This is a genomic window from Salegentibacter tibetensis (assembly GCF_020164485.1).
GTDB lineage: Bacteria > Bacteroidota > Bacteroidia > Flavobacteriales > Flavobacteriaceae > Salegentibacter > Salegentibacter tibetensis.
In genome coordinates, this window is the sequence record NZ_JAIQZA010000002.1 from 1 (window position 1) to 229558 (window position 229558).

Annotated in this window: 191 protein-coding genes, 2 tRNA genes, 3 pseudogenes and 2 riboswitches; of the genes and pseudogenes, 114 read left to right on the plus strand and 82 right to left on the minus strand. The window is 38.8% G+C overall.

The window, feature by feature from the left end; all coding sequences use genetic code 11:
• Positions 1 to 168: 168 nt before the first annotated feature.
• From LB467_RS01025 to LB467_RS01040, 5 genes are all read left to right on the plus strand, one after another.
• Positions 169 to 846 (plus strand): hypothetical protein, encoded by a 678-nt coding sequence (locus LB467_RS01025; RefSeq protein WP_224472176.1) that lies wholly within the window; start codon positions 169 to 171, stop codon positions 844 to 846.
• A 2-nt stretch (positions 847 to 848) separates the two neighbouring features.
• Positions 849 to 1145, plus strand: a complete 297-nt coding sequence (locus LB467_RS01030) for a hypothetical protein (RefSeq protein ID WP_224472177.1) — start codon at positions 849 to 851, stop codon at positions 1143 to 1145.
• Positions 1146 to 1147: 2 nt separating this feature from the next.
• The gene (locus LB467_RS19150; RefSeq protein ID WP_262901605.1) at positions 1148 to 1498 is read left to right on the plus strand and encodes a patatin-like phospholipase family protein; all 351 of its coding nucleotides are present in this window, start codon (positions 1148 to 1150) and stop codon (positions 1496 to 1498) included.
• 5 nt (positions 1499 to 1503) lie between these two features.
• Positions 1504 to 2364, plus strand: coding sequence for a patatin-like phospholipase family protein (locus tag LB467_RS01035; RefSeq protein WP_262901606.1), 861 nt, complete (start codon positions 1504 to 1506; stop codon positions 2362 to 2364).
• A gap of 344 nt (positions 2365 to 2708) precedes the next feature.
• On the plus strand, positions 2709 to 3899 hold the full coding sequence (locus tag LB467_RS01040; RefSeq protein WP_224472178.1) for a S8 family peptidase: 1191 nt from the start codon (positions 2709 to 2711) through the stop codon (positions 3897 to 3899).
• Positions 3900 to 4268: 369 nt separating this feature from the next.
• Here the strand turns inward: LB467_RS01040 and LB467_RS01045 are convergent, their stop codons facing one another.
• The 3 genes from LB467_RS01045 to LB467_RS01055 all read right to left on the minus strand — a co-directional run bounded on the left by LB467_RS01045 (position 4269) and on the right by LB467_RS01055 (position 6456).
• On the minus strand, positions 4269 to 4475 hold the full coding sequence (locus tag LB467_RS01045) for a hypothetical protein (protein ID WP_224472179.1): 207 nt from the start codon (positions 4473 to 4475) through the stop codon (positions 4269 to 4271).
• Positions 4476 to 4603: 128 nt separating this feature from the next.
• Positions 4604 to 4783, minus strand: coding sequence for a hypothetical protein (locus LB467_RS01050; RefSeq protein ID WP_224472180.1), 180 nt, complete (start codon positions 4781 to 4783; stop codon positions 4604 to 4606).
• A gap of 329 nt (positions 4784 to 5112) precedes the next feature.
• Entirely contained in the window at positions 5113 to 6456 is a 1344-nt protein-coding gene (locus LB467_RS01055; protein ID WP_224472181.1) for a phage integrase SAM-like domain-containing protein, read from the minus strand.
• 339 nt (positions 6457 to 6795) lie between these two features.
• On the opposite strand from LB467_RS01055, the gene LB467_RS01060 reads away from it, so the two are divergent.
• From LB467_RS01060 to LB467_RS01070, 3 genes are read left to right on the plus strand one after another with little or no spacing between them, the layout of a single operon-like run.
• On the plus strand, positions 6796 to 7371 hold the full coding sequence (locus tag LB467_RS01060) for a hypothetical protein (RefSeq protein WP_224472182.1): 576 nt from the start codon (positions 6796 to 6798) through the stop codon (positions 7369 to 7371).
• The gene (locus tag LB467_RS01065) at positions 7364 to 7834 is read left to right on the plus strand and encodes a hypothetical protein (RefSeq protein WP_224472183.1); all 471 of its coding nucleotides are present in this window, start codon (positions 7364 to 7366) and stop codon (positions 7832 to 7834) included. The genes LB467_RS01060 and LB467_RS01065 overlap by 8 nt, the downstream gene beginning before the upstream one ends.
• Positions 7835 to 7841: 7 nt before the next feature.
• Positions 7842 to 8240, plus strand: coding sequence for a hypothetical protein (locus LB467_RS01070; RefSeq protein WP_224472184.1), 399 nt, complete (start codon positions 7842 to 7844; stop codon positions 8238 to 8240).
• Between the two features lie 159 nt (positions 8241 to 8399).
• Here the strand turns inward: LB467_RS01070 and LB467_RS01075 are convergent, their stop codons facing one another.
• Together LB467_RS01075 and LB467_RS01080 are read right to left on the minus strand one after the other, a co-directional pair.
• Positions 8400 to 11645, minus strand: coding sequence for a VCBS repeat-containing protein (locus tag LB467_RS01075; protein WP_224472185.1), 3246 nt, complete (start codon positions 11643 to 11645; stop codon positions 8400 to 8402).
• Positions 11646 to 11812: 167 nt separating this feature from the next.
• Positions 11813 to 13594 carry a mechanosensitive ion channel family protein gene (locus LB467_RS01080; protein ID WP_224472186.1) on the minus strand — a complete coding sequence of 594 codons (1782 nt, stop codon included), beginning with the start codon at positions 13592 to 13594 and terminating at the stop codon, positions 11813 to 11815.
• A 151-nt stretch (positions 13595 to 13745) separates the two neighbouring features.
• On the opposite strand from LB467_RS01080, the gene LB467_RS01085 reads away from it, so the two are divergent.
• Both LB467_RS01085 and LB467_RS01090 read left to right on the plus strand, forming a co-directional pair.
• Entirely contained in the window at positions 13746 to 14507 is a 762-nt protein-coding gene (locus tag LB467_RS01085) for a sterol desaturase family protein (protein WP_224472187.1), read from the plus strand.
• Positions 14508 to 14768: 261 nt separating this feature from the next.
• The gene (locus tag LB467_RS01090; protein ID WP_224472188.1) at positions 14769 to 17222 is read left to right on the plus strand and encodes a zinc-dependent metalloprotease; all 2454 of its coding nucleotides are present in this window, start codon (positions 14769 to 14771) and stop codon (positions 17220 to 17222) included.
• A gap of 77 nt (positions 17223 to 17299) precedes the next feature.
• On the opposite strand, the gene LB467_RS01095 is transcribed toward LB467_RS01090, so the two are convergent.
• Positions 17300 to 17977, minus strand: coding sequence for a M15 family metallopeptidase (locus LB467_RS01095; RefSeq protein ID WP_224472189.1), 678 nt, complete (start codon positions 17975 to 17977; stop codon positions 17300 to 17302).
• Between the two features lie 111 nt (positions 17978 to 18088).
• On the opposite strand from LB467_RS01095, the gene LB467_RS01100 reads away from it, so the two are divergent.
• The 4 genes from LB467_RS01100 (at position 18089) to LB467_RS01115 (ending at position 22930) form a co-directional block, all read left to right on the plus strand.
• Entirely contained in the window at positions 18089 to 18835 is a 747-nt protein-coding gene (locus LB467_RS01100) for an SDR family NAD(P)-dependent oxidoreductase (RefSeq protein WP_224472190.1), read from the plus strand.
• Positions 18836 to 19037: 202 nt separating this feature from the next.
• Positions 19038 to 21695: a PAS domain-containing sensor histidine kinase gene (locus LB467_RS01105; RefSeq protein ID WP_224472191.1), complete on the plus strand. Its 2658-nt coding sequence runs from the start codon at positions 19038 to 19040 to the stop codon at positions 21693 to 21695.
• Between the two features lie 5 nt (positions 21696 to 21700).
• Positions 21701 to 22078, plus strand: a complete 378-nt coding sequence (locus LB467_RS01110; protein WP_224472192.1) for a response regulator transcription factor — start codon at positions 21701 to 21703, stop codon at positions 22076 to 22078.
• A 78-nt stretch (positions 22079 to 22156) separates the two neighbouring features.
• Positions 22157 to 22930 carry a LexA family transcriptional regulator gene (locus tag LB467_RS01115; RefSeq protein WP_224472193.1) on the plus strand — a complete coding sequence of 258 codons (774 nt, stop codon included), beginning with the start codon at positions 22157 to 22159 and terminating at the stop codon, positions 22928 to 22930.
• Between the two features lie 65 nt (positions 22931 to 22995).
• Here the strand turns inward: LB467_RS01115 and LB467_RS01120 are convergent, their stop codons facing one another.
• From LB467_RS01120 to LB467_RS01135, 4 genes are all read right to left on the minus strand, one after another.
• Positions 22996 to 23157, minus strand: coding sequence for a Vmc-like lipoprotein signal peptide domain-containing protein (locus tag LB467_RS01120; RefSeq protein ID WP_224472194.1), 162 nt, complete (start codon positions 23155 to 23157; stop codon positions 22996 to 22998).
• Positions 23158 to 23184: 27 nt separating this feature from the next.
• Positions 23185 to 23430 carry a hypothetical protein gene (locus LB467_RS01125; RefSeq protein ID WP_224472195.1) on the minus strand — a complete coding sequence of 82 codons (246 nt, stop codon included), beginning with the start codon at positions 23428 to 23430 and terminating at the stop codon, positions 23185 to 23187.
• Positions 23431 to 23561: 131 nt separating this feature from the next.
• The gene (locus LB467_RS01130) at positions 23562 to 23792 is read right to left on the minus strand and encodes a hypothetical protein (protein ID WP_224472196.1); all 231 of its coding nucleotides are present in this window, start codon (positions 23790 to 23792) and stop codon (positions 23562 to 23564) included.
• 72 nt (positions 23793 to 23864) lie between these two features.
• On the minus strand, positions 23865 to 25112 hold the full coding sequence (locus tag LB467_RS01135; RefSeq protein WP_224472197.1) for a 3-deoxy-D-manno-octulosonic acid transferase: 1248 nt from the start codon (positions 25110 to 25112) through the stop codon (positions 23865 to 23867).
• 195 nt (positions 25113 to 25307) lie between these two features.
• Between LB467_RS01135 and LB467_RS01140 the strand changes: the two genes are divergently transcribed.
• Both LB467_RS01140 and LB467_RS01145 read left to right on the plus strand, forming a co-directional pair.
• Positions 25308 to 26441 carry a DegT/DnrJ/EryC1/StrS family aminotransferase gene (locus LB467_RS01140; protein WP_224472198.1) on the plus strand — a complete coding sequence of 378 codons (1134 nt, stop codon included), beginning with the start codon at positions 25308 to 25310 and terminating at the stop codon, positions 26439 to 26441.
• A 10-nt stretch (positions 26442 to 26451) separates the two neighbouring features.
• Entirely contained in the window at positions 26452 to 27732 is a 1281-nt protein-coding gene (locus LB467_RS01145; RefSeq protein ID WP_224472199.1) for a metal-dependent hydrolase family protein, read from the plus strand.
• A gap of 570 nt (positions 27733 to 28302) precedes the next feature.
• On the opposite strand, the gene fabD is transcribed toward LB467_RS01145, so the two are convergent.
• The 5 genes from fabD to LB467_RS01170 all read right to left on the minus strand — a co-directional run bounded on the left by fabD (position 28303) and on the right by LB467_RS01170 (position 31702).
• Positions 28303 to 29184, minus strand: a complete 882-nt coding sequence (gene fabD / locus LB467_RS01150; RefSeq protein ID WP_224472200.1) for an ACP S-malonyltransferase — start codon at positions 29182 to 29184, stop codon at positions 28303 to 28305.
• Between the two features lie 93 nt (positions 29185 to 29277).
• Positions 29278 to 29778, minus strand: a complete 501-nt coding sequence (locus tag LB467_RS01155; protein WP_224472201.1) for a pyridoxamine 5'-phosphate oxidase family protein — start codon at positions 29776 to 29778, stop codon at positions 29278 to 29280.
• Positions 29779 to 29880: 102 nt separating this feature from the next.
• Positions 29881 to 30732 (minus strand): fructosamine kinase family protein, encoded by an 852-nt coding sequence (locus LB467_RS01160; RefSeq protein ID WP_224472202.1) that lies wholly within the window; start codon positions 30730 to 30732, stop codon positions 29881 to 29883.
• On the minus strand, positions 30719 to 31201 hold the full coding sequence (locus LB467_RS01165; RefSeq protein WP_224472203.1) for a dihydrofolate reductase: 483 nt from the start codon (positions 31199 to 31201) through the stop codon (positions 30719 to 30721). The genes LB467_RS01160 and LB467_RS01165 overlap by 14 nt, the downstream gene beginning before the upstream one ends.
• 3 nt (positions 31202 to 31204) lie before the next feature.
• Positions 31205 to 31702 (minus strand): 2TM domain-containing protein, encoded by a 498-nt coding sequence (locus LB467_RS01170; protein ID WP_224472204.1) that lies wholly within the window; start codon positions 31700 to 31702, stop codon positions 31205 to 31207.
• A gap of 63 nt (positions 31703 to 31765) precedes the next feature.
• Between LB467_RS01170 and LB467_RS01175 the strand changes: the two genes are divergently transcribed.
• Entirely contained in the window at positions 31766 to 32851 is a 1086-nt protein-coding gene (locus LB467_RS01175) for an aminotransferase class V-fold PLP-dependent enzyme (RefSeq protein ID WP_224472205.1), read from the plus strand.
• A 3-nt stretch (positions 32852 to 32854) separates the two neighbouring features.
• On the opposite strand, the gene egtD is transcribed toward LB467_RS01175, so the two are convergent.
• The 9 genes from egtD to LB467_RS01220 form a co-directional block, all read right to left on the minus strand.
• Positions 32855 to 33823, minus strand: coding sequence for an L-histidine N(alpha)-methyltransferase (gene egtD, locus LB467_RS01180; RefSeq protein WP_224472206.1), 969 nt, complete (start codon positions 33821 to 33823; stop codon positions 32855 to 32857).
• 13 nt (positions 33824 to 33836) lie between these two features.
• A complete protein-coding gene (egtB, locus tag LB467_RS01185; RefSeq protein ID WP_224472207.1) occupies positions 33837 to 35000 on the minus strand; it encodes an ergothioneine biosynthesis protein EgtB in 1164 nt (387 codons plus the stop codon).
• 102 nt (positions 35001 to 35102) lie between these two features.
• On the minus strand, positions 35103 to 35513 hold the full coding sequence (locus LB467_RS01190; RefSeq protein ID WP_224472208.1) for an energy transducer TonB: 411 nt from the start codon (positions 35511 to 35513) through the stop codon (positions 35103 to 35105).
• 33 nt (positions 35514 to 35546) lie between these two features.
• Positions 35547 to 35924, minus strand: coding sequence for an energy transducer TonB (locus LB467_RS01195; RefSeq protein ID WP_224472209.1), 378 nt, complete (start codon positions 35922 to 35924; stop codon positions 35547 to 35549).
• 32 nt (positions 35925 to 35956) lie between these two features.
• On the minus strand, positions 35957 to 36781 hold the full coding sequence (locus LB467_RS01200) for a thymidylate synthase (protein ID WP_224472210.1): 825 nt from the start codon (positions 36779 to 36781) through the stop codon (positions 35957 to 35959).
• A gap of 85 nt (positions 36782 to 36866) precedes the next feature.
• On the minus strand, positions 36867 to 38567 hold the full coding sequence (locus LB467_RS01205; protein ID WP_224472211.1) for a NupC/NupG family nucleoside CNT transporter: 1701 nt from the start codon (positions 38565 to 38567) through the stop codon (positions 36867 to 36869).
• A gap of 11 nt (positions 38568 to 38578) precedes the next feature.
• The gene (locus LB467_RS01210) at positions 38579 to 39202 is read right to left on the minus strand and encodes a bifunctional nuclease family protein (RefSeq protein ID WP_224472212.1); all 624 of its coding nucleotides are present in this window, start codon (positions 39200 to 39202) and stop codon (positions 38579 to 38581) included.
• A gap of 83 nt (positions 39203 to 39285) precedes the next feature.
• Complete coding sequence (locus tag LB467_RS01215) at positions 39286 to 40248, minus strand: electron transfer flavoprotein subunit alpha/FixB family protein (RefSeq protein ID WP_224472213.1); 963 nt, start codon at positions 40246 to 40248, stop codon at positions 39286 to 39288.
• Positions 40249 to 40395: 147 nt separating this feature from the next.
• Positions 40396 to 41142 (minus strand): electron transfer flavoprotein subunit beta/FixA family protein, encoded by a 747-nt coding sequence (locus LB467_RS01220; protein ID WP_224472214.1) that lies wholly within the window; start codon positions 41140 to 41142, stop codon positions 40396 to 40398.
• A 309-nt stretch (positions 41143 to 41451) separates the two neighbouring features.
• Here LB467_RS01220 and LB467_RS01225 point away from each other — a divergent pair, with 309 nt between their 5' ends.
• The 4 genes from LB467_RS01225 to LB467_RS01240 all read left to right on the plus strand — a co-directional run bounded on the left by LB467_RS01225 (position 41452) and on the right by LB467_RS01240 (position 48129).
• The gene (locus LB467_RS01225) at positions 41452 to 42432 is read left to right on the plus strand and encodes a pyruvate dehydrogenase complex E1 component subunit beta (RefSeq protein WP_224472215.1); all 981 of its coding nucleotides are present in this window, start codon (positions 41452 to 41454) and stop codon (positions 42430 to 42432) included.
• 116 nt (positions 42433 to 42548) lie between these two features.
• The gene (locus LB467_RS01230) at positions 42549 to 44996 is read left to right on the plus strand and encodes a DUF5686 and carboxypeptidase-like regulatory domain-containing protein (RefSeq protein ID WP_224472216.1); all 2448 of its coding nucleotides are present in this window, start codon (positions 42549 to 42551) and stop codon (positions 44994 to 44996) included.
• Between the two features lie 64 nt (positions 44997 to 45060).
• Positions 45061 to 45579 carry an inorganic diphosphatase gene (locus tag LB467_RS01235; protein WP_224472217.1) on the plus strand — a complete coding sequence of 173 codons (519 nt, stop codon included), beginning with the start codon at positions 45061 to 45063 and terminating at the stop codon, positions 45577 to 45579.
• 114 nt (positions 45580 to 45693) lie between these two features.
• Positions 45694 to 48129, plus strand: coding sequence for a sodium-translocating pyrophosphatase (locus LB467_RS01240; protein ID WP_224472218.1), 2436 nt, complete (start codon positions 45694 to 45696; stop codon positions 48127 to 48129).
• 177 nt (positions 48130 to 48306) lie between these two features.
• Here the strand turns inward: LB467_RS01240 and LB467_RS01245 are convergent, their stop codons facing one another.
• On the minus strand, positions 48307 to 48789 hold the full coding sequence (locus LB467_RS01245) for a YciE/YciF ferroxidase family protein (RefSeq protein WP_224472219.1): 483 nt from the start codon (positions 48787 to 48789) through the stop codon (positions 48307 to 48309).
• Positions 48790 to 48998: 209 nt separating this feature from the next.
• Between LB467_RS01245 and LB467_RS01250 the strand changes: the two genes are divergently transcribed.
• The 6 genes from LB467_RS01250 (at position 48999) to LB467_RS01275 (ending at position 54312) form a co-directional block, all read left to right on the plus strand.
• Positions 48999 to 49247: a DUF7218 family protein gene (locus LB467_RS01250; RefSeq protein WP_224472220.1), complete on the plus strand. Its 249-nt coding sequence runs from the start codon at positions 48999 to 49001 to the stop codon at positions 49245 to 49247.
• A gap of 1 nt (position 49248) precedes the next feature.
• Positions 49249 to 50025: a non-homologous end joining protein Ku gene (gene ku / locus LB467_RS01255; RefSeq protein ID WP_224472221.1), complete on the plus strand. Its 777-nt coding sequence runs from the start codon at positions 49249 to 49251 to the stop codon at positions 50023 to 50025.
• 3 nt (positions 50026 to 50028) lie between these two features.
• Positions 50029 to 52488 carry a DNA ligase D gene (gene ligD, locus LB467_RS01260; RefSeq protein WP_224472222.1) on the plus strand — a complete coding sequence of 820 codons (2460 nt, stop codon included), beginning with the start codon at positions 50029 to 50031 and terminating at the stop codon, positions 52486 to 52488.
• A gap of 63 nt (positions 52489 to 52551) precedes the next feature.
• On the plus strand, positions 52552 to 53586 hold the full coding sequence (locus LB467_RS01265; protein WP_224472223.1) for an App1 family protein: 1035 nt from the start codon (positions 52552 to 52554) through the stop codon (positions 53584 to 53586).
• A gap of 71 nt (positions 53587 to 53657) precedes the next feature.
• On the plus strand, positions 53658 to 53951 hold the full coding sequence (locus LB467_RS01270; RefSeq protein ID WP_224472224.1) for a type II toxin-antitoxin system HigB family toxin: 294 nt from the start codon (positions 53658 to 53660) through the stop codon (positions 53949 to 53951).
• 1 nt (position 53952) lies between these two features.
• A complete protein-coding gene (locus LB467_RS01275; protein WP_224472225.1) occupies positions 53953 to 54312 on the plus strand; it encodes a helix-turn-helix domain-containing protein in 360 nt (119 codons plus the stop codon).
• 57 nt (positions 54313 to 54369) lie between these two features.
• Here LB467_RS01275 and LB467_RS01280 read toward each other — a convergent pair whose 3' ends face one another.
• Positions 54370 to 55035 carry a sterol desaturase family protein gene (locus LB467_RS01280; protein ID WP_224472226.1) on the minus strand — a complete coding sequence of 222 codons (666 nt, stop codon included), beginning with the start codon at positions 55033 to 55035 and terminating at the stop codon, positions 54370 to 54372.
• Positions 55036 to 55047: 12 nt separating this feature from the next.
• The gene (locus LB467_RS01285) at positions 55048 to 55662 is read right to left on the minus strand and encodes a deoxynucleoside kinase (RefSeq protein ID WP_224472227.1); all 615 of its coding nucleotides are present in this window, start codon (positions 55660 to 55662) and stop codon (positions 55048 to 55050) included.
• A gap of 178 nt (positions 55663 to 55840) precedes the next feature.
• Here LB467_RS01285 and LB467_RS01290 point away from each other — a divergent pair, with 178 nt between their 5' ends.
• The gene (locus LB467_RS01290) at positions 55841 to 56734 is read left to right on the plus strand and encodes a DUF302 domain-containing protein (RefSeq protein WP_224472228.1); all 894 of its coding nucleotides are present in this window, start codon (positions 55841 to 55843) and stop codon (positions 56732 to 56734) included.
• 90 nt (positions 56735 to 56824) lie between these two features.
• On the opposite strand, the gene LB467_RS01295 is transcribed toward LB467_RS01290, so the two are convergent.
• The 3 genes from LB467_RS01295 to LB467_RS01305 form a co-directional block, all read right to left on the minus strand.
• Positions 56825 to 57193 carry a DUF6122 family protein gene (locus LB467_RS01295; RefSeq protein WP_224472229.1) on the minus strand — a complete coding sequence of 123 codons (369 nt, stop codon included), beginning with the start codon at positions 57191 to 57193 and terminating at the stop codon, positions 56825 to 56827.
• 146 nt (positions 57194 to 57339) lie between these two features.
• Positions 57340 to 57678, minus strand: a complete 339-nt coding sequence (locus LB467_RS01300) for a DUF202 domain-containing protein (protein WP_224472230.1) — start codon at positions 57676 to 57678, stop codon at positions 57340 to 57342.
• A 214-nt stretch (positions 57679 to 57892) separates the two neighbouring features.
• A complete protein-coding gene (locus LB467_RS01305; protein WP_224472231.1) occupies positions 57893 to 61174 on the minus strand; it encodes an amidohydrolase family protein in 3282 nt (1093 codons plus the stop codon).
• Between the two features lie 151 nt (positions 61175 to 61325).
• Between LB467_RS01305 and LB467_RS01310 the strand changes: the two genes are divergently transcribed.
• A complete protein-coding gene (locus LB467_RS01310; RefSeq protein ID WP_224472232.1) occupies positions 61326 to 61844 on the plus strand; it encodes a DinB family protein in 519 nt (172 codons plus the stop codon).
• 174 nt (positions 61845 to 62018) lie between these two features.
• On the opposite strand, the gene LB467_RS01315 is transcribed toward LB467_RS01310, so the two are convergent.
• The 4 genes from LB467_RS01315 to LB467_RS01330 form a co-directional block, all read right to left on the minus strand.
• Positions 62019 to 62957 (minus strand): pyridoxal-phosphate dependent enzyme, encoded by a 939-nt coding sequence (locus LB467_RS01315; RefSeq protein WP_224472233.1) that lies wholly within the window; start codon positions 62955 to 62957, stop codon positions 62019 to 62021.
• A gap of 192 nt (positions 62958 to 63149) precedes the next feature.
• Positions 63150 to 63602, minus strand: coding sequence for a universal stress protein (locus LB467_RS01320; RefSeq protein ID WP_224472234.1), 453 nt, complete (start codon positions 63600 to 63602; stop codon positions 63150 to 63152).
• A gap of 17 nt (positions 63603 to 63619) precedes the next feature.
• Entirely contained in the window at positions 63620 to 64549 is a 930-nt protein-coding gene (locus tag LB467_RS01325; RefSeq protein WP_224472235.1) for a 2-hydroxyacid dehydrogenase, read from the minus strand.
• Between the two features lie 29 nt (positions 64550 to 64578).
• On the minus strand, positions 64579 to 65943 hold the full coding sequence (locus LB467_RS01330) for an acyl-CoA dehydrogenase family protein (RefSeq protein ID WP_224472236.1): 1365 nt from the start codon (positions 65941 to 65943) through the stop codon (positions 64579 to 64581).
• Between the two features lie 336 nt (positions 65944 to 66279).
• Here LB467_RS01330 and LB467_RS01335 point away from each other — a divergent pair, with 336 nt between their 5' ends.
• The gene (locus LB467_RS01335) at positions 66280 to 67095 is read left to right on the plus strand and encodes an SRPBCC family protein (protein WP_224472237.1); all 816 of its coding nucleotides are present in this window, start codon (positions 66280 to 66282) and stop codon (positions 67093 to 67095) included.
• Positions 67096 to 67174: 79 nt separating this feature from the next.
• Here the strand turns inward: LB467_RS01335 and metK are convergent, their stop codons facing one another.
• Positions 67175 to 68431: a methionine adenosyltransferase gene (gene metK, locus LB467_RS01340; RefSeq protein ID WP_224472238.1), complete on the minus strand. Its 1257-nt coding sequence runs from the start codon at positions 68429 to 68431 to the stop codon at positions 67175 to 67177.
• A gap of 988 nt (positions 68432 to 69419) precedes the next feature.
• Here metK and LB467_RS01345 point away from each other — a divergent pair.
• The 11 genes from LB467_RS01345 to LB467_RS01395 all read left to right on the plus strand — a co-directional run bounded on the left by LB467_RS01345 (position 69420) and on the right by LB467_RS01395 (position 80454).
• The gene (locus LB467_RS01345) at positions 69420 to 70712 is read left to right on the plus strand and encodes an O-acetylhomoserine aminocarboxypropyltransferase/cysteine synthase family protein (protein ID WP_224472239.1); all 1293 of its coding nucleotides are present in this window, start codon (positions 69420 to 69422) and stop codon (positions 70710 to 70712) included.
• An 86-nt stretch (positions 70713 to 70798) separates the two neighbouring features.
• On the plus strand, positions 70799 to 71869 hold the full coding sequence (locus tag LB467_RS01350; RefSeq protein WP_224472240.1) for an alpha/beta fold hydrolase: 1071 nt from the start codon (positions 70799 to 70801) through the stop codon (positions 71867 to 71869).
• Positions 71870 to 71873: 4 nt separating this feature from the next.
• Positions 71874 to 72947, plus strand: coding sequence for a homoserine dehydrogenase family protein (locus LB467_RS01355; RefSeq protein WP_224472241.1), 1074 nt, complete (start codon positions 71874 to 71876; stop codon positions 72945 to 72947).
• 20 nt (positions 72948 to 72967) lie between these two features.
• The gene (locus LB467_RS01360) at positions 72968 to 74131 is read left to right on the plus strand and encodes a trans-sulfuration enzyme family protein (RefSeq protein WP_224472242.1); all 1164 of its coding nucleotides are present in this window, start codon (positions 72968 to 72970) and stop codon (positions 74129 to 74131) included.
• A gap of 95 nt (positions 74132 to 74226) precedes the next feature.
• Positions 74227 to 74643, plus strand: a complete 417-nt coding sequence (locus tag LB467_RS01365) for an RrF2 family transcriptional regulator (protein ID WP_224472358.1) — start codon at positions 74227 to 74229, stop codon at positions 74641 to 74643.
• A 128-nt stretch (positions 74644 to 74771) separates the two neighbouring features.
• Positions 74772 to 75023 (plus strand): DUF2061 domain-containing protein, encoded by a 252-nt coding sequence (locus tag LB467_RS01370; protein WP_224472243.1) that lies wholly within the window; start codon positions 74772 to 74774, stop codon positions 75021 to 75023.
• A 66-nt stretch (positions 75024 to 75089) separates the two neighbouring features.
• On the plus strand, positions 75090 to 75719 hold the full coding sequence (locus LB467_RS01375; RefSeq protein WP_224472244.1) for a phosphoadenosine phosphosulfate reductase domain-containing protein: 630 nt from the start codon (positions 75090 to 75092) through the stop codon (positions 75717 to 75719).
• Positions 75720 to 75898: 179 nt separating this feature from the next.
• A complete protein-coding gene (locus LB467_RS01380; RefSeq protein ID WP_224472245.1) occupies positions 75899 to 77992 on the plus strand; it encodes a HEPN domain-containing protein in 2094 nt (697 codons plus the stop codon).
• Entirely contained in the window at positions 77958 to 78794 is an 837-nt protein-coding gene (gene cobA / locus LB467_RS01385; RefSeq protein ID WP_224472246.1) for a uroporphyrinogen-III C-methyltransferase, read from the plus strand. The genes LB467_RS01380 and cobA overlap by 35 nt, the downstream gene beginning before the upstream one ends.
• A 9-nt stretch (positions 78795 to 78803) precedes the next feature.
• Positions 78804 to 79397: a precorrin-2 dehydrogenase/sirohydrochlorin ferrochelatase family protein gene (locus tag LB467_RS01390; RefSeq protein WP_079713351.1), complete on the plus strand. Its 594-nt coding sequence runs from the start codon at positions 78804 to 78806 to the stop codon at positions 79395 to 79397.
• Complete coding sequence (locus tag LB467_RS01395; protein WP_224472247.1) at positions 79390 to 80454, plus strand: NAD(P)/FAD-dependent oxidoreductase; 1065 nt, start codon at positions 79390 to 79392, stop codon at positions 80452 to 80454. Before LB467_RS01390 ends, LB467_RS01395 begins: the two co-directional genes overlap by 8 nt.
• Positions 80455 to 80751: 297 nt before the next feature.
• Here LB467_RS01395 and LB467_RS01400 read toward each other — a convergent pair whose 3' ends face one another.
• The 3 genes from LB467_RS01400 to LB467_RS01410 all read right to left on the minus strand — a co-directional run bounded on the left by LB467_RS01400 (position 80752) and on the right by LB467_RS01410 (position 83171).
• Positions 80752 to 81609 (minus strand): DUF3761 domain-containing protein, encoded by an 858-nt coding sequence (locus LB467_RS01400; protein WP_224472248.1) that lies wholly within the window; start codon positions 81607 to 81609, stop codon positions 80752 to 80754.
• Positions 81610 to 81779: 170 nt separating this feature from the next.
• A complete protein-coding gene (locus tag LB467_RS01405) occupies positions 81780 to 82502 on the minus strand; it encodes an FRG domain-containing protein (RefSeq protein WP_224472249.1) in 723 nt (240 codons plus the stop codon).
• Positions 82503 to 82649: 147 nt separating this feature from the next.
• A complete protein-coding gene (locus tag LB467_RS01410; RefSeq protein WP_224472250.1) occupies positions 82650 to 83171 on the minus strand; it encodes a hypothetical protein in 522 nt (173 codons plus the stop codon).
• A gap of 220 nt (positions 83172 to 83391) precedes the next feature.
• Here LB467_RS01410 and LB467_RS01415 point away from each other — a divergent pair, with 220 nt between their 5' ends.
• From LB467_RS01415 to LB467_RS01440, 6 genes are all read left to right on the plus strand, one after another.
• Complete coding sequence (locus LB467_RS01415) at positions 83392 to 83814, plus strand: OsmC family protein (RefSeq protein ID WP_224472251.1); 423 nt, start codon at positions 83392 to 83394, stop codon at positions 83812 to 83814.
• A 184-nt stretch (positions 83815 to 83998) separates the two neighbouring features.
• Positions 83999 to 84107: riboswitch (SAM riboswitch) on the plus strand.
• 52 nt (positions 84108 to 84159) lie between these two features.
• Positions 84160 to 85176, plus strand: coding sequence for a homocysteine S-methyltransferase family protein (locus LB467_RS01420; RefSeq protein ID WP_224472252.1), 1017 nt, complete (start codon positions 84160 to 84162; stop codon positions 85174 to 85176).
• On the plus strand, positions 85173 to 88316 hold the full coding sequence (locus LB467_RS01425) for a vitamin B12 dependent-methionine synthase activation domain-containing protein (RefSeq protein ID WP_224472253.1): 3144 nt from the start codon (positions 85173 to 85175) through the stop codon (positions 88314 to 88316). The genes LB467_RS01420 and LB467_RS01425 overlap by 4 nt, the downstream gene beginning before the upstream one ends.
• A gap of 78 nt (positions 88317 to 88394) precedes the next feature.
• A complete protein-coding gene (metF, locus tag LB467_RS01430) occupies positions 88395 to 89351 on the plus strand; it encodes a methylenetetrahydrofolate reductase [NAD(P)H] (protein ID WP_224472254.1) in 957 nt (318 codons plus the stop codon).
• A gap of 24 nt (positions 89352 to 89375) precedes the next feature.
• Positions 89376 to 90476: an acyloxyacyl hydrolase gene (locus LB467_RS01435; protein ID WP_224472255.1), complete on the plus strand. Its 1101-nt coding sequence runs from the start codon at positions 89376 to 89378 to the stop codon at positions 90474 to 90476.
• Positions 90473 to 91228, plus strand: a complete 756-nt coding sequence (locus tag LB467_RS01440; RefSeq protein ID WP_224472256.1) for a head GIN domain-containing protein — start codon at positions 90473 to 90475, stop codon at positions 91226 to 91228. Before LB467_RS01435 ends, LB467_RS01440 begins: the two co-directional genes overlap by 4 nt.
• Here the strand turns inward: LB467_RS01440 and gldA are convergent.
• The 4 genes and pseudogenes from gldA to LB467_RS01460 all read right to left on the minus strand — a co-directional run.
• Positions 91215 to 92120, minus strand: a complete 906-nt coding sequence (gldA, locus tag LB467_RS01445; protein ID WP_224472257.1) for a gliding motility-associated ABC transporter ATP-binding subunit GldA — start codon at positions 92118 to 92120, stop codon at positions 91215 to 91217. The genes LB467_RS01440 and gldA overlap by 14 nt on opposite strands.
• Before the next feature lie 101 nt (positions 92121 to 92221).
• Positions 92222 to 92680, minus strand: coding sequence for a DUF3368 domain-containing protein (locus LB467_RS01450; protein ID WP_224472258.1), 459 nt, complete (start codon positions 92678 to 92680; stop codon positions 92222 to 92224).
• On the minus strand, positions 92673 to 92900 hold the full coding sequence (locus LB467_RS01455) for a UPF0175 family protein (protein WP_224472259.1): 228 nt from the start codon (positions 92898 to 92900) through the stop codon (positions 92673 to 92675). The genes LB467_RS01450 and LB467_RS01455 overlap by 8 nt, the downstream gene beginning before the upstream one ends.
• An 84-nt stretch (positions 92901 to 92984) precedes the next feature.
• Positions 92985 to 93125: pseudogene (locus LB467_RS01460) on the minus strand (ATP-binding cassette domain-containing protein); the annotation flags it as partial.
• Between the two features lie 513 nt (positions 93126 to 93638).
• Here LB467_RS01460 and LB467_RS01465 point away from each other — a divergent pair.
• The 12 genes from LB467_RS01465 to LB467_RS01520 all read left to right on the plus strand — a co-directional run bounded on the left by LB467_RS01465 (position 93639) and on the right by LB467_RS01520 (position 104654).
• Complete coding sequence (locus LB467_RS01465; RefSeq protein ID WP_224472260.1) at positions 93639 to 94463, plus strand: prephenate dehydratase; 825 nt, start codon at positions 93639 to 93641, stop codon at positions 94461 to 94463.
• Positions 94463 to 95611, plus strand: coding sequence for a pyridoxal phosphate-dependent aminotransferase (locus LB467_RS01470; protein WP_224472261.1), 1149 nt, complete (start codon positions 94463 to 94465; stop codon positions 95609 to 95611). Before LB467_RS01465 ends, LB467_RS01470 begins: the two co-directional genes overlap by 1 nt.
• Positions 95608 to 96456, plus strand: coding sequence for a prephenate dehydrogenase (locus LB467_RS01475; protein ID WP_224472262.1), 849 nt, complete (start codon positions 95608 to 95610; stop codon positions 96454 to 96456). Before LB467_RS01470 ends, LB467_RS01475 begins: the two co-directional genes overlap by 4 nt.
• A gap of 23 nt (positions 96457 to 96479) precedes the next feature.
• Positions 96480 to 97562: a bifunctional 3-deoxy-7-phosphoheptulonate synthase/chorismate mutase type II gene (locus tag LB467_RS01480; protein ID WP_224472263.1), complete on the plus strand. Its 1083-nt coding sequence runs from the start codon at positions 96480 to 96482 to the stop codon at positions 97560 to 97562.
• Positions 97563 to 97784: 222 nt separating this feature from the next.
• On the plus strand, positions 97785 to 98735 hold the full coding sequence (rsgA, locus tag LB467_RS01485; RefSeq protein ID WP_224472264.1) for a ribosome small subunit-dependent GTPase A: 951 nt from the start codon (positions 97785 to 97787) through the stop codon (positions 98733 to 98735).
• On the plus strand, positions 98732 to 99184 hold the full coding sequence (dtd, locus tag LB467_RS01490; protein WP_224472265.1) for a D-aminoacyl-tRNA deacylase: 453 nt from the start codon (positions 98732 to 98734) through the stop codon (positions 99182 to 99184). The genes rsgA and dtd overlap by 4 nt, the downstream gene beginning before the upstream one ends.
• Positions 99185 to 99186: 2 nt before the next feature.
• Positions 99187 to 99513, plus strand: coding sequence for a nucleotide pyrophosphohydrolase (locus LB467_RS01495; RefSeq protein WP_079713370.1), 327 nt, complete (start codon positions 99187 to 99189; stop codon positions 99511 to 99513).
• Positions 99513 to 99776: a hypothetical protein gene (locus LB467_RS01500; RefSeq protein WP_224472266.1), complete on the plus strand. Its 264-nt coding sequence runs from the start codon at positions 99513 to 99515 to the stop codon at positions 99774 to 99776. Before LB467_RS01495 ends, LB467_RS01500 begins: the two co-directional genes overlap by 1 nt.
• A gap of 12 nt (positions 99777 to 99788) precedes the next feature.
• On the plus strand, positions 99789 to 101018 hold the full coding sequence (gene aroA, locus LB467_RS01505; RefSeq protein WP_224472267.1) for a 3-phosphoshikimate 1-carboxyvinyltransferase: 1230 nt from the start codon (positions 99789 to 99791) through the stop codon (positions 101016 to 101018).
• A gap of 81 nt (positions 101019 to 101099) precedes the next feature.
• Positions 101100 to 102155, plus strand: a complete 1056-nt coding sequence (gene queA, locus LB467_RS01510; protein WP_224472268.1) for a tRNA preQ1(34) S-adenosylmethionine ribosyltransferase-isomerase QueA — start codon at positions 101100 to 101102, stop codon at positions 102153 to 102155.
• A gap of 330 nt (positions 102156 to 102485) precedes the next feature.
• Positions 102486 to 103529 (plus strand): 23S rRNA (adenine(2503)-C(2))-methyltransferase RlmN, encoded by a 1044-nt coding sequence (rlmN, locus tag LB467_RS01515; RefSeq protein ID WP_224472269.1) that lies wholly within the window; start codon positions 102486 to 102488, stop codon positions 103527 to 103529.
• 147 nt (positions 103530 to 103676) lie between these two features.
• Entirely contained in the window at positions 103677 to 104654 is a 978-nt protein-coding gene (locus tag LB467_RS01520; protein WP_224472270.1) for a polyprenyl synthetase family protein, read from the plus strand.
• Between the two features lie 133 nt (positions 104655 to 104787).
• Here LB467_RS01520 and LB467_RS01525 read toward each other — a convergent pair whose 3' ends face one another.
• The 5 genes from LB467_RS01525 to LB467_RS01545 all read right to left on the minus strand — a co-directional run bounded on the left by LB467_RS01525 (position 104788) and on the right by LB467_RS01545 (position 109302).
• The gene (locus LB467_RS01525; protein ID WP_224472271.1) at positions 104788 to 105018 is read right to left on the minus strand and encodes a hypothetical protein; all 231 of its coding nucleotides are present in this window, start codon (positions 105016 to 105018) and stop codon (positions 104788 to 104790) included.
• Between the two features lie 80 nt (positions 105019 to 105098).
• Positions 105099 to 105302: a hypothetical protein gene (locus tag LB467_RS01530; protein WP_224472272.1), complete on the minus strand. Its 204-nt coding sequence runs from the start codon at positions 105300 to 105302 to the stop codon at positions 105099 to 105101.
• Between the two features lie 46 nt (positions 105303 to 105348).
• Entirely contained in the window at positions 105349 to 106131 is a 783-nt protein-coding gene (locus tag LB467_RS01535; protein ID WP_224472273.1) for a TIGR03915 family putative DNA repair protein, read from the minus strand.
• Positions 106132 to 107391 carry a putative DNA modification/repair radical SAM protein gene (locus LB467_RS01540; protein ID WP_224472274.1) on the minus strand — a complete coding sequence of 420 codons (1260 nt, stop codon included), beginning with the start codon at positions 107389 to 107391 and terminating at the stop codon, positions 106132 to 106134.
• 246 nt (positions 107392 to 107637) lie between these two features.
• Positions 107638 to 109302, minus strand: coding sequence for a sulfatase family protein (locus LB467_RS01545; protein ID WP_224472275.1), 1665 nt, complete (start codon positions 109300 to 109302; stop codon positions 107638 to 107640).
• 97 nt (positions 109303 to 109399) lie between these two features.
• Here LB467_RS01545 and LB467_RS01550 point away from each other — a divergent pair, with 97 nt between their 5' ends.
• The 11 genes from LB467_RS01550 to bglX all read left to right on the plus strand — a co-directional run bounded on the left by LB467_RS01550 (position 109400) and on the right by bglX (position 129837).
• On the plus strand, positions 109400 to 112150 hold the full coding sequence (locus LB467_RS01550; protein ID WP_224472276.1) for a helix-turn-helix and ligand-binding sensor domain-containing protein: 2751 nt from the start codon (positions 109400 to 109402) through the stop codon (positions 112148 to 112150).
• Positions 112151 to 112374: 224 nt separating this feature from the next.
• Entirely contained in the window at positions 112375 to 115377 is a 3003-nt protein-coding gene (locus LB467_RS01555) for a SusC/RagA family TonB-linked outer membrane protein (RefSeq protein ID WP_224472277.1), read from the plus strand.
• A 10-nt stretch (positions 115378 to 115387) separates the two neighbouring features.
• Positions 115388 to 116962 carry a RagB/SusD family nutrient uptake outer membrane protein gene (locus LB467_RS01560; protein WP_224472278.1) on the plus strand — a complete coding sequence of 525 codons (1575 nt, stop codon included), beginning with the start codon at positions 115388 to 115390 and terminating at the stop codon, positions 116960 to 116962.
• Positions 116963 to 116968: 6 nt separating this feature from the next.
• Positions 116969 to 118687: a LamG-like jellyroll fold domain-containing protein gene (locus LB467_RS01565; protein WP_224472279.1), complete on the plus strand. Its 1719-nt coding sequence runs from the start codon at positions 116969 to 116971 to the stop codon at positions 118685 to 118687.
• Between the two features lie 138 nt (positions 118688 to 118825).
• On the plus strand, positions 118826 to 120157 hold the full coding sequence (locus LB467_RS01570; protein ID WP_224472280.1) for a glucoamylase family protein: 1332 nt from the start codon (positions 118826 to 118828) through the stop codon (positions 120155 to 120157).
• Positions 120158 to 120168: 11 nt separating this feature from the next.
• Positions 120169 to 122337 carry a glucoamylase family protein gene (locus tag LB467_RS01575; RefSeq protein WP_224472281.1) on the plus strand — a complete coding sequence of 723 codons (2169 nt, stop codon included), beginning with the start codon at positions 120169 to 120171 and terminating at the stop codon, positions 122335 to 122337.
• 43 nt (positions 122338 to 122380) lie between these two features.
• On the plus strand, positions 122381 to 123757 hold the full coding sequence (locus LB467_RS01580) for a glucoamylase family protein (protein ID WP_224472282.1): 1377 nt from the start codon (positions 122381 to 122383) through the stop codon (positions 123755 to 123757).
• Between the two features lie 5 nt (positions 123758 to 123762).
• Complete coding sequence (locus LB467_RS01585; RefSeq protein WP_224472283.1) at positions 123763 to 124761, plus strand: metallophosphoesterase; 999 nt, start codon at positions 123763 to 123765, stop codon at positions 124759 to 124761.
• A gap of 117 nt (positions 124762 to 124878) precedes the next feature.
• Complete coding sequence (locus LB467_RS01590) at positions 124879 to 125676, plus strand: carboxylesterase family protein (RefSeq protein ID WP_224472284.1); 798 nt, start codon at positions 124879 to 124881, stop codon at positions 125674 to 125676.
• 50 nt (positions 125677 to 125726) lie between these two features.
• Positions 125727 to 127532 (plus strand): family 43 glycosylhydrolase, encoded by a 1806-nt coding sequence (locus LB467_RS01595; protein WP_224472285.1) that lies wholly within the window; start codon positions 125727 to 125729, stop codon positions 127530 to 127532.
• Between the two features lie 31 nt (positions 127533 to 127563).
• Entirely contained in the window at positions 127564 to 129837 is a 2274-nt protein-coding gene (bglX, locus tag LB467_RS01600) for a beta-glucosidase BglX (RefSeq protein WP_224472286.1), read from the plus strand.
• Positions 129838 to 130358: 521 nt separating this feature from the next.
• Here bglX and LB467_RS01605 read toward each other — a convergent pair.
• Entirely contained in the window at positions 130359 to 132956 is a 2598-nt protein-coding gene (locus LB467_RS01605; protein ID WP_224472287.1) for a glycoside hydrolase family 2 TIM barrel-domain containing protein, read from the minus strand.
• Between the two features lie 66 nt (positions 132957 to 133022).
• Positions 133023 to 133877, minus strand: a complete 855-nt coding sequence (locus LB467_RS01610; RefSeq protein ID WP_224472288.1) for an alpha/beta hydrolase — start codon at positions 133875 to 133877, stop codon at positions 133023 to 133025.
• Between the two features lie 228 nt (positions 133878 to 134105).
• Here LB467_RS01610 and LB467_RS01615 point away from each other — a divergent pair, with 228 nt between their 5' ends.
• The 17 genes and pseudogenes from LB467_RS01615 to LB467_RS01695 all read left to right on the plus strand — a co-directional run bounded on the left by LB467_RS01615 (position 134106) and on the right by LB467_RS01695 (position 151908).
• Positions 134106 to 134537: a GatB/YqeY domain-containing protein gene (locus tag LB467_RS01615; RefSeq protein WP_394371753.1), complete on the plus strand. Its 432-nt coding sequence runs from the start codon at positions 134106 to 134108 to the stop codon at positions 134535 to 134537.
• A gap of 43 nt (positions 134538 to 134580) precedes the next feature.
• Positions 134581 to 134654 (plus strand) — tRNA-Arg (locus LB467_RS01620).
• A gap of 842 nt (positions 134655 to 135496) precedes the next feature.
• A complete protein-coding gene (locus tag LB467_RS01625; protein ID WP_224472290.1) occupies positions 135497 to 137017 on the plus strand; it encodes a hypothetical protein in 1521 nt (506 codons plus the stop codon).
• A 137-nt stretch (positions 137018 to 137154) separates the two neighbouring features.
• A pseudogene (locus tag LB467_RS01630) lies at positions 137155 to 138674 on the plus strand (IS1182 family transposase).
• Between the two features lie 596 nt (positions 138675 to 139270).
• The gene (gene moaA, locus LB467_RS01635) at positions 139271 to 140251 is read left to right on the plus strand and encodes a GTP 3',8-cyclase MoaA (RefSeq protein WP_224472291.1); all 981 of its coding nucleotides are present in this window, start codon (positions 139271 to 139273) and stop codon (positions 140249 to 140251) included.
• A complete protein-coding gene (locus LB467_RS01640) occupies positions 140248 to 141426 on the plus strand; it encodes a molybdopterin molybdotransferase MoeA (RefSeq protein ID WP_224472292.1) in 1179 nt (392 codons plus the stop codon). Before moaA ends, LB467_RS01640 begins: the two co-directional genes overlap by 4 nt.
• A gap of 268 nt (positions 141427 to 141694) precedes the next feature.
• Positions 141695 to 142261: a molybdenum cofactor guanylyltransferase gene (locus LB467_RS01645; RefSeq protein ID WP_224472359.1), complete on the plus strand. Its 567-nt coding sequence runs from the start codon at positions 141695 to 141697 to the stop codon at positions 142259 to 142261.
• Positions 142249 to 142485 carry a MoaD/ThiS family protein gene (locus LB467_RS01650; RefSeq protein ID WP_224472293.1) on the plus strand — a complete coding sequence of 79 codons (237 nt, stop codon included), beginning with the start codon at positions 142249 to 142251 and terminating at the stop codon, positions 142483 to 142485. Before LB467_RS01645 ends, LB467_RS01650 begins: the two co-directional genes overlap by 13 nt.
• On the plus strand, positions 142482 to 143582 hold the full coding sequence (locus tag LB467_RS01655; RefSeq protein WP_224472294.1) for a HesA/MoeB/ThiF family protein: 1101 nt from the start codon (positions 142482 to 142484) through the stop codon (positions 143580 to 143582). Before LB467_RS01650 ends, LB467_RS01655 begins: the two co-directional genes overlap by 4 nt.
• Positions 143572 to 144012, plus strand: a complete 441-nt coding sequence (locus LB467_RS01660) for a molybdenum cofactor biosynthesis protein MoaE (RefSeq protein WP_224472295.1) — start codon at positions 143572 to 143574, stop codon at positions 144010 to 144012. The genes LB467_RS01655 and LB467_RS01660 overlap by 11 nt, the downstream gene beginning before the upstream one ends.
• Positions 144013 to 144029: 17 nt before the next feature.
• The gene (gene moaCB / locus LB467_RS01665) at positions 144030 to 144950 is read left to right on the plus strand and encodes a bifunctional molybdenum cofactor biosynthesis protein MoaC/MoaB (protein ID WP_224472296.1); all 921 of its coding nucleotides are present in this window, start codon (positions 144030 to 144032) and stop codon (positions 144948 to 144950) included.
• Between the two features lie 504 nt (positions 144951 to 145454).
• Entirely contained in the window at positions 145455 to 146480 is a 1026-nt protein-coding gene (locus LB467_RS01670; protein WP_224472297.1) for a hypothetical protein, read from the plus strand.
• 602 nt (positions 146481 to 147082) lie between these two features.
• The gene (locus LB467_RS01675) at positions 147083 to 148030 is read left to right on the plus strand and encodes a hypothetical protein (protein ID WP_224472298.1); all 948 of its coding nucleotides are present in this window, start codon (positions 147083 to 147085) and stop codon (positions 148028 to 148030) included.
• A gap of 177 nt (positions 148031 to 148207) precedes the next feature.
• On the plus strand, positions 148208 to 149146 hold the full coding sequence (locus LB467_RS01680) for a hypothetical protein (RefSeq protein WP_224472299.1): 939 nt from the start codon (positions 148208 to 148210) through the stop codon (positions 149144 to 149146).
• Positions 149147 to 149251: 105 nt separating this feature from the next.
• A complete protein-coding gene (locus tag LB467_RS01685) occupies positions 149252 to 150181 on the plus strand; it encodes a hypothetical protein (protein WP_224472300.1) in 930 nt (309 codons plus the stop codon).
• Between the two features lie 258 nt (positions 150182 to 150439).
• Positions 150440 to 150676 (plus strand): hypothetical protein, encoded by a 237-nt coding sequence (locus LB467_RS01690; RefSeq protein ID WP_224472301.1) that lies wholly within the window; start codon positions 150440 to 150442, stop codon positions 150674 to 150676.
• Entirely contained in the window at positions 150634 to 151908 is a 1275-nt protein-coding gene (locus tag LB467_RS01695) for a multicopper oxidase family protein (RefSeq protein ID WP_224472302.1), read from the plus strand. The genes LB467_RS01690 and LB467_RS01695 overlap by 43 nt, the downstream gene beginning before the upstream one ends.
• Positions 151909 to 152124: 216 nt before the next feature.
• On the opposite strand, the gene LB467_RS01700 is transcribed toward LB467_RS01695, so the two are convergent.
• Positions 152125 to 152859 (minus strand): DUF429 domain-containing protein, encoded by a 735-nt coding sequence (locus LB467_RS01700; protein ID WP_224472303.1) that lies wholly within the window; start codon positions 152857 to 152859, stop codon positions 152125 to 152127.
• A 716-nt stretch (positions 152860 to 153575) separates the two neighbouring features.
• Here LB467_RS01700 and LB467_RS01705 point away from each other — a divergent pair.
• Together LB467_RS01705 and LB467_RS01710 are read left to right on the plus strand one after the other, a co-directional pair.
• Positions 153576 to 155189 carry a serine hydrolase gene (locus LB467_RS01705; protein ID WP_224472304.1) on the plus strand — a complete coding sequence of 538 codons (1614 nt, stop codon included), beginning with the start codon at positions 153576 to 153578 and terminating at the stop codon, positions 155187 to 155189.
• Between the two features lie 39 nt (positions 155190 to 155228).
• Positions 155229 to 156233, plus strand: a complete 1005-nt coding sequence (locus tag LB467_RS01710) for an NAD-dependent epimerase/dehydratase family protein (protein ID WP_224472305.1) — start codon at positions 155229 to 155231, stop codon at positions 156231 to 156233.
• A 269-nt stretch (positions 156234 to 156502) separates the two neighbouring features.
• Here the strand turns inward: LB467_RS01710 and LB467_RS01715 are convergent, their stop codons facing one another.
• Complete coding sequence (locus tag LB467_RS01715; protein ID WP_224472306.1) at positions 156503 to 159736, minus strand: sialidase family protein; 3234 nt, start codon at positions 159734 to 159736, stop codon at positions 156503 to 156505.
• 422 nt (positions 159737 to 160158) lie between these two features.
• Entirely contained in the window at positions 160159 to 161169 is a 1011-nt protein-coding gene (locus LB467_RS01720) for an LLM class flavin-dependent oxidoreductase (protein ID WP_224472307.1), read from the minus strand.
• Positions 161170 to 161472: 303 nt separating this feature from the next.
• Here LB467_RS01720 and LB467_RS01725 point away from each other — a divergent pair, with 303 nt between their 5' ends.
• The 3 genes and pseudogenes from LB467_RS01725 (at position 161473) to LB467_RS01730 (ending at position 162267) form a co-directional block, all read left to right on the plus strand.
• A complete protein-coding gene (locus LB467_RS01725; protein WP_224472308.1) occupies positions 161473 to 161838 on the plus strand; it encodes a hypothetical protein in 366 nt (121 codons plus the stop codon).
• Between the two features lie 208 nt (positions 161839 to 162046).
• Positions 162047 to 162097: pseudogene (locus LB467_RS19155) on the plus strand (hypothetical protein); the annotation flags it as partial.
• A gap of 23 nt (positions 162098 to 162120) precedes the next feature.
• Positions 162121 to 162267, plus strand: coding sequence for a DUF488 family protein, N3 subclade (locus LB467_RS01730; protein WP_262901607.1), 147 nt, complete (start codon positions 162121 to 162123; stop codon positions 162265 to 162267).
• A 124-nt stretch (positions 162268 to 162391) separates the two neighbouring features.
• Here LB467_RS01730 and LB467_RS01735 read toward each other — a convergent pair whose 3' ends face one another.
• From LB467_RS01735 to tamL, 11 genes are all read right to left on the minus strand, one after another.
• Entirely contained in the window at positions 162392 to 163375 is a 984-nt protein-coding gene (locus tag LB467_RS01735; RefSeq protein WP_224472309.1) for a YpdA family putative bacillithiol disulfide reductase, read from the minus strand.
• Positions 163362 to 164024: a ribulose-phosphate 3-epimerase gene (gene rpe / locus LB467_RS01740; protein ID WP_224472310.1), complete on the minus strand. Its 663-nt coding sequence runs from the start codon at positions 164022 to 164024 to the stop codon at positions 163362 to 163364. The genes LB467_RS01735 and rpe overlap by 14 nt, the downstream gene beginning before the upstream one ends.
• Before the next feature lie 45 nt (positions 164025 to 164069).
• Complete coding sequence (locus LB467_RS01745) at positions 164070 to 164480, minus strand: BLUF domain-containing protein (RefSeq protein WP_224472311.1); 411 nt, start codon at positions 164478 to 164480, stop codon at positions 164070 to 164072.
• Positions 164481 to 164600: 120 nt separating this feature from the next.
• Complete coding sequence (locus LB467_RS01750) at positions 164601 to 166022, minus strand: phytoene desaturase family protein (protein WP_224472312.1); 1422 nt, start codon at positions 166020 to 166022, stop codon at positions 164601 to 164603.
• A complete protein-coding gene (locus tag LB467_RS01755; protein ID WP_224472313.1) occupies positions 166022 to 166903 on the minus strand; it encodes an SDR family oxidoreductase in 882 nt (293 codons plus the stop codon). The genes LB467_RS01750 and LB467_RS01755 overlap by 1 nt, the downstream gene beginning before the upstream one ends.
• Positions 166904 to 167150: 247 nt before the next feature.
• Complete coding sequence (locus LB467_RS01760) at positions 167151 to 168014, minus strand: sigma-70 family RNA polymerase sigma factor (RefSeq protein ID WP_011708302.1); 864 nt, start codon at positions 168012 to 168014, stop codon at positions 167151 to 167153.
• Between the two features lie 522 nt (positions 168015 to 168536).
• Positions 168537 to 170786 carry a polyribonucleotide nucleotidyltransferase gene (locus LB467_RS01765; RefSeq protein WP_224472314.1) on the minus strand — a complete coding sequence of 750 codons (2250 nt, stop codon included), beginning with the start codon at positions 170784 to 170786 and terminating at the stop codon, positions 168537 to 168539.
• Between the two features lie 248 nt (positions 170787 to 171034).
• Positions 171035 to 171304, minus strand: coding sequence for a 30S ribosomal protein S15 (gene rpsO / locus LB467_RS01770; RefSeq protein WP_057480454.1), 270 nt, complete (start codon positions 171302 to 171304; stop codon positions 171035 to 171037).
• Positions 171305 to 171415: 111 nt separating this feature from the next.
• Positions 171416 to 172273: an acetyl-CoA carboxylase, carboxyltransferase subunit beta gene (gene accD, locus LB467_RS01775; RefSeq protein ID WP_224472315.1), complete on the minus strand. Its 858-nt coding sequence runs from the start codon at positions 172271 to 172273 to the stop codon at positions 171416 to 171418.
• Positions 172274 to 172384: 111 nt separating this feature from the next.
• A complete protein-coding gene (gene fbaA / locus LB467_RS01780) occupies positions 172385 to 173452 on the minus strand; it encodes a class II fructose-bisphosphate aldolase (protein WP_224472316.1) in 1068 nt (355 codons plus the stop codon).
• Between the two features lie 45 nt (positions 173453 to 173497).
• Positions 173498 to 176071 (minus strand): translocation and assembly module lipoprotein TamL, encoded by a 2574-nt coding sequence (tamL, locus tag LB467_RS01785; protein ID WP_224472317.1) that lies wholly within the window; start codon positions 176069 to 176071, stop codon positions 173498 to 173500.
• Positions 176072 to 176108: 37 nt separating this feature from the next.
• Here tamL and LB467_RS01790 point away from each other — a divergent pair, with 37 nt between their 5' ends.
• Complete coding sequence (locus LB467_RS01790; RefSeq protein ID WP_224472318.1) at positions 176109 to 176843, plus strand: RNA methyltransferase; 735 nt, start codon at positions 176109 to 176111, stop codon at positions 176841 to 176843.
• 33 nt (positions 176844 to 176876) lie between these two features.
• Here the strand turns inward: LB467_RS01790 and porT are convergent, their stop codons facing one another.
• Together porT and ubiE are read right to left on the minus strand one after the other, a co-directional pair.
• Positions 176877 to 177539 carry a type IX secretion/gliding motility protein PorT/SprT gene (gene porT, locus LB467_RS01795; RefSeq protein ID WP_224472319.1) on the minus strand — a complete coding sequence of 221 codons (663 nt, stop codon included), beginning with the start codon at positions 177537 to 177539 and terminating at the stop codon, positions 176877 to 176879.
• Positions 177540 to 177543: 4 nt separating this feature from the next.
• On the minus strand, positions 177544 to 178272 hold the full coding sequence (gene ubiE / locus LB467_RS01800) for a bifunctional demethylmenaquinone methyltransferase/2-methoxy-6-polyprenyl-1,4-benzoquinol methylase UbiE (RefSeq protein ID WP_224472320.1): 729 nt from the start codon (positions 178270 to 178272) through the stop codon (positions 177544 to 177546).
• A 139-nt stretch (positions 178273 to 178411) separates the two neighbouring features.
• Here ubiE and trkA point away from each other — a divergent pair, with 139 nt between their 5' ends.
• Entirely contained in the window at positions 178412 to 179761 is a 1350-nt protein-coding gene (gene trkA / locus LB467_RS01805; RefSeq protein ID WP_224472321.1) for a Trk system potassium transporter TrkA, read from the plus strand.
• Positions 179761 to 181257 (plus strand): TrkH family potassium uptake protein, encoded by a 1497-nt coding sequence (locus LB467_RS01810; protein ID WP_224472322.1) that lies wholly within the window; start codon positions 179761 to 179763, stop codon positions 181255 to 181257. The genes trkA and LB467_RS01810 overlap by 1 nt, the downstream gene beginning before the upstream one ends.
• A gap of 201 nt (positions 181258 to 181458) precedes the next feature.
• Here the strand turns inward: LB467_RS01810 and LB467_RS01815 are convergent, their stop codons facing one another.
• Together LB467_RS01815 and LB467_RS01820 are read right to left on the minus strand one after the other, a co-directional pair.
• Positions 181459 to 182652 (minus strand): pyridoxal phosphate-dependent aminotransferase, encoded by a 1194-nt coding sequence (locus LB467_RS01815; protein ID WP_224472323.1) that lies wholly within the window; start codon positions 182650 to 182652, stop codon positions 181459 to 181461.
• A gap of 26 nt (positions 182653 to 182678) precedes the next feature.
• Positions 182679 to 183785: a fatty acid desaturase family protein gene (locus LB467_RS01820; protein ID WP_224472324.1), complete on the minus strand. Its 1107-nt coding sequence runs from the start codon at positions 183783 to 183785 to the stop codon at positions 182679 to 182681.
• A gap of 119 nt (positions 183786 to 183904) precedes the next feature.
• On the opposite strand from LB467_RS01820, the gene rsmG reads away from it, so the two are divergent.
• The gene (gene rsmG, locus LB467_RS01825; protein WP_224472325.1) at positions 183905 to 184534 is read left to right on the plus strand and encodes a 16S rRNA (guanine(527)-N(7))-methyltransferase RsmG; all 630 of its coding nucleotides are present in this window, start codon (positions 183905 to 183907) and stop codon (positions 184532 to 184534) included.
• Here rsmG and LB467_RS01830 read toward each other — a convergent pair.
• The 3 genes from LB467_RS01830 to pruA all read right to left on the minus strand — a co-directional run bounded on the left by LB467_RS01830 (position 184531) and on the right by pruA (position 202948).
• The gene (locus LB467_RS01830; protein WP_224472326.1) at positions 184531 to 190608 is read right to left on the minus strand and encodes a LamG-like jellyroll fold domain-containing protein; all 6078 of its coding nucleotides are present in this window, start codon (positions 190606 to 190608) and stop codon (positions 184531 to 184533) included. The genes rsmG and LB467_RS01830 overlap by 4 nt on opposite strands.
• Before the next feature lie 147 nt (positions 190609 to 190755).
• Positions 190756 to 200976 (minus strand): LamG-like jellyroll fold domain-containing protein, encoded by a 10221-nt coding sequence (locus LB467_RS01835; protein WP_224472327.1) that lies wholly within the window; start codon positions 200974 to 200976, stop codon positions 190756 to 190758.
• Between the two features lie 328 nt (positions 200977 to 201304).
• Positions 201305 to 202948: an L-glutamate gamma-semialdehyde dehydrogenase gene (gene pruA, locus LB467_RS01840; RefSeq protein ID WP_224472328.1), complete on the minus strand. Its 1644-nt coding sequence runs from the start codon at positions 202946 to 202948 to the stop codon at positions 201305 to 201307.
• 139 nt (positions 202949 to 203087) lie between these two features.
• Between pruA and LB467_RS01845 the strand changes: the two genes are divergently transcribed.
• Entirely contained in the window at positions 203088 to 203810 is a 723-nt protein-coding gene (locus LB467_RS01845) for an NRDE family protein (protein WP_224472329.1), read from the plus strand.
• On the opposite strand, the gene apaG is transcribed toward LB467_RS01845, so the two are convergent.
• From apaG to LB467_RS01860, 3 genes are all read right to left on the minus strand, one after another.
• The gene (gene apaG, locus LB467_RS01850) at positions 203802 to 204188 is read right to left on the minus strand and encodes a Co2+/Mg2+ efflux protein ApaG (RefSeq protein ID WP_224472330.1); all 387 of its coding nucleotides are present in this window, start codon (positions 204186 to 204188) and stop codon (positions 203802 to 203804) included. The genes LB467_RS01845 and apaG overlap by 9 nt on opposite strands.
• A gap of 100 nt (positions 204189 to 204288) precedes the next feature.
• Positions 204289 to 205218, minus strand: coding sequence for a DUF3667 domain-containing protein (locus tag LB467_RS01855; protein WP_224472331.1), 930 nt, complete (start codon positions 205216 to 205218; stop codon positions 204289 to 204291).
• An 80-nt stretch (positions 205219 to 205298) separates the two neighbouring features.
• Positions 205299 to 206552, minus strand: coding sequence for a type IX secretion system plug protein (locus LB467_RS01860; RefSeq protein WP_224472332.1), 1254 nt, complete (start codon positions 206550 to 206552; stop codon positions 205299 to 205301).
• A 171-nt stretch (positions 206553 to 206723) separates the two neighbouring features.
• Here LB467_RS01860 and LB467_RS01865 point away from each other — a divergent pair, with 171 nt between their 5' ends.
• The 11 genes from LB467_RS01865 (at position 206724) to LB467_RS01915 (ending at position 216640) form a co-directional block, all read left to right on the plus strand.
• Positions 206724 to 208067 (plus strand): Na(+)-translocating NADH-quinone reductase subunit A, encoded by a 1344-nt coding sequence (locus LB467_RS01865; RefSeq protein WP_224472333.1) that lies wholly within the window; start codon positions 206724 to 206726, stop codon positions 208065 to 208067.
• Positions 208068 to 208081: 14 nt separating this feature from the next.
• Positions 208082 to 209263: an NADH:ubiquinone reductase (Na(+)-transporting) subunit B gene (locus tag LB467_RS01870; RefSeq protein ID WP_224472334.1), complete on the plus strand. Its 1182-nt coding sequence runs from the start codon at positions 208082 to 208084 to the stop codon at positions 209261 to 209263.
• Positions 209264 to 209265: 2 nt separating this feature from the next.
• Positions 209266 to 210009, plus strand: a complete 744-nt coding sequence (locus LB467_RS01875; RefSeq protein WP_224472335.1) for a Na(+)-translocating NADH-quinone reductase subunit C — start codon at positions 209266 to 209268, stop codon at positions 210007 to 210009.
• Between the two features lie 2 nt (positions 210010 to 210011).
• A complete protein-coding gene (locus LB467_RS01880; protein WP_224472336.1) occupies positions 210012 to 210758 on the plus strand; it encodes an NADH:ubiquinone reductase (Na(+)-transporting) subunit D in 747 nt (248 codons plus the stop codon).
• Between the two features lie 29 nt (positions 210759 to 210787).
• Positions 210788 to 211402: an NADH:ubiquinone reductase (Na(+)-transporting) subunit E gene (nqrE, locus tag LB467_RS01885; protein WP_224472337.1), complete on the plus strand. Its 615-nt coding sequence runs from the start codon at positions 210788 to 210790 to the stop codon at positions 211400 to 211402.
• A 16-nt stretch (positions 211403 to 211418) separates the two neighbouring features.
• On the plus strand, positions 211419 to 212705 hold the full coding sequence (nqrF, locus tag LB467_RS01890) for an NADH:ubiquinone reductase (Na(+)-transporting) subunit F (protein ID WP_224472338.1): 1287 nt from the start codon (positions 211419 to 211421) through the stop codon (positions 212703 to 212705).
• A 184-nt stretch (positions 212706 to 212889) separates the two neighbouring features.
• Positions 212890 to 213246 carry a Na(+)-translocating NADH-quinone reductase subunit F gene (locus tag LB467_RS01895; RefSeq protein WP_224472339.1) on the plus strand — a complete coding sequence of 119 codons (357 nt, stop codon included), beginning with the start codon at positions 212890 to 212892 and terminating at the stop codon, positions 213244 to 213246.
• Positions 213247 to 213319: 73 nt separating this feature from the next.
• The gene (locus tag LB467_RS01900; protein ID WP_224472340.1) at positions 213320 to 214327 is read left to right on the plus strand and encodes an FAD:protein FMN transferase; all 1008 of its coding nucleotides are present in this window, start codon (positions 213320 to 213322) and stop codon (positions 214325 to 214327) included.
• 206 nt (positions 214328 to 214533) lie between these two features.
• Positions 214534 to 214758 (plus strand): hypothetical protein, encoded by a 225-nt coding sequence (locus tag LB467_RS01905; RefSeq protein ID WP_224472341.1) that lies wholly within the window; start codon positions 214534 to 214536, stop codon positions 214756 to 214758.
• Positions 214755 to 215159 (plus strand): hypothetical protein, encoded by a 405-nt coding sequence (locus LB467_RS01910; RefSeq protein WP_224472342.1) that lies wholly within the window; start codon positions 214755 to 214757, stop codon positions 215157 to 215159. Before LB467_RS01905 ends, LB467_RS01910 begins: the two co-directional genes overlap by 4 nt.
• Positions 215160 to 215245: 86 nt before the next feature.
• Positions 215246 to 216640 (plus strand): S41 family peptidase, encoded by a 1395-nt coding sequence (locus LB467_RS01915; RefSeq protein ID WP_224472343.1) that lies wholly within the window; start codon positions 215246 to 215248, stop codon positions 216638 to 216640.
• A 53-nt stretch (positions 216641 to 216693) separates the two neighbouring features.
• Here the strand turns inward: LB467_RS01915 and LB467_RS01920 are convergent, their stop codons facing one another.
• The 6 genes from LB467_RS01920 to gpmI are packed head-to-tail and all read right to left on the minus strand — an operon-like array spanning position 216694 to position 221373.
• Complete coding sequence (locus tag LB467_RS01920; RefSeq protein WP_224472344.1) at positions 216694 to 217458, minus strand: class I SAM-dependent methyltransferase; 765 nt, start codon at positions 217456 to 217458, stop codon at positions 216694 to 216696.
• Between the two features lie 19 nt (positions 217459 to 217477).
• Positions 217478 to 218041 carry an HNH endonuclease signature motif containing protein gene (locus tag LB467_RS01925; protein ID WP_224472345.1) on the minus strand — a complete coding sequence of 188 codons (564 nt, stop codon included), beginning with the start codon at positions 218039 to 218041 and terminating at the stop codon, positions 217478 to 217480.
• Entirely contained in the window at positions 218025 to 218849 is an 825-nt protein-coding gene (map, locus tag LB467_RS01930; protein WP_224472346.1) for a type I methionyl aminopeptidase, read from the minus strand. Before map ends, LB467_RS01925 begins: the two co-directional genes overlap by 17 nt.
• 9 nt (positions 218850 to 218858) lie before the next feature.
• Complete coding sequence (locus tag LB467_RS01935) at positions 218859 to 219266, minus strand: BT0820 family HAD-type phosphatase (protein WP_224472347.1); 408 nt, start codon at positions 219264 to 219266, stop codon at positions 218859 to 218861.
• A gap of 48 nt (positions 219267 to 219314) precedes the next feature.
• The gene (locus LB467_RS01940) at positions 219315 to 219848 is read right to left on the minus strand and encodes a TlpA family protein disulfide reductase (protein WP_224472348.1); all 534 of its coding nucleotides are present in this window, start codon (positions 219846 to 219848) and stop codon (positions 219315 to 219317) included.
• Between the two features lie 7 nt (positions 219849 to 219855).
• On the minus strand, positions 219856 to 221373 hold the full coding sequence (gene gpmI, locus LB467_RS01945) for a 2,3-bisphosphoglycerate-independent phosphoglycerate mutase (protein WP_224472349.1): 1518 nt from the start codon (positions 221371 to 221373) through the stop codon (positions 219856 to 219858).
• A 479-nt stretch (positions 221374 to 221852) separates the two neighbouring features.
• Here gpmI and LB467_RS01950 point away from each other — a divergent pair, with 479 nt between their 5' ends.
• Positions 221853 to 222596, plus strand: coding sequence for a murein L,D-transpeptidase catalytic domain family protein (locus LB467_RS01950; RefSeq protein ID WP_224472350.1), 744 nt, complete (start codon positions 221853 to 221855; stop codon positions 222594 to 222596).
• Here LB467_RS01950 and LB467_RS01955 read toward each other — a convergent pair.
• Genes LB467_RS01955 through LB467_RS01965 form a run of 3 tightly spaced genes read right to left on the minus strand, consistent with a single transcriptional unit; the run spans position 222593 to position 225113 of the window.
• Positions 222593 to 224236 (minus strand): L,D-transpeptidase family protein, encoded by a 1644-nt coding sequence (locus tag LB467_RS01955; protein WP_224472351.1) that lies wholly within the window; start codon positions 224234 to 224236, stop codon positions 222593 to 222595. The two genes, LB467_RS01950 and LB467_RS01955, sit on opposite strands and share 4 nt — an antisense overlap.
• 43 nt (positions 224237 to 224279) lie before the next feature.
• The gene (locus LB467_RS01960) at positions 224280 to 224558 is read right to left on the minus strand and encodes a GNAT family N-acetyltransferase (protein ID WP_224472352.1); all 279 of its coding nucleotides are present in this window, start codon (positions 224556 to 224558) and stop codon (positions 224280 to 224282) included.
• 3 nt (positions 224559 to 224561) lie between these two features.
• Entirely contained in the window at positions 224562 to 225113 is a 552-nt protein-coding gene (locus LB467_RS01965) for a ClpP family protease (RefSeq protein WP_224472353.1), read from the minus strand.
• A gap of 206 nt (positions 225114 to 225319) precedes the next feature.
• Here LB467_RS01965 and LB467_RS01970 point away from each other — a divergent pair.
• The 5 genes from LB467_RS01970 to LB467_RS01990 all read left to right on the plus strand — a co-directional run bounded on the left by LB467_RS01970 (position 225320) and on the right by LB467_RS01990 (position 229354).
• Positions 225320 to 225392: transfer RNA gene (locus LB467_RS01970), tRNA-Gly, on the plus strand.
• Between the two features lie 1094 nt (positions 225393 to 226486).
• Positions 226487 to 226574: riboswitch (TPP riboswitch) on the plus strand.
• 69 nt (positions 226575 to 226643) lie between these two features.
• A complete protein-coding gene (locus tag LB467_RS01975; protein ID WP_224472354.1) occupies positions 226644 to 227369 on the plus strand; it encodes a class I SAM-dependent methyltransferase in 726 nt (241 codons plus the stop codon).
• Entirely contained in the window at positions 227369 to 228424 is a 1056-nt protein-coding gene (locus LB467_RS01980; RefSeq protein WP_224472355.1) for an AIR synthase-related protein, read from the plus strand. The genes LB467_RS01975 and LB467_RS01980 overlap by 1 nt, the downstream gene beginning before the upstream one ends.
• The gene (locus LB467_RS01985; protein ID WP_224472356.1) at positions 228421 to 229083 is read left to right on the plus strand and encodes a thiamine phosphate synthase; all 663 of its coding nucleotides are present in this window, start codon (positions 228421 to 228423) and stop codon (positions 229081 to 229083) included. Before LB467_RS01980 ends, LB467_RS01985 begins: the two co-directional genes overlap by 4 nt.
• Complete coding sequence (locus tag LB467_RS01990; RefSeq protein ID WP_224472357.1) at positions 229061 to 229354, plus strand: Trm112 family protein; 294 nt, start codon at positions 229061 to 229063, stop codon at positions 229352 to 229354. The genes LB467_RS01985 and LB467_RS01990 overlap by 23 nt, the downstream gene beginning before the upstream one ends.
• Positions 229355 to 229558 lie beyond the last annotated feature (204 nt).

Genomic DNA, 229558 nt, shown 5'->3' on the forward strand with positions numbered 1-229558 from the left:
TTCATCCGGCAAAGCTCCAATCATTTCCCCTAATTTAATTTCAAATCGAAAAATATTTCAATGAACGTTTATCCTTTATATAGTCATACTTCCCAATGATTCACATACTCCTTAACCGGACACTAGTGATCAATTGTAATAGATGGATAACTATTGAATTTACTACTGATGAATTATTTAAAATTAAGAATTTTGGTGTTGATAGGGTTAAGTTTGACCTTGCTCTCCTGCGCCAGTATTCCTAAAGAAGCGCCAATGCTTTCTCAAAACCTGGGTATTGAAATTCAGGAATTAGAATCATCACATTATCAACTGGTAGAGGTTTACTTTGATCTAAAAAGAAAAAATGCTCGAGAATACCTTGAAAAGGTATGGTTGCCAAAATACGCCGGGAAATTCTTCTCCGATCCTGATATTAAGGAAATGTGGGAAATGGTAATATCATCAGGATCTGAAAAGGATAGGTTGATGTTTCTTCTAGTGACTGCTCCCGAGCTTCAAAGTGAAATAAACAAACAGTATCAATATATGATTGGTCCTCTTGACCAGTTGGAAAAAATGTTGAAAGGCTCACTTACTGAAAAATATAACAATGCCCGAAGCATTAATAACGTCCTCACCTCCTTTCTTGTTTCGGCTGCTGAAGTTGAGCAAAACAGGCAACGTTATTTAGATATGGCAGGAATTACCGATGAAAAAATTTCTTCTGCTATTCATAATATTGAAGTTGCTACATCAAAGATGGTATCTACGGCAACAAAAGCAAATGCCGGTTTTTCAGATGTTGAAAGTAACATAAGTCAATACAGAGAAAAAATCAATCAAATTTTAAATCAAGTAAAATAACCATGAGTAAAAGTACCGAAATAGACTGGGAAGCCTTCCACGATAAGGTTAAAAAAGCCTCCAATAGCGCGGCAAGGGAGACTAATGTGGAGCTGGCAGGAGAAATGTCCTCGATTGTTCATCTTACCCAAATGGAAATTCAGGAGATATTTCCTGAGAAAAGTGAAATGGAAGATTTTGCCGAGCTTATGAAGATTGTAAAATCCAGTACACATACAAATCAAAAAGTAAATAATATTGTTCAGAATTCGGAGAAATTTAGCAAAGTGGTAGTTTCACTTTTAAGTAAAATAATATAAATATGGAGAACAGGTATATTACTGGGAAAGAAATAGAAGATATAGTAAAAGAAGCCGAAGAAATAAAAAACTCCAGGAAACTATTCTCAGATGTGTATGATGATAGAGGTAATCAATATGTAGATTTGGTCCAAGAAGGAGGCGGGGTACTGGGTATCGCCCTTGTAGGCTACACCTATATCCTTGAAAAAGCCGGCATACGGTTTTATAGCCTGGCTGGCACATCTGCAGGATCAATAAACACACTTCTCATGGCCGGGGTAGGTAAACCGGGTGAGGCCACTGCGGAGAGAATTATTGAGATTATGGGTGACAAAGATTTTTTCGACTTTGTTGATGGCCTTCAGGAATAAAAAAAATGATTCAAAAGAAAATTGAAAAAAGAGGAAGTATCTTTTGGAACCTTGTTTTACATGGTTGGGGAATTTGGAAATTGCTTAGAAGTAAATTGGGGATAAATCCGGGAGATCATTTCGAGAATTGGCTGTCAACTTCATTAGAAAAATTTAATATTTATACATATCAGGACCTTTGCGCAAACAGGGATAATATTCCTAATCTTAAGCATCGCACGAGACAGGATTTCAAATTTAATCCGCCTAAGATGGCAATTATTACTTCTGATATTACCACTCATACAAAAGTTGAATTTCCTAGAATGGGAGAATTATATTGGGAAAATATAAACAAGCTTAAACCTTCAAAATTTGTAAGGGCTTCTATGTCTATTCCATTCTTTTTTTATCCTTATGAGGTTAAGAATATTCCCAATACCGGAAATGTCGCAGACGAGAAGTGGCAGGCCTTTGCCAGTTATAACGGAGAAGTGCCACCTGCTGTAAAATTTGTGGATGGAGGAATGCTTTCTAACTTCCCTATAAATACCTTTCATGTGGGAGGAATTCCTACCAGGCCCACGTTTGGTGTTAGGCTAAGTACACACCGGCAGAAATTCAGTCCTGCTGATGAAATTTTTGGCTTTAGTGGCGCAATGATAAGCACTATGCGTCAAATAAGTGACTATGAATTTATACTTAAAAATCCAGATTATAAAAAGCTCATCTGCAAAATTGATGCAGATGCAGAATTTAACTGGCTAAACTTTGGTATGAATCCAAAACGACAAAAGGAACTCTTTACTCTTGGTGCAAAAAAAGGATTGGAATTTCTTAAAACTTTTGACTGGAAGGGGTATAAAGAGATAAGGAAAAATTGTTGATTATTTTGAGAGGGCTTTAAATCCAAGTGGTGCAATGCAACTTTTTCTGTATAATATTGCTTACTTATAGTTATTTGGATTAAACTAATAATTATATTCTGTGCCCTTTTAGAATAGGTGAAATGAAATTTTAAATTACATCCTCATAAAATGTTTATTAAAACAGACCTTTTATTTTTTATAAATTAGAAAAATAATCTTAAATATAAATTGCTTTTGTTTTATTCTTTCTTCCTATTAAAACTTTCTTAAATGCTTTAAAACCATAAAAGAATTACGGTTGAATGAAATTTTTTCCAAGATGTTATGGTTAATTTCAACCTATTAACCTTAAATAATTAGTTATGATATTAAAAAATTTTTACAAAGTTTTTGCCATCTTTTTTGCTATGGCTTTAATGACTTCTTGCTCCAAAGAGGAGACAGCGGTTGAACCTAAAGATCCAAACGCTCTGGACAATTATGATGAGCCCATCCAGGGACAGTACATTGTGGTATATAAAGATCAAGCCCGACAAGAAGGTAAGTCCTCTCTCAATAAACAAGCCGTACAGAGTAAAACAAAAAGTGTCCTTGCTGAGAATAATTTGACCGATGTTAAAATTCTCAATATTTATGCTAATGCCATAAATGGAGCTACTTTAAGCTTAACTGAATCACAGGCTTCTGCATTGGCAAAAAATGAAAAAGTTGCTTATGTGGAACAGGATAGAGTAATTACCTTGGCCCCACCTAGTAATGGTGATCAAGTTGAGACCAGCTCTACTCAGGAAATGCCATATGGCATTGCCCGTGTAAACGGAGTCACAGGGTATTCCGGTTCTGGGGTTGCCTGGGTGATTGATACAGGAATCGACCTGGACCATGAAGATCTTAATGTTGATGCTTCAAGAGGATTTAATGCTTTTACCAGAGGGAGAGATGGAAAGTCACTTGATGATGGAAATGGACATGGATCCCATGTAGCCGGTACCATCGCTGCCCTGAATAACGGTGTTGGAGTAATAGGTGTGGCACCTGGAGCAACCGTAATTCCCGTAAAAGTGCTGGACAGCAGAGGGAGCGGCTCTTATTCCGGAGTTATTGCAGGTGTTGATCACGTAGCCGCAAATGGCACCAGTGGAGATGTTGCCAATATGAGTCTTGGAGGACCAATATCCCAGGCCCTTGACGATGCTGTTCTTTCTGCTTCTCAAAATGGAATCCTTTTTGCACTTGCTGCCGGAAATGATAGCGACGATGCTAACAATTATTCTCCAGCCCGAGTAAACGGGACAAACATTTTTACGATCTCAGCCATGAACAGTAGTGATGTTTTTGCGTCTTTCTCCAATTATGGTAATCCTCCTGTAGATTATTGTGCTCCCGGAGTAAGCATTAAATCTACCTGGAAAGATGGTGGATATAATACCATAAGCGGTACATCTATGGCCTCTCCTCACGCGGCAGGTGTGTTGCTTTTAGGCAATGCAACTACAGATGGCTATGTGGGTGAAGACCCCGATAATAATCCAGACCCTATTATTGTTCATTAAGACCTAAAGAAATAATTTCAATGAAAAGCACCGCTACGGCGGTGTTTTTTTTACACTAATGTGAAATATAAAAAGGAATTAGGGGGGAAAGGGCTATTTAATTTTCGCTTGTATTGAACAAAAAATATGGAAATTAAAAAATACTTGTAAATAAAAATATAGGGATGCTTTCATAATAAGGAGGAACCAGGCTACTACCTCCGAAAAAAAGAAGCCATAATACAGCTCTTTCTTTAAATCGTAGTAGAGGATTAGGTAGAGAGTGACGATTAGGATTATTTTCAGGATTAGCGAGATTATTATTCTTTAATTAGTTCATTTGAATTTCTTTCATTATCTACTCCCCAGATATTAAAAGTACCGCCTCCATCAATGTCCACCACCCAGGAAGCGTTTTATCTCCCGGTTCAGATCTTCCAAAGAGGAGAAGCTTATCTCACGCAGGGGGTAGTAGATCCGCTGGTAGGCAAGGTTTACCGCATTCTCCACCAAAGCTTTGTCCTGCGGAGCATAGCCCCGGGCAGGATTGATCACAAAATTGTAATGCTGTGCGAAGTCTGTTGATGTACGCCTCATACCTGCTCTGACACCGGTAACCGCTAATTTTATGTCGGAGACAATTCTTTAGTGACGCCTCCATAAAAGCGCAGGGCATTTCAGCTACAGTTATTCAGGTCTTCCCGTTTTAGCTTTACAGGCTTCCACTAAGGTGTATTATTGGGTAAAATGGCCACAAATACTTCTAACGGGATCAGTTCTCTGGTTTCCTTATCAATAATTTGGAGTTTCTTGCAGGCATAATCAATAAACACTTCCTTTCCAGGATCGTGTTCAAGTTTCATCGATCCTTCGACCCTGGCATACTTGCGCCGGTAATGTTCCATAAACTGGATATAGTCGTAAGGATATTTGGGCTGCGCTACATATTAATGGTATAGAAAAATAAACTTTGGGTGATTCCGAGCTATATTGACCCCCTCAAAATATACCATGAGTTCCTCGTAGTGAGGGTTGTCAATAGTAGTATGGAAAGGAAAAAGCTTCTCTAAAGTAGCATTATCAAAGGTCACTAATTTTTTTAGGAGAAGAGTTGCTAGCCTTGAACAACTGCACGTAAGATTAATCGTTCTTATTTTTTTTTATTGATTCTCTTCACGAACAAGGCCCCAGGAATCTTCTCTAGCTAAGATGGTATCCTCCCGTTGGCAAATCATCAAATAGATTTTTTTACTTCTTCTTTTGCGTAGAAATCCGCAATTTGTTGAGCATAATCCATTGAGGATTTACCGATGTAGCCAAGGAACATTTTTTCGGTACTGTGAGCTGTTATCTGCATAATTAAAGGGGTTGGCAATTTTCCATAGGTATTTGTAGCAAAGGATCTTCTGCAAACGTGAGAAGTAATAAGTTCATATTTAGGAAAAGTACCAGAAATTTTTCTTTTAATTCCTTTTTCGATTCTTTTGCCATTTCTGTCTTTGGGAATTATATTTCCCTGTTCATTAATCATTTCAATTTTTTGCCCTTCTATTAATTGATTGACTTTGGCTTCTTCACACAGGAGCTTAATCTGATCATTAAATTTTTGAATGGTAATTTTATAAGGCAAGCCTTCTTTTAATATATTTTTTGTTTTGGGTAAAACCGGGATAGTAACCTGCTTCCCGGTTTTTTGTTGTTTTAACTCTATAAGCTCCAATCCGTTTCGAACTATAAAGTTTTCTTCTGTAAGATTTAATAAATCACCTCCTCTTTGTCCAATATGACAACCTAATAATAGCCATTTCCGCGTATTAATGAGAGATTGGCTTTTTAATTCTGTTTTTTCAATTTTTTCCAGTTCCTGGGGATTTAGGAAGATTATATGCTCTGTTTGAGCTTTTCCTCCCCTGATTTTTCTGAGCTGATGACTAACTTGAATACCATTTATTTCAGCATCAGTACATACAGTTTTAAGGTCGTCTATTTTCTTTTTTGCATAGCTTTCTGAGTAGTGTTGTTTGTTTAACATCCAGTCTAGAAAGGATTTCCCAAATTTAATGTCTACATCTTGAACTTTAAGGGACTTTTTTCCCTGATAAACCTTGATGATTTTAAGTAAATTTTTATATGAATTTACCCGGCTCTTGGATAGTCCTAAACCGCCTTTAGAATTTTCTCTAATATTGGCAGTGTCAATAACGGTTTGTATGGCTTCTGTAAGTGAGTCTCCTTGTTTCTGTTGGTCCTCTTCTGAAATAAAATTTCCATTAAAAATATCGATTTGTTTTTGAAGCCAGCCACCGCTGACTTCTCCAGCAGTGGCTTCATCATACATGTCTATTATGTGATTTTTAAGATCTCGTAATTTTCGATTAAGATTCTTCAATTCGGGTGAATTTCTTTTAACACCTTCTAATATCAGGCTCTTTTTACCGGTACCTGCTAAAACACAGTTGGAAAGATTTACAATTTTACCTGTGTTTTTGGTATAATCATGTTTTCTGCCATGTATAAAACGTAGGTAAATTGTTCTCGGATCTTCTTTTCCTCTAATAAAAAGTTTCACTGTAGCCATTCTAAAGGTATTTCCAAAAAAATAAATCTATCAGATATCTTCCCGACATCTTCCCGACATAAAATGTTTTTAAATAGAATAAAATATATTTAAAATTAATTAAAAAACTGATATTCAATAATATATGAATTGTTAAAAATAGTTTTGAATCGGTTATCAGATCCCGTCCCGAGTACAAAGACCCTCTTTATCTGATTGATTTAGAGGGTTTTTTTGTTTTTTATTTCAAAAATTGTCAAACATTTGTCAAACAAATTATTAACTGCGTATATTGCAATTAATATAATCTTTTGATTTTTTTAATTATAAATTATTAGATTAGCAAAGTAAAGTAATAGCATGATACAGCCAAAGTCTGTAAACATTATTTGTTTAGGGAGCTGGAACAAAAGGATTTTTACGCCGAATTGGGTTGCGAGTGAATTATTTAACTTAGACCCAGATGAGCCCTACAACGGTACTATAAATCCCAATGAACTTGAATTCGGTTTTAGTTATAGAGATATAACTTTATTTCCAAAGGATAATTTAATCGAAATAAGATTAGATAAAATAACCGATGAAACCAAATTGTTTTCTGTCGAACTTTTTACTCGAATTATGAAATTACTACCTCATACGCCTACCAAAGGAGTTGGGGTGAATGTAAGATATGAGATCGAAGAAAATGCTAATTATCCTATATTAAAGGATATTAAAAAAATTAACTGTTCGATACCATCTTTTGATCCACTTCAAGTAAAATTTGGTCGCCAAGAGGAGGATTGTTTTTTAAATCTCGTTGTAGAAAAAACAGATAAAGAAAAAATCTTTTTAAGCTTTAATTACCATTATCCTACAGAAACGGATTCTTTATATAAGGATGTAATTAATAAGAAGATTAGTGCTTCACAAAAAGTATTGAGTTATGAGTGAATTAATGACTATGCAATGGGGTTCATCTTTTGAATCTGAGAAAAGTGAAGAATTTGAATCTTTCGAAGCTTTTTCTAAGCAGGAAGAAATCACAATTATGTTTCGTACTGATAATAGAAAACTTGATCATTTTAGAAAAGCCATTGCTGAAATCGAGGATCATTCTGTTTATAAGAAATATTGTATTCTTGCAGTACAGAATTTATTAAAGAAGAATCACCTTCTAGAACTTTCTTTGGAACTAGCCGAGGAGCAAATTTCCGAAGAAGATTTTGAAAATGAGTTGGATGCAAACCCTTCAAAATATACAATTGATATAAATTACATTGAAAACATCAATGATTTAAGTGTTATTTCGAAAATTATTCAAGAAGTTGGCCAATCTTTCTCAGTTGATGAGGTTTCAGAAATTTTCTCTTTAGATTCAGAAGACATAGAATCTAAATTATCCCTATTAAAGTAAGTTTATATTGGAGTTATACAAAGAAGGTGATAAAATAGAATGTAACAAATCTGAGGTTATTGCAAAAAAAATAACACCTCAATCTCTTCAAAATCACCCTAAATTGGGTAGGGTGTGGAAGTATAAATGTGATAGGGATGGTTCTGCAGAAATTACGGAGGAATTAGATCCGAAGGAAGCTTTGCATTCAGAGGAATCTAATTTAAACTTAGGAGATACTTTAAAGTCAGAGAAATTCTATGTTTTGGTAAAAGAAACCAGAAAACTTCGTCCTAAGAAGATTGGCGGCCATACTGGTCGACACAGCTCTCAGGAGTTGAAAATTAAGAAATATACCTTTGGTGAAATCATAAAGCCGTTTGAACACATAATAAACGCTCTTCAAAATCGTGAAATGCTGAAATAGTATTTTTTTCTTAGATTTCCCTGATTCGAAAATTCCCTGCAATAAATCATAAATCGAATCAGGTCTAAACAATTTCATTAACTCTAAGGTTGCAATCGGAAATCTATGGCATGAAGCGGAAAGTAAAGTCATTGGTTAAAAATATAGACCAAACTGAGTTTATTTATCATAAGAATAAGTAGAAATACTATCATTATTAGGGACTACAATAAGCAGATTTTTATCCCTCATAGGAACTGAGACGGTGTTTTTTATTTGCTGGTCGAAAGGTTTGATACCTACGTCTAAAACTTTTTTATAATCAGAAATGGTTTTTACCAGCAAACCTTTTAAAGAAGAATATCCACCGTGATAGGTGTTTACCTTATAAGAATTACCACTTACCAGTAATTGTTCTTCTCCATCGATATTGAGTACCTGGAATGAATTGATCGGTGCGGTTTGGAAAGCCATTGGAAATTCAATGAATTCAGAAAACTCACCATTATTATTTTTAAGATAACCCGAAGCCAGGGTGTTGATTTCATACATTTTTGCAGAAGACAGAACTTCCGGCGTGAATATATCTTCCATTGTTTTTAAAGAAAATTCCTGATGGGTGGGGAATTTTTTACTTATAAAATTCATCTGGGAAGCTAATTCGTTTCGTGAATGTATGGGGTAATATTTTCCGTTTTTATTATAAGCAATTACAGTTTCAAATTTTCCATCCTTATTGAAATCGGCATAATACATTCTTAGAGGGGCGTCTTTTTTGGCTTCAAATCTTGTGTTTAGCCCCCAGTTACCCAGGAGAATATCCTTCTGGCCGTCCCCGTCAATATCATAAAATGCTATACTTTGCCATAATCCCAAAAGACCTTCAGGTAATTTAATTGCTTTAAAATCACCTTGTTCATTCAAATAAATCTTTGGACTATCCCATTCGGTGGCTACTAATAAATCAGGAGAACCATCATTATTTATATCTTCTGATATCGCAGAAGTTACCATTGAGCTAAGGGAGAAATTTGGATCTTTTGTAAAGTTACCTTTTTGATCGTTTTTAAGCAGATAAGACTCTACCTGCTTCCCGAAATTACCCGGATCTGAGAGGTTACCGATAAAAAGATCGTCAAATCCATCCTTATTATAATCCAGGCTTATCGCTGTTGAGCTGTTGAGATAGTTTTTCGGCATAGAACCGGGAGAATCATCAAATTCGCCGTTGTTGTTAATGTATAGCCGGTCATTTTCGAAAAATTGCATTCGGTTAGAATTAATTCCTGAAGCAACATATAAATCGAGATCTCCGTCATTATCAGCGTCAAAAAACACAGCAGCGTTATCTTCGAATTCCTTGTGCCTAGCAAATCCTTCTATATTGACCTCTGTAAGGGTTTTTCCGTCATTAAGGAATAGTTTGGAAGGATAACCTGAAGCGCCTCCAATAAAAATATCATCAAAGCCATTATTATCTATATCTCCTGTCGCCACAGCTGGTCCCTGCATAGATACACTGTAGGGTATTAATTTTTCCTGGTGAAAATCGTCATATTCATCTTCTTTATGAGCGTATTCCAGGGTGTTGGTATATTTGAAATATTCTTCCCGATTATCCGCTTCCTCATAGTTATAATTAGCAGCGTTTTCAGAATATACAAGCTTAAGGTTTTGATTTTTTTGAGGCTGAATTTTTTGATAGGTATTGTTTGGCCAAATAATATGAACTGAATCGATTTTCTCTTCCTTACCTAAGCCAAAATGAAGTTTGCTTTCTACGGAAGATAGAAAGCCCCGGGAATTGAATAGTTGTTTAAGCTGCTGTTGTCCTTCTGAAAAAAGTATTGCCTTGGTACCAATGCCATAATTGTTTCCGGGATATTCAAATTGAAGCGAAAGATAATCGCCTGAAGCATTGGTGGTATTTTCATAGATCCCGGCTTCTTCATTTAGATTGTTTATCACGAGATCCAAATCTCCGTCCAGGTCCAGGTCTACATAAATAGCGCCATTAGAAAAGGAGGCCTTATCCTCAATCCATTCCCCGGTTTTTCTTTCAAACTTAAGCGAATTTCCCTTAAAAATTTCATTGGAAACCTTTCCCTCGGGCATTTCGTCTTTAGAGTTATAAAGCCATTTCATACCTTCGTTGGGGCTTCTATTTTTAAAAGCCGTGGCCACAAAGTTTTTGAAATCAAGATCATTCGGCCTTCGTAAAATCCCATTAGAGATAAAAAGATCCTGATGTCCGTCATTATTGAAATCGGCCAGTAGGGGTGCCCAGCTCCAGTCGGTAGCAGCTATTTCGTTATAGAGTGCCATTTCCTGAAAGTTTGAACCTTCATTATTTATTTGAAGCATATTCCGGGCATATTGATCTTTATAACCCAGTTTACTAAGACGTTTTTGCATATTGTACATCGCATCATCACCCTCACTTTCCTTAATTACTTTTTCATCTTTAGGTAGCATATCTAAAGTAATAAGATCCTGGTAACCGTTTCCGGTAATGTCGGCGGCATCACTACCCATAGAAAACCTGCTTATTGTTGAAAATGCAGAATCTAAGGTTTCGGTAAAAGTGCCATCCTGGTTGTTTATGTAATAATAATCATCTTCGTGAAAATCATTACTCACATAAATATCTACCCAACCGTCATTATTGAAGTCTGCAAGGCTTGCGCTTAAACCATAACCATTTATTCCCCCATATATTCCCGCTTTTTCGCTTACGTCTGTAAACTTGCCGTTATTATTCTCGAGAAGAACATCCCCAACCGAAGGGACTCTTTTGTTTCTCACATCTGCAGAACCGTGAGAAAGGGTAGTATGTATTGCGTGGTTTACAATGTAAACATCAAGATCTCCATCATTATCGTAATCGAAGAAATAAGCTTGTGTAGAATAGCCTTTAAAATCTAAACCATATTCTGCCGATTTTTCGCTGAAAGTTCCATCTCCGTTATTGATAAAAAGTTCATTGTGACCTTCAAAATCAAGCAAACCGGAAACTGCTGAAACATAAATATCCAATAGGCCGTCGTTGTTAATATCTACCATCGTGACCCCGGTATTCCAACTGGACTTTCCGCCTACATTAGCTTTTTCAGTAACGTCCTCAAACTTTAAATTTCCTTTATTAAGGAATAGTTTGTTTTCGCCCATATTAGAAACAAAATAAAGGTCGGGGAGTCCGTCATTGTTTATATCTCCCGCAGCTACGCCACCACCGTTATAATAATAGATGTAATTAATAATACTATGCTCCGGGTCTTCTGTAATCTTATTAGTGAAATTAATATTGGTGATTTCAGGCGGAAGTTTATTCAGCAAATAATCCTGAGATTCATTAGATTCAGAGGAGTTTTTACAAGCGATACATAGAAAAAGAATTGCGAGTAGTCCTGAAATTTGGGCCTTCATTTCTTTTATTTTGATTAGGAGGCTAATATATAAATTTAAGATACTATTAACTATTGGCCGAGCCTATTTGTTAGAACGGATTGCTATTTAGATAAGCAATGGATTCTCCTTCAACTGAAGTTTTGAAAAGCTAAATCGATCCATATTGCTGCTAAAACTAAAGATTTTTAAACCTCACTTTTCTTAATAGATGTACTCGAACCTTCAGGCGGATAACTGGATTTATTTTTGAGAGCGTCAATTTGTTCCCTGGAGAATTGCGGAAGCGGCATCTCCCATTCTTTTTTCCAGTTTTGGACTTCAGCTTCAGCTTCAGCCGATTTCTCTTTAGATAATCCCTGATCTTTTCCAAAGTAAATAGTCTGAGAAGGGAAGGCGAACTCGGTACCACTGCGATCCACAACATCCATCATTCTTAACATAAGGTCTTCACGAATTTCCAGAAATTCATTAAAATCCTTTGCATCTAAATATGCAAAAATCTCAATATCTAAAGAATGCGCGGCAAAACCAGTAAAACGAATTCTTGCAGGCTCTTCATATACCTTTGGGTGGGCGTAAAGTACTTTTCGCAATTCAGCAAGTAAAAATCGCAATTGGTCCGGTGAGGTTTCGTATCTAAAATTTAAGGTGGTAATAAACCTGAATTTATCCCTGTGTGCAAAATTCTCAATAGTATCAGATGAAAACGCACCGTTTGGAATGCTAACCACTGTACGATCTAAAGTACGAATTTGAGTAGAACGAATTCCTATTTTTTCTATATGCCCGGTAATTTGGCCTACCCGGCAAAAATCCCCAACTCTTATAGGCCTGTCGGCGATTAAAGTAACACTTCCTACAAAATTTTCTATGGTTTTTTGGGCACCAAGGGCCAGGGCAATACCACCAATTCCCAATGCAGCCAGACCGGTGGTTACATCAATTCCTACTGCCCCTAAAACGGCTATGATTCCAAAAACCACGATGCCTATTTTGGCGGCTCGCTGCAGAAATAAAACTATAGAAACCCCTGCCGGATTGCCACGTAATACCATCTTTTCCTGGCTAAATTTTCCTATGAAATCTGATAATCGCCAGAGGAGAATAAGGAACGCAGCAATTCCTACTATTATGGTAATCGCACTAAATTTTTGCCGTAAAATAATAGAAAGTTCAAGATTTCTTGAAAGCGCGACAAATATCCAAACGGCCGCATAAAGTTTTACAGGAAGTTTAATGGCTTTGATAATTCCAGAAATGGGAGTTTCCCTGGTTCGTTTCCATAATTTTTTTAATAGGAGTATTATGGTGGAAATTAATAATAACGAAACAAAATAACTTAAAGCTATAAGTACAAGAGCAACAATCCATTGGCCGGCCGGTACGCCACCCCAAAGATATTTTTTAAGGATACTCGGCATTATTTCGTCAATTAACGCGGAGCCTCTTAGGCTAAGCGAACTTATGGCGCCAACTGTTTCTGAAGAAAAAAGCCAAATTGGGTTGCCTGCTTCATCATCATATTGCTTTAAAAAAATATCTATTGACTCATTGTCGGCATTTACATTCCCTATTATTTCCAGGTTCCCGTCAATACCATCATCTATTTTTCCGTTGGGGTCATCGCTAATTGTATGATAAGGCTGGAGGTTTCCTTTTTGGTCAAATAAGCGCTGTAAAACCTGAACTATTTGTTCTTTATCTTCTTCTAAAGTAATACTTGCCGGAAAATTCAAATACCTGGCGGCGAGATTAAAGTTTTGCCCGGCCATAGCATCAATAAATCCTTTTACTGTACCTCGTGGGGTTCTTCTTCCCAGCGGATCTTCCGGGATTTCTTCGGTTTCAGCTTCTTTGTTTTGATTACTTCCTATTGGAAATTGGGCTTCAGCAGGTAAACTACCAAATAGGAGTAAGCTGATTATAAATACGAATTTTAAATAATGTGAATCAGAGATTTTCTTCATAAGTGGCAAATTGGCTAAGATGTTTCGAAGATAGTAAATTGTAAGAATTGCGAGGCTTCTGAAAGCTACTTCATAGACTTAAAAGATTTAAGATTAATTTCTGAAAAGTTGACTTACAAATAAGCGTCTTATTAATTACTTTAGAACTTGTATGATATTCTTCGAAATAAATAACCCGGGGCTTTTTATTGTTTGTGTAGTGATCTTTTTTGCCGCAGTTTTTCTTAGGTATTTGGTCTCCGCAGGTATTTTCTATTGGTATTATTTTAAGCTGAAAAGCGAAAAATTCAGAAAGAAAAGATTAAGTAAACGCGGCTTCAGAAAAGGACAGTTAAAAAAGGAAATTTACTGGAGTACCTGGTCTTCGGTTATTTTTGGATTTTTTGGTGCACTTACTTATTTCCTTTGGCAAAAGGGTTTTACTGCGATTTACCTGGATATAGAAAAATTCGGTTTCTGGTATTTACCGCTAAGTTTTATTTTGCTTTCCCTGCTACACGAAACTTATTATTACTGGGTGCATCGCTGGATGCATAATCCGAAAGTTTTTAAGAAAATACACAAAGTGCATCACGATAGTTTAGTGCCCAGTCCCTGGACGGCCTTTTCATTCCATCCCTGGGAGTCTTTGCTGGAAGCGCTAATCGTACCGGCCATTCTGCTTATTTTACCGGTTCACCCTATTGTGATTGGGGTTTATCTGATTTTTATGACTCTCAGTAGTGTGATAAATCATCTGGATATTGAAATTTATCCAGAAGCTTTTATAAAAAGCCGCTTCGGAAAATTATTTATTGGCGCGACCCATCATCATTTTCACCACGCTGAATTCAAAACCAATTTCGGACTTTATTTTACTTTCTGGGACCGATTGATGAATACCGAAAGCAGTTCTAAGATTTCTTCGGAATAAGGAAAGCCTGTTTTTGAAAGGTTTTTAGTGCGTAATCCTGAACCTGCTCGGCCGTTCAGTTGGGCTTTCTGCAGAGCTTGTTCCGAAATTTATTTTGCTGTTTTAGATCATGTTAGAAGCTGAAACAAGTTCAGCTTGACTGAAATAGAAAATTTCGTATGCTAGATATAAAAGTGATAAATCAAAATCCAATTCTTCACTTCCAACATTCTATCATTTTATCAGGTTTCCTTATCTTGAGGCCCAAATAAAAAAAAATTCATGATAAAAAAATTACCGATTCTGGGGTTGGCTGCATTACTTGCGGCGGGCTGCGGAAGTGAAAAATCTGTTTTTGGCAGTAAAGACAAGTCGGCTGAAAACACTTCAGAAAAATCTACAAACGGATTAAAATCTTATAACGAGGTTATAACTTCAGAAGCTGAGTCTGATGAAGGACTTTTTACCACTCATTTTGTAGGAGATAAGCTTTATTTTGAAATCCCGGTAGAGATGCTGGATAAAGATATGCTTTTGGTAAGCCGTATCGCCGGTGTGCCCGATGGTTATGGTGGTGGTTACGTAAATGCTGGTTCTAAAGTGAACGAACAGGTAGTTCGCTGGACCAAACGAAAAGGCAATATAGATGTAAAGGTGATTAGTTTTGAAAATATGAGCGACGAAGAATCGCCTATTTACAAATCGGTGCAGGCCAATAATTACTTTCCAATTCTTTTCAGCTCAAAAATAGAAGCCTACAATCAGGATTCCACAAGTGTAGTGATAGAAGCTAGTGCTTTGTTTGAAGATGAAGTACAGGCCATTAACGGGCTTTCATCTTCGCTCAGGGAGCGTTACAAAGTAAAGAAATTAGACCAGAGCAGATCTTATATAGAATCTGCAAATTCCTACCCGAAAAACATTGAGGTTAAGCACGTGATGACTTACGAAGCTCAAGAGCCGCCGTCTCGTGACCAGGCCGGAACAATTTCTATGATGATGAATCAGTCTATGATTTTGCTTCCAGATGATAAAATGCAACCAAGAATTGCAGACCATCGTGTTGGCTGGTTTACCATAGATAAATACGATTATAATTCTGAGGAATTAAAAGCCGATGATTATGAGCTGATTCGTCGTTGGAAATTGGTTCCTAAAGATATTGAAGCTTACAAACGCGGCGAGCTTGTAGAGCCTGAAGAACCTATAGTTTATTATTTAGATCCTGCCACGCCCGAAAAATGGCGACCTTATTTTAAGAAAGGTATAGAAGACTGGAACGTAGCTTTTGAAGAGGCAGGTTTTAAAAATGCAATAATCGCTAAAGATCCGCCAAGCAAGGAAGAAGACCCTGAATTTAGCCCTGAAGATGTGCGTTACTCAGTGGTTCGTTATGTAGCGAGCACCACGAGAAATGCAGTTGGGCCTTCAGTAACCGATCCCAGAACGGGAGAAATTATTGAAAGTGATATCATTTGGTATCACAACCATTTACGCTCTTACCGAAACCGGTATATGATAGAAGCCGGAGCTCAAACCGAAGATGCCAGGACATTAAACACCCCGGAATCTGAAATCGGGGAAATGATGCGTATGGTAATTGCACACGAAGTTGGCCACGCTTTAGGTTTGCCACATAATATGAAAGCCAGTGCTGCTTATCCAACAGATTCTTTAAGATCTGCTGAATTCACTCAGAAGTATGGCTTAACACCTTCCATTATGGATTACGCCCGTGTAAATTACGTGGCTCAACCCGGGGATGAAGGCGTGCGTTATATTAGAATGATGGGGCCATACGATTTATATGCTATTAATTGGGGATATAGATATCTTCCCGAAGCCGAATCTCCTGAAGCAGAAAAAGAAAAATTGGATGAATGGATTTTGGAAAAAGCAGGAAATCCCTGGTACGAATTCGGAAGTGGTTACGGCGGAGTAGATCCCCAATCACAACGTGAAAGCCTGGGAGACGACCAGGTGAAAGCCAGTGAATACGGATTGGCAAACCTTAAAAAAGTTGTTCCGAATTTAATTGAGTGGACTTCCAAAGACGGTTATGGTTATGATGATCTTGAAGAAGTTTACCGGGAGCTCACTTATATGTGGAGGGGTTATACCTCCCACGTGGTTGCTAATGTTGGTGGGGTTTATGAAACCCGAAAAACCTCAGATCAGGATGGTGTGGTTTACGAAAACGTACCGAAGCAAAAGCAGGAAGAAGCTGTTAACTTTTTAGTTGAAGAAGCATTTACCACTCCAAAGTGGTTGCTTGATCAGAAGGTATTGAATCGTATTGAAGCTTCCGGGGCTATAGAACGCGTACAAAACTTGCAAACCCGTGCATTGACCATTTTGTTAGATGAAGACCGTTTAAAGCGAATGATAGCCAATGAAGAAGTAAATGGAAACGAAGCCTATACCGCCGTGAATTTAATGAAAGACCTGCGAAATGGGATTTTTAGTGAGCTTTACAGCAGAAATAAAGTGGATGCCTATAGACGAAACCTGCAAAGGTCTTATGTAGATATTGCTTCAAAATATCTAAAGAACTTAAATACTGAAGATAACGAGGCTTTGCTGAAATCTGATATTTTACCGCTGATGCGTGGTGAAATGCAAGCTTTAAAACGTGAGCTGAATCGTAGAAAATCTGGAGTAAATCATTCCCTGACTCAATATCACTGGGAAGATTTAATTGCCAGAATAGACACTGCGCTCGATATAAAGTCTTAATTTAAGAGAAAAATTCAATTAAAAACCCCGAAAAACTTCAATGTTTTTCGGGGTTTTATTTTTTAAATATGTGATTTCTATTGCACCGGGAAGTCAAAATAAGTTTCTGGATATGGTTCGTTTCTTAAAGTATAATGCCACCATTCTTCGGGATAAGGTCTAAAGCCGTTTTTGATCATTATTCTTTTCAGTAAAGAACGATTGGCTTTTTGTTCTTTAGTAATTTTATCTGTGCTGTGGTGTGAAATATCACCAAAGAAATCGTAACCACTACCCATATCCACTTCCTTTTCGGTTTGTGCATCAATAATAGTGAGATCCACGGTGCTACCTCGGGAATGCCCGGATTTAGTGGCGATATAGCCCAGCTGGAACAGGTCTTTCTTAGCAACATCCGGATAGAATTTTTGTTTGGTAAGCGTATCCTCCGGGTTTCTGGCCCATTCAATAAAGTGATTTACCGCGGTTTGCGGGCGGTAGGCGTCAAATATTTTTAAGCAGTAACCTTCGCTCTTCAGGTCTTTTTGCACATTTTCAAGGGCATCTGCGGCCTGTTGCGTTAAAATAGCCACAGGTTTTTTGTAGGCATTTACCGGCTTTCCGATAAAATTATTGCTTGCGGCATATCGAATATTCAGTTTAATATCCGGGATTTGCTCTTTGATGTATACAAATCCTTCCGGCAGTCCTTTTTCCTGAGCGAAGCTGGATGTAAGGCTAATGATAAAAATTAAAAGGTAGGTTAGGCTTTTCATTTTACTGAATTTTAAGCCAAGTTACTTAAAAATATTATTCCCTGATTTTCATCATATTTCAGAAACCTGTAAAGGCTTAGTTTTGAAGTGTTTAATTCAAATAATCAGGTCATGGAATTAAAAGGAAAAGTAGCGCTTATTACGGGAGCGGCATCGGGAATAGGGGAAAGTACAGCTTTGCTTTTTGCAGAGGAGGATGCACGGGTTTTTCTAACCGACATAAATGTTGAAAAAGGAGAAAAGCTAGCGAAGAAAATAGAGGAAAAAGGGGGAGATGCGGTGTTTTTTAAAGCTGATGCCTCGAAACAGGAAGATTCTGAAGAAAGTGTTGCCGAAGCGGTTCGGCAATTCGGTAAACTGGATATTGCGGTAAATAATGCCGGAATTGGTGGACCTCAGCATCCGGTAGGCGAATATCCTATTGATGGTTGGGATAAGGTAATCGCCATAAACCTTTCCGGGGTCTTTTACGGTATGCGTTACCAAATCCCTGAAATGCTTAAAAATGGCAAAGGCTCAATAATAAATGTGACCTCTATTTTAGGAAGCGTGGGCTTTGCGAATTCGGCAGCTTATGTAGCGGCAAAACATGGAGTGGTAGGATTAACAAAATCTGCAGCGCTGGAATATTCAGCAAAAGGAATAAGGGTGAATTCTGTGGGGCCGGCGTTTATAAAAACGCCTTTGTTAAAAGATTTGGATAAAGATTTGCTTTCCCAATTGGTAAATGTACACCCAATTGGTCGATTGGGAGAGCCAGAGGAGGTGGCACAGCTGTTTCTCTGGTTGGCAAGCGATAGGGCCACCTTTGTCACTGGTGCTTATTATCCTATAGATGGCGGGTATTTAGCGCAATAAGGGTTCGATAATTTTAATTTTAAATCATTTCAAAGCCGATAAATATAAAATTTATCGGTTTTTTGTTTTTAGACCCGTGTCCTATTTTTCACCCGTAACTTTATGATTTTCATAAGAAAATGAAAAGGAACTTAGTGTCTAAAAAATAGTATTTTAGTGCTATTATTTTAGCACACTTAACCGAAGAATCTAGTTAACATTTATGATAGAATCTGATACCTCTAAACTCTCCGAAGAGGACTTAGACATTCTTAAGAATTACGCACAGGGCATTATTAGGACCGTTCGTGAGCCTTTATTGGTAATAGACCAACATAAGAATGTTGTGGACTATAATGCTAATTTCAAGAAAAAATTTAAAGTTAGAGGAGAAAGCGAGGATGGAGTTTCGGTTTTTGCTTTTAATCAAAATCAGTTGGATACGCCCGAATTCAGGGAAATTCTGGAAGACCTGGAAAACGATGGTAATGCCTTAAATGAAAAAACTATTCGGGTACAACTTCCGGAGAACGATAAAAAAGGTTTTACTGTTAATGCTTCTGTACTTTCTTTACCAAATGGAAGCTCATTATTCTTATTCAGTTTTAAAAAACTAAAGAAGATTGGGAATCTATCCCGACAGGAGAAAGTTTTCAATAGAATTGTTGAGAAAATACTTTCTAATGCTCCTGCATCCATTTGCATACTAAAGGGACCTGAACATATTTTTGAAGTTGCTAACGAGAATTATCTTAAACTGGTTGGACACAGAAATATTATTGGAAAAAGCGTGAAAGAGGCGCTGCCCGAAGTTGGGAGCCAGGGTTTCTTAGAGCTTTTAGATAACGTTTATTCTAGCGGGGAGGCATATGTTGGTGACGAAATTCTTATAAAACTGAATGTAGGTAACCGAAAATTTAAAAATTCTTATCTAAATTTTGTTTATGAACCCACCCGAAACCAAAAGGGTGATGTAGATGGGGTTTTTGTTCACGCAATAGATGTGACCGAGCAGGTTAAGGCACGTAAAACAGTTGAAGATAGTGAAACGCGTTTAAGGGATGTAATCAATACCGTGCCCGCCATTATCTGGATTACTGATATTAACGGGCAAAGTGTTTTTCTCAATAAAAACTGGTATAGCTATACCGGTCAGGGCCAGAAGGCAGCAGAAGGTATGGGTTGGTTAGATGCTATCCACCCCGAGGACAGAAAACAAGCTGAATTTGCTTTTTTGGAAGGCCACGACCAAAAGAAAGCTTACACGATAAACTTTAGATTACGCAATAAAAAAGGTGAACACCGCTGGGTTTTAGATAAAGCCAGCCCAAAGTTTGATGCCGAGGGTAAGTACGAAGGGATGATAGGTACCGTGGTAGATGTACACGAAGAAAAAATTAAAGAGCACCTGGTACGGGAAAAAGAACACCGTATGCAGGGAATTGTAAAAGAAGCAACCGTGGCTACGGCAATTTATACAGGACTCGATATGAATATTGAGCTGGCTAACGATGCTATGATTGATCTTTGGGGTAAAGACCAATCGGTTTTAGGAAAGACACTTAATCAGGCTTTACCCGAGTTAGAAGGACAACCATTTGGCGGGATTCTCGAAAATGTATACAAAACCGGGGAAACCTATTGGGGAAAAGAAGATCGGGTGGACCTTCGAAAAGATGGTAAAATGCAAACCGGCTTTTACAATTTCACATACAAACCGCTACGTGACAAAAACGGGGAAATCTACGGAATTTTGAATATGGCTATAGATGTAACCGATTCGGTTAAATCTAAAATGTTGCTAAAGGAAAGCGAATTTCACTTCAGGCAAATGGCCGATTTAATGCCGGGGATGGTTTCTAAAACCGATGGCAGAGGAAGTGATATATATTTCAATAAAAACTGGTTGGATTTTACAGGACACAATAGTGAACAACTTAAAGAAATTGGCTGGGTGGAATATATTCATCCCGAAGAAAAAGAAACCTATGTAGAAGCCTGGGATAATTGTTTAGATACCGGCTGTAATTTGGAAATGCAGCTACGTTTAAAGAATAAAGCAGGAAAATATATTTGGCATTTAAGCCGGTGTGAAGCCGTGAAGGAGGATGATGGTACTGTGAAAATGTGGATTGCCGCAAACACTGAAATCGACAAAATTAAGGAAGAAGAAAAGCGTAAAGAAGAATTCTTGAAAATGGTAAGCCACGAGTTAAAAACTCCTATTACCTCAATAAAAGGTTACGTACAGCTCCTACTGGGCTTGCTTAAAAAAGAGCAGGAAGAAGAGGCTTCAAACCTACCCTTAAAACCTTCTTTAGAACGAATAAACCACCAGGTTTCCAGATTAACCCGTTTGATTTCTGAAATACTTGATCTTTCCAGGGTTCGGGAAAATCAACTGGAATTGAAAACGGAAAAATTCAATTTAAATGATTTGGTGGCAGAGACTATTCAGGATATAAATTACACAAATACGCAGCATAAAATATCTTTAGAAAGTGAGGTGCAATGTTACGTGAGTGCCGATAGAGATAGAATTGGCCAGGTAATCATAAATTTTGTGATGAACGCCATTAAATATTCCCCCGGAAGCCAGGAAATAAATGTGAGAATTTCAAAAGAATCTGATTGTGAAGTAAAAGTAAGTGTAAAAGATTTCGGGATTGGAATAGGTAAGGAAAACCACAAAAAGATCTTTAAAAGGTTTTATCGTGTTGGGGTAAAAGGAGAAGAAACTTATTCAGGTTTTGGAATTGGATTGTATTTAGCCAACGAAATTATAGAAAGACATAACGGAGAAATAAAATTAAAAAGTAAGTTAGGCGAAGGTTCAGAGTTTTCATTTATTCTGAACGCTGCACAAATTACTTCTAATTAAAATATATGGAAAAAACGACAAAAATTCTAGTGGTAGATGATGATTCGGGAATTGGAGAAATGCTAAAAACATTGCTGGAATTTTACGGTTATGAGGTAATGGTTACCGAAAAACCACTTATGGCTGAAGAATTAATTCAGAAGGAAAATATAGATATCGTACTTTTAGATATGTTAATATCTGGTGTGGACGGAACCGATGTTTGTGCCGGAATAAGGCGGAATCATGAAATTACAGAAACCCCTATATTGATGATGTCGGCTTTACACGATGCCGGTCCTAAATGTAAGGATGCTGGTGCTAACGATTTTATAGCAAAGCCATTTGAGGTAGAAGAGCTTACCGAAAAAATAGAGGAAATCCTTGCTTCGGATAAGGAATAGCAACACATTTCTCTTGTAAGTATGGAATTTATCCAATACATTTGATTATTATTGGATAAATTCCTAAACATTAGAATTATGGGGCAACCACCATCTATTGAAATCAAACATTTTAAAGAAGTACGGGAAGAAAATAACTTCACGCAATCTGAATTTGCCGAACTTTTGGGAATCAAAAACTCTACGGCCGATATTGAGCGTGGCCGCACCAAACTTTCTGGAAAAGTGGTGGCCGAGCTTTTAAGTCAGTTTGGGATTAATCCCTTATGGCTTTTTGGGCAAAATGGGCAAAAATATTTGCAGTTAAGCAAAGGAGATGTAAGCCCAAAAGTAGTTACTGTAGATTCTTCAGATAATGAGAATATGGTGATGGTGAATCAAAAAGCCGCTGCCGGGTATCCTCATAATGTTCAGGATGTGGAATGGTATCAGCAATTACCAGCTTTTGATATTCCGCTGCCGGAATTTAGAAATGCTACTTACCGCGGCTTTCAGGTTGAAGGAGATAGTATGTTGCCTAATTATTATCCCAACGAATGGGTTCTTGCCAAGGCCGTGCCCGACCTGGACCAGGCCAGTAACAATAAAATATATGTGGTGGTTTTACAGGATTCTGTCCTGGTTAAAAAACTTCAGAAGTTACCCGATGTTTCTAAAGTGCTTTTAATTTCCCTAAATGAAGAATATCTTCCTATAGAAGTTAATATTAATGAAATACAGGAACTCTGGCAGGTAAATTCTAAACTTACTTTTAACCTTGATAATCCTTCAGAAAGCGGACTTTTTAGAGAGTTAAAACAATCTATGGAAGATTTGAAGCGAGAGCTTAGATCCTTTAAAAAACAAGCATAAATAAAAATATCCTTTTTGAAATAAATCAAAAAGGATATTTTCTTTGGTTGGTTAGACTTTAGATCCTACATATCATCTGTAGCATCATCAATTGCGTCGCCTACATCATCTGCAGCATCTTCAATGTCATCTGCAGCTCGTTCCACACCAGATTTTTCTTCTCTACAAGAGGTGAAAACCGCAGCGGTACTAAAAGTAATTGCGAGCATTAAAATTAATTTTTTCATAGTTCTAAATTTAGTTATTAAAAAGGATTAGTAGTCGTCGTTACCGTCAAACTCGTCCTCAACTTCATTTGCAGCATCTTCGATCGCGTTTCCGGCATCGTCTACAGCATCTTCGATATCGTTTCCAACATCGTCCATATTGTCGTGCATGTCATCCATATCGTCATGCATTTCTCTCTCTATTTGGTTTTCTTCTTCATTAACCTCGCGGCACGAAGTAAGAGCAGTACTCAGAGTAAAAAACAAAGCGAATATTAAAATTGATCTCTTCATAAGCCTGGTTATTTCTAGTTTGTCTATAACAAAATTAGAGATGTAAAAGTGTATTTTAACATGAATAATATTAAAACTTTCTTAAAACATCAATAAGAATGACTAAAAAGTAACCGTTTGTCTAATATATTTTAATTGTCATCAATTTTGTCAATCTCTTTGTCAATTTCTTTATTTACTTTTCCGTCAACTTTTTCCCCTGCACGCTCCAGTATCCCTTTGCGTTCTTCAGGCTCTGCAGTTTTCTCTTTTTCAACTTCAACTTCCTTAACCACGGTTTCCTTTTCTGTAGTCTCACGGCAAGAGGTGAAGCTCATTGCGGTAAACAGTAAAATTACTCCAGTAATAAGTACTCGTTTCATAATCTTTAATTTATTGATTTATACACCGAAATTACAATATAAATGTTAGGTGCATTTATTTTTTAGGAAACTTTAGCTAAACCCGGGTGAGGTCTTTAGGTAATTAATCACAGTTTTAGTAGCGCCGGTATTACTGTTTATAAAATGCCCGGCAATCATTCCGGTTTTTCTCCTAAAATCTTCATTCCCTACAAGTTTATCTACCACCTCAATAAATTCTTCTGAATTTTCTACGGAAAATAAACCAGCTAGCTGTCTTAGACGAATAGCTTCCGGGAAGTTTTTATAGTTCTTACCAATTACCACCGGAATGCCAAAAGTAGCAGGTTCCAGGATATTATGTAGCCCGGTATTCCCTGCAGCACCACCTACATAAGCAATATTGGCATAGCTGTAAACCTTGCCAAGCAAACCAATGGTATCCAATATTAAAACTTCAAAACTTTCCAAGTCCTGGTTTTCCCTTTCTGAATATCGAATAGTTTTCTTTTTAATTTTTTGTTCCAGCGCCTTTATTTTCTCTTCCTTGATCTCGTGAGGGGCAATTATTACTTTGATTTTTTCTGAAGTAGTATTGATAAAAGAAAGCAAAATTTCTTCATCTTCGGGCCAGGTACTTCCGGCTACCAGGCAGGTCTTACTATTTATAAATTTTTCAGCAAAATCAAGTTTGTTATTATATTGAATTTGTCTTGAAACCCGATCAAAACGAGTGTCGCCACTAAGTGTAATATTATTAAAGCCAATAGTTTTAAGTAGCTCTACCGAAGCTTCATTTTGAACAAAAAAATGATCAAAATTTGATAAAGCTTTTCGCATAAAGCTTCCGTAGGGCTTAAAATAGACCTGGTTTTCCCTAAAAGCACCCGAGACCAATAAACTTTTAATGTTTCGATTTTTTAATTCAGCCAGAAAATTCGGCCAGATTTCATATTTAATGAAAAAAGCAATTTTCGGTTTTACAATTTCTAAAAAACGCTGTGCGTTTTTCCTGGTATCCAGCGGAAGATAGGTAATCACATTGGCTAAAGGATGATTTTTCTTGTTTTCGTAACCTGAAGGGGAGAAGAAAGTGATTAAGATTTTATACTTCGGAAATTCTTTTTTTACTTCTTCAATTATAGGCAAAGCCTGTTCAAATTCTCCCAGTGAAGCCGCGTGAAACCATAAATAGTCTGAAGAAGGATCTATTTCTGTTTCCAGTTTATCGAAAACCGATTTTCGACCTTCGGTAAATAATTTGAGTTTATGGCTAAACCTGCCGGCCAGTGGTAGCGCTTTTTCGGCAATTTTTGTCGCTAAGTTGTAAAGTGGTTTCAAAATAACTGATTTCTAATGCGAAAATAGGCCTTTAATTAAAATTGATTGGCAATAGGGTGCTTATTTCGTATTTTCGTGGCATTCAAAAAAAAATACATGAAACCAGCATAATACTGGACCCAAAAATTGACAACACACAGGGGCATAATTATTAGCTCGTGCCTAATTCAAAAATGGGATAAAAATTATAACTAGATGAGAAAGATACAAATGGTTGATCTTAAGGGTCAATATGAGGGGATAAAAGATCAGGTAAATACTTCTTTTCAGGAAGTGATAGAAAATGCAGCATTTATAAACGGTCCTGAAGTTCAGCAATTTCAGAAAGAACTGGAAGATTATCTTCAGGTGAAAAACGTCATTCCCTGCGCAAACGGTACCGATGCTCTGCAAATCGCAATGATGGGACTCGGTTTAAAACCGGGAGACGAAGTTATTACTGCCGACTTTACTTTTGCCGCAACTGTTGAGGTAATAGCGCTCCTTCAACTAACACCGGTTCTTGTAGATGTTGAACCCGGTAGTTTCAATATTGATCCCGAAGCCATTAAAAAAGCGATCACCCCAAAAACTAAAGCGATTGTTCCTGTGCATCTTTTTGGACAGGCTGCCAATATGGGTGCGATTATGAAAATTGCAGAAGAACACAATCTTTTTGTGATTGAAGATAACGCACAAGCCATTGGCGGGAATTATCATTCACCAAATGGGAAAACTTACAAAACGGGGGCAATTGGACATATTGGGGCAACTTCGTTCTTCCCTTCTAAAAACTTGGGCTGCTATGGCGATGGCGGTGCGATCTTTACCAATGATGATAAATTAGCACATACTATTCGAGGCATCGTTAACCACGGAATGTACGAGCGTTATCATCACGATGTTGTAGGTGTTAATTCGCGATTGGATAGTTTGCAGGCAGCTGTTTTGCGGGCCAAACTTCCAAAGCTTGATTCTTATAATGAAGCCAGAAGGAAATCGGCTGATAAGTATTCGGAAGCTTTTAAAGGTCAGGAAGATGTAATTACACCGGTAAGGCTAAACGAAGATGATACGCACGTGTACCATCAATATACCCTTAAAATTAAAAATGAGAAGCGTGACGCGCTAGCCAAACACCTTCAGGAAAAAGGAATTCCATTCGGTATTTATTATCCAATTCCCCTGCACAAGCAAAAAGCTTATGCAGATTCTAGATATAATGAAGCCGATTTCCCGGTGACCAATCAGTTGGTTCAGGAAGTACTTTCGCTCCCGATGCATACCGAATTGGATGCTGAACAAATTGAGTATATAACCGGAACAATCAAAGAATTTTTAAACGCTTAAAACTTTAAATATGAAAAAACTTTTAATCTTTTGCTTAGGAATATTTTTATCTGCAGGGCTTCAGGCTCAGGACTTATATATACAGGCCGGGAAGTTAGTAGATACAAAAACCGGAAAAATTCTAACTGAAAAAACAATAATCGTTTCCGAAGAAAGGATTAAAAGCGTCGAAAACGGATTTGTAAATCCGGAGAGTGAAAATGATTCTGTGATAGATCTTCGTGATAAAACGGTGCTACCGGGATTCACTGATATGCACGTTCACCTGGAAAGTGAAACCAACCCGGGGAAGTACATGGAAAAATTTATTGACGATCCGGCAGATGCGGCCTTTAACTCGGTAGGTTTTGCTAAAAGAACTTTAATGGCCGGTTTTACCACCGTGAGAGAATTAGGAGGCAGCGGAGTAAATATTGCACTTCGCGACGCGATAAATAAAGGAAAAATTGATGGGCCAAGAATATTTACTTCCGGAAAATCCCTTGCCACTACCGGAGGTCACGCCGATCCCAGCAACGGAATGAATAAGGAATTAACAGGAGATCCGGGACCAAAAGAAGGCGTGGTGAACGGACCGGAAGATGCTGCCAAAGCAGTTCGCCAACGTTATAAGAATGGTGCCGATTTAATAAAAATTACCGCTACGGGTGGTGTTTTAAGTGTGGCTAAAAGCAGCTCAAATCCGCAATTTACGGAAGAGGAAATAAGAGCTATTGTAAAAACCGCAAACGATTATGATTTTCACGTGGCTGCCCACGCTCACGGGGATGAAGGAATGCAACGCGCCATAAGGGCTGGTGTAAAAACCATTGAACATGGTACAAAAATGAGCACAGCAACGATGGATTTAATGAAGGAACACGATGCTTATCTTGTGCCTACGATCACCGCAGGGAAAGAAGTAACCCAAAATGCTGAAATTGAAAGTTATTACCCTGAACTTGTAGTGCCAAAGGCACGGGAAATAGGGCCTCAAATCCAGGATATGTTTGCCCGGGCATACAAAAGGGGAGTAGGTATTGCTTTTGGTACCGATGCCGGTGTTTTTAAACACGGAGAGAATGCACGGGAGTTTGTTTATATGACAGAAGCCGGAATGCCGGCAATGGAAGCAATTCAAAGTGCTACAATTACCGCTGCTAAGATTTTAAAAATGGAAAATGAGATCGGACAAATAGCCGAAGGTTTTTATGCCGATATCATAGCCGTAGACGAAGATCCAACCGAGAATATTGAGACTTTAAAGGAGGTGAAATTCGTGATGAAGGAAGGAAAGATTTATAAAAATTAAAATTTATTAATAAAGAGTTGTCTGAAGAGATTATAAAAACCGTCATCCTGAGACCCGTGATAAAAAAATTTATCCAGCGTAGGAAAATGACGTTTCGAGCATAGCGAGTTCTAAACTCCGTGTGTGAGTGTAGCAAATCAGCAGCGTTAAAAATTTTTGAAGCCCTGGAAAAAATTTAGCTGCTGATTTGCGATTTTTTGGCCTTGTTGCCAAAAAAACACCTCCACATAGGGTGCCCTTCCTGCCCGTCCGTTCAGGCGGGTTTTGTTTCGTTTTACTTGTATCCGACGAACGCAGTGAGAGGAATACACGCAAAAAATGAAAAAGGAAACTTCCAAACCAGATAAGTTTCTTTTTGAATTATAAAAATGTAAAAAACAAACCTAAATAACAGGGTTTTAAAAATACGTCAATGGTAATTTATTTCAGAGCCTGTCCCGATATTTATCGGGGATCTAAGTTATGGATAAGTAAACATGTTAGAAGCTGAAACAAGTTCAGCTTGACGAAAATAAATCTTTCCAGACAACTTACCTTTTTCTTTTTACTTTGCTATAGTATTCTTCAGCCTTAAATAGAAGCCGAAGCCGTTTCCATTTGTCGGTTTATCTTTTTTACCAACCCCTGTAGCACTTTTCCGGGGCCTATTTCGGTAAAGTTTGTAGCGCCGTCGTTTATCATATTTTGAACACTTTGTGTCCATTTTACCGGGGCTGTTAATTGAAAAACCAGGTTTTTCTTAATTTCTTCGGGGTCGGTTACCGCAAAGGTGCTTACGTTTTGATAAATCGGGCAACTCGGAATGTTGAAAGTTGTATTTTCAATTGCCGCAGCCAGTTCTTTACGTGCAGGTTCCATTAATGGTGAGTGGAAAGCGCCACCCACCGGCAAGATCATAGCTCTTTTAGCACCGCGCTCCTTTAAAGCTTCGCAAGCGGCTTCCACCGCTTTTACATCACCAGAAATCACTAATTGTCCGGGACAGTTATAATTCGCAGCCACAACTGTTCCTTCTATTTCGGCACAAACGGCTTCCACGATTTCATCTTCCAGGCCTAAAACGGCGGCCATAGTAGAAGGTTCTAATTCGCAGGCCTCCTGCATCGCCATAGCACGCTTGTAAACCAATTTCAATCCGTCTTCAAAAGAGAGGGTGTTATTTGCTACAAGGGCTGAAAATTCTCCCAGGGAGTGCCCGGCAACCATATCGGGTTTAAATTCTTCGCCTAAAACTTTACTTAGAATAACCGAGTGTAAAAATACGGCCGGTTGTGTAACTTTGGTTTGCTTAAGGTCTTCCGCAGAACCTTCAAACATAATATCGGTAATTGAAAAGCCTAAAATTGCATTGGCTTTTTTAAATAGATCCTGTGCTTCAGTAGATTTTTCAAAAAGGTCTAAACCCATTCCTGAAAATTGTGCTCCCTGACCGGGAAAAATATATGCGTTCATAGTATTCAGTTTTGATTCGGCTAAAATAGAAATAATAAAAAAGACCTCATAACAAATAGTCTGCTATGAGGTCTTTCCTAAAAAATGTGTGGTTTATAAATCTAATTTTCCTTTTTCTGCAATATCTTTTTTATCACCGGTTAATGCTGCTGCTCCTATTTTTATAAAACTCACAAATTTGTTCTGCTTGTTGTCCCAGAAATAAGCTTCTATAGGAACTATTTTTATAGCGGTTAAATTGGGGTCATCTATCCCATTAAACCAGGCATCATCCATCTTATCGTAAAATTCCTCTAAAATATTGTTGTTTGTTTCAATGCTGGCTTTACCATAGATACTTATAAATTCCATATCCGAGGTGTCGCTGTACAGTAATTGAACGTCATTATCTTTGGCGATATCTCCATTATGGTCGCTATCCAGCCTACTAAAGAACCAGATATTTCCTTCTTTGTCCACTTCTTTGGTTGTCATGGGTACTGCACTTAATGGTTTATTACCGAAATCGGTAACCAGCATACAGGTTTTAATACTTTTTACCATCGACTTCATTTTAGATAAAGCCTCGTCTTTATTTAAATTTTCAGTACTCATTTTTTTAAGTTTAAGTTGGAGGGTTGAATTTAATGAGTATCTCAGCCTATCTGCGCTAATAAACTCCTAAAAGAATAATAATGCTTGTTAAGAATTGTGAAATTAGTTGAATTGTTTAATAATACTGGTAACCTGTGGTTTATATCCGACCCCAAAGAGATTTAGATGCACCAGTAAGTAATAAAGTTGCCAAAGCGGAATTCGATCTATAAAACCGGATTCTAAAGGAAATTCCTGGTCGTAAACCTCGAAAAGTTGCTTATCAAAACCACCAAAGAGTTTCATCATTGCAAGATCCATTTCCCTTGGCGCAAACGCGGTAGCAGGATCTATTAGGCAGGGATTCCCTTCTGCATTAACCAAATAATTGCCACCCCAAAGGTCACCGTGAATTAATGCGGGTTTTTCATCGGGGATTATTGCTGAAATATTTTTGAAAAAAGATTTTTGAACTCCGAGTCCATAACCTTTATCTTTTGCCAGTTTCAGCTGAGGTTCCAGGCGTTCAGAAATATAGAAATCGGCGGCTGAAGCTGTCCTATTATTTTGCTGCGGAAGACTTCCAATATAATTATCCTGGTGAAAACCGAATTCTGCTGAAGTGGTTTTATGCAAAGCCGCCATTTGCTTTCCAAAACTTTTCCAAAAATTAGATGATTTAGCTGAGCTTTCTTTGAATTCCAAAAGCAAATAAGCGGTTTCTCCTATGTCTCCAAGGTTCAAAACTTTTGGGATATCAATTACTCCCGGTTCTTGTAAAGCTTCCAGACCGGCTTTTTCAGCCTCGAACATGCCGGGGAATTTTTCAGAATTATTTATTTTTACAACTTGCTTTTTCCCTTCAGAATTAATAAGAAAAACATCATTAATATCTCCGCCGGTAAGTCGGCTAAACTTTGGGTTTTTAAGATTATTTTCCTCAGCTATTTTGTAAAGCGTTTCATTTTCTAACATAGGTGAGATAAGTGAAAGCGTAATCGTGATTTTCGTCTTTGGGATGAAACTCTTCAGCTACTAATTTCCATTCTTTTTTATCTATCTCCGGAAAAAAAGTATCGGCCTCAAAAGTACCGTGTACGCGGGTAAGCTCAATTTTATCGGCAATATCCATTCCCAATTCATAAATTTCGCCACCCCCAATTATAAAAGGCTGTTCATCTTTTTTGGCAAATTCCAACGCTTTTTCTAAAGAGGAAACCACTGTCGCATCTTTTTTAAGATAATTATCTTTTCTGGTAATTACTATATGTGTTCGGTTTGGAAGTGGTTTGGGAAAAGTTTCAAAGGTTTTTCTCCCCATAATAATATGATGCCCGGTAGTAAGCTTTTTGAAACGTTTAAAATCGTCTGGCAGGTGCCAAACCAGATCCTGATCTTTCCCCAGGGCATTATTTTCCGCGGCAGCGGCAATCATTGTAATCATAACCTATGTATTGAATGGTTTGTCTGGTTTATCAGATTCGCTGGTATGGGGTTTAAAACGCTCATCTCCGCTTTTTAATTCTGGCGCCTTTTCCGGTTTTGGAGTGATTTCTCTTTGAGGCCGATTTGCAGGAAAATCTTTTTCTACCTGTGTCTGCATTTTGGCAATCTTTTCCTTTTGTTTCTGTACCAGTTTTGCCATTTGCTTATCCTGCCATTCTTTTCCCAGGAACTTATTGGTGATAAAAACATTAAAAACGTGGACTAAAAAAATAAAAGCCCAAATTAAAATGGCCCATACAAACCAATTATAGCCCAATGGCATAAAATTCTCCTGGTAGCCAATAACCACATTTAAAACTATTAGGAAAACTGCACCGATTAGGAAAATAATAAAATGCTGAAATAATCTCTTTTTCTGAAGGGTGCGCTTACGTGCGTGGTCATAGAGTTCACGCTGTTCTGCATCGAGTTTGGAAGTATTTTTCTTTTTAGAAAACATAATTAGAAGTACTTTAGTGTCTATTCCAAATTTACAGTTTTTGTTAACAATTAGCAGAGGAAAATGGAGAATTTAAGAAAGGGCTTCCCGGTTTTAGAGCAATACACCTATTTAAATACCGCGTCTTCAGGCTTATTACCCGAAGCAGTTTGGGAATTTAGACAAAATCATGATCTTGATTTTCTACTTGGCGGAAGCGTTTTTAAAGAAAAACAGGCCGGAATCTTAACCGAAACCCGGGAATTGGTTGGCGAGTGTTTTGGTTGCCCTCCTTCTCAGGTCGCTTTAGTGCCAAATTTCTCTTACGGATTTAATACTTTATTGGAAGGCCTTGAAAAATCGAAAAAAGCGCTTTTATTGAAAAATGATTATCCATCACTGGACTGGGCGGTAAATTCCAGGAATTTTGAAATTTCTTATGCTGAAATTGATGAAAATTTGGAGAATAATATCGCTGAAGCTTTTGAGAAGCAACAACCCGATTTTTTCGCATTTAGCATCGTACAATATGTCAACGGAATAAAAATAGATCCTGATTTTATAAAGAAGCTGAAGCAAAATTATCCTGAAACCCTATTTATTGCTGATGGAACCCAATTTTGCGGAACAGAAAATTTCAATTTTCAGGAAAGCGGATTGGATGTGCTAATTTGCAGCACTTATAAATGGTTGAATGCCGGATATGGAAATGCATTTATACTATTCAAAAAAGAAGTGGAAGGAAAAATAGCTCCTAAAGCATTAGGCTTTGGCTCTTTGCAGGGGAAATATAAAGCCCAGGAAGGAAATTTTATAGGAAAATTTGAACCCGGCCATCAGGATACCTTGAATTATGGAAGTTTAGCGGAAGCTTTAAAATTGTTTAAGAAAATTGGGGTAAATGAAATTTCTTCGCGAATTCAATCTTTAAGTGCAAAGGCCAAAACTGAATTAACGAAACTGAATTTACTGGAAGAAAGTGTTGTAAAACGTTCATCACATTCTTCAATTTTTAATATTAAGGGAAACGATAAATTGTTTCAGCATTTAAAAAGTATGGGTATTATTGTATCTCAGCGTGGAGAAGGAATACGCATAAGTTTTCATTATTTTAATACTGAAAAAGAGCTTAATTTTCTTTTAAAGGAATTAAGGAAATTTGGGGTCTAAAATTTAATTCTTCCTCCGGAAAATATAATTTTTAAACGAGTTGTCATTATCCTGAAAACTGGTTTGAATTTCTAATCCGGATTCTTCGGCAAGCCATTTTACTACCGCATCGTCGTACTTTTGGGAAATTTCGGTATGTATGCTTTCCCAGGCCTCAAAATTCACTTTTAAACCGAGCTTATTGATGGTTACTTTTTGACTGACTTTACTCACCAGGTAACTTTTAGCAGTTCCTGATTCCGGATTGTAAGTTTCCCAATGCTTAAAATTATCGGGATTAAAATCTGCATCTAATTCCCGGTTTATTCTTACCAGCAAATTTTTGTTGAAAGCTTCAGTAATTCCTGCAGGATCGTGATAGGCATCTAAAATCTTTTGAGGATCTTTTTTCTGGTCAAAGCCCATAAAAAGCATATCCTCGGGATTCATTGCTTTTTGGATATTCCGAAGAAATTCTATCGCATTTTCGTGTAAAAGGTTCCCGATATTAGAACCTAAAAATAGAATCACTTTCCTGCGAGTGCTTAGGTTTGCTAAGTTTTCCAGGATATTAAAGTAAGTACCCTGTTGGATTTTTACATCTACTTCAGGAATTTCAGTTTTTAGTGAAGTTTCTAATTCTTCGAGTACGTTCTGACTTATATCTATAGGTAAATAGCTGAAATCATATTCTTTTTCTACCAGATGCTGTAATAGGATTTTGGTCTTTTTTCCATCGCCCGCGCCGAGCTCAATAAGGTCAAATCCGCCTTCCTTATTTATAGTATCAGCTATGGCGGCTTTATGATGTTTCAGGATATTTAACTCACAATTGGTGAGGTAATACTCAGGCATCGCCATAATTTGCTGAAAAAGTTTATCTCCTTTTTCATCGTAGATATACTTTGAAAGTAAATATTTTGGAAAGCTGGTAAGGCCTTTATAAACGTCTTCTTCAAAAGCGGTTTGAAATGTAGTTTGTATGGTTTTCATTTAATTATGTTGATTATTTTGCCAGTCTTAAGCCGGTGAACTGCCAGCGTAAATGTGGATGAAAAAAGTTGCGATAAGTAGATCGGGAGTGTTTTGAGGAAGTCGCTACCGAAGCCCCTCGTAGCACTTTCTGGCTTACCATAAATTTCCCATTGTATTCGCCAAGGGCGCCTTCGGGTTTGGTATAATTGGGGTAGGGAGAATAGGCACTCTCTGTCCATTCCCAGCGATCTCCCCATTTAAAATATTGCTGGGCGGTTTCCCATTCAAATTCTGTGGGTAATCTTAAGCCTTTCCATTGTGCAAATGCAAAAGCTTCGAAGTAAGAAATGTGGCTTAGCGGTGCTTCAGGAATAAGTTTTGTAAGTCCGTTTAAAGTATATTGGTGCCATTCTCCGTTAATTTTATGCCAGTAAAAAGGTGATTCAATATTGTTATTGTTTACCCAGTCCCATCCTTCAGCATGCCAAAGAAGGACATCTTTATAAGCGCCTGCTTCTATAAACTCTATAAACTGGGCATTTGTAACCAGTTTGTTTGAGATCTGGTAATCATTCAAATAAACCTTGTGAACGCCCTGTTCATTGTCGTAACAAAAATCGTCAGATTTATGGCCTACTTCATAAACCCCTTCAGAAATTGAGACCCATTCCTGTTTAAAATCCTGGATGGGATTTTCTTCAAACTGATGGTTATATTCAGGGAATAATGGATTATTGCCTAGAATGTATTTTATATCCGTTAATAAAAGTTCCTGATGCTGTTTTTCGTGGTGGCAACCAATTTCTAGAACGCCACAAAGTTCTTCAGAAATTTTTTCTTCTTTCAGAAATTGTTGCATCGCTTTAGAGACGTAGTTCCGGTATTCATAAACCCAGGCAACCGTTGGACGGGATAAATTACCGCGATTAGTACGTATTACTTTATCGCCAACGCTTTCGTAATAACTATTGAAAACGTAAGCCGAATTCTCATCGAAAAGCTGATAGTCCTTTACATTAGGCTTTAGAACAAATTCCTCAAAAAACCAGGTGGTATGGCCAAGGTGCCATTTAGGTGGAGAAACATCAACTATGGGTTGCACCACATAATCTTCGGTTTCCAGAAAGGAACAAATAAGTTCAGAATGTGCCCTGGTTTCATTAAAAAAATCGAGTAATTGTTCTTGTGATTGCATAAAAAAGAGTGGTACTTTTTAGAGTACCACTCAAATTTACAATTTTTTCGTTCGGTCTGAAACCTAGGCGAGTTAATGGCAAGTTAAAGTATAGCCTATTTCCTAGAGATTCAGCGGAAGGGTATAACTTATTTTTGTGGGTTTCCCTCCACGGGTTCCCGGTTTCATGTCGGGCATTTTTTTAAGCATATTTTCAACAGCAGCAATTACCGGTTTTTGATCACCTTTTACTGAAGTTACTACTGTTTTCCCAGCTTCATCTATATGCATTTTCACGACAACCTTTCCTCTTATAAATTCCCCCTTTTCATTACGCGGATATTTATAATTGTTCTTAACGTGTTCCATCAATTTTTGATTGAAACAGGTTTTTTGGTCTTCACTGGATTCGCATCCCGGCCATACCGGTGCCTTTTCTTTTACAGTAACCGTATTTCCTTCTACATTAACATCATCTTGTGCAAATGCAAAAGTACCGGTAAAAAGAAAAAAGCAAAACATTAATTTTTTCATAGCTCGGAATTTGAGGTTTTTAGACCATAATTTTTAGAAATTGAACGGAACGGTAAAATTACGGTCGTCAGGTTCTCCCTGTAAAGTTCCAGGTTCCATATCAGGAATTTTTTGTATCATTTCCTTAGCCGCGGCATTCACTTTTGGCTCAGGTCCTTCAACCGAATTAACAACTACTTTTCCTTCCTCAGTTACTTTAAAAGAGATTTCTACTTTTCCGCGAACGTAATCACCATCTTCGGTTTGCGGATACTCATAATTTTCTCTAACGTGTTGAGATAGTTTTTGATTAAAACAGGCTTTTACGTCTTCGGCGTCTTCACAACCTGGCCAAACCGGCGAAGTTTGCTGGGCTTGAGCACTGGTTAAACCTCCAACTACAAAACATGCGATAAGCATTAACTTTTTCATAAACTTTAAAATTTTAATTAAATTATTTTGGGTTATACCGCAACCTTAGCTTTTATGCCGGGATGCGGGTTATAATCTTCTAATATAAAATCTTTATAGTCAAATGCAAAAATATCTTTTACCTCGGGGTTGATTTTCATTTTCGGTAAAGCTCTCGGTTCCCTGGAAAGTTGCAGTTTCACCTGTTCCATATGGTTACTGTAAATATGAATATCGCCAAAAGTGTGAATAAAATCTCCGGCTTCATACCCACAAACCTGAGCCATCATCATCGTTAAAAGGGCATAAGAAGCAATATTAAAAGGTACGCCCAGAAACACATCGGCGCTTCTTTGATATAGCTGAAGTGAAAGTCTGCCATCGGCTACGTAGAATTGAAAAAATGCGTGGCAGGGCGGGAGTGCAGCTTTTCCGTTGGCTACATTTTCTGAAAAAGATTTTGAAGAATCCGGCAATACAGAAGGATTCCAGGCCGAAACCAACATCCTGCGGCTATTCGGGTTCTTTTTCAGGGTATCAATAATTTCTTTGATCTGGTCTATTTCTTCGTTGTTCCAGTTACGCCATTGCTTACCATAAACCGGGCCCAGGTCGCCATTTTCATCGGCCCATTCGTTCCAAATTCTTACTCCGTTTTCCTGAAGGTATTTTACGTTGGTGTCGCCTTTTAAAAACCACAGCAATTCATAAATAATAGATTTTAGATGTAGTTTTTTGGTAGTTACCATTGGGAAGCCTTCGCTTAAATCGAAGCGTAACTGATGGCCAAAAATGCTTCTGGTACCCGTTCCGGTACGATCACCTTTGTCGGTTCCGTTATCTAAAATATGCTGTAAAAGATCCTGGTATTGTTTCATATCCTGAATAGAAGAAAATTATTTCAGCTAAAATAGGAAACAAGTGTATTAAATAAAATTCCGCAGAAGATTTAACGTTCTAAATTTAGCCAATTATCATTCCGGCAATTGTAGCCGAAAGAAGCGAAGCAATGGTACCGCCAATTAAAGCCTTCATTCCAAATTCAGATAAAGTTTTTCTCTGTCCTGGTGCCAGGGAACCAATTCCACCAATCTGGATTCCTATAGATGCAAAATTGGCAAAGCCGCAAAGCATATATGTCGCCATAATTACTGATTTTTCGTAACTAAGGCTAAGTGCGTTTGCTGTATTTTTAAGTTCTGCCAATTGCACATAACCTACAAATTCGCTTGCCGCGAGTTTAATACCAAGCAATTGCCCCATTAGCATCATATCTTCTTTGGCAACACCAATAAGCCACATTAAAGGAGCGAAAATGGTTCCTAAAATGGCTTCAAGGGAAAAACCTGAATAAGGTGTGTTTTCAGCTAAGAAAGTATTTATGCCGGTCCAGGAACCGGTCCAGTTCAGTACATAATTGATCATTGCAATAAAGGCGATAAAAACCAAAAGCATCGCCGCCACATTCGCTGCAAGTTTTAAACCTTCGGTTGTTCCGTTAGCGATGGCATCAAGAATATTAGAGCCTATTTTATCAGAAGAAACATCTACGTTAGTGTTGATTTTATTTTGTTGCGGATATAATAATTTTGAAACCACAATTGCACCCGGCGCTGCCATTACTGAAGCAGCTAATAAATGTTTTGCAAATTGAAGTCTAAGCACAGGATCATCACCACCCAAAAAGCCTATATAAGCCGCTAGAACACCACCGGCAACCGTTGCCATACCACCAATCATTACCAGCAAAATTTCTGAACGCGTCATACGTTCCAGATAGGCTTTAATCATAAGCGGGGCTTCGGTTTGGCCAAGGAAGATATTCCCCGCTACACTTAAGCTTTCTGCACCGGAAATTCCCAGTAATTTGGTAAGTATCCAGGCTAATCCTTTAACCACAATTTGAATGACACCCAGGTAAAATAAAACCGAGGTTAGGGCTGAAAAGAAAATAATTGTTGGTAAAACCTGAAATAGGAAAATAAAGCCGAAACTTTCTACATCCATCATCCCGCCAAGCAAAAATTCGCTTCCTGCCGCAGTAAAATCGAGAATAAGAACAAAAATATTCCCTACAAATTCAAATATATTCTGAATAAAAGTAATTTTCAAAACGCCAATAGCGAGCAGTAACTGTGCCGCCAAACCAATTCCAACAGTTTTCCAGTTAATCGCTTTCCTATTACTACTGAATAAAAATGCAATGATAAGCAAGGTGAACATTCCCAGCGCACCACGTCCAATACTACTTGCAGAAAGTCCCGCACTCGGGATCATTTCTTTTGCTATAGGAGCAGGGATTACCTCCGTGGGATCGTTAAACCCGGTATCTATAAAAGTAAATTTCTGGTTAGCCTGGTTTATCACCATGCTGGAATCTGTAAGCGTAGAAACCCTGTAATTTACAATACTGTCCTGGGGGGTATTATAAAAGAGTACAAGGAGTTTATTCTGAAAGATGTAATCCCCTTTTGCAAGGGTGTCTTCAGCTTTACTGATACTGAATGAACCCTCGTCTAAATCTAAGATGTTACCATTAACGAAAATGTCCTGGCTGGCATTTTCCTGTGCCTTATCTAAAGTCCAGGTTTTTGAAATGTTTTGAGAAAAAGTGCTGGTCACACTAAGTAGAACTAAAATCAGGCAAAACCAGGTTTTATTCATAAAGGCAGGCATTATTTGCGTTTGGAAATTTCATCCCTAATGCGTGCCGCTTTTTCGTAGTCTTCATTATTAACGGCCTGGGAGAGCAAAGTTTTTAGTTCGTCTAAGGATAATTTTTTGTAATTGGTATCGTCAGATTTTATATCGATGTCATCAGGAAGTAATTCCTCTGAAATTATTTCTTCTTCGTGTTTTTCTGAAGCTGCCTGTTCGCCTTCGTCTCCTTTCAGGAATATTCCTGCTTTATCAAGAATATTCTTATAAGTAAAAATTGGGGCGTCAAACCTTAGGGCTAAAGCAATGGCATCGCTGGTACGCGCGTCAACAATTTCCTCTATCTTATCGCGTTCACAAATAAGGCTGGAATAAAAAACACCGTCTACCAGTTTATGGATAATAACCTGCTTTACGGTAATCTCAAACCTATCGGCAAAATTTTTAAAAAGGTCGTGGGTTAAGGGACGTGGGGGTTTTATCTCTTTTTCTAAAGCAATCGCAATAGATTGCGCTTCAAAAGCTCCAATAACTATGGGAAGTTTACGTTCTCCCTCTACCTCGCTTAAGATTAAAGCGTAAGCACCGTTTTGGGTTTGACTATAAGAAATTCCTTTTATATTAAGGCGCACTAAACTCATATATCATAAATTAAAAAGGGCTGTCTAAAGCAGGACTTTCACCGTATTTAGACAGCCCTTTTAAGGGGTGCAAGTTATAAAAATTATGCGTTTTTCGCTTTAAATTCCTTAAGTTTCTCGTTTAGCTTAGGTACGATCTCAAAAGCATCACCAACCACACCGTAGTCTGCAGCCTTAAAGAAAGGTGCTTCCGGATCGTTGTTGATCACTACTTTGGTCTTGGCAGCATTAATTCCCGCTAAGTGCTGAATAGCTCCTGAAATTCCCACAGCGATGTAAAGGTTAGAAGCTACAGGCTTCCCTGTTTGCCCAACGTGTTCGCTATGCGGCCTCCAGCCCATATCACTCACGGGTTTGGAACATGCGGTTGCAGCACCAAGTATATCGGCCATTTCTTCGATCATTCCCCAGTTTTCGGGACCTTTAAGTCCGCGACCACCGGAAACTACGATTTCTGCATCAGCGATTGTTACTTTGTCCTTGGCCTTATCTACCGATTCTACATTTACTGAAAAATCACCGTCTTTTAATTCAGGTGAAAAGTCTTCAACGATAGCGTCACCCTGGTTTTCCCTTAAACCGAAAGCATTTTGAGACAATCCCACGATTTTCACATCGGTAGTAATTTTGGTGAAATTGAATGCTTTATTGGTAAAAGCGCTTCGTTTAACCGTAAAAGGATCTGTACTTTCAGGAGCAGCCATTACGTTTGAAGCGTAACCGGCATTTAAATGAACGGCTAAAAGCGGAGCTAAATATTTGCTATTTGCACTCTGGCTTACCACAACTATTTTACTTCCTTCTTTTTCTGCAGCTTGTTTCAAGGCATCGGCGTAAGCTTCAGCATTGAATTTGCTTAATTTATCATTCTGGATGTTAAGCACTTTGCTAACACCATATTGTCCAAGTTCAGAAGTATCGGCAGCGTTAAAACTAACTGCAACTACTTCATCGCCACCGGCTACTTCTTTTGCATAAGAAGCAACTTCAAAAGCAGCTTTTTTAAACTTGCCGTCTTCGGTTTCTGTATATACTAAAACTGACATATCTATATTTTTTTGTCATTTCCGTGTAGACGGAAATCTATTAATTTTTTAGTCATTTCCGCGTCCCGATAACCATTGGGAACGGAAATCTATTTTTAATTTTATTCCAAACCTCACAGGTTTGAAAACCTGTGAGGTCTTCTTTTTTTATATCGCTTTTGCTTCGTTATGAAGTAAATCTATCAATTCATCAAGATTTTCTGGGTCAACGAGTTTTACATCTCCTTTTGGAGCCGGTTTTTCAAATTTCACAGCTTCCGTTTGAGTTGAAACTTCTTCGGCAGCAACTACATTGAGAGGTTTTTTACGCGCTTGCATAATTCCACGCATATTTGGGATCTTAAGGTCGCTTTCTTCAACCAAACCTTTTTGGCCACCAATTACAAGTGGAAGGGAAGCAGTTAAAGTTTCCTTACCGCCGTCTATTTCACGAATAGCCGTAGCTTTATCGCCTTCAATTTCTAAACTAATACAATTATTCACAAAATTAGCATCCAGAATTGCTGCAAGCATTCCCGGCACCATTCCGCCGTTGTAATCTATAGATTCACGGCCGGCGATAATAAGATCGTATTCGCCTTCTTTGGCAACTTTTGCAAGTTGTTTGGCTACCTGGAAACCATCGGTAGCAGGAGTATCAACTCTTATTGCGTTATCGGCTCCAATAGCCAGAGCTTTTCTTAAAGTCGGTTCGGTTTGAGCACTACCTACATTAACTACATCTACACTTGCGCCTTGTTTTTCTTTAAACCACATAGCGCGGGTAAGTCCAAATTCATCATTCGGGTTAATTACAAAATTCACTCCGTTGGTATCAAATTTCGAATCGCCGTCGGTGAAATTGATTTTTGAGGTAGTATCAGGAACGTGACTAATACATACTAATATTTTCATTATAGCGAGTTTTTTAAATTTATATCGATTTCGTTTACGAAGTTACATAATTTAATTCAGAAAATGCTATGCATGCATAATAAAATTTATGTTTTTTAATTCTTTAAATTTTATTGAATTCCTAAATAAATCATAAATAACATAATTAAAAAACAGAAATCATCGTAAAAATTACTTTTTTACTAATAGTAAAAGTGGGCTCTGTTGTCGATATGCAGGGCTTTTAAATTTTTGTGGATTAATAGTGGGGAAAACTTCATTGAATTACTATTTTTGTGCTTTCAAGATATATAAATAGTATAGCATATAATGAAGACAATTCAATTTAGGGAAGCCGTTCAGCAAGCGATGAGCGAAGAGATGCGAAAGGACGAGTCTATTTATTTAATGGGCGAGGAAGTAGCAGAATATAATGGTGCTTATAAAGCCTCTAAAGGTATGTTGGACGAATTTGGCCCAGATCGTGTAATAGATACCCCAATTGCTGAGCTTGGATTTTCAGGAATTGGTGTGGGTTCAGCGATGAATGGCAACAGGCCAATCATTGAATTTATGACCTTTAACTTCTCTTTAGTTGGAATTGACCAGATAATAAACAACGCGGCGAAAATGCGCCAAATGAGTGGTGGGCAGTTCAATATTCCTATCGTGTTTAGAGGGCCAACTGCTTCTGCAGGACAATTGGGTGCAACGCATTCCCAGGCTTTTGAAAGCTGGTTTGCCAACTGCCCCGGCTTAAAAGTTATTGTTCCATCTAACCCATATGATGCTAAAGGTTTGCTTAAAGCTGCGATTCGTGATGATGATCCTGTAATCTTTATGGAAAGCGAGCAAATGTATGGTGATAAAGGCGAAGTACCGGAAGATGAGTACGTCATCGAGATTGGAAAAGCCGATATTAAAAGAGAAGGTAGTGATGTAACTATTGTTTCTTTCGGAAAAATTATCAAAGAAGCCTACAAGGCAGCTGATAAATTAGCTGAAGACGATATTTCCTGTGAGATCATAGATCTTAGAACTATTCGCCCAATGGATCACGAAACCATTTTGGAGTCGGTTAAGAAAACCAACCGTTTAGTGATTTTGGAAGAAGCCTGGCCTTTTGGAAATATTGCTACTGAAATCACTTACCAGGTACAGTCTAAAGCTTTCGATTATTTAGATGCGCCAATCGTGAAAATAAACACTGCCGATACTCCGGCACCGTATTCTCCTGTATTGCTTAAAGAATGGTTGCCAAACAGCGACGATGTAATTAAAGCGGTTAAGCAGGTTATGTATATTGACTAAACCAGAAATACCTATAAATTTGAAACTTCATCGGATGCTTATTCGGTGAAGTTTTTTTTTGTCTTATGATTAACAAATCTGCCTTTTTTACCGTTTTTTTTCTACTGATCTGTGTTATGGGAATAGCACAAACCAAAGTCGGCGGCGTGATAAAAGACGAAAACGGGCAGCTGCTTCCTTTTGTAAATGTGATTTTTAATAATTCTTCGGAAGGAACAACTTCCGGTGAAGACGGAAAGTTCTATTTGCAAAGTGAGAATACCTATACCGAACTCAAGATTTCTTCTGTGGGTTATAAGACTGAAATAATCCCACTTCAGCAAAAAACAAACCTTGATCTGGAAATTGTTTTAAATGAAGAAACTTCTAATTTAGAAGAAGTTCGAATTCTAAGGGGAAAAACTTCAAAAAAGAACAACCCGGCGCTGGAGATTCTTAGAAAAATTTGGGAGAATAAACGCAGCAATGGCGTATCAGCTTTTAAACAATATGAATATAGAAAATACGAAAAATTGGAATTCGATCTGGATGGGATTGATAGTTCTGTGGTGAAAAACCCTGTTTTTAATGGAATGGAATTTATTTTCGATTATACGGATACCAATAGGATTTCAGGAAAAACGTATTTACCGGTTTTTATCAATGAGTCGGTTTCTAAGTTTTATGGAGATAATATAGAAAATGAAAAGCGAGAAGACCTTTTAGGAAATAAGAACTCCGGTTTTGAACAAAATCAGAATTTAATCGCTGCGATAAAAGATGTTTACGATGAGTATAACATTTATAACAACTACATCAAGGTTTTTGATAAGAGTTTTGTTAGTCCGCTTTCCACTACCGGGATCAATAACTACAATTATGTTTTAAGCGATAGCGCTTATGTAGATCAAAAATGGTGTTACAATATTATCTATTATCCCCGCCGGGAAAACGAACTCACATTCCAGGGGGATTTTTGGGTAAACGACACCACATGGGCGGTAAAGAAAATCAATCTTGAAGCCTCTCGTAACGCCAATATTAACTGGGTAAGAGAACTTTATATAGAACAGGAATTTGAGGTGCTTAACGATTCGGTTTTCTTAATCTCCAAAGATTATTTTCAGGCCAATTTTTCTTTGGATAAAAAAGAAAGTACTAAAGGTGTTTACGCCAAACGCACCCGGATTTTTGATGGGTATAAATTCAATTTACAAAAGAACGAAGGCTTTTACGATAGAAGACCTTATAATTTTAACGAAGAAATTTATAAACGCAATCAGGCTTTTTGGGAAGAAAACAGGTTGGAAAGATTAAATAGGGAAGAAGAAGGTATTTATGTAATGTTGGATAGTTTAACTAAGGTCCCGGCTTTTAAAAGGGTTTACGATCTTGTCACTATTGCAGAGTCGGGGTATAATGAATTTAATGGCTGGGATTTTGGTCCGGTTTACTCGTTGTTCGATTATAATCAGGTGGAAGGTTTCAGGACTCGTCTGGGCGGAAGAACTTATTTTGGTCAACACGATCCCTGGAGAATTGAAGGCTATCTGGCCTACGGCTTTAAAGATGATAAATTTAAATACGGAATTTCGGGAAAATGGCTTGTAGATGCGCGATCACGTTTAATAGTTTCTGCCGGAAAAAGGCGGGATATAGAGCAACTTGGCGCGAGTTTAACCTCTAATACTATCGACGTTTTAGGGCGTAGTTTGGCCTCATCTGGCCTTGTAAGTGTGGGAGATAATAACAAATTAAGCAATATAGATTTAAGTACTTTTAATCTTGAAATTGAGCCCTGGTATAATTTTAATGTGCGTTTTGGCACTTCTTATCGCGAGATCAGTTCAGCTTCTCCTGCTTTTAGTTTAGATTATTATACCGATGAAACCCAAAATGAAACGGCTTCAGAAATAAGGCAGACCGAAATATCTTCCACTTTCACCTATACTCCCGGGAGGGAAATTTCAGGTTTTGGTGTAGAAAGAAATGTGGTGAATGAAGAGGAATTTCCTACTTTTTTCTTTAATTACAGCCTGGGTTTAAAGAATATTTTAAATAGCGATTTCGACTATAAGAGATTACAGTTTTTTTACGATCAACCTCTTAGAATAGGTGGTTTTGGTAGGGCAAATGCCAGTATGGAAGCAGGAAAAACTTTTGGCGCAGTTCCGCTGGGGCTTTTAAATGTGGTGCCGGGAAATCAAACGTATTTTGCGATGTATAATTCTTTTCCGGTGCTTAATTTCTATGAATTTGTGACCGATACTTATGTTGCAGCGCATTTCAACCATAATTTCAACGGCAGGTTATTTGCCAGGATTCCGCTTTTACGAGAATTAAATTTGCGTGAGCTGGTAGGAATTCGTGGAGTCTGGGGGGAGATTTCCGAAGAGAATAAAGCATTAAACGCTTCCGGAATACCTTTACGGGCTCCGAACCGGGAACCTTATTTTGAATACAGTTTTGGAGTAGGAAATATTCTTAAATTTTTAAGTCTCGAAGCTCATTTTAGAGGGAATTATTCCGAAATTCCTGAATCCCGAAATTTTGCGATAACTGCTTCCTTCGGTTTTCACTTCTAAGCACTGATTTTAATATTGATTTTCACTATATTTGCTGCCCTTAAATGAGAAAAAAGAAAGAAAAATGTCAGAAAGTTTTGATGTATTAATAGAGATCCCAAAAGGGAGTAGAAATAAATATGAATACGATTTTGAATTAAAGAAAGTCCGTTACGACAGGATGATCTTTTCTTCGATGATGTATCCAGCCGATTACGGATTTATCCCGAATACCCTTGCACTAGACAGCGATCCGCTGGATGTTTTGGTTTTGGTAAGTGAACCAACTTTCCCGGGTGTTGTAATGGAAGTGAAGCCTATTGGCGTTTTCCACATGGCCGATGAGAAAGGACCTGATGAGAAAATTATTTGTGTGCCGGTATCAGATCCTATTTGGAATAGGTTGAATGATTTAAATGAATTAAACGGTCATATGGTTAAAGAGATTGAACATTTCTTTAAAGTTTATAAAGATCTTGAAAAGAAAAAAGTAGATGTTGGTGGATGGGGAGATGCTAAAGAAGCCAGAGCGATTATTCAGGATTGTATAGATCGCTATGAGAATTATGACGGAGATAAGGAGCGATTCGGGATTCTCCCATAATATATGTTACATATTATTGATAAATTAAAAGCAATAACCTTAAAAAGTTATTGCTTTTTTAATTATCACCAATTTTACTACATTAGCCATATTAACTAAAACTTAACAATTAATATGGAATCAATGATGATTTATATGCCTGCAATATTGGCTATTATAGGACTCATTTTTATGTGGGTTAAAAGATTCTGGGTGATGAAACAGGACGCCGGGGACGGAAAAATGAAAGATATTGCTTCTCACATCTACGAAGGGGCACTGGCCTTTTTAAATGCAGAATATAAATTACTTAGCTTTTTTGTGGTTGGTGCCAGTATTGCACTTGCAGCCGTTGCTTACGTTGTACCAACTACCCATTATCTTATAATTGTCGCCTTTATCTTTGGGGCTTTTTTCTCTGCCCTGGCAGGAAATATGGGTATGAAGATCGCTACCCAAACCAACGTGCGTACCACACAGGCAGCCAGAACCAGCTTGCCTCAGGCCTTAAAAGTTTCTTTTGGTGGTGGTACCGTGATGGGGCTGGGAGTTGCCGGTTTAGCCGTGCTTGGTCTAACCGCGTTTTTTATCTTTTTCTTTCATTATTTTATGGGCGGGGAATGGACCAATACAACCCAAATGACCATAGTGTTAGAAACCCTTGCCGGATTTTCCCTGGGTGCAGAATCCATAGCTTTATTCGCCCGGGTTGGCGGTGGAATTTATACCAAAGCTGCAGATGTTGGCGCCGATTTAGTTGGAAAAGTTGAAGCAGGGATTCCTGAAGACGATCCACGTAACCCGGCAACTATAGCCGATAATGTAGGAGATAACGTAGGCGATGTGGCCGGAATGGGAGCCGATCTCTTCGGAAGTTATGTCGCTACCGTGCTTGCGGCAATGGTTTTAGGAAATTATATTATTGAAGATATGGGTGGGAATATCGTTGATTCCGGTTTTGGCGGAATTGGCCCTATTTTACTCCCTATGGCCATTGCCGGTGCAGGAATTATCATTTCCATTATCGGAACGCTTTTAGTTAAAATAAGTAGCAATTCGGCTAAAGAGGCTGAAGTGCAAAAAGCTTTGAATATTGGAAACTGGACAGCTATTGTTTTGGTAGCCGTAGCCAGTTATTTTCTGGTTACCTGGATGCTTCCAAAGGAAACCCTAACAATGGGTTTTTTTGTAGGTGGCGCTGAAGGTTTCGAATTTATTGCCATAGATTCTATTAGGGTGTTTTACGCCTGTTTGGTAGGAATTGTTGTTGGTGGTGTAATTTCTGCCGTAACCGAATATTATACGGGACTCGGTAAAAAACCGGTACTTTCTATTGTTCAAAATTCGAGTACAGGCGCGGGAACAAACATTATCGCCGGACTTGCTACCGGAATGATCTCTACTTTTCTTTCAGTTTTATTATTTGCATTTGCTATTTGGGCTTCTTATGCATTCGCCGGATTTTACGGCGTTGCACTGGCAGCTTCAGCAATGATGGCAACTACCGCTATGCAACTGGCAATTGATGCTTTTGGACCTATCGCCGATAATGCCGGCGGAATTGCCGAAATGAGCGAATTACCTGCAGAGGTTAGGGAACGAACAGATATACTTGATTCCGTAGGAAATACTACTGCGGCTACCGGAAAAGGTTTTGCAATTGCATCTGCAGCCCTGACTTCACTTGCACTTTTCGCAGCTTATGTAACGTTTACGGGAATTGACGGGATTAATATTTTTAAAGCGCCGGTTTTAGCGATGTTGTTTATCGGCGGAATGGTGCCGGTGGTTTTTTCAGCCCTGGCGATGAAATCTGTTGGTAAAGCAGCGATGAAAATGGTTGAGGAAGTAAGAAGACAGTTTAAAAATATTCCCGGGATTATGGAAGGAACCGCAAAACCGGAATACGATAAATGTGTGGCGATTTCTACAGAGGCGGCCTTAAAAGAAATGTTACTGCCCGGGGTTTTAACCATTGGTTTTCCTATTGCAATAGCACTAATCCCAATGCTTTTTGGTTATGAGAATGTATTGATTGCTGAAATGCTTGGTGGTTATATGGCCGGGGTTACGGTAAGTGGAGTGCTGTGGGCAATTTTTCAGAATAATGCCGGCGGCGCCTGGGACAACGCAAAAAAATCTTTTGAAGCCGGGGTAATGATTAACGGAGTTATGACTTATAAAGGTTCTGAAGCGCATAAAGCAGCGGTTACCGGCGATACAGTAGGTGATCCTTTTAAAGATACTTCTGGACCATCAATGAATATATTGATCAAATTAACCTGTTTAATTGGGTTGGTGATCGCGCCAATTTTAGGCGGCCACACCGAAACAGATATTCCCAACGAAGGAGTTTCTATTGAAGTGGAACAAAATATAAATGCTGTAGATGTGGCTGGAGATGTTTCAGAAGAAATTCAGGTGAATATGGTTTCTGAAGGAAATAAAACCATCGCAAAAGTGAGGATAACCTCCACTAAAAATGGAGAAACCAAAGTTCAGCAGAAAACTTTTACCGGTACAAAAGCCGAAGTAGAAAAACAAGTGAAGGATTTAAAAGATAAAGCCTGATACTTCAGTTTAAAAAAATAAAAAGAGGCTGTTTGAGAATCCTACTAAATCGTCATCCTGAATTTATTTCAGGATCTAACATGATTATAATTTATTTCATGTTAGAAGCTGAAAACAAGTTCAGCTTGACGAAAAACAAGATTTTTCAAACAGCCTCTTATAAATTTAAAAATAGACCTATTTAGCCTTTTTATTTATTCTTTTTTCAGCGAGTTTATTCAGACCTTCATCTGCTTTATATTCTTCATCCAGGGTTTTCTGCAATTTGGTTGCTATAGCCTTATGACCTAATTCTTTGGCATATCGTACTAAAGTTCCATAGCCTGAAATTTCATAATGCTCCACACGTTGAGCATCTGCAATAATTCCTGCATCCCTTACTTCTTCTTCAGCATCTTCCTTTAAAAAGGCTTCGGCTTCTTCAATAAGGCCTTTCATGGCTTTGCATTCTTCGCCGGTAGGTTTAAAACCGAGTTCTTTACTAATTTCTTCCAAACGCTTTTTTTGCTCTTTGGTTTCTTCTAAATGGTCTTCAAATGATTTCTTTAATTTGCTATCGTTCGCCGCTTTAGCCATTTTAGGTAAAGCTTTTACAAGTTGGCTTTCGGCGCTGTAAAGATCTTTTAACTGGTGCTCGAATAGGTCTTCTAATTTTTTCATGATCAAATATTTATATGGTTAAAAATGTGTGATAAATTTATTAGCTAAGTGATTCAAAACAAGTTAAATGAGTGATAAAGCTTTGTTGTTTATTCCTTAAAATTTTTAAGCTGAAGTCTATTTTAATTTTAACATAGCTACAACTAAGCTTCCGCGGTAATTACTTTAATTTTAAGTGGAAACTTTGTAATTAATAAAAATTGAATGTTATGGCTAAAGATCACGGACCATCTATAAAGAATGATGAACAGTATGAAAAGCTTAGGGAGGAAGGGATGAGTAAGTCTAAAGCCGCGAGAATTGCAAACGACCCCAACTCGGGTGAAAAAGGTGGAAAAGCCGATGAGTATGAAGAACGCAGCAAGGAAGAACTCTATGAGAAAGCCCAGGAGATAGGGATTGAAGGGCGTAGCGGTATGAGTAAGGATGAGTTAATTAAGGCTCTTAGAAACCATTAAAATGAGATCTATCTGGAATGGCTCTATAAGCTTCGGACTGGTTTCTATACCGGTAAAATTATATTCTGCATCTGAAGACAGGAAACTCGATCTTGATATGCTGGATAAGCACGATAACGCAAGAATTAGATATAAACGCGTAAATGAAAATACCGGAAAAGAGGTGGAATGGAAAGACATCGTGAAAGGCTATAAAAAAGATGAAGATTACATTGTACTGGAAAAGGAGGATTTTGAAAATGCCAACCTTAAAAAGAGCAAAACCATAGATATTGAAGAGTTTGTTGCCGAAGATGATGTGGCTGAGGTTCTCTACAAAAAACCTTACTTCCTGGAACCGCAAAAGGAAGGCGGAAAATCTTATAATTTACTTCGTGATGCTTTGAAGAAAACCGGGAAACTGGGCGTAGCTACCTTTGTGATGCGGCAAAAGGAACACCTAAGTCTGGTTGGAGTTTACGATAAAGCCTTGGTGCTGCACGTAATTAGGTTTGCCGATGAGATTAGAGAAGTCAAAGACCTCAAACTTCCAACAACCAAAGTTGCTAAAAAGGAGGTTGATATGGCGATTTCACTAATTGAGCAGTACACGACAGAGTTTGACCCAGATAAATTCAAGGATGTTTATAACGACCAGTTAATAAAGATCATTGAGTCTAAAAGTACCGGCAAAAAACTAAAACCGCAGAAATATAAAGAAGAACCTACCCAGGCCAAAGATCTTATGGCAAAATTAAAGGCGAGTCTCGATAAAAAGAAAAAGTCTAAAGCATCCTAAGCGATGAGTTTAGAAGATTATAAAAAAAAGCGAAACTTTAATAACACCCCCGAACCAGGTGCCGATTTTTCTACCGAAAACCGGGGTAGGTTTGTCATTCAGCGTCACCAGGCCACGCGATTGCATTATGATTTACGCCTGGAAATGGAAGGCGTGTTAAAGAGCTGGGCCGTTCCCAAAGGTCCGTCGATGAATCCAAAAGACAAGCGCCTTGCTATTGAAACCGAAGACCATCCCGTTAAATATTTACATTTTGAAGGTACAATCCCCAAAGGGAATTACGGCGCCGGGGAAATGCAAATCTGGGATAAAGGAACTTTTAAAGCTGCTGCGAAGACCAAAGATAATCTTGCGGAACAATGGGAAGATGGAAACCTGAAAATCATAATTACCGGAAGCAAAATTAAAGGGGAGTTCGCTTTGGTAAAAACCAATCGGGGAGATAAAAATAATCAATGGTTACTTATAAAAAAGAAGGACGATTTTTCTACCGATTTAGATTATGACGCCGAGGTTTTTTCTGAAAAACCTTCTAAAAATGAAGAAGGTGAAAAACCTGAAGGAAAGGTCAGGAAAATAAAGCTTTCAGAATTTATAAAACCGATGCTGGCAACCTCCGGCAAGAAAATCTTTAACGATCCCGATTGGATTTACGAATTAAAATGGGATGGTTATCGCGCTTTGGCTAATATTGAAGATGGTAAAGTTGATCTCTATTCCCGAAACGGAATTTCCTTTAATTCCAAGTTTTCAAAGCTGGTTAAAGACTTAGAACAGATAGATAATGACGTAATTTTAGATGGCGAAATCGTGGTTTTAAATAAAGAAGGAATTCCTCAATTTCAGGCTTTGCAAAATTATGATGAGAATACGCCGGGCGCACTGCGTTACTATGTTTTTGATATGCTTTTTCTAAATGGCCACTCTATGCTGGATTTGCCACTTTTAGAACGCAAAAGTTTGATTCCGGAAGTTCTGGAAGATTTAGAACTGGTGCAATACTGCGATCATATTGAAGGAATGGGAACGGCGTTCTATAATAAAGCAATAGACCTGGGACTGGAGGGCGTAATCGCAAAAAAGGCCGATGGCACTTATTCTCCCGGCTATCGAACTGATAAATGGTTGAAAATTAAAGACGAAAACAGTCGGGAAGTACTTGTTTGCGGATATACCACTTCGGAAGGAGCGCTTTTTGGTTCTTTAATTATGGGTGCTTATGAAGGGGAAGACCTAAAATATATAGGAAATTGTGGTACCGGTTTTTCTAATGAAGAACAAAAAGAATTACTAAAAAAGTTTAAAAGAAGGGAACGAAAAACATCTCCCTTTCCAGAAAAAATAAATTTAAAAGGTAGGGAACCGGTTTGGATGCGTCCCGATTTAATTGCTGAAGTGAAATATTCAGAAATCACGAAAGCCGGCAAACTGCGACATCCTGTTTATAAAGCTTTACGGGAAGATAAAGAACCCGTAGAAATTTCAACCGAGGAAATTTCTGAAAATAAAGCTACCAAAGAAAAGAATACTAAAAAAGCATCTTCAAAAAAGAAGTCGGGGGAAAGCCTGGAAATAGATGGCATTGAAGTTCCGTTCACCAACCTGGACAAAATGTACTGGCCGGATTCCGGTTTTAGAAAATATGATTTAATAGATTATTATATACAGGTTTCAGAAGTGATGTTGCCTTATTTAAAAGACCGTCCGCAGAATTTGCACCGGCATCCCAATGACATCAACAAACAAGGATTTTATCAAAAAGACAACGAAGGAAATTTACCCGATTGGGTGGCGACCACCGAAATTTATTCGGAATCTTCAGAAAAAGATATCGAATATATGCTTTGCCAGAATGAAGCTACGCTTTTATATATGGCGAATCTGGGTTGTATAGAGATCAATCCCTGGAATTCCAGGGTTGAAAACCTTGATTTTCCTGATTATACGGTGATAGATTTAGATCCTTCAGATAAAAACACTTTTGAAGAGGTTATTGAAGTTGCACAAGCTGCCAAAGAAGTCTTGGATTTAGCGAAAATTAAAGGCTATTGCAAAACTTCGGGTTCCAGCGGACTTCATATTTATATTCCGCTAGGCGCAAATTACTCTTATAATGAGGCTCGTGATTTCACCAAATTGCTGTGTTATTACATCGCTGATAAAGTTCCAAAAATAACCAGTATGGACAGGGCAAAGAAAAAAAGAACGGATAAAATTTACCTGGATTATCTGCAAAACCGAAGGGGACAAACTTTGGCTTCCGCTTACTGTGCAAGGCCCAAACCCGGGGCGCCTGTTTCAGCTCCATTGGAATGGAAGGAAGTTAAAAAGGGACTAAAAATTTTGGATTTTACGATAAAGAATATGCCGCAAAGAATTCAGAAAAAGGGCGATTTGTTTACAAAAGTACTGGATGATGGGATTGATATGGAAAAAGCAATGCAAAACCTTGAATCTTCCTAAAGTTTATTTAAAAGCAGGGCGGGGCTTACGTAGAATTTTTAACTTGACACAAAGTGGAAATCAATGAAGAAAAGATTACGCAAACTTGCCGGTAGGTACAAATTTATAGAACAGGTTCTTATTACGCCTTATCGAAGTTACGGTACTCACTCCCACCTTTATATACTTGGACGTGTGCTGGATAATGAACCACTAAAAATATCCAAAGGTGCCAATATTTTTAAAACCATAAAAACCACTTATAAGCAATTTGACACTTTTGAAATCCCGGAGGCGCAAATTGATCTAAGGCTTCCTGGAAAGGTACATGCAACCACAGAAAGCGGTGCTGAAGGTTTCTTTTTGTTTGATGATATTATAGAGGGAAATTTGGCAGAACACGCCGATGAGGAAGGTTGGTTGGAATACGAATTATACTACAAAGGACCACTGGGCAAAAAAACGGAATTGCTGGAAGACCCATTTAAAGGAGATTTTCTAATTCCTGATCCTACCGCGGAATATGGCGTAATTAGCGATATAGACGACACTATTTTGCATACCGGCGTAACCTCCTTTTTAAAACTTCGATTGTTAAAAAACTCACTTCTTACGAATGCTTATAGTAGGATTCCGCTAAAAGGAGCAGCTGAATTCTACCAGAAACTCCATATAGGTAGGGACGGTACACCCAATAACCCTATCTTTTATTTAAGCAACAGTCCCTGGAATTTATATGAATACCTTAAACTATTTTTAGACCATAACGCATTTCCAAAAGGTCCTATTTTGCTACGTAAATTCAGGACGCCTTTTGATGGCAGTATAAAACCTGAAAAGCCGCATAAGCAAAAAGAGATCGCTAATATCTTGAAAACTTATCCTGATATGAATTTTATTCTTATTGGTGATAGCGGCGAGCACGATGCTTCTATTTATACCGAAATCGCTGCCCAGTTTCCCGATAGGATCCTCGCAATTTATCTACGAAGTGTAAAGCATAAAAAGCAAATGAGCCGCGTACGAAGTATTATAGATAATTTTGAAAGCACCCCGGTATTAATGGTGGAAACATCGCAAGAAGCTGTGGAACACGCCAAAGAACAAGGGTTTATTTAAGGTGTAAATACAAGTCACGGTAAAAGTTCCCAAAATGGTATTTTTGTTTATCTTTGTATAAATGATTTAATGTGAGAATTATTTCAAAACGAACTTTACGAGATTTTTGGATTAAACATGCCGATAGTGAACAGCAGTTAAAATCCTGGTACAGAGAAACGGATAGATCGGAATGGAGGAATATTAATAATTTAAAGAGAAATTATCCCAGTGCAAGTATTTTGCAGGATAACAGAATTGTGTTTAATATTAAAGGAAATAGATATCGGTTAATTGTAAAAATCAATTTTGAATATCAAATCTGCTGGATAAGGTTTGTTGGGACGCACGCTGAATATGATAAAATAGACGCAAATAACATTTAATATGAAAATCAAGCCAATTAGAAACGAAGAAGATTATCAAAATGCTCTTGAAAGACTTGAGGTGATCTTTGATGCTGGAAAAGGAACTGAAGAAGGTGATGAACTTGAAATATTGGCCATTTTAATTGACAATTATGAAAATGATAATTTTCCAATAGGAATGCCGGACCCTATTGAAGCCATTAAATTTAGAATGGAGCAAATGGGGATGAAACAAAAAGATTTGGCGGAAGTTATTGGGTTTAAAAGCCGGGTAAGCGAAATTTTAAATAGAAAACGAAAATTAACTTTAGAAATGGTAAGAAAGTTAAATAAAAGCCTTCACATTCCTACAGAAGTTTTGATTCAGGAATATAAATAAATACACGCTTAGTAGAAGTTATCCCGAATTGATTCAGGATATAGGCTCAATTATTTACTAATCATCAATACTCTGTCCTACAGCTGTTCTCTTGCTGACAGGAGCTTTTCTTGGCATTGTTCTAAAAATATGATCCCATAATGGAGACGAAACCCCAAAAGCCCTATCGGATTCCCGGTAGTGGTGAATGCTATGATGGTGCCATAGCGTCTTCAGGAAATTATTGGGTACTTTAAAAGCGTGAACCGAATAATGAACCGCCAGGTAGGCGGCATATCCTATTAAAAATCCGGCCAGGAATCCAAATACATAATCGCCTAAAACAGCCCGGTAAATTATAAAAAGCACAGTTGCGATTACTAAACTTAAAACCGGTGGCATTGCTAAACGCGATTTATCTTTCGGATAGTCATGGTGTACACCATGCATGGTGTAAGAAATTTTCTTTTTACGCTCGCTGGTTGCCGGAATATGGTACAAATAGCGATGCATAATATATTCCACAAAGGTGAAAAAGAAAAGTCCCGCCACAAATAGATAAACCATCATTGGGGCTTCAAAACCTTTTTCAATAATTCCGTAGTAAACTAAAACCACTGCTATTAATCCGAAAATAATTAAGGGTAGGGAAATATGCGTACGCGTAAGCATTTCTAAAATTGGATTATCAAACAACTTTGGAGAACCCTTATGTTTTGGCCTTTTGAGTTTTGTTGATTCCATCTTTAATAAATTTTAGAATAAACCGTGAATCTCAGCATCAATGCGATTTATAATATCTCCCAGATCTTCGGGGTTATCTACAAAGTTAATATTATCTACATCTATTATTAACAAATTTCCTTTGTTATAATTGTGTACCCAGGCTTCATAGCGCTCATTTAACCGACTTAAATAATCAATAGAAATTGAGTTTTCATAATCACGGCCTCGCTTATGTATTTGAGAAACCAGGTTTGGAATACTGCTTCTCAAATAAATAAGAAGGTCGGGGCCCTGCACCACGCTTTCCATAAGGTCAAAAAGTGAACTGTAATTTTTAAAATCACGATTGGTCATTAATCCCATTGCGTGAAGGTTCGGCGCAAAAATATGCGCATCTTCATAGATCGTTCTGTCCTGTATAATATTTTTTCCGCTTTCGCGAATTTGTAGAATCTGCCTAAAACGGCTGTTTAAAAAGTAAATCTGGAGGTTAAAAGACCAACGCTCCATTTTATTATAAAAATCTTCGAGATAGGGGTTTTCCAGTACATCTTCATACTGTCCTTCCCAGTTGTAATGTTTTGCCAATAATTTAGTAAGCGTGGTTTTACCTGCTCCTATATTTCCTGCAATCGCTACGTGCATAAATTCATTAAAATTAGATAGTTGTTAGGGCCGCTTAAAAAGCGAGGGTGTAAAGATACAAGAATTACATCACCCTGAATTTTACACCCTGTCAAATTAGTCATAAATCTTGAAAAGCTAAAGCTTTTGACTCTTTATCTCCTTAGAATTGATTAACTTAAAGGTAGAATTCATAATTATGAACACCCTGTTAAAATTTTATGTCTTTATTTTTTTCTGCGGAATTCTTAATGGTTTCGCACAGGAAAAGCAGAACGACCATCTTATGATAAGTGAAAGTCAATATAGTTTTGAAAATACTGTTTCAAGATTAGAATCGCTGCTGAAGCAGAATCAGGCTCTTTCTATTTTTACTAAAATTGAACATTCTGAAAATGCCAAAAAAACTAATTTAGAACTTGCTGAAACAAGCGTTTTAATATTTGGAAATCCTAAACAAGGCACCTTATTAATGCAGTGTGACCAGCTGGCTGGTATTGATCTTCCGCTTAAAATGCTGATTTTTAATGAAGACGGCCAGAATATAATAGCTTACAACAGTATAAATTATCTTAAAAAAAGATATGAACTAAAAGAAGCGAAAAATCTTTCTCAAATAAATAAAGGCCTTCAAAATATAGCTTCCAAAGCATCAGGGAGTAAAGTAAAAAAGTCAGGAAAATTTAAACTCAATAAACACCAGGGGATTATTTCAGAAATTAGCGAATTCGATTTTAAAACCACCTATGATCGATTAGTAACTGCAATTGAGGAAAATCCAAACCTAAATATTTTCGCGGAGATAGATCATTTTGAAAATGCTGAAAAGGCAGGTATGGGGTTACGCCCCACGCGGCTTATCATCTTCGGAAATCCAAAAATAGGTACTCCAGTTATGCAGGAAAATGCAAAGATAGCTTTAGAGTTTCCGGTTAAATTTTTGGTTTGGCGGGACGAGGCCGGTATAGTGAAGATTTCCTATAATGATCCGGCATTTTTAGCTGAAAGGTTCAATCTCAATAAGAATATTCCGCAGCTGGAAACTATGAAAGATGTGCTAGAAAATTTAAGTAAAAATGCATCAAAAAATTAAGTAAGATTACCTTTTACCAGTTTTCTACATGATTAGATCCTGATTTATGTGTAAATCTTGTAGATGGTTACAATTTCATAGCAGAAAACTTCAATTAAACCATTTATAAATTTCAGAAGAAGTATAACATTCTTCGCATTTAGAAAACATCCAGAGACAATCTATAAAATCGGTAAGCATATGAAATAGTAAACCGATAAAAATCAGCCGCAGGATTTTGTTTTTAGTAAAAATCAATCCTAAAAAATAGGCGAGAATAGCTAATGGAGAGTGTAAAGGATGATACCCGATTCCGCAGCGCATTGGGTCAAATAATGGCTCGGCAAAGACGTGGTCAAGATCTACTGCCATGGTGGCAAGTAAAATGAGCCAGTTCTTTTTCCAGTTCTTTTTGTCGTAAAACCAGGCGATAGCGCCAATAGCTATAAAATGAAGAAAATAATGGGTGAAAGTTTGCAATTGGAGTTGTTATATTTTGAAGTTGTAGAGATCTTTTTCTGTTATGGACTCCAGGACTGTGACTTAAAACTAATTAATAAAAAACATTGGATCCATTAAAATTTAGATTAGGAGTAATGTTTGTTTTTCTGATTATCTCAAAAATTCTAGGGATCCTCCTGTTCCTCCTCCCCGGCAGAAGATTCCACCTTTCCCTTCAGCAAATCCTTCATTTTATTCTTCAAAACTATAAACCGCCAGATGCCCACGGTAACAAAAAGCACGGAGAATACCAATGCGAGGTAGCCAATGTAATGCATCTCCTCATATTCCTTTAATTGAATTAAGGCAAGACCACCCAGCAGAAAATAAAGTGCCGCCTGGGTGTATGAGAGTAGCGTGCGTTCATTTGCAAGCTTTGTCCGCTCCAGCGCAAGGTGTTCACGGATGATACTCTCATCTATCTTTCTGCCGGTAAAAAGCTTTCCGAATTTAACTCTCCTCATAAATATTTTATTTCCTTAACAGGTTTAAATATAGCATTTTAGTAGCCAAAAACTAAAAGTTTAGAACCAGGGCTCTTAATACTTTGTCAAAGCCCTCTTAATCCACCTTGAGCACTAAGCGCCAAATCCCAATATTCAAACGCAAGTACTATCCTCCCTTACTCAATACCACCAAATTATAGCATCGAGATCCATACCCACGACTATCCACTAATTACTGGCAGGTGCATCCGGGAGCGGTAAAACTCTGGGTGCTTTCATGCCATGGGAAAGCCACGTTGTATTTATTGTCTTCCCAATAGAATTCACTTCTTTCTTCTGGATTATTTCCAATTTCGTTCATCGTTTCAGCATCATATAATCTACCGTTTACCATAGTGTAAATTACCGATTCTGAATTTCGAATATCTTCCAGCGGATTTTCCTCCAAAACAATCAAATCGGCTAATTTTCCTTCTTCCAGCGAACCAATTTCGCTACCCATGCCTATATATTCAGCTCCGTTTATTGTTGCTGCCTTTAAAGCTTCCATTTTGGTCATTCCACCCATTTGCAGTAACCAAAGTTCCCAGTGTGCACCAAGCCCTTGTAACTGTCCGTGAGCGCCAAGGTTAACTTTAACTCCAAGATCCGAAAGTTCTTTAGCGGTTTCTGAAACTAAAATAGGTCCGTTTTTATATTCTTCCTCAGGCAGGGTTTCCCTTCTGCGCGAACGGGAATCTATGATTTGTCGCGGTGTGAAATTCAGTAAACGCTCATTTTCCCACACCTTGTCTTTGTCATAGAAATAATATTCCCCGTTAATTCCGCCATAATTTACAATAAGAGTGGGGGTATAACCGGTGTTGCTGTTTCCCCAAAGTGTTTTTACATCCTTATAAACCGGTGCAATTGGGATGTTGTGTTCTATCCCGGTGTGCCCGTCTACAATCATATTCATATTGTGTAAAAAGGTACTGCCACCTTCGGGAACAACATTCATTTCCAGTTCCTTTGCTGCCTGCATAATTTGCTGGCGTTGCTCACGACGTGGCTGGTTGTAACTTTTTACCGAGGTTGCTCCAAAAGCTTTAGTTCTTCTTAATGCCGATCTTGCGTCGTCCAGGTTATTGATTACCGCTTTAAAATCGCCTTCTGCGCCGTAAAGAATAATTCCGGTAGAATAAATTCTTGGCCCAACCATTTCACCGGCTTTTACCATTTCGGCCATACTAAAAATGCTTTCACTTAATGCCGAAGGGTCGTGTACCGTTGTTACCCCGAAAGCCATATTTGCGTATAGCGGCCAGTGTTTTTCCGGCGTTAAGCCATATCTAAAAGCCCCAATATGAGCGTGGGCATCTACGATTCCAGGCATTATTGTTTTGCCTTCTACATCGTAAACTTTCGCATTGTTCGGAAGTTTTACTTCGGAAGCTTCGCCTATAGAAACAATTTTGTTTTCTTCAATTACAATACTTCCGTTTTCAATTACTTTATCGCCATTCATCGTAATAATTCTGGCGTTGGTAAAAGCGATTTTTCCTTCCGGAACATCGGTTTTTAGCTGAAGCCCTATTTTTGTGCCCTCTTCAGTAATATCAGGGATAGAGTCTGGTGAATTTTGCAGAAAAGTAAAACGCTCTGAAACTTTATTGGTGAAATACTCGTCCCCTAAAGTCCAGTGTACATTTTTACTATTGTTGGACCAGTGAAGGTTCATTCCCGCGTCCTTTGTGATTTGCGTTACAGGAATAGTTTTAGTTTCGTTATCCAAATCCAAAGGTCGCCCTGTTAGCGTAAGTGGCGCCAAATATGCCTGGTGCAAATGGCTAAAAACTACCCATTTGTTGTCGGGGCTCGGTACCAAACGGTTGGCGTGTTTGGAGTTGATATGTGTACGCTCGTCGTTTCCGGTTAGATCGATACTTTTTAAGCTTTTTTCCAGGCTGCCCATAAGCGCACCGCCGGTTTGAAAGAAGATTCTTGAATCGTCTTTGCTATACATTGGGAAATCTCCCGAATCGTGGATTTTCTTTTTATTTTCCCCGGAAGCGCTTATCGTATAAATTCCCGGTTCTTTACTAAAAGTTTGGCCCTGGTCGCTATTTCCTTTTTCTTTTACAAAAACAATTTGTTCGCTATCATTTGAGAAAGCAGGGTTTCTGTAAATTCCTTTTTCTGAAGTTAGTTTTTGTGGATTTCTGCCATTCAATCCAACTTTCATTAAAGCGCCCATTTCAGTATCATTCCAGGTCACATAAACAATCTCTTTTCCGTCAGGGGAAAAAGCGGGTTCAAATTCAAAATCTTTACCGTTTGTAATTCGCTGAGGTTTTCCATTCGGTAAAGATTTTTTCCATAAATAACCAACCGCATTAAATACAAGGGTTTTACCGTTAGGCGAAGTCACCGCATGGCGAATCACTTTCGGATTAAATTCTTCGGAAAATACCTGGTGTTCACTGTGGTGGGTTTCCGCGATTTCTATGGTGTTTTCAACCTCAAACGGAATTACTTCGGAATCATAATTTTCAATATTCACCTTATTGATCTTTCCTTCGCTCCAGAATACGATTTCTTCTCCTGAAGGCATCCAGCTAAAGCCGGGATAAACTCCAAAAATTGCCCAGGCTTCCTGCTGGTCTTTGCTCAATTTATCATAAACCGGCCATTCTTCCCCGGTTTCCAGGTCGTGAATGTATAAAACCGATTTTGTCCTTACCCTTTTTATAAAAGCGAGTCTTTTCCCATCAGGGGAAACCTGTGGCCTGGCAGCGCCGCCGGGACCGCCGGTTATTGTAGTGTTTTCACCGGTTTCAAAATCGTATCTTTTTATTACGTAAATCTGTTTATTAGGATCTTTATTGTACTGGAACATCCCGCCGGGGTACATATCTTCGCTGTAATAAAGGTAGCGCCCATCCGGAGAAATGCTGGGTTCATTTACATCCTGCTGATCGTTTTTACGTTCAGTAAGTTGTAAGCCGCCTTCGCCGCCAATATGGTACAACCACATCTCGCCGGCACCCAAAGAACGTCCGGAAGTGAAGTGCTTTCTCGCTACAATAGCATTTCCATCTGGCGTCCAAACTGCGTTGTTCAATAACCTAAAATCTTCTTTGGTAAGTTGCTTTGCATTTTCACCATCGGCATCCATAACCCAGATGTTGTCCCCGCCACCGGCATCGCTGGTGAAAGATATTTTGGTGCCATCAGGGCTAAAACGCGGCTGCACCTCGTAGGCCATTCCGGTTCTAAGAATTTCAGCTTTCCCACCGCTTATTGGCATTTTGTAAATATCGCCCAAAAGGTCAAAAACGATGGTTTTTCCATCTGGGGAAACATCAAGGTTTATCCAGGTACCTTCATCGGTTTGCAATGATACTTCTTTGATATTCCAGTCGTCTGAATATGGATCACTTACATCCCATTTCTTTTCTTCTTCTTTTTCTTGTGAAAACAGGTTTGGAGCGGCCAATATTAAAAAGATGGCCGGGAGTATTTTTTTAAACATAGTGTGGTTTTTTATCGAGGCTAAATATACTATGAAAAGCTTAAAAGCTCTAATTGGATTAGCTGATTTAAAATTTGGTCATTATTTTATCTAATTGGCGACTTTTAAAGTAAGTTTGGTTTAAGATTTTCTGAAATTTAATTTTTTAAAAATGAATAAAAATAAGCCTGAAGTGTGGTTAAGGGGAAAAGTTCCTGAAGTTCCCGACTTGCTGCAACCCGCTGCACACGCTTTGTTGCAATCACGAGAAGAGGTGGAAAAATATATGCAGGATTTTCCTGAAGAATTATTATGGAAAATACCAGCAGGAAGAGCTTCAGTCGGATTTCATTTACAACATTTAACCGGCGTGATAGATAGAATGCTGACTTACGCCAAAGCCGAAAAATTATCGGAAACTCAGTTTCAATATTTAAAAAATGAGGGGAAGCCGAATGATGGAATTTCAGCAGAATTCCTTGTTCAGAATTTTCAGGAAAAAGTAGACGAGGCAATCTATTTTCTTAAAAATACCCCTGAAAATATCCTGACGGAATTTAGGCCGGTGGGAAGAAAGGAATTGCCTTCAACCGTAATTGGTTTGCTTTTTCACACCGCGGAACATAGTCAGCGACACGTGGGACAGCTTTTGGTGACGGTGAGTGTTTTACAGGACTTAGATCCCCGATAAAAATCGGGACAGGCTCAGAAAATATCCAGAAGCTTCGGGACAGGATGACGATTAATTTTTAAAATAGTTTCAATTTCCTGCAAGGTTTGCCAAACCTTGTAGGTCTTTGGACAATTAAAAATTATACCTACGAGGTATAAAAAAACCTCGCAGGAGGGCGAAAATCAGTGATATTTAAAAAGGCAAATTGCTTAAATCCACATTTCCACCGGAAATGATAAGCCCTACTTTTTTTCCGCGGAATTTCTCTTTTTCTCGTAAAATCGCGGCAAAAGCTACCGCGCTGGAAGGTTCTACCACAATCTTCATTCGTTCCCAGATGAGTTTCATAGCCGCGATGATTTCATCTTCTTCTACCCTAATAATTTCAGAGACCTTATCCCTGATAATCGGGAAGTTCTTATCGCCAAGGTTTGTTTTTAGTCCGTCTGCAATGGTATTAGTAGTTTCATTGAATTCGATTTTTCCGCTTTTTAAAGAACGATAGGCATCGTCAACTTCAAAAGGTTCAGCACCAATAGTTTTGCAATTTTCAGCATAAAAATCTACGGCAAGAGCTGTTCCGGCTATAAGTCCGCCACCACCTACAGGGGTGATTATCATATCCAGTTCAGGGAAATCTTCCAACAGTTCTTTTGCCGCGGTTCCCTGACCGTAGATAACATTGAGGTCATTCGATGGATGTAAAAAAGTAGCACCGGTTTGCTTTTGTATTTTCTTGGCAGCTGCTTCGCGAGCTTGTAAGTTGGGTTCACATTCGGTAATTTGACCGCCATAGGTTTTAACCGCTTCTTTTTTAACCTGTGGGGCAGAAGAGGGCATCACAATATAAGCTGGGATTCCCAGACTTTTTGCCGAAAGGGAAACCGCCTGTGCAAAGTTGCCCGAAGAATGCGTTACTACTCCTTTCGATCGTTCTTTATCGCTTAAAGCTAAAATTGCCGCGGTGGCACCACGCATTTTAAAAGCACCCATCTTCTGAAAATTCTCACATTTAAAGTAAATTTCAGTTTCGGCTATTTTGTTCAATAAATTTGAAGTTAATACCGGTGTGTGATGAATGTATGGGGAAATTTCTGAATGTAGTTTGGTGAATTCTTCTTTACTGATCATTATGACTGCTTTTTGAGCAATAAAATTAAAGAAATTTTATTCAGTAAACTACCTCGGTGCAAGCCCCAAGAGGCATTATTGGAAAATATATTCTGATTTCGAGGCAGTCCCGCCTGAATGCTTCGGGCAAGCCTCGGAGGATTTAAATCTCGATTATCGAGTAAAAAATTAAAATTGGGTTTGAAAAATACCTTATTTTCCTTCTTCAAAAGGAATGGAAAGAACCGGGATTTCGGCATTTTTAAATAATTCCACCGAAACACTTTCAGCAAAAAGGTTATAGAAAAAACTGTGTTTATGAGTGCCTACAATTAAAATATCGGCTTTTAGTTTTTTGGCTTCTTCAAGTACGGTTTCAACGGTAGATCCCTGGATTAAAAGCGCATCAGATTCTATGTTTTTATCGATAAACATATCTCGGATTTGCTGCAACTCCTTATGTTCGTCTTTTAGTTCATCGGCGCGCATATCCCTTATGTACTGCGGGCCTGCGTCATAACCAACAAAATCGGGATCCGGGGCGGCCACGTGGACCACCCAGATCTTTGCCCCGAATTTTTCAGCAATACTTTCAGCATAAGACATAAGTTCTCCCACAGCGTCGTTAAAATCTACCGCTACAAGAATATTTTTAAAGGTTTTCATATGCTGAAATTTTTAAATTAATAACCTCTATCACGCTTAACCACGTTTTTAAGTTCTTCTTCGTCTTGCATTCTTTCATAATTCTCAATAATTTGAGGAACTACAGAATTTGGATGTGTAACACTGGCAACATGTGGGGTAACCCTGATTTTAGGGTGTTTCCAAAATGGGTGTTCGTCCCTTATTGGTTCTTCCCAAAAGACATCTAAAGCAGCACCAGAAAGATGGCCGTCGTCTACCTTAGCCAGTAAATCCTGTTCAACTAAATGCTCGCCACGGGCAACGTTAATAACATAGGCGCCTTCAGGTAACTTTTCAAATAACTCTTTGTCTAAAATTCTTTCGGTTTCAGGAGTTAGTGGAAGCATATTGACCAAAATGTTAGTTTGCTCCAAAAATTCATCAAATTCATCTTCTCCCGCGAAACTCTCTACATCATCAAATTCCTTTTTGTGTTTTGAAAAACCAATTACCTGGAATCCGTTTTTCAATAAACATTTAGCTACACTTTGTCCAAGGTTACCTATTCCTAAAATACCAACTTTAACTTCGTTATTTCTGGTGTAGGGAACCGGATCCCATTTTTCGTTTATCTGGCTCTCTCTATAATGTAAGAGGTTTCTTTGATGCGCCAGGACCAGGCTAAGAACAAAAGTCCCCATGTCTTCTGCCAGGCGATCGTCTACAACTTTGGTGATTTTTATGTTTTCCGGAAGCTCAGCATCACTGGTAATATGGTCTACCCCGGCGCCCATTGAGGCAACCACTTTTAGGTTCGGGTAATTCTGAAAAATCCCGCGAGGATGGTTCCAGCTTAAGGCAAATTCCACCTCTTCCTTATCGTGGTCTTCGGGATATACATAAACATTTAAACCCGGATGTTGATTTTTTAAAGCTTCAACCCAAGCTTCCGGGTCTTTACCCGGACTAACTACTAAAAATGACATTCTTATCTATTTTTTTGAATGGTTTATATTTAGCTCACAAAGGCACTGTACCCTGTAATGGCACGGCCTACAATGAGCGAATTAATTTCTTTTGTTCCTTCGTAACTATAAATGGCTTCAGCATCGGCTACAAAACGTGCTACGTCGTATTCAAGGAGAATTCCGTTGCCGCCCATAACTTCACGGGCACGACTCACCACATCTCTTGTGCGCATACTACAGAAAACCTTCGCTAAAGACGCGTGTTCATCTGTGAGTAAGTCGGCATCCTGCATTTCAGATAGTCTGAAAACTAAAGTTTGCATCGCGGTAAGGTTGGAAAGCATTTCTACCAAATGATTTTGAATTAATTGATAAGAAGCGATTGGCCTTCCAAATTGTTCTCTTTTCCGGGTGTATTTTAGCGCGCTTTCATAAGCTCCACGTGCACAACCAACCGCCTGCCAGGCTACTCCCGCACGGGTCATTCTAAGCACTTTTGCGGTATCTTTAAATGAATCGGCTTTTTGCAGCCTGTCACTTTCGGGCACTATACAATCCGTTAAAGTAATAATGGCGTTTTGCACAATTCGCAGGGCCATTTTATCCTCCATTTTTTCTGCCTTATATCCGGGGTTTCCTTTTCTTACAAGAAAACCTTTAACCTGGTTGCTATCTTCATCCCGTGCCCAAATGATAATCACATCGGCAAAAGTGGCGTTACCAATCCATTTTTTCTGTCCGTTTAAGATCCAGTTCTCGCCATCAAACTTGCAGGTTGTTTCGAGCCCGCCGGCTACGCCAGAACCCACATTAGGTTCGGTAAGTCCAAAAGCACCAATAGCATCCAGTTTTTGCATCTTCGGAAGCCATTCCTGCTTTTGCTCTTCGCTGCCGCATAAGTAAATAGACCCCATTGCAAGTCCGCTGTGCACTCCAAAAAAAGTAGAGATTGAAACATCTACGCGGGCAATTTCCTGCGCTATGATGCCTTCCATTAAAAATGGAAGGTTAGGACAACCATAGCCTTCATAGGGCACGCCTGTTATATTTAGTTTTTTGAACTTTTCAATGATCTCGTGCGGAAATTTAGCACGGTTCCAATAGTCGTTTACCAAAGGTCGAACTTCATCTTCCATAAAATTGCGCACATCCATTTGGAGCTGGCGTTGCTCATCGGTAAGCTTAAGGTCTAAATTGTAAAAATCGCCGGTAATGGGAGGAAGGTCACTTTGGCCTTTTTTGCGTTTGGTTTTTAACATTTTCATCAAACCCTTGAGTTGCCGCTCATCTAGCTGGCCCAAACTTTTCATTGCTTCTGAAAGATCTATTTGCTCATTTATTTTGGCCAGCTGATCCATATCAACCGACTTTAATAGGTTGAAGGTGTTTTTTACTTTTCTAAAAACAGACATAAGGTGTTTGATTGGTGTAGTAATAAAATTAGGAATTAAAACTGCGTCCGGTTGTTAAAGCTTTCCGAAGAAATGACTAAAAATCCACATCGTTTTAGCAATTGAATAAAACATCGTTTTAGTAAGATTCCGGTAGAAAAATTTCAGTACTCTAATCTTCAGAAGTTATATCTTGATTTGCAGTAGTTGAGAGAGAGCAAATTTTACAGGATGGGGAAAAACCCTTGGTTTTTAGAAGCTGCATCTAATTCACTAAACTTTAGCATGTTATATTTCTAATGAAATGGTTTGTGTCGTAAATTAAGACTGAATAATTAAAAATTAAATTGAAAAGACATGGAACCAGAAAACGAAAAAAAAACTAACCCAGGAAATTCAAAAAGACCTGAAACAGGGAGCGATTTTGATAAGAGAAATGTTTCAAATTCAGGGAGAACTGAAACAGGTGGCGAAGCGTACGACAAAAATTTGTCTAACAAGAAAGGGTCTGAATCCAGCAGCGAAGCAAAAAAGTGGAAATCTAAAGACCGGGATCACGATAATCAAGGAGACTGGCTCTCCACAATTCGTGAAAACAAAAAAGGTATTTTGGGTGTATTAGGCGCTGTTGTTGGCGGGGCATTGTTATATAAAGGCGCCAAAGGAATGGGAACTTCTAACAAGAGGAGTAGTAAAAGTGTGACTGCAACCAGTAAATCGACCATTAACCAACCCAGGGAAAAATTATATGCATACTGGAGAAACCTGGAGAACCTGCCTAAATTTATGAGTCACATAAAAGAAGTAAGGGAAATTGGAAACAATAGATCTCAATGGATAGCTAAAATCCCGGGAGGTTTAGGTACGATTGAATGGGATGCTGAAATACTTCAGGAAAGGACAAATCATTTATTAATGTGGAGATCCTTGCCGGGCTCAGAAATAGAGAATTCCGGGGAAGTAAGATTTGAGATCGACCCTAAAGGAAGAGGTACTATAGTGGAAACCACAATTACTTACAAGCCACCGGCAGGTGATGCGGGAGGTTTTGCAGCAAAACTCGTCAATCCCGCATTTGAAAAGATCGTAAAAAAAGACCTTAAGGAATTTAAGAAATTGATGGAGAGTGGTGGCGCTGAAAAAGGAAGAAGCAAATCATCTTCCACAGTTTAATTGCAATATCCTATAATTTAAAATGAAAAACCCCGCAGGTTTTAAATTCTGCGGGGTTTTTATATAGTGAGTTTCCGGTTTACAAATTAAAAGCCTTTTTTACCTTATCTACATAATCCAGTTTTTCCCAGGTAAATAATTCAACTTCTTTCTTTATTTCTCCTGAATATGGACTTTTAAAGATCTTGGTAATGGTTCTTGGTTCTTTTCCCATATGCCCGTATGCGGCAGTTTCACGATAAATAGGGTTTCTAAGTTTCAGGCGGTTTTCAATGGCCCAGGGTCGCATATCAAAAATTTCAGCAATTTTTTTAGCGATTTCCCCATCTTTCATATCCACTTTAGAAGTTCCATAAGTTTCTACTGAAATTGAAGTTGGTTTTACCACTCCAATGGCGTAAGAAACCTGCACTAAAACTTCGTCTGCAAGTCCCGCAGCAACCAGGTTTTTTGCAACGTGACGTGAAGCATAAGCAGCAGACCGATCAACTTTACTAGGGTCTTTCCCAGAGAATGCCCCGCCACCATGAGCGCCTTTTCCGCCGTAGGTGTCTACGATTATTTTTCTTCCGGTAAGTCCGGCATCGCCGTGAGGCCCACCAATCACGAATTTTCCGGTAGGGTTTATATGATAAGTGATTTCATCATTAAATAGCTTTTGAACATATTCCGGCAATTGCTCTTTTACCCGCGGAATAAGAATTTCAAGAATATCTTTCTTGATCTTTTTCAGCATCTTATCATCATCCTTGTCAAAATCATCGTGCTGGGTAGAAACCACAATAGCTACAATTTTCTGCGGAACATTATCATCGCTATATTCAATAGTAACCTGGCTTTTAGAATCCGGACGCAAATAAGGAATATCCCTTCCTTCACGCCTTAATTTTGCCAGTTCGATAAGTATTTTGTGAGAAATATCTAATGCCAGGGGCATATAGTTTTCGGTTTCGTTGGTAGCATAGCCAAACATCATTCCCTGGTCCCCGGCGCCTTGTTCTTCTTTGTTTTTCCTGTCAACTCCCTGATTTATATCCTGGGATTGTTCGTGGATTAAAGAAATAACTCCGCAGGAATCTCCGCTAAATTTATAAGCGCCTTTGGTATAACCAATATCATTGATTACTTCCCGGGCAATGTTTTGCACGTCTAGATAGGTGTCGCTTTTAACCTCACCGGCAAGAACCACCTGGCCAGTAGTTACTAAAGTTTCGCAGGCAACTTTAGAATTTTCATCAAATGCAAGGAAATTATCTAGTAACGTATCGCTAATCTGATCGGCGATTTTATCGGGGTGTCCTTCAGAAACACTTTCTGAAGTAAATAAATAAGCCATATTTTTAAATTAGTTTAAAAAATACGGGTTGAATTTGACGAAAAGCTAAGGGAGTAGTGATACTGCTTTAGCATTTTTCTTATACTTTTTTAAAAGCATAAAAGGGTTGCAATCAGTCAAATCCTTCCCTTTATTAATTCGGGTACAAATGTATAAAAATAACCCAAACTCAAACTTTCTTTAACTTTCTTTTTCTTTCTGTTGAAATGCTTTGGAAATTAACCTGGGTGGTGAAATATTTAAAGATGATTTTATACTTCTGAAGTAGAGCCTGTTAGATTTAGTTTTTGATTGGTAATTGAATTATAAATAATTTTGATGCGATTAAATTATTGATTACTCATTTTAAATCGATAATAATTTTTTTTTCATAAAAATGAAGTTTGGGTTTGGTTATTAAAAATTTCTGCCCTTATCTTTGTACCAAACAAAACAACTAAAATGTACCAGGTAATTTGCAATATGATGCGTATGATGATGGGGAGGACTTCCGCAGCGCGCTCAATTGCTTAATCCTGAAAAGATATAAATTGCAAAAAGCCGCTGCCAATCGCAGCGGCTTTTTGCGTTTAAAGAGAGTCATTTCCGTCCCGATAGTTGTCGGGAGCGGAAATCCAAATAAAGAAAATAAGATTCCTGTAAAGAGAGAAATTTAAAATAAGTAAATAAGATTCCCGTCTTTACTGAAATAAATTCAGCACAAGATGCGGGAATGACAAAAATTAAAAGATGAAAAATATTAAGGCAATAAATAATATGATGATGCGCACTATGATGATGTGTATGTGTATGCGACACATGAAATGCTATTGCCAAAACCGAATGTAACTTAGTTTGTTTAGAGTTCAATTTAAAGGTCCCCTTGGTAATAGCTGCTTAAGGGGATTTTTTTTATTAAAACATTGTCATTTCCGCGCAGGCGGAAATCCAAAAACAAAAATCAAGCTTCAAAAAAGAAGCAAAACAAAACTTTAAAAAACTAGAAATTATGAGTACTCAAAAATTTTCAACAAACGCATTACATGCCGGTCACGATACTAAAGCTAACGGAGGAACAAGGGCGGTGCCTATTTATCAAACAACTTCTTATGTTTTCAATAACTCAGATCACGCTGCTAACCTATTTTCCCTGGCAGAACCCGGTTACATTTATACACGTTTAAATAACCCTACTAACGATATTCTGGAGCAACGCCTTGCCGCCCTAGAAGGTGGAATTGCCGCGGTAGTAACCGCTTCAGGAACGGCTGCAATTAATACCACGCTTTTAACGCTTTTAAAAACAGGTGATCATATCGTAGCTTCGAGCAGTTTATACGGCGGAACTTATAATCTTCTTAGTGTAACCTTACCCAGGTTTGGAATTACGACCACTTTTGTAGATCCAGAGAATCCGGAGAATTTTAAGAAGGCAGCAAAAGAAAATACCCGTGCGATTTTCGTAGAGTCACTTGGGAATCCAAAATTAGATGTCTTAGATCTTAAAGCAATTTCTGCACAAGCTAATGATCTTAAAGTTCCATTTATAGTGGATAATACAGTGGCAACTCCTTCTTTATTAAAGCCTATAGAACACGGGGCAGATATTGTTATAGAATCGCTTACCAAGTACATAGGCGGTAATGGAACATCCCTGGGAGGAGCCATAATAGATGCCGGTAATTTTAACTGGGCAAATGGAAAATTCCCGGAGTTCACCGAGCCTTCACCGGGTTACCACGGACTTGTTTACCATGAAGCTTTAAAGGAAGCTGCTTTTATTGCCAAGGTTAGAATTGAAGGCCTTCGTGATCACGGAGCGGCATTAAGTCCATATAACGCATTTCAGATTTTACAAGGTTTGGAAACCCTTGAAATTAGGATAAAACAACATAGTGAAAATGCCCTGGAACTAGCCACATGGCTGGAAGAGCAGGAAGAAGTAAAATGGGTAAATTATCCCGGGCTGGCAAGCAGCAAATATAATAAACTCGCCAAAGAATACCTTCCGAAAGGACAAAGTGGTGTGGTTACTTTTGGGGTAGAAGGTGGCTTTGAATCGGCGAAAGTTGTTGCTGATGAAACAAAACTTTTCTCCCTGGTTGCCAATATTGGGGACACAAAATCTTTGATTATTCATCCTGCAAGCACTACACATCAGCAACTGGACGAAAAACAACAGGCAACGGCCGGAGTTACGCAAGACCTTATTCGTCTTTCGGTAGGTTTGGAAGCTGTAGAAGATTTAAAAACAGATCTAAAAGAGGCTTTTGCTAAAATTCAGAAAAAAGCTCTGGTATAATTTATTGTTGGTGGAAAGGCAAAGGAAAAAGCAGCCAGGTTAAGTCTTTTTCCTTTTGCCCTTTCTAAATCGAAAAAAAGAAAAAAATGCTTCAGGAACTCTGTTTAAAAGATTTTGAAAATTCCGCGGGAACGGTTCAGGATATTTATTTGAGCTTTCAACAATTTGGTCAGAATTCCGAAACTGCGCCGATTGTTCTAATAAATCACGCGCTTACCGGAAACTCCCAGATAACCGGGAAACTCGGCTGGTGGACCAAAATAGTTGGTCCTCAAAAATGTATCGATACCGAGAAGTTCAGTATTCTGGCCTTCAATATTCCGGGGAATGGGTTTAACGGAAAAAAAGAACATTTAATTCTTAATTATAAAGAATTTACCCTTACAGATATTGCCAGAATCCAGGCTTTAGCGCTCCAGCAATTAAAAATTGAAAAATTGTTTGCCATAATTGGGGGCTCTATTGGGGGCGCTTTGGCCTGGGAACTGGCCGCTTTAAAACCCGGTTTGGCCGAAAATATTATTCCGATCGCCACAGATTATAAAGCTACAGATTGGGTTTTGGCAAATTGTAAAGTGCAGGAGCAAATCCTGAATAACTCCAATGCGCCGGTGAAAGATGCGAGAATGCATGCAATGACTTTTTACAGAACGCCACAATCGCTAAGCAAAAAGTTTAACCGAACCAAAGAAGAGGTGAAGCCTTGTTATAAAGTTGAAGGCTGGTTGCAATATCACGGCGATAAACTGGAGGAACGTTTTCAATTGGCTTCTTATAAGTTTATGAACCATTTGCTAACCACCATAGATATTAGCAAAGGCAACGGTAATTACCTGGAAGCCGCAAAGCAAATAGAGGGAGATATTCATATTGTAACAGTAAATTCAGATTGGTTTTTCCTGGCCGATGAGAACTGGGATACTTATGTAAACCTTTCCCTTGTAAAAAATAATGTAAGCATTCACGAAATAAGATCAATTCACGGGCACGATGCGTTTTTAATTGAAGCTTCCCAATTGTCCAGGTTTTTAAAACCGGTATTTAAGACCAACAATAAAGAAAATGAAACCGGCGTGACGCTGAAAGCAAAAAGTTTCAACAAACAGGCTAAGGAAGATAGGTCTGTTTCAAATTCCCAATTTGGGGTTAAAATATAAATAGATGAAGAAAGTGAATATCATCTTATTTGGAATAGGTAACGTAGGTAGTACCTTAATCCAGCAATTGCTCAGCGCAAGGGAGCAATGGGAAAAGCATTCCGGGGTTTCGGTAAGTATTCCCGTGATCGCCAATTCGAAGAAAGCGCTTTATAATGCCGAAGGCATTTCTGAAAACTGGCAAAAGGATTTCAAAAAATCTGCTGAAAAGTACAAATTGGAAGATATCCTGGATTTTACCAAGGAAAACGACCTGGAACACCTTATCGCAATAGATGCCACAGCGAGCAAGCAATTTGTAGAGCTTTATATTCGGCTAATTCAAAACGGATTTAATCTGGTAGCCGCCAATAAAGTGGCGAACACCCTTTCTGCCGATTTTTATAATAAATTACGCAAAGAACTAGATTACCACGGAAAATATTTTCATTACGAAACCAACGTGGGTGCAGGTTTACCAATTGTACAAACCATTCAGGGCTTGCACCAGGCGGGAGAAAAAGTCACTAAAATTAGGGGTGTTTTTTCCGGTTCTTTGAGTTTTATTTTCAATACTTTTTCTGAAAACAAAGAGAAATTCTCTGATGTATTGCGAAAAGCTGGAAAATTGGGATATACAGAACCTGATTCCCGGGAGGACCTTTCGGGAAATGATGTTGGAAGAAAATTGCTGATCCTGGCTCGCGAGCTTCAGCTGGAAAAGGAATTTCAGGAAGTTAAAATTCAATCCTTAATTCCGGAGAAACTGAACGGACAAACTTCCGCGGAAGAATTTCAGCGTAGAATAGGCGAGCTTGACGAAATATTTTTTCAGCATAAAAAGGAACAAAACAAAGATCACGTACTGCGGTACATAGGGGAAATTGAAGTAGGAAGTGCCAGCCTGGAGGCAAAACTTATTTCTGAACCTAGAAATAGCGCGCTGGGACAAATTAAAGGAGCCGATAATATTTTTGAAATTTACACTGAATCTTACGGCGATCAACCGCTGGTAATTCAGGGAGCCGGGGCAGGAGCAGCGGTAACCGCCCGCGGAGTAGCAAGCGATGTGCTTAAATTATCGCAAAGATTAAATTAAAAACAACAAAACCAACAATTATGCATTTTGAAACCGAAGCCATTAGAACACAAAACGAGCGTACACAGTACCAGGAGCATTCCACGCCATTGTACTTAACGTCCAGTTATGTTTTTGATGACGCCGAAGATATGAGAGCTTCATTTTCTGAAGAAAAGGAACGCAATATTTACAGCAGATTTACCAATCCCAATACTTCAGAATTTACTGAAAAAATAGCCAAAATGGAAGGGGCAGAGGCCGGTTTTGCTTTCGCGACCGGAATGAGCGCCGTATTTTCAAGCCTGGCTGCCTTGCTTAATAGTGGTGACCATATAATTTCAGCACGTTCGGTTTTTGGTTCTACACATAGTTTGTTTACTAAGTTTTTTCCAAAGTGGAATATTTCACATACTTATTTTAATGTGGACGAAGTTGATAAAATTGAAAGTTTAATAAAGCCCGAAACAAAGATCATTTTTGCTGAAACGCCAACCAACCCCGGTGTAGATGTTCTGGATTTGGAAGTTTTAGGGGAGATTGCTAAAAAACATAATCTTATTTTAATTATAGACAATTGCTTTGCCACACCCTGGCTGCAGAATCCTATAAAATTCGGGGCGCATTTGGTGATACATTCGGCTACAAAATTAATAGACGGGCAGGGCCGTGTCCTGGGCGGTGTAACAGTTGGAAATGCCGATCTTATTAGGGAAATCTACCTGTTCTCAAGGAATACGGGGCCGGCTTTGTCGCCGTTTAATGCCTGGGTGCTTTCTAAAAGTTTGGAAACGCTTGCAGTACGTTTGGATAAACATTGTGAAAACGCGGAGAAAGTGGCAGAATTTTTAGAAACCGAGGCCAATGCCGAAAATGTAAAATACCCATTTTTAAAGTCGCATCCGCAGTACGAGATTGCCAAAAAGCAGATGAAAAAAGGAGGGAATATCGTAGCGTTTGAGATTAAGGGAGGCATTGAAGCCGGGAGAAAATTTATAGATGCTATAAAACTTTGTTCAAGATCGGCTAATTTGGGGGATACCCGAAGCATCGTTACGCATCCTGCATCTACAACCCACAGCAAGTTGAGTGAAGAAGACAGGTTAGAAGCGGGGATAAAACCCGGATTGGTCAGGGTTTCAGTAGGACTGGAACATGTGGAAGATGTGGTAGCAGATTTAAAACAGGCTCTAAACTCAATTTAGTTATGGTAATTTCAGCAGGAATCGGGCTTTTTGATTTTTCCGTAGAGAATTCAATAATAAATGCGAAAAAGTCAAACTTTAAGTATATTCGCAATATGCTTTCAAAAAAGACCAAATACGGTATTAAAGCCCTGGCGTTTATCGCGAAAAGAGGTGATAAAAAACCGGTACAAACTTCAGAGATCTCAAAAAGTGAAAGTATCTCGCAGAAATTCCTTGAAAGCATACTTCTGGAATTGCGAAAATCGGGATTTTTAGGGTCTAAAAAAGGTAAAGGCGGCGGCTATTATCTAATCAAAGAGCCGGAAGATATTCGAATGACTTCAGTAATTAGGGTTTTGGAAGGTCCTATTGCAATGGTGCCTTGTGTAAGCCTTAATTACTATGAAAAGTGTGACGATTGCCCCAGTGAAGAAGCCTGTTCAGTACATAGTTTAATGATTCAGGTAAGGGATAGTACCCTAAAGGTTCTGGGCGATAATACTTTAGCCGATATTTCTACTAAGAAATAGGAAATAAGAAATAAATGTTAAATACTGAAATTTAGGCCTTTAATAATTGGTCTGCTAAAAAAACAAAGTTACTTTTGTTCCATAACCTACTAATCCGATAGGTTAATAGAATTTAAAGAGGAAGCAGTATGATACTGGATCAGGTAAAATCTAAAAGCACTTATAAAAAAGACAGTACTTCTGAGAAGCCCTTACGAAGTATTTTGAAAACGGTGAGTTGGAGAATTGTAGGGACCATAGATACGATTGTCATTTCATGGGTTCTTACAGAGGAGATTGAAACTGCACTCGCAATTGGGTCGGTAGAATTAGTAACTAAGATGATCCTGTATTTTGGCCATGAGCGGCTTTGGAATATGATCAGTTTTGGGAAAGAGTAAAATTACGTTTTAGAAAAGTATATAAAGTATAGTTAGGTTCGGAGACGGCCAGAAAATTTGTAAAAGATGAAACGGTACAGCGAAAATGAATTAAAGATCCTTAATCAGCAGTTTAAGGGAATTACACCGGCAGAGATCGTACAATGGGTAATATCAAACTCGGTAAGACCAGTGATCACTACCAACTTTAGGCCTTATGAAGCCGCAATTTTACACGCGGTTTCAGAAATAGACCCGGTAATAAAAGTGGTTTGGTGCGACACCGGCTATAATACCCCGCAAACTTATAAACACGCAAAGCAGGTAATAGACCAGTTATCACTTAATGTTAAGCTTTACACACCAAAGCAAACCGCTGCTTATCGTGATGCGCTTTTTGGTGGAATCCCGGATATTAATAATCCCCAACACGAAGAGTTTACTAAACAGGTGAAACTGGAACCTTTTCTGCGGGCTATGCGTCAGCAAAATCCAGATGTTTGGTTTACCAATCTAAGAAAGGGCCAAACCAGTTTTAGAGATAGCATAGATATTTTAAGCTATAGCAAAGACGGAATTTTAAAAGTGAGTCCGTTTTATCATTGGAGCGATGAAAAACTGGATGCTTATTTAGAGCAACATGAACTGCCAAACGAGTTTAAGTATTTTGATCCTACCAAAGTTTTGGAAAACCGTGAATGTGGTCTTCACGCTTAAATAAAAGAGATGGAAAAAGAGCATAAATATACTTTAATGTACCGTTAAATAATGTGTATTCCCTGCCCTTAAAAGTATCTTTTATAAAAATTATAGAAGGTCCAATTAAGTGAAAACTAGAAAAGGACCTTTTTTGTTAAACACCTGTAGTTCAGGCTTCAATTTAAAAATTATCAATAATGCAAAGTTTTAGAACCGAAATAGAGAACCCAATTGTAGAGCAAGATATCCTTGATTTAGAAAAGAAAATCAGGTTGTTTCGTGAGGGAAAGGCAGATGAAGAAAAGTTCCGAAGCCTGCGATTAGCGCGTGGGGTTTACGGGCAACGACAGGCGGGCGTACAAATGGTTAGGATAAAATTGCCGTTTGGAAAGGTAACTTCAGAACAACTACATAGAATTGCCGATGTTTCTGATGAATACTCAAAAGGCCGTTTGCATATTACTACGCGTCAGGATATCCAGATTCACCACGTGAGTTTAGACAGAACTCCAGAGCTTTGGGCGCAGCTGGAAAAAGATGATATTACTTTGCGTGAAGCCTGCGGAAACACTGTGAGGAACGTAACCGCTTCCCCAACCGCGGGAATTGATAAAAACGAACCTTTTGATGTTTCCCCATACGCGCACGGTACTTTCCAGTTTTTTCTACGGAACCCGATTTGCCAGGAAATGGGAAGAAAATTTAAAATTTCTTTCTCTTCTTCAGATGAGGATACTGCCTTAAGTTACATTCATGACCTTGGTTTTATCGCGAAGTTGAAAGATGGAAAACGCGGATTCAAGGTAATGTTGGGCGGTGGACTTGGTTCTCAACCAAGACATGCCGATGAGCTATATGATTTTCTTCCGGTGGAAGAAACCCTTCCTTTAATTGAAGGGGTATTGAGAGTTTTTGATCGTTACGGTGAACGTGCAAAACGCCTGAAAGCGAGGATGAAATTCCTTGTAAAAGATATAGGAAAAGATGCTTTTATGGAGTTGGTAGCCGAACAAAATACGGCCCTCTCTAAAAACCATCCAAAATTTGAAGTTGAAAAATTTGAAGCTGCACCGCCGCTTCAGGATGTTGAGGTGCCTTCAGTAACAATTGAAGATCAGAAAGATTTTGAAACCTGGAAAAACACCAATGTTCTTCCGCAGAAACAGGAGGGCTTGTTCGCGGTTGGAATTCGTGTTCCCTTAGGTGATTTTTATACCGGTGGCGCCAGGAAACTGGCAGATTTGGTGAAAAAATACGCCGGTAATGAGATAAGACTGAGTCTAAGACAGGATATTTTAATTCGCCACGTAAGGGAAGAATTCTTAGCATTTTTCTATTCAGAATTAAAGAAACTGGGCTATGCCGATACCGGTTATGATAAAACGGTAGATATCACGGCCTGCCCCGGTACCGATACCTGTAACCTGGGGATTGCCAGCAGCACCGGAATTGCCGATGTACTGGAAGATGTTTTAAAAGAAGAATATCCGCAGTTTATAAACGGAAAAGATATTACGATAAAAATAAGCGGCTGCATGAACGCCTGCGGGCAGCATAATATGGCTGAGATCGGTTTTCAGGGAATGTCGGTAAAAGTTGGCAAAACCGTGGCACCGGCAGTTCAGGTGCTATTGGGCGGAGGAACCCTTGGGGACGGCCAGGGCCGTTTTGCCGATAAAGTGGTGAAAGTACCCAGTAAACGCGGGCCGGAAGCTTTACGATTCTTGCTAAACGATTATGAAGCAAATGCAAATGCTGAAGAAAAATTTGCGGAATATTACGACAGGCAGGGGAAAACATATTTCTATGATTTATTGAAAGAACTGGCCGATACTTCAAACCTAACAGAAAACGAGTTTGTAGACTGGGGTCACGAAGAACCTTACATAAAAGCTGTGGGTGTGGGCGAATGTGCCGGGGTTGTTATAGACCTTATCGCAACCTTATTATTTGAAAGCGAAGAAAAAATAGATAATGCTAAAAGTGCACTGGAAAGAAATGCCTGGGCAGATAGTATTTATCATTCTTATACCTCAATTGTAAATTCAGCCAAGGCTTTATTGCTGGCAGAAGATGTAAAAACCAACACCCAGGCGGGGATTATTTCTCAGTTTGACGAGTTGTTTGTAGATACCAAAAAAATTGAGTTATCGACTTCTTTTAAAGAATTCGTTTACCAAATGAATGAGCATGAGCCAACGGAAGCTTTTGCCAATAAGTATTTAGAAGATGCGCATTTGTTCCTAAAAAGAGTAGATGCATTTAGAACAAAGGAGGTACAAAATGTATAATTCACCAAAACTAAGCGTGGTAGGCGCAGGGCCTGGAGATCCGGAATTGATCACCATTAAAGCTCTAAATGCTTTAAAAGATGCCAAAGTGGTACTTTTTGATGCGCTTATAAACCGAGATCTATTAGAATATGCACCGCAAGCGGAGCATATTTTTGTAGGAAAACGAAAAGATAAGCATCGTTATTCACAGGATGAAATTAACGAGCTCATTGTAAAATATGCCCTTGAAAGAGGCCATGTGGTGCGATTAAAAGGTGGCGATCCTTTTATCTTCGGAAGGGGATCTGAGGAGATTAATTATGCCAAAAGCAAAGGTTTGGAAACGGCTGTGGTTTCAGGGATTACTTCCTCAATAGCGGTTCCGGCAAATGTGGGAATTCCGTTAACACAACGGGGAACTTCTGAAAGTTTTTGGGTGATCACAGGAACAACCACTCAAAAGAAACTCTCTGATGATGTTCGCCTGGCAGCACAATCTACCGCAACGGTGGTTATTTTAATGGGGATGGCGAAACTCGCTGAAATTGTAGAGGTTTTTAGCCACTACGGAAAAGAAAATATTCCGGTTGGAATTATTCAGAATGGTACTACCGCCAATGAGCAATCGGGTTTCGGAACCATTAAAAGTATTGAGAAAGTAGTTGCTAAAAAACAATTAACCGCTCCCGCCATTATTGTTATTGGTGAAGTGGTTCGCGAAAGCGGACAGCTGAAAGCTGTTTTTCAGGAAGTTCAAAATCAGTCACAAAATTCATTAATTAATGAAACCTGTGAGGTTTTAAAAACCTCACAGGTTTAAGTGCAGACTATGGAAGAAAGAAACGAATTATACCCGGTCTTTTTAAAGGTCAATAAGCTGAATATCCTGGTCGTTGGAGGCGGGCAGGTGGGACATGAAAAATTGCATTTCCTGTTTAAATCGAGTCCGAATGCCAATGTAGAAATTGTAGCAAAATGGTTTTTGCCTGAAACAGAAGAACTGGCAAAAAAACACGGGGCCAAATTGACCAAAGGCAGATATAGAAGAAAATATCTTAAGAACCGGCATTTTGTAATCGCGGCTACCAATGATGCTAAATTGAATAAGCGCGTTTATAAACACGCCAAAAAGCGGTATTTACTGGCCAATATAGCCGACACTCCGGAACTCTGTGATTTCTATATGGGCGGAATTGTAAATAAAGGCCACGTAAAAATAGCGATTTCCACGAATGGAAAATCGCCTACCGCGGCAAAGCGTTTACGCCAGTTCTTTGAGGAAGTAATTCCTGAGGATGTAAACCAAATGGTAGAAAACCTGAATGAATATCGAAGCACTATAAAGGGCGATTTTGAAGCCAAAGTAGAGCAAATGAATTCTATAACCGAATCTTTAAAAGTTAAAAACAAGAGTGATGATTAAGACAGATATCCTGATAATTGGGGCCGGACCAACCGGATTGTTTACCGTTTTTGAAGCGGGATTGCTAAAGTTGAAAACCCACTTAATAGACGCGCTGCCGCAACCCGGCGGGCAATGTTCTGAGATATATCCTAAAAAACCAATTTATGATATTCCGGCATTTCCAGAGATTTTAGCGGGAGATTTGGTTGGAAACCTCATGGAACAAATAAAACCTTTTGAACCAGGCTTCACTTTGGGCGAACGCGCCGAAACTTTGGAAAAGCTGGACGATGGTACTTTTATAGTAACCACAAATAAAGGCACCAAACACCACGCACCCGTGGTGGCTATAGCCGGTGGATTAGGTTCTTTTGAACCAAGAAAACCCCCTATTGCCAATATTGCAGATTTTGAAGATAAGGGTGTTTCTTATTTTATTAAAGATCCTGAAGTTTACCGCGATAAGAAAGTTGTGATCGCCGGTGGAGGGGATTCAGCTTTAGACTGGGCCATTTACCTGGCCGATGTTGCTGCTGAAGTTGCTTTGGTACACCGGAGGGCAGAGTTCCGTGGGGCATTGGATTCTGTAGAAAGAGTTTCAGAATTGGCCAAACTTGGTAAGATTGAAATGATAACCAATGCTGAGGTTGTTGGCCTTAGAGGTGAAGATCAACTTGAGCAGGTGGTAATTAGGCATAAAGATGAAGCCCGCGGGGAGGAATTTAAAGACGTAGACGATTTTATTCCGCTTTTCGGATTGTCGCCTAAACTGGGCCCGATTGGAAGCTGGGGGCTGGAAATAGAGAAAAATGCGATTAAAGTTGATAATTCTTACGATTATCAAACCAACATTCCCGGTGTTTATGCCATTGGTGATGTAAACACTTATAAAGGAAAATTGAAATTGATCCTTTCCGGTTTTCACGAAGCGGCGATTATGTGTCAAAGTGCTTATCAGCGAATTTTTCCTGATAAAAAATATGTACTTAAGTACACCACCGTTGGTGGCGTAACCGGATTTGATGGTAGTAAAAAAGAAGCCAAAAAAGAAGTGGTACAGAGTATTGGGGTGTAATCCCCTGGCCCCGAAGGGGGAATTAATTAGAATAAAATACAATAGTTTTAAAGCTTATTAAGCTCCCCTCCTTTTTAAGGAGGGGTGGCCGATAGGCCGGGGTGGTTTAACCCTTCTGTCATTGCTTCGGAATGCCCGTTTCGCTTGAGAAGGGAGGAGTTTTAACCGCCATATATAGCGTGTGTCGAGTTAATCGGGAAGAGCCGTATCAAGAAAGCTTTCGGGAGTGGAGAGGCGCACTCCGTCAATTTCTGACGGAGCCGTCTACTTGATTGGCGGTAGTACTTAAACGAATTTTTAATTTAACCACTTTTTTACTCCACCATGTCCTGAACAAGTTCCTCGTCTATTTCTACTAAAGCTATAGGTTCCGTCTTTACATAATGCTGTCGCTCCGTTCGGTGGTGAATTATAATAGGATGGAGATTGGACCTTTTCTCCAAAAGAATTAGTGTAAAACTTTACATTTGATCTTGGTTGATTATAATTATTGTTGTTATAATCAGGATAATATTTTTCTTTAGGTTTGTAGTTAAGAATTGAGGAGACTTTACTTTCTTTTTCTTCATTTAGTCTCCTTAATTCATTTGCACGATCAATTTGAATTTCTCTATATTCAGCAACTACGTGTAAATAGTTGGAAACCGAATCAAAATTTTGGAGGTTAGAATTTAGATCTTCAAGATTTTGTTTTTGAGTTTGAATTTCTACTTTGTATAAGTACATTGATTCAACTTCATTCTCGAATTTAACTATGTATTCTTCTAATTCATTCAGACTATTTTTCTGAAATGAAAGATTATCTTTTATTCTTTCAAGATGTTTTTGTTTTGTATTTAAATCAGATCGAAGCTCTTCTAAATCCTGAATATTATTTGTTGCTCTTATTTCATCTCTATATAGGATTAGATTTTCTCTAATTTCCTTAGCTTCTTTAAATAATGATTGAATTTCCTGGAATTTTTTTTCTATGTGATATTTATCATTGTCATAGGCCTCAGTGGTATTGAGAACTACATCATCATCAAAATATCTTTCGTACAATGTATAGTATCGGTTTTCTCCTGCTACAAATTCAGATTTTTTACTTATAAAAAATTCATAAATGGAAACGGAAGCAACTAATATTAAGAGAAAGGAAAATATTCGTTTCATCTAATTGTTTTTAAAAAAGTATTACCACCAACAGCTACGGTTACCTCAAGTTTTGAAATTATGGATCCGGACTTGTCGGCTTAGTTATTTTCTTTCCTGGTTTCTACTAAAATTATAGTTTTTCTACAATACCCGTTATTTGCGATGAACCGATGTTATGATTTGTAATTTTATTCATCACTCAATAGAAGTTTCGTTTCAATTTCTCTCTTATTTTCTCCCAATACTTTTAAATACTCATTTAGGTAATCAGATAAACTATCAAGGTCTTGGTACAAACTAAGTTTATTTATTCCATAAAAATCTAAAGATCTAATTATTCCATTTTTTGATTTGGAATCGATAACTATTTTATGAAGTTGTTTTCCTAAAGTTTTTTCTAAACCAATTTCAGGTTTACCCGAGATTGTGAATAAACCTCTTTGATTTATAATTCGGGATGCTAAACCGCTTGGAAAGAAAACAGCAAAATTTTTAAACTCAAAAGGATTTTCTCCTCTTTCAAATTCATTAATATCTGTAATGGCATAATAGTATATTACACCATCTTTATCGAAATTTTCATAACAAGCAAAATAAGCTGCAACTAAAGGATTTTTTGACCAATCTAATAATCTAGTTCCTAATCCGTGATGTTGAGCAATAGCCAGCCAATCCCAGTCATTATCAGGATATTTATCTAAATGAAATTTGGCATATCTTTTCCAAGCTTTGAAAGTATGAGCATCTGTGAAAGTTGCAGAATAATTTTTATGGAATTCTTTTCTTCCTGCTTTTGGAATAACAGACCAATTCTTATCTGATTGTCCCCTAAAAATTAATGTATTTCTTTTCTTTAGAGGCTCGAGTTTTTTAATTAATTCCTCAAAACTTTTGATGTATATCTCTTTCATAAATTATTAAGCATAACGGTTGCAGCTGTCGCTAGTTTCGGGAATAAAGACTCGGATTAGTCGGCTTAGTTGTTTAATAATTGGCTACAAAATAGTAATTTTTCAGCATACTACTCGTTATTTTCAATGAGCCGTGGTTAGCCACTGTTAATTTTCTTCCACTAAAACATAATTGGAGTCCATCTTTGGATTTTTATTATATCCTATAACTATTTTAAAACCTGGTAACTGCCATTCTCTCAATTCGAAATGAGATTGCTCATTCATAGTCATTAAATCATATTTTGTGAATTCTTGACCTAAATATTTAGCTTCACCAAGTTCTACATAAAATTTATCCACTAAAACTTTAATTGATCTTTCTTCTGGATGATTTTGAGCGAGATAAAGAGATTTTGTTCCATCTTTATTATCAGTTAAACTTATGTAATCAAACTCTTTATCTCCCAACTCAAATGTTATATCGGAAACTTTAATAGCACCAGCTAGTTCTTCATTCAATGAAATTTCAGACGGCTCCATTTCTTCGTGATTATAATAATAAGGATTTATTCCAAGTTTGGAAAGAATTGCTTTTGTTCCTTCTTTTGTTCTTGTCTGCTTTATTTTTTCAGACTTTGAATTATTAGACGAACTTTTGTTTGATTTGAAAAAATCGAATAGTCCCATTTTTTTGAAAATTTATTGTTGTGAACTCGTTAAACCCACATCCTTCCAAACTGAACTAAAGTTCGCAACCAGTATAAAAGCAGGTTTATTTATAAGCTTCCCGTAAATCTATTAAAAATCTGTTAATTTCATTTACGAGAATCCGTAAACCCTGCATAAGCTTTAGAACTGTGAGGTTTTTTAGTAAGCATTGCTTAAGTTTGTTCAAAATAAGATTCCAATGAAGATTAGCCTTAAAAGACTCAATAAAGATTATCATTTTGAAACCGTAAACGAACGTGGAGACATTGTTCACTTAGACAATAAAACCGATGCCGAACCAAAGGGCGCCAGCCCAATGGATTTATTGCTTCGGGCCATTGCCGGTTGCAGCAGTATTGATATTGTTATGATCCTTAAAAAGCAACACCTGGAACTTGAAGATCTTCAGGTAGAAGTTGAAGGTTTTAGGGAAGATGGTGCGATACCCAATGTTTTTAAGGAAATTCAGCTTAATTTTCTTTTAAAAGGAGATGTGCCTGCAGCAAAAGCAAAACGCGCAGTAGACCTTTCTATGGAGAAATACTGTTCTGTTTCTAAAATGCTGGAAAAGGCAGCTGAAATTAATTATGCTATTACTCTAAACGGGGAGTTGATAAATTAAAAGATTCTGTTTATTTGCCTTATTAATTTTTATTACTTCAGTGAAAGTAATAAGGATCACCTGTTTTTTAGAAATAAATTACAGTAGGGCAACTAAAATAAATTATCCGTAAAAATAGTAAGCACACCTTGCATTTAAAAGGCTGTGCCGTATATTTGCTGATTCAAGTTCATTGTTTATAACATCGTTATCAAGAAAGGTTGAGGGAATAGACCCGTTGAAACCTTGGCAACCCTCCTGTAATGGGAGAAGGTGCTACGTTCTACTGCGCTTTTGGCGCAGATAGATAACAAGAAAGAATTCTTTCCCGCTTCTTTTTTTGATAGTGATTTTAGATAAAATTATATGTCGAAATTAGAAGAACAACTTCAAAAAAATATACTCATTTTAGACGGTGCCATGGGCACGATGCTTCAGGATTACAAATTTTCTGAAGAGGATTTCCGTGGAAAACGTTTTGCTGACTGGCCGGTACCGGTGCAGGGAAATAACGACCTGTTATCCATTACCCAGCCTGAAGCAATTGCAACCATTCACCGCAAATATTTTGAAGCCGGTGCCGATATTGTGGAAACCAACACCTTTTCTGCAACCACCATCGCTATGGCCGATTATAAAATGGAAGAGCTGGTAGATGAACTCAATTATGAGTCGGCCAGGATTGCCAAAGAAGTCGCCGTAAAAATGACTGAAGAAAATCCGGAAAAACCTCGTTTTGTAGCCGGCGCTATTGGGCCAACCAACAAAACAGCGAGTATGAGTCCCGATGTTAACGATCCCGGTTTCAGGGCAATTTCGTTTGAAGAATTGCGGGTAGCATATAAACAACAGGCCAAAGCTTTAATAAAAGGTGGCGTGGATATACTTCTGGTAGAAACCGTTTTCGACACTTTAAACGCTAAAGCCGCGCTTTTTGCCATAGAAGAACTTAAAGAAGAATTGCAACTCGATATTCCTATAATGGTTAGCGGAACAATTACCGATGCTTCGGGCCGAACCTTATCGGGGCAAACCGCTGAAGCTTTTCTAATTTCAGTATCGCATATTCCGTTGCTAAGTGTTGGTTTTAACTGCGCTTTGGGCGCTAAAGAACTAACTCCGCACTTGGAGGTTTTAAACCGTTTTGCGAGTTCCGGTGTTTCGGCTTATCCTAACGCAGGCTTGCCAAATGCTTTTGGAGAATATGATCAGGATGCTGAAGAAATGGCAACGCAGATCAAAGAATATTTAGAAAAAGGACTGGTAAATATCCTGGGAGGTTGCTGCGGAACAACACCTGAGCATATTAAAGCTATAGCTGAAATCGCCAAAGATTATAATCCCAGAAAAATAGTGGAACCTGAATTTTCCACCGCTTTATGATAGAAACAGTGAAAAAAGAAACAGATCAGGAGGAATTTTCTACCCCTAATAAAAAACAAAAAGAGGTGAGACCTCTGAAATTATCAGGCCTTGAGCCACTAATAATTACTCCCGACAGTAATTTTGTAAATGTAGGGGAGCGTACCAATGTGGCCGGTTCCAAAAAATTTCTTCGGTTAATTAAAGAAGAGAAATTTGAAGAAGCCCTTGAAGTTGCCAGGGACCAGGTAGATGGTGGGGCGCAGATTATTGACATCAATATGGACGATGGCCTTATTGAAGGTAAAGAGGCTATGGTGAAGTTCCTAAACCTAATTGTAGCCGAACCCGATATTGCCCGTGTGCCTATTATGATAGACAGTTCTAAATGGGAGATTATTGAAGCCGGTTTGCAGGTGGTCCAGGGAAAATGTGTGGTGAATTCCATTAGCCTTAAAGAAGGTGAAGCAGAATTTATTGAGCACGCCACCAAAATAAAGCGCTACGGGGCAGCGGTAATTGTAATGGCTTTTGATGAAGTGGGGCAGGCCGATAATTATGAACGCCGAATTGAAATCGCAAAACGATCTTATGATATTCTGGTCAATAAAGTGAAATTTCCGCCCGAGGACATCATTTTTGACCTGAATATTTTCCCGGTGGGAACCGGGATGGACGAGCATAAACGCAATGCTATAGATTTTATTGAGGGAACACGTTGGGTAAAAGAAAACCTTCCACATTGCAGTATAAGCGGCGGAGTGAGCAATGTTTCGTTTTCCTTCCGCGGAAATAATCCGGTACGGGAAGCCATGCATTCGGTGTTTTTGTATTACGCTATTAAAGCCGGAATGAATATCGGGATTGTAAATCCTGCACTTCTTGAAGTTTATGATAATATTCCAAAAGATCTTTTAGAACATGTTGAAGACGTAATCCTGGACAGGAGGGAAGATGCCACCGAGCGCCTGCTTGAATTTGCCGAAACAGTGGTAGGTTCAAAACGAGAAAGTAGAGTAGATCTTTCGTGGAGGGAAAAACCCTTGCAGGATAGGGTTACCCACGCACTGGTAAAGGGAATCGATGCTTTTATTTTAGAGGATATAGAACAGGCCCGCCAGGAAGCCGATCAACCTATTGAGGTCATCGAAGGTCATTTGATGATAGGAATGAACGTGGTTGGTGATCTATTTGGAAGCGGAAAGATGTTTCTTCCACAGGTAGTGAAATCGGCGCGGGTAATGAAGAAAGCGGTAGCTTATCTTTTACCTTATATAGAAGCTGCAAAAAAAGCCCCCCAGCCTCCAAAAGGGGAGGATTATTGGGAAAAGGCTGAACCGGAACTCTTCGTTTCAATGAAGGAATTTGCCAAAAAACATCGCTATAATAATATTAGTGAAGCCGAAACCATTTTGGGTGATGTTTTAGATACAGGGGACTTAAAGGATTATGAGTTTAAGAAACAGCATATAATAGGAAGTTATATAGCCGATTTTGTGTGTCTTAAAGAAAAGCTTGTCGTAGAAATTGATGGCTTGATCCATCAATTGCCCGAAGATAAAACAACTAACGAAGAAAGAACAGCCTGGCTAAAAGAGCACGAGTTCAGAATTATTAGGTTTAAGGGCGATGATATACATTCTGATCTGGACAGCGTTGTAAATAAAATTTCCAGAATGCTTAAAAAGGCGCCACCATCGAGTGCTGGAGGGGCTGGAAAAGTTTTAATGGCCACCGTTAAGGGAGATGTTCATGACATTGGGAAGAATATTGTGAGCGTGGTATTGAGTTGCAATAATTATGAAATTATAGACCTGGGCGTTATGGTGCCTTCAGAAAAAATTATAGCAACAGCCAAAGCAGAAGGTGTTGATGCTATTGGGCTAAGCGGTTTGATCACACCTTCTTTAGACGAGATGGTTTTCCTGGCCAAAGAGATGGAACGGCAAAATTTTGACGTGCCTTTGTTAATTGGAGGCGCCACTACTTCAAAAGCGCATACAGCGGTTAAAATAGATCCGCAATATAAAAATGCGGTTGCCCACGTAAACGATGCTTCCCGTGCAGTTACCGTAATTGGTGATTTATTGCGGGAAGATACTCGTATAAAATATATGAGCGATCTTAAAGCCGAATATGATAAATTCAGGCTTAATTTTAAGAAAAGGAGTAAGGTGAAATCCTTTTTACCTATAGAAGAAGCAAGAAAAAACAAGTATTCAATTGAGTGGGAAACCACTCAAATCACTAAGCCAAATAAGCCGGGAATTCAGCAGATTGATGATTTCGATTTAAAAGAACTTGAAGCTTTTATAGACTGGAGTCCGTTTTTTAGAAGCTGGGATTTGCACGGCCGGTACCCCGATATTTTAAAAGATAAAGTAGTAGGGGAACAGGCAACTTCTTTATTTGCAGATGCTAAAGTTTTGCTGAAAAGAATTCTTGATGAGAAATTATTAAAAGCAAAAGCGGTGTACGGATTGTTTCCGGCAACTACCATAAACGATGATGACATCGAGGTTTCTTATGAAGAGGATTCAGAAGGAAAAACGATGCTTTTCAGAACCCTTCGGCAGCAATTAAAAAAGCACGGAGGAAAACCAAACTTTGCGCTTTCCGACTTTATTGCGCCAAAGGAAACGGGAATTCAGGATTATATCGGTTGTTTTTGTGTGACAACAGGTTTTGGAACTGCAGAGCTCGCCGCGAAATTTGAAGAAGACCACGACGATTATAATTCGATAATGATAAAAGCCCTGGCCGATCGTCTTGCGGAAGCTTTTGCAGAATATTTACATAAAAAGATAAGACGCGAAGATTGGGGTTATGCTCCCGAAGAGAATTTAAGCAACGAAGAATTAATTAAGGAAACCTATAAGGGAATTCGCCCCGCACCGGGTTATCCGGCCTGTCCAGATCATTTGGAGAAACTAAGTATTTGGGAGGTTTTAAAGGTAAAAGAGCGAATTGGCGTAGAGCTTACCGAAAGTCTGGCGATGTGGCCGGCCGCAAGTGTAAGTGGTTATTATTTTGCCAATCCTGAAGCGCGTTATTTTGGCCTTGGTAAAATTAAAGACGACCAGGTAAAAGATTTTGCCGAGAGAAAGGGAATTCCGTTGAAGAAAGCTGAAAAATGGCTTAACCCGAATATCGCAGATTAAACATAATGAATAGCAAGGTAGATTGTAAAAATGTAGAATGAAAGTACAGTTTACAATATACATTTTACATAAGATTAAATGAAAGTAACAGAACATATAAAACAAGCTAAAGGAGAAACATTATTCTCTTTTGAAATCGTTCCACCACAAAAAGGAAGGAATATTCAGGATCTCTATAATAATATAGATCCCCTAATGGAGTTTAATCCGCCGTTTATAGATGTGACTACCTCTCGGGAAGAACACGTTTATATTAAAAAAGCGGACGGTTTACTGGAAAGAAAGATAACCCGTATGCGCCCCGGAACGGTTGGAATTTGTGCAGCAATAAAGCAAAAATATAATGTAGATACTATTCCACATGTACTTTGTGGCGGTTTTACCCGGGAGGAAACTGAGTATTTACTGGTAGACTGTCATTACCTGGGTATTGAAAATGTAATGGCACTTCGCGGGGATGCTATGAAACACCAACGCTATTTTGAACCTACTCATGGTGGAAACTGTTTTGCCAGTGAGCTGGTAACACAAATTAAAGATTTGGGAGAAGGAAAATACCTAAACGAAGTTATTGAATCTGATAATAACGCCGATTTTTGTATTGGTGTGGCCGGTTATCCCGAGAAACACCTGGAATCACCGTCTTTACAAACCGACTTAAAAAGGCTTAAGGAAAAAATAGATGCAGGCGCAGATTATGTGGTAACACAAATGTTTTTTAATAATAAAGCTTATTTTAATTTTGTAGACCTGGCAAGGGCAGCAGGAATCACTGTTCCCATAATTCCCGGTATAAAACCAATAGCCGTTAAAAGACACCTGCAACTGTTGCCACAGGTATTCAGCATAGATTTGCCTGAAGAATTGATAAAAAATGTGGAAGCCTGTAAAAACAATACCGAAGTTAGGAAAGTTGGTATTGAATGGGCTATAGAACAATCTAAAGAACTGAAAGACGCCGGAGTTCCTGTTTTGCATTATTATTCAATGGGAAAAAGTACTAATGTTCAGAAAATTGCGGAGGCGGTTTTTTAAAATATTAGGCTACATTTGCGGATAATGAAGAAAATTACCGCCCTTATTTTTCTTTTTATCCTCGATAGTATATCGGCCCAGGAACCCGGGAAGAATTATTATTCTTTTGATGCCAGTTATTTCTACGGAACCATTGCCGAGCATAGTCCCGATATTGCCCATTTAATTACCGGACATCCTACGGGGCTTATCCTTGGTTTTAATAAAAAAAGTTTCGGATTTGAAGATTGGGAAAAACGCTACAACTATCCCGATGTGGGAGTTTCCCTTACCTATCAGGATCTGAAAAATCCTGATTTGGGCGAGAATTACGGACTTTACTCGCATATGAATTTCTACCTGTTCAAACGCAATTTAATGTTTAGAATAGGACAGGGGCTTGCTTATGCTTCCAATCCATATCATCCCGATAATAATTTTAAAAATAACGCCTACGGTTCGCGCTTGCTTAGTTCTACCTACCTGATGGCGAATTATAAAAAAGAGAATATTTTTGAAGGTTTGGGCATGCAGGCAGGCTTATCATTAATTCACTATTCCAATGCCGATTTCACTTCTCCAAATTCCAGCACCAATACTGTTACTTTTAACCTGGGAGTGAATTATGTGCTGGATCATCAAAACCAGCCAAATTATATTCCTAAAGGACCTAAAGAAAAATATACAGAGCCAGTTCATCTAAATTTTGCTTTACGGAGCGGGGTAAACACCATGGGAATTATCGGGTCTAAACAATACCCGTTTTTGACTTTTTCAGCTTACGCCGATAAGGTGCTGAATCATAAAAGTACTCTCCAGGCAGGAACAGAGCTTTTCCTTTCAAAAGCAATGGAAGAACGTATTTATTACCAGTCCGTAGCCTTTCCTTCCGGAAATACTACCGGCGATGAAGATTCAAAACGCGTTGGAATTTTTGTTGGACATCAGTTAAATTTCAATAAATTATCGGTGATCACCCACCTGGGATATTATGCCTATTTTCCTTATGAGCATTTTGTAGATCAGTTATATAACCGGGTTGGTTTACAAAGAAAAATTACCGAGAATCTTTGGGCTTCGCTCACCGTGCGATCCCATTATGCCAATGCTGAAGCTGTAGAACTTTCAATAGGATATCGATTATGAAAAAAGGAATTTTATGCATAGCGATATTGATTTTTATCTTTTTGGGATGTGATTATGAAGAAGCGCCCACTTGTATAAAAACTTCCGGGGAAATTATTTCTGAAGAATTTATTGTTGATGCTTTTGAAGAGATTATGGTCTATGAGCGTGTTAAGCTCTTTATTGAACAGGGCGATGAATATAAAGTTAAGATTGAAACCGGAGAAAATCTTAGGGAAAATGTTTTTGTTGAAGTAGTTGATAACCGACTAGAACTCAGGAATGAAAATTCCTGCAACCTTTTTCGGGATTATGAGGTCACCAGGATTTTTGTGACCACACCTACCTTAAACTGGTTGCAAAACAGCAGCGGAAGTGCTATAGAAAGTATTGGTGCGCTTAATTTCCCAAAACTTTGGTTGCGATCTTTTAATCAGGAACGCGACCCGAAGATTCACACCAATGGCGATTTTATTCTTGACCTGGAGGTTGAAAATCTAAGAATTACCAACGATAATATTTCCAATTATTTCCTCACCGGAAATGCCGAAAATGTAAACCTGTTTTTTGCCAATGGAGACGGAAGGCTGGAAGCAGGAGATTTTATCGTGCAGCATTACGATATTCTGCACCGCGGAACCAATAAATTAATCATCAATCCGCAGCAATCTTTAAGAGGGGATATTTTTGGGTTCGGAGATATTATTTCCAAAAACCGCCCACCCGAAGTAGATATAGAAGAACACTACACCGGCCGACTTATTTTTGAGTAAGTTCAGCAAATAAACTTTCCAGGTTCCTGGTTTTTTGATTTAGCTGAAGTGTCTTTAATCCGTTGTCGTGGGCAAAATCAAAAACTGCCGGGCGCATATCTTCTTTGGTGTCGAAAGTGAGTTCGTAGGCAAATCCGCCTACATTTTTAGCCGCAAGAAGATGTGGTAATTTCTGAAGGGCAACTTGTTCAACCCGGTAATCGAATTCCACTAAAATCACCTGTTCATTTTCTTCGCGTAATTCCTTTAAATGCTTATCGGCAACAACTTTTCCTTTATTGATAATAATCACCCGGTCGCAAATAGCTTCCACTTCCTGCATAATATGAGTAGAAAGAAAAATAGTTTTACCGGATTTTTCTTTCCCTATATTCTTAATGAGATTCCTTATCTCCACCAATTGGTTTGGGTCCAGCCCAGTGGTAGGTTCGTCTAAAATTAAAACTTCCGGGTCGTGGAGCAGGGCAGTGGCCAGCCCAACACGTTGGCGATAACCTTTAGAAAGTTGCTCTATTTTTTTATTAGCTTCAGGTTTAAGGCCGGTAAGTTGAATAACTTCTTCTATCCGCGATTTATCGGTTTTGTAAATTTTGGCGTTGAATTCTAAATATTCTCGCACATACATTTCAGTATATAGCGGGTTGTGTTCGGGTAAATACCCAATTTGCTGCTGGATTTTATGTAAATCGTCTTCAAGGGAAATTCCGTTTACTTTAGCTTTTCCTTCAGAAGCAGCTAAATAACCGGTAAGGATTTTCATTAAAGTAGATTTTCCAGCGCCGTTTGGTCCCAAAAAACCCACAATTTCCCCTTTGTTCAACTTAAAAGAAACAGCATCCAGCGCTTTTTGTTCACCGTAAAATTTAGAAATTCCTTCAACATAAATAGACATAGCAAGCATTTTTTCAAAAGTAAGAATTATTGTTGTGGAGTCGGGACTGGAAGTTGGAGAATGGGTGTTAATGGTTTTTTAGCACGTAATACTGATTCTTATCAATTCTCATTATTTAAAGTCAAAAGCTCTTCAATTATATTTTGAGAAATTCGAAAGTCTGTATCTAAAATTTTTTGGATAACCGGTTTAACTTTATCAATAAATCCTAGTTGTTTTGCTTTATGAATAATCCCCAGGGTACCTGTGATTTTTAGATTTAGACGATTTGCCAGTTTCCTTGCTTTTAAATCATCCAATAGCAGTAAAGTGTTTTTTAGTTCTTTCGCCAAAGCTATTGCACTTGCTTCGCCTAAATCTAATTGTAATTCTAAAATTTCCTGAAATTCTTTATTTGAAACCGGTTGTACTTTAATCCAATTTGGAAGTTCTTCACCAAATTCTTCGGCAATTTCGGGAGTAGTAATAACTTCAGAATATACTTTTTTAAGCAGCTCAAGATGGTTAATCCTGGAAAAAAGAATTAAAATACTGGTATCAGAAATGACTGTTCTAGGCATTGGAAATATCAGAGTGTAAATCGGAGATAGAATTACTAAAAATAGAAACCCCGTAGTTGCCTAAAAGTTCTATAAATGTCCTTTTAGAAACACCAGCCATTTTTGCAGCTTGTCCTAAGCTCAACCTGGAGTCTTCATATAGCTTGGTAGAAAGGATCATGAGAAGATCATAATCTTTCATATCTAAAGAACTTGGTATATCTATTTTTATAGTTCTCATAACTAACTGGTTTTAGGTTAAAGTTACTAAAATGTCTTTAATAATTGATTCTTTCTTTTTAACCTACTTTAAAATATCCATTGGAATTTTCATTAAAGTAGATTTTCCGGCGCCGTTTGGTCCCAAAAAACCCACAATTTCCCCTTTGTTCAACTTAAATGAAACGGCATCCAGCGCTTTTTGTTCGCCGTAAAATTTAGAAATTTCTTGAACATGAATAGACATAGCGAGCATTTTTTCAAAAGTAAGGATCTTTATATCGCCGGAAATAGGTCATATTTAGGAATATTCAGTTTCGAAAAAGCAATCCTGTTGTAGATTTCGGAATTACCGGGTACTTATTTTGAAACTCATTAGAAATATTTCGATGATTCTATAGAAAAAAAATCAAGTCTGCAAAAAGCTTGAGGAAGCTTAAAAAAACCTAAAAAAGGGTTTTTCATTAAGGAATTATATTCTACTTTAGCCCCGTAACAAAAAAACAATGAATCACTTAATTAGCTGGAACGCATTCTATTTTTTTTATTTCTATTTCAGAGATAGGAACGGGAATGCTATGTAATTAAGTAAAAAATTATATAAAAAAGTCCCGATAAAATCGGGACTTTTTTTTTGCTCACTAAGTGAGATTTAATATGTGTGGCCTCAGAGTTTAAATGTTTTGTTTTTTCAACTTAATGTGTGTTGGCTTCACTTCAGAATATTAATCTGCTAAGTGGGATTTATTATAAAAAATTAATGGATAAAATTATTGCAATTCAGGGTGTACAGGGTTCATTTCATCATTTGGTGGCCCAGGAGTATTACCACAATGATGTTGAGGTTTTAGAATGTATGTCTTTTGCCCAACTCACTAAAAGCCTTTTGAAAGGCGAAGCTACCGAAGGTGTGATGGCTATAGAAAATTCTATTGCCGGGTCTATTTTACCAAATTACGCCCTGATAGATGAAAATAATTTAAAGGTGGTTGGGGAGCATTACATTCCTATTGATATGAATTTTATGGCGATGCCAGGGCAAAAGATAGAAAACATCAAGAAAGTATATTCGCACCCTATGGCACTTTTGCAGTGCAAGGAATTCTTTAAAAAGCATCCGCATATTAAATTGATTGAAGATACCGATACTGCTGAAGTAGCAAGAAGGATTTCAGAAAAAGGAAGTACCAAAGTTGCCGCGGTCGCCAGTAAAGCGGCAGCCCAGTTATTCGGACTTGAAATTTTGGCCGAAAGCATCCATACCAAGAAAAGCAATGCAACGCGATTTTTAATTATAAGCACCAAAAAGAAGGAGCCAAATGGCGATAAAATAGATAAGGCTTCTTTAAAATTTGAACTGGAAAGCAAACGCGGCAGCCTGGTTTCGGTTTTAAATATCCTGAGGGATTTTAACCTGGATATGACCAAGATACAGAGTATGCCTATTATAGAATTTCCGTGGAAATATTCATTTTTTATCGATGTAATCTTTGACGATTATGCAGAATTTCAAAAAGCGATGGATATTCTGGAAGTGATGACCGAGCGATTAACAATTTTAGGAACCTACAAAAACAGTTTGTAATGATAGAGCAGGCCAAAAGGTTGAACCACGTAAAAGAGTACTACTTTTCTTCAAAATTGAAGGAAGTGCGTGCAATGGCAGCTGCCGGGAAAGATATTATTAACCTTGGCATTGGTAGCCCGGATTTGCCGCCACCGCCACAAGTGATTTCGGCTTTAAATGAAGCTTTGGTAAACACCGGGGCGCACCAATATCAGCCATATAAAGGTACCGCCGATTTTAGGAATGCTATAGCCGAATTTTATCAAAATCATTACCAGGTTGCCCTCGATGCCGAGACTGAAATTCTGCCACTTATGGGTAGCAAAGAGGGGATCACGCATATTTCTATGGCTTTTTTAAATGAAGGCGATGAGGTGCTTATTCCAAATCCCGGCTATCCAACCTATTCTTCGGTTACCGAATTGGTGGGTGCTAAAGCGGTTTACTACGACTTAAATGCCGAAGGAAACTGGTTGCCGAATTTAGAAGAACTGGCTAAAAAAGATTTGAGTAAGGTGAAGTTAATGTGGGTTAACTATCCGCATATGCCTACCGGCGCTTCGGCAAATGATAGTCTTTTTGAAGAACTGGTAGCTTTTGCCAAAGCACATAAAATTTTGATCGTAAACGATAATCCGTATAGTTTTATTTTAAACGAGCATCCTAAAAGTATTTTAAAAGCTGAAGGTGCTAAAGACATGGTTTTGGAACTGAATTCTTTAAGCAAAAGCTTTAATATGGCAGGTTGGCGAATAGGAATGCTCTGCGGAAGCGAGAAAAACCTGAACACTGTACTGAAAGTAAAAACCAATATGGATAGCGGGATGTTTTATCCGCTTCAGGCCGGAGCAGCTGCTGCTTTAAGATTAAACGGAGATTGGTTTTCTGCTCAAAATGAAATTTATCACAGCCGAAAAGAAAAAGTGCTGGAACTAGCTGAAGCTTTGCAATGCGAACCCGAAAAAGACCAAACCGGGATGTTTGTTTGGGCAAAGGTTCCGAAGGGAACAAATGCAGAAGCTTTTGTAGATTTTTTACTTAATAAATACCACATTTTTACCGCTCCGGGATTTATTTTTGGAAGTAACGGGAAAGGTTATATTCGGTTTTCACTTTGTGCAACCGAAGAAAATATTAACAGGGCTATAAAAAGAGTTACCTCATGAAAGTTCAAATAATAGGAATAGGACTTATAGGCGGTTCGTTTGCGCTGGATATCAAATCGGCTTTTCCCGAAGCGGAAATCTACGGGAGCGATGCTGATGAAAAGAATTTGAAGAAGGCGCAGGAACTTGGGATTATAGATCACCCGGCGAAAATTGAAGATGTTGAGCACGCTGATGTTGTTTTGGTGGCAGTTCCGGTAGATGTTGCGAATAAAGTAGTGACAGAAGTTTTAGACCTGGTTAAGGAAAATACCCTGGTTTTTGATGCCGGTTCTACAAAATCGAGACTTTGTAAAGAAATTGCAAATCATAAAAACCGGAGAAATTTTTTAGCGGCTCATCCTATTGCAGGAACCGAATTTTCCGGCCCTGAAGCAGCGATCCCTAATTTGTACAGGGATAAAACAAATATTATCTGTGAAGTAGAAAAAACAGCATTTAAACTTCAGGAAAGGGCGCTGGATATTTTTCAAAAACTGGGAATGCGCATCAGGTATATGGATCCTGTTTCTCACGACAGGCATATTGCTTATGTTTCGCATTTATCGCATATAAGTTCCTTTATGCTAGGAAAAACAGTGCTGGAAAAAGAACGTAACGAGCGGGATATTTTCGATCTGGCGGGCAGTGGATTTGCTTCCACAGTAAGGCTTGCCAAAAGTTCGCCGGCAATGTGGTCGCCCATTTTTCAGGAGAATAAAGAGAATGTGCTGGAGACTTTAAATGAATACATCAATAACCTTACGCATTTTAAAGAATTGCTGGAAAAAGACGATTTTCAGGAGGTATATAACGAAATGCAACGCACCAATCATATCAAATCAATTTTAAACGGAATAAACTAAAAATTAGGATTAAATTTTAAATTATGGAAAACAAGAAAGAACTAAGAAACTGGCTGGACGATTTTGGATTAGATCATCCACTGGTAATCGCAGGCCCCTGTAGCGCTGAAACCGAAGAGCAGGTTTTAAAGATCGCTCATCAATTAAAAGATACAGACGCCACGGTTTTACGTGCCGGAATCTGGAAACCAAGAACAAGACCCGGAAATTTTGAAGGTGTTGGTGCGCTTGGTTTAAAATGGTTGAAAAAAGCCAAAGAAGAAACCGGGATGTTGACCACTACTGAAGTCGCGAATGCGAACCACGTAGACCTTGCTATGGAAAATGATGTTGATATTCTTTGGATTGGTGCCAGAACTACGGTTTCACCGTTTATCGTTCAGGATATTGCTGATGCACTTAAAGGAACTGACAAAACGGTATTGGTTAAAAACCCGGTAAATCCAGATCTTTCCCTTTGGTTAGGTGCGGTAGAAAGATTTCATACTGCCGATATCAAAAATTTAGGAGTGATTCACCGTGGATTTTCAGCTTACGAAAAGACCAAATACAGGAATAACCCTGAATGGCAAATCGCAATTGAGCTTCAGAATAAATTCCCGGATCTTCCGCTAATTTTAGATCCTTCGCATATCGCGGGACGTAGGGATATTATTTTTGATCTTTGCCAAACAGCCTTAGACCTCAATTACGACGGCCTTATGGTTGAGACCCACCACACTCCTGATGATGCCTGGAGTGATGCAGCACAGCAAATCACCCCCGCAGCACTTGTTCAGATTATGAAAGATTTGAAGATTAGAAAAGAGGTTTCAGAAAGTGAAGATTTTAAGAATAAATTGAACACTTTAAGAGCTAAAATTGACGTAGCCGATAACCAATTGATCGACCTGCTTTCAAAAAGAATGAAAATTTCAGATGAAATTGGTAGGGTGAAAAAATCACAGAACGTTTCGGTTTTACAAACTAAAAGATGGAACGAAATTCTTGGAAATATGGTTCTGGAAGGAGAACAACACGGCTTAAGCGAAGAATTTATTCTGCGTTTATTCAAAGCGGTTCACCAGGAATCCATTAACCACCAGGAAAAAATTATGAAAGCATAATAAGCCTTGTTTTTCATGATTTTTGGTTTAAAAGCGAGTAGTGAATGCTGCATTTGCTATTTTAGCAAAGTGGCTGTTTGGAGATTAATTAATGGACGTCATCCTGAATTTATTTCAGGATCTAATATATAGACAACCTAGATCCTGAAACGAGTTCAGGATGACGAATAGATGACGAAATAAATTTTTTTTCAAACAGCCGCTTAAAAAACCATAATGTGAATGAAAGGAACCGTTTATAAATCTACCGGAAGCTGGTACCAGGTGAAAAGTGAAGCCGGAAAGTTTTACGATTGCCGTATTAAAGGAAAATTCCGGATTAAAGGTATTAAAAGCACCAACCCGGTTGCAGTGGGTGACCGCGTGGAATTTGATATTGAAGACAAGGAAGGTGCAGAGCAGGGAGTGATCAAGAAGATCGATAAGCGCGAAAACTACATTATTCGTAAATCGGTTAACCTTTCTAAGCAAACCCATATTATTGCAGCCAATATAGACCAGGTTTTTTTACTTATCACACTAAATAATCCGCCTACACTTACCACTTTTATAGACCGATTTCTGGTTACTGCGGAAGCTTATCACGTGAAAGCGGTTTTACTTTTTAATAAGGTAGATACCTATAACGAAGATGAGCTGGTAGAGATTAAATATCTTGCAGCTATATACAGAAATGCAGGATATGATTGTATAGGAATTTCTGCCACCACCGGAAAAAATGTAGATAAGGTGAAGGAAATGATGCTGGGCAAAACCAGTATGTTTGCCGGCCATAGCGGTACCGGAAAATCTACTTTGATCAATGCAATTGAACCCGGTTTAAATTTAAAAACTTCCCAAATTTCTGAACAGCATAAACAAGGCCAACATACCACCACTTTTGCTGAAATGTTCGACCTTAATTTTGATGCCAGAATAATTGATACCCCCGGAATTAAAGGTTTTGGCGTGGTAGAAATAGAAAAGGAAGAGTTGGGAAATTATTTCCCTGAGTTTTTTAAGATGAAGCAGGATTGCAAATTTCATAATTGTCTGCACCTGGAAGAGCCGCAATGCGCGGTAAAAGATGCGTTGGAAGATGGCGAGATCGCCTGGAGCCGTTATAAAAGTTATTTGCAGATTTTAGAAGGAGAAGAAGACAATTACAGGACAGATATTTATCCAAAAAAATGAGAGTAGTTTTACAGCGGGTTTCTAAAGCTTCAGTACAAATAAACCACGAAATTAATGCTGTAATGCGTACCGGTTTATTGATTTTATTGGGCATCGAGAATGAGGATGATCAGGAAGATATAGATTGGCTCTGCAATAAAATTGTAAAAATTCGCATTTTTAATGATGAAAATGACGCGATGAACCTTTCCTTATTAGATGTGAACGGTGACGCCATAGTGGTTAGTCAATTTACCTTACACGCTTCCACCAAAAAGGGAAATAGGCCTAGTTTTATAAAAGCTGCAAAACCTGATGTTGCGGTTCCACTTTACGAGAAATTCGTCGAAAAACTGGAAGAAACTTTAGGAAAGCCGGTAGGAACCGGAGAATTTGGTGCCGATATGAAGGTGGAGCTACTCAATGATGGGCCGGTGACAATTATTATAGATTCAAAACAAAGGGAATAAAAATGAACATAGAAAACGCTCAAAAGGCTGTAGACGATTGGATAAAAGAACATGGAGTTCGTTATTTTAATGAGCTTACCAATATGGCGCAACTTACCGAAGAAGTAGGCGAGGTTGCCAGGATAATTGCACGCCGGTATGGGGAACAAAGCGAAAAAGAATCAGATAAAGAAAAGGATTTGGGAGAAGAGCTGGCAGATGTGATGTTTGTGGTGCTGTGTCTTGCTAACCAAACCGGGGTTGATCTTCAGGAAGCTTTTGATAAAAAGCTGGATATAAAAACAAAAAGAGATCACGACAGGCATCATAATAACGAAAAGTTAAAATAATGAAGTTCAAAGAGATGATTTCGCAAAGAGCCTTCTGGAAATCGGTTTTATTCCTTGGCATTGGCTTCCTGATTGTATATGATGTTGTAAGTATGCTGTTTGAATACGGCGGATTTCATTTTAAAGCCTTTTTTACTGAACGTACAGAAGATGGGAAGTTATTTCGCTTTATTGCGGGACAACTACTTGCCGCTTTTGCTTATGGTTTTATTATTGCGTTTGGGCAGTTTAGAGGAAAACAAAAGAGAGATGCTAAAAATTAATATAGCAAATTAATGAATTTAAAGATTTCAAATACCAAAAAGCATCTGGCCGGAAATATTAAAATTACCGGCTCTAAAAGTGAATCCAATCGCTTACTGATTTTGCAGGCTTTATATCCAGATTTAAAAATCAGTAACCTTTCTAATAGTGACGATACCCATTATTTGCAAAAAGCCCTGCAAAGTGATGAGGAATTAGTAGATATCCATCACGCCGGGACGGCAATGCGATTTTTAACAGCTTATTTTTCGGCTCAAGAAGGCCGGGAAGTGGTTTTAACCGGAAGTAAAAGAATGACCGAGCGTCCTGTTAAACTTTTGGTAGATGCGCTAACACAAATGGGAGCCGATATTTCTTACGAACAGAACGATGGCTACCCACCAATAAGAATTAAAGGAAAAAAGCTTATCGCTAATCATGTTTCATTGCAAGCTAATATTAGCAGTCAGTATATTTCTGCATTAATGCTTATTGCACCTGCGCTGCCTAATGGACTCGAAATTAATCTGAAAGGACAAATTACTTCTACGCCTTATATTAAAATGACTTTAGAGATCCTGCAACGCGCGGGAATTAAAGGAAATTTTGAAGGAAATACTATCAAAATTGAAGCTATTCCAGAAGTAGAAAGTCAAACTTTGGCGGTAGAATCAGATTGGAGTTCGGCTTCTTACTATTATAGTCTGGCCGCGATAAGCGAAACAGCCGATCTTAAATTAAGCACGTATAGGAAAACCAGTTTGCAGGGAGACTCCTGCCTGGCTGAAATCTATAAGCAATTTGGGGTGAGTACTAAATTTGAAGGAGATCATATTATCCTTGAGAAGCGTCCTGGTAGTAAACCAAAACATATTGAAGAAAACCTTCAAAATTCACCTGATATCGCCCAGACCATAGCGGTTACTTGTTTGGCTTTAAATGTACCTTGCCATTTAACCGGCTTGCACACCTTGAAAATTAAGGAGACCGATAGATTGGAAGCTTTAAAAACCGAAATTGAAAAATTTGGTAGTAAGGTAAAAGTCACTCAAAACAGCCTGAAGCTTCTTCCGCAGAAAGATTTTGCAGAAAATGTTTCAGTAGGAACTTATAACGATCACCGTATGGCGATGGCTTTCGCACCACTGGGACTTAAAATTCCTTTTGAAATTGAAGATGCAGAAGTGGTTTCAAAATCCTATCCTGGCTTTTGGGAAGATTTTGAAAAACTCAGTTTCGAGATTGAAAAAACTTCAATTTAAAAGCTTTTTTTAAATAAACCGTTAAATACTTGACAACCCCTACCTTGAGATTGTATATTTGCGGCTTCTAAAAATGCAATTATGGGAATGAAACTTTCACACTTCAATTTTGAGCTTCCGGATGAACTTCTGGCAGAGTACCCTTCAGAGAACAGGGACGAAGCCAGGCTTATGGTTCTTAACCGAAAAGAACAAACAATTGAACATAAACAATTTAAAGATATTCTTGATTACTTCGAGCCTGAAGATGTTATGGTATTGAACAATACCAAAGTATTTCCGGCACGTTTATATGGTAATAAAGAAAAAACCGGTGCGAGAATCGAAGTATTTCTTTTAAGAGAGTTAAATCCTGAAACAAAACTTTGGGATGTTCTTGTAGATCCTGCAAGAAAAATTAGAATCGGGAATAAACTTTATTTTGGGGATGACGAAAGTTTAGTGGCTGAAGTTATAGATAACACTACTTCTCGGGGAAGAACCCTTCGTTTTCTTTACGACGGTTCTTACGAAGATTTCAGAAAGAAACTTAAGGAACTTGGGGAAACCCCGCTTCCAAAATATATAAAGCGTGATGTGGAACCTGAAGATCAGGAACGTTACCAAACAATATACGCGAAAGAAGAAGGAGCTGTAGCGGCACCAACTGCCGGACTTCACTTTTCTAAGCACCTTTTAAAGCGTTTGGAAATAAAAGGAGTAGATTTTGCTGAAGTTACCCTTCACGTTGGTTTGGGAACTTTTAGCCCGGTTGAGGTAGAAGATCTTAGCAAACATAAAATGGACAGCGAAGAAGCTTTTATTGAAAAGAAAGCTACCCAAACTATAAACAAAGCAAAACTGGAAAACAGACGTGTTTGTGCCGTAGGTACAACCGTAATGCGTGTGTTGGAAAGCGCGGTTTCTTCAAACCATACTTTAAACGAATTTGGTGGGTGGACCAATAAATTTATCTTTCCTCCTTACGATTTTAGTATTGCGAATTGTATGGTGACTAATTTCCATACGCCGAAATCTACGCTTCTTATGATGATCTCGGCTTTTGCCGGTCACGATTTTATGAAGCGTGCTTACGAAGAAGCGGTAAAGGAAAAATATCGTTTCTATACTTATGGAGATGCGATGTTGATCATCTAATTCCAAAAAGTTTTAAATTATAAAAGCCACAACTTATAAAAATAGGTTGTGGCTTTTTTATTGTGATATTGCTTTAGAACAGAAGCTACTCCTGTAAGGCTTAGAAACCTTGTAGGTTTATTTAATTCACATACCTGCGAGGTATAAAAAAACCTCGCAGGAAGATAGGTATGTTAAGGGTAAATTTATTAAGTTCCGAAAAATGAAACATTAATTTTGCTTAGCGCCAGAAATTCAAGAACCTCGGGGAATTAAACCCTCAATGGGGGGATTAAAACACTTAGCTTCAGCTTAACTTAAAAATCCTTTAATTCTTCATACTTTTGCAGCGTGAAAAATAAGAAGAAAGACATACGGGCACTTACCAAAGTACAACTACAGGAATTTTTTGTAGCCAATGGCGATAAATCTTTCCGCGGAAGTCAGGTATACGAATGGCTTTGGAATAAAGGCGCGCACAGTTTTGATGCGATGACCAACATTTCTAAAGCTACCCGTGAAATGCTGGACGAGAATTTTGTGATCAATCATATTCGGGTAGACCGGATGCAGCGCAGTAGCGATGGCACGATTAAAAATGCCGTGAAACTGCACGATCAACTCACGGTTGAATCGGTTTTGATTCCTACGGCTAGCAGGACGACGGCTTGTGTTTCCTCGCAGGTGGGCTGCAGTTTAGATTGCCAGTTTTGTGCCACCGCAAAATTAAAAAGAATGCGAAACCTGAATCCCGATGAGATTTACGATCAGGTGGTTGCAATAGATAACGAAAGCCGTTTGTATTTTGACCGGCCGCTTAGCAATATCGTTTTTATGGGAATGGGTGAACCGCTTATGAACTATAATAACGTGATGAAAGCGGTAGAAAAGATTACTTCACCCGAAGGTTTGGGGATGTCCCCAAAACGGATTACCATTTCTACTTCAGGTGTGCCAAAAATGATCAAGAAACTGGCCGATGATGAAGCCAAAATTAAACTTGCTGTTTCTCTTCACTCGGCAATAGACGAGGTGAGAACGCAAATAATGCCTTTTAATGAAACTTTTCCCTTAGCCGATCTTCGGGAAGCTTTGGAATACTGGTATTCTAAAACCAAAAGCCGAATCACTTACGAGTACATTGTGTGGAAAGATATTAACGATACCCGCAAAGATGCCGAAGCCCTGGTACGATTTTGTAATTATGTGCCGTGTAAGGTGAATTTAATTGAATACAACCCTATAGACGACGGGAACTTCCAGCAAGCCTCTTCTAAGGCTACAGATATGTATCAGCAAATTTTGGAGCGCAACGGGATCACTGTTACCGTAAGGCGTTCCCGCGGAAAAGATATAGATGCTGCTTGTGGTCAGTTGGCTAATAAATCGGCTTAACTTCCCTCATTAAGGGTAATTCTATATGGCTTAACAGGAAGATTTAAAATTGTTTTTTATACTTGATTTGCTTGTCTTCAACTTCCTTATTTTGATAGAAAAACCACCGCTGAATATTCTCTATAAATAATTATCTTTGGTGGCTTAATGAAAGTAATTTCCCAAATAAAACTCCCGGTTGAGAAAGAGATGGAACTTTTTGAAAAAAAGTTCCTGGAAGCCATGTCTTCTAAAGTGGCATTACTTAACAGGATCACCCATTACATTGTGAATCGCAAGGGGAAGCAGATGCGGCCTATGTTTGTTTTCCTGGTGGCAAAGATGGTTTCAGACGGTAGCGTGAACGAGCGTACCTATCGCGGGGCTTCAGTTATAGAGCTTATTCACACCGCTACACTGGTGCATGATGATGTTGTGGATGATTCTAACCGCCGACGCGGGTTCTTCAGCATAAATGCTTTATGGAAAAATAAGATTGCAGTTCTGGTGGGCGATTATTTGCTTTCTAAAGGTCTGCTGCTTTCTATAGATAATAATGATTTTGACCTGCTGAAAATTATTTCAGTAGCCGTTCGCGAGATGAGCGAAGGCGAATTGCTGCAAATAGAAAAGGCCAGGCGTTTAGATATTACTGAAACCGTTTATTACGAGATTATTCGGCAAAAAACGGCTACGCTTATCGCAGCTTGTTGCAGTTTGGGAGCTGCTTCGGTTAAACCTGATTCTGATGAGACTGCCAAAATGAGACGCTTTGGCGAATTGATTGGGATGGCTTTCCAAATAAAAGATGATCTTTTTGATTATGGCGATGAACAAATAGGAAAGCCCACCGGTATTGATATTAAGGAGCAAAAAATGACTTTGCCTCTAATTTACGCCTTAAATAATTCGACCAAAAAGGAAAAAGACTGGGTAATTAATTCGGTTAAAAACCACAATAAAGACAGGAAGCGGGTAAAGGAGGTGATTCAGTTTGTAAAGGATAAAGGCGGCCTGGACTATGCGGTAAAGCGCATGGAAGAATTTCAGCAGGAGGCCATGGTGATTTTAGAAGATTATCCAAATTCTCCATATAGGGAATCCCTGGAGCTTATGGTGAATTATGTGATAGAACGTAAAAAATAAGGCTGTGCTGTTTTACACTGCCGTCTAAAATAGGGGCTTAAACCCCCGATAAAATCGGGACAGGCTCTGAAACACGTTCAGGGTGACGTAAAAACAAAACAGCCTTAGTTAATTTTAATAAAGAAATTGCCGATTAATTATCGTCTTCGTGAATCTCTTCATCGATTTCTTTTCCAACTTTTTTAGCTTCTTCTTCAACTTTTTTGGCGCCTTCTTTAACTTTTTCACCGGCTTTATTCACATTGTCTTCAATGTCTTTGCCAAAAGACTCTACGGCATCTTCCGTTTTTTCTTTCGTGGTTTCACGGCAGGAATATAAACCCAGGGTAAAAACGGCAACTAAAATAAATATAAACTTTTTCATGATAATTTGATCTTGGTTTAAACTAAAAAAAGCCACTTTCGATTAAAAAAGCAGCTTTAAAATTTCTTTGAAAGAAACGATTACATATTATCGTCTTCGTGCATTTCTTCGTGCATTTCTTCACCTGCTTCTTCCATTTCATTTCCTGCTTCGTCTGCAGCGTTTTCAATATCTTCACCAGCAGACTCCATAGCGTCTTCTGTTTTTTCTTCAGTAGTTTCTCTACAAGAATAGATAGAAAGAGACATTGTTGCAACAGCAAAAAGTAAAAATAATTTTTTCATTTTAGAATATGTTTGATTAGTTGAATCAGCAAATTTAAACTATTTTTTAATTATGCAAGGGATTCTTTTCAATCAAATACTTCCAATATCGTTTAGGTAAATGTTGGTGATGAAGCCTTGTGTTTATGCGGGATCTAATGGTTGTAGCTTCAAAATATTTTTTCCATAATTCCTGAAAGTCCATTTCAAAATCATTAAAAATATATTGATTTGCTTCAGCTTTATCTGTATTTATAGAAAAATCAAAGCTGATAATCTCTGTTTTGTGGAGATCGTAATATAGCCCAAATTTACGCGTGGTGTCATAAATAATCCAATGTTGGTCACTGTACCTGGAAGTAAAATGTTTGTTTATAAGAGGAAGCACATTAAAATCGGGCGCAATCGTTGCAAAATAGATATTGTCTTTAGTAAGTTGAAATCTTACAAAAGCTTCCATTCGGTGTTTTTCCCGTCTTACCTTTTTGGCAGTTTGTGCAATTTTTAGAACGTGAGGATTCGTAAAATCTCCATCTACATTGTTTTTATGCTTAAATGTGTACTGAAAATACTTCAGAATTTCCAATTCAATGCCGGGTTCTTCACTTAAATAGGCGTTATACACTGAATTTGCACCACGAGCTGAAACATAAGATTTAAAAGCCTTCAAAACCCGGTTTGCCTTTGATTTATCTGTTATAACTTCAAGAATTTCACTAAAGAAATCTCCTTTATTCGCATCTGGAGGATTTATTGCGATTACCTCTAATTTTTCCTCATAGCTTAAAAAAATGCAGGTGAGAAGGCCGTTAAAAGTACCGTCGTAATTTAGTGAAGCTGTAGCCTGCATCTAAAATAGACTTAATTGACTGCTATATTCTTTTCTGAATTTCCCAACAGAATTTCGAAGAATAAGTGATTTGATTTTTGCCGATCCCAAATCACGGGTTTCCCAGCCTCGGGAATCACAAATTATAAAATACTTCGCCCGGTTAAGTGAAACGCCAATGGCTTTTAAATGATCGTGATTTAACTTCCGGTATTTTCTAGCGTTTAAGATCTTGCTCACCGATTTTAAACCTACACCTGGAATTCTTAATAGGGTTTCTTTTTCGGCGCGATTAATATCTACCGGAAAATGCTGCGGGTTCCTTAAGGCCCAGCTCAATTTTGGATCAACTTCAACATCTAAATTTGGAAACTGCTGGTTTAGTAATTCGTTCACATTAAAACCATAAAATCGCATTAACCAATCGGTTTGATAAAGCCGGTTTTCCCTTAGCATGGGAACCTGGGAACCCAGGGAAGGTAATCTTGGGTCGCTTCGAATTGGAACATAACCGGAATAATAAACCCGCTTCATATTATAATTTGTATAATAATGATTTGCAGAAAGCATGATCTCCCGGTCACTTTCTCCTGTTGCGCCCACGATCATTTGAGTGCTCTGGCCGGCAGGTGCATATTTTGGTGTGTTTTTGATTAATTTTTTCTCTGATTTATATTGAATTATTTCATTTTTCACCTTCTCCATTGGCTTTATGAAATCGGCGTGGTCTTTTTCGGGAGCCAGTTTCTTTAATCCGGAAACCGTAGGAATTTCAATATTTACGCTTAACCTATCGGCATAAAGCCCGGCTTCGTACATCAACTCATCACTGGCGCCTGGAATAGATTTTAAATGAATATAGCCGTTAAAATTTTCTTCCAAACGCAATTTCTTTGCTACTTTTATAAGACGCTCCATTGTGAAATCAGCATCTTTAAAAATCCCTGAACTTAGAAATAAGCCTTCAATATAATTGCGTCGATAGAAATTGATGGTGAGATCTACTACTTCCTGCACTTTAAATGCAGCTCGTTTTATGTCATTGCTTCTGCGGGTTACACAATAGGCGCAATCAAAAATACAATAATTGGTAAGCAGTATCTTGAGCAGGGAAACACAACGCCCATCTTCTGTATAGGAATGGCAAATTCCCATTCCGTCAGAATTCCCCAGGCCTTTATTTTTATTAGAGCGTTTACTACCACTGCTGGAGCAGGAAACATCATATTTCGCAGCATCGGCAAGAATTTCCAGTTTTTCCTTAATTCGATCAAACATCATGGTTTCGAAGTTTGGTTCAAAAATAGGAAAAAATCCAATATTTAGGAATAAATACTTGTTAATTGAAAAAATTAAATGTTTTTCAATTTAATCCCTCATTGAGGGTTTAATTCCCCGAGGCCTGCCCGAATCATTCAGGCGGGCTTGCCTCGAAATTATAAAATAGTTTTCCAATTCAGATCTCGTGGGCTTGCCCCGAGGTTCTTAATTTTTCTAAAATACTTCGGTGGATTTTCAGCTTAAAGACTACTCCTCTTCTGGATCTTCGCCAGCCAATCTTGCAAAATTTCGGTAAGCCTGTTCCACCTTTTCTTCAGGGGTAGTGGCAAATTCTTCTTCTGTTACATTATATTTCTGCTGAAGGGAATCCAGGCTTGAATGCAACTGTTCTCTTACTTCGGCATAATCAGGGTGATTGTAAATATTATTCATTTCTTGAGGATCTTCCTTGAGATCGTACATTTCCCATTCATCTATGTCATCATAAAAATGCATCAGTTTAAAACGATCAGTTCTGATACCGTAATGCCTTTTCACCATATGAAAGGCCGGAAAATCGTAGTAATGATAATAAATTGCATTTCTAAAATCTTCATCTGTAACTGAATTATTTATTAAAGGCCTTAAAGATTTTCCATGCATATCTTGTGGAATTTCAGCATTGGCAAAGTCCAGGAAAGTGGGTGCAAAATCTATGTTCTGAGTAAGTGCATCAATTTCGCTGCCGGCTTCAATTTCGCCGGGCAACTGCATTAGCATCGGCATTGCTAAAGACTCTTCATACATAAAACGTTTGTCAAAGAATCCTTTTTCCCCGAGATAAAACCCCTGATCTGTGGTGTAAACAATCAAAGTATTTTCGTCTAAGCCGCTTTCCTCAAGATAATCTAAGATTTCCCCAACCCCTTCGTCTACAGAAGCAACGGTTGCTAAATAGTCCTGAAGGTAACGTTGCCCTTTCCATTTGGCAAGTTCTTTACCGGATAGATTAGCATCGTGAAAGGCATCATTTTTAGGCCGATAAGCTTTGTTCCAGGTATCCCGTTGTTCTTTTGTCATTCTTTCAAAATCTGTTTTCCAGGGATTATGTCTTAAGGAGTCGCTGCCTTTTTCTACGCTCATCTTTAAGTCATGACCTTCATACATATCCTCATAAATAGTTTGCTGTTGCTGTTGTGCTGCTACCTGGCCCTTGTGATCAGAAAAGTAACTATTGGGTAGAGGAAATTCAGTAGAATCATATTTATTTAAATGCCTAAGTGCAGGCATCCAGTTTCTATGTGGCGCTTTATGTTGAACCATGAGCATAAATGGTTTTTCTTCAGAGCGGTTATTTTTTAACCAGTCTAAGCCCATTTTGGTAATAATATCGGTAGCATAGCCTTCAATTCTTGTGGTATCTTTTCCTTTAATAAAATCTGGGTTATAGTAATTCCCCTGATCTACAAGAATATTCCAATGATCGAAACCTTCGGGTAAACCGTGAAGATGCCATTTGCCTACCAGGGCGGTTGCGTAGCCAACCTCTTTAAGAAACTTGGGAAGGGTGGGTTGAGAACCATCAAATACCTCTCCATTCATCCTGAACCCATTTTCGTGACTGTGCTTTCCTGTTAAGATTACTGCCCGACTTGGGCCACAAATAGAATTTGTGCAAAAATTATTATTGAATTTCACTCCATTTTCGGCAATGCGATCAATATTAGGTGTCGGGGCTAGCTGACTTACCGGATGACCATAAGCACTAATTGCCTGGGCCGCATGATCATCGGTCATTATAAAGACGATATTTGGGCGTTTATTCTGGTCTTCTGATGCTTTCTTTTCATCAGAATTATTTTTGCAGGAATTAAGACTGAAAATGCTTAAAGAGAAACTTAGAATAACGAAAAGTGCTTTCTTAAAGATCATAAAAATATGTTTATCTAATTGAGAAAGAACTAAAGTACAAAAAGTATGTAATTTTATCTTAAATTAGACCTATACAAAAACTGCTCAAAAGTGTTTCATGCAATTATCAAGATCCAAAATATTAGCTGTAATATTCTTTGTTTTTCAGGTATATAACCTGTTTTCACAACAGCTTACTCCACCTATACATAACTATTCTTCTGCGGAATATAGGGCGGCCAGTCAAAACTGGGATATTGATGTAGATGAAGAAGGTATAATATATACCGCCAATAATCAAGGCCTATTGAGATTTGATGGCCAATCCTGGGATTTATTTCCGCTGCCTAACGGAAGTATAATTCGTTCGGTATTCGTGTATAAAGACAAGATTTTTACGGGATCTTATAAGGAATTTGGTTACTGGAAGGAGGATATTACAGGTAAACTCTTTTATACCTCTTTAATACCAAAGCTTGGGAAATATGCTATGCAAAGTGAGGAGTTTTGGGAAATCCTGGCATTTAATGGGGATATTTATTTTAGATCTTTTGGAGCGATTTATAAATATGATCATAGCACGATAAAGCCCATCCAAAATGTAGTTAGTAATAAAATGATGGTCTATAAAGACAAGCTTTTACTAGCCGTAAGAAAAGATGGACTATTTTCCCTTAATAAGAATAATGAGCTTCAAAAATTGCCAAATCAGGAAATCCTGAGGGGAGAAGTAGTGGTAGATATGGCAATTGAAGGAGATGATCTTTTTATCGGAACCCGGGAGTACCTGTTTAAATATGATGGTGAGTTATGCGTGTTGTATGATGATAGTAAATTACAGGATGAATTAAGACGATCTGAGCTAAATCATGTTATGGCCTTAAATGGTGGGAAATTACTATTTGGTACAGTAAAGAATGGGATTATAAATTACGATCAAAATGATAGATCCTATAAAATTTTTAACCGTAATAATGGTCTGCAAAATAATACGGTTTTGGGATTTGTGGAGAAGTTTGGTAATATCTGGTTAGGTCTGGATAACGGAATTGACCGTATAGAATTAGATTCTCCGATTGAATTCTATACCGATGATACCGGGGAACTTGGTGCTGTTTATGATCTGGCATTTCATGACGATAAAATGTTCCTTGCAAGTAATACCGGTGTCTATAATTTTAGCGATAACCGGCTGGAAATTATTGATGGCGCTGAAGGACATACCTGGAACCTGGAAATTTTAAATGACACCTTGTTTGTAAACCACAACACTGGAACTTATCAAGTGTTTGAAAATAAAGTTAAGCCGGTAGAGACTTCAACAGGAAGCTTTAAAATTAGTGAACTTCCCTACAACAGTAGTGATTATTTGATTAGTAGTTATACCGGGATTCGAAATTTCAGCAGGCGATCGGATAGCATCTACGGACTTGATAGTTTGAATTTCCCGGTTAAAAATATTGTTTTTGAAAATGAAAACACCCTCTGGGCGGCACATCCTTATGAAGGGCTTTATAGAGCAGGATTTGAAAATAATTTTAAGAGGACCAAATTTGTTGAGAAGATCCATATTCCAGATGGAGGAAATAGTATTAATACCAATGTCTTTAAGATTAACAACCAGTTGGCTATTTTTAATGGAGATCATTGGTTTAAATATAATCCTTTTAAAGATTCTTTAGAAATCTTTGAAGAACTTACTCCTTTTAGAAAGTACAAAATTTTGTTGAAAGATGAAAACACTTACTGGTTTAGTCATACAGAAAACAACTTCCTAAAATTTTCTGATTTTGATAATAACAATATCGTAGTGACACCGGCTAGCCTCGGGAATAGACTTGTAAAAAATCACGAAAAAATTCTGAAAAATGGGGATTCGCTCTACTATGTTGCGCTTAACGATGGCTTTGCACGAATAGACCTTGCTAAGTTTATAAAGAATTTGGATAATATGTACGTTAGTAAACCATCAGTAAAAGGCTTTTCAGATTTGGAAGGTCGGTATGACCTTACAGGAAGACCTGTGGTTCCTTATAAAAGTTCCAGGGATTTGAATATTTATACTTCGTTACCAGTGTCTGGTGCAATGGGTTTAAGATATCGGATACACGGAGAAGACACTTTAAGTGGAGAAGTTAATAATGGATTGATTAACCTACAAAATTTAAATCATGGGAATTATGAATTACAACTGTTGGCTATAGGGCCTCAGGCTGAAGTAGTAGAGAAAACCAACTTTAATTTTAAGATTAGACCTCCATGGTATTTATCCCATATAATGAAACTGGTATATATTCTTATCGTTCTATCTCTGCTTGTTCTGGTATACTGGTTTAATCAATTGAAATTAAAAAAACATCAATTATTACTTGAAGAAAAATTCGAGAAGGAACATCAGGAGCGGCTGAATAATCTCGAAAAAGAACGATTAAAAAATCAAATTACCTTAAAAAGGAAAGAATTGGCTAACACTACGATGGTGGCAGCAAAAAAGAATGAAATGCTCATGGAAATTCAAAATGAATTGAATAAGGATAAAAGCAATTTTCCCAATCAATTTAAAATGAAGCATATTCTAAATAAAATTAATCGCGCGATCAAGAATAAGGATGAATGGCAGGTATTTGAAACAAACTTCAACGAATTACACGAAGATTTCTTTAAAGATGTTTTAGATAGTTATCCTAATCTTACCAATAAAGACTTAAAGCTCTGTTCGTATTTAAAAATGAATCTTACTTCAAAAGAAATTGCTCCTTTAATGGGAATTTCGGTGCGGGGAGTAGAAGTACACCGTTATCGTTTACGAAAGAAAATGGACTTAAATAAGAAGGAGAATTTGACAAATTTTCTTATAAAAAATTTCTAGGTTGTTAATTCACATGATTAAAATTAACATAAATATACTACATCATTACTACATCATTAATTCAAATAATTGTTAAAAACTTACTTCAAAATGGTTTTAAATAACTGATAAACAGAATAATAAAACTTATATATGTGTGATGTAGCGGTAGTGTACTACATCGTTTGCGAAAAATCGAGACTTGGTTGTATCTTTCTGTTAAAATTCAGTAAAAATTCAACCGTATGAAATTAAAATTATTTTCCATTTGTATGGTCCTTTTATCTGGTTTTGGCTTCGCTCAGGAAACCAAAACTATTTCAGGGATAATCACGGACCAAAATGAAATACCTTTACCCGGAGCCGAAGTAAAGGTTATTGACAAAGACATTTTTGACGTCACCGACTTTGACGGAAATTTCAGTTTAGAAAATGTGGAAGTTGGCGATGCCATTAGAGTAACATTTCTCGGGTTTCTGCCACAGCAATTTACAGTAGGTCAGAATAATGAATATTCTATTGCTTTAGAAGAAGATACCGATCAACTGGAGGAAGTTGTTGTAATTGGTTATGGTACGCAGGAGAAAAGAGATTTAACCGGAGCTATTAGTACTGTATCTGCTGAGGAAGTAGAAAGAACACCTACAGCTAATGTTATGCAATCTTTACAAGGTAAAGTTTCGGGAGTGCAGATTGTTAACGCTGGTTCTCCAGGGGATTCTCCAACTGTAAGAATTAGGGGTCTGGGTACCTTTGGGGATGCTACAGGTGTATTATATGTTGTAGATGATGTTCTATATGATAATATTGATTTTTTGAATACCAAGGATATTAAATCTATAAACGTACTAAAGGATGCTTCCTCTTCTGCGATATATGGCGTTAGAGCAGCTAATGGGGTTGTGATTATTGAAACAAAATCTGGTAGAAAAAACCAAAAACCTCAATTTGAATACGATGGTTATACAGGTTTTCAACGTGCACAGAATGTGGTGAAACTGGCAAACACCGAACAATTTGCTACAATGGCAAGGGAATCAGGTTCTGCACCCGATGCTCAGTTTATTACTAATGCTATTCAGCGCTATGGTCGTAGCCGTATAAATCCCAATGTACCTGCGGTTAATACCGATTGGTATAAGGAAATCCTAAGGGAAGGCTTAATGCAAAACCATAGTATCTCTGCTTCTGGTGGAGGGGAGAGTGTGGTTTATGCTGTTGGAGCTAACTATTTAGGGCAGGATGGTATCCTGGATATGAAAAATGACTATGAACGTTTTAATATTCGTTCTAAAGTAGATATAGATTTAACCGATCGCCTAAAAATGGGGGTTAACTCTATTTTCAGTAACGCGACTAAGCATTCTCCAGATAATGCAGCCTGGTTTAGGGCTTATTTTGCAGTTCCTACTATGCCGGTAATAGACGAGACAAATACTGAGGCCAGCCCTATTCGTTATTCTAACGCTCAATTATTAGGTTATAGAGGAACACAAAACCCGTTTCAGAATCTTTCTTATAACCAAAACAGAATAAAAATAAGAAAGCTTCTAACTTCTGCGTTTTTGCAATATGAAATAATAGAGGATAAACTGGATATTAAAACAACCTACAGTCATGATTATTCTTCTTTAGAGGAAAGAAATGTAAACCTTCCCTATACTCTTGGTAATAACTTTGAACGTAGGTCAAGTATCAGAAGGGCTAATAATAATTTCTCGAATCAATACTGGGATAATGTTCTAACATATGAAGATAGTTTTGGGGATCACGATCTTACTTTAATGGCCGGTACTTCCTTTAGAGATGAAGCCAGTAATACATTTTCTGCCACCGGTTTTGATATCACCGGGATTGGCCTTGAAACAAGCTGGTTTTTGGATTTTGCCGATCAGGATACCTTTAGTAATAATGTAAATGAAATAGGTAGAAGATTTTATGGATTATCCTATTTTGGTAGGGTAGCCTATAGTTTTAAAGATAGATACCTGTTATATGGTACTTATAGAGCTGATGGCTCTTCTAAATTTACTTTAGATCCCTGGGGATATTTTCCATCTGTTGGATTAGGATGGGTTGTTTCTGAAGAGGAATTCCTTGTAGATAATGATGTAGTGGATTTCTTCAAATTAAGAGCAAGCTGGGGAAAATTGGGTAATGATAACGTAGCGGCCAGTGATGGGTCTAATACCATTAATGTAGTAACAGCCCCAATAGGAGATCAGCCTCGTACGGGTCTAACTTCTACCAGTGTGTTTTCTAATAATACCTGGGAAGTTGTAGAAGAAAAGAACTTTGGTCTAAATCTTGAGGCATTTAATAGAAGATTATCAATTGATGCCGATTATTATATACGCGATACCCACGATGCTATACTTCCAGTTTTTATACCCATCGTCAACAGAAGTGTAAATAGAAATTCTGGACTTATAAGAAATGAGGGCTTAGAGATTGTTGCAAACTGGAATCAACAGGTATCTGAAGATTTTAGTTTTAGGATAGGTGCAAATTTCAGCACTTTAAAAAATGAGACACTTGAAATTGAAGATGAAAGAGGATATATTGATTCTGGTTCAGCTGAATTTAGACAACGCACAACTATTGGCGGTCCACTACTAGGTTTTTATGGATATGAAAGAATTGGGGTTTACCAAAACCAACAAGAAATTGATGCCGATCCTGTGGCTGTAGAAAACGGCCTTGTACCCGGAGATTTTATTTACCGCGACCAGAATGGAGATGGAGTTATTGATGATGCCGATAGGGTGATTCTGGGATCTTTTCTTCCTCAATACACCTTTGGTGGTAACATTGGATTTTCCTATAAAGCCTTTGATTTCTCTATGGATTTTTACGGTCAAACCGGTAATAAGATCCTGAATAGAAAACGAGGGGAAATTATCTTCACTCAGGATACCAATATGGATGCCGATCTTGCAATTAATAGATGGCACGGGGAAGGAACAAGTAATACTTATCCTTCTTCGGCGGGATTACGAAAGGCCTGGAACCAAAGATTAAGTAATTTCTGGGTAGAAGACGGAGATTTTTTCCGAATTCAGAATATTCAGGTAGCCTATAATTTGAAAGCAGAAGGGATACCAGATACAAGGATCTATTTTACTGCAGAGAAACCATTTTCATATTTTAACTATAATGGATTCAATCCTGAAGTGTCAAACGGTGTAGACAGACAAACCTACCCTGTTCCTGCAATTTACACCATGGGTGTTAATATAAAATTCTAAAAAGATGATTATGAAAAAATATAGTTTAACAAAATTATTTCTTCTATGCCTTATTTTTGGCTTTGGAGTTAGTTCGTGTAGTGAGAAGTTAGAGGAGCGGCAAGGACAATTAGATACAGGTGATCTTGATTTTACCAACGCCAGTAACATGATTCAGCCTCTCATTGGTGCCTATTATGAATTTGCTACACGAGGATGGGAAGAACCTCTCTTGTTGGGAGTAAGAGGTGATGATGTAAACGCCGGTGGTTTAGGAGACCAGCAACCTTTTGCCGATACCGATATGTATTCTTATGATAAAGATTACTGGATGTACAACTCCCTTTGGAATGTTCATTACAATGATATTATTAATATGAATAGCGCGATCTTGCAAATTGAAAGGTTTAAAGAATTTGCAAATGCTGAAGATATAGATAGGGCCGATCAATATATCGCTGAAATAAAGGTGCTGAGAGCCTGGTTTCATTTGAATCTTGCCAGAACCTGGGAAGATGTTTTTATAATTACTTCCAATCAGCCCGAAGAAGAACTGGAACAAGGAGTTTCTTCAAAAGCTGCTGTAATGCAGTTCATTTCAGACGAAATGGATATGGCTATCCAAAATCTCCCGGATGCACGTCCAAACGAGCGTACCGATATCCAGGGTGGAGTTACCCAGTATACAGCTTATGCCCTTAAAGCTCTTGCTCATCAGGAATTGGAAAACTACCAGGAGGTAGCGAATGCTGCCGGTGCTATAATAAGCTCAGGTAAATTTTCTCTTTATCCAGATTTTTATCAACTCTTTAAAAAACCTGGAGAGTTGAGCAACGAGAGTTTGTTTGAGATACAATATTCAGATTATGGAACTGAGGCAGGAGATGCACTGTATCATTTATATGCTCCTTTTGGGCCACAAAACTGGACACCTGCCCGTGAAAATGCGCAGAGTGGCTGGGGCTTCTATGAGCCCAGTGACAAATGGATAAAATTTATGGTCGATCGTGGAGAGGAAACCAGGTTGCAAACAAGTGTTTTGTTTACCGATAGAGGTATAGCAGAGCTTGAAGCCGATGGTACCGAGTTACCGGCATTTGTTTCTAATACAACGCCTTCAGGCGATGTTATAAATGACTATGCCCGTGCAAAATTCGCAAGTGGTAAACACTATCTTCCCTCAATTCAACTTACCGATGGAAGAAATAATTACAGCGCAGGAAAAAATTTAATTGTGATTCGTTATGCCGAAATCCTGCTAATGTATGCAGAGGCCTTAACGCTAGGAGCAAACGGTTCAGCGATTTCTGCAGATGAAGCGGTAAATATAGTAAGAGACCGTGCCGGGATGCCAGCTTTAAGTGGTGTGACCCATGAGCAGGTGTTGGATGAAAAATTTGCTGAATTAGCCATGGAATGGGGAATTAGATATTATGATATGATTCGTCACGATAAATATGGGGAATTAAGCTATGACGGAAGAAATTTCACTGCCGATAAGGAGTATTTACCTTATCCACAGGCGCAGTTAGATGCATTACCTATTGAGGCAACGGCAGTAGATAGAAATACTGTGATGAACGATATTTTATTACAATTAAACTAAAAAGCAATGAAAAAAATAAATAAATATTTTTTCGGAATATTTTCATTTATTCTACTACTTACTTCCTGTGAGTATGATGGAATAGATCCACTTACCCAGGTAGACCCGGGAGCCGATGCTGGAGCTCCTGAGGTAACGATTAACTACCCCAATGAGGGAAGTACAATTCAGGTGCCTGAAGCTGTAGCTTCGATCAACATTAGATTTGAGGTAGTTGACGATATAGAAGTTGATATGATTGAGGTCCTGGTTAATGGTAACCAGATTGCCACTTTTGACGAATTTCTTGATTATCGAATCGTAAAGAAAGAAGTGTCCTTTGATAATGTGACCAACGGAGAACACACGCTAACTATTAATGCCACAGATACTGCTGGAAATACTACCAGTAAAACTGTAAACTTTAGTAAAGAGCCTCCTTATACTCCAAAATATGCCGGAGAGTTTTTCTATATGCCTTTTGATGGAGATTTTATCGAACTGGTAAATATCTACATGGCTGATGAAACCGGAAGCCCGGTTGTTTCCAGTGATGCTTATTTGGGAACAGGATCCTATGAAGGAACTGCTGATTCTTATATAGATGTGCAGCTAGATCAGGACAATTTGGGAAGTGAATTTAGCGGTGCTTTTTGGTATAAAGTTAATACTGATGAGGCTAACCGTGCCGGAATACTGGTAGCCGGAGCCAACGAGGAACGTCAACAAGGTTTCCGTTTATTCAGAGAAGGATCGGCTGAGGAACAGAGGCTAAAATTGAATGTGGGAACCGGAACCGGAGAAAGCTGGAATGACGGTGGAGTAATTGATGTTGCCGAAGGGGAATGGGTTCATATTGCATTTAGTATAACTCCTTCTGAAACGATTATTTACTTTAACGGAATGCCGATGAATACGGGAACTATGACTGGTGCTATTGATTGGTCAGGAGTCGAACAACTTACCATTGGTTCGGGTGGAGAGACATTTAGCTATTGGGATCACAGAGCTGATATTAATAGTAATATTGATGAACTAAGACTATTTAATACAGCTTTAAGTCAGGCTGATGTTCAGGAACTGATCAATGCTTCTTCCATTACTCTCGACTTACCTTTTAATGGTGATTACAGAGATATGGTTGCCAATCGTGAAGTAACAGAAGTAGGATCTCCAGGTTTTGCAGGAGAAAGCGTAGAAGGTAACAATGCTTATGCAGGTGCTGAAGGATCTTATTTGCAATTGCCATCTGATGGACTTTTGAGTGATGAATTCAGTGCTACATTCTGGTATAAAGTAAATGCCGATCCAGACCGTGCAGGTATTATCACTATAGGTCCTGAGGATGAAGAAAACCCAGATGCACAAAACAATAGAACCAGTGGTTTCCGCCTGTTTAGAGAAGGAAACGCCGATGAACAACGTATTAAGTTAAATGTAGGAACTGGCTCTGGAGATAGCTGGAATGACGGAGGTGTGATAGATGTAGCTGCGGGAGAGTGGGTACACGTCGCTTTTACTATTTCAAATTCTGAAAGTAAAATTTATTTGGACGGAGAACTGGTGAACACCGGGGATGTTTCCGGAGGTGTAGACTGGACAGGAACCGACATTGTATCAATCATGTCTGGTGCTCCAAGGTTTACCGAATGGGGTCACCTTTCCGATCAAAGTTATATGGACAATCTGCGTTTCTATAACAAAGCTTTAACTGCGGAAGATATTCAAGCCGCAATGGGAGAATAGATTATTAAAAATAATTCCGGTCCTAACCTGGGCCGGAATTTTTTTGTCTTGCTAAAATAGTTTAGTGAGAGTGGTCTATATACTTAAAAAAATATTCGGAATTCATAATTTATATTCTTTCTCAGTTAAAATTTCAAGATGTTTAGATACTTATATTTTATAGGATTAATGTTGATTTTTTCTTCCTGCTCCAGTGATGAAGGTCCGGGATACCAGGAACCTTACGATCCTAATTCAGAGGTTGAAGAGGAAGAAAAATTAACTGATGAGGAATTGCTTGACCTAGTCCAGCAACAAACCTTTAAGTATTTCTGGGATTTTGCCGGCACTAATTCCGGCTTAGCCCGTGAACGTTCTCAGGCCGATGCTTATGGAGGACAGGGAAGAAATATAGTTACAATTGGGGGTTCCGGTTTTGGTATTGCAGCTTTTCCAGTCGCCGTAGAACGTGGATGGATAAGTAGGTCTGAAGCTATTGAAAGACTGAAAAAAATTCTTGATTTTCTGGAAGAGGTCCCCACCTATCATGGTGCTTTTTCCCATTGGTATCTCGATGATTCTGCTCAAACCCGTGCTTTTAGTGAAAAAGATAATGGAGGGGATCTGGTAGAGACCGCATTTTTAATGCAGGGGCTTCTAATCGCCAGGCAGTATTTTTCAGGAGAAACCGAAATCACCAATCGAATTACTGCTCTTTGGGAAGCCGTGGAATGGAATTGGTACACTCAAGACGAAGACGTGCTTTACTGGCACTGGTCTCCTAATTATGCATTTGATATAAACCTGAAAATTCAGGGATGGAATGAATCGCTTATGGTTTATGTGCTTGCTTCGGCATCGCCAACTTATTCTGTTGAGCCGGGAGTCTACCATCAAGGTTGGGCTTCTAACGGTAATATGGTAAATAACCGGCAGTATTATGGGATAGATCTCCCATTAGGACCTGCCTACGGTGGGCCGCTATTTTTTGCACATTATTCTTTTATAGGACTGGATCCAAGAAACTTAAGCGACCAATACGCCAATTACTGGGAACAGAACACCGCGCATAGCCTTATTCATTATAATTATGCGATAGATAATCCCAGGAATTTTGAAGGTTATGGGGAGCATAGCTGGGGCTTTACCGCCAGTGATAGTTATGAAGGATATTCGGCTCACAGCCCGGCTAACGATTTAAGTGTAATTACGCCAACGGCCGCCTTGTCGTCTTTCCCTTATACTCCGGAAGAATCTATGAAAGCACTAAGATATTTTTATGAGGAAAAAAGAAGTGAACTTTGGGGACCCTACGGTTTTTATGATGCCTTTTCTGAAGAAGAGAACTGGGTAGCCGATGGCTATCTGGCTATAGACCAGGGACCAATTATTTCAATGATAGAAAATTACAGAACTGGTTTACTCTGGGATCTTTTTATGCAGGATGAAGAAGTACAAGCCGGTTTAAATAAACTGGATTTTGATTATTAATAGGAATATTTATGAAAATATGTGGAGCTTTTTGTATTTGTCTCTTTTTCCCGTTCATACAATATGCCCAGGAAACTGAATACAACCATGTATTTTTCGATAATAGTTTAATGGAGGAAAGCTGGTTTTATGGTGAAACTTCTTACACTTCGCCTTCACATATTTTAAATATACAAGGTAGATTACCAGTAAATACTGATGTGGCCTTTACACCCGGTAACAGTCTTCACCTAAATTACCGTTCAGCACCAGAAGGAACTTGGAAGGTGAACCTTAAATATCCCGATTGGCGCGGTAAAGACTTTCTCAAAGAAGGAGATATGCTGAGTTTCTGGTTATACGTTGCTAATGAAACTCAAAAAGATAATCTTCCGGAAATAGCCATTGGTTTAGATGAAGACAAGCTTTCTAATTTTATTCAACCCGGTAAGTATATTAGTGATTACTCAGAAAAGAAATGGATGCAGGTAAAACTTCCCCTGGCAGAATTTACTGGATCTGAAGCACTGGCTAATAGCAACAATATCAAGATAATTTCAGTTAAACAATCGCCCAATGATGTCGGGAAAAATGAAATTTTAATCGATCAGGTTGAAATTATAAACGAAGAAAAGCCTTATGTAGAACTGCAGACTACCAAAATAAGGAGTGCAGAGGGATTTGAAAGACACGTAGATCTTAGTTGGGAGCTGGAAGCATCTCCAGCCACTCGTTATGTGAAAATATACCGGTCTCATGATAATAAAAATTTCACTGGGATAGGCGTTCAAAGTCCGGATGAATTCTCTCGTTATGTAGATTATACGGGTGTTCCCGGAAAAACCTATTACTATAAGCTGAGCAGTGTTGGTTATGATTATACCGAATCTCCATTAACTGAATCTACTCAAGTTAGTACAAGAGAAATGAGTGATGAGGAGCTATTAGATATGGTTCAGGAAGCAAGTTTTCGTTACTACTGGGAGGGAGCCGAAGTCAATAGCGGTTTAGCCCTGGAAAATATACCCGGAAGAAGAAATATGATCGCAACTGGAGCTTCAGGCTTTGGAATAATGGCGCTGATCGTTGGAGCAGAAAGAGGCTTTATAACTAAAGATGAGTTTATAACCCGAATGGAAAAAATAGTACGTTTTGTTGAAAATGGAGATCGTTTTCACGGTGCATTACCGCATTTTATGGACGGCCCTACCGGGAAAGTAGAAGCATTTTTCGGGAAATATGATGATGGGGCAGATTTAGTTGAAACCTCTTTTTTTATGCAGGGACTTTTGGCAGCCGAGCAATATTTATCAGAAGATGATCCTGAAGAAAATAACCTGAGAAATAGAATTTCTGTCATCTGGAAAGAGGTGGAATGGGATTGGTTTAAACAGCATGAAGATAGCCCTTATTTGTACTGGCACTGGTCGCCGGAACACGAATGGCATATAAATCATAAGCTTATAGGATGGAATGAGACCATGATAACTTATTTCCTCGCTATAGCATCACCCACCCACGGTATTTCACCCGAAATGTATTATAGCGGTTGGGCTAGCCAGGATACCATTGCAAAGAATTATCGCTCAAACTGGGGCCAAACATCAGAAGGCTCTATGTATGCTAATGATACAAGCTATTTCGGAGTTCCTTTAGAAGTAGGAGTAGGTGTGGGAGGTCCTCTCTTTTTTACTCATTATTCCTTTTTAGGACTCGATCCAATGGAGATGGAAGATAAATACACCAATTATTTTGATACTAACAAGAGTATCGTTTCCATTAATTATAGGTATTCCTTAGAAAATCCGGGGAATTATGAAGGTTACGGAAAGAATAGTTGGGGCCTAACAGCCAGCGACGGCCCCTGGGGTTATAAGGCCCGGGAAGCAAAACCTGAAATGGACGATGGTACGATCGCACCCACAGGAGCGATAGCTTCATTTCCTTATACCCCGGAAAAATCAATGGATGCGTTAAAGCATTTTTATCGTGAATATGGCTCTTTTCTATGGGGAGAATATGGCTTTAGAGATGCATTTAATCTATCTGAAGACTGGACCGCTAATATTTTTATGGGTTTAAACCAGGCTCCAATGGTAGTGATGATAGAAAATCATAGAAGCGGACTAATATGGGACTTGTTTATGAAGAACGAGAATGTACAGGAAGCGCTTAAAGAAATTAAAAAAATAGAAGATTAATATTTACAATTAAAATAAAACCGAAAACTAAACTATATATCCAATGAGACACTTCAAATCAAGTATCTTTTTTATCGCTTTAATACTTTGCATAGGCTGTAAAAATGAAAATAAAAGTGAAGCAAATAAGGAGAGTGGAAATACAGAATCTGAAACACTTTCAGAAGAAGCCTTGCTGGACACAGTTCAGAAGCAAACCCTTAAGTATTTTTGGGATTATGCAGAGCCAAATTCAGGAATGGCTAGAGAACGCTATCACCCAGATGGGGAATATCCGAAAAATGACGCCCACGTAGTAACTACAGGTGGATCTGGGTTTGGATTAATGGCGATTGTTGCCGGGATGGAACGGGAGTTTATCCCAAGGGATTCTGCGGTTGCACGTTTAGATAAAATTGCAAATTTCCTGGATAATGCTCCTAGATTCCACGGGGTTTGGCCACATTGGCTTAACGGTGAAACCGGCGAAACCCAGGCCTTCAGTGATAAAGATAATGGGGGAGATCTTGTGGAGACTTCATTTTTAGCCCAGGGTTTTATCGTGGTTCGTGAATACCTGAAAAATGGAAACGAAGAAGAAAAAGCCGTTGCTGCAAAATACGATGAACTTTGGAAAGGTATCGAATGGGATTGGTACACTAACAATAAAGATGGACTTTACTGGCACTGGTCGCCTGACTATCAATGGGAAATGGACTTTATGATTGAAGGCTACAACGAGTGTTTGATCACTTATGTAATGGCCGCTTCCTCACCAGATCACGCAATTCACGCAGATGCCTACCATGAAGGTTGGGCTCGTGGAGGAGATATTGTAAGCGATAAAGAAGCCTACGGAATGCCACTAATTTTGAAACATAACACCCGTGGTGATAAAGCCGGTCCGCTTTTTTGGGCGCATTATTCCTATTTAGGATTAAATCCAAAAGGTCTTGAAGATAGATATGCTAATTACTGGGATTTGAATGTAAATCACACTAAAATCAATTATGAATATGCCCAGGAAAATCCGAATGATTTTGAAACCTATAATGAAAATTCCTGGGGTCTAACCGCAAGTTATACCCGTAATGAAGACGATGGAATAGGCTATACAGCCCATTCCCCTGATACTGATCGTGGGGTGGTTTCACCAACTGCTTCGATTAGTTCAATTCCGTATACTCCTGAACTTTCTTTGGGTGCTATGAGGTACTTTTTTGAAGATCAAAACGAATTACTCTGGGGACCAGCCGGTTTTTATGACGCCTACAGTCTTGAAGGCGAAGATTGGGTGGCTCCAAAATACCTGGCTATAGACCAGGGACCACAGGTGGTGATGATAGAAAATTATCGCTCCGGTCTTATCTGGGATCTGTTTATGGGAGCTCCGGAAATACAGGAAGGATTGGAGAATTTAGGATTTAATGTTTCGAATTAATTTATATGAATCACTTTCCATCATATTTCAATAAAAAATGGAGTCTTGCTCTTTTTCTCTTCGTATTTACAAGTATGGGGTATGTATGGGCACAGGAAGAAGCTTTTGAATTTGTAGTGCTCCCGGATACCCAGACTTATGTTGAAGAATATCCTGAAATTTATTTGCACCAAATGCAGTGGTTAGCAAATAATAAGGATAGATTTTCTTTCGCGTTGCACGTTGGCGATATTACCCAGAATAATAATGGAAAAGAATGGGATATCGCTAAAAAGGGTTTCAATTTTATCGATGGAAAAGTTCCTTATTCCTTTGCTTTGGGTAATCATGATATGGGAAGCGAAAGCGGAAAATTTGCCGATACCAGAAATACTTCTTTAGCCAATGCGTTTTTTTCGGTTGATGATTTTCCTAATCTTATAACCTCTTTTCCGGAAGGCAAAGTTGATAATTTATTAAGTGAATTTAAGACAGGCGGCCATAAATGGATGGTACTGTCATTAGAGTTTGGCCCCAGAAATAAAACCATTGCCTGGGCCAATGAATTGATCGCTAAATACCCCGAACATAACTTTATTTTAATAACCCACGCTCACGTTTATGAAGACAGCACCCTTCACGATGGTGAAGACTGGTGGCTGCCCGAAAACTACGGTATTGGAGAAGATACCGGCGAAGAAGCACCCAATAACGGCGGACAACTTTGGGAGAAATTGATTAAAAAGCATGATAATATCTCGATGGTGTTTTCCGGGCATATTCTTAAATCCGGAGTAGGAACTTTAGTAAGCGAAGGAGAAAATGGAAATAAGGTGTACCAAATGCTCGCCAACTATCAGAAAGGCGTTGAAGGTTCAGAAAATGGTGGAAATGGCTTTTTTCGAATCATTAAGGTTAATCCTGAAAATCAAAAGATTGCTGTAAAAACTTATTCTCCATGGCTTGATGAATTTATGGAGGAAGAGGAACATGATTTTACCTTTGAAAATGTATTGTTTGAATAATAGTAGTAAAGGTTTCTGCAAGGTATATAAAACCTTGTGGTATCAGGTCTATGGCGTATAAACGAAACCTCACAGGTTTCAAAAACCTGTGAGGTTTATATAAATGATAAATAAAAAATGAAGAAGAGATTTTTATACATATTAGCGGTTTTTATTTTAATTCTGATGTTAGTTCCGTTTACGGTAGCGGCGCAGGAGCAGGAAGCCTTTAAAAAGCAACATTTTATAAAAGATGCTGATACCTTGAATTATCGCATTTTATTTCCGAAGGATTTTTCTGAAGAAAAAGAATATCCTGTGGTTTTATTTTTACACGGTGCGGGGGAGAGAGGTAGTGACAATCAATCGCAATTAATGCACGGCAGTGAATTATTTCTGAAGAATCAGGAGAAATTTCCGGCTATTGTGATTTTTCCGCAGGCTCCGAAAGATGATTACTGGGCAAAGGTTGAGGTGAATCGGGATACTGTTCCTTTTCAATTCGATTTTATGAATAAAAAGCCTGCAACTAAATCCTTGCAAATGGTGATGGATTTAATGGATGAAATGACTTCCAAAGATTATGTAAATAAAGCCCGAATTTACGTGGGCGGGCTCTCTATGGGAGGAATGGGAACTTACGAACTCATTTATAAAAAACCCGAAATGTTTGCCGCGGCCTTTGCTATTTGTGGTGGTGCAAATCCCGAAATAGCTAAAGAATATCCTCAAGGATTTAATATTTGGCTTTTCCACGGAAAAAAGGATGATGTAGTGCTCTCAAAATATTCTGAAGCAATGGCCCGCGCCATTAATCATTATGGCGGAAATGCTAAACTTTCGCTTTATCCGGACGATAATCATAATAGTTGGGATTCGGCTTTTTCAGAGCCAAATTTATTGCCCTGGCTATTTTCGCATGAACAAACTGAATAGAGAAGGAGAAAAGAATTAGGCAATTAGTAATCTATTTAAGACGGAAAGAGATGAAAAGTTTAAAAAAAATACTTACAACAACGGCCTTTTTATGTAGTGCAATAATATCTGCACAGGAGGTGGTTCCGGAAACTTATATCAATCCTTTGGATATTGACTATTCCTATATGGTTTATAATTCAAGTAAGAATATTTCCTACCGTTCCGGGGCAGATCCTGCGGTAATTGAATTTCGTGGCGAATACTACATGTTTGTCACCCGTTCTTTTGGTTATTGGCATTCCACCGATTTGATCAATTGGGAATTTATTAAACCAAAACAATGGTTTTTTGAGGGATCCAATGCACCAACGGCTTTTAATTATAAAGATTCGCTGGTATATTTTGCAGGCGATCCCGCGGGTTACGGAAGTATTCTTTACACAGATGACCCGAAAAGCGGTAATTGGACACCTACCGCATCAATTACCCATAATATTCAGGATTCAGAATTATTTATCGATGATGATGGGAAAACCTATTTGTATTGGGGCTCGTCAAATGTACATCCTCTTAAGGTGAAAATGCTGAATAAAGACGATCGTTTTCTTGAAACCGGGGTTGAAAAAGAACTTATCAACCTGGTTGAAGAAGAGCACGGTTGGGAACGTTACGGTGAAAATAATTTCCATCCAACTTTAAAGGAAGGATACATGGAAGGTGCCTCGATGACCAAACACGATGGTAAATACTATTTACAGTATGCGGCACCCGGTACACAATTTAATGTGTATGCCGATGCTGCTTATATTGGAGAAACCCCGCTTGGACCTTTTACTTACATGAAAAATAATCCAATGAGTTTCAAGCCCGGCGGTTTTGCGAATGGGGCAGGCCATGGGATCACAATGAAACAAACCAACGGACAATACTGGCATTTTGCCACTATGGCCCTGGCTTCCAACTCTCATTGGGAACGCAGGCTATCTATGTTTCCCACCTATTTTGATGATGAAGGTTTGATGTACAGCATTACCAGTTATGGAGATTATCCGCTGTATGGTCCAAATCATCCCACTAAAGCTGGCCTGCATAATGGTTGGATGTTATTGTCCTACAAAGGAAAAGCCACTGTCTCCTCTTCTATGAAGCAGACAAGAAAAAGTACTTCTACCGATGGGGATTTTGATATTACCGAAATGCCGCTGGAAAAAAATAGTGAAGGTGAAATTATTTCGAAGTTGTTAACCGATGAAAGCCCGAAATCCTTTTGGGTTGCTGAAGCTAATGATGATAAGCAATGGGTTGAGATCGAAATGCTTTCTCCCGGAAATATATATGCTTTTCAATTGAATTTTCATGATGAGGAGTCGGGCATTTATACCCGTACCGAAGGCCTGCGACACCGATTCACCCTGGAGGTTTCAGAAAATGGTACAGATTGGAAAACTGTTGTAGACAGAAGTAAAAGTTATAAAGATGCGCCGAATGCCTACATACCCCTAAATCAACCCGTAAAGGGAAAATACGTACGTTACAATAATGTGGAAGTTCCCGGGAAAAACCTGGCATTATCTGAAATAAGGGTATTTGGTAAAGGTTTAGGAAAGAAGCCTGCACCGGTGAAGGGGTTTACAGTATCCCGGGAGGAAGACCGAAGAGATGCTTCCTTTATGTGGAAACCGGTAAAAGGAGCTCAGGGCTACAATATCCGCTGGGGTATAGCACCAGATAAATTATACCATTCCTGGTTAATTTACGATGAAAATGAACATTTTATGCGCAATCTGGACCGTGATACTGAATATTACTTCAGTGTTGAGGCATTCAATGAAAATGGAATTTCAGAAAGATCTGAAATATTACATATAGAATAAAAATTTTGTTGATTATATAAACCAAATGAAAATGAGAAAAATATTTCTATTACTTGGCCTGATAATTTGTACAGGAACTTCGGTTCTGCAGGCACAAACGCAAATTCCCGAAGTAGAGGAATTACTGGGTAAAATGACCCTCGAAGAGAAGATTGGTCAGTTAAACTTATTAACCCCAGGTGGTGGAGTTGCCACCGGATCGGTGGTGAGTGAAGATGTGGAAGCCAAAATAAGGGAAGGTAATGTTGGAGGCGTTTTTGGCGTTTCCAGCCCCGAAAAAGTTAGACAGGCCCAGAAGCTTGCCGTAGAGAATTCACGTTTGGGTATTCCATTGTTAATCGGATCTGATGTTATTCACGGTTATAAAACCACATTCCCAATTCCACTCGGACTTTCTTCCAGCTGGGATATGGAATTAATAAAGGAAACCGCACAAATAGCTGCAAAAGAGGCGACGGCCGATGGAATAAACTGGAACTTTTCTCCAATGGTAGATATAGCTCGCGATCCGCGTTGGGGTCGAATTGCAGAAGGCGCCGGGGAAGATCCTTATTTGGGTTCTCAGATAGCAAAAGCAATGGTAGAAGGCTACCAGGGTGATGATTTTACAGCGCCGCATACAATGATCGCCACTGTGAAGCATTTGGCGCTTTATGGAGCTTCTGAAGCTGGTCGCGATTACAACTCGGTAGATATGAGCAAGATTAAAATGTTCAATGAATATTTACCACCTTACAAAGCTGCGGTAGATGCGGGCGTAGCCAGTGCAATGACTTCCTTTAACGATATTCACGGGGTTCCGGCCTCAGGAAATAAATGGTTAATTACCGATTTGTTTCGGGAGCGTTGGGGTTTTGAAGGTTTTGTAGTCTCAGATTATACTTCGGTAAATGAAATGATTGCCCACGGAATGGGAGATCTTCAGGATGTTTCAGCATTAGCCATAAACGCCGGACTTGATATGGATATGGTGGGTGAAGGTTTCTTAACTACATTGAAAAAATCTGTAGACGAAGGAAAAGTTTCCGAAGAACAAATTACCAAAGCGGCTCGTAGAATTCTGGAAGCCAAACATAAACTTGGACTTTTAAACGATCCTTATTTATATTCAGATGAAACCAGACCTGAAAAGGATATTCTTTCCGAAGAAAATAGAGCAGTAGCGCGAAAAGCCGCGAGGCAATCATTTGTTCTGCTTAAAAAACACGAAAATACGCTTCCATTGGCTAAGGATGCAAAAATCGCATTAGTAGGGCCATTGGCAAATAACAAGAATAATATGCTGGGAACCTGGGCACCAACCGGGGATCCTCAGCTTTCTATTCCGGTTTTGGAAGGTTTAAAAAATGTAGCCCCGGATGCTGAAATTTCTTATGCTAAAGGTGCAAATATTAGTAACGATACTACTTTTGCTAAAAATGTAAATGTTTTTGGTCCTCGGATCGAGATTTCAGAAGAATCTTCTGAAGCTTTGATTGAAGAAGCTTTACAGCTTTCTGAAAATGCCGATGTAATTGTTGCCGTGGTCGGAGAAGCGACCGAAATGAGTGGGGAAGCCGCTAGCCGAACCAATCTTAATATTCCTGAAAGTCAGCAACAAATGATTAGGGAATTGGTGAAAACCGGAAAACCGGTAGTTTTAGTGCTTATGAGTGGTCGCCCGCTAGTGATTTCAGAAGAAATGGAAATGCCGGTAAGTATCCTTCAGGTTTGGCATCCCGGGGTGGAAGCAGGAAATGCGATAGCCGATGTGCTTTTTGGAGATTATAACCCTTCAGGAAAACTAACAGCTACCTGGCCAAGAAATGTTGGGCAAATCCCAATTTATTATAGTATGAAAACCACCGGAAGACCGGCAGCTTCTCCATCAGAATTCGAGAAATTTAAATCGAATTATTTAGATGTTGAAAATACACCGCAATTGCCTTTTGGTTACGGACTTTCCTATACCGATTTTGAATATGGCGAAACTATAGCGAGTGCCGATGAATTAAGTGAAACCGGAAGTATCACAATTACTACAACAATTACCAATACCGGAGATTATGATGGGGAAGAAGTAGTGCAATTGTACACTCACGATAAGGTAAGAAGCATCACGCCACCAATGAAAGAATTGAAAGCGTTTAAAAAGGTGAGTTTAAAGAAAGGAGAATCTAAAGAAGTGAGTTTTGAAATTACCACTGAAGACCTGAAATTCTATAACGCAGATTTGGAATTTGTAGCTGAACCCGGGGAATTTGAATTTTTCGTGGCCGGAAGTTCAGACCACGAATTTACTGGAACCTTTACTGTAGTGGAGTAGATTTTTTATTAATGCGAAACGCGGAGGTACCCTACTATCTCCGAGTTTAATCCCGCTTCGGCGGGATTTTTTGTTTTAGGCTTGAACCTGAGAAAAATGTTAAGTCCGGATTTATACCGCTCCTCTGGAGCTCCAGGAAAGCTTTTCTTTTTATAAATATATCGAGGCTGTCTATAAAGTAATTTTAATCGTCATTCTGAACTTGTTTCAGAATCTAAGTTGTTGATATTCAAAACATGTTAGAAGCTGAAACAAGTTCAGCTTGACGAAACTAGATCTTTTTAGACAGCCTCTTTCTATAGCTGAATTCCTTCAATTAATAGGCCCAAGGAAAAACCCTCATCCTTTTTTCTGTATGTAAAATGCCACTCCTATGGGGCTCTGAAAACCTTATTGGTTTTTTTCTATAAATATGCCACTCCTACGGAGTTGATTCTTTATAAAAGCCTCAGCGAGGCGGTATATTTATAGAAATAGCAGATTGTTTTGAAAAGAGCTCCAGAGGAGTGAAATCATTTTCGCTACAATTTCTCCAATTTAATCCCGGATAACAATGCCTTTCCTGAGTTCTCATCAAATTCTACTGAAATCCCGTTCTCGGATTTTATCTCATAAGAAATTTCCACAGCCCGAATTCTTCCGTAATCACGGGCAAGGTTGAGGTCTTTGGAAAGTGTTTTTCCATTGATCTTCACATCAAAACTTCTTAAACCTGTGGTTTCTTTCTTTTGGGCCTCACTTAGGTTATAAATATTCTCTTCGGAAGCATTGAATTCAGGTTCGGCAAAAAGCAGGGTGACACGGTATTTTCCTTTTTTTACATCGAACTTATAAGCCTCAATTCCTTCCCGCATTGTTTGATATAGCGGATCGTTTTCTGTACCCTGAATATCTGAAGCAGTTCCCTGAAACTTACTGTCATTTTTCTGATAGATGCTACCACCAACATACCCAAAACTACCATCCTTGTATTCCTGGTCACTAATCCAGATCTCTCCGGTGGTTTCATCGGTGAAATTTACGTGTGTCCCAAGGTTTACCAAAATGCTATTTTCATCAATTTCAGAAACAAGGTTTTTTCTGAATTTGACCTCAATTTCCCGGGAATGAGAAACGCTTCCATCAGTCACAATTAACTGATGTTTACCTTCTGGAAGGGAAAGTTCAAAAACAGCGATTCCGTCTTCAACTTCCGAAGTAAATTCAGTATCATTTACATTCAACTTTACTTCTTCGGCATTAGAAAATATGGTGATTTCCAGGCTGTCATTTTCATCTTTTGGATATCGTTTTTCGTAATTCTTCCCGGCGATATAAATAAAAGCTTCTTTGAGCAACCTCGCCTGGTAATAATGGTAAATATCCTTTTTGCTACGATCTATATTAACCAAACCTTTCTGGTTAATGTACGGCCGTGAATCCTGCCTAAAGGACGATCCGAAATCGGCGAAATTCCACGCGGTCATTCCAAATACATAATCGCGTTCCTGCACCTGGTTTAAATAACTTCTATGTAGTTTTAACTGATAAGCTTCAGAAAAATCCCAGGGTTTTGGCTCATCGGTTTGTAATCTGGAATCGGCACCGGGACCGTATTCAGAAATAAATAATGGACGATTAGGATAGCGTCTGTGTTGTTTATCTAAAAACTCTCCAAAACTTTCAAGGCCCGGGGAGTACCAACCAAAATAAAGGTTCCAGCCAATAACATCTGGGATATCTGCAATTCCCGATTCGTTATATAATTCATTTTCGTGCAAAGCCATCACGCTTAATCGATTGGGATCCAGTTTTTTGGTTTCTTTCTCCAGTTTTTCGGCCAGTTCCACCGAAGTTTTGATCTTGGCTTCTTTTTCTTCTTCGGTTATCTGATTATTAAAAACCAGCCTGATAAAGATCTCGTTCATAATACCCCACATCACGATGGATGGATGATTAAAAAACTGCAGAATCTGTTCTCGCTGCATTTTAAGGGAAACCTCGTGATAAGCATCGGTATCGGTAACATCGTTGATAACGGGCACCTCGGTCCACACCAGCAAACCAAGCTCATCGCAAATTTTATAAACCTCGGGATCTTGTGGATAATGGGCGGTGCGAATCACATTTGCCCCCATTTCCTTGATGGTTTTATAATCTGATCTATGAAGTTGGTTAGGCAATGCGTTGCCTAAACCTTCAAAATCCTGGTGGCGGTTAGCGCCAATAAGTTTTATGGGTTCTCCGTTCAAGACAAAGCCTTTTTCGGTACTCACTTCAAACCATCTTAATCCGAACCTTGAATCTATTTCGTCTAAAATTTCTTCTGAATTCTCCTCGGAGATCTTTGCTACCGCTTCATATAAATTTGGAGCTTCCGGTGACCATAATTCGGGATTATTGATCTCTTTGCTGAAATTAACTGATTTAGTTTCACCCTGTGAAAGCTGAACTTTTTTGCTTAAAGTTTCAATTTTTAGTTTTTCAGGATTAAAAATATCGACGCTAACCTGAAGGTTCTTCGCTGCTTGAGAATGATTTACGATTTGAGTTTCAAAAGTTACATGGGCCTTTTCCGCAGAAACTTCAGGGGTTTTAATCAGCATATTCCCGGTAGCTTCATTTTCGAGTTCAAAATGTATTTCGTCGGTAAGGATGAGTTCTAGATCACGATATATTCCGCCGTAAAAATTGAAATCGGCATCCAGAGGTGGAATATCAGTGTTATGGGTATTATCTACTTCAATCCTGATCTCGTTTTCTTCTCCGATTTTTAAAGTTTCAGAAATGTTGAAAACAAATCCGGTGTATCCGCCGCGATGTGCGCCCACCTTTTCATCATTAACAAAAACCGTAGTAATTTGATTACTACCTTCAAATTTTAAAAAGGCCCTTTTTTGCTCCCATTCCTGCGGAACAAAAATTGTTTTTTTATAAGTTCCTTTTCCGCGGAAATATTCTTTCCCATCCTGAAAGGCATCTTCAGCATTCCAGGTATGCGGAATATTGACGATCTCAGTTTTGTTATCTTTTTCCAAAGAAAATTCCCAGGCCGAATTAATGCTTTGAGTATTTCGTTGAGCATGGAGGTTGGAACTCCAAATTAGACTTATAGCTAAAAAATAGAAAAAGGTTTTCATAGTATTAGGATAAAAAAATTATTATTTCAGGATTTCAATTTGCTGTTTTTCATCATTTAAAAACACCTAATTAAAGAATTCAAAAATTTTAGGGAAATAGTCAAAAGGCATTCCTGAATGTTCGTGTTTTCCGCCTTCAAAACTATAAAGTAAATAAGAAGTATTCAATTTTCTCAGTTTTTCAGTAATCGTTTTGGAACCATCCAGCATAATATAGCCCGGTTTGTCGCGATCACACCAATGGTGCGGACCGGTTGCATAGGGCACGAGATTGTCTTTGGTTCCGTGGAAAAACACTCCTGGAATTGCATTTTCTTTAGTAATGTACCGAGCATCTACGATGGCGCCGGCAAGGGAAAAAACTCCGGCGAAATCGAAATTCTTATAATTTGAAAAATCCTCAAACATTAATCGTTCGTTATACACCGCGTTAAGAACCGCTTCGGCCCCGGCGCTGCTTCCACCAACAATTATTTTTGAAGGATCGATGTTATATTCTTTCTGATTTTGAACCATATAATTAACGGCGTCCATAAAATTTTCAGCAGCCAGTTTAAAGGTTTCCATTTTACCGGAAGCTTCATAATCGCAACCAAAAGACTCACCTTTTCTGGTTAATCTATAAGAAATCTGAACGATTACATATCCTTTTTTTGCAGCAATTTCGGCAAATTTAACTTCTGCCGGATTGGTACGGCTGCCCCCAGAAAATCCGCCGCCGTGCATAAAGATAATCAGTGGCCTCTGCTGCATCGTGTCTTTTTCGGGCTGATAAATATCCAGCTTTAATGCTTCCCCGCTTTTGTTGGCATAGGTTTTAGTTTCAGTATGTTTCAACGGAAAGGAATCATCTATAAATCGCTGTTGCGCTGAAATTGAAAAGCTTAGCAAAAACAGGCCGATTAAAATGGACTTTTTCATAGGGTCAGATATTTTACACAGTCTCAAGATACTTAATTTTGCAGGGAGAATAAGTGGGGATTTTAATTTTAATATTTTATCTTCGCTGCAAAGATTACCGCCTTTACTGAAATAAATTCAGCATAGGCCGCGAAAATGACACTATTAAGATTTCCGCCTATACTGAAATAAATTCAGCACAGGCTGCGGAAATGACAAAAGTTATATATGAGTTTACAGGATAAAGTAATGGCAGAGATGAAAGCTGCTATGAAAGCTAAAGACAGCGAAAAGCTGGAAGCTTTACGATCGGTTAAAAGTGCTATTTTACTGGCCAATACTGAAAGCTCTGAGAAAGATGGATTGACTGAAGATGAAGAGCTGAAGATTTTGCAGAAACTGGTAAAACAGCGCAAGGAGAGTGCTGTGATTTACAGGGAGCAAAACAGGGCAGATCTAGCCGAACCTGAAGAAAACCAGGCGGCTGTAATTGAATCTTTTTTACCAGAGCAGTTAAGTGAAGCTGAAATTGAAGCCAAAGTAGACGAGATCATCACCAAAACCGGAGCCAGCGGAATGCAGGATATGGGAAAAATTATGGGGATGGCCAGCAATGAATTAGCCGGTAAGGCAGATGGCAGAAGGATTTCTACAATTGTTAAAAGTAAATTGAGTAAATAATTATCGAGACCTCACAGGTTTTCAAAACCTGTGAGGTCTAATAGGCCCCGTGGCGCAACTGAATAGCGCATCAGATTTCGGCTCTGAGGGTTGCAGGTTTGAATCCTGCCGGGGTCACTTAAAACAGAAAGTCTACACGGGAGTGTAGACTTTTTTATTTTCCGGAAAAGCTGAGCTTGCTCAACGCTTTGTAGGGAAATAAAAAAGTAAGCTGCCCGGATGGCAGGATGACTTTCTATTTTCATGCGGGAGCCCAAAGGAAAAACGAAGTTAATCCTGCCGGGGTCATAACATGTCGAGAGAAGTAGGGCGCAACCACTTGTATTTAAAGAGGTTGCGCTTTTTCTTTGGGGTTAATTCTGCTTTTTTAGTTCACATATAGTCCACAATTAATTTTTTTAGCTTTTTTCTGGGATCAGGCCTAAAGGGGATCAAGTCTAATTGTTGTGTTTATGCAAAAATTGTAGGTAATCTGTACAAAAAGAATTCTACATTTTTCACTCCTCTAGACTGACTTCTAACGGTTTTTATTTGGATCAAACCTAAATATTGCAAAATGATCAATACGGGAAGAATTTAGTGGGCAACACATAGTTAATCTTAATTTTTTACTATAAAATTTTAATTATTTCTCAATTTTGAGAATGATCTCTGATTGATTTCTGTAAATACAATTATTCCTTCTCTTTCCTATTTCAAAGCTTTCTCCAGAGTATTATTCGAAACTAACAGGATGTATTCCCTATCAGAGGAGGTATAAATACCGTTAATTATTATGTAAAGTTCATTGGGCTTATCGTACAACAAACAGTTAAAATCAAGCCAATAGGGGAATTCCCTCATTTCATCCCCTTGTGATTGATATTATCTTTAGAATGTCAAAAAAATACTTGAATTGATATCAAACGTAGGAATTACAATTAACCATTATAAATATTAATAACTAAATTTTATTAACAATGAGAAATTTTAAATTAAAATTGATGTATTTGGCAGCGTTTGCCTTAATTTTTACCTCCTGTAGTAAGGATGAAAACACCGTGAACAACGATCAGGAAAGTGTTACGCTTACATTCGGAACTGCTCTCCAGGATTTCAGTAGAGCTATGACGAACAAAGAACATGCAGGAGCTGATGTAGGTGAATGTATTGACGGAAACCCTGCTTTTGCACAAATCACTATTGAACATGGAGATAATAATACAGAAGTAACGGTTGTAGTACCTATATTAGAGGATACCAACGGATATTCTACTGCTTATGATGAAGATCTGGAAATTCCGGTAGCTTCAGGCGAAACACATGTTTCTGTTACTCTTATGGACTTTGTGGTTTGGACGGATGATGACAATGACGGGGAACCGGATAATGTTTTATGGGTCGCTCCTAAAGTTGGAAGTGAGTATGCCCATTTCGTTGCAAATCCTTTAGGTGGAGATGCCAGTACCTGGAATTTAAGGGCGGGATCAAAAACCTATCTTGATGTGGAAGTGCTATGTGTTGATGACAGAGATGTAAATCTATATGGATATCAATTCTTTGATATTGAAGCAACTGAAGCTATCGAGTTCTGTATATTTGGAAACTACTGTGACGAAGACGGAAGACACTATCCCGCAATGTACAGTGTGAATGTATGGTCTTTTGAGAATGGAGAAAAAGGCGATATGCTTTACGAAAACCTTCAAAATACAATGGATATTGAGGACGGAGATTATTATACTTCCCCGATATGTATGTTTTTACCTGACAGGGCCGGTATGGACGAGTATTATTTTGAAATTACCTTGCGTAATTCAGATGCCTACGAAGATGTAGAAGAAAGAATAATAAGAGCCGGAGTTATCAACGATGGTGATGTAAGAGATCTAATGGATGGAGATGACAACGTAGACTACTACCACTTTCAAGCAGGAAATTGCGGTGATATTGAGGATTCCCCAGCATTATTAAATTCAGATATCTATTTTACTCCTCTTTCTTCTATGAATAATAGTGGAGTAAACGGTACAGCAACTCTTTTGTTAATGGAAAATTCATTAACCGTAAAAATAAGGGCTACTGGTTATGAGTCAAACATGATACATCCTCAGCATATCCATGGTTTTGAAGATGGCTCCAATGCGGTTTGTCCTCCTCCATTTGGATCACCGGAATTTATGGCCGCCGATACTAATAATGATGGCGTAATAGATCTTGTGGAAGGTATACCATTTTATGGTCCGGTTTTACTTAATCTTTTTGAGCCTGTAAATACTTGGCCTGTAGCCGATGCCAGTGGAAATGTAGATTATGAGCGAACCTTTGAACTTGGAGAAGAAGAGTTTGAGGAAGAAGGTGAGGTTATCAGTTTGGAAAACCTATTGCCATTGGAAAATCGTACAATTGTTCTTCATGGGATGACTTTTGAAGGAGAATATGACGCTACACTTCCCGTAGCCTGTGGAGAAATCATTCAGGTTTACAATGGACAGGATTAATAGTTAAATAATATATAAAGATTAGGTACGAAGAACAAGCTGTCTCATTAATTTGAGGCAGTTTTTTTGTTTTATAGCTGTATTGGATTGCATTTTTACTGGGATTTTCGTATTTTTAAGTACTGATAATCACATAAATGAGCCATAAATTTAAGGATTACAACCAGCAACAAAATTGGCTATTACCACCCTCCATTGAAGAATTGATTCCCTAAGACCATCCGGTTAGGATCGTCAATGGAGTAATTGAGCATTTGGATCTCCAGCCATTGATAAAAGCCTATAGTCAAGACGGTCAACCCAGTTATCACCCTAAGATGATGTTGAAGGTGATGGTCTATGCTTATATGGATAATACCTATTCCAGTCGGAAGATTGAGAAGGCCATGCGTGAGAACATCAATTTCATGTGGCTTTCAAATAAACAGGTAGCCGATCATAATACCATAGCTCGCTTTAGGAGTAAAAAACTCAAAGATGTATTTTAAGCAGGTAGTTTTGTTGCTTGCCCAGGAAGGCTTGGTTACTTTAAAGCAAGTGTATACCGATGGGACTAAGATCGAATCTGTGGCCGGACGATACACTTTTGTCTGGGGTAACGCTATAAAGACCCGCAAAGAGAAAATGATGCAGCAACTTGAAGAAATGTGGGAGTATGCCCAGAGCATTGCTGATGAAGAAGACCAGGATCCTACTCCTCCGGATTTTAAAAAAGTCGATAAAGAGAAGGTGGAGAAAACGGCTCAAAAGATTAATAAAATACTCAAAGGGAATGACAAGGCCAGTTCCAAGGCAAAAGCTAAAGCCCGTTACATTGTAAAGAACTTTGCTGCTAACCTGGAGAAGTATGAACAACAGAAAGAAGCTCTTGGTAATCGAAACAGCTATAGCAAGACCGATCCGGATGCAACCTTTATGCGCATGAAAGAGGATCATATGAAAAACGGGCAACTCAAGCCCGGTTATAATGTACAGATAAGCTCTGAAGACCAGTTTATTGTTAACTACACTTTGCATCAGGACACCAATGACATTCATACCTTAAAACCCCACCTGGAGCGTTATGAATATCTATACCAGAATGCGCCTGAATCCCTTACTGCCGATGCTGGTTATGGAAGCCAGGAAAATTTTGAATTGTTATCCAATAAAGGGATCCATGCATATGTAAAGTTCAACACCTTCGATAAAGAACAGAATGTTGCGGGGAAGAAAAGAAAGAAAACTCCTTTCCACAGGGACACCCTTCATTATAATGAGAAGGAAGACCATTATGTATGTCCCATGGGACAGCGGATGGATAAAATATCTGAGAATACCAAAGCCACAAAATCCGGTTACAAGCAAACCTATAGCAAGTATAGAGCACAAAACTGCATGGGCTGTCCAATAAGAGGCGCCTGTTTTAAAGGGAAAAGCAATCGCATTGTCGAGCGCAATCATATCCTGGAGCAATACACAAAAAGCCAGGGAAGCCCTATTATCTGAAATAGGGGAAATAAATCGAAGAAAACGGACAGCTGATGTGGAACCGGTCTTTGCACATATCAAATACAACAGAAATTTTAAAAGATTTACTCACCGATGGCTCGATAAAGTAGAATTAGAGTTCGGATTATACGCTCTGGCCCATAACATTAGAAAGAAGAGTGCTTAGAAACACTCATCTATATATTTTCTATCAAAAAAATCCAATGTCTAGTTGAAAAAATCTATCTAATAAAAAAACCGCCTCATTTTGGTAAATGAGACAGCTCCTTTTATTTTCCGGAAAAGCTGAGCTTGCTCAGCGATTTGTAGGGAAATAAAAAAGTAAGCTGCCCGGAGGGCGGGGTGACTTTCTATTTTCATGCGGGAGCCCAAAGGAAAAACGAAGTTAATCCTGCCGGGGTCTTATACATTGTTATCCCAACAACTAAAACCCTTAAGCAATCATGGGGTTTTATTTTTAGCAAACCGTGGATCTTACCGTAGCCTACGTTTAATCGGTACTCCAGGGTTATATTGTTTTCCGGCTATAGTATTAAGACTGCTTGTTGGAAGAAAATGAAATTACAATGGGAAGATTTTTTCATTTGAAATTCACGGAGAAAAAAAAAATTCTTACATTATGATTTTTATTAGAAGAATGAATGACACCCCAGCTTATCTTTGTGGTAAATATCACAAAGATGAGGATGAAATGAAATACCCCCTGATTTAATGGGGGTGTTGAGCATTTGAAGAGGAAACCAGATACTAAACCAGGAGTGAATGTTAGTAGACAAACATAAAAGAATACACGATTATTTAAGGATTTCGCTTACAGATAGCTGCAATTTTCGTTGCCAGTACTGTATGCCCGATGAGGACATACAATGCTTACCCAATAAACATCTCATGCAGGTTGATGAGATTGAAAAAATTGCAAGCATTTTCGTGAATCTGGGAGTTAATAAAATTCGGCTTACAGGGGGGGAACCCCTTGTTAGAAAGGAGTTCAGGGAGATTTTATCCCGACTCTCAAAATTTCCGGTAGAAATAAGTCTTACCACCAATGCTGTTCTTGTTCATAAATTTATTGACGACTTTAAAGCCGCTGGGATACGCTCAGTGAATGTTAGCCTAGACACCCTGAACGCAGAAACTTTTAAAAAGATCACCAAAAGAGATCAGTTTGATTTAGTATGGCGAAATATACAATTGCTGCTGGAAGAAGGCTTTAGGGTAAAGATTAACGCAGTAGCTATTGAGGGTGTGATTGAAAAGGAAATCCTTGATTTTGTGGAAATCACAAGGGATTTGCCCTTACATGTTCGCATGATAGAATTTATGCCTTTTGAAGGAAATCACTGGAACAGCAAGAAAGTAATTACAGCGACGCAAATGCTGCAATGGGCGGAAGCGGAATATGATATGGTGAAATTAAAGGATAAACCTCATGCTACCGCCAAAAAATACAAAGCCATTGGCCACGAAGGTACCTTTGCCTTTATCACGACTATGACAGAACATTTTTGTGGCGATTGCAACCGTATGCGGATCACAGCCGATGGAAAGATGAAGAATTGTCTTTTTGGGAAAGATGAGATGGATTTACTGGGGACCCTAAGAAAGGGCGAAGATATAGAACCGCTTATCAGGTTATCAGTTATACGCAAACACGCAGTGATGGGAGGGCAGTTTAATAAATCGTATAAAGATACTAGTACCTCTCAACTTGAGAACCGAAGCATGATTAGGATTGGCGGATGATTTCAGTAGAACAGGCTAAAAAGATTCTTTCTGAAAACTCAGAAAGGGGACAAATTAAAGAGATCGCTCTTGGGGAATGTCTTGGATTGGTGCTTTCAGAGAATATATATTCTCCCATTGATGTTCCCTCCTTTGATAATTCAGCTATGGACGGCTATGCAATGAATTTTGAAGGGCATAATGAGGAGTGGGAAGTTTCAAATGTGATCCAGGCAGGAGATACTTCAGAAACCATTATTTCCCCGGGTAAAGCAGCCCGTATCTTTACAGGAGCAAAGATTCCGAAGGGGGCCAATACCGTAATTCCGCAAGAGCTAATAGAAGTAATCAAAGAAGGCCAAATAGCCTACAGTGGAGATAAGATATCTATTGGGAGTAATATAAGGCTAAAAGGATCCCAGTCTGAAAAGCATACACAAATACTTGAAAAAGGCCAGGTCCTGGGAGCCGGACAAATAGGCCTCCTCGCTTCGGTTGGGGTAGCAAAGGTAAAAGTTTGGACTACGCCCCGGGTAGGTTATATAGTTACGGGTAATGAGTTGAAAGAACCGGGTACCCCTCTAAGAGAAGGTGAGATATATAATTCCAACGGGCCTATGCTTGAAGCTCTTTTAAAAGAGAATGGAGTTAAGCAAATCCAGGGATATAAAGCCTCTGATGACAAAAACAGCCTTCAAAAAATTATTGATCGCGCTCTTTCTGAAAATGATATTCTCTTGCTTAGTGGCGGAATTTCTGTTGGGGATTACGATTTTGTTGAGGATTGTCTGAAAACAGCAAAGGTACGGGAGCTTTTCTATAAAATAAAACAGCGTCCGGGAAAACCATTGTTCGTCGGAAAAAAAGAGAAAAAGATGGTTTTTGCCCTACCTGGAAACCCGGCTTCGGTTCACAGTTGTTTTATACAATACGTTAGACCTTCCATAAGATTCTGGTTGGGTAAAAACGCAGTATGGGACGCCGACCACCAGTTAACACTTGCCGAAGACGTGGAGAAAAAACCGGGTTTAACTTATTTTATGAAAGGAAAAAAAACAGGGGGAGAAGTGTCACTTTTAAAAGGACAACAATCCTTTAATTTACAGGCCTTTGCCACTGCAGAATGCCTGCTCGAATTACCCGGGGAAAATGAGGTGGTAACTGCGGGAACCATAGTAAACGTTTACGATCTTTAAGTGTCTTTAGCTTTTAGGACAGTACGGGATTTAATTTAATTCTGATTATGGTCCCTTCGTTTTAATCCCTCATTGAGGGTTTAATTCCCCCGAGGCCTGCCCGAATCATTCAGGCGGGCTTGCCTCGAAATTATAAAATAGTTTTCCAATTTATACCTCATGGGCATGACCTGAGGTTTCTGATTATAAGGCTTTTGAAACAGCGGTTAACTCTCATTTTGACGGGATCACCTATTAAATAAAACTCTTTCTGAAAAATTATCCAAACATAGAAGCCTTTGTACTCGCAGGAGGGAAAAGCAGTCGTATGGGGCGCGATAAAGGCCTGGTACGATTAAACGAACAGCCCATGATTTTACATGTGCTTAAGGAATTGCAAATACTGGGAATATCCACTAAAATTATTGCGAACAATCCTGCCTATAAAAAGTTTATGCTTCCCGTTTATAGTGATGTCATTCCTAAAAAAGGCCCTATGGGTGGTTTGCTTACCGCTATGGAAAATACAAAGGCAAAAATGGTTATCCTCCTTGCCTGCGATATGCCTTTTGTTACCGCCGGAGCAATAGAATTGCTCCTGGAAAATGCAAATAATAGGCAGATAATCGCCTCTGTGTATAATCAAAAAATAAATCCCCTGTTTAGTATCTATCCTGTAATTTTAAAGGAAAATATTAAGAAAAGCATAGCTGTAAGAGAACTAAAAATGACCGATTTCATTCTGAAAAATGAACACGTTTTGTTACCTTTCCAGAACGAGAGTTCGGGTAAGATATTCAAAAATATCAATACAGAAAAAGAACGAAAAGAAGCAGAAAAGAAATGGAAAAATTAACCGTAAAAGCTTTTGGTATAATCGCTGAAAAATTGCCGGAGCAGGAATTTTATTTTCCACAGCAGCAGGATACCGAAGAATTATTAAACAGTCTCTATGATGAATATCCGGATCTAAGGAATATGGACTTTTCCCTGGCGGTGAACCAACAGCTTATACAGCAAAATACTCGCCTGCGAGGGAACGAGGAAATTGCCCTATTACCACCATTTTCAGGGGGATGAATAGATTTTCACGCCAAACCATATTGCCCGGTTTTGGGATAGAAGGACAGCAAAAACTCTCCGACGCCCGCGTTCTTGTGGTAGGAGCCGGGGGATTGGGTTGTCCTGCTCTCCTGCACCTTGCGGCTGCCGGAGTGGGTACTATTGGAATAGTTGATGGGGATACTATAAGTGAGTCTAACCTTAATAGACAAACGCTTTTTGGACACCAACATACAGGTAAGCCTAAATCCTCTACTGCAGCCGAAATTCTTAAGGAAAAATATCCGGATTTAAGTTTTGAAGTTTTTTCTGATTATCTGAATACGAATAATGCCCTGGAGGTAATCTCTTTGTTTGATGTAGTGGTAGACGGGACAGATAATTTTGGCACCCGTTATCTTATTAATGATGCCTGTGTACTACTTAAAAAACCCCTGGTAATGGGCGCTATTTATCAATATGAAGGGCAGGTGATGGCTTTTAATTTTGGGCAGATTGCATTGAACTATCGGGATATTTATCCCAATCCGCCCAGACGGGATCAAATTCCCAATTGTGCTGAGACCGGGGTTTTAGGTGTTCTTCCGGGTATTATAGGAACGCTTCAAGCCGCGGAGGTAATAAAAATACTTTCGGGAGTAGGAAAAGTACTTGCAGAAAAAATACTTTTTTTCAATCTTAAGAATTCATCATTTTACGAAGTGGCCATACAGGCTAATCCTAGCGGCAGGAATAATCTTCCTGATTCTGAAGAAGATTTTCGTAGCAGGGATTACAACATCAACTGCGGACTCGCAGAGAGCATAAATTGGGAAAAGGCTATGGATTGGACGCTAAATATGAATGATAGCCTACTGGTAGATATCAGGGAAACCGGAGAAAAGCCATTACTGGAAAAGGAATTTTTAACCAGGATCCCAATGAAAAAAATAAAGGAGAACGCTGCAGCTCTCTCAGCTTATGAGAATATTCTTCTGGTTTGTGCGTCGGGGCAACGCAGCCGGCAACTGGCACACGAACTGAAACAGCAATTTCCCGAAAAGAAAATATTTTCGGTAGAAGGAGGTATTTTGCATCCTTCTTCACCTTTAAATTTGAATAAAAATGACACGTAAACCTAAAAATATATTTGTAGAAGGACCTATTTCTTCAGAAAAGATAGCCCAATCTATTCAAAATCATAGCGCCAAAACCAATATAGGAGCTCATTCTATTTTTTTGGGGCAGGTGCGGGCCGATGAAAAGGAGGGTAGCGTAGTGAGCGCCATAGAATATACAGCTTATGAAGAGATGGCCCTTCTAAAGGCATTTGAAATTCGGGAAGCCATATTTGAAAAATATGAGCTTACCTGTATGCATATTTATCACAGCCTGGGGGAAGTGAAAACCGGGGAAATATGCCTGTTTGTATTTACATCCTCCAAACACAGGGAAATGGCAATAGATGCTTGTGAAGAACTGGTAGAAAGGATTAAAAATGAGCTACCGGTTTGGGGAAAGGAACTTCTTGAGAACCAGGGAGAAAAATGGAAAGTGAATACCTAGATATTGAATAGATAAAAATGGTAAATATTACTCATAAAAGCAATACGCTTCGAAAGGCAATAGCGCAAGCTGTGGTTAAGGTAAGCAGCCTTGATACGATTAGGGCGGTGGAGGAGAAAAAAGTTCCCAAAGGGGATGTGTTTGAAATGGCGAAAACAGCAGGACTTTTTGCGGCAAAGCGCACCAGTGAAATGATTCCCGATTGCCATCCCTTACCGGTTGAATATACAAATATTACCTACAATATTGAAGACCTCGAGGTTTATATTAATGTTGAGGTACATACTATTTATAAAACAGGGGTTGAGGTGGAAGCCATGCATGCAGCATCAGTAGTTGCCCTCACTATGTACGATATGCTAAAGCCTATAGATAAAGGAATAAGTATTGAAAAAATTAAGCTTCTGGAGAAAAAAGGCGGAAAAACCGATTACCGCAAGGTAGTTGAGGAAAATCAAATTTCAGCAAGTGTCATTGTCTGTTCCGATTCAATTTCAGCGGGGGAGAAGCAGGATAAGGCAGGAAAGGTTATCATGGAAAAGCTAAAAGCTTATCAGGTAATAGTAGAAGATTACCGGGTTATTCCAGATGAGAAAGAAACAATTCAAAGCCTTGTAAAAGAAAAATGCCATAAAAAAGTAGATCTGGTGATTTTAACCGGGGGTACCGGCCTATCTCCCCGGGACGTAACCCCGGAAGCTATTCAACCATTACTAGAACGCCCTATCCCGGGAATTGAAGAGGCCATAAGAGCCTACGGACAGGATAGAACACCTTATTCTATGCTTTCGCGTTCGGTTTCGGGATTAATAGGAAACACCCTTGTACTTGCTCTGCCAGGCTCTACGAAGGGTGCTGAAGAATCTATGGATGCAGTTTTTCCCGCAATCATGCATATTTTTAGAGTGATGGCAGCTTTTAAGCACGACCGGGACTAAATAATTCTTTTTTATAAATTCTAAAAATATCTCAAAAGCCTCAATTTAACCTGGTGGTCAGGAACATGGGGGCATAATTTAATTTCTTCCGGTTTTTTAGGAATACTTCAATTTTAGTTTTTACTATTTCAGAATCGCGGGGAGGGGGGGAGTCTATCGGCCGCATGTAATCAATATTCCCCCTTAAAATTTCCAGCATCATTTTATTAGGGAAGTCAATATCTTTTCGGCTGAGCCGTGGTATTGGCACCTTCAATAGTATAAGTTCTTATGCTTATTTTAAGCTTGCTCCTCTCTTCTTTCTTTCTGATTAGAATTAAAAATGAGCCAACTTAACTTCCAACGAATTTAAACTTCGAAAAATTAAAATCTTCAAACCTAAATTTTGCATTTATTTTTTATTCTAATTTATTGTTAAAAAGTGTTTTTATAAGTGTTAAATAAAGCAATATTATATGAATAATGTTATAGTAGTTAATAAATTGTTGTAAAAATAATATTATTATGGCAACAAAGTATACGAACACCGGAGGTTTTGAGGAAAAAATTAGAAGAAATTCCTGGGGAGCAATTTTCGCTGGCGCACTTACTGCACTCGCAGTAGCCTTCTTATTAAATTTATTAGGACTTGGTATTGGCTTAAGTTCTATAAACCCGATGACAGAATCTGATCCTCTCGCGGGATTGGGCACCGGAACAATAATTTGGTGGGGTTTGTCTAATCTTGCTGCACTTTTCGTTGGGGGTATGGTAGCAGGCAGGATGTCTGGATTTACTTCGGGAGCAGATGGGGGTCTACACGGATTTTTGGCCTGGGCACTATATGCCGTTGTTACATTTTATTTTCTTACTTCTACAGTAGGTTCTATAATGAGTGGTTTGGGTAACACCGTATCTTCATTGTTTGGTGGAGATAACTCACAGCAGATAACCGTACAGGTAGATGAGGCAGAGCAGCAATCACAGGAAAAAGCTAACTTAACTTTAGAAAAAGTAAAGCAAGAAGTATTGCAGGTTGTTAGCACAGCAGAGCGATACGATGTATTGCCAGAGGATGCTACTGAGGAAACCCGAGAAAGTATTTCGGAAACCGATTCAAAGGTAAAAGGCTTAATAAGATCTATGGATATAGAAGAGTTCTTTAACGACCTGGAATTTGATATTAATGAAGAAGGTGGCCTGGAAATAAACCTTGAGGGTGATGGTGAATATCTAAAGAAAGAGGAGCTTAAAGAATACCTCACCCAAAATAGCGATCTAAGCGAGACTGAAATTGACCGAATGGTCCAGAATTGGGAACAGCAAATTGAGGAAGCAATAAATGATGCCGAAGAATTTTACGCAGATGCTAAACAGAAAGCGGTAGAGTTTAGCGACAAATTCACTGATGCCGTAGGTACTTTTAGTATCATTGCATTTGGTGTGCTACTGCTTGGGGCCTTAGCTGGTTTCTTTGGAGGAACTTTTGGTTCACCCGAATATACCGTAACTAAAGAACGCCGTGTAAAGGAACAAAAGGGAACATACTAAATAATGATTTAACAGAATAAATGTATTTAATTGAAACTTTGAAAGCGGGATTTTCTAAAAAGAAAACCCCGCTTTTTTTGATTAAATGCTAGTTCTTCAGGATGGACCACCTTCAGGTATAAAAACAGGAGTCATGATATTTTGATTAAAACCGGGTTTATGCCTTTATTGTTGAAGCTCCCCAACCAGTGAGCAAGGAAATGTTGGAGGTTTTTACAGTGCCGTCAGGCAGATAATGTAAAGGTGCATCCTTACAAAAAGATCATTAGCAAAAGTTAATGATCTTTTTGTTCTTATTTATTAAACACTTGATGCATAGTTTCGATGTAACCTCTTAAGATTTATTCAACTATCTACATTTTAGTATATTAGATCAAATATTCCTGTCGAGGCCATTTTAATCCCTACACTTTTTCTCGCAGGTTGGAATTTTAGGGCTATTCTTCTGCCCTTTGCCTGAAAGTATTTTTTAAACCCCAATTGAAAAAACATTTTTAATACGCAGGTCATGATTTTTAATTCAGATTTAAAAGGGAAGTGAGACGGAAAAAACCACAACTTTAAAAAAAAACCGATAGATCAATATTTTAAACCTATATGCCATGGAAACAATATTTAAAAATTATTTCGTATGTATCATTTTTTTGGTTTCTCTGCTGTTTTCCGGTACAAATTCTTGGGCCCAGGAAGCAAGAGTACAGAAAACAATAGCATATGAACAGGATACTCTATCTGATGTAGTAGAAATAACTGCAACAGATTACGCCTTTGATGCACCTAAGGAAATAGAATCCGGGTGGACAACTTTCGAGTACAAAAATGAAGGGAATGAACCACATTTCCTGTTCCTGACTAAGATACCGGAAGGTTTAACTTTTGATGCATATGCGGGGGATGCACTTGTGCCATTTAACGCAGTCTGGTATGCGATGAGGGATGAAGGAATAAGCACTGAGGAAGTTATGGAGAGACTGGGAGCACAAATGCCCGAATGGTTCTGGACTCTGGAGTTTGCAGGAGGGGCCGGTCTTATATCTCCCGGCAGGATCACAAATGTGACCCTGAACCTGGAACCCGGTATATACGCTATGGAGTGTTATATGAAAACCGAAGATGGAGAATTACACTCCATGGAAGGAATGCTGCGAGAGCTCAAGGTAACCGATACGCCATCAGAGGCAGCTGCCCCAGAGGCAGATATCGCCATCACGCTTTCAAATTTTGAAATGGCAATCGATGGCAATCTCTCTCCCGGTAATCATACCATCTCCGTTCATGTGGCAGAGAATCCGGAAGAAGGATATGGCCATAATGTACATGTTGCTCGCCTTACAGAAGACACTGACGCACAAGAGGTGGCTGAATGGATGAACTGGTTTGATGTTAATGGCCTGCAAAACCCCAGTCCGGTAATTTTTATTGGAGGTATGCAACTGCTTCCTGAAGGTGGTACCGGCTACTTTAGTTTGGATCTGGAACCTGGCCAATATCTATTCTATTCCGAATACACCGGTTATTTAGGAGTTGCAAAGGAAGTAACTGTGGAATAGAAGAGAGTTTAGAAGGTTTTATATCATTCCATTATGGTTGTTTAATAGGAATTTAAGCTGTGACAAAAGTCATTGATACAAAGCCTTTTTATTAGTGACTTGAATTTCTAAATATATTATAGTACGATAACTTATTGTTTAATAAGGAGATAATTAAATAACTAAGTACAGGATTATATGAAAAGTATAAAAATGATAAGAAGTATAATTCCAATTGTTACTATCCTTCTAATATTATGCTACCCTCTATTACAAGCACAGAATTCAACAACCGTTAGGGCAAATGGCGAAAGTGAAGTAGTAGTAATAACTGCAACAGATTACGCCTTTGAAGCCCCGGATGAAATAGAATCCGGGTGGAGGAATATCCGATTCAGCAATGAAGGTGAGGATCCCCATCTTATTCTTTTTAGTCGTTTACCTGAGGGCAAAACAGTAGATGATTATTTAACTGAGGCCGGTCCCCCATTCAACAAGGCGTGGTATCAACTTAGGGATGGAAAAATTACTCCCCAGGAGATAACTGGTATATTAGGTAAGACTGTTCCTGAATGGTTTTGGGGCGTAGAAAGAATGGGTGGAGCAGGTCTTGTAATGCGGGGTGGAGTAGCAGAGACTACTATCAACCTGCCTCCGGGTAATTATGCTATGGAATGTTATATTAAAACGGAAGATGGGGAAATCCACTTTATGGAAGGAATGGCCAGACCAATTCGGGTACTCGATAAAAATTCCGGTGGAACTGCGCCAAAGGCTGACTTGCTAATCAAAGTTTCCAATACTGAGCTGGAAGTTCATGGAGATCTTACTGCCGGAAAGCGAGTAGTGGAGGTGCAAATAACCGAAAAACCTGATAAGGGTTTAGGTCATGATGTTCATGTAGCACGATTAGGTGCCGGCGCGAACCTGCAGGAAGTGGTACAATGGATGAACTGGTATTCTCCGAACGGCATGCGTGAACCCACTCCCGATCACGCAACTTTTATTGGAGGGATGCATTTCCTGCCATTAAACAGCCCGGGATATTTTACGATAGATCTTTCGCCGGGTCGGTATCTGTTCGTTTCGGGGGCTGCGGCGGATAAGGGTATATTTCAGGAAATTAGGGTGAAATAGTCATAGTAAATCATTATGAAGCATTCCTCATTTTCAGTAATAATCTCAGGAACAGCAATAAGGAATTCAAAAATAGTACTAACAATTAAAAAAAAAGAAGAAAAGATGTCGAATTTATTTAAAGGATTAATGTTTAACATAACAACCATTATTATGAGTTTAGTCTTTTTGATGTCCAGCCTGGTACACGGACAATCTCAGGAAACGGTCGTTCATGTGGAGGCTATTGATCACGCGTTTGATGTTGATGCACCCAATCAACTTCCATCCGGATGGGTTACATTTATTTTAAGTAACCAGATGGCCAGTGAAACGCATGAGATAAGTTTGGTAAAGCTTCCCGATGGAGTTACCCATGAAGATTATCTTACGGATTATATGATCGCCTGGGAAACCTTGTTACGTGAATATCAGGATGGGGTTTTAGAGCGCTCTGGAATTAGCGACAGAGGAAATGAAATTTTGCCCGCCTGGTCCGACGGCCTCCGTTATTTAAATGCTCGCGGACTGGCATCTCCAGGAACAACTGCAGAAAGAACGGTTTACCTGGAACCGGGGGAATATCTGTTGATCTGTTGGCTGAAAACGGAGGAGGGAATTATCCATATAATGAAGGGAATGCACTGGGAGTTCACGGTCAGGGAAGATACTGCAGACAGCCCTGTACCAAATCCGGAATCACGAATTACCCTGCACGAAAAAGAAATTGAAATAGATTGGGCCCCAGTAACAGGAAAGCATGCCTTTGAAGTTGAATTAAACAAGAATGGGAATGGACGATCCTACCACAACAATCTGCACCTGGTGCGCCTGGAAGAGGAAACAGACCTAAATGAAGTAAATGAGTGGATGGATTGGTATAAAATTGGAGGGTTGAAATCCCCTTCTCCTGTTGAATTTCTTGGCGGTATCGAAGTCGAGAGAGTGGCAGACAACGCATACTTTTCAGTGAATATAACAGAACCAGGGGATTATGCATGGATTGTTTTTGTATCTCAAGGCCAGGGTTTGTATAAAACATTTACTGTAGATTGAAGAAAACTGCCGTAACACAGTGGATGCTACATGCACAATGTGAATAAAGGGAATCGATTAGGTGTACCGGCTAAACAATAGCGGCCTGTGGCTACCCGCACCTGCCACTTTTCTCGGAGGTATGCATATCCTGCAGCTGGGTAAAACAGGTTATTTAACGGTGGATCTGGATCCGGGGCGATATCTCTTTGTTTCCGAGATGACCGGTTCCCGGGGTGTTTTGAAAGAAATAACAGTAAAATAGTTAAAATAAATTATATGAAGCAGATATTAATTTTAGTAATCTCAGGAATAGCAATATTAGTCACAATCGTTTTCATCACAGCGGGAGGTGCTGAGTTGACTGTCTATGGGCAGGAAAAAGAACCTGAAAACCCTTCCACTATTGTTAGAAGTGGAAAGAAAATAGCCGGACATCCGGTGTTAAAAACATTTCTTCTGAACCGGGAATTGTGGAAGTGGAACTTTCTGCTTCCCCGGAGCGTCTTTCCCTGAAGCCCGGCAGCGAATCAGATGTTTTTGCTTATAATGGAACGGTTCCCGGGCCTATGCTGGAGGCATTTGAAGGCGATAGTATTATTGTTCATTTCACAAATAATCTTTCTGAGATGACTACTGTACACTGGCACGGCCTGCATTTGCCTTTTATTATGGACGGCAGTCCGTTTCACCCAATCGCAGCCGGTGAATCCTTTACCTACACATTTAGATTGCATGAAGGCACAGCAGGTACTTACTGGTATCATCCACATCCTCATCACCGCACTGCCTGGCAGGTGGGGATGGGACTTTACGGGGGAATTATCGTGCGCGATCCAAACGATCCCCTGCCAGGTTCCCTGACGGAACATCTCCTGATCCTGTCTGATAACCGGTTTGATGAAAATGGGCAGATTGAATTTGCAGAGGCGAATTCGCGGCAGAAGAAAATTGACGATATGAATGGCCGGGAAGGAAATGTTTTGTTTGTCAATGATGAAATCATGCCAAGCCTAACTATTCGAAGCGGGGAAGTGCAGCGATGGAGAATAGTCAATGCCTCCGGAGCCAGAACCTACAGGCTTGCATTAAAAGATCATACTTTTACACTTATTGGTAGCGATGGTGGTTTATTTGAACATCCGGAAGAGGTGGAAGAGATTCTATTAGGAAACGGGGAACGCGCAGAACTTCTTGTGCGGGCCACCGGGAAACCCGGAAGTGAAGCGGTACTGCAGGCACTTCCTTACGATCGTTATATGCCAATGTTCAGACCTGAAGATTGGGATAAGACGCGGGAACTTTTGAAACTCAGTTACACTTCTGAACCAGCGGTTGAAGAACAATTTGTAGTGCCAAAAACCCTGCGTAAAATTCCAACATTAAAAATTGAAGATGCGACAGAGACCAGAATAATGCGTATGAGCAACGGAAAGATCAACAGCAAAACTATGGACATGAAACGTATTGATGAAACCGCAGAACTGGGAGCGACCGAAATATGGGAGATTAGGAACCTGGTAGGAATGGATCATCCATTTCACCTACACGGTTTTCAGTTCCAGGTGATTGATCGTAACAATGTTCCGGTATCTCAACGGAAATGGGAGGATGTAGTAAATGTTCCCGGTTTTGAAAAGGCCCGCTTTATTGTGCGTTATGATAATTACAAAGGAAAATGGATGTATCACTGCCACATCCTGGATCATGAAGATCAGGGTATGATGGGGGTACTGGAGGTTAAGTGAAATATGAAAACACAAAGGTCAATCTTGAAGATATTAGGCTGATACGGAAGTTTGCAGAGTGAGAATAAGACGGGATTCATCTAATTTCTAATCTCAATGATGGTTTAACAATATCTGATTTTTTTTTCTTATAAGGCGGTAATTTAGATTTTAAGAAGTTAAATTACCGGCACCCGGAATTTTCTATTGTTCCATTCATATTTCACATTTTAATCCTTAATGATCATTTCTTCCCTTCACCCATATCCAGCCTTCTTCTTTAATGTCCGAATCTATCTTTGCCGGTGGCAGTGATTTTCCTTCTATAAAATCCACACAGGCCAGGCAGCAAACCAGGGCATCAAAATCATGATCTATGGTTGTCAAATCAATGCTTTCAAAATTGTTGAAATTGTAAATTTTTTTCAGCTGATCGTAAAGCTTATCACGCGCAGGGGCATTATCTTTTTTATATCCTTTTATAGAAAATCCAAGGGAGAGTAGTGTTGCGGCAGGATACACTTCCAGCATTCCGTATTTTTCCAGATCCTGTATTGACCACAGTAAATTAAGTTTGTAATCTAAGTCTTTTTCGATTTTACCAATCCTGTTCAGGGTAAAAAATGCCGTTCGCGCGATCCTGTCCGCACTTATCTCAAGCGGCCATTTCTTAAACCGTTGGCGTATATCCAGATCTGTTTGTCTTTTAAAAAACAGCTCAGGATCTGTATCCAGTGATAGGCCGGCAGAGTGTGTATTTAATATTTTTCTGAAAGAAACTGGCCATCCAAGTGGAGCATCTATAGCCAGAATTGCTTTTTCCGATTCTTTTATTCCATCCGTTATAAAATCGGTAAGCGGTTGTTTTCTTTCCCATTTACCTAATAATTTTAATGATCCTTCGCTATAATTTCCAAGTACACAACCTATATCTTTATCCTGAACCGCAGCATCTAATCCAATGATGATCATTTTGAAAATTTTGTGTAAAGGTCACTATATAAAAACGATCTCTAAAATTGAGGTGAATTGAAGACGCATTGAATTCCTGATATTTTTATATCAGCTTTTTACCTTTTCTGTTGGAATAGTCTGTAAAAAGCTAAATATCGCTTTTTTAAGAAAGCTTTAAAATTTCACAATAATATCTTTTTTTACTGCTGGTCAGCTATTTATAATTTGTATTTTAACAATTATTCTAATATATTTAAGAAATCAAAAAATAGAAAATAGTCAGGAACTACTTTTATTTTCTCCCCCCACGGCCCTTCCCGCTAGGGAATTTTTGATTTATATACCCGGCTAAAAAACTGTGAAAGTAATCATAGAAAAAAGATATACATCTCTAATTGAGAAATCACGGATCCGGTATCGCTGTGATATCAGCAATTAACCGGCCCTGATTTTTATCGTTTTCTGTGATCTCTTCCTGTCAATAAACATTAAAAGCAAGGACTGGAAGAATTATTACGTGCTAACCATTAAACCATTTTACTAATGAAAAACTTCTATTCTCTTATTCTTTTACTGGTGGCCTTCTGTTGGGTAAAGATCATGTATTAGCACAGGAAATCAAATTTTAAAAGAAAAGCAGGATCGATTGAGAACGATGGATAGGGAATATGAGCGGGTAGAGCAGAAAGAGTAAAGCATAATAAATTTAATCAAGTAAATCAAATAAACGGATAATGAAAAATCAAAAACTGAAAATCCAGTCAAAACAGATGTCTATAATTCACCTCGGTTCGTTTAAGTTGTTGCTAGGGATAATAGTTCTTTTTACCCTCCAACCTCTCCAGACACAAGCTCAAACCGCGCCTGTTCATTTTGATGTGATAGAATTTGATGTCTATGTACAGCAGGCAATAAAAGACTGGGATGTGCCCGGGCTTTCTATTGCAGTCGTAAAAAATGATTCGGTAGTTTTTCTCAAAGGTTATGGTGAGCGTGAGGTGGGTAAACCGGGAGCTGTTGATGAAAATACATTGTTCTCTGCCGGCTCAACAACAAAGGCATTCACAGCTGCCGCCATTGGCATGCTGGTGGATGAGGATAAACTAAAATGGGATGATCCCGTCATAAAGCACGTTCCTACCTTTAGGCTGGCAGATCCTTATCTAACAGCTAATATTACGGTGAGAGACTTGTTAACACACAGGGCGGGCCTGCCAAATACCGATTTTTTCTGGTTCGATCCGGAAACTTCGGCCCGGGAGATGTTCGATCGTCTGGTGCATACCGAAGCGGCCTATCCACTACGCGATGGATTTATTTACCAGAACATCATGTACGCTCTTGCCGGGCAGGTAATAGAAAATGTAAGCGGTATATCCTGGAACGATTTTGTGCAGACCCGGATCTTCGATCCGCTTAAGATGCAACGCAGCACCACCCGCCTGGCTGATACCGGTGAGATGAACAATGTGGCCAGTCCTCATGACTATATAGATAAGGAACTGCAGCCCATCGGGAATATGAGTGCTGATGCCATTGGAGCAGCGGGCTCCATCTGGACGAGCGCTACAGACATGTCGCGCTGGATCGCTTTCCTTTTGCGGGAATGCCAGACTAGAGAAGGAAAGTCCCTTTTGGAAAAATCCACCTGCGATGAATTGTTTAACCCGCAGACGATTATTCCTGGCGATGCATTTTACCCGACCACCCAGATTACTCATCCCAACTGGACCACATACGGGCTCGCCTGGTTTCAGCACGACTATGAGGGCAGAAAGATCGATTTCCATACGGGAAGCATCGCAGGCCTTGTTGCCATTGCCGGGATGATTCGGGAGGAGAACGTGGGAGTTTACGTCTTAGCAAACCGGGACCACGCTGAACTTCGCCATGCACTGATGTATCGTGTTTTCGACCTGTATGATGATGAACCGGCACGCGATTGGAGTGAAGACTTAAAAACAATTTACGAAAATCTGGCGAAAGAAGGCGAAGAGAAGCAGAACCAGCGGATCATGAAAATGCAGGAGGCTCGGCAAACAAATACGAAACCGGGCCTTCCCCTTAAAGACTATACCGGCATTTATAAGGATCCGCTTTATGGTGTAGTAGAAGTTACTTCCGACGATGGCATACTGAATTTACATTGGGGTGATTATGTTTCCGGAACCCTGGAGCATTGGCAGCATGATACTTTCAAGTTCACCTTCGACAGGCCGGAGTGGGCAGACAGATGGGTACTCTGGACCTTTAATCTTGGTTCTGACGGAAAACCTGAGCGGCTGCGCCAGAAAGGGACCCCATGGCCCGAAGCGGAATTTTATCTTGAAGAGAAAAAGGGGGAATAAGTAAAATAGAAAATCTCAATTTAAATTAAAAATCATCCTATGAAACAATCAAATTTATCAGACTCCCGTGTATTGGTAACCGGAGCTACCGGCTTTATAGGATCCCGTCTTTCCGAACGACTGGCTAATAAAGAAAATGCACAGGTTGTGGGGGTTGGTAGAGATCTTAAACGGGCCAAAGCTCTTAAAAAACACAATGTGGAGTTTAAAAAATTAGATCTTACAGATCCCATTGTTCTTAAGGAAAGTCTAAAAGGGGTAGAAATTTTATTCAATTGCGCAGGAGCCCTCTCGGCAGATCCTTCAATTGCTGAACTCGTTAATGTTAAGGCAACAAATGAGATGATAAAAGCAGCTTCAGAAGCTGGAGTTAAACGGTTTGTCCATATCAGCACTGTAGGTGTTTATGATATGAAGGGTATTTCTGTGGTAGACGAATCCACTCCTTTGGCTCTTGATCATCCTTCCTCTTACCCCCGAACCAAAGCTCGTGGTGAGAAAATTGCATTTGAGCAGGCGCAGAAATATGGAATTGAACTAACGGTCTTACGTCCTTCAATGGTATACGGGCCTGGAAATGGTATATGGACAACCACAATGTTCAATAATGTGTGTTCGGGTAAACCTGTTTTTTTGGGAGACGGAGAATCGAATTTTAACCCGGTTTACATCGATGATGTGATTGATGCCCTCGTGCGTGCTGCAACTTATCCTGAGGCACCCGGGGAGGCCTTTAATATTTCTTCTGAAGTCACTACCTGGAAAATATTTATGAATTACTATGGAGAATTATGTGGAAAAGAACCAAAAGGAATACCGGTTTTTATAGCACGTATCATGGCAGCGGCAAATAAAATTCCCGGAATTCAGGCGCCAATAGACAAGGGATTTATAGAAATGGCTACAGGTAATAAATTCTTTCCTATAGGTAAGGCTCAAAATTTATTAGGGTGGAAACCTCTGGTTAATTTGGATGAAGGTATGGAAAAGACTGCTGCCTGGCTAAAAGAGCAGGGTTTACTCTCGCAAAATAAAAATAATTAATGCAATTAAACCTGTTGCTAAATCGTCTTGACTATAGACCGGGAGAGGGAGGTATTATAAAGTTTGATCTTAAAAATTTTATCGGGCATGTCACTGAACAATAAAAAGAGACTGTCTGAAAAGTTTTTTAAATCGTCAACATGTCCCGAAAATTTTCGGGATTGTTTCAGGATATAACACGTTAGATTTTAAAACATGTTAGAAGCTGAAATCAGCTTGATAAAATTAGAACTTTCCAGACAGTCTCGTTAATCTGTAATATTAAAATCTTAGTCCGGAATTTCCTGACCCTCGATCCAGGGTGCTCCCGCAGATTTAAGTTGTTTTTCTAATTCAGGAATAACCTGTTGGTTCATTTCCTTAAGTTCTGTCGTTATTCTCTCCAGTTGATTTTTTGCTGCCTGAAAAGCAGCTTTATGATTAGCCGTTGGCCCATAAGTGGTATTTAACGCTGAAGATGCAATACGTCTTGCATTGCCTGGGGTAGGATTAGAACGTTCCCCAACTTCTCCTTTCACTTTATCCCCTTTCAAAGCCTTTTCCAGGTCCAATAAACGTTCTCTTACCTGATGCAGTTGAGTAAAAATATCATTATTGGGATTTGAAGCTTTTTGTAAGGCTTGTTTCATGGCATCGATTTTTTGTAAATTTTTATCCAGAACAGTATTCGCCGCTGTTAACTTCTGGTTAAAATCTTCATACTGTTTCCTGAACTCTTCAATCTCCGCATTAGAAGCTCCATCCAAAGCTCCTTTGGTTAAGGGTACGACTTGAAAAACCTCCGGCCCCGCAAGTTTTTGAAAGGTTCCGTTCTCATTGAGATCAAGGCTTACGGTATATTCCCCGGTTGTTACAAGGAGGCCTGAATTTTCTTCGGACTCTCCTAACATAACTCCGCTTTTATCTGCATAATCAAGTTTCCAGTTAGCACGGTTGAAACCCTGCTCATTTGTACCTTTTACCCTGTTCACAACCTTACCATCCTTATCTTTTACGGTTAGAAAGATAGCAGGGGCTTCCTGTCTTACTTCCTCTTCCAGTTGTTCCCATCCCGCAAAAGGAGTGGGTTCTTTTTCCTCGGCTAATTCTTTTTCTTTCTCCTGTCTCAGTTCTTTTGCCGACTTGAATTTTTCAGGCAAAAAGTATGTGAAAACAGCACCATAAGGGGGATTTTCGGCAGCATATTCTGTAGCTCCCTGAGCGTAAAGAGCATCCTTTTCAATGTACCTATAAGCTGGCTTGACATCAAATAAGCTTGCATCCCCAGTAAGCATATTAGGATTAAACTCCCTAATTGGACTCAGGTCATCCAGAATAAAAATTCCTCTTCCAAAACTGCCTCCAACAAGATCATCTTCCCTGCGCTGTATAGCGATATCCCGGAAAGAGATAACAGGTAAATTTCCTTTCAACTGTATCCAGTTATTGCCTCCATTTTTAGTGAAATAGATTCCATATTCGGTAGCAGCAAATAAAAGATCCTTTTGTTTGTGATCCTGTACCAGGCGCCAGGTAATCAAATTTTTCGGAAGATCCCCATTCATGCTTTTCCAGCTTTTTCCTTTATCCGTACTTTTTAATAAATAAGGTTTATAATCTCCATACTTGTGATTATCTAAAGCGGCATAAACAGTATTAGCATCAAAAAGATCGGCCCGCAGGTCATTTACAAAGGCAGTGGCCGGTATTTCCGATATTTTTCCTACTTCTGTTTTTCTCCACGTATTACCTCCGTCTTCACTTACCTGTATTATTCCGTCATCTGTTCCTGCATATAATAAACCTTCCTGTTTGGGAGATTCTGCAAGAGAGGTGATTGTATTGTAATTAGACATCGCGCCAACATCCCAGGGATTATCCCAGCTTTGTTGCGCACCCATAATTGGTAAAGTAAGGCGATCCTGGTTTCGAGTAAGATCACTGGATATTGCTGTCCATTCATCTCCCCGGTTCTCTGATCTCCAGACACGTTGTGAGGCGAAATATAAGCGTGTAGGTTTATGCGGACTTACGAGAATGGGAGCATCCCAGTTAAACCTTTCATAAGGCTCTCCTTCGCCCGGTTGAGGTTGAATCAATACTTTTTCACCTGTGGTTTGATCTATCCTGAACAACATACCTTGTTGATATTCTCCATAGGTGATGTCAGGATTTCCCGGCTCTATAGCAGACTGGTGACCATCTGCACCCAGAGTTATCCACCAGTCAGAATTTTTTATTCCAGATTCGCTTAGCGTGCGTGAGGGACCGCCATGAGAACCGTTATCCTGAGTACCCCCATAAATATTATAAAAAGGTTCTGAATCGTCAACCGCTATTTTATAATACTGGGTAATGGGCAGATTTCTCACATAACGCCAGGTTTTGGTATGATCAAAGCTTTCATATAAGCCACCATCTGTTCCAAAAAGTAGATAACTGGGATCAGACATTTTAAAAGCCATGGCATGGCTGTCTACATGCTTTGTTTCCTCATTCATAAATTCAAAGGTCTTACCATGATCCTCAGATATCTGAACGTAATTGCTCATTAAGTATAATCTTCCTTCCTGGTGAGGGGAAGCATAAAGTTCCTGATAATAATGTGGACCTGTACCTCCGGAAACTGCGTCAGACATTTTAGTCCAGGAAGCACCTCTATTGGAAGACATAAATACTCCTCCTTTCTTTCGGTCCAGCTCTATGGCTGCATAAATAATTTCAGGATCAAAGGGTGAGATGGCCAGTCCTATTTTACCGAGATTAGATTCTGGAATTCCTTTGGTAAGTTTTTTCCAGGTCTCACCACCATCTGTGCTTTTGTGTAATCCGGAACCCGGACCACCTCCCATATAGGCTGCAACATTTCTATGCCTTTGCCAGGTGGCTGCATATAATACGTCAGGATCAGTTGGGTCTATTACCAGGGAAGTAGTTCCTGTCCATTCATTCCCGCCCAGTGTTTTTTTCCAGGTCTTACCGCCATCATTAGATTTGAAAACTCCGCGTTCCCCGCCTTTACTCCATAAAGGACCTTCTGCGGCTACCCAGATGATATCAGAATTTTCCGGATGAACAATTATTTTTCCTATATGTTCAGATTTTTTGAGACCCATACTTTCCCAGGAGTCTCCATTATCATGGCTTACATATACTCCGTCGCCATAAGCCACGTGCCTACCGCCAACATTTTCTCCGGTTCCTATCCAGATGGTGTTGCTGTTATTTGGATCTATAGTTACGGCTCCTATAGAATAGCTGCCCTGATCATCGAAAATGGGTTTCCAGGTGGTACCGGAATTTTCAGTTTTCCAGACCCCGCCGGAACCGACTCCTACATACCATAGATTTTCATCTTCAGGATCAATAGCAATATCTGCTATTCTTCCTGAAGTAAAAGCAGGGCCAATTGCCCTGAAATCGAGACCGTTAAAATTTTCTGATGTTAATTGTTGCGCCTGAACAGGCAAAGAAATACTTAAAAAGATTTGGCATAAAAACGCCAATAGAAAAGATATTTTCATTTGTGATGGGGTTTATTTTTCCGCGTTAATTTAAGGGTTTTGTTATAAAATTGCATGAATTTTTAAAAATTAATGCCAGTAAAAGGATTTTTTTGAATCTTGTCCATTAAAAAACCTAAAACAGTTTTTGTCACCCTGTAGCCTTTCGACTTCGCTCAAGAAAAGCTTTAGTCGAAGGTCAAACAAAAACGTCTCGACTGCCCGCCAGTACCTGGTCGGGCTGGCGCTCGACGTGACACTTTAAACCCGGTAAAGGATGAATGAGAAGAAATTAATCTGGTGAATCGATGGCAACCGGCCTATTCCGTGGGATGTAACTCCTAAGGTTATTTGATCTCTATTGAATACTTATTTGTGGATGTTAAGTAAATAATAGCTTAACTATTTTATTGTATTTTTTGATTGGTTCGGGATTAAGCAGTTCAAATATCTCCTTTCATTATATCAGAAAATATCTCAAACGACCTCAATCTATCCTGGTGATTATAGATATGGGAAACGGCCATGATTTCATTTACACCGGTATCTTTTAAAAATGCTTCTGTTTTAGTTTTTATAATTTTTGGATCGCCAATAAAAGCATATTGAAGCATTCGCTGAAAACCGGGATGTGCCAGAATCTCCCTGTGTTCCTTAGTAAAGTCTACCGGGGGCTGCATATAATCAATATTCCCGCTCATTACTCCTAACATCATTTTTATTAGAGAAGTCGATATCTTTTCGGCCTGAGCCGTGGTATCGGCAGCAATTATATTTACACCGGTCATAGTATAGGGTGCGGTTAGAAATTTTGAAGGCTTGAAATTATTATGATAAATACTAAGCGCCTGGTGTAATTGGGCCGGGGCAAAATGGCTGGCAAATACATAAGGTAATCCCTGTTCCGCAGCAAGATGAGCACTATCGGTACTGGAGCCCAGAATATAAATAGGGACATCTACCCCTTCAGCTACCGCAGCCCTTACCTGTGCCTGAGCGTTTTCTATAGAAAAATATTGCTGAATTTCTTTTACTTCCTCCGGAAATTTGAAAACCGATTTCATCCGGTCTGAACGAATGGCCTGCGCAGTAACCTGATCGGTGCCGGGAGCTCTTCCCAGTCCCAGATCTATTCTGTTTGGATATAGGGTGCCTAAAGTTCCAAATTGTTCAGCAACGATTAAAGGAGAGTGATTGGGAAGCATGATCCCGCCAGAACCTACTTTAATCTTTTTAGTGCCTCCTGCAATATGGCCTATCAAGACAGAAGTAGCTGAACTGGCAATACTCACCATATTATGATGTTCGGCGAGCCAGAATCGGGTATATCCCATTTCTTCTGCCTTTTGAGCCAGGTCAAGACTTTGGTCAAAAGTTTCTTTTACGCTGGAGTCTTTAGCTACAGTTGCCAGTTCAAGAATAGAGTAGGGGAAATCACTTAATTTAAAACCCATATTGGTTAGATTTAATGCTTACACATAGCCGAAATGATCCTGGAATCCTTACAGAAACCCCTGGGAATTCTTTGTTTGCGACTTTTTTCTGAATTTGTATTAATAGAAAGTTAAGAAGAAAATAGCAGATTGTCTTGAATCCTTTAAAACGAAAAGGTTTTCGTTTATTTTTTTTATAGCAAAAATTGATTTATTTTAGATATATTAACAATACGAAGTTAAACTCCGCATAAAAAATTTTCGCCCTTCAGGTTTACACATAATTTAGCCTTAGAATTAGAAACCTAACAAAACCTAACACCTATGGCATCTTATTTAAACACTAACGAAATTAGGCTAAGCCTCCGGCAATTGGTAAAACAATATGTGGAACACTGTGAAACCTGTCAGGAACTTCCGGAAGAATTTATAAGTCTTATAAAACACAATTTTCTCGCGAAGTATGTATATTATAATAAACAGAAAAAACAAATCGAAATTGGTATCGATGAATCTAATTCCCCGGAAAGCTATCCTGAAATTAAGGTTTATAAATTTCCTGTGAGCAAAGCTGCAAAATGGCTGGACAAATCTTTTAAAGATAGTCAAAGTGATCTTGTGTTCTACGGAAGATTATTGAACCGTAATGAAATCTTTAACTCATCAGATGTAATTTTGTTGAGTAGATAAAACAATTCTTAATATATAAAAAGCCGTCTGGATAGTCTTGTTCTCGTCAAGCTGAACTTATTTCAGCTTCTAATATGATTTAATTAATATTAGCTTAGATCTCCGAATAAATTTCGAAGCAGGCTCTGAAATATACCCGCCTGATCGGACGGGCAGGTTCAGGATGACGTGTTAATAACTATTTAGACGACTTTTTATTTCCATTTTTATGAATATAGAGATCGCAAGAATCTATGAAAATAAAGAGGCTTCAGATAATATCAGGATTCTAGTCGATAGGCTATGGCCGCGGGGGATATTTCTAAAGAAAATGCACACTCAGATTATTGTCTTAAATACTGGGCTCCCAGCGATGATTTACGAAAGGAGTTTCATCAGGACAAAATTTCCTATAAGGAATTCAGTGAAAATTATAAGAAAGATATGTAAGAACAAATTCTGATTGATTTAAATTACCTGGATAAATGAAAAAGCTTTATGCTTTTATATGGCTCGAAAATTAAAACTAAGAATCATGCAGTTTTGCTAAAAGAGTTTTTGGAAAACCTCTAAACTAATCTTGTTTCTTCTTAACTAAATCTTCCATAATCATTTCTGCATGTACCCTGGAGTTTTCTATAAACCATTTATGGGTTTCTACGCCGCCACAAATAACCCCTGCCAGGTAAATTCCTTTAACATTGGTTTCCATAGTTTTATCATCATACTGCGGAATCTTTCTCCCGTCATCAGATAAATTAATTCCCATTTTTTTCAGAAACTCAAAGTTTGGCCGGTACCCGGTAAGCATCAGCACAAAATCGTTTTCCAGAATTTTTTCGCCCTCAGGAGTTTCAATAATCACATCTTCTTCCCTAATTTCCTTCAAATTAGCATTGAAAAGCGCTTTAATGCTTCCTTCCTTAATTCGGTTATCAATATCCGGACGTACCCAGTATTTTACCCTTCGGCCAATTTCTTCTTTTCTAACAATCATAGTAACATCGCCGCCTTTCCGGTATATTTCCAAAGCTGCGTCTACTGCCGAATTACTCGCACCAACCACTATGGTTTTTTGAGTAGCGTAATAGTGAGGATCGCCATAATAGTGCGCTACTTTTGGTAGATCTTCCCCGGGGATATTCAGGTAATTCGGGATATCGTAAAATCCGGTAGCAATTACCACATTTTTCGCTCTGTATGTGCCTTTTATGGTGGTTACCCTATGTTCGTTTCCTTCAGCTTCAACCTGGGTAACCTTTTCAAATAAATTGATGTTTATATTATTTGAAGTTGCTATCCTCCGGTAATATTCCAGAGCCTCGGCTTTTCTTGGCTTTGGATTATTACTGATAAACGGAATCCCATTGAGCTCCAGTTTTTCAGAAGTAGAAAAAAAGGTCATATTGGTAGGATAGTAATATAAAGAATTTACCAGGCAGCCTTTTTCGAGGATGAGGTAAGAAAGATCTTTTTTTTCAGCTTCAAGGGCACAGGCAATGCCAATAGGGCCGCCGCCAATAATTATAACATCGTAAGTGTTCTTAGGAGTTTGCAAGTTGTTTCAGATCTTTTATGGTTTCCAGTTGGTCTTTAGCTTTAAAAACATAACTACCGGCCACCAGCACATCTGCGCCGGCTTTTATTAGCTGAGAAGCATTTTCGTTAGTTACCCCACCGTCTATTTCAATTAAAGTAGAGGCATTGTGAGTAACAATTAGCTCCTTTAAGCGCTGAATTTTGTGATAGGTGTTCTCTATAAAACTTTGTCCGCCGAATCCAGGATTTACGCTCATTATGCATACTAAGTCGATATCCTGTATCACATCTTTCAATAAATCTACACTTGTATGCGGATTAATTGCCACTCCTGCTTTCATTCCTTCGGCTTTAATAGCCTGCAGGGTTCTATGCAGGTGCGTGCAGGCTTCGTAATGTACGGTAAGGTTATCTGCTCCCAGCCTGGCGAATTCTTTGATGTATCTATCGGGATCTATGATCATAAGGTGAACATCAATAGTTTTTTCGGCGTGTTTGGTAATGGCCTGAAGAACCGGCATTCCATAAGAGATATTTGGAACAAAAACACCGTCCATAATATCTATATGAAACCAGTCGGCTTCACTTTGGTTAACCATTTCAATATCACGCTGAAGATTGGCAAAATCGGCAGCGAGGATAGATGGGGCAATAAGTTTTGTTGTCATAAGTGTGGTGCTGTAAGTGTGCACACAAAAATAACAAGATTATACTTAATTGATGCCTTCTGTAAAATTATTTAGGATGTACTTTACCGAACTTTGAATAGAGGGGTCTAAAAGGCTGATATGAGCGAAGTAGATGTCAAAATGCTCATCCTTATACCTGTCATCCAGCGAGATAAAATCTGCTTCATAGGTCTCGAACTTTGTACCGGGAATTTGCTTTTGAAAAATCGGGATGATATTGTTATGGCGCTCGTCGGCTTTTATTCTGCAAAAGAGGTCTTTTAGCAACTGCTCTCCGCCTTCTAAAACCTGGAAGAAATTGCCTTCAGAATACAAAAGAATACCGGTAATACCGTTATCGTTGTTCCAGTTTTTGCTAAATTCTAAAGCTTTCTGAATTTCAGTTTCTGAAAGTGCCGGGTTAACGGTGCTTACATAACATATTGCGTATCGCATATTGAGTTAAGAATTGTTGAGCCCAAAAATAGCAGAATTTAAGAGTTGTTGAAATTTTAAACAGTGAAAGTTAGTATAAAAATAAAGAATCAGGAGGTTCATCCTATTAAGCGAGTGTTTTTAAAAATGATCTTTTATGACTGCTTTGGCCGCATTGAAACCACACATGCCGTGCACGCCTCCCCCGGGCGGGGTAGAGGCAGAGCAAATATAAATTCTTGGATCTGGGGTGGCATAGGGGGATAACTTCGCGATTGGTCTGGTAAAAAGCTGAGTGATATCCTGCTTGCCACCGTTAATATCACCACCAATTATATTCGGATTAAAGGCTTCCAGCTGTACAGAATTCATAGTAGATTTCTTCAGAATACATTCCTTAAATCCGGGTGCTGCTCGTTCAACCTGTGCTTCTATTATTGCTGAAAAATCGGCAATGCTGCCATTTGGTACGTGGCAATAAGCCCAGGCGGTGTGATTTCCTTCCGGTGCCCTTGTGGTATCAAAAATACTATGCTGGGCCACTAGAACATACGGCGTATCGGTCATCTGTTTATGGTGTATTACTTTTTCTGAATTCTCCATTTCTTCTTCCGAAAACCCTATATGCACTGTCCCCGATTTTCGGCATTTTTCATTGGTAAAAGGTATAGGTTTATCCAGCGCCCAATCTATTTTAAAAACTCCTGCCCCGTATTCAAAGGAACTCATCCTTTTGCGGTAAAGGTCTGAAAAATCTGTTCCTTTTATTTTTAATAACTGCTTCGGGGTTAAATCGAATAAATATGTTTTTGACTTTGGAAGTTCTTCGAGGTGAGTTATATTTTTATTAAGATATAATTCCCCGCCAATTGATTTATAGTAACTCAACATACTATTTATAAAATTCTGGGCTCCCCCTTTTGGGAAGGGCCAGTTATATTTATGCGCCATAGTACTTAACACAAGTCCAAAGGAGGCGGAAGCCATGTTATCAAGCGGTAAAGTTGAATGTGCTGCCGAACCATAAAAAAATATTCTTGACTTTTCATTTTTGAAATAATGCTTTGCCAGCATTTTAGCCGAAGGCAATGCTTTCATTCCAAATTTTATAAAATCCAGCGGATGTTCCGGAATTCCTAAAGGGCCGAGAAGATCATTTTCTAATTTCCCCCAGTTTTTGACCAGGGGTTCAAACAAATTTAAATAAGAAGCCTCATCATCGCCTAATTGGGCAGCGGTTTTTCTTATATCTGTATAGCAGGAATAGGCGGTGCCGTCACTAAAGGGATGGGAATAGGGGATTTCGGGAAAGATCCATTCCAGGCCATGTTTTTCTAAAGGCAGTGATCTCAAAAATGGAGATCCAAAACCCATGGGTAATATGGCTGAGCCGACGTCGTGTTTAAATCCTGGTAAGGTTAATTCCTGGGTTCGGGTGGATCCTCCCGGGGTAGAAGCCTGTTCAAAAATTGCCGTTTTTAAGCCTTTCTGCTGCAAATATATTGCCGCTGAAATTCCATTAGAGCCGCTTCCAATAATTATAGCATCGTAGCTTAAAGGCATTAAGTCAGTTTTTTAAGGTCAAGACCGCCAAGATATTCCCGGAAGGAAATACTACCATTGGCTTCCCCAATCATATCGTTTGTAGTAATAAAAGTAAAATAATCCAGTTTATCGTGAATTCCTTTACCGAATATTTTCGGTAATCCTAACCTGGCGCTTAATTTAGCTATGGGTTCGGGGATTGTAATAATTCTTCCCCCAATAATTTCTTTGACCATTTGGGCCATTTCTAGCCTGGTATGGGTATTTGGCCCGCCGACTTCTATTATTTTCGGTCCTTTTTCCCGGAAAGAAACGATGACTTTTGCCAGGTCTTTAGGATGTATGCTATTGGTTTTTGCTTTTCCAGATCCAATTAGTGGAATGAACTTTCGTTTGGCCATAATGGCCAGGTCATTCAATCCGGAATAAAAGCCCACGGGCCTTAAGATCGTATAATCTATACCTGAGGCTCTCAATTCATTTTCAAATAATTTATGGGCCCGTGCAACGCTGTATTCTTTTGGGGAATCTACTCCCTTTATAGATACATATATAAATCTTTGAACCCCATTTCTAACTGCATCATCCAGTAGGTTTTTATTGGCTTTAAAATCGTTTTCGTAAAAAGATACTTCAGGGGTGGCGAAAAGGCTAATACTTTTTCCAAGTGCTGAAATTACTGTGTTAACGTTTTGGGTAATATTTTTAATACCGCCAGCATCCTGGGCTGCATCTACGTTCCAAATATCATCACTAAACTTAGAAAGTCTTGATACTCCTTCATCGGAATGGGTGAGCACCCGCAAATTTCTTCCTTCTTCCTTAAGTAATTTTACAATTTCTGAACCCAGGGCACCTGAGGCTCCTACTACTAAAATCTTTTGTTCCGCTATCATCATCCCCATCATTTAATATAAGTACAAAAGATACTTAGAAAAGAGCATAAAATAAAAAGGCAGGCTTTTGATTAACAAAGTATTGGCTTATGTTATTAATTTTTATCTCAGGAGAATTTAAATCTTAATTAAGAGAGGGGTAGGAACGAAAAAACCCCGGTTCATCACGCCGGGGTCATTCATCAATCAAAAAACGAACAGTTATGTTAGCCGGCCGTCGCCGGCATTAACTGTTGTCATCTTAAATATCTTATCCTAAATAAGTTTTCAGGATCTTACTTCTAGAAGTATGTTTCAACCTTCTAATCGCTTTTTCTTTAATTTGTCTAACTCTTTCTCTTGTAAGATCAAAAGTCTCGCCAATTTCTTCAAGCGTCATTGGGTGCTGGTCTCCAAGACCAAAGTACAAACGAATAACATCTGCTTCACGCGGAGTCAAGGTTTCTAAAGCACGCTCAATCTCAGTTCTAAGAGACTCGTGTAAAAGCTCTTTATCCGGATTTGGAGACTCACCAGAACGAAGTACATCGTAAAGGTTAGAATCTTCACCTTCAACCAAAGGAGCATCCATAGAGACGTGACGGCCAGAATTCTTCATAGATTCCTTAACGTCATTAATCGTCATGTCAAGCTCTTTCGCGATTTCTTCAGCACTTGGAGGTCGCTCATGAGATTGCTCTAAGAAAGCAAAAGTTTTATTGATCTTGTTAATAGATCCAATTTTATTTAGTGGTAAACGAACAATACGTGATTGCTCGGCCAGTGCCTGAAGAATAGACTGACGAATCCACCATACAGCATAGGAAATAAACTTAAAACCACGAGTTTCATCAAAACGTTTCGCAGCTTTTATAAGGCCTAAGTTTCCTTCGTTAATAAGGTCGGGTAGGGTTAAACCCTGATTTTGATATTGTTTTGCAACCGACACCACAAAACGTAAATTAGCTTTGGTTAATTTTTCCAAAGCGCGGTCATCACCCGCTTTAATTCGTTGTGCTAATTCTACCTCTTCATCGGCAGTAATTAAATCAACTTTACCAATTTCTTGCAAATACTTATCTAGCGAAGCAGTTTCACGGTTTGTTACCTGCTTCGTAATTTTAAGTTGTCTCATCTATCTTCTCCCTGGATTTTAATTATGAATAGCTCTTGTACTAGTTTATACGCAAGAAGTAGTCGAAATGTTACAAAGAACCTTAATTAATTTTATTTGGGCGTTTCCTCCCGACCAATCGGGAGGCCGGGCTTTACGATACAAGTCCTCGCTCGCTTCTCTCGTTGCGGGCTTTTCATTGCAATCCCTAACGCGGTACAAGATTTAAAAAATAAATAAAAGGTTGACTGAAGAAGTATTCGCTTATCGTTAAAAGATGGCTTAAAAGTTTTGGTAGCGTCAAGCTGAACTTGGTTCAGCTTCTAACATGATATTAATTCTTATTGTATTAGATCCTGAAATAAATTCAGGATGACGATTTCAGTCATACTTATAAGAATCTTGAAGTCAATTCGGAATGAACTCTTAAATAATCCCGAAGCTTCGAGACAGGGTGACGACTCTAATTTTTAAAAAAAAAAAACACAAAAAAATCCCCGGAAACTAATTCCCGGGGATTTCATTATTTAAGCTTAAGACTTTTTAGTCGTTGTCTTTACGGTCTCTGTTGTCTCTACTTCTGCGGTCATCACGGCCACGGTTGTCTCGAGAACCACGATTATCACGACCTCTGTCGTTACGATCGTTCTCTCTTGGCGGGCGAGGCTGGTAGCCTTCGGGTTTGTCAAGCAATGCTTTTCTAGAAACTTTTTCCTTACGGGTTTTAGGATCTACACCAAAGTATTTCACATCAATTACATCACCCATATTTACAATATCGGTCACATTATCGGTGCGTTCCCAGGCTAGTTCAGAAATGTGTAATAAAACCTCGTTGCCGGGAGCATCAAGATATTCTACTACAGCTCCAAAGTCAAGAACCTTAATTACTTTTACTTCGTAAACGCTTCCTTTTTCAGGTTTGAAGGTAATAGATTCTATTTTAGCAAGAACCTTATCAATTCCTTCCTGTTTTGTTCCAAGGATTTCAACAATTCCTTCTTCGGTTACAGGATCTTCGTTGATTACGATTTCTGTTCCTGTAGTTTTCTGAAGTTCCTGGATCACTTTTCCTCCAGGTCCTATCAATGCACCAATAAATTCGTTAGGAATTCTTCTGGTGATGATTTTTGGAGCGTGAGCTTTTACGTTTTCGTTTGGCTCAGAAATGGTTTCATTAAGTTTCTCAAGAATATGAAGTCTTCCTGCGCGAGCTTGTTTTAGCGCTTTTACTAAAATCTCGTAAGGAAGTCCTTTTACTTTAATATCCATCTGGCAGGCGGTAATCCCGTCAGCCGTTCCGGTTACTTTAAAGTCCATATCTCCAAGGTGATCTTCATCTCCAAGAATATCTGAAAGAACTGCGTGACGCTCACCGTCAGAAATTAATCCCATAGCGATACCAGAAACCGGCTTCGTCATTTTAATACCTGCATCCATCATAGCCATAGTACCAGCACAAACCGTTGCCATAGAAGAAGAACCGTTAGATTCCAATACTTCAGAAACTATTCTTACAGTATAAGGGTTGTTTTCTGGAATCATTCCTTTTAATGCCCGTTGTGCAAGGTTTCCGTGTCCAATCTCACGTCTTGAAGTACCTCTAATTGGGTAAGCTTCTCCTGTACAGAATGGAGGGAAGTTATAATGTAAATAGAAAGTTTCTTCGCCCTGGTGGGTTGGCATATCAATGGTGTTCGCTTCTCTGGAAGTTCCCAAAGTAACGGTTGCCAATGCCTGAGTCTCCCCACGGGTAAAGATAGCCGAACCGTGTACCGATGGTAAATAATCGGTTTCACACCAGATAGGTCTTATCTCGTCAGTTTTTCTACCATCTAATCTTAAACCTTCAGCAAGCGTAAGTTCCCTTACTGCTTCTTTTTCGGTTTTATTGAAATATTTTTTGATCAACTTTTCGTTTTCTTCGAGCTCTTCTTCAGAAAACAAAGCTAAAACTTCGTCTTTTACGGCTGAAAATGCTTCGCCACGGTCTCTTTTGCTGTGACCACCTTTAGCAATTTCGTATATCTTATCGTAAGCAGTATCGTGAACTTTTTTCTCGATATCTTCTTTTTCTTCAGCAGTAGCATATTCCCTTACCGGTTTTTTGCCAAAAGCTTCTGCTAAACGCAATTGTGCGTCTACTTGTTTTTTGATATGCTCGTGAGCGAATTGAATGGCCTCTGCCATTTCTTCTTCTGAAATTTCTTTCATCTCACCTTCAACCATCATAACAGAATCTGCAGAAGCACCAATAATCATATCGATGTCTGATTCTAAAAGTTGGCTGCGGCTTGGGTTAATGATAAACTCACCATTTACTCTACCTACACGGGCTTCAGAAATAGCGGTTTCAAAAGGAATGTCCGAAAGCTGAATAGCTGCAGATGCGGCAAGTCCTGCCAAAGCATCTGGCATTACCTCTTCATCGTGAGACATCAACTGGATCATAACCTGAGTTTCGGTTCTGTAGCCTGCAGGGAATAATGGACGTAATACACGGTCTACAAGTCTCATTGTTAACACTTCACCGTCGCTTGGTCTTGCTTCTCTTTTGAAGAAACCACCCGGGTAACGACCCGCTGCAGCAAATTTTTCTCTGTAATCTACTGTTAATGGAAAGAAATCCAATGTGCTCTCTTTATAAGAAGACACTACAGTACAAAGCAACATAGCGTCGCCCATTTGAACAACAACCGACCCGTGGGCCTGTTTTGCTAATTTTCCGGTTTCGATGGAGATTTCTCTTCCATCTCCTAAATCGATAACCTCTTTAAATGTTTGTGGAATCATAATAATTTTGAATTCTTCTAATGATCTGAATAACTTCACCAGATCTTTTGTTATACAATGGTCTCCGTCTATACCGGACGGCCGGTAGTTGTGTGTTGTTGTGTATTGTGTAGACCAATGAAAAACTACTCTCGTTGAGCGACAATTTTACTCACTAAGTGAGATTTAATCCCGAACTATCGGGGCTGCAAGTAATTTACAAATTACTTTTATATAAAAAAAGGGGGCGTAAAGCCCCCTTTTGAAATTTATTTTCTTAATCCTAATTCTTTAACGATAGCACGATATCTCATAATATCCTTCTTCATTAAGTAATCAAGCAAGCTCCTTCTTTTACCAACCAATCTTACCAAAGAACGCTCTGAGTTGTAGTCTTTACGATTCTTTTTTAAGTGATCAGAAAGGTGAGAGATTCGGTAGGTGAACAAAGCAATTTGTCCTTCAGCAGAACCGGTGTCGGTTTTGCTTTTTCCGTGCTTCTCAAAAATTTCTTCTTTTCTTTCTTTGGCTAAATACATTCCAATATTAATTTTAATGATTTTTATGTATTGACAGTTTTTCTGTCAGGCGGCAAAGATACTACTTTCTAAATAATTACCTACTTTAAGAATATCTTTTTCTATTTTATTTTAAGCCCTTACCGGTTGATTTTGAATAAGATCTATATAAAGGTTTACCTTATTCTTAAGCTCAGACCTTTTGGTTATGAAATCTAAAAAACCTTTTTCTTTAAGGAATTCTGATGTTTGGAAATCTTTTGGCAGGTCTTTTCCGGTGGTGTCTTTCACTACTCTTGGTCCGGCAAAACCAATTAAGGCACCTGGTTCAGAAATATTTATGTCTCCCAACATAGCAAAAGATGCTGTGGTTCCTCCGGTAGTAGGATCGGTTGCCAGGGAAATATAGGGAATACGGGCATCTGCAAGCTGTGCTAATCTCACCGAAGTTTTTGCCAGCTGCATTAAAGATAAGGCGGCTTCCTGCATTCTGGCTCCACCAGATTTAGAGATAACCATTAAAGGAATTTGATTTTTTAAAGCATAATCTGCCGCACGTGCAATTTTTTCACCTACTACAGATCCCATAGAACCTCCAATAAACCTAAAATCCATACAGGCTATTACCAGTTCTTTTCCTTTAGATTTTCCAACAGCAGTACGAACCGCGTCTTTAAGTTCGGTTTTTTCCTGGGCATCCTTTAAACGATCGGTATATTTTTTGGTGTCTTTAAAGTTTAAAGGATCTTTAGAGGTAATATCCTTATCCAGTTCTTCGAACTCATTATCATCAAAAAGGATTTTGAAATATTCTTTACTTCCAATTCTTACATGATAACCATCTTCGGGGCTCACATAAAAATTACTTTCCAGTTGCTCTGCATCTACAATCTTGCCGGTTGGCGATTTGTACCAAAGTCCCTTTGGTACATCTTTTTTATCTTCGGTTGGGGTTTGAATTCCTTTTTGTGTTCTTTTAAACCAAGCCATTTTTTTCAGGTTTCAGGTTTCAGTCTATTGTTTGAGAGAATAAACCGAAAGATTACTTAAAATAAAAACAGCCGGAATTTTAAGAAATTCCAGCTGTTCAAAAAATTAAATTTATAAGGTATTTACGTTGTTAAGGTCTTCAAAAGCCTTTTTAAGTCGGGTTTTAAAAGTAAGTTCTCCTTCACGTACCCATTTTCTTGGATCGTAATACTTTTTATTAGGAACATCATCTCCGTCAGGATTTCCAATTTGAGTGGCAAGATAATCTTTTTTGCTGCTCATATAATCACGAATTCCTTCCAGATATGCGTATTGAAGATCGGTATCGATATTCATTTTAATTACCCCGTAGCTAATTCCTTCGCGAATTTCTTCAACGGTAGAACCACTACCTCCGTGGAATACAAAATCAATATGGTTTTCTTCCACACCATACTTTTTGGTTATGTACTCCTGAGAGTTTTTAAGAATTACCGGGGTAAGTTTTACGTTACCTGGTTTGTAAACTCCGTGTACATTTCCGAAAGCGGCAGCGATAGTGAACTGATCACTTACTTTGCTTAATTCTTCATAAGCATAAGCAACCTCTTCTGGCTGGGTATATAATTTAGAGGAATCGATGTCTGTGTTATCCACACCATCTTCTTCACCACCTGTAACCCCTAGTTCAATTTCAAGGGTCATTCCCATTTTGCTCATTCTTTCAAGATACTTCTTGCAGATTTCAATATTTTCTTCAATAGGTTCTTCAGAAAGATCTATCATATGGGAGCTGTACAATGGTTTCCCGAACTGCTCAAAATGTTTTTCACTGGCATCCAGCAAACCGTCTATCCACGGAAGCAATTTTTTAGCACAATGATCAGTATGTAGAATTACTACAGCGCCATAAGCTTCAGCAAGTTCATTAATGTGTTTTGCACCCGCAACGGCACCTGCGATTGCGGCTTTTTCACCATCGTTGGAAAGTCCTTTTCCAGCGTTAAACTGGGCACCTCCGTTAGAAAATTGAATAATTACCGGTGAATTTAGTTCTGCAGCGGTTTCCAATACTGCATTTGCGCTACTGGAACCTATAATATTTACTGCCGGCAGGGCAAACCCCTTTTCCTTAGCATAATTAAATATTTCTTGTACTTCTTTTCCTGTGGCTACGCCTGGTTTAATGTTGTGACTCATAATTTTAGTTGAATTAGAAATACAAAAATAAGAAAATATGTTGGCTTAGAAAGGATAATTGATCCCTACATTGTATACCGCGTGGTTAAAGTTGTAATTTTTAAACCAGCGATCCCCTTCGGGAAGGGCAGGATCATAGGTTTTGAAACCAATATCAAACCTGAATACAAAAAAGTTAAAGTCGTATCTAAGTCCGAAACCGGAGCCAACAGCTATGTTTTTTAAGTCGGAAAACGACTCGAAAGTAGCATCTTGATCTTCAACGATATCGAGCACATTCCATATATTCCCAACATCTACAAAAACCGCCGAATTTAGGGCGCCAAAAAGGTTATAGCGGTACTCGGTATTGAAGGCCAGCTTCATGTTTGCTTCATTAAATTCGTTTCGTCCACCACTGCTTCCCGGTCCCAGATCGTAAGCCTGCCAGGCACGATTATCGTTGGGGCCACCACCGAAGAAACTTCGTACAAACGGAATGCTGTTGGCATTTCCATAAGGAATAGCTACCCCGCCAAAAGCACGAAAAGCCAAAATGTCGTCCTGGCCCATATCCCAATGCTTAATAAAATCGAGTTCGGTTTTAATGTATTGAGAAAAATTCACCCCCAATAAATTATAGTTGTCGTTTTGATTCTTTTCAAATCCGGCTAAAGAGGAGACTGCGGAAAGTACATTTCCGGCGGCCTCTATTTTAAACCTGAAACGCGTGAATTCCTGGTCGTAAAGATTCTTCTTTGTATTCCACAGATAAGTGTAGTTTGATGCGAAAATGAGGTTGTTTTCGGTTAAACGGTTTTTTCGTTCCCCTATATTATTTACCAGTTGAATTTGATCTTCATTCAGGCCTGTAGTGCCTCCGGTATCATTGGAGATATCCCTGATAAAATTTTCGGCCCCGGTTGGGATACTTAACAAACCTTGCTCATTTAAATATGCCGGATCGGTAACTATACTTCCAGATTGGACGATCTCGTTTAAGTCGTTATAAGAACTTCGGTAAACATTGAAATAGTTGTCGGTATTCAGGTTTCTTACGTATTGAATATTTAATAGATCCAGCCGGTTAGAAAGTTGGCGTGAAGGGTTCCAACGGTAATTCATAATCCCGGAAAGGTTTCTTTTATCCAGGCCAATATTATTTTGTGTGCTTACTCCCAAACTTAATGAGGTAAACGGTTGCATGTATTTAGGAATAAAACTATCGGTATTAATGGGTAAAAATATCCGGGGAAAAGTTAGTTTAAGGTCAGCTCCAACTTCTGAAATGTCAAAAAATTGATCATCACTCCCGCTTATTGCAGCATCTGTAGAAGAGCCTATACTGCCCCGGCCAGAAATCTCAAAATTCTCAGCGCCTCGAAAAACATTTCTTATTAAGAGGGAGCCTCCAAAACCAATTCCGAATTTCTGAATATTGCTTTGAGAAACATCAAAATCGAAACCCAGGGAATATTTTGGTTGGGGGGTTAGAAAAATATTCGCTACAAGATCGGTGCGGGTAGAATCTGCCGGATCTGGAGTAAACTGGACATTAGGGTATTTGAAAACCCGCAAGGAATTTAACCGATTATAGGTTCGGGAACGGGCAATATCACTATAAGTATTTCCTGGTCTTATAAATATGGCATCGGTAATGGCTTCAGGTTTATAACGCAGTTCTTCAAAACTATATAGCGTATATCCTTCTTCGGTTGTTATACTATCGGTTAAAGGCTGATTTCGATTCGCATACTTATAATCGGTAAAAATATTAACCTTGCTAATTTCGTGAATTTTAAAAGGTACTCTGGAGGTTGTGTCTTCTTCAGAAGCAAAGCGGTTTTTTATAATTAAGTTGGTATTTACCTTTCCGCCGGTATTAATGGTATCGGCATCAAAACTTATATATTCCTGGTCAAAATTATAAACCCCGTTATTTCTAAAAAGCGCAGTTAATCGGTCCCGTTCTTCATTGATATCCAGTGTTCTGTATTGCATGCCTTCTTTAATGATAGATTCGTTTTTATGAAGTTGGTACAAGGAATCTATGACTTTTGAAGAAATGATAGTGGTGATGGAGTCTAAATAATATGGTTTTCCGGTATTGACTTCGTATTCTACCCGGGCGCGTTTCTTTTTCCTTTCTGAAACAATAATTTCATAATCGGTTTCAACATTAAACCAGCCATTGTTCCAGTACCAGGAGTTGAGACGATTAACCGATTTCCTGCTTTCTTCTTCACTGACAATAACGGGTTCCTCGCCGGTATTTTTAATCCATTGATTAAAAGCTTTTCGCGAATGCAGGAATTTTTCGAATTGTTTGTAAGAGAGAATATCTACCAGTGTATTTTTCTTACTTTCATTTTCCAGGTATTTTTCGCTTAAAATAGAATCGATTCCTGGACGAGCAAGGTTGTAGAAATGTAGCCTTAGCGGGTTACCTAAAAATCTTGTATTTGGTTCCTGGTATAGCTGATTATAAATACGGGCTTCCTTGATCTTTTCGTCATTTACGAAAATTTCATTCTCTGTGAGCAGTTTATCATCACCCTCTACGCGTTTAACGGCATTACAGGAAATTAAAAAAAGCAGGCTTAAAAAAAATATTGATATTTTTGCGAAATGCCGATTCAAACACAAATTTTTAAGAGATCAAAATTACATTTTTTGTATGGTTAGTAAAAGCCAAATTAAGTTAATAACCAGTCTTGCACAAAAAAAATACCGTTATACACACGGACTTTTTGTTGCCGAAGGTTTTAAGACAATTAGCGAGTTAGTAAATTCAAATTTTAAGCTAAATAGACTTTTTTCTTTAGAGGCAGATTTTGGAATTAAACCTGATGAATTTCAAAAAATTGATGAGCGGGAGCTTAAGAAAATAAGTTTTCTAAAAACACCCCAAGCTGCTTTGGCTTTGTTTGAAATTCCCAGGGAGAATATAGTGCAGGATGAGAGTTTGATACTCGCTTTAGATGGTGTTCGCGATCCCGGAAATTTGGGAACTATTATTCGGCTTTGTGATTGGTTTGGGATAAAAAATCTGGTTTGTTCCCAGGATTCGGTAGATTGTTTTAATCCGAAAGTGGTACAGGCAACTATGGGGTCTTTGGCCAGGGTTAATGTTTCATACTGCGATTTAAAAACCTATCTTGAAAATTCTAGATTGCCCGTATATGGAGCTTTTATGGAAGGAGAGAATATTTATAAAAGTAAAACTGAAGAAAATTCAATTTTGGTTATGGGAAATGAAGCCAATGGGGTTTCAGCTGAAATTGAAGCCTTGATACAAAAGAAAATAAGTATCCCGCGTTTCGGAGATTTAAAGGAAACAGAAAGCCTTAATGTGGCAACCGCAACAGCAATTCTTTTAAGTGAATTTAAAAGAAAGGATTTTTCTCACTAACAGCATTTATAAAATCTTGAAGATTTACTGGTTCTACTGAAAAGTAAAATTAAGGAATACGGCTTGTGAGCGCATTGCATCTACTTTAGAGAACTTCGTTTCTACCATTTCATTATTTATATTGAAAACTCCTCTTATGGAAGGTGAAAACTTAAAATAGAATAGGTAAAGATCAATACCTAAACCAACTTCATAGTGATAGTTGTTGGTCCTTAAACGGGTATCTGCATCGGGATTATTCTGGTTACTTGAAAGGTTTATTGAAGTAGAAACCCCGCCAACCACAAAAGGTTTAAAGTTATTATGCCTATCGGCTGAAAATTTCAGTAATAATGGGATATGAACATAAGTGGCGTTTATTTCTTCAATATCCATAGTATAGGGAGGTCTGAAATTACGGGTATTAAAAGTAACTCCGGGTTCCAGCCGAAGATCCAGGTTATTATTTAATCTTAAATTTCCTACCAATCCAACATTAAAACCAAGGGTTTTTTCAATAATAAGGTCATTACCGTTAGGCGCTATTTCATCATTGTATTTAAATTTAAAATCGTAGGTGTTTAATCCCAGGTAATATCCCCAGGACCATTGTTGCCTATCAAAGTTCTCGTTATTAACAATTTTATCTCCTCCAAAAATCTGCGCATAACCTAATTGAACGCAAAAAAGTAAGACGATAACAAAAAATTTCTTCATAGTTTTATTTTGAAGCAGTATAAATGGTGGCAACCCCAAAAGTTTGTGGTTTGTCTTCTACATTTATAAACCCCGTTTTCTTTAAAATATTGTTGAAGGCTTCTCCATAAGGAAATGCTGCTGCACTTTTACTTAGATAAGAGTAAGCTTCCCGGTCTTTGGAAAATACCCGCCCAATTAAGGGTAGCATATAGCCAGAGTATAATTTATAACCTTGTTTGAACGGAAATCTGGTAGGGACAGAAGTTTCCAAAACTACAAAAATTCCACCGGGTTTTAGAACCCTTTGAATTTCGGATAATCCTTTTTCTAAATTTTCAAAATTGCGTACTCCAAATGCAACGGTTATAGCATCAAATGAATTATCTTCAAAAGGTAATGCTTCAGAGTCTCCCTGAATCATTTCAATCTTATCGGTTAATTGCTTTGCGGCTATTTTCTTACGGCCAACCTTCAGCATTCCTTCAGAAAGATCAAGGCCAACAATTTTTTCAGCATTAATATCGGCCATTTGTATAGCGAGATCCCCGGTGCCTGTAGCGATGTCTAAAACAGCTTTTGGTTGCTGGGCTTTAACCAGTGCAATCACCTTTTTTCGCCATTTCACATCGGTTCCCATAGATATAACCCGATTTAGCCCATCGTAGTTGTCAGATATTTTATCAAACATCTGTTCAACCTGCTTTTTCTTATTAAGGCCGGAGTCCTGATAAGGAGTTACCTTTTTACTCATAGTAACAATTTTGGACCAAAGATACACGATATGAAATAATTGAGGTTGAAACTTTTAGAATTTGTTGTTGGGCGCTTTTGGTTTTTGTTTTGTCTAAAATACTGTACCTTTGTTCTTCTTTTCAATTTCAAGCTGTTATATGAAGATAATTATTGCCGGAGCGGGTGAAGTAGGCTTTCATTTGGCAAAATTGCTTTCTTTTGAGTCCCAGGATATCACACTAATTGATACCAGCCGGGATAATCTCACTTACGCCGATACGCATTTAGATATCAGGACGATTAAGGGAGATGCAACTTCTATTGCGATTCTCAAAGATGCACAGGTTAAGCATGTAGATATGCTTATAAGTGTTACTTCCAGTGAGGCAACCAATATTACCTGTTGTGTATTGGCAAAACAGCTGGGTGCAAAAAGGACCATAGCCCGTATTTCTAATACTGAATTTCTTGAAAATAAGGAAGAATTAGGTTTCACCAGTTTTGGGATAGACGAATTAATTTCTCCCGAAGCCCTTGCAGCAAGGGAAATTTCACTGCTGCTGAATCAATCTGCTTTTAACGATAGCTACGAATTTGAGAATGGTGCTTTGACCATGATAGGTCTTAGCCTTTCCAGAAATGCACTTTTTGTAGGGAAAACGGTAAAAGAAGCAGCAAATATTTTTTCAGATCTAAACTTTGTTCCAATTGCCATTCAACGCTATGGAACTCAATATACACTCATTCCGCGGGGAGATACCCAGTTTAAAGAGGGAGACCAGGTGAATTTTGTCACTTTAAAGCGTGGAGTAGAAAATCTCTATAAGCTTACCGGGAAGACCAAACATGCCATTAAAAATATAATGATATTGGGCGGAAGTAAAATTGGTAAAAAAACAGCCATAGATCTTTGCAGAAATAACTTTCACGTAAAACTGGTGGAAAGCGACAAGGAGAAAGCTTATGATCTTGCCGATGAGCTTCCTAATGCACTTATTATCCACGGTGATGGCCGTAATGTAGAGCTGCTGGAAGAAGAAAATGTGCACGATATGGATGCTTTTATCGCAGTTACCGGTAATTCTGAAACCAATATAATGTCCTGCCTGGTAGCCAAATCTAAGAGTGTAAAGAAAACCATTTCTTTGGTAGAAAATATGGATTACTACCAGTTAAGTCATTCTATAGGGATTGATACTTTGATCAATAAAAAGCTGCTAGCTGCCAATAACATTTTTAGATATGTTAGAAAAGGGGAAGTAGTGGCGATGACGAAGATCAATAATATGAATGCAGAATTGCTGGAATTTATCGTAAAGCCAAATTCCCAGGTTTGTAACAAAAAAATTAAAGACCTCGATTTTCCCAGATCGGCTATTATCGGTGGAATTATAAGAGATGGGGAAGGAATTATAGCCCTTGGGGATTTTAAAATAACCCAGGGCGACCGTATTGTTGTTTGTTGCTTACCAAGATCTATAAAAAAGGTTGAAAAACTCTTTCTCTAATGCCAAGACTTAACAACCAGATTATTCTGCACGTTATGGGACTGTTGCTTTTATGCAACGGTGGTTTTATGCTTTTAGCAGTTTTGGTGAGTTGGTTTTACGAAGATGGAGTAACCCTGGACATTCTAGGGGCTGCATTTATTACTTTATTTCTTGGAGTGCTATTTATGTTTTCCACCAAAGGCCACCGAAAAGAAGTAAAGAAGCGGGAAGGTTATATTATTGTGACTTTCGGGTGGATCTTTATGGCCTTGAGTGGAACGCTTCCTTATGTAATTAGCGAGTCAATTCCCGATTTTACCAATGCTTTTTTTGAAACCATGTCTGGTTATACCACGACCGGGGCTTCAATTTTAAATGATATTGAATCTATCCCTAAAGGAATTCTATTCTGGCGAAGCCTAACACATTGGATTGGTGGGATGGGAATTATAGTATTGGCCATTGCAATTTTACCGCTATTGGGAATAGGAGGGATGCAGCTTTTTGCCGCGGAAGCTCCCGGCCCCAGCGCCGACAAGCTAAAACCCAGGATCACCGATACCGCCAAGCGTCTTTGGCTTATCTATGTAAGCTATACTGTAGCTGAAACGATTTTACTAAAAGTAGCAGGGATGAACTTTTTTGATGCGGTGAATCATTCTATGAGTACGATGTCTACCGGCGGATTTTCTACAAAAAATATAAGTTTAGCTTACTGGAATGAGCAACCCATCATACAATACATCGTAATCCTGTTTATGTTTTTGGGGGGGAGCAACTTTGTATTAAGTTACTTTAGTTTTAAAGGCAGGATCCAAAAAGTACTGCACGACGATGAATTTAAGTGGTATTTCTATTTTATAGCCGGGTTTACAGCTATTGCCTCGCTTCTTATTTATTTTGAAGCAGATGTAAGTCTGTCTCAAATAGACCATCCCATGGTTTGGGGTGAAGCAGAAAGTGCTTTCAGACACGCCCTATTTCAAGTGATCGCGATTATCACCACCACCGGTTTTGTGAGTGCAGATTACACCATGTGGACTCCTTTTTTAACGATTTTCTTCTTCGGAATGTTCTTTTTGGGAGGTTCTGCCGGGTCTACTTCGGGTGGGGTAAAAGTGATGCGCCATATTATCATGATTAGAAACGGAGGAATAGAATTTAAACGTGCTTTGCACCCTAATGCAATCCTTCCGGTGCGATTTAACGGAAAATCTATTGGAAAAGGGGTGACTTTTAATATTCTTGGTTTCTTTATTCTTTATATGCTTTCCTTTATAATTGGATCTCTTGTTTTAGGAGGTTTGGGGCTCGATTTCGAAACTGCAATTGGGGGCGCTGCCTCCTCGCTTGGGAACGTGGGGCCTGCTTTGGGAGCCCTGGGCCCAGTGAATAATTTTGATATTCTACCCGATTTTGGTAAATACTGGTGTGCTTTTCTTATGCTAATTGGAAGGCTGGAACTCTTTACTGTGCTTATTTTATTTACTCCGTTCTTCTGGAGGAATAGGTAAGACTAATAGATTCAAAAAATAGAAAAGCTGTCTTATAAGTATTTAAAATCGTCATCCTTAATTTATTTCAGAGCTTGCTCCGGAAATTGTTCGGAGATCTAAGATGTTAGAATTAACAATAAGTTAGAAGCTGAAACAAGTTCAGCTTGACGGAAATATGACTTATAAGACAGCTTTAAAAAATTCTACTAAGCTGAATAATTATGCTCCAGATAAAGCTGATTTAATTCGCTTCATTGCTTCTTCAATTTGAGATTCACTTGCTGCATAAGAGATTCTTATACAATCTGGATTTCCGAAGGCATCACCGGTTACGGTAGCAACCAGGGCTTCTTCCAGTAAAAACATAGAAAAATCTGTGGCGTTCTCAATCTTATGGCCTTTAATTGTTTTTCCGAAGAAATTCGAGATATTAGGAAAAACGTAAAAAGCACCTTCAGGCTCTGTAGTTACAAAACCTTCAATATTATTTAAAAGATCTATGATGAGCTTTCTCCTTTTCTTAAAGGTGTCTACCATATAGCTAATCTTGCTTACGGGAGCTCCCAGCGCAGTGATTACGGCACGTTGCGCGATACAATTAGCGCCACTGGTAATCTGGCCCTGCATTTTATTGCAGGCCCGGGCAATCCAGGTAGGAGCACCTATGTAACCAATTCTCCAGCCCGTCATTGCAAATGCTTTAGAAACACCATTCACCGTAACTACACGATCGTACATATCTTCGAATTGAGCCATAGAAGCATGACCACCAACAAAATTGATATGTTCGTAAATTTCATCACTTACAATAATAACATCCGGATGTTTCTTTAAGACATCTGCAAGGCCTCTTAATTCTTCCTTGCTGTAAACCATCCCGCTGGGATTGCAGGGAGAGCTGTACCAGATCATTTTGGTTTTAGGAGTGATAGCGGCTTCCAGCTGTTCGGGAGTCATTTTAAAATCGGTTTCTACCGAAGTTGGAACTTCTACCGGAACACCTTCAGCAAGCTTTACTATTTCAGCATAGCTTACCCAGTAAGGACAGGGTAAAAGTACTTCATCACCCGGATTTAATAAAACCATAGCAATATTTGCCAGAGATTGCTTGGCACCTGTAGAAACTACAATTTGAGAATGATCGTAGGTGAGCTCGTTATCCCGCTTAAATTTGTTGATTATCGCATCTTTTAATTCTGCATATCCGTCTACGGGGGTGTAAGAATTATAGTTGTCGTTAATTGCCTGTATCGCGGCATCTTTAATAAAATCTGGGGTATTGAAATCTGGTTCTCCCAGGCTTAATCCGATAATGTCTTTCCCTTCGGCTCTAAGTTCACGCGCTTTAGCAGCCATAGCCAGGGTTTGCGAAGTTGCTAAATTGTTAATTCGGTTGGATAAATGTTCTTGCATTCTTTTAATTGGTTACTAATTAGTTACTAAGACGAAATTGCAGGTTTCGCACCCATTTCTTTTAAATGTTTAAAATGGGCAATTATTGCTGCGCGTGTGGTTTTGTATTCATGGTAAGGAAGGTTGCATTCTGCAGCGGTTTCCTTAACGATTTGAGCTATTTTACCGTAATGAATATGACTAATATTCGGAAAAATATGATGTTCTACCTGGTGGTTTAAGCCGCCGGTAAACCAGTTTACAATTTTATTATTGGTAGCAAAATTAACCGTAGTAAACAACTGATGAATTGCCCAGGTGTTTTTCATAGATCCGGTTTCATCGGGTAAAGGCATTTCGGTTTCTTTTACTACATGTGCAAGTTGAAACACGATACTAAGGATTAAACCAGCGGTATAATGCATCACAAAAAAGCCAATTAGAATCTTCCACCAGGAAATTGATAAAATCAACATAGGAATTACAATCCAAATAGAAACATAAATCAGTTTTGTGATTGCGATAATGCTCCATTGTGTTACTGGATTTGGCATTTTTCCGTAAGACAATTTTCTTTTTAGATAGCTTTTGGTTTGTTTAAAATCGGTAGTCAAAGCCCAGTTAAAAGTTAACAGGCCATATAAAAATACAGAATAATAATGCTGAAAACGGTGAAAGCTATACCATTTGGCGTGTTCAGAAAATCTAATAACTCTACCGGCGTCCAGATCTTCATCGTGCCCATGAATATTGGTGTAGGTATGGTGTAATACATTGTGCTGTACCTGCCAGTTATAAACATTGCCGGCCAGCACATAAATAGTACCGCCCATAAATTTATTCACCCATTTTTTTGAAGAATAAGACCCGTGGTTACCATCGTGCATAATATTCATTCCCACTCCGGCCATTCCGGCGCCCATTACCACGGTAAGAAGCAGCATCCACCACTGTGAAATGTCTAAGGTTAAAATTAAGAAATACGGAGTTAGAAACAAGGAAAACATAACGATTGCTTTAAGATGCAGTTTCCAGTTTCCTGTCTTTTTAAGGTTGTTTTCTTTGAAGTAATTATTCACCCTTTTGTTGAGTAACCTAAAGAATTTGGTGGAATCCTTTCGGGAGAACTTTATGTGATTTTGAACGTTTTCCATTTAATTTTTTGTAAGTGGCAAAGATAAAATTTTTATATAGTTATTCTATATCCTATTCCATATTAATACGCTGCAATTTCAGCACCAAATTATGTATTTTTGTCGCAAATTAGAAAACTTTGGATTTAATTAAGAAATACTTCCCGGATTTAACAGATGACCAGTACTCAAAGTTTGAGAAAATGGATTCGCTGTATAAAGATTGGAACCTTAAAATTAACGTGGTGTCGCGTAAGGATATAGATGAAATTTACCTTAGACACGTTTTACACTCGCTGGGAATTGCAAAAATTCAGGAATTTAAACCTGGAGCAAATATATTAGATGTTGGAACGGGGGGCGGATTTCCTGGAATTCCACTTGCCATATTATTTCCTGAAACCAATTTTCATTTAGTAGATTCCATAGGGAAGAAAATGAAAGTGGTAGATGGGGTTGTAGAAGGTTTAAAATTAGCCAATGTAAAAACTACAAACGCAAGGGTAGAGGAGGTTAAAGGAACCTACGATTTTATAGTGAGCAGGGCAGTAGCAGCAATGCCTACTTTTGTACATTGGACCAAAGGGAAAATAGCTAAGAAAAGTCAGCATGAACTCAAAAACGGAATTCTTTACCTAAAAGGTGGTGATCTTACTGTTGAACTTCGTGAGTTTCCAAAAGCAAGAATACACGAACTCTGCGATTATTTTAGCGAAGAATTTTTCCTGACTAAGAAAGTGGTTTACCTGCCTCTAAAATATAAGCCTTAGTCTTTTATAATCACTTTTTTAGCATAATCTCCTGCGCTGGTATAGACCTTTACAATATAAACCGAGGAACTTAAAGATTTTTTCTGCGGAATATGGATTTGCTTAACATTAGGAATTCCAAAATGCTGATCTACCAATTGACCTCCAATACTATAAATATTTATATGCTCAATTTCATGAAGTTCGGGATTGTTAATCACAAATTCCCGATTGTCTAATGAGTAATAGTAATCAATAGGTCCTTCGCCAGGTTCTTTATCTTTTCTGGATGATGTAACATCATGAAAAACAATTTCATATAATTCCTGATACTCTCCTGCAGGTAAAGTCGCTTTAAAAGCGTCTTTTCGTAAATCATGATAGGTACTGTCTTTTTTGTGATATAGATAGATATTCGTGATATCGGGAACATTTTCAAGTTCCCCAATTTCTATGCGGAATTCTTTTTCTTCAGCAATCTTAACGCCTATTGGTAATTTTTGATCTAAATTAAAATTAGGCACTGCCTGTATAACAAATTGAGATTTTTCCATCATCCAAAACATATCTTCCACATTATTATCTATAAGTGGTGCATCATAGCCAAGATCGAACTGGTTGGTAGTTTTTGAATCTGCAGTTACTAATATTTGACGGTGATAACCTTTAGGAGAATGAAAATTCAACCTTATTTTATAGCGCGTGTCTTCGGTGTATTTTGCTTGCTCAACTTTAGCTTTCTCTTTTTCAGAATTATCTGGTTTTAAGAATTGAGAATTAGCCGATGATTCTTTCACAAAAACCCTTTGTCTATTTCTAAAAGTTATATCTCCCCCATCTATAGTATAATTACCGGAAATAGCATCATCTATAACACTGTTCACAAAAAATCCCTGCGCTACCGGAATGTATCTTCCCGGAGTTTTATTTCCTACGGCTCCAGTAGCGTTTATTCTGCTATCTGTAGAGGCCGCTTTAACCCCTCCGGCAAGCGAATAGGTGGCATATCCTCCAACATATTCTCTTAATACGTGGCTGTTTTCCTGCCCAAAATGATCCCAGAAATACAATGCACCATTGAATACATTTATGTTTCGGGTACCTCCGTCAACATCCTTTAGATTATCTCTTATAAACTGATCGGCATCAATAGCAGAAGGGTATGGGTTTCCTACCAACCGGTTTTCCTGATTGAGAATATTTAAGGCGATGGTACCATTATGTGGTTTTCCGTTGAAAACATAATTTTGTTGATCGCTTATTAGGGCTTGTCCGGAAGTTCCTTTCATTGTAAAACCTTCACCGGTTTTTAATTCGCCCGTATGCCCAATATATCGCCAATGTCCGTAAGAATTTGCATCTCCATGGAATTTAAACAGCCAATAGGTGCTTATTCGTTTATTTCCGGTGTAGTTAGCATCGGCGTGGGTATGAGCATAAGCAAAAGAAATATCTTGTGGGTTTTTAGTACTGGTACCATCCCTCATAACTCCTTTTACAGTATAATTGGCATTATTATTAGTGCCTTTAGGGCTTGCCGGAGATGTCCAATAATTATAATTGTAAGAATTTTCGGTTCCTTGCTGGTCACGTTCTATGCTGCCACTGCTGTTCTCTGCCAGAATGCTTCCTTCGGTTTGCACTAACTGGGATTCTCCATCCAGATCTATAAATCCATCCAGTTCCAGGTAATGGGTGATACGCAATTCATTGCCCGAATTGTTATTTACACCTTCCATAATTAATTCTGTTCCGGTTCCGGAAAACAATCCTAATAATTTAATGTCCTTATTATTAGAGTTAATATTATGATTTTGTTTTGCAATATTCCATTCTATAACCGTTCCGTTAATGCCAATGTCGTTGGGAAAGGTCCAGAATTTTGTGGAATTTAAATCCCAGGTATTTCGGTTATGCCATGTGCCTCCCTGATCGGATTCGTAGGGGAGGGGAGCGGTATTTTCCTGATCGGTCTCAATATTTTTTAATTCTCCGTCCATTGAATTTAAAATCAGGTTGGGAGTTATACCGTTTCCACTTTCGGTAACTTTCATCTGGAGATAAGCTTTAAGATTATCCCAGCCCAGATTTCCGGGAACATCTAAAGGTAAAACATCGCCTCTAATAGGGTTTTGATTAACAATAAGCCTTTGGTTCATCATAAACCTTAGCTGCTCTTCGCTAAGTGCAGTTCCCCATAAACGCACTTCTTCTATCCAGCCATGGAAATAGTTTACGGGTAGGTCGGGACTGTCGGCGTTATACATTGCTCCAATAAGGGCAGGAGCATTAACTACTGCAGGATTAGTCGCAGTAGCATTACCAACTTGAATTCCGTCTACGTATAAGCTAATATTTCCACTATTGTAAATAGCCGCAATATGATGCCAGCGATCAGCAGTTACCTTATGTGAAGTAGAAATAGAATTATTACCCCATCTAAAAGTGGGTGCTCCACTGTTTATAATAAGATCAAAACCTTTGCTAAGGTCTTTGCTGTTTCTTTTACTGATAATTGTTCTGGTATTGTTAACCGATTTTGGTCTTATCCAGGCTTCAATACTAAAGTTTCCTGTAGTGAAACCATAATTATCACCTAAATATACGTGGTCATCTATTCCGTCAAAATCCAGGGTGCTGCAGTCTCCAACAAAGGTGATCTTCACTTCATCAAAATTAGCACAGGAACCATCAGCGTGGGCAATTGTCCATCTTAGTGTATGAATGCCGGCAGGGGCGGTGAAAGCTGAAGCAGGGTTGTTCGGCTCGGCGATAGTCCCTCCGTTTGCAGAAGTTATTGTCCAGGTTCCTACCCCAGTTCCAGGGGTATTGGCAGAGAGCGTTGTGGTATTAAAACCACAATTGAAACTCTGGTCCGGCCCGGCATCGGCCACTGTAAGTTGCGCGGGCTCAGTAATTGTTATTGATTCTATGAACTGGCAACCATTTGCATCAGTAACTGTCAAAGTGTAATCTCCGGCAGTAAGACCGGTTGCTTTCTTAAAAGTTTGATTGTTAGGATCATTCCAGAGGTATTCGTAGTAGTTGTTTCCGTTCTCGTCAACAAAGGGAGTTCCTCCCTTAGCGTTTGCCGAGGCTTCCCCAGTTTCACCAAAGCATAAAGGGTTTGTGATCACGAAATCAGCTGAAATAGGTTCCAGTGGCTGTGTAATTGTTACTGCCTCAGATTGGTATTTGGTGCCTTCACTGTCTTTTACCCATACGGTATAAGTGCCTGCGGTAAGGTTGTTAAATTCATCACTGTTTTGATAAGTACCGTTTTCGCCTGTTATGCTGAATGTGTAAGGAGAAACACCGCCTGTAGCTTTTGCCTTTACCGTTCCCAGACTGGAACCATGGCATAAAAGTTCATTTGCTGTAGCCGAGACAAAGAGAGGAGCTTCAACAGTTTCCGGATTGTTAGTTGAATAACATTTAGGGTTAGACCCTTGTCCACAACCCCATTTTATATTGTTGGAAAAGGTAAGGTATAGCCGTTCTACAATTAAAACATCTCCACAGCTCCAGTCTACGGGTATTGTTTGGACGTTATCAGGAATTAATTGGTTTTCATAGAAGCAAGCACCTTTGTTTAACCTGGATAATTCCCCATTAGGATGTTCTATGGAAAATATATATTCCATGTATAATGAATATCTGTCTGAATTGGTAGGAAGATCGAAATATATATATTTTTGTGTGCTGTCATCACAGGTTTCACTATTTACCTTATTGCCATTAGCGTCTGCAATGTACAAAGTGCTAATCGCGAAATCATTTGATCCGCAGTCATCCACAAAGCATTCACCCACGTAATGTAAGATAGAAACTGTTTTGGACACCCCGGAAGCATCAGTTACTGTAACACTTACTGTTCTATCTCCTGATGTAGTATAGGTAACTTTGTGGGATCCCGGACCCGTAGCAGTACTTGGAGTTGAATCAGGTCCAAAATTCCAGGAATAGGTATAAGGACCTACTCCGCCTAGTGCAGTCAAATCCTCAATTTCAAAATAAGATGTTCTAATAATATCGGTATCGTTGTCACAAATAGAAGTCGGTATGATAGGGGCATGAATTGCATCAATGACCGTAATTGTTTCAATAAATTTGCAGCCTTTAGTATCGGTAACTGTAACCTCATATTCCCCAGCATAAAGGTCCTTGGCCGTTTTGGTTTGTTGTAAAATTTGTGTGCTTCCTGCTTTACGCCATTCATAGGTGTAGCCTGGAGTACCACCGGAAGGGTTTGCAGTCGCAGTTCCTGTAGCCGTACCGTAAGTAGTGGTTCTGGTAGAGGTGAGTTCGGCAGTAAGAGGAGCTGCCGGCTGAGTAAGCTGCAGGTCGTCCTTAAGAATCTTAACACAAGTAGTTAGTGTTGCATCTCTGATATATACTTTGTACGAACCGCTTTTTAAACCGCTGAAAGTTTGACCGATTTGCCAGCTGGTTCCGTCTATGCTGTACTCGTAGCTGCCGCTTCCACCGCTCGGACTACTAAGTGAGATAGTCCCGTCATTACCGTCAAAGCAACTAATATTAGTGTGGTTTACCGTAGCGCTAAGCACGGCAAGTTCGCTTACTGTAACGGTTTTTTGAAGGGCGCAGTCTTTGCTATCCTTTACAAAAATGGTATGGGTACCTGCAGATAATCCTGAAAAGGTGGTTCCTATTCCATAAGTTACGTTGTCAATAGAATATAAGTAATCGCCGTTTCCTCCGGCGACTATTCCGGCAGTAACTGTTCCATCACTCCCGCCGTTACAGCTAACGGGAGTGGAGGATGGTGTTGTCATCGTAAGTGCATCGGGTTGGGTAACAGTTACAGCCTGGGAAGTTTCACAATTTTTCGAGTCTTTTACTGTAATGGTATATGTTCCCGCGGTTAGTCCAGTAAATGAATTTGATGTTCCATAAATACCTGCATCCAGTTTATACTGGTACCCGCCGTTTCCACCGGAAACAGCTCCTGCGGTAGCCGTACCATCATTTCCACCGTTACAACTAACGGGAGTGGAAGATGGTGCTGCCATGCTAAGAGCATCGGGTTGGGTAACAGTTACAGTCTGGGAGGTTTCACAATTTTTTGAATCTTTTACTGTAATGGTATAGGTACCCGCGGTTAGCCCACTAAATGAATTTGATGTTCCATAAATACCTGCATCCAGTTTATACTGGTACCCGCCGTTTCCACCGGAAACAGCTCCTGCGGTAGCCGTGCCATCATTTCCACCGTTACAACTAACGGGAGTGGAAGATGGTGCTGCCATGCTAAGAGCATCGGGTTGGGTAACAGTTACAGTCTGGGAGGTTTCACAATTTTTTGAATCTTTTACTGTAATAGTATAGGTACCCACGGTTAGCCCACTAAATGAATTTGATGTTCCATAAGTACCTGCATCCAGTTTATACTGGTACCCGCCGTTCCCACCGGAAACAGCTCCTGCGGTAGCAGTACCATCATTCCCTCCGTTACAACTAACGGGAGTGGAGGATGGTGTTGTCATTGCAAGAGCATCGGGTTGAGTAACCGTTACAGTCTGTGAAGTTTCACAATTTTTTGAGTCTTTTACCGTAATGGTATAGGTTCCCGCTGTTAATCCACTAAAAGAATTTGATGTTCCATAAATACCAGCATCCAGTTTATACTGGTATCCGCCGTTCCCACCGGAAACAGCTCCTGCGGTAGCAGTACCATCATTGCCTCCGTTACAGCTAACTGGAGTGGAGCTTGGTGATGCCATGCTCAGAGCATCGGGTTGGTCAACCACAACAGTGACAGAACCCGAATTGCCATCGGTATCAGTTACCTCTAAGTTATAAGTCCCGGCGATTAAATCATTGATGTCTTCAAGGGAAGAACTATAGGTATTTGGTCCAGACCAGCTATAAGTATAATTTGAGTTTCCTCCGGTTACTGAAACTTTTATAGCCCCATTGCTTCCGCCAAAGCAGGAAACAGGAGTGACCTCATCAGTAGATACGGTAAGTCCTGTTACCGAAGTCTCTGTAGAAGCAAGTATAAAGCTAAACGTAAAAACAAGAAGAAAAACTAAAAGCCCTCCGGTTCTCAGCGATGAAGTAATTTTACTCATAGGCAACTATATTGTTACAGAAAGTAAAATTACGTATAAAAAATCTAGTTTAACAAGAATTTAGGCAGAAACTTTAGATTTAAAGCTCTAAAAACCAGTTAAAAAGATGTTTTGATCTTATTGCAAGATATTTTTGTAAGAAAATACCTACTTCATTATAAATTTTTTGTCTCTATGTCCTATGGTGGTAATGAGTTTTACGATATAAACGCTGGTACCTACCTGATTTATATTAATAATGTGTTGTTTTTCTCGTGGTATATTTGTGTATTTCTTTACTAGTTTTCCGCCTAGATCAAACAAAAGTACCTCCGAAATTTCTATTAGTTCAGGGTTATCAATTCTAAGTTCCCTGGTATTATGATTATAGCCGAAATCTATTGTTGTGATTAGCCCTGGTTCTTTAGGGATTTTCGGAACTAATTTAGGATTATGAAAAACTATTTCAAACCTGTCATGAATCTCTCCGGGTGTTGAAACGGCATCATAGGCACGTTCTTTTAAATCATGTATGCTATCGCTTAATTTATCATTTAAATAAACCGGAATTTCATCAGGGAAATTTTCAAGGCTATCTATTTGAATTTTAAAATATCCCTCTTCGGCTGCCTTTATTCCAAAAGGTAAGACCTGGTCTTTTTCAAAATCTGGGACCGCCTGGATAACAACTTTAGCAGAATCTATTAACCAGTACATATCCTCCAGGTTATCCTCTATTAGTGGGGCATCGTACCCAAGATCAAAACCATTAGTAGTGCTATTATCTCTTGTAACCAAAATTTGACGATGATAACCTTTTGGGGAATGAAACTTAAGCCTAATCTTAGCTCTTTCATCTATTTCTGGAGTTTTTGTTTTTTCTCCTTTGGTTAGGGGCTTGAGAAAAATTGAATTACCTGAACTTTCTCTTACTCCCCGGCGTTGGGCATTTCTAAAAACAATATCTCCACCCTGAACGTTTAGGGAAGAAGTGCTTGCAATGTCCTCATCTAGCGCAGTATTAAGAAAAAATCCCTGGGCTACGGCAATAAAATCCTTAGGGATTTTAGTTCCACTTTGATTGTTATCATTGATTCGTTCATCCTTTGAGATCGCATTTACGCCTCCGGCTAAACTATATGCTGCATAACCCCCAACATATTCTCTTAATATATGGGTCTGTCCGCCAAAATGATCCCAGAAATAAATAACTCCATTAAAAATGTTTTTGGTATTTCTGGCACCCGAAACATCGGCACTACTTAAATTATCCAGAATAAACTCCCTGGCATCTAAAGCAGAAGGATAGGGATTCCCAGTAAGATAATTCATTTCCGGGCCAATATATAAAGTGAAATTACCGTTATGGGGTTTTCCTCTAAAGACATAATTCTGACGCATATCGATAGAAGCTGAGCCTGAAGTACCTTTCATTGTAAAGCCTTCCCCGGTTTTCACCATTTTGGCACTACCAACTAAATCCCAATCTCCGTATTCATTTGCTCTACCATTAAAACCATATAACCAGGAATTACTAATAATTATTGGGGTTGCTCGCTCGCCATCGGCCACAAAATGACCATTTCTGAAACTAATTGCTACAGGATTCGCAGAATTTGTTCCATCCATAAGTATCCCTCCAATGGTATAACCGGAATTATTAAATGAATTTTGTAAACTTACCGGTGAACTCCAGTAATTATAATTATAACTGCTTTGAGTGCCTTGTTGATCCCGTTCTAAGTAACCGCTACTAGCTTCTTCCAGAACACTACCTTCATCCTGTAAAAGTTGTGACTCTCCTACTAAATCTATAAAACCATTTAGTTTTAAATAATGGCTTACTCTTATAAACTGTCCGGTATTATATTCGTCCATGGCATCCCGGGGATCGGCAATAAGCAGTTCTTTTTCTTCTGAAAGCAACCCTAAAACCGTAATATCCTTATTCCCAGAGGAGATATTGTGTGAAGTTCTTACAATGTTCCAATCAATTGGAGTAGTGCCATCAATTCCGTTACTGTTGGGAGCATCCCAAACATCAAAATGAGTCCAGGTATTATCGATAGCCCAATTTTGGCCGTCTATCCTGGAAGTGTAGGGAAGAGGTGCTGTATTTACCTGAAAGGTTTCCATATTTACCAGCCTGCCAGGAATCGATATATTTGCAAGATCGATGGTAGTTCCATTAGCAACCAAACCTGGGTCTGCAAGAAGTTGATAATAGCCTTCAAGGTTACCAAAATTTAGTCCGCCAGGCACATCCATTGGGATTTCTACCCCCATTTGAGTGCCATTATTGTAAAGGCGTTGGTTCATCATAAACCTGATCTGTTCTTCCGTTAAGCTTCCGTTCCAAATTCTAACTTCTTCTATCCACCCGCTAAAATAGTTTTCAGCACTGGAATTTGCATTATTCCACCTGGCACCGATTAAGGCTTTTTCGCCACTATTACCCAGGCTAAAACTACCGATTTCAATTCCATCTACGTAAATTTTGTTATTAGAAACCGCAATGTGGTACCAACGGGAATTAATATTAACTCCTATTGGTAAATTTTCCATATTGATTTCAAAATTAGGTCCGCTAATAATGGTCCCGGTTGAAGCTTCAGGACGAATCCAGGCTTCAAAACTGTAATTTCCGGTATACGTAGTTCCCAAATCAACATAATCGTCTACGCCATCGAAGTCCAGGGCAATACAAGGATTGAGATTAACTTCCAAAATTTCAGGGGCAATCAAGCAACCAGTATTATCTATTAATACATTGTTGTCATCTTTGGCAGTAGGAACCAATTCCCAAGAAACCATTAGTGTTCCAAAATTATCGGCTGTTATAGTTACATTTGGGTTATTAACAACATTCCCGGTATATGCAGGATCTGTATTATTTAGTTGATATGTTCCTCCTTCAATTTTCCATTCCCCCATATACCCGTCAGGAGTTGGATAACTATTTATAATTCCCGTGGTAGAACCGGTAGCAGTAGCAGTTAGTTTCGCACTATAATTACCACAACTACCCATTTCGGCACTTACGGAGGTAGTATAATTATCAAAAACAAATACCTTCAACTTTTCAGAATGTACAGCGGTTTCACAGGATCCGTTGGAGTACTCAAGAGTGGTGGTAATATCGGATATATTCCATCCGATTTCTTTGGGATACCAGGTTTCTGTATAATTATGTCCTATAATTACAGAGGTTTCACCCGTATGATCTCTCCAAACCATACCCACATTCGGACCATTGGGAAGCATAATTTCATCCACCACCCATACGTTGCCATCTTTATTTCCCTGATAATTAAAACGGATCTGCAAGTTGTTCATACCCATATAGGCACTTAGATCAATCTCAATTTTATTCTCAGGTCGGGAATCTATGTCTCCTCCACCAAAATTATTTGCATGACCGCTATTAGCCGGTCCTTCCTTAATGTATAGCTGTTGCCAGGTGGCACCACCATCTGTGGTAATTTCGACCATTATATATGAACCATCGGTAAGGTTATATGCCTGATCGAAAGTTAAAATAGCCTGATCCATTGAGGTTATGCTGAAAACAGGAGTAATTAATTTTGATCCTGGAAAGTTTCCTGAAACAGCTGCGAAACCTTTATTTCCATCAGTAGCACCGGTATCATATCTTACAAGGGATAAGCTGGAAGGATCATTTATATTTGCGGTCCAGAGATCTACGGGATTTGTTCGCAACCAATTGGCAGCTCTGCCATTATCTGCACTTGAATTAAAGTTCCCCTCGCTACCATCACTTCTAATTATTGTCCAGCCGTGATTGGTTATGGAGGAATTATCAAATGCCCCTCCCTCTCCTATATCAGCACCTTCTTCATATCCGCTCCCGGCTGTTAATATAACCGGGTCTCCCAAACATACCGCATTCTTATCAGCAGTAACGGGGGTGGGCTCAATATCAGACGAAATAACACTTAATATAGCCGATTTGGAAGCTGCAGTAGTACAGGAACCACTACTTAAAATCACCTGGAAGACAGTAGTTTCACTTAAGCCAAGGCTTTCAATCTTTGATCCCGGTAATGTAGATCCGGTAAAAGGTGAACCATCAGTGTTCGTAACTGTTTGCACTGTACCGGAAAAGGTTTTATAATTCCAGGCTTCGATTTTTCCGGAGTAATTGCTTAAAATAAGATCAGCAATTAAACCGGTATTTCTTTCGGTGATTTCACAGGTGGTGAAAAGGCGACCAAATTCCCCAAAGGTTAGTTCTCCACCAATAGCAGGACTGTCTATTCGTACATTAACGGTAGTTGAAACTTCCTTGCAAGTATCGGTTGCTGCAAAAGTATAGGTAACCGTATGTACATCAGTTTCGTCATTAGGATTATTTGCTGTGCTTGCTGCAACATCAATTACACCGTTAGCATCTACAACCAAACCAATTGAAGCGGTAAAGGTACCTCCTGCATCCCCGGAAATAACCGGCGCAGGTGTGACTCCTGAGCTCTGACAGTAAGCAGGACTATCATATGAAAAGGAGGCATCGGGTAATTTTTCAATAGTAATTGTAAATTCAGCAATTACAGGGTCGCATCCGTCACCCTCCAAATCAACGGTGTTAATAACTGTATAGATGCCGGGAGTACTTGCTGCCAAATCTATTTCACCGGTAGATGTGCTAACGAATATAAGTCCGCTATTGCCTGTTTTTTCTGAAAATGTTCCTGCAATAGCATTGCCTGCAAACTGCGCTATTGGATTTGTGTTATCTGAACAAAATTTAGATGCTGAATAAGTGAAATCTGGTATAGGTTCGTCATTTATAACTATTTCAAAAGTAGAAGATACTTCTTCGCAGCCTTTAGCAGCCGCAATGGTGTTCGTTATTGTATAAGTTCCAGGTGTACTTTCAGAAAGATTTAATTCTCCGGTAGAAGTGTTAACAAAAACTAAGCCTGTAGTACTGCTAAAAACACCCGCAGAACTTCCGGCATCTAAAAGTGCAGAAGGGTTTGCTGAGGTCTTACAGAAAGGAGAGTTTGTATAAGTAAAAGTCGCAAGAGGTAGTTGAGTTATGGTTACCTGAATAGTTTTACTCACCACTTCACAGATAGCACCGGTAGGGGTAGAATAAGTAATATCGTATAAACCGGGATCACTACCTGCCTTTATTGCACCCGGATCAAAACCTGTCTCAGCAACAGTAACCAGGTTTAAAATATTTCCGGAAGGTTCTCCCGTCGCCGGTTTCCATGAAAAAGTACCACCGCTAAAAGCATTGGTTCCTGAAACAACAGGTGCAGCAATGTCAGAATTTGTACAAAATTCTGTAGCACTTCCACTGTAGGTTATACTGTCAACAGTGGGTAAAGGTTGTATTTTTATTTCTTTTGTGGCAATTACTTCTGAGCAACCTTCCAAGCCATATGCAGTAAGAGTAAGTACAAAATCAGTAACATTTTCAGCGGGAGTGAAGGTGGCCTCTGTTAAGGATGTTTCATTCGCGATAGTTCCGGATCCTGCCGGTACTGTCCATTTTACGGAAGCAGCATTAGTCACAGAAGCTCCATTTGTAATATTATAAGCATCCCCGTTAAAACAAATTTCCATGTTCGATCCAACTGCATCAATTACAGGGGTGGGGTTTACAGTTAATGTAACAACCTCTGAATAGGCTTCAGGACAGGTCCCACCTGTGCCGGTTATCACTACATCATATTTATTAGAGTCCTCTACAGAAGCAGCGGGTATGGTAAAGGAAGCCGTATTGGCCCCGCTTATGTTGACACTATTTTTTCTCCACTGGTAAGAGGCTATAGAACCGGTAGCCGTTATACTAAAAATTACATCTGTTCCTTCACAAACGATCTGGGAAACAGGTTGTTCATCGATAGTGATGTCTTTGTTTACATTTAAAGTGACCTCATTAGATTTTACTGTTTCACAGGAACTGTCCCCGCTTACCACCACATAATAAGTGGCGGCATCGTTCAGGCTGGCCTGATTAAATTTAAGAGTGGCAGCATTTGCTCCTGTAATATTTGCAGAATTGGCTACAGCTGTCCCGGGAGCAGTACCTTTGAACCATTGATAGGTAAGATCATCTCCATAGGCAACTACACTTAAACTGGCAGGACTGGTAACACAAACTCCTATGTTTTGTGGCTGAGTGGTTATGATCACTTTTTCTTTAATAGTCAATATTATAGAATCACTAACAGCCATACAGGGTCCGTCAGGATCATTTGTGGTGTAGGTCAGAGTTACTGCACCTGTACTTACATCATTAGAACTGGGAGTATATACTGCAGTGGGAGTATTATTGCTGAAACTTCCCGAACCACTTGTTGTCCAAATTCCCGAAGTTGCCCCTCCGCCTAAAACTGCATTCATTGATGCAGTTTCATTAGAGCATATAATTTGATCGGCACCAGCATCTACTGTAGTTGTTGGGTCTACTCTGACATTGAAAGACTGTACAACTCCATCGCAGCTATTGGCCGAGGGAGTAATGGTAATAGTGGCGGTTATCGCAACATTGGTAGTGTTAGTATTAGTTGCAGTAAAACCAGGGATATTTCCTGTTCCGCTTGCAGCCAATCCAATTGCTGTATTGTCATTAGTCCAGGTATAAGTTGTACCCCCCACGCTTCCGGAGAGAACGATCTCGGCAACAGCTTCCCCGTTGCAGACTACAATATCGGCAGGTTTGGTAACAGTGGGGGTTGGATTAATCGTGACGGTAAAGCTCTGCGAAGTGCCCTCACACTCATTGGCAACAGGGGTAACAACAATAGTTGCAATTATGGGAGAGTCGGTGTCGTTTGTAGCCGTAAAAGCTGCTATATCTCCCGTTCCGCTTGCTGCTAAACCAATTGCAGTATTATCATTTGTCCATTTATAGGTTGTTCCGGTTACACTACTACCCGAGAAACTGATAGCTGGAACGCCGGCACCATTACAAACAACTACATTTGCCGGCTTTGTGACAGTAGCTGTTGGATTTACAGTAATGCTAAATGTTTCAGGTGTCCCTTCGCAATCATCCACTACAGGGGTTACTGTTATGTTGGCTGTAATGGCTTGCGATGTAGTGTTGGTAGCAGTAAATCCAAGAATGTTTCCCGTACCGCTGGCGGCAAGACCAATGGAAGTATTGTCGTTTGTCCATTTAAAAGTTGTGCCGGTAACGGTTCCGGAAAAAGTTATGTCGGATACTGTGGCACCGTTACAGGCGATAATATTTTCAGGCTTGGTTACCGTAATATTTGGATTAACAGTTATGCTAAAGGTTTCCGAAGGTCCTTCACAGCCGTTGGCAGTTGGCGTGATTGTTATAGTGGCAGTTATCGGCTGACTGGTTGTATTTGTTGCTTCAAAAGAAGGTATATTTCCGGTTCCGCTGGCGGCAAGACCAATGGAAATGTCACTATTTGTCCAGGCAAAGGTTGTACCTTCCACACTTCCCGAGAAAATTAATTCAGAAACTGCTTCACCATTACATGCAATTATATTGGCGGGTTTGGCAACGGTGGGAATAGGTTTCACCGTTATAGTCCCTGTTTGTGTGGCCTGTGTGCAGGTTCCGGAGGTGGTTTGAGGTGTGGTTGTAGTTACTGTATAGTTAAAAGTTCCTACTTCGGTAGGAGTTCCGCTTAATGTGAAAGTTTTATTGCTGTCGCTGTAAGTTCCTGTGATTCCTGCCGGAAGACCGGTAACGGTTGCACCATTTGCTGAGCCTCCAACGGTAAAATTGATTGAAGTAATAGGGGTATTGTTGCAAACTGACTGAGTTTTATTTGCAGGATCGCTTATTGTGGGAGCTGAAAGAACAGTTAATACCATACTATCTACTGCTTTTTCACATGGACCCTGGGGATCTATAGTGGTGATTGTTAATGTTACTGTTCCGCCATTTACTATTGAAGATGGTAGAGTATAGTCTCCATTTAATTGGTTTTCCAGGTTTCCGCCCGGAAAACTTCCTCCACTAACACTTGCACTCCAGGTAAAATCTTTAGTCTTAGTTATAACACCTCCAATTTCCCCCGCGAGTTTAATTGAGGTGGTTCCGGCACAAACTACCTGGTCTGGCCCTGCGGAAGCATAGGCAAAACTATCCACGCTAAGTGCAAGTTTTGTACCTGGGGTTGGTCCGCATTCATTTCTGCCATTTACAGTCAAATCTCCACTTATGGCGGTACTTGCGGCGGTAACGGTAACAGAATTTGTAGTTGTTGTTACCACTCCGTTAGTTGTGGTACCGGTGGAAGCTGTCCATCCAGAGGGAAATGTCCAATTATAGGAGGTAGCACCGGAAATGGGTTTTACGGTATAAATTAAACCGGAGGCCACCGGGCAAACTCCTGTTGGGTTATGAGAGGGGTCGGTATTATCAAATTCAGGTGCTACACTGCTAATAGGGCTGTCAACCTGGGTTTGAATAGAATTGCTTTCTGCAGTTGCAGTCGTAAGACAAGTAGCATTTGAAGTCATTACCACTTTTACAACATCATTATTATTTAAACCGGTGGAAGTATAGGTTGAATTTGTTGCTCCACTAATTGAGCTGTTGTTCAAATACCATTGGTAAGATGGTGATGCCCCCCCATTAGTAGCAGTCGCAGTAAATTTTACCGAAGTTCCGGAGCAGATGATATTATCGGCATCATCTGAAGCTATAGATACAGCGGGTGCCAGGTTTTCATTCACCGTAATTGTTCCCTGTAAACTTTCTGAATTTTGACAGGTTCCTGTTGCGGTCACTGTATAAGTGTGGGTTCCTGTTGTAGCGGTGGAACCGCTGATAGTGAAAGTTTTATCGATAGAATTATAACTCCCGGTAATTCCGCTTGGTAAACCTACTGCGGTAGCGCCGGTACCGGTTTCTCCAACAGAATAAATAATAGGTGCGATTTCCGCTCCGGAAACTCCTCCTGCGGCACAAACTGTCTGGGTGCTATTTGATGATGCTAGTGCTATAGTAGCATCAGGATTAACCTCTATGGTTCCGGAAGCAGATGTTTGAACACAATTACCGGTTGTTGTTACTGTGTAGGAAAAACTACCAAAAACACTGGGCGTCCCACTTATGGTAAATTTGTCTCCACTGAAGGATCCCGTTACTCCTGTAGGTAAACCTGATACTGTTGCCCCTGTTCCCCCGCCTCCAATGGTGAAAGCAATTGGAGAAAGAGCAGTATCAATACAGAGAGTCTGGTTTTTATTAGTCGGTTCGCTTATGGTAGCATTGGCGGTAACCGTTATGATTCCGGTAGCAGTGGTTTGTACGCAGCTTCCGGTTGTGGTAACTGTATAATTAAATGTTCCTGACACAGTGGGAGTCCCGCTTATTGTGAATTTTCCATCGGCAAATGATCCAGAAATTCCTTCCGGTAAACCTGAAACACCGGCTCCGGTAGCCCCGCCTCCAACGGTAAAAACAATTGAGGTTATAGCAGTGTCAATACAAACGGTCTGATCTTTATTTGAAGGCTCGCTAATAGTAGCATCTGGATTTATTGTTATAGAACCGGTAAGACTGGGAGAATCGGCACAGGTACCTGTCGCTGTCACTGCATATTCAAATATCCCTGTTGAGGTGGAAGATCCACTTATTGTAAAGGTTTTATTAGTACTGTTATAAGTGCCGGAAATTCCATCAGGCAAACCTGTAATGGTTGCATTATTTCCCGTTCCACCTATATCATAAATTATCGGATTAATTGATACACCGGCACAAACTGACTGATTGGTGTCTCCTGAAGAAAGGCCTATCGTAGCATCAGGTTCAACAGTTATTGCTATGGTATTTGTACTGGTTGCAGGTACTTCAGTCGCGCATTTTACATCAGCAGTAACTTCTAAACTTACCTGATCCCCATTATTTAAAGTGGTTGTTGTAAAATCCTTTGATGTGGCTCCGGTAACATTAATACCATTAATTAACCATTGGTAAGAAGGATTAGTACCTCCATTGGTAATTGGCCCGTGTGAAAATGTAACAGATTGCCCAGAACAAATGGTGGTGGCGGTTGCATTGATCTCAAAAGACACAGTAAGCGCGGCATTTACGGTCATTGTCAAAGCTGAGCTGGTAAAAGTACAGGATTCTGTGTTGGAGGTTACAATGACTCTTACTTTGTCAGCGTTAGAAAGAGTAGAGGTGGTATATATATTGCTGGTACTGGCAGTGCCTACATCGCTCTCATTAATTTGCCATTGATATACCAAATTCATACCATCTGTAGGATTGGCAGTAAAAGTTACAGAAGTTCCCTCGCAAATTTCCGTGCCTTTATCGGATGATATACTCACAGAACTTGGACACTGCCCAAACCCATCTACCGGGTTTAGAAAAAATATCGAAAATATAAATAATAAAGAAAGTAATTTTTTTCCCATAATTGCAGAGCGTTAGAATATGAATTACGTAGGGATATTTAGTTAAATGACTTGATGTTATAAGTCTCTGGGGTAGGGATACTTAACAATTAAAAATACTACATTAAAGGATTATTTTTCTGAAAATTCGTTGAAGCGGAACTTTATTCGACTAAAGTCTTATTTTGCGATTTTTCCTACAAAATCATCTTAAGGTTCTGAAATCCAGTATTCTATTTTTTTAAAGGGAAGATGCTTTAGAAGTGATTAATTAAGGCAGGTGGAAATATTACATAAAAAAACCGCAGCTCTCGCTGCGGTTTTAAATTGAAATTATATTCTTACAAGATTATTCTCCTAAAAATGGGTATCTGTAATCTTTTGCTGGTACAAAAGTTTCTTTAATTAATCGAACTGATGTCCATCTAAGGAGATTCATCTTAGAACCTGCTTTATCGTTAGTACCGCTGGAACGGGCGCCACCAAATGGTTGTTGTCCAACTACAGCTCCGGTAGGCTTGTCGTTTATATAGAAATTACCTGCAGCATTCTGTAGTAAATCTGTTGCTAGCGCGGCCATATAACGGTCTCCAGAGAAAACTGCTCCTGTAAGTCCGTAGATGCTTGTGTTATCTACAGTTTTAAGAAGGTCTCTCCATTTTTCTTCGCTATAGTTTTTATCGTCATACACATAAATTGTAACTACAGGACCAAATAATTCGGTTTCCATAGTGGTGTAATTAGGATCTGTAGTTAAGATTACAGTAGGCTCAATAAAGTAACCTTTAGATTTGTCGTAATTTCCTCCAATTACCACTTCAGCATCCTTATCTTTTTTAGCTCGGTCAATATAACCAGCTAATTTATCGAAAGCTCCTTCGTGAATAACTGCATTTATAAAGTTAGACATATCTTCAGGAGATCCCATTTTGAAGGATTCTAAATCTGTTTTCACAAATTCTTTAATCTCTGGCCATAGGCTTTTTGGAAGATAAACCCTTGATGCGGCACTACACTTTTGTCCCTGGTATTCAAAAGCTCCACGGGAAATTGCAGTAGCTACCTCCTTTGCATTAGAAGTTGGGTGTGCAACAATAAAATCTTTACCCCCGGTTTCTCCTACAATTCTTGGGTAGGTTTTATAGTTATTGATGTTGTTACCAATTTTGCCCCAAATTCCTTTAAATACGTTTGTACTACCAGTGAAATGAATCCCTGAAAAATCAGGACTATCCAAAATTACGTTGGTAATCATTTCAGGATCTCCCATTACCATATTGATTACACCATCTGGCAAACCGGCTTCCTGAAATACCTCCATAATTACCTGTGCAGAGAAAACCTGGCTATCACTTGGTTTCCAAACGGCAACATTCCCCATTAGGGCAGCACTCGAAGGAAGGTTACCGGCAATAGCGGTAAAGTTGAATGGCGTGATAGCATATACAAAACCTTCGAGAGGTCTGTACTCTACACGGTTCCAGTTTCCTTCTGAAGATTCCGGCTGCTCGTTGTACATATCTGACATATATTCTACGTTAAAACGTAAAAAGTCACATAGCTCACAAGCCGAGTCGATTTCTGCCTGGTATATATTTTTTGACTGCCCAATCATCGTGGCAGCGTTAATTCTGGATCTATAAGGGCCTGCAATAAGATCGGCTGCTTTTAAGAAAATAGCAGCGCGTTGTTCCCATTCCAGTTTGGCCCATTTTTCTCTGGCTTTTAAAGCCTCGTCTATCGCTTGAGTAACGTGCTTTTTCTTTGCTAAATGGTAAGTTCCTACTTTGTGCTTATGATCGTGAGGAGGACGAATATCTGCTGTGTCTCCTGTTTTTATTTGTTCAGATCCAATATAAAGTGGTACTTCCATATTGGAATTATAAAGATCTTTATAAGTGAGTAAAACTTCTTCTCTTTCCGGGGTTCCCGGGGCATAAGTTTTTACTGGCTCGTTAACCGCGTGCGGAACGTGAAAAAATCCTTTTCCCATAGTTATTTAGTGTTTTTTTGGTTTTCAATTATTATTGTTATAAAGGTAAAAAAATTAGGTGATTTTGAATGCTTCTGAAAGCGCATTCACGAAAGCTTAACTATTTTTGTAAATTCAGTACTTTTATTAAGAAAATTTTATGTGCACCATAAGTATCACTCCTCATCCTAATAACTCTCACGGAGTTATCTTAACATCTAACAGGGATGAAGCAAGCGAAAGGGAAACCTCTTCACCAGATTTTAAAACCGAAAAGGATACACTTTTGCTTTTTCCCGAAGATGCGGTAGCCGGTGGGAGCTGGATTGGAGTGAGTGAAAAGAAAAGGATTTTATGTTTAATGAATGGTGGTTTTGAAGCGCATAAGCGTGAAGATTATTACCGAAAAAGCAGGGGGGTAGTCTTAAAAGACTGGCTTATTGCTGAAAATATAAAAACCGATATTGAAAATTATAATCTGGAAAATATTGAGCCCTTCACAGTTATAATAGCCGATTGGTCTTCAGAATTATTTTTTGCTGAATTTGTCTGGGATGGAAAACACAAGCATTTTAAAGAATTGTCGCTTCAGCCGAAAATCTGGTCGTCTTCTCCTTTGTATACTTCAGAAATGAAAAAGCTTCGGGAAGAATGGTTTTCAAACTTTCAAAAGGATAAAAATCTTTCAGCTGAAAACTTATGGGAGTTTCATCATTCCGCAGGAAAAGGGGATAAGGAGATCGATTTAATTATTGATCGCGGATTTCTTAAAACTAAAAGTATTTCACAGGTAGAATTCTTACCCGGCAAATTGAATTTTAAATATGAAGATCTTCAAAAGGAAAAAATAACGAATAAAGAATTCCCGGCAGATTTAATTTAAGGCAAACGGAGCGCTTAATTTAAAAACAGGAATTTTAACCCTGAATTTTCTAGTGGAGCTAAAACTTATCATATTGTAATAGCCACTCATAGAGCCAAAAGGTGAACTTAGCAGGCAACCGCTTTGGTAAGTATGGGATTCCCCGGGTTTTAAAACCGGTTTTTGACCAATTACCCCTTCGCCCTGAACAATTTCCGTATTATTTAAAGCATCTTTAATTTTCCAGAAACGTGAGGTTAATTGTACTGAATCGTTACTTTGATTTTCAATAGTTATATGATAAGAAAAGGCAAAACGGGAACCCAGGTTCTTAAGGAAAGTACCTTCAAAATTGGTGTTAACCGAAATTTTTATGCCTCTTGTAACTTGTTGAATCATATATTAGTAAATAGCGAAAGACGCTAAAATTGATATTATTGCTGCGACTCCTGCTAAAATAAAAAATATAAAGTTTAAGAGCACAAACTTTACAACCGTTTTAACACGCCCCTGGGTGTAAAATCGGCGTAAGGCTTTGTATAAATAAAAGGCGAATATAAAGATGAATGCCGTAAAAGCCCAGTTTCCCGGAAATATATAATCGAGAAATAGCGCAATACTTAATAGAATTAAAAAAGTTGGTTTGTACGTGAAAAGTAAAAATTAAATGCTCAATATAATTAAAGGCTTGTCTTATATATAAAAGCCAAATAAATAATGCGAAAACCGGTAAATAGAAGAAAATGATAAAGGGAAGTTTATTGATGAAGTAATTTAAAAACAATCCCGGATTCTCTTTTAAGGTATTCCAGTCTACTGCTTTTTTATAGAGCCAATGGTTATAAGCGGTCTGGGGGTAGGAAAGACTATCCATCGCAGTTTCAGCATTTCTAATAGAGGTTTCTTTGTAAAACCTTGAATAAATATTGAGTTTTATATTACCCGCATCCAGGTAAATCATAGTATCCAATTCCTGGTTAGGAACATAGAATTCCCGGTAAGAGCGCTTTGCGTTACGCTGCTGATTTACAATTAAGGAATCCAGATTGATTTCAGTGCCTCCCGGACCTGGGATCAAATTAGGTTGGGCAAGGCTGTCTTGCGCCAGGGCTTCAATTTCTTTGTCATCTACAATGGGTCGTACATTTTCAAAAGAATTACCAAAACCCCAGATTAGAAAAAAGATAATAGAGGCGCTTAAATAAAATTTGAACGGATTGGCGTAGCGCATTCTTTTCCCTTGAATATAATCTTTGGAAATCTTTCCGGGAGAAAATAATAAAACTCTTAAGGTACGGTGGAACCGGGAGTCGTAGGCAAATATTCCGGAGAAAAATTCAGCGAAAAAATCGTCGAATTTTAATTTTTTAATACTGTTTAATTGCCCAGCTGGGGCAGTATTTATCACTTTTATCCAGCGGAAATTCACAGTTTAGGCATTTAATGCCCCTGTACTTGAGATCATATCTACTGCCTGCCATTTATATAATGAGTTGGTTATTCTCGTAATTAGTTGGTGATCGTGGTAGAATTTGCGGTGCCTACGCCAATTAAACGGTCATATCTCGCACCCGGACTTCTGTAATAAACCAAAACCTGGTAGGAGTTTTCGGTTTCATCAAAATTTCCGGTGAAAAAACCTTCGTCTATCATTCCATCAGGGCGTTTTAGCACATATTTATAGTTGTAAAATCCCTGCTTAAAAAGCCTTGCGCCTTCATAAAGATCGGAATTTTTATTGTATTTAATATGGGTGCTTTCGTCTAAAATAAAATTATTGAACGCACCATAAATATGTACTTCACCTCCATTTAATTCTGAATAATTCTGAAGTTTAAAATGCACCCAAACATATTCGGCTTCTATTGAAGGATTTTCGGCAGGTAAACTTCTTATTACAAACTGTCCGTTTATATCAGGGTTGTAAGTATATGGCTCGTTGGCCCGGGTACGATCTGGAAATAAATAATGATGATACAGCTCATTTAAGGCAACCGAACTGATATCGCCGGTAGGAGCTCTTAATTCTTTATTGTCAAACTGAATATACTCGTTGCCGCCCCAAAAAGCAGTTTCGGAATCATAGCGATAAACCAGTTCATTACCAATATTGTATTGAGGCTTAATATTTGTAATTGCTGTCTTTAAATTATGATTTTGGGCTATAAGCACATTAACAGTATTATCCGGGTTTTTGAGAATTAAATCTTGTGACTCAATCGTAAAATTCACCACCTGCTTTTTATCTATAAATTCAAGATCCCTGGAACGTCTAAGATTTACCCTAACCCGGGCTATGTTTTCATAAACCATAAATTTTCGGGAGAAGACCAGTTCTTTTTCGCCGTTAAAGATCTTGATCATATAATTTCCACTAAGTTTAAAACCTCCGGTGTCTTCATTAGGGATCCTTAGCTCATAGTGAGAAAATGGTTGAAGCGTATTATAAGAATTCAAATAATTAAAGATCCTAATGTCATCAAAACCGGTCAAATATTCAGATTTTGCCAGTTGGTTGGGCGTCCAGTCGTAGTTGTAATGTTCTATGGTGTAGTAGTAATCGGCTTCATCACCAATAATATCATCAAATTTTAAAGTTAAGCGTTCACCCATCCTTAAAATGGGGTTTCCGTTATTGCCTTGCGAGTTTCCAAAGAGCTGAATGCTTCTTATATAATTGGGAGGGAGTGTTTCCTCTGCTGGCTGGGCACTCAATTTTAAAGATAGAATTAAGATAAAAACGAATAAAGAATATTTTTTCATTGGAAATAGAATCTTTGCAAATGTACTTACAAATCTTATTCCGTAATTTTTAACATTTCACTTTAACAGTTTTAAGTGCTTAAAAATCTTCGTTTTCTTGGGAGAAGTGCAGTTAAAATTCCTAAATTTGCACGACTCAAAACAAAAAATTTTTAACATACACTCCATCCTATGTCAAAAGACATTCGAATTAAAAGAGGATTATCTCTAAAATTAGAAGGGGAGGCGGAAAAGGAGCTGGTAAAGGCTCCAAGGTCTAAAACCTACGCAATCAAACCGCCAGATTTTCACGCATTGGTACCTAAAATGGTTATAAAAGAAGGGGCTAAAGTCCTTGCCGGCGATGAACTTTTCTTTTCAAAATACACAGATGAATTACGTTTTACCAGCCCGGTTAGCGGGACACTTAAGCAAATTAAGCGTGGTGAAAAACGTAAAATCATGGAAGTGATTATAGAGGCCGATCCTGAAGACACTTACAAAGATTTTGGAAAAATGGACGCTGCGTCTTCTGATGCTGAAGCTGTAAAGCAGCGCATTTTAGAAAGTGGTTGTGGTGCATTTATTAATCAACGTCCCTACGATATCGTAGCGGATCCTAAAGATACGCCTAAGGCAATCTTTATTTCTGCGGTAAGTACGGCGCCTTTAGCTCCAGATTGGGGCTTCATCCTAAAAGAAAAGCAAGCTGCTTTTCAGGAAGGAATAAATGCGCTTAAAAAACTTACCCCTGGAAAAGTGCACCTGGCAGTAGATGCCAGTTCGGCGCAATACTTAAAAGACATTAAGGGGGTAGAGCTTCATAATGTAAAAGGACCGCACCCTGCAGGAAATGTTGGGGTTCAAATTCATAAGATAGATCCTATTAATCAAGGAGATAGAGTTTGGACAGTGAATCCTGAAGATGTGACTATTATTGGTAATCTTTTCCTTACCGGAAATTATATAGCTGATAAAACCGTTGCTGTAACAGGAAGCGAAGCTACCAACCGCAAGTATTTTGCTACTAAGATCGGGGTTGAAGTTGCAGATCTCATCAATAAAGTTGATGAAGATGTTCGCATCATTTCAGGAAATGTGCTTACTGGATTTAAAGTGGCCTATGACCAGCATATAAGTTTCTTTGCGAACGAAGTGACTCTTATTCCTGAAGGAAATAAGTATAGAGCTTTTGGTTGGTTGCCATTTACTTATAATAATATTCACTCCAATTCAAGAACTTCATTGTCCTTTTTGTTCCCCAACAGGAAATTTAAGCCTACTACCAATTTAAACGGAGAAGAGAGAGCTCTTGTGGTAACCGGCGAAATGGAAGAGGTTTTGCCTATGGATGTTTACCCTATGCAGCTTGTTAAAGCCTGTATGGCCGGTGATATTGAGAAAATGGAGAATCTTGGGATCTATGAAGTAGCTCCGGAAGATTTTGCTTTGGTAGAATATGTGAATACATCCAAGATTGAGATTCAGGATGTAATTCGACTTGGTTTAGATTTAATGATTACTGAAGTAGGTTAAAAAGCAGCAGAATTATGGAATGGATTAGACAAAGATTAGATAAAATAAAAGAGCCCTTTGCACCGGGGAAAAAATATGAAAAGTATGCACCTGCGGTTAACGCAATAGATACTTTCTTATTTACTCCAAATCATACCACGCAAAAGGGATCTCATATTCGTGACGCAGTAGATTTAAAGCGTACGATGATCACAGTGGTACTTGCACTTGTTCCGGTTATGATCTTCGGAATGTGGAATGCAGGTTACCAGTATTACTCACAATTGGGTGAAGCATTTACCTTTTGGGAGGCACTTGGACACGGAGCATTGAAATTTATTCCTATGATCGTGGTTTCTTATGCGGTTGGACTTGGAATTGAATTCGCATTTGCGATCTTTAGAGGTCACGAAGTAAACGAAGGCTACCTGGTAACCGGATTGTTGATTCCTATGATTATGCCGATAGATCTTCCACTCTGGATGTTGGCTTTATCTGTGGTATTTGCGGTACTTGTTGGTAAGGAAGCTTTTGGTGGAACAGGAATGAATATCCTTAACCCGGCGCTTACCGCGCGGGCATTTGCCTTTTTTGCATATCCTACTTATATGTCTGGTAACCAGGTTTGGGTTAGTGAAGCAAGTAATGTAGATGCGGTTTCTGGTGAAACAATTCTTGGTTCACTGGCGGCTGGAGAAAATGTGAGTTATGGCATGATGGATATGTTCTACGGGATAATCCCAGGCTCTGTCTCAGAAACTTCAACGCTTTTAATTCTTGTAGGTGCATTACTTTTAATATTGACAAAAGTAGGAAGCTGGAGAATTATGTTGAGTGCTGTTATTGGAGCAATAGCAATGGGACTTATTTTTAACGCTTTGCCTTCTTTGGGAATCCCCGGGAATGAGCTTACAAACTTCCCCTGGTATGGTCACTTAATTGTTGGTGGTCTTGCCTTTGGTATTGTATTTATGGCTACCGATCCAGTTTCGGCCGCTCAAACAATGAAAGGGAAATGGATCTACGGGTTTTTAATAGGTTTTCTATCGGTAATGATCAGGGTGTTTAACCCGGCATATCCAGAAGGGGTAATGCTCGGGATTTTACTTATGAACGTATTTGCGCCTACGATAGATCACTACGTAATTCAGTCGAATATTAAGCGTAGAAAGAAAAGAATTCAATCCGCCACCACACAGGTGAAAACAGCAGTTTAGTTATGGAAGAAAAATCAGTAAATAAAACAAATAGTAACGGTTATACGTTTCTTTTTGCGGTGATTATGGTGTTGGTTGTTGCCTCAGTATTGGCCTTTACCGCAACCTCGCTTCAACCTATTCAAAAGGAGAACGTACGCCAGGAAAAAATGCAGAATATTCTTGCCACTATTGGTGTTGAAACCGATAGGCCAGGAGCTGAAGAGCTATACAACCGGTATATTACAGAAGCAGTAACCTTAGACCAAAATGGAGAAGAAAGAGAAGGTGTTGACGCTTTTACGGTAGATTTAGCTAAGGAGATTAAAAGACCGGCTGAGGAACAAAATTTCCCTCTTTATATTGCCGATTACGAGGGAGAAAAATATTATATAGTTCCTCTTAGAGGTAACGGACTATGGAATGCGATCTTTGGTTACATTTCTTTAAAAGACGATGTAAATACCATTAAAGGTGCTACGTTCGACCACCTTGGGGAAACTCCGGGACTTGGTGCAGAGATCACAAAAGAATGGTTTAAAGAAAGTTTTGCCGATGAAAAGATTTTTGACGATAGTGGAAACCTTGTTGGAGTATCTGTTGTAAAAGGTGATATAGATCCTTCAGATAAAGATGATAACCAGGTAGATGCAATATCGGGAGCTACAATTACCGGAGACGGTGTTTCTGATATGATTTCTGAAAGACTTCAGCGTTATCTGCCTTACTTCAAAAAGCAAACCGAAATTAACGTTGCAACAAAGTAATTATGGCTACAGAGAAAAAAAATATTTCAGAAGAGAAAGAAGCCAAGAAGAAAGAAATGATCCTTTTTCTATCTAGTTCAGAAGAAAAAGAGCATTTCCTATCTAAAGGCAATAGAAAATTATTGTCAGATCCTTTAGACGATAACAACCCAATTACCGTGCAGGTACTTGGTATTTGTTCGGCACTGGCAATTACGGTACAATTAGAACCGGCAGTGGTAATGGCTATCGCAGTAGTTGCGGTTATGGCTTTTGCCAATATGATCGTTTCAATGTTACGTAATTTGATTCCCAGTAGAATCAGGATTATTGTACAGCTTGTAGTTGTTGCATCCCTGGTGGTTTTAGTAGACCAGATTCTAAAAGCTTATGCCTACGATGTAAGTAAGCAACTTTCGGTATTTATTGGTTTGATTATTACCAACTGTATTGTAATGGGGCGTTTGGAAGCCTTTGCCTTAGGTAACGGAGTTTACAAATCCTTCCTTGATGGGATTGGTAACGCAGCCGGATATGGTTTGATTCTTATAATCGTAGCATTCTTCCGTGAACTTTTAGGTTCAGGAAAATTATTCGGATTTGAAGTTTTAGGACATAAAGCGGCAACTGTGGCAGATTCTACAGGTTTATATGCATTAGGATACGAAAACAACGGTTTAATGTTGCTTTCCCCAATGGCATTAATTGTAGTTGGTTTGCTTATTTGGGTGCAACGTGCCAGAAACCGTAAACTGATAGAAGAGAACTAAAAGCACAACAGCTTAAATAAAATTAAATTATGGACTATATAAATTTATTTGTTAGAAGTATTTTCATAGAAAATATGATTTTTGCCTACTTCTTAGGGATGTGTTCCTATTTAGCAGTGTCAAAAACCGTGAAAACAGCTGTTGGGTTAGGTGCCGCGGTAATCTTTGTACTTAGTATTACCGTACCTATTAACTATTTGCTGGATAACTACTTATTGAGACCGGGAGCCTTGCAATGGCTTGGTGCCGAGTTTGCCGATGTAGACCTTAGTTTCCTAAGCTTTATCATGTTTATCGCGGTAATTGCATCTATGGTACAACTGGTAGAGATGATCGTTGAGAAATTTGCTCCTGCTCTATATGGTGCTTTGGGTATTTTCTTACCGCTTATTGCTGTAAACTGTGCTATTCTTGGAGGATCACTTTTTATGCAACAAAAAGATTTTGGAGCTATTACAGAAGCTATAACCTACGGGTTTGGTAGTGGAATTGGATGGTTCCTTGCAATTCTTGGTATTGCAGCTATTCGTGAAAAAATAGCTTACTCTAATGTGCCTGCCCCATTAAAAGGTTTGGGGATAACATTTATTATCACCGGGCTTATGGCATTAGGTTTTATGAGTTTTATGGGAATTAAATTATAATCGCAAAAGAAAGATTATGACAGTTATTATAGCAAGTATAGTAGTATTTTTAGCATTGATACTCATATTGGTTTCTGTGTTACTTGGAGCAAAGGCAAAATTAGCGCCTTCTGGTCCGGTTACCATAAACGTAAATGGGGAAAAGGATATGGAAGTTGGTTCCGGTGGGACTTTACTTTCAACCCTGGGAGATAATAAACTATTTTTACCTTCTGCCTGTGGTGGTGGTGGAACCTGTGTACAGTGTAAATGTATCGTAGAAGAGGGTGGCGGTGCCATTCTTCCTACCGAGGAGCCGCACTTTACCCGTAAAGAGATCGCACAAGGATGGCGATTAGGTTGCCAGGTTAAGGTGAAAGAGGATATGAAAATCACAATTCCGGAAGAAGTTTTCGGAATTAAAAAATGGGATGCAACCGTTGTAAGAAATTATAACGTAGCTTCTTTTATCAAGGAATTTGTTGTGGAAATTCCTGAAGATATGGATTATAAAGCGGGAGGATACATTCAAATCGAGATTCCGAAGTGTGAGGTTAAATTTAGTGATATGGATATCACTGCTCACCCTGAAGAACACGATACTCCAGATAAATTTAAAGCTGAATGGGACAAATTTAAACTTTGGCCATTGGTAATGAAGAACCCGGAAACCGTAGAGCGTGCTTATTCTATGGCTTCTTATCCAGCTGAAGGGCGTGAGATTATGCTTAACGTTCGTGTTGCTACCCCGCCATGGGATAGAGCAAAAGACGGTTGGATGGATGTAAATCCTGGTGTTGCTTCTTCTTATATTTTCTCAAGGAAAAAAGGAGATAAAGTAATCATCTCAGGACCTTATGGAGAATTCTTTATCAACCACAGTGAATCTGAAATGCTATATGTTGGTGGTGGAGCCGGAATGGCGCCAATGCGTTCTCACCTTTACCACTTATTCCGCACCCTTAAAACCGGAAGAAAAGTAACTTACTGGTATGGTGGGCGTTCAAAAAGAGAGTTATTCTACAGTGAACACTTTAGAGCTTTGGAAAGAGATTTCCCTAACTTTAAGTTCTACTTAGCTCTTTCTGAACCAATGGAAGAAGATAACTGGAAAGTAAAGGAAAGTCTTGACGATGATGGAGATGGATTTGTAGGCTTTATTCACCAGGTTGTGATTGATAACTATTTAAATCATCACGAGGAACCGGAAGATATTGAATTGTATTTCTGTGGTCCGCCGTTGATGAACAAAGCTGTTCAGAAAATGGGTGAAGACTTTGGAATGCCGCCTGAAAACATCAGGTTTGATGATTTTGGAGGTTAATATTTAAACAATTTAGACAAGCTGTCTGAGAAGTTTTAAATTCGTCATCGTGAATTTATTTCAGGATCTAGGATGTTCATTAACGTAACATGTTAGAAACTGAAACAAGCCCGCCTGAACGGAAGGGCAGGTTCAGCTTGACGATAAAAAGACTTTTTAGACAGCTTTTTTTTATTTTTGCACTATGGCAAAACTAAACGATCAGGAACTGCATAACCTTGCAATGAATATTGTAGGGAAAGAGCTTGAGGAACAAGGTTACGAGTTTCTTGGGGTAAACAGCGAGTTTAAAAGAGACCCGCAGTTTGTTGCTTTAAAAGATAAAAAGCTTCATTTTGTAATAGTGCGGGCAATTGAATATCCGCACAATCCAAAAGAATATGATATGGCCTTCCTTAGATCTATAAAAGACCATGCGATTAAATTTAAAGCGCGTACTTTTTATGCAGGTGTAGGCCTGGCCAATTCTTCCGATTACGAGAGACCGGTGATGCACGGCGAAGAATATGTGGTTAACTATGAGGGTTGGCAGGAAATTTAAATTTCCCAATAATGATCTTTCTAAAGTTAAAATCAAATCTTTTTAAATTCTAGCCGCTAATATTTTTATTTAGATGAAAAAATTCTCTGTCTTCTTCCTTCTTATTTTTCTTAGTATTTCCTGTAAAAATGATGGTCCGCAGGTCTATACCGAAACCGGTGAAGCATTGGGGACTACTTACCAGGTAAAATATTTTTCTTCGGAAAGCTTAAATACAGAAAAAGCATTAGATTCAATTTTTGAGGTTATCAATACCTCGATGAGCACTTATCTGGATGATTCTGATATCTCCCGAATAAATTCCGGAATTGAAGATATAAGCGTTGATGTTCATTTTCAAAAAGTGTTTGAATACTCCAGGCAGGTTTTTAAAGAAAGCAATGGTTATTTTGACCCCACGGTAGGAAATTTAGTTAACGCATACGGATTTGGACCTGAGAGTCCCTTAAATGAACCTGACGATGCTGTGTTGGATTCTATAAGACAACTCGTAGGTTTTGAGAAAGTTAACCTAACTGATAATAATACTATCCAAAAGGAAAACCCAAATATCTACCTTGATTTTAATGCAATTGCCAAAGGCTACACCGTAGATGTAATTGCCGAATATTTAGATTCTAAAAACGTAGAAAATTACCTGATTGAACTAGGAGGGGAATTGGTGGCTAAGGGACAAAACATCGAGAAAGAAGCCGACTGGATGGTTGCAATAGACAATCCGCAGCAGACGGATGCAGACCGTACTATACAAAGTGTGTTAGCTTTAAAAAACCGCGCGATGGCTACTTCCGGAAACTACCGGAAATTCAGGGTAGATACGACCACCGGACAACGTTTTGTTCATACCATAAATCCTCTAACCGGTGAAGCCGAAAAAAGCGACCTGCTAAGCGCTTCTGTACTCGCTGAAAACTGCACCCTCGCTGATGGCTATGCCACTGCATTTATGGCTTTGGGCTACGAAAAATCTCTAGAGATGCTCGAAAATCTCGATAATGTAGACGTGTATTTTATCTATTCAGATAAGGAAGAAACCATACGGGTTTTTGCTTCTGAAGGTTTTGAGGAGGCGCTGCGCTAGATATATCTATTAGTCTTCCTTCTTTTGTTTTCTGGCTTTCACCTGTATTCTTGTATTTAATTAATGCTCTCATTTTATTCCTTTTTTCAGAAGTAAGGAAACCAAAATCTATTTCTTAATATTTAGGCTTAAAAACTTATATTGCTGATGATTTAACCAGTTATACTATTTTATATAGTGTGTTACACGTAACAAGAACTAAAAATATGAAACAAGTTTTACTCCTCATCTTCTTATTTCCTCTCCTCATAAGTGCTCAAACCGAATCGATAAAAGATTCTGATATCGTGAATGTTTCTGTGAAAAACGGCCTGGAAGATTCAGATTTACAAACCTTATTCGACTTTGAAAATATTAATCATTCCCAATTTTTCTTTAATGGAGAATCGATCGAGGGAAAGCATTTTGTTTTAAAAATAAAGGAATTTTGAAATGGAGATTTAACAAATACACAACCTTATTCGATGAACGCGGTAATGATTACTTCAAAATAGATTCCACCGGAACATCCTTTAAATTCCTGAGTAAGATTGGAAGAGAAGACCTTAAAACCTGGATTAGAGGGGAAAGATTTGGTAGCAAACAATTATATTTTGATGTTGATGAAGAAAATGGAAAATATGTTACCAAGGAATTTTTTGGAGGTAAAAAGGTTTTAAAGGAAGATGTAAATAGTCCATTTTACCTTTTAGCAATAATCACCCCAAATAGAAATCCGGATGGCTCGGCTTCTTATTGCAGGGTGGCACAATCAGAAATAGACCCGGAGGATTTCGGTAAAGAATTTAATATTCCTCATTATTATTTAGTTGAAATAGAATTCAAGAAGTAAACTGTTATCTTCCGTTTTATACGAAGGCTGTGGTCTTTGGTGTAACAAACCAAAATTTGAGTTGTCTTTATAACAAAATCCGTTTGATGTTATTTCGAAGATTAGTCCTTATAGTTGCTGTTTTAACAGCTACAAGTCTCTATTCTCAAATCCCAACCGACCTAAAAAATACGATATGGATCCAGGAGGGCTACGAAAGAGCCCTGAAAATGGAAGATTCTACTTATTCGTATTTCAATTTTAATAAATACAATTGCTCTGAATTAGTTCAGGGTAAATTTAAGGGTCGATTTAAAATTATTAAAAGTGGTGAAGACCAATTGATCGTAAATCCTGGGGGTATTGTAGATTATAGGTTCAAAAAAACTGATAGGTTACCGGCGAGGTGCTTTGAGAAAAACGGCAAAAATGACAATTCATTCGAAACGAACTTCAGGGCATTCTGGGAAACCTTTAATAACAATTATGCGTTTTTCCAGGAAAGAGGTTTGGACTGGGAACAAGTTTATGATAATTACCTGCCAAAAGTTAGAAAAGTAAAAACTAACCGGGAATTTGCATTGCTTTTGCAGGAGGTAATTGAAAAATTCAATGATGGTCATATCAATCTCGAAATTCCCGACTCAATTTTTAAAAATCACTCCAACTCCATAATAAATAAGAGCTCCATTTCTAAAGATCAAATATTATTAGATATAGAATCTAAATACCTGAAGGAATCAAATTCTTATAACAACGGGGTAATGAGATGGGGAACTTTACTAAATTCTAATATCGGTTATATTGGAATAACCGATATGAATGATTTTGCCAATTACGTTCCTGGCCAAATTCAAAATACCGGTAAATTTGATAGTATTTATAACCTGAGAAAATACTCCGCAGAACCTTTGGAGCAGTTTCAGGATGAAATTAATGGAGTTAACCGGATTATGAAAAAGGTTCTAAATGATTTAAAAAATGGAGATGCTGCTATTGTAGATCTCAGGTTTAATGGCGGAGGATATGAAACTGTTGCCTTAGAATTATTGAGCTATTTTGTTTCAGAGGAAAAAGAGATTATTTCAATAAAAGCAAGAACTGAGAATGGTTTTACACCTGTACAAAAAATTCATTTAAAACCGCAAATAGATAGCGCTAAAAAGATCTATCTTTTAATAAGTCCCGCTACCGCCAGTGCAGCTGAAATTTTTGCACTGGGTTCGCTTAATTATTCTAATATTGAAATAATAGGATCTAGAAGCGCGGGAATCTTCTCAGAAATATTGTGGAAAGAACTTCCAAATGGATGGGAATACAGTCTCTCTAATGAGGTTTATATGGATAGTGAATACCGGACATACGAGAAAGAAGGAGTTCCAGTGGATTATGAATTAAATTACCCGACTGAAAGATCAGAGTTTTATAAAAATTTCTATAGAAACAATAGCTTTTCAGACTTAGCAATTGAAAAAATAATTGAACAGGATTTTAGTAACTAAAGAAGTCTCAAAGTAAATAGTTGTTTTTTGAAATAGAACTTAATTGTTTCTTTTTACTTATAACAAACCGGAATAACTTCCCCTTTTGCGAGTCGGTATTTATCGATTTCTTCTGCAGATAATCGTTCGGAATAAGCTACTTCTTCTACTTTAAATCCGATGCTTCTTAGTTTTTCAAAATAATCCCTGCCGTAGATCCTTACGTGATCGTACTGTCCAAAAATACACTCCCGCTCTTTTCGGTCGGTGATGGAATCATCTTCAAAAGTATGTTCTCTGTTCAAATCCTGCGGAATTTGCAGTATTGCCGTGCCTCCGGGTTTTAAGATGCGGTAAAGTTCCTGCATCGCTTTGGTATCATCGGGGATATGTTCTAAAACGTGGTTGCAGAGAATAAAATCGAATTCGTTTTCCTTAAAAGGCAAATCACAAATATCGGCTCGTACATCGGCTAGAGGAGAATTTAGGTCAGTAGTGGTATAATCCAGGTTTTTAAGCTTTCTAAAGCGCTTATAAAAAGCCTGTTCGGGTGCAAAGTGTAGTACTTTCAGATTTTTGCTAAAAAATTCAGTTTCATTTTTTAGATAAAGCCAGAGTAATCGGTGCCGTTCAAGGGAAAGGGTAGAGGGAGAGAGCACATTCTCCCGCTGATTGATATATCCGTAAGGTAAAAATTTGGAGAAACTTTTCCCATCTATAGGATCGGTGTATTTATTTCCGCGAAGCACATATTTAAAGAAAGGTTTCACCCAATAACTCAACCTGATAAGTAAAGGTCTTGGAACGGTGTTTAAAATTACTTTAAAAAGCTTTCCCATTAAAAATTGCTAACTCGGTTTAGACCTTAATATCGCCCCAGTTTTCACCAGATTTAATGCGATAAAGCTGCATTTCAGAAACCCCGAATTGTTTTGCTAAAACTTTAATCCTGGTTTTCCGTTTCGGATCTAAAAGTTTCTTTTTTAAAATCACGGCCTGGGCGTAGGTAAGCTTTGAATAAGTAACTACGCGTCTCAACTTTCGTTTGCGCTTGTTTTCTTTAACGCCGGGACTGTTATGCTGGTGTTTCACCCATTCTTCCTGGGTAGTCCAGGCAAGATTTTCTAAGCGATTATCGTCTTTTTTAAAATTCTTGTGAATTACGAATTTATCGTCTTCATTTTTATCAAGAAAAAGTTCAGCAACGATACGATGCACATAATAGGCTTTATGCTTGCCATTTTGCAGCCGGGGTGAAAAACTGGTGTAACCGTTGGTGCGGCCTCCGTTTATCAATTCGCCTTCAGGATTTTGCACGTAACTAACTATCCTGCCGTAGCTGGAAACATCGTAAACAAAACGATCCTGCCACTCTTCTTTGTGAAGTTTTTTCCAAACTTCGCCCCTATAGTTCTTTACCATAGACCTGGGCTTTAAACTCATCTTCTTCATCACTCTCAATTCCTAAAGCATCATAAATATAATCAAAGGTAGATAGCAATTGAGGTTTACCGTCTACTAGCGCAACATTATGTTCAAAATGTGCGCTGGGCTTATTGTCTGCAGTTAAGATAGTCCAACCGTCAGGCAATTGTTTTATTCTTTTGGTTCCCAGGTTTATCATAGGTTCAATGGCCACAACCATTCCTTCTATAAATTTCTTTCCGCGACCTCGTTTTCCGTAATTAGGCATTTCAGGATCTTCGTGCATGGTAGCGCCCAAACCGTGGCCTACCAATTCTCTCACCACGCCATAACCTCTATCTTCAGTGTATTTTTGGATAGCATAACCAACATCACCTACGCGGTTCCCGGCTTTAAATTCTCTGATTCCAACATACAGTGATTCTTTGGTAGCATCCAAAAGTTCTTTTACTTCGGGCTTTACTTCACCAACTTCAAAAGTATAAGCGTGATCTCCGTAAAATCCGTTTTTTAAGGCGCCACAATCTATAGAGATAATATCGCCTTCTTCCATCGGTTTATCGTTTGGAACCCCGTGTACAACCTGCGCATTGGGACTCATGCAAAGCGAATTCGGAAAATCGTATAATCCCAAAAAACCCGGTTCTGCACCATGGTCTCTTATAAATTCTTCAGCCATTTTATCTAACTCTAAAGTAGTAACTCCGGGTTTAATATGCGGAGCAAGCATACCCAGGGTTTTGGATACGATTAGTGCACTTTCGCGCATCAATTCAATTTCTTCAGGGTTTTTGGTAATTATCATATATTGAATTTAAAATCGGCCTAAAAATCCGAATTTCTTCTTTTCTTTTTTATTTTCTCTAATTATGGCTCTGTCCTTTAATCTCTGATAAATTTCTCCCCAACCCCACATTCCGCCAATATTACGATCGTCTATAAAAATATCGGCCAGGATCTTGCGGCTTATGTTGTCTTCAAAAACCTCTTCAGGATAACTTTTATTAATGGCATAAAATTCAATGCCCCTTTTTTCGCAAAATTGTACCGCTTCTTCCAGTTTATCTTCGGCACGATAGGTCCACAATATCAATCGGTGTCCGTCTTCCTGCAGTTTTTTGAGCGTCTCAAAAGCAAAAAGCTTTGGTTTTCCTATTTCCGGAAACTTATTTTCTACAATAGTTCCGTCAAAATCTACGGCTATGGTTAACGATTGGGGCATAACGCAAAATTAGTAAGATTAACCGAATATATATTAAGTAGCCTCTTTTTATTCAGAATAAGGATCTGTATATTCTTTTCCTTCAACTATTTTGGCAATATCTTCTTCCAAACTTTCTATAGAATACTCCACAAAGCGGTTCACTTCCTTTCCATCTTTTATAAAAATAATGGTTGGTACTCGGTGAACCTTATATTCTTTATCCAGATTCCCGGGAGCTGTTTTTGCCCGGTTTACCGCAATATTTTTAATGTTTTTACGGTCAAAGTCAACTTCATCTATAAGCTTAAAAAACCTAGGAACTTCGTAACGGCTGTCTGCACACCAGGTTCCCATAAACATCAGAATCTCATAATCGTGAATATTCTTTTTTATGGTTTTTAAAGCTTCTTTTTTAGGCTTATAATTTTCATAACCGGGAACAAACCATCTTGAATGCGGGGCTTTTTCCAAATCAGCTTGCGTGAATTCGCCTAAAAGTATTTCGGCTGAATTATTATTTTCTATAGCTACTTTCTCATCTGAAACTTCTCCTGAAATTAGGGAAAACCCCAGAAAAAGCAGTAATACTTTATTTATCATTCTAAATTTAAATTAGCGGGTCTTCAGTCATTACTTCCGGCTGATCAATACCCATTAACTTCAGGATAGTCGGGGCGATGTTTCCAAGCTTACCGCTTTTAATCGATTTTATGTCTTTATCTAATAAAATTAGTGGAACCGGGCTGGTGGTATGTGCTGTATTTGGGCTACCATCTGCGTTTATCATAATTTCACTGTTCCCATGATCTGCAATAATAATAACTGCATAATCATTCTCCAGGGCGGCTTCAGCTACATCTTTAGCACAGGAATCTACCGTTTCAACGGCCTTCACTGCAGCATCAAAAACTCCTGTATGTCCAACCATATCAGGATTTGCGAAATTCAGGCAAATAAAATCAGCCGATTCGTCTTTAAGCTCGGGAATAATCTTATCCCTGATCTCAAAAGCGCTCATCTCTGGCTGAAGATCGTAAGTGGCTACTTTTGGGGAACTACACATTAAACGCTTTTCGCCCATAAATGGCTTTTCCCGGCCACCACTAAAGAAGAAGGTGACGTGGGGGTATTTTTCGGTTTCAGCAATTCTAATTTGCTTTTTGCCCATATATTCCAGGACTTCACCAAGAGTAGATTTAATATTATCTTTTTTGAAGACCACATTAATACCTTCAAAACTATCGTCATATTTAGTTACCGTCACATAATACAACGGCATTTTCTTCATATTATATTCAGGGAAATTGTCCTGGGTTAAAGCCTGGGTAAGTTGTCTTCCGCGGTCGGTTCTAAAGTTAAAGAAGATCACGACCTCTTTCTCTTTTAAGGTTGCAACCGGCTCACCGGCCTCATTGGTCATTACGATTGGTTCTATAAACTCATCGCTAACCTCATTTTCGTAACTTTTAGCAATAGTTTCGGCAGTATTTGTAGATTTGGTTCCTTCTCCATTAACGATAAGGTCGTAGGCTTTTTTCACCCTTTCCCAGCGTTTATCACGATCCATTGCAAAGTAACGTCCAATTACCGAAGCAAGTTTGCCATTGGTTTTTTTAAGGTGTTGTTCAATTTCTTCGATAAAAGCTTTTCCCGAATGCGGGTCTACATCACGGCCATCGGTAAAAGCGTGGACGTATTTTTCTTTTACCCCAAATTCTGCTGCAGCCGAAAGCAGTCCTTTTAAGTGGTTGATGTGGGAATGAACCCCGCCATCACTCAAGAGCCCCATAAAATGGATAGGTTTATTATTTTTTATCGCATAGCTAAAAGCCTCTTCTAATACAGGTTCGTCTTTTAAGGTATTCTTTTCTACCGCCATATTGATTTTCACCAAATCCTGGTAAACAATCCGGCCGGCGCCAAGATTCATATGTCCTACTTCACTATTTCCCATTTGTCCTTCCGGAAGTCCAACCTGCATCCCGTCGGTGCGCAATTCAGCGTGCGGGTATTTTTCCAGGATGCTATCCATAAAAGGAGTTTTTGCTTTGGCAATAGCTGATACGTCGGGGTTTTGCGTGATTCCCCAACCGTCTAAAATCATTAGTAGAACTTTTTTATTCATATGTAGATATTTATTATTTTTCAATGGTCATATGTAATTCGCATATCTTCATCGGTGTTTGTATCGCCTTTTCGTTATGCTCATTTCATAATATTAATTAGTTTGGGTATAAAGATAAAAACAAATTGGCGGTATGCTAAATCCACACCCGCTAATGTTTTATTAAATCTAACAGCTTCCGGCAGTTTTAGAGAGATTTCACCCAGGAATATTGTGTTTAAAAAGTTTTAAATTTTCATAATAGTTGTAAAAACTAAAATTTTAACATTCAAGACTATGCTTTGGAATACTTTTTTATCCAATATCGCGTTCTTGAAAAATATTGATGCCAATAGTAATATGTTGGAATTTAGATTTCTAAGCCTGAAAACGTTAAAATTTGGATTCTTCGGGCTTAAAAATTCAATTAACCGGAATATTTTGTATGTTGGCATCACCTTTGGAATAAATTAACAGAACATTAATTTGAAACAACGTGTATGATTTATAGACTTCTGACTGTATTTGCCGTATTGACGTTCTCTTTTGCATTTACAACCACAGATAATTTAGACTCCAGAATTAATAATTCAGAATTAGAAGCAATCGCTTCTCCAATGTCCGAAGAAAATACCAAAACAAGTTTTGAAATTAAGGTCGCTGATCTTTATAGTGAATTTTCTACAAATAACATCAGTATTCCTGCAATGCCGGTTTTCGAAAAAGCTATGAAAGGCTATGATCAACTCGAAGGAAAAGGTAAGGTAGGAAAGAAAATACTTACCGTGATAGATTTCGGACTTTCCTCTACGAAAAAACGTATGTGGATAATGAATATGGAAACAAAAGAAGTTTTGTTCAATACTTATGTTTCCCACGGAAAAAATACCGGTGGTGAATTCGCAACCAAATTTTCCAATACAGTGAATTCCCTGCAAAGTTCCCTTGGTTTTTATGTAACCGCTGAAACTTACTACGGAAAAAACGGATTATCGCTTTTTATAGATGGAATGGAAAAAGGCTTCAATAGTAACGCGCGTAAGCGTTACGTGGTAATCCACGGCGCCGATTATGCCGAACCTAACTTTATAGATCGATTAGGAAGATTAGGAAGAAGCTACGGTTGTCCCGCAGTACCAAATACAATCGCTAAAGATGTGATAGAGACTATTAAAGAAGAATCTGTAGTGTATATTCACAAAAACAATAAAAATTATTTGAATAATTCTCCACTGCTAAATTAATTAGCAGTAAGTAATTTATAAATGGCAGCATCTCTTTTGTAGATATCTTCTGCAAAACGGGTGCTGCCATTTTCGTTCCAGGCCGTCCAGTAAAGATGATGAACTTTTACTTTTTGAGTGGTTTTAATGGTGGTTGTTTTTCCTGAATCAAGGATTTCCTTAATTTTTTCATCGTCGTATTTTGGCTGATCACTCAATAGCATTTTCGCTAGTTCCAATGCATCCTGCACCCTCACACAACCCGAACTCTGTGCTCTTAAATTTTTGTTGAAAAGCGATTTTGAAGGTGTATCGTGCAGGTATATCATGTACTTATTAGGATAGATAATCTTCACCAAACCAAGCGGATTCGCCGGCCCGGCTTCCTGTCTAAAAGTGTAGCCTTTCACTTCAGAAGAAGACCAGTTTACTTCACTTGCGGACAACTTTTTTCCGGAACGGTCAAAGATGCTGTAATTCTTTTTATAAATATAATCGGGATCTTTTGCTGCTGAAGGAATTACATCTTTGCTCTTTATAGTAGGAGGGATGGTCCAGGTTGGGTTGTAAACTATATGTTCAACGTCGTCAGAAAAAACTGGGGTTTTCCTGGCTTCGGTGCCAACCATAGTGCGGTGGGTGGCAACTGTATCTCCATTCCTAACAAAGTGTAATCGGTAATTCGCTATATTCACAACAATATGCTGCTCGCCAAGATCTTTTGGGTACCAGCGCCAGCGTTCCAGGTTTACCAGAATTTGTTCCAGGCCTCCCTGGTAAGTTTTATTCAGGGTTTTAATGGTTCCGCCACCAATAACCCCATCGGTTTCTATGCCATAAATTTCCTGAAATTCCTTAACCGCCTCCTGTAAAGGTTTTTCATAAGTAATCGCACTATCTACGATCTCTTTTTCCCAATAACCCAGTTCCTTTAAGCGCCGTTTTATATTTGGAATACGCTTATCCCTTTCGTCGGCTTTTATGCTTTCTCCTTCTTCGGAAATAAACGTGGGATCTTCTTCGTTTTTAGCAAGTTCCCGGTATTCCTTCAAAGATCGTTTTAAACCTTTATAAACTTCATGTTTTGGAACTACAGAATCTATTGCGGCTAAAATATTTTTCTTCTGAACCCCGTAATCCAAAAGACCCGGAAGATCTATTTTATTACTTTCAACTCCCCAAATACTATAAATTTCTGCAGGATTCAGCTTTCCCGAATTATAATCTGAAGCCAGTGTAAAAAAAGCATCGGTTAAGATGATTTCAGTTAAACTACGTTCCTCATCATCTAATTGCGATAAACTAGCCAGTGAATTTGTTAAATATGATAAATGATAATCTTCAGGCTCGAGTCCGTCTTCACTTGCTCTTTCAATGCTTCTGTACAGGTCTTCCCGCAAAGCCCTTTCGGTCCAAATGGGTGTATAATCCCTTTCTGAATAAATGGAATCCAGCAAGCTGGGGTGTCGTAAATCAATATTATCCACAGAGTTTGAGATACCCTGAAACTTTTTGGAAATCAATTCAGCTGAAGCCAGTTTCTCAATGACTTCTGCTCCTTCTTCTTTGGCAGTTTCAATTCCCGGCTCCCGGTCTTTGTCATCCCCGCAGGAAATAAAAACCACAAAAATAAAGAGCATTAAAAACTTAAAGAATTTCATGGGAAAAAGCAGGTTCATTGATTATTTGGGGATAAAGCGCGGGCTAAATCCTTACGTCTTTATAAGATTCGTTACGGTCAAATTGCACTTCGGCGAAGGGACACAGCGGATCTATTTTGTAATTGTTTTCACGAGCAAATTCTACGCTATGTGCCAATAACTTGGTGGCAATTCCCTGGCCTTCCAGTTCTGGCCTTACCTCGGTATGATCTATGGTAAGAACATCTTGTTTTTTGGTATAGGTAAGTTCTGCGTAAATACCTTTTTCGTCTTCCGCGAAGAACATCCCGCGGCTATCGTTTTCGCGATGTTTGATATCCATAAATTATTTCTTAAAAATACCGTCTACAATTCCGTAATCTAAAGATTCCTGCGCATCCATCCAGTAGTCGCGATTAAAATCCTTCAGCACTTTTTCTATGGTTTGCCCACAGTTCTCAGCAAGGATTTTCGCGCTTAATTCTCTTGTTTTTATGATTTCGTTTGCCTGAATTTCAATATTTGAAGCCTGGCCCCTGGCACCGCCCATTGGTTGGTGAATCATTACCTTTCCGTGAGTTTGAATAAACCTCCTGCCTTTGGTTCCTCCGGAAAGTAGGATAGAGCCCATGGAAGCAGCCAAACCACTGCAAATTGTAGAAACCGGGCTATTTAAACTTTGCATGGTGTCGTAGATTGCAAATCCGTCAGTTACATAGCCACCTGGACTGTTGATAAAAAACTGAATTTCATCATCACCTTCCATATCAAGATAAAGGAGTCGGTCTATTACGTGTTTTGCAGATTCGTCGTTTACTTCTCCCCAAAGGAATATTTTACGTTCTTTAAGGAATTTTGCGTCTATTAGGTCCTGGGTTTTACCGGGTTTATTGCTCATAAAAAGTTATTTTAATAATATATTCTGTTAGGGTTTAAAAATAAGATTTATTTGTCGGAACACTTGTTTTTTAATTACCCATTTAACAAGATTTTATCTCTTGAACCTGTTTTTTACTGAATACAAGTCAAATAGGAAAATGCAGCCTAAAAAGTTTAAATTTCCTTTGGATTTTGGAATCTATAAACTTTATATTTGCAGGGCAGGCGGGAGTAGCTCAGTTGGTAGAGCGTCAGCCTTCCAAGCTGAATGTCGCCGGTTCGAACCCGGTCTCCCGCTCTAAAAAAAAGGAACCTCAACAAAAAGTTGGGGTTTTTTTGTGGGAAAAAATCAGAAAGAAAAGCACCGGGTGAGAAGCCTGTCCCGATTGGAGCCCGGTAGGGCGGAATATCGGGAAACCCGGTCTCCCGCTCTAATGATGTTGTCTGAAAAAGTTTCGAAATCGTCATCCTGAATTTATTTCAGAGCCTGCTCCGAAATTTATTCGGAGATCTAAGTTGTGGAAATTCAAAACATGTTAGAAACTGAAACCAGTTCATTTTGACGAGATTAGACCCCTCCGGCCTGCGGCCACCTCCCCTTGAAAAAAGGGGAGGAGCTAAAATTTAGTTTCATAAAAAAATAATGACAATTTATTAAATACTCCCCTTCTTTTAACGAAGGGGAATGAATTCAGCTTTTTTGCCGAAGAAAGGGGTGGTTGGCTTATTAAGAAATAGAAGTGTCTTTAAAAAAAATAACTTCTCAGGCCTGCGGTCACCCTGCCCGACTTCGTCATTCAGGCGGGCTCCCCCTTGAAAAGGAACCCTATGGCCTGCGGCCACCTCCCCTTGAAAAAAGGGGAGGAGCTAAAATTTAGTTTCATAAAAAAATAATGACAATTTATTAAATACTCCCCTCCTTTTAACGAAGGGGAATGAATTCAGCTTTTTTGCTGAAGAAAGGGGTGGTTGGCTTATTAAGAAATAGAAGTGTCTTTAAAAAAAAATAACTTCTCAGGCCTGAGGTCACCCTGCCCGACTTCGTCATTCAGGCGGGCTCCCCTTGAAAAGGAACCCTATGGCCTGCGGCCACCCTGCCCGACTTTGTCATTCAGGCGGCCTCCCCTTAAAAAAAAGGGGAGGAGCTAAAATTTAGTTTCATAAAAAAATAATGACAATTTATTAAATACTCCCTTCCTTTTAACGGAGGGGAATGAATTCAGCTTTTTTGCTGAAGAAAGGGGTGGTTGCATCGTTGGTTATAAGCAGTTGAAATCATAGGATATTCTGTTTCTGTAAAACTGAGAAAAACTTTCCCCTTCTTTCTTTATTTTGTATTTTCACAATCTTAAACGTATAAAATTTGTAATAAATATTTAGTATAAACAGATAAATTCACGCACGGGGTGCCGCAAGGCTGAGATAACACCCGAAACCTGATTTGGATAATGCCAACGTAGGGATGCAGGATTAAAATTTCCATTTTAAGACTCCATGTCTTCCGGCGTTTTCCGGATAGCGTGGAGTTTTCTTTTTTAAAAAGGTAAAGATGGAAATTGAAAAAAGCAGCAGATTTGAGTTACTTCCGGTAAATCATCAAAACTGGCAAAACAGGGAAGAATGGTTTTTTAACCGAAAACATACCGACACCTATGAGCAATGGTATGAAGGCCGATACAAACGGGCCGAGGTCTGGCAAAAGAAGGTGATGGAGCAACTTGTTTCTAAAGATAATCGGGTGAAAACCTTGTTGGAGTTTGGATGCGGGACCACCCGCTTTACAAGATGGTGGAAAGAAATCGGGATCGAGGCTACCGGTGGTGATATCTCCCCGCTTATGCTATCGCAGGCCGTACACTTATTTGAAGGCGATCTTGTAATGGCAGATTCTCATTATATGCCTTTTAAAGATCATACTTTTGATTCTTTGGCCTTTATTACCACTTTTGAATATTATAAAGATCCCGTAAAAGTTATCCGGGAGGCGGCGAGGGTTGCAAAATACGGCATAGCCTTGGGGATGATGAACCGGAATTCTACCAAAGTGGTCCGCCGTCGTGTACAGGAAATTTTCGGGGCCAATCCATTTTATCTTACCGCAACTTTTTACACCCCGAAAAAACTTACTAAAATCATAGAGGAAGCTCTTCAGGGTAGAGAATATAGTATAGAATGGTCTTGCACAGGATTACCAAAATGGTTTCCGGTTCAGCAATGGGGTTTGCCTTACGGTGATTTTTTCGGGCTATATGTGAAATTTAAAGATGTACAATAATGTGTGAAAAATTAGGGAAAATAGCCGAAGCAGAATTAGAAGGATTTATTCTGGAAAACTGTGGCCACTTTCGAAAGGAAGTCAGTATAAAACCCGGATTTGGAGTAGATGTATCATTAGTAGATTTACCCAATGAGCTGGCCTTGATATCTACCAGCGATCCTCTTTCGCTCATTCCCTCGCTTGGTCTTGAAGAATCAGCCTGGCTTTCTGTACATCTTATGGCTAACGATATGGCGACTACAGGTTTTTCTCCGCAATATGCTCAAATGGTCCTGAATCTACCGGCATCACTTAGCAGGGAAGATTTTAAAACTTACTGGAACTATATTCATCAATTCTGTAAAGAAATTGGGGTAGCCATAACCGGTGGACATACCGGGTTTGTGGAAGGGCAAAATTCAACAATTTCAGGAGGAGGAACTTTTTTTAGTGTCGCTCCCAGAAAGGAAATTGTTTTATCTAACAGGGCAGAAGTTAACGATGTAATCCTGGTGACAAAAACCTGTGCCCTATCGTCTACCGCTTTATTAACCATGAGTTTTCCGGAAACAATAAAAAATAAACTGGGAAGAGAAACTTATGAGGCAGGATGCGAAATGTTTAAACAAACTTCCTCTTTAAAAGATGGACTTACGGCGGCAGGAACGAATCACAAATTCCCGGAAATTCATGCGATGCACGATGTAACTGAAGGTGGTGTAATGGGGGCTATATATGAAATGGTTAAAGCCTCGGGAAAAGGAGCCCTTATTTATGATGAAGCCTTACCGGTTAATTTCTGGCAAAGGGAAGTTTGCGAGTTATTCGAACTGGATTACAGGGAAATTATTGGCGCTGGTTCAATGATAATTTCCTGCGAGAAAGGAAAAGAGCAGCAGGTAATTTCACGTTTAAAAAATGAGAATATTGCCTGTACAGCCGTGGGTGAAATTAAAGAGGAAGAAGAGGGGATTAAAATTACTAAAGGTGATGAAGAGAAAGATTTAATCTATAAAACCGAAGACCCTTATTGGAAAGCCTTTTTTACGGCGATTAAATTTGGTTGGAAATGATGGAAACTAAAAAAATTAAAGGCGGGGTTTACCTTGTGATAGACCCCCAGATGGAAGAGGTAGTTTTAATAAATAAGCTGCAGGAAATTCTGGATAAAAGTCAAATTGCTGCCGTTCAGGTATGGGATAATTTTCAAAATATTGAAAACCAGGTTTCCCTTATTAACAGGATCTGTAAACTTTGTCAGGCAACCGGCACCCCTGTTTTGCTAAACAATAACTGGAAACTTTTAAACCTGACGGATGCAGACGGGGTTCATTTTGACGAAATACCCATTGAATTGAGAACAATTAAAAAAAGGATTCCTGAGAATTCTTTGCTGGGATTAACCTGTAATAACAATCTGGATACTGTAAAATGGGCTGATAAGAATAGGTTAGATTATATTTCCTTCTGTTCAATCTTCCCATCCACAACCGCAAACAGTTGCGATTTGGTGGATTTTGAGATTATTAAAAAAGCCAGGCTATTAACAAAAATGCCAATATTCCTGGCTGGGGGAATTAAGCCTGCAAATATGTATTTATTAAAGGAATTGGAATTCGAGGGGATTGCTGTAATTTCAGGAATAATGAGTGCAGAAGAGCCTTCGACTTCCGCAGAAATTTATAATTCAGAATTTAAAAAAATAAAAAATGAAAACTTCAACAATAGATAAATTATGCTGTCCTTTCGATAAGGAAGACCTTGAGCTCACCACGATTTCCAAAGATTTGGACGGGAAAATTATAGAGGGCTTTTTAAGCTGCAAGAAATGCAAACGTATTTATCCAATAATTAAAGGAATTCCAATTATGAACCCTGATGAGTACAGGGAATTTAAACTGGAAGCTCCGCTAATGGAAAAGTGGAGTCAATATTTAAATGGAAAGAGAATTGAGAATTTTCGATTGGTTACTGATACGGAGCAGAATAGTTCGAAAGAGTAGAGCTAAAGAACCTAATAGGATAAACCCCTCCGGCCTGCGGCCACCTCCCCTTGAAAAAAGGGGAGGAGCTAAAATTTATTGGTCTCAAAAAAGGGATTTAAACCCTGCAATTTTATTGCAGCACTTTAGTATTGCGAAAAAATCTATATTTTCGAGCTATGAGTTATCAACGAAAAGGCTCACACACAGTCAGTCATTTGACTT

Bases quoted from the DNA above. Each gene is read 5' to 3' on its own strand.
- LB467_RS01960 (WP_224472352.1), bottom strand. From the start codon at position 224,558: ATGGATATCAAACATCGCGAAAACGATAGCCGCGGGATGTTCTTCGCG.
- LB467_RS01120 (WP_224472194.1), bottom strand. From the start codon at position 23,157: ATGAAAAAATTAATTTTAATGCTCGCAATTACTTTTAGTACCGCTGCG.
- LB467_RS01710 (WP_224472305.1), top strand. From the start codon at position 155,229: ATGAAACAATCAAATTTATCAGACTCCCGTGTATTGGTAACCGGAGCT.
- LB467_RS01535 (WP_224472273.1), bottom strand. From the start codon at position 106,131: ATGCAGGCTACAGCTTCACTAAATTACGACGGTACTTTTAACGGCCTT.
- moaA (WP_224472291.1), top strand. From the start codon at position 139,271: ATGTTAGTAGACAAACATAAAAGAATACACGATTATTTAAGGATTTCG.
- LB467_RS01090 (WP_224472188.1), top strand. From the start codon at position 14,769: ATGATAAAAAAATTACCGATTCTGGGGTTGGCTGCATTACTTGCGGCG.
- LB467_RS01170 (WP_224472204.1), bottom strand. From the start codon at position 31,702: ATGTTTTCTAAAAAGAAAAATACTTCCAAACTCGATGCAGAACAGCGT.
- LB467_RS01655 (WP_224472294.1), top strand. From the start codon at position 142,482: ATGAATAGATTTTCACGCCAAACCATATTGCCCGGTTTTGGGATAGAA.
- LB467_RS01925 (WP_224472345.1), bottom strand. From the start codon at position 218,041: ATGGTAAAGAACTATAGGGGCGAAGTTTGGAAAAAACTTCACAAAGAA.
- LB467_RS01715 (WP_224472306.1), bottom strand. From the start codon at position 159,736: ATGAAAATATCTTTTCTATTGGCGTTTTTATGCCAAATCTTTTTAAGT.
- LB467_RS01075 (WP_224472185.1), bottom strand. From the start codon at position 11,645: ATGAAGGCCCAAATTTCAGGACTACTCGCAATTCTTTTTCTATGTATC.
- LB467_RS01685 (WP_224472300.1), top strand. From the start codon at position 149,252: ATGTCGAATTTATTTAAAGGATTAATGTTTAACATAACAACCATTATT.
- LB467_RS01220 (WP_224472214.1), bottom strand. From the start codon at position 41,142: ATGAAAATATTAGTATGTATTAGTCACGTTCCTGATACTACCTCAAAA.
- LB467_RS01210 (WP_224472212.1), bottom strand. From the start codon at position 39,202: ATGAGTTTAGTGCGCCTTAATATAAAAGGAATTTCTTATAGTCAAACC.
- LB467_RS01820 (WP_224472324.1), bottom strand. From the start codon at position 183,785: ATGGAAAACGTTCAAAATCACATAAAGTTCTCCCGAAAGGATTCCACC.
- LB467_RS01585 (WP_224472283.1), top strand. From the start codon at position 123,763: ATGAATCACTTTCCATCATATTTCAATAAAAAATGGAGTCTTGCTCTT.
- LB467_RS01315 (WP_224472233.1), bottom strand. From the start codon at position 62,957: ATGATCAGTAAAGAAGAATTCACCAAACTACATTCAGAAATTTCCCCA.
- metF (WP_224472254.1), top strand. From the start codon at position 88,395: ATGAAAGTAACAGAACATATAAAACAAGCTAAAGGAGAAACATTATTC.
- LB467_RS01300 (WP_224472230.1), bottom strand. From the start codon at position 57,678: ATGAGGAGAGTTAAATTCGGAAAGCTTTTTACCGGCAGAAAGATAGAT.
- LB467_RS01130 (WP_224472196.1), bottom strand. From the start codon at position 23,792: ATGAAACGAGTACTTATTACTGGAGTAATTTTACTGTTTACCGCAATG.
- LB467_RS01555 (WP_224472277.1), top strand. From the start codon at position 112,375: ATGAAATTAAAATTATTTTCCATTTGTATGGTCCTTTTATCTGGTTTT.
- LB467_RS01980 (WP_224472355.1), top strand. From the start codon at position 227,369: ATGTGTGAAAAATTAGGGAAAATAGCCGAAGCAGAATTAGAAGGATTT.
- LB467_RS01860 (WP_224472332.1), bottom strand. From the start codon at position 206,552: ATGAAAAAATATTCTTTATTCGTTTTTATCTTAATTCTATCTTTAAAA.
- LB467_RS01190 (WP_224472208.1), bottom strand. From the start codon at position 35,513: ATGAAAAAATTAATGTTTTGCTTTTTTCTTTTTACCGGTACTTTTGCA.
- LB467_RS01060 (WP_224472182.1), top strand. From the start codon at position 6,796: ATGATACAGCCAAAGTCTGTAAACATTATTTGTTTAGGGAGCTGGAAC.
- cobA (WP_224472246.1), top strand. From the start codon at position 77,958: ATGCATTTAGAACAAAGGAGGTACAAAATGTATAATTCACCAAAACTA.
- LB467_RS01720 (WP_224472307.1), bottom strand. From the start codon at position 161,169: ATGGGTTTTAAATTAAGTGATTTCCCCTACTCTATTCTTGAACTGGCA.
- LB467_RS01965 (WP_224472353.1), bottom strand. From the start codon at position 225,113: ATGAGCAATAAACCCGGTAAAACCCAGGACCTAATAGACGCAAAATTC.
- LB467_RS01380 (WP_224472245.1), top strand. From the start codon at position 75,899: ATGCAAAGTTTTAGAACCGAAATAGAGAACCCAATTGTAGAGCAAGAT.
- map (WP_224472346.1), bottom strand. From the start codon at position 218,849: ATGATAATTACCAAAAACCCTGAAGAAATTGAATTGATGCGCGAAAGT.
- LB467_RS01880 (WP_224472336.1), top strand. From the start codon at position 210,012: ATGGCTACAGAGAAAAAAAATATTTCAGAAGAGAAAGAAGCCAAGAAG.
- LB467_RS01030 (WP_224472177.1), top strand. From the start codon at position 849: ATGAGTAAAAGTACCGAAATAGACTGGGAAGCCTTCCACGATAAGGTT.
- LB467_RS01465 (WP_224472260.1), top strand. From the start codon at position 93,639: ATGGATAAAATTATTGCAATTCAGGGTGTACAGGGTTCATTTCATCAT.
- LB467_RS01565 (WP_224472279.1), top strand. From the start codon at position 116,969: ATGAAAAAAATAAATAAATATTTTTTCGGAATATTTTCATTTATTCTA.
- LB467_RS01610 (WP_224472288.1), bottom strand. From the start codon at position 133,877: ATGAAAAAGTCCATTTTAATCGGCCTGTTTTTGCTAAGCTTTTCAATT.
- LB467_RS01520 (WP_224472270.1), top strand. From the start codon at position 103,677: ATGAAAGTAATTTCCCAAATAAAACTCCCGGTTGAGAAAGAGATGGAA.
- LB467_RS01590 (WP_224472284.1), top strand. From the start codon at position 124,879: ATGAAGAAGAGATTTTTATACATATTAGCGGTTTTTATTTTAATTCTG.
- LB467_RS01085 (WP_224472187.1), top strand. From the start codon at position 13,746: ATGATATTCTTCGAAATAAATAACCCGGGGCTTTTTATTGTTTGTGTA.
- LB467_RS01155 (WP_224472201.1), bottom strand. From the start codon at position 29,778: ATGAGTACTGAAAATTTAAATAAAGACGAGGCTTTATCTAAAATGAAG.
- LB467_RS01290 (WP_224472228.1), top strand. From the start codon at position 55,841: ATGAACACCCTGTTAAAATTTTATGTCTTTATTTTTTTCTGCGGAATT.
- LB467_RS01405 (WP_224472249.1), bottom strand. From the start codon at position 82,502: ATGAAAGAGATATACATCAAAAGTTTTGAGGAATTAATTAAAAAACTC.
- LB467_RS01730 (WP_262901607.1), top strand. From the start codon at position 162,121: ATGGCCGCGGGGGATATTTCTAAAGAAAATGCACACTCAGATTATTGT.
- LB467_RS01675 (WP_224472298.1), top strand. From the start codon at position 147,083: ATGGAAACAATATTTAAAAATTATTTCGTATGTATCATTTTTTTGGTT.
- rpsO (WP_057480454.1), bottom strand. From the start codon at position 171,304: ATGTATTTAGCCAAAGAAAGAAAAGAAGAAATTTTTGAGAAGCACGGA.
- moaCB (WP_224472296.1), top strand. From the start codon at position 144,030: ATGGTAAATATTACTCATAAAAGCAATACGCTTCGAAAGGCAATAGCG.
- LB467_RS01080 (WP_224472186.1), bottom strand. From the start codon at position 13,594: ATGAAGAAAATCTCTGATTCACATTATTTAAAATTCGTATTTATAATC.
- LB467_RS01985 (WP_224472356.1), top strand. From the start codon at position 228,421: ATGATGGAAACTAAAAAAATTAAAGGCGGGGTTTACCTTGTGATAGAC.
- LB467_RS01230 (WP_224472216.1), top strand. From the start codon at position 42,549: ATGGGAATAGCACAAACCAAAGTCGGCGGCGTGATAAAAGACGAAAAC.
- LB467_RS01330 (WP_224472236.1), bottom strand. From the start codon at position 65,943: ATGTCTGTTTTTAGAAAAGTAAAAAACACCTTCAACCTATTAAAGTCG.
- LB467_RS01040 (WP_224472178.1), top strand. From the start codon at position 2,709: ATGATATTAAAAAATTTTTACAAAGTTTTTGCCATCTTTTTTGCTATG.
- LB467_RS01810 (WP_224472322.1), top strand. From the start codon at position 179,761: ATGCCAAGACTTAACAACCAGATTATTCTGCACGTTATGGGACTGTTG.
- trkA (WP_224472321.1), top strand. From the start codon at position 178,412: ATGAAGATAATTATTGCCGGAGCGGGTGAAGTAGGCTTTCATTTGGCA.
- LB467_RS01950 (WP_224472350.1), top strand. From the start codon at position 221,853: ATGATTTATAGACTTCTGACTGTATTTGCCGTATTGACGTTCTCTTTT.
- LB467_RS01940 (WP_224472348.1), bottom strand. From the start codon at position 219,848: ATGATAAATAAAGTATTACTGCTTTTTCTGGGGTTTTCCCTAATTTCA.
- LB467_RS01035 (WP_262901606.1), top strand. From the start codon at position 1,504: ATGATTCAAAAGAAAATTGAAAAAAGAGGAAGTATCTTTTGGAACCTT.
- LB467_RS01395 (WP_224472247.1), top strand. From the start codon at position 79,390: ATGATTAAGACAGATATCCTGATAATTGGGGCCGGACCAACCGGATTG.
- LB467_RS01240 (WP_224472218.1), top strand. From the start codon at position 45,694: ATGGAATCAATGATGATTTATATGCCTGCAATATTGGCTATTATAGGA.
- LB467_RS01525 (WP_224472271.1), bottom strand. From the start codon at position 105,018: ATGAAAAAGTTTATATTTATTTTAGTTGCCGTTTTTACCCTGGGTTTA.
- LB467_RS01540 (WP_224472274.1), bottom strand. From the start codon at position 107,391: ATGATGTTTGATCGAATTAAGGAAAAACTGGAAATTCTTGCCGATGCT.
- LB467_RS01285 (WP_224472227.1), bottom strand. From the start codon at position 55,662: ATGCACGTAGCGATTGCAGGAAATATAGGAGCAGGTAAAACCACGCTT.
- metK (WP_224472238.1), bottom strand. From the start codon at position 68,431: ATGGCTTATTTATTTACTTCAGAAAGTGTTTCTGAAGGACACCCCGAT.
- LB467_RS01095 (WP_224472189.1), bottom strand. From the start codon at position 17,977: ATGAAAAGCCTAACCTACCTTTTAATTTTTATCATTAGCCTTACATCC.
- LB467_RS01280 (WP_224472226.1), bottom strand. From the start codon at position 55,035: ATGGAATCAACAAAACTCAAAAGGCCAAAACATAAGGGTTCTCCAAAG.
- LB467_RS01755 (WP_224472313.1), bottom strand. From the start codon at position 166,903: ATGATGATAGCGGAACAAAAGATTTTAGTAGTAGGAGCCTCAGGTGCC.
- LB467_RS01205 (WP_224472211.1), bottom strand. From the start codon at position 38,567: ATGAATAAAACCTGGTTTTGCCTGATTTTAGTTCTACTTAGTGTGACC.
- pruA (WP_224472328.1), bottom strand. From the start codon at position 202,948: ATGGGAAAAGGATTTTTTCACGTTCCGCACGCGGTTAACGAGCCAGTA.
- rpe (WP_224472310.1), bottom strand. From the start codon at position 164,024: ATGACAACAAAACTTATTGCCCCATCTATCCTCGCTGCCGATTTTGCC.
- LB467_RS01700 (WP_224472303.1), bottom strand. From the start codon at position 152,859: ATGATCATCATTGGATTAGATGCTGCGGTTCAGGATAAAGATATAGGT.
- rsgA (WP_224472264.1), top strand. From the start codon at position 97,785: ATGAAAGGAACCGTTTATAAATCTACCGGAAGCTGGTACCAGGTGAAA.
- LB467_RS01560 (WP_224472278.1), top strand. From the start codon at position 115,388: ATGAAAAAATATAGTTTAACAAAATTATTTCTTCTATGCCTTATTTTT.
- LB467_RS01125 (WP_224472195.1), bottom strand. From the start codon at position 23,430: ATGAAGAGATCAATTTTAATATTCGCTTTGTTTTTTACTCTGAGTACT.
- LB467_RS01530 (WP_224472272.1), bottom strand. From the start codon at position 105,302: ATGAAAAAATTATTTTTACTTTTTGCTGTTGCAACAATGTCTCTTTCT.
- LB467_RS01455 (WP_224472259.1), bottom strand. From the start codon at position 92,900: ATGAGAACTATAAAAATAGATATACCAAGTTCTTTAGATATGAAAGAT.
- LB467_RS01165 (WP_224472203.1), bottom strand. From the start codon at position 31,201: ATGATTACAATGATTGCCGCTGCCGCGGAAAATAATGCCCTGGGGAAA.
- LB467_RS01065 (WP_224472183.1), top strand. From the start codon at position 7,364: ATGAGTGAATTAATGACTATGCAATGGGGTTCATCTTTTGAATCTGAG.
- LB467_RS01175 (WP_224472205.1), top strand. From the start codon at position 31,766: ATGGAGAATTTAAGAAAGGGCTTCCCGGTTTTAGAGCAATACACCTAT.
- LB467_RS01425 (WP_224472253.1), top strand. From the start codon at position 85,173: ATGATAGAAACAGTGAAAAAAGAAACAGATCAGGAGGAATTTTCTACC.
- LB467_RS01545 (WP_224472275.1), bottom strand. From the start codon at position 109,302: ATGATCTTTAAGAAAGCACTTTTCGTTATTCTAAGTTTCTCTTTAAGC.
- egtD (WP_224472206.1), bottom strand. From the start codon at position 33,823: ATGAAAACCATACAAACTACATTTCAAACCGCTTTTGAAGAAGACGTT.
- LB467_RS01105 (WP_224472191.1), top strand. From the start codon at position 19,038: ATGATAGAATCTGATACCTCTAAACTCTCCGAAGAGGACTTAGACATT.
- LB467_RS01625 (WP_224472290.1), top strand. From the start codon at position 135,497: ATGAGAAATTTTAAATTAAAATTGATGTATTTGGCAGCGTTTGCCTTA.
- nqrF (WP_224472338.1), top strand. From the start codon at position 211,419: ATGACAGTTATTATAGCAAGTATAGTAGTATTTTTAGCATTGATACTC.
- LB467_RS01870 (WP_224472334.1), top strand. From the start codon at position 208,082: ATGGAATGGATTAGACAAAGATTAGATAAAATAAAAGAGCCCTTTGCA.
- LB467_RS01410 (WP_224472250.1), bottom strand. From the start codon at position 83,171: ATGGGACTATTCGATTTTTTCAAATCAAACAAAAGTTCGTCTAATAAT.
- LB467_RS01215 (WP_224472213.1), bottom strand. From the start codon at position 40,248: ATGTCAGTTTTAGTATATACAGAAACCGAAGACGGCAAGTTTAAAAAA.
- LB467_RS01440 (WP_224472256.1), top strand. From the start codon at position 90,473: ATGAAAAAAGGAATTTTATGCATAGCGATATTGATTTTTATCTTTTTG.
- accD (WP_224472315.1), bottom strand. From the start codon at position 172,273: ATGGCTTGGTTTAAAAGAACACAAAAAGGAATTCAAACCCCAACCGAA.
- LB467_RS01725 (WP_224472308.1), top strand. From the start codon at position 161,473: ATGGCATCTTATTTAAACACTAACGAAATTAGGCTAAGCCTCCGGCAA.
- LB467_RS01335 (WP_224472237.1), top strand. From the start codon at position 66,280: ATGGAACCAGAAAACGAAAAAAAAACTAACCCAGGAAATTCAAAAAGA.
- fabD (WP_224472200.1), bottom strand. From the start codon at position 29,184: ATGAACGCATATATTTTTCCCGGTCAGGGAGCACAATTTTCAGGAATG.
- LB467_RS01375 (WP_224472244.1), top strand. From the start codon at position 75,090: ATGAAACGGTACAGCGAAAATGAATTAAAGATCCTTAATCAGCAGTTT.
- LB467_RS01865 (WP_224472333.1), top strand. From the start codon at position 206,724: ATGTCAAAAGACATTCGAATTAAAAGAGGATTATCTCTAAAATTAGAA.
- gpmI (WP_224472349.1), bottom strand. From the start codon at position 221,373: ATGAATAAAAAAGTTCTACTAATGATTTTAGACGGTTGGGGAATCACG.
- apaG (WP_224472330.1), bottom strand. From the start codon at position 204,188: ATGATTCAACAAGTTACAAGAGGCATAAAAATTTCGGTTAACACCAAT.
- LB467_RS01320 (WP_224472234.1), bottom strand. From the start codon at position 63,602: ATGAAAACCTTTAAAAATATTCTTGTAGCGGTAGATTTTAACGACGCT.
- LB467_RS01245 (WP_224472219.1), bottom strand. From the start codon at position 48,789: ATGAAAAAATTAGAAGACCTATTCGAGCACCAGTTAAAAGATCTTTAC.
- LB467_RS01400 (WP_224472248.1), bottom strand. From the start codon at position 81,609: ATGAAACGAATATTTTCCTTTCTCTTAATATTAGTTGCTTCCGTTTCC.
- LB467_RS01875 (WP_224472335.1), top strand. From the start codon at position 209,266: ATGGAAGAAAAATCAGTAAATAAAACAAATAGTAACGGTTATACGTTT.
- LB467_RS01100 (WP_224472190.1), top strand. From the start codon at position 18,089: ATGGAATTAAAAGGAAAAGTAGCGCTTATTACGGGAGCGGCATCGGGA.
- LB467_RS01915 (WP_224472343.1), top strand. From the start codon at position 215,246: ATGTTATTTCGAAGATTAGTCCTTATAGTTGCTGTTTTAACAGCTACA.
- LB467_RS01605 (WP_224472287.1), bottom strand. From the start codon at position 132,956: ATGAAAACCTTTTTCTATTTTTTAGCTATAAGTCTAATTTGGAGTTCC.
- LB467_RS01355 (WP_224472241.1), top strand. From the start codon at position 71,874: ATGAAGAAAGTGAATATCATCTTATTTGGAATAGGTAACGTAGGTAGT.
- LB467_RS01550 (WP_224472276.1), top strand. From the start codon at position 109,400: ATGCAATTATCAAGATCCAAAATATTAGCTGTAATATTCTTTGTTTTT.
- aroA (WP_224472267.1), top strand. From the start codon at position 99,789: ATGAATTTAAAGATTTCAAATACCAAAAAGCATCTGGCCGGAAATATT.
- dtd (WP_224472265.1), top strand. From the start codon at position 98,732: ATGAGAGTAGTTTTACAGCGGGTTTCTAAAGCTTCAGTACAAATAAAC.
- LB467_RS01815 (WP_224472323.1), bottom strand. From the start codon at position 182,652: ATGCAAGAACATTTATCCAACCGAATTAACAATTTAGCAACTTCGCAA.
- gldA (WP_224472257.1), bottom strand. From the start codon at position 92,120: ATGTCTATTTATGTTGAAGGAATTTCTAAATTTTACGGTGAACAAAAA.
- LB467_RS19150 (WP_262901605.1), top strand. From the start codon at position 1,148: ATGGAGAACAGGTATATTACTGGGAAAGAAATAGAAGATATAGTAAAA.
- LB467_RS01660 (WP_224472295.1), top strand. From the start codon at position 143,572: ATGACACGTAAACCTAAAAATATATTTGTAGAAGGACCTATTTCTTCA.
- LB467_RS01580 (WP_224472282.1), top strand. From the start codon at position 122,381: ATGAGACACTTCAAATCAAGTATCTTTTTTATCGCTTTAATACTTTGC.
- LB467_RS01480 (WP_224472263.1), top strand. From the start codon at position 96,480: ATGGAAAACAAGAAAGAACTAAGAAACTGGCTGGACGATTTTGGATTA.
- LB467_RS01200 (WP_224472210.1), bottom strand. From the start codon at position 36,781: ATGAAACAATACCAGGATCTTTTACAGCATATTTTAGATAACGGAACC.
- LB467_RS01390 (WP_079713351.1), top strand. From the start codon at position 78,804: ATGGAAGAAAGAAACGAATTATACCCGGTCTTTTTAAAGGTCAATAAG.
- LB467_RS01955 (WP_224472351.1), bottom strand. From the start codon at position 224,236: ATGAAATTCTTTAAGTTTTTAATGCTCTTTATTTTTGTGGTTTTTATT.
- LB467_RS01670 (WP_224472297.1), top strand. From the start codon at position 145,455: ATGGCAACAAAGTATACGAACACCGGAGGTTTTGAGGAAAAAATTAGA.
- LB467_RS01305 (WP_224472231.1), bottom strand. From the start codon at position 61,174: ATGTTTAAAAAAATACTCCCGGCCATCTTTTTAATATTGGCCGCTCCA.
- LB467_RS01690 (WP_224472301.1), top strand. From the start codon at position 150,440: ATGAAGCAGATATTAATTTTAGTAATCTCAGGAATAGCAATATTAGTC.
- LB467_RS01140 (WP_224472198.1), top strand. From the start codon at position 25,308: ATGAGAAAGATACAAATGGTTGATCTTAAGGGTCAATATGAGGGGATA.
- ku (WP_224472221.1), top strand. From the start codon at position 49,249: ATGAGATCTATCTGGAATGGCTCTATAAGCTTCGGACTGGTTTCTATA.
- LB467_RS01830 (WP_224472326.1), bottom strand. From the start codon at position 190,608: ATGAGTAAAATTACTTCATCGCTGAGAACCGGAGGGCTTTTAGTTTTT.
- LB467_RS01615 (WP_394371753.1), top strand. From the start codon at position 134,106: ATGGCAGAGATGAAAGCTGCTATGAAAGCTAAAGACAGCGAAAAGCTG.
- LB467_RS01195 (WP_224472209.1), bottom strand. From the start codon at position 35,924: ATGAAAAAGTTAATGCTTATCGCATGTTTTGTAGTTGGAGGTTTAACC.
- LB467_RS01640 (WP_224472292.1), top strand. From the start codon at position 140,248: ATGATTTCAGTAGAACAGGCTAAAAAGATTCTTTCTGAAAACTCAGAA.
- LB467_RS01500 (WP_224472266.1), top strand. From the start codon at position 99,513: ATGAAGTTCAAAGAGATGATTTCGCAAAGAGCCTTCTGGAAATCGGTT.
- LB467_RS01790 (WP_224472318.1), top strand. From the start codon at position 176,109: ATGGTTAGTAAAAGCCAAATTAAGTTAATAACCAGTCTTGCACAAAAA.
- LB467_RS01575 (WP_224472281.1), top strand. From the start codon at position 120,169: ATGAAAATATGTGGAGCTTTTTGTATTTGTCTCTTTTTCCCGTTCATA.
- LB467_RS01235 (WP_224472217.1), top strand. From the start codon at position 45,061: ATGTCAGAAAGTTTTGATGTATTAATAGAGATCCCAAAAGGGAGTAGA.
- LB467_RS01345 (WP_224472239.1), top strand. From the start codon at position 69,420: ATGAGTACTCAAAAATTTTCAACAAACGCATTACATGCCGGTCACGAT.
- bglX (WP_224472286.1), top strand. From the start codon at position 127,564: ATGAGAAAAATATTTCTATTACTTGGCCTGATAATTTGTACAGGAACT.
- LB467_RS01680 (WP_224472299.1), top strand. From the start codon at position 148,208: ATGAAAAGTATAAAAATGATAAGAAGTATAATTCCAATTGTTACTATC.
- LB467_RS01310 (WP_224472232.1), top strand. From the start codon at position 61,326: ATGAATAAAAATAAGCCTGAAGTGTGGTTAAGGGGAAAAGTTCCTGAA.
- LB467_RS01365 (WP_224472358.1), top strand. From the start codon at position 74,227: ATGCTTTCAAAAAAGACCAAATACGGTATTAAAGCCCTGGCGTTTATC.
- LB467_RS01350 (WP_224472240.1), top strand. From the start codon at position 70,799: ATGCTTCAGGAACTCTGTTTAAAAGATTTTGAAAATTCCGCGGGAACG.
- LB467_RS01470 (WP_224472261.1), top strand. From the start codon at position 94,463: ATGATAGAGCAGGCCAAAAGGTTGAACCACGTAAAAGAGTACTACTTT.
- LB467_RS01745 (WP_224472311.1), bottom strand. From the start codon at position 164,480: ATGCGATACGCAATATGTTATGTAAGCACCGTTAACCCGGCACTTTCA.
- LB467_RS01935 (WP_224472347.1), bottom strand. From the start codon at position 219,266: ATGCCCCAATCGTTAACCATAGCCGTAGATTTTGACGGAACTATTGTA.
- LB467_RS01420 (WP_224472252.1), top strand. From the start codon at position 84,160: ATGTCGAAATTAGAAGAACAACTTCAAAAAAATATACTCATTTTAGAC.
- LB467_RS01845 (WP_224472329.1), top strand. From the start codon at position 203,088: ATGTGCACCATAAGTATCACTCCTCATCCTAATAACTCTCACGGAGTT.
- LB467_RS01225 (WP_224472215.1), top strand. From the start codon at position 41,452: ATGAAGACAATTCAATTTAGGGAAGCCGTTCAGCAAGCGATGAGCGAA.
- LB467_RS01045 (WP_224472179.1), bottom strand. From the start codon at position 4,475: ATGAGGCGTACATCAACAGACTTCGCACAGCATTACAATTTTGTGATC.
- LB467_RS01900 (WP_224472340.1), top strand. From the start codon at position 213,320: ATGAAAAAATTCTCTGTCTTCTTCCTTCTTATTTTTCTTAGTATTTCC.
- porT (WP_224472319.1), bottom strand. From the start codon at position 177,539: ATGAAGAAATTTTTTGTTATCGTCTTACTTTTTTGCGTTCAATTAGGT.
- LB467_RS01415 (WP_224472251.1), top strand. From the start codon at position 83,392: ATGAAGATTAGCCTTAAAAGACTCAATAAAGATTATCATTTTGAAACC.
- ubiE (WP_224472320.1), bottom strand. From the start codon at position 178,272: ATGAGTAAAAAGGTAACTCCTTATCAGGACTCCGGCCTTAATAAGAAA.
- LB467_RS01495 (WP_079713370.1), top strand. From the start codon at position 99,187: ATGAACATAGAAAACGCTCAAAAGGCTGTAGACGATTGGATAAAAGAA.
- LB467_RS01920 (WP_224472344.1), bottom strand. From the start codon at position 217,458: ATGGGAAAGCTTTTTAAAGTAATTTTAAACACCGTTCCAAGACCTTTA.
- LB467_RS01760 (WP_011708302.1), bottom strand. From the start codon at position 168,014: ATGAGACAACTTAAAATTACGAAGCAGGTAACAAACCGTGAAACTGCT.
- LB467_RS01115 (WP_224472193.1), top strand. From the start codon at position 22,157: ATGGGGCAACCACCATCTATTGAAATCAAACATTTTAAAGAAGTACGG.
- queA (WP_224472268.1), top strand. From the start codon at position 101,100: ATGGGAATGAAACTTTCACACTTCAATTTTGAGCTTCCGGATGAACTT.
- LB467_RS01905 (WP_224472341.1), top strand. From the start codon at position 214,534: ATGAAACAAGTTTTACTCCTCATCTTCTTATTTCCTCTCCTCATAAGT.
- LB467_RS01370 (WP_224472243.1), top strand. From the start codon at position 74,772: ATGATACTGGATCAGGTAAAATCTAAAAGCACTTATAAAAAAGACAGT.
- LB467_RS01705 (WP_224472304.1), top strand. From the start codon at position 153,576: ATGAAAAATCAAAAACTGAAAATCCAGTCAAAACAGATGTCTATAATT.
- LB467_RS01360 (WP_224472242.1), top strand. From the start codon at position 72,968: ATGCATTTTGAAACCGAAGCCATTAGAACACAAAACGAGCGTACACAG.
- LB467_RS01275 (WP_224472225.1), top strand. From the start codon at position 53,953: ATGAAAATCAAGCCAATTAGAAACGAAGAAGATTATCAAAATGCTCTT.
- LB467_RS01250 (WP_224472220.1), top strand. From the start codon at position 48,999: ATGGCTAAAGATCACGGACCATCTATAAAGAATGATGAACAGTATGAA.
- LB467_RS01450 (WP_224472258.1), bottom strand. From the start codon at position 92,680: ATGCCTAGAACAGTCATTTCTGATACCAGTATTTTAATTCTTTTTTCC.
- LB467_RS01050 (WP_224472180.1), bottom strand. From the start codon at position 4,783: ATGGAACATTACCGGCGCAAGTATGCCAGGGTCGAAGGATCGATGAAA.
- LB467_RS01765 (WP_224472314.1), bottom strand. From the start codon at position 170,786: ATGATTCCACAAACATTTAAAGAGGTTATCGATTTAGGAGATGGAAGA.
- LB467_RS01145 (WP_224472199.1), top strand. From the start codon at position 26,452: ATGAAAAAACTTTTAATCTTTTGCTTAGGAATATTTTTATCTGCAGGG.
- LB467_RS01650 (WP_224472293.1), top strand. From the start codon at position 142,249: ATGGAAAAATTAACCGTAAAAGCTTTTGGTATAATCGCTGAAAAATTG.
- fbaA (WP_224472316.1), bottom strand. From the start codon at position 173,452: ATGAGTCACAACATTAAACCAGGCGTAGCCACAGGAAAAGAAGTACAA.
- nqrE (WP_224472337.1), top strand. From the start codon at position 210,788: ATGGACTATATAAATTTATTTGTTAGAAGTATTTTCATAGAAAATATG.
- LB467_RS01975 (WP_224472354.1), top strand. From the start codon at position 226,644: ATGGAAATTGAAAAAAGCAGCAGATTTGAGTTACTTCCGGTAAATCAT.
- ligD (WP_224472222.1), top strand. From the start codon at position 50,029: ATGAGTTTAGAAGATTATAAAAAAAAGCGAAACTTTAATAACACCCCC.
- LB467_RS01160 (WP_224472202.1), bottom strand. From the start codon at position 30,732: ATGTTAGAAAATGAAACGCTTTACAAAATAGCTGAGGAAAATAATCTT.
- LB467_RS01265 (WP_224472223.1), top strand. From the start codon at position 52,552: ATGAAGAAAAGATTACGCAAACTTGCCGGTAGGTACAAATTTATAGAA.
- LB467_RS01990 (WP_224472357.1), top strand. From the start codon at position 229,061: ATGAAAACTTCAACAATAGATAAATTATGCTGTCCTTTCGATAAGGAA.
- LB467_RS01750 (WP_224472312.1), bottom strand. From the start codon at position 166,022: ATGCCTTTAAGCTACGATGCTATAATTATTGGAAGCGGCTCTAATGGA.
- LB467_RS01895 (WP_224472339.1), top strand. From the start codon at position 212,890: ATGGCAAAACTAAACGATCAGGAACTGCATAACCTTGCAATGAATATT.
- LB467_RS01595 (WP_224472285.1), top strand. From the start codon at position 125,727: ATGAAAAGTTTAAAAAAAATACTTACAACAACGGCCTTTTTATGTAGT.
- LB467_RS01325 (WP_224472235.1), bottom strand. From the start codon at position 64,549: ATGTCATTTTTAGTAGTTAGTCCGGGTAAAGACCCGGAAGCTTGGGTT.
- LB467_RS01435 (WP_224472255.1), top strand. From the start codon at position 89,376: ATGAAGAAAATTACCGCCCTTATTTTTCTTTTTATCCTCGATAGTATA.
- LB467_RS01055 (WP_224472181.1), bottom strand. From the start codon at position 6,456: ATGGCTACAGTGAAACTTTTTATTAGAGGAAAAGAAGATCCGAGAACA.
- egtB (WP_224472207.1), bottom strand. From the start codon at position 35,000: ATGCAATCACAAGAACAATTACTCGATTTTTTTAATGAAACCAGGGCA.
- LB467_RS01110 (WP_224472192.1), top strand. From the start codon at position 21,701: ATGGAAAAAACGACAAAAATTCTAGTGGTAGATGATGATTCGGGAATT.
- LB467_RS01475 (WP_224472262.1), top strand. From the start codon at position 95,608: ATGAAAGTTCAAATAATAGGAATAGGACTTATAGGCGGTTCGTTTGCG.
- LB467_RS01835 (WP_224472327.1), bottom strand. From the start codon at position 200,976: ATGGGAAAAAAATTACTTTCTTTATTATTTATATTTTCGATATTTTTT.
- LB467_RS01025 (WP_224472176.1), top strand. From the start codon at position 169: ATGAATTATTTAAAATTAAGAATTTTGGTGTTGATAGGGTTAAGTTTG.
- LB467_RS01570 (WP_224472280.1), top strand. From the start codon at position 118,826: ATGTTTAGATACTTATATTTTATAGGATTAATGTTGATTTTTTCTTCC.